This window comes from Alphaproteobacteria bacterium LSUCC0396 (assembly GCA_041228345.1).
Taxonomy (GTDB): domain Bacteria; phylum Pseudomonadota; class Alphaproteobacteria; order Puniceispirillales; family Puniceispirillaceae; genus UBA3439.
Genome location: CP166131.1, coordinates 115,343 through 346,028 on the forward strand (window position 1 = coordinate 115,343; position 230,686 = coordinate 346,028).

Annotated in this window: 222 protein-coding genes, 7 tRNA genes and 2 riboswitches (2 of these 231 cut by a window edge); of the genes, 119 read left to right on the forward strand and 110 right to left on the reverse strand. The window is 50.8% G+C overall.

Annotated features, from left to right (window positions below; genetic code table 11):
• The 8 genes from rseP to lpxB all read left to right on the forward strand — a co-directional run.
• Positions 1–475, forward strand: partial view of an RIP metalloprotease RseP gene (gene rseP / locus AB8881_00555; protein ID XDZ63419.1) — the end only. The gene continues 608 nt to the left of window position 1, outside the view; the window shows 475 of its 1,083 coding nt (coding positions 609–1,083); the start codon falls outside the window, past its left edge; its stop codon occupies positions 473–475.
• A 141-nt stretch (positions 476–616) separates the two neighbouring features.
• The gene (gene bamA / locus AB8881_00560; protein ID XDZ63420.1) at positions 617–2,896 is read left to right on the forward strand and encodes an outer membrane protein assembly factor BamA; all 2,280 of its coding nucleotides are present in this window, start codon (positions 617–619) and stop codon (positions 2,894–2,896) included.
• A 2-nt stretch (positions 2,897–2,898) separates the two neighbouring features.
• Positions 2,899–3,510 carry an OmpH family outer membrane protein gene (locus AB8881_00565; GenBank protein ID XDZ63421.1) on the forward strand — a complete coding sequence of 204 codons (612 nt, stop codon included), beginning with the start codon at positions 2,899–2,901 and terminating at the stop codon, positions 3,508–3,510.
• Positions 3,511–3,519: 9 nt separating this feature from the next.
• Entirely contained in the window at positions 3,520–4,536 is a 1,017-nt protein-coding gene (lpxD, locus tag AB8881_00570) for a UDP-3-O-(3-hydroxymyristoyl)glucosamine N-acyltransferase (protein ID XDZ63422.1), read from the forward strand.
• 67 nt (positions 4,537–4,603) lie between these two features.
• Positions 4,604–5,062: a 3-hydroxyacyl-ACP dehydratase FabZ gene (gene fabZ / locus AB8881_00575; GenBank protein ID XDZ63423.1), complete on the forward strand. Its 459-nt coding sequence runs from the start codon at positions 4,604–4,606 to the stop codon at positions 5,060–5,062.
• Position 5,063: 1 nt separating this feature from the next.
• Positions 5,064–5,858, forward strand: coding sequence for an acyl-ACP--UDP-N-acetylglucosamine O-acyltransferase (lpxA, locus tag AB8881_00580; protein ID XDZ63424.1), 795 nt, complete (start codon positions 5,064–5,066; stop codon positions 5,856–5,858).
• Between the two features lie 46 nt (positions 5,859–5,904).
• Positions 5,905–6,726 carry an LpxI family protein gene (locus tag AB8881_00585; GenBank protein XDZ63425.1) on the forward strand — a complete coding sequence of 274 codons (822 nt, stop codon included), beginning with the start codon at positions 5,905–5,907 and terminating at the stop codon, positions 6,724–6,726.
• Positions 6,723–7,865: a lipid-A-disaccharide synthase gene (gene lpxB / locus AB8881_00590; protein ID XDZ63426.1), complete on the forward strand. Its 1,143-nt coding sequence runs from the start codon at positions 6,723–6,725 to the stop codon at positions 7,863–7,865. The genes AB8881_00585 and lpxB overlap by 4 nt, the downstream gene beginning before the upstream one ends.
• Positions 7,866–7,907: 42 nt before the next feature.
• Here lpxB and AB8881_00595 read toward each other — a convergent pair whose 3' ends face one another.
• Positions 7,908–9,215 carry a citrate synthase gene (locus AB8881_00595; GenBank protein ID XDZ63427.1) on the reverse strand — a complete coding sequence of 436 codons (1,308 nt, stop codon included), beginning with the start codon at positions 9,213–9,215 and terminating at the stop codon, positions 7,908–7,910.
• Between the two features lie 94 nt (positions 9,216–9,309).
• The gene (gene gltX / locus AB8881_00600) at positions 9,310–10,704 is read right to left on the reverse strand and encodes a glutamate--tRNA ligase (GenBank protein ID XDZ63428.1); all 1,395 of its coding nucleotides are present in this window, start codon (positions 10,702–10,704) and stop codon (positions 9,310–9,312) included.
• 63 nt (positions 10,705–10,767) lie between these two features.
• Between gltX and AB8881_00605 the strand changes: the two genes are divergently transcribed.
• Positions 10,768–12,504, forward strand: coding sequence for a ComEC/Rec2 family competence protein (locus AB8881_00605; protein ID XDZ63429.1), 1,737 nt, complete (start codon positions 10,768–10,770; stop codon positions 12,502–12,504).
• A 274-nt stretch (positions 12,505–12,778) separates the two neighbouring features.
• Here AB8881_00605 and lexA read toward each other — a convergent pair whose 3' ends face one another.
• The 6 genes from lexA to AB8881_00635 all read right to left on the reverse strand — a co-directional run bounded on the left by lexA (position 12,779) and on the right by AB8881_00635 (position 18,227).
• Positions 12,779–13,417, reverse strand: a complete 639-nt coding sequence (lexA, locus tag AB8881_00610) for a transcriptional repressor LexA (GenBank protein XDZ63430.1) — start codon at positions 13,415–13,417, stop codon at positions 12,779–12,781.
• A gap of 177 nt (positions 13,418–13,594) precedes the next feature.
• Positions 13,595–14,857 carry a gephyrin-like molybdotransferase Glp gene (gene glp / locus AB8881_00615; protein XDZ63431.1) on the reverse strand — a complete coding sequence of 421 codons (1,263 nt, stop codon included), beginning with the start codon at positions 14,855–14,857 and terminating at the stop codon, positions 13,595–13,597.
• Positions 14,844–15,320 (reverse strand): cyclic pyranopterin monophosphate synthase MoaC, encoded by a 477-nt coding sequence (moaC, locus tag AB8881_00620; protein ID XDZ63432.1) that lies wholly within the window; start codon positions 15,318–15,320, stop codon positions 14,844–14,846. Before moaC ends, glp begins: the two co-directional genes overlap by 14 nt.
• A 28-nt stretch (positions 15,321–15,348) precedes the next feature.
• Positions 15,349–16,152: an indole-3-glycerol phosphate synthase TrpC gene (gene trpC, locus AB8881_00625; GenBank protein XDZ63433.1), complete on the reverse strand. Its 804-nt coding sequence runs from the start codon at positions 16,150–16,152 to the stop codon at positions 15,349–15,351.
• 4 nt (positions 16,153–16,156) lie between these two features.
• Complete coding sequence (trpD, locus tag AB8881_00630) at positions 16,157–17,179, reverse strand: anthranilate phosphoribosyltransferase (protein ID XDZ63434.1); 1,023 nt, start codon at positions 17,177–17,179, stop codon at positions 16,157–16,159.
• Between the two features lie 373 nt (positions 17,180–17,552).
• Complete coding sequence (locus AB8881_00635; GenBank protein XDZ64475.1) at positions 17,553–18,227, reverse strand: aminodeoxychorismate/anthranilate synthase component II; 675 nt, start codon at positions 18,225–18,227, stop codon at positions 17,553–17,555.
• Between the two features lie 414 nt (positions 18,228–18,641).
• On the opposite strand from AB8881_00635, the gene rplM reads away from it, so the two are divergent.
• Entirely contained in the window at positions 18,642–19,109 is a 468-nt protein-coding gene (gene rplM / locus AB8881_00640; GenBank protein ID XDZ63435.1) for a 50S ribosomal protein L13, read from the forward strand.
• A 2-nt stretch (positions 19,110–19,111) separates the two neighbouring features.
• Positions 19,112–19,621: a 30S ribosomal protein S9 gene (gene rpsI / locus AB8881_00645; GenBank protein XDZ63436.1), complete on the forward strand. Its 510-nt coding sequence runs from the start codon at positions 19,112–19,114 to the stop codon at positions 19,619–19,621.
• Positions 19,622–19,770: 149 nt separating this feature from the next.
• Here rpsI and AB8881_00650 read toward each other — a convergent pair whose 3' ends face one another.
• The gene (locus AB8881_00650; protein XDZ63437.1) at positions 19,771–20,391 is read right to left on the reverse strand and encodes a tetratricopeptide repeat protein; all 621 of its coding nucleotides are present in this window, start codon (positions 20,389–20,391) and stop codon (positions 19,771–19,773) included.
• 244 nt (positions 20,392–20,635) lie between these two features.
• Here AB8881_00650 and AB8881_00655 point away from each other — a divergent pair, with 244 nt between their 5' ends.
• The 10 genes from AB8881_00655 to AB8881_00700 all read left to right on the forward strand — a co-directional run bounded on the left by AB8881_00655 (position 20,636) and on the right by AB8881_00700 (position 33,885).
• Positions 20,636–24,280 carry a hydantoinase B/oxoprolinase family protein gene (locus AB8881_00655; GenBank protein ID XDZ63438.1) on the forward strand — a complete coding sequence of 1,215 codons (3,645 nt, stop codon included), beginning with the start codon at positions 20,636–20,638 and terminating at the stop codon, positions 24,278–24,280.
• Positions 24,281–24,300: 20 nt separating this feature from the next.
• Entirely contained in the window at positions 24,301–24,861 is a 561-nt protein-coding gene (locus AB8881_00660; GenBank protein XDZ63439.1) for a winged helix DNA-binding protein, read from the forward strand.
• 127 nt (positions 24,862–24,988) lie between these two features.
• Positions 24,989–26,296: a homoserine dehydrogenase gene (locus AB8881_00665; protein XDZ63440.1), complete on the forward strand. Its 1,308-nt coding sequence runs from the start codon at positions 24,989–24,991 to the stop codon at positions 26,294–26,296.
• Entirely contained in the window at positions 26,296–28,107 is a 1,812-nt protein-coding gene (gene recJ, locus AB8881_00670) for a single-stranded-DNA-specific exonuclease RecJ (GenBank protein ID XDZ63441.1), read from the forward strand. The genes AB8881_00665 and recJ overlap by 1 nt, the downstream gene beginning before the upstream one ends.
• A gap of 120 nt (positions 28,108–28,227) precedes the next feature.
• A tRNA-Glu gene (locus tag AB8881_00675) sits at positions 28,228–28,303 on the forward strand.
• A gap of 178 nt (positions 28,304–28,481) precedes the next feature.
• Positions 28,482–28,682 carry a helix-turn-helix transcriptional regulator gene (locus AB8881_00680; GenBank protein ID XDZ63442.1) on the forward strand — a complete coding sequence of 67 codons (201 nt, stop codon included), beginning with the start codon at positions 28,482–28,484 and terminating at the stop codon, positions 28,680–28,682.
• An 85-nt stretch (positions 28,683–28,767) separates the two neighbouring features.
• On the forward strand, positions 28,768–29,700 hold the full coding sequence (locus tag AB8881_00685) for a helix-turn-helix domain-containing protein (protein XDZ63443.1): 933 nt from the start codon (positions 28,768–28,770) through the stop codon (positions 29,698–29,700).
• 17 nt (positions 29,701–29,717) lie between these two features.
• A complete protein-coding gene (locus AB8881_00690) occupies positions 29,718–31,973 on the forward strand; it encodes a DUF1800 family protein (protein XDZ63444.1) in 2,256 nt (751 codons plus the stop codon).
• Between the two features lie 3 nt (positions 31,974–31,976).
• Positions 31,977–33,143 carry a DUF1501 domain-containing protein gene (locus AB8881_00695; protein XDZ63445.1) on the forward strand — a complete coding sequence of 389 codons (1,167 nt, stop codon included), beginning with the start codon at positions 31,977–31,979 and terminating at the stop codon, positions 33,141–33,143.
• Between the two features lie 79 nt (positions 33,144–33,222).
• A complete protein-coding gene (locus AB8881_00700; GenBank protein ID XDZ64476.1) occupies positions 33,223–33,885 on the forward strand; it encodes a DUF938 domain-containing protein in 663 nt (220 codons plus the stop codon).
• A gap of 389 nt (positions 33,886–34,274) precedes the next feature.
• Here the strand turns inward: AB8881_00700 and AB8881_00705 are convergent, their stop codons facing one another.
• From AB8881_00705 to AB8881_00740, 8 genes are all read right to left on the reverse strand, one after another.
• On the reverse strand, positions 34,275–34,481 hold the full coding sequence (locus tag AB8881_00705) for a cold-shock protein (protein ID XDZ63446.1): 207 nt from the start codon (positions 34,479–34,481) through the stop codon (positions 34,275–34,277).
• 291 nt (positions 34,482–34,772) lie between these two features.
• Positions 34,773–35,174, reverse strand: a complete 402-nt coding sequence (locus tag AB8881_00710) for a cyclic nucleotide-binding domain-containing protein (protein ID XDZ63447.1) — start codon at positions 35,172–35,174, stop codon at positions 34,773–34,775.
• A 420-nt stretch (positions 35,175–35,594) separates the two neighbouring features.
• Positions 35,595–36,491, reverse strand: coding sequence for a polysaccharide deacetylase (locus AB8881_00715; protein ID XDZ63448.1), 897 nt, complete (start codon positions 36,489–36,491; stop codon positions 35,595–35,597).
• A 186-nt stretch (positions 36,492–36,677) separates the two neighbouring features.
• Positions 36,678–36,893 (reverse strand): hypothetical protein, encoded by a 216-nt coding sequence (locus AB8881_00720; protein XDZ63449.1) that lies wholly within the window; start codon positions 36,891–36,893, stop codon positions 36,678–36,680.
• 275 nt (positions 36,894–37,168) lie between these two features.
• On the reverse strand, positions 37,169–37,435 hold the full coding sequence (locus tag AB8881_00725; protein XDZ63450.1) for a DUF3764 family protein: 267 nt from the start codon (positions 37,433–37,435) through the stop codon (positions 37,169–37,171).
• Between the two features lie 590 nt (positions 37,436–38,025).
• Positions 38,026–38,316, reverse strand: a complete 291-nt coding sequence (locus tag AB8881_00730; GenBank protein ID XDZ63451.1) for a DUF1330 domain-containing protein — start codon at positions 38,314–38,316, stop codon at positions 38,026–38,028.
• Positions 38,317–38,699: 383 nt separating this feature from the next.
• Entirely contained in the window at positions 38,700–39,311 is a 612-nt protein-coding gene (locus AB8881_00735; protein ID XDZ63452.1) for a hypothetical protein, read from the reverse strand.
• Entirely contained in the window at positions 39,308–40,585 is a 1,278-nt protein-coding gene (locus AB8881_00740) for a tyrosine-type recombinase/integrase (protein ID XDZ63453.1), read from the reverse strand. Before AB8881_00740 ends, AB8881_00735 begins: the two co-directional genes overlap by 4 nt.
• A 364-nt stretch (positions 40,586–40,949) precedes the next feature.
• Between AB8881_00740 and AB8881_00745 the strand changes: the two genes are divergently transcribed.
• On the forward strand, positions 40,950–41,141 hold the full coding sequence (locus AB8881_00745; protein ID XDZ63454.1) for a hypothetical protein: 192 nt from the start codon (positions 40,950–40,952) through the stop codon (positions 41,139–41,141).
• Between the two features lie 245 nt (positions 41,142–41,386).
• Here the strand turns inward: AB8881_00745 and AB8881_00750 are convergent, their stop codons facing one another.
• Positions 41,387–41,797 carry an iron-sulfur cluster assembly scaffold protein gene (locus tag AB8881_00750; protein ID XDZ63455.1) on the reverse strand — a complete coding sequence of 137 codons (411 nt, stop codon included), beginning with the start codon at positions 41,795–41,797 and terminating at the stop codon, positions 41,387–41,389.
• A gap of 29 nt (positions 41,798–41,826) precedes the next feature.
• Positions 41,827–41,964 carry a hypothetical protein gene (locus tag AB8881_00755; protein XDZ63456.1) on the reverse strand — a complete coding sequence of 46 codons (138 nt, stop codon included), beginning with the start codon at positions 41,962–41,964 and terminating at the stop codon, positions 41,827–41,829.
• A 251-nt stretch (positions 41,965–42,215) separates the two neighbouring features.
• Here AB8881_00755 and AB8881_00760 point away from each other — a divergent pair, with 251 nt between their 5' ends.
• From AB8881_00760 to AB8881_00835, 16 genes are all read left to right on the forward strand, one after another.
• Entirely contained in the window at positions 42,216–42,749 is a 534-nt protein-coding gene (locus tag AB8881_00760; protein ID XDZ63457.1) for a Na+/H+ antiporter subunit E, read from the forward strand.
• Complete coding sequence (locus AB8881_00765; GenBank protein XDZ63458.1) at positions 42,746–43,024, forward strand: monovalent cation/H+ antiporter complex subunit F; 279 nt, start codon at positions 42,746–42,748, stop codon at positions 43,022–43,024. Before AB8881_00760 ends, AB8881_00765 begins: the two co-directional genes overlap by 4 nt.
• Positions 43,021–43,455 carry a monovalent cation/H(+) antiporter subunit G gene (mnhG, locus tag AB8881_00770; GenBank protein XDZ63459.1) on the forward strand — a complete coding sequence of 145 codons (435 nt, stop codon included), beginning with the start codon at positions 43,021–43,023 and terminating at the stop codon, positions 43,453–43,455. The genes AB8881_00765 and mnhG overlap by 4 nt, the downstream gene beginning before the upstream one ends.
• The gene (locus AB8881_00775; protein ID XDZ63460.1) at positions 43,455–44,081 is read left to right on the forward strand and encodes a DUF4040 domain-containing protein; all 627 of its coding nucleotides are present in this window, start codon (positions 43,455–43,457) and stop codon (positions 44,079–44,081) included. The genes mnhG and AB8881_00775 overlap by 1 nt, the downstream gene beginning before the upstream one ends.
• On the forward strand, positions 44,078–44,506 hold the full coding sequence (locus AB8881_00780; GenBank protein ID XDZ63461.1) for a Na(+)/H(+) antiporter subunit B: 429 nt from the start codon (positions 44,078–44,080) through the stop codon (positions 44,504–44,506). Before AB8881_00775 ends, AB8881_00780 begins: the two co-directional genes overlap by 4 nt.
• On the forward strand, positions 44,503–44,907 hold the full coding sequence (locus AB8881_00785) for a cation:proton antiporter subunit C (protein XDZ63462.1): 405 nt from the start codon (positions 44,503–44,505) through the stop codon (positions 44,905–44,907). Before AB8881_00780 ends, AB8881_00785 begins: the two co-directional genes overlap by 4 nt.
• The gene (locus AB8881_00790) at positions 44,907–46,403 is read left to right on the forward strand and encodes a monovalent cation/H+ antiporter subunit D family protein (GenBank protein ID XDZ63463.1); all 1,497 of its coding nucleotides are present in this window, start codon (positions 44,907–44,909) and stop codon (positions 46,401–46,403) included. Before AB8881_00785 ends, AB8881_00790 begins: the two co-directional genes overlap by 1 nt.
• Positions 46,400–47,860, forward strand: a complete 1,461-nt coding sequence (locus AB8881_00795) for a proton-conducting transporter membrane subunit (GenBank protein XDZ63464.1) — start codon at positions 46,400–46,402, stop codon at positions 47,858–47,860. The genes AB8881_00790 and AB8881_00795 overlap by 4 nt, the downstream gene beginning before the upstream one ends.
• The gene (locus tag AB8881_00800) at positions 47,857–48,102 is read left to right on the forward strand and encodes a hypothetical protein (GenBank protein XDZ63465.1); all 246 of its coding nucleotides are present in this window, start codon (positions 47,857–47,859) and stop codon (positions 48,100–48,102) included. Before AB8881_00795 ends, AB8881_00800 begins: the two co-directional genes overlap by 4 nt.
• The gene (locus AB8881_00805) at positions 48,095–49,795 is read left to right on the forward strand and encodes a Na(+)/H(+) antiporter subunit D (GenBank protein XDZ63466.1); all 1,701 of its coding nucleotides are present in this window, start codon (positions 48,095–48,097) and stop codon (positions 49,793–49,795) included. Before AB8881_00800 ends, AB8881_00805 begins: the two co-directional genes overlap by 8 nt.
• Before the next feature lie 43 nt (positions 49,796–49,838).
• A complete protein-coding gene (locus AB8881_00810) occupies positions 49,839–50,348 on the forward strand; it encodes a DUF192 domain-containing protein (protein XDZ63467.1) in 510 nt (169 codons plus the stop codon).
• Positions 50,349–50,443: 95 nt separating this feature from the next.
• Positions 50,444–50,520: transfer RNA gene (locus AB8881_00815), tRNA-Pro, on the forward strand.
• A gap of 287 nt (positions 50,521–50,807) precedes the next feature.
• Positions 50,808–51,611 carry an ATP-binding cassette domain-containing protein gene (locus tag AB8881_00820; protein ID XDZ63468.1) on the forward strand — a complete coding sequence of 268 codons (804 nt, stop codon included), beginning with the start codon at positions 50,808–50,810 and terminating at the stop codon, positions 51,609–51,611.
• Positions 51,612–51,684: 73 nt separating this feature from the next.
• Entirely contained in the window at positions 51,685–52,407 is a 723-nt protein-coding gene (locus AB8881_00825; GenBank protein XDZ63469.1) for a transporter substrate-binding domain-containing protein, read from the forward strand.
• A gap of 125 nt (positions 52,408–52,532) precedes the next feature.
• Positions 52,533–53,420, forward strand: coding sequence for an ABC transporter permease subunit (locus tag AB8881_00830; protein ID XDZ63470.1), 888 nt, complete (start codon positions 52,533–52,535; stop codon positions 53,418–53,420).
• Between the two features lie 4 nt (positions 53,421–53,424).
• Entirely contained in the window at positions 53,425–54,267 is an 843-nt protein-coding gene (locus AB8881_00835) for an ABC transporter permease subunit (protein XDZ63471.1), read from the forward strand.
• A gap of 15 nt (positions 54,268–54,282) precedes the next feature.
• On the opposite strand, the gene AB8881_00840 is transcribed toward AB8881_00835, so the two are convergent.
• Together AB8881_00840 and AB8881_00845 are read right to left on the reverse strand one after the other, a co-directional pair.
• Entirely contained in the window at positions 54,283–55,149 is an 867-nt protein-coding gene (locus AB8881_00840; protein ID XDZ63472.1) for a DUF3445 domain-containing protein, read from the reverse strand.
• A 290-nt stretch (positions 55,150–55,439) separates the two neighbouring features.
• Positions 55,440–55,931 (reverse strand): FkbM family methyltransferase, encoded by a 492-nt coding sequence (locus AB8881_00845; GenBank protein XDZ63473.1) that lies wholly within the window; start codon positions 55,929–55,931, stop codon positions 55,440–55,442.
• 296 nt (positions 55,932–56,227) lie between these two features.
• Here AB8881_00845 and AB8881_00850 point away from each other — a divergent pair, with 296 nt between their 5' ends.
• Both AB8881_00850 and AB8881_00855 read left to right on the forward strand, forming a co-directional pair.
• On the forward strand, positions 56,228–56,545 hold the full coding sequence (locus tag AB8881_00850) for an ETC complex I subunit (protein ID XDZ63474.1): 318 nt from the start codon (positions 56,228–56,230) through the stop codon (positions 56,543–56,545).
• 89 nt (positions 56,546–56,634) lie between these two features.
• Positions 56,635–56,711 (forward strand) — tRNA-Arg (locus AB8881_00855).
• A 120-nt stretch (positions 56,712–56,831) separates the two neighbouring features.
• Here AB8881_00855 and AB8881_00860 read toward each other — a convergent pair.
• Positions 56,832–57,185, reverse strand: a complete 354-nt coding sequence (locus AB8881_00860) for a hypothetical protein (protein ID XDZ63475.1) — start codon at positions 57,183–57,185, stop codon at positions 56,832–56,834.
• A 630-nt stretch (positions 57,186–57,815) separates the two neighbouring features.
• Here AB8881_00860 and AB8881_00865 point away from each other — a divergent pair.
• Positions 57,816–57,986 carry a hypothetical protein gene (locus AB8881_00865; protein XDZ63476.1) on the forward strand — a complete coding sequence of 57 codons (171 nt, stop codon included), beginning with the start codon at positions 57,816–57,818 and terminating at the stop codon, positions 57,984–57,986.
• Between the two features lie 456 nt (positions 57,987–58,442).
• The gene (gene ltnD / locus AB8881_00870; protein XDZ63477.1) at positions 58,443–59,342 is read left to right on the forward strand and encodes an L-threonate dehydrogenase; all 900 of its coding nucleotides are present in this window, start codon (positions 58,443–58,445) and stop codon (positions 59,340–59,342) included.
• A gap of 48 nt (positions 59,343–59,390) precedes the next feature.
• On the opposite strand, the gene AB8881_00875 is transcribed toward ltnD, so the two are convergent.
• Positions 59,391–60,257, reverse strand: coding sequence for a sulfurtransferase (locus AB8881_00875; protein ID XDZ63478.1), 867 nt, complete (start codon positions 60,255–60,257; stop codon positions 59,391–59,393).
• A 64-nt stretch (positions 60,258–60,321) separates the two neighbouring features.
• Positions 60,322–61,326 (reverse strand): cysteine synthase A, encoded by a 1,005-nt coding sequence (locus AB8881_00880; protein XDZ63479.1) that lies wholly within the window; start codon positions 61,324–61,326, stop codon positions 60,322–60,324.
• Between the two features lie 321 nt (positions 61,327–61,647).
• Here AB8881_00880 and AB8881_00885 point away from each other — a divergent pair, with 321 nt between their 5' ends.
• The 8 genes from AB8881_00885 (at position 61,648) to hisIE (ending at position 67,881) form a co-directional block, all read left to right on the forward strand.
• Positions 61,648–62,151, forward strand: a complete 504-nt coding sequence (locus AB8881_00885; GenBank protein XDZ63480.1) for a histidine phosphatase family protein — start codon at positions 61,648–61,650, stop codon at positions 62,149–62,151.
• A gap of 181 nt (positions 62,152–62,332) precedes the next feature.
• Positions 62,333–62,626, forward strand: coding sequence for a YerC/YecD family TrpR-related protein (locus AB8881_00890; protein XDZ63481.1), 294 nt, complete (start codon positions 62,333–62,335; stop codon positions 62,624–62,626).
• Entirely contained in the window at positions 62,623–63,513 is an 891-nt protein-coding gene (hisG, locus tag AB8881_00895) for an ATP phosphoribosyltransferase (GenBank protein ID XDZ63482.1), read from the forward strand. The genes AB8881_00890 and hisG overlap by 4 nt, the downstream gene beginning before the upstream one ends.
• Positions 63,514–63,517: 4 nt before the next feature.
• Positions 63,518–65,194: a histidinol-phosphate transaminase gene (hisC, locus tag AB8881_00900; protein ID XDZ63483.1), complete on the forward strand. Its 1,677-nt coding sequence runs from the start codon at positions 63,518–63,520 to the stop codon at positions 65,192–65,194.
• Positions 65,191–65,784, forward strand: a complete 594-nt coding sequence (gene hisH / locus AB8881_00905; protein XDZ63484.1) for an imidazole glycerol phosphate synthase subunit HisH — start codon at positions 65,191–65,193, stop codon at positions 65,782–65,784. The genes hisC and hisH overlap by 4 nt, the downstream gene beginning before the upstream one ends.
• Entirely contained in the window at positions 65,784–66,506 is a 723-nt protein-coding gene (gene hisA, locus AB8881_00910; GenBank protein ID XDZ64477.1) for a 1-(5-phosphoribosyl)-5-[(5-phosphoribosylamino)methylideneamino]imidazole-4-carboxamide isomerase, read from the forward strand. Before hisH ends, hisA begins: the two co-directional genes overlap by 1 nt.
• Positions 66,500–67,267: an imidazole glycerol phosphate synthase subunit HisF gene (gene hisF / locus AB8881_00915; protein XDZ63485.1), complete on the forward strand. Its 768-nt coding sequence runs from the start codon at positions 66,500–66,502 to the stop codon at positions 67,265–67,267. The genes hisA and hisF overlap by 7 nt, the downstream gene beginning before the upstream one ends.
• Before the next feature lie 2 nt (positions 67,268–67,269).
• Positions 67,270–67,881, forward strand: a complete 612-nt coding sequence (hisIE, locus tag AB8881_00920; GenBank protein XDZ63486.1) for a bifunctional phosphoribosyl-AMP cyclohydrolase/phosphoribosyl-ATP diphosphatase HisIE — start codon at positions 67,270–67,272, stop codon at positions 67,879–67,881.
• Positions 67,882–67,931: 50 nt separating this feature from the next.
• Here the strand turns inward: hisIE and AB8881_00925 are convergent, their stop codons facing one another.
• The 7 genes from AB8881_00925 to AB8881_00955 form a co-directional block, all read right to left on the reverse strand.
• A complete protein-coding gene (locus AB8881_00925; GenBank protein ID XDZ63487.1) occupies positions 67,932–68,087 on the reverse strand; it encodes a hypothetical protein in 156 nt (51 codons plus the stop codon).
• A gap of 435 nt (positions 68,088–68,522) precedes the next feature.
• Positions 68,523–68,597: transfer RNA gene (locus AB8881_00930), tRNA-Asn, on the reverse strand.
• A 120-nt stretch (positions 68,598–68,717) separates the two neighbouring features.
• Positions 68,718–69,782 carry a tRNA 2-selenouridine(34) synthase MnmH gene (mnmH, locus tag AB8881_00935; protein ID XDZ63488.1) on the reverse strand — a complete coding sequence of 355 codons (1,065 nt, stop codon included), beginning with the start codon at positions 69,780–69,782 and terminating at the stop codon, positions 68,718–68,720.
• A gap of 62 nt (positions 69,783–69,844) precedes the next feature.
• Positions 69,845–72,184 carry a selenide, water dikinase SelD gene (gene selD / locus AB8881_00940; protein ID XDZ63489.1) on the reverse strand — a complete coding sequence of 780 codons (2,340 nt, stop codon included), beginning with the start codon at positions 72,182–72,184 and terminating at the stop codon, positions 69,845–69,847.
• Between the two features lie 45 nt (positions 72,185–72,229).
• The gene (locus tag AB8881_00945; protein XDZ63490.1) at positions 72,230–72,736 is read right to left on the reverse strand and encodes a flavin reductase family protein; all 507 of its coding nucleotides are present in this window, start codon (positions 72,734–72,736) and stop codon (positions 72,230–72,232) included.
• A 125-nt stretch (positions 72,737–72,861) separates the two neighbouring features.
• The gene (locus AB8881_00950; protein XDZ63491.1) at positions 72,862–73,767 is read right to left on the reverse strand and encodes a DMT family transporter; all 906 of its coding nucleotides are present in this window, start codon (positions 73,765–73,767) and stop codon (positions 72,862–72,864) included.
• A 184-nt stretch (positions 73,768–73,951) separates the two neighbouring features.
• A tRNA-Cys gene (locus AB8881_00955) sits at positions 73,952–74,025 on the reverse strand.
• Between the two features lie 167 nt (positions 74,026–74,192).
• Here AB8881_00955 and AB8881_00960 point away from each other — a divergent pair.
• From AB8881_00960 to ilvD, 6 genes are all read left to right on the forward strand, one after another.
• Entirely contained in the window at positions 74,193–75,185 is a 993-nt protein-coding gene (locus AB8881_00960) for a prepilin-type N-terminal cleavage/methylation domain-containing protein (GenBank protein XDZ63492.1), read from the forward strand.
• 103 nt (positions 75,186–75,288) lie between these two features.
• Positions 75,289–75,954 carry a protein-L-isoaspartate O-methyltransferase gene (locus AB8881_00965; GenBank protein ID XDZ63493.1) on the forward strand — a complete coding sequence of 222 codons (666 nt, stop codon included), beginning with the start codon at positions 75,289–75,291 and terminating at the stop codon, positions 75,952–75,954.
• A 21-nt stretch (positions 75,955–75,975) separates the two neighbouring features.
• On the forward strand, positions 75,976–77,355 hold the full coding sequence (locus tag AB8881_00970; GenBank protein ID XDZ63494.1) for a TolC family protein: 1,380 nt from the start codon (positions 75,976–75,978) through the stop codon (positions 77,353–77,355).
• Positions 77,356–77,862: a hypothetical protein gene (locus AB8881_00975; protein XDZ63495.1), complete on the forward strand. Its 507-nt coding sequence runs from the start codon at positions 77,356–77,358 to the stop codon at positions 77,860–77,862.
• A gap of 114 nt (positions 77,863–77,976) precedes the next feature.
• Entirely contained in the window at positions 77,977–80,634 is a 2,658-nt protein-coding gene (locus tag AB8881_00980) for a valine--tRNA ligase (protein ID XDZ63496.1), read from the forward strand.
• 63 nt (positions 80,635–80,697) lie between these two features.
• Positions 80,698–82,428, forward strand: a complete 1,731-nt coding sequence (gene ilvD / locus AB8881_00985) for a dihydroxy-acid dehydratase (GenBank protein ID XDZ63497.1) — start codon at positions 80,698–80,700, stop codon at positions 82,426–82,428.
• An 84-nt stretch (positions 82,429–82,512) separates the two neighbouring features.
• Here ilvD and xth read toward each other — a convergent pair whose 3' ends face one another.
• Entirely contained in the window at positions 82,513–83,283 is a 771-nt protein-coding gene (gene xth / locus AB8881_00990) for an exodeoxyribonuclease III (GenBank protein XDZ64478.1), read from the reverse strand.
• A 5-nt stretch (positions 83,284–83,288) separates the two neighbouring features.
• Complete coding sequence (locus AB8881_00995) at positions 83,289–83,669, reverse strand: HesB/IscA family protein (protein XDZ63498.1); 381 nt, start codon at positions 83,667–83,669, stop codon at positions 83,289–83,291.
• 335 nt (positions 83,670–84,004) lie between these two features.
• Between AB8881_00995 and AB8881_01000 the strand changes: the two genes are divergently transcribed.
• From AB8881_01000 to AB8881_01060, 13 genes are all read left to right on the forward strand, one after another.
• Positions 84,005–85,207, forward strand: coding sequence for a deoxyguanosinetriphosphate triphosphohydrolase (locus AB8881_01000; GenBank protein ID XDZ63499.1), 1,203 nt, complete (start codon positions 84,005–84,007; stop codon positions 85,205–85,207).
• Positions 85,208–85,241: 34 nt separating this feature from the next.
• On the forward strand, positions 85,242–86,972 hold the full coding sequence (gene argS, locus AB8881_01005; protein ID XDZ63500.1) for an arginine--tRNA ligase: 1,731 nt from the start codon (positions 85,242–85,244) through the stop codon (positions 86,970–86,972).
• A gap of 8 nt (positions 86,973–86,980) precedes the next feature.
• Entirely contained in the window at positions 86,981–87,859 is an 879-nt protein-coding gene (locus tag AB8881_01010) for an SPOR domain-containing protein (protein ID XDZ63501.1), read from the forward strand.
• Positions 87,860–87,921: 62 nt separating this feature from the next.
• A complete protein-coding gene (locus tag AB8881_01015; protein XDZ63502.1) occupies positions 87,922–88,704 on the forward strand; it encodes a ScpA family protein in 783 nt (260 codons plus the stop codon).
• A gap of 1 nt (position 88,705) precedes the next feature.
• A complete protein-coding gene (scpB, locus tag AB8881_01020; GenBank protein XDZ63503.1) occupies positions 88,706–89,395 on the forward strand; it encodes an SMC-Scp complex subunit ScpB in 690 nt (229 codons plus the stop codon).
• Positions 89,388–90,437: an ABC transporter ATP-binding protein gene (locus AB8881_01025; protein XDZ63504.1), complete on the forward strand. Its 1,050-nt coding sequence runs from the start codon at positions 89,388–89,390 to the stop codon at positions 90,435–90,437. Before scpB ends, AB8881_01025 begins: the two co-directional genes overlap by 8 nt.
• A 177-nt stretch (positions 90,438–90,614) precedes the next feature.
• Positions 90,615–90,911, forward strand: coding sequence for a twin-arginine translocase TatA/TatE family subunit (gene tatA, locus AB8881_01030; GenBank protein XDZ64479.1), 297 nt, complete (start codon positions 90,615–90,617; stop codon positions 90,909–90,911).
• Positions 90,912–90,927: 16 nt separating this feature from the next.
• Complete coding sequence (gene tatB / locus AB8881_01035) at positions 90,928–91,371, forward strand: Sec-independent protein translocase protein TatB (protein ID XDZ63505.1); 444 nt, start codon at positions 90,928–90,930, stop codon at positions 91,369–91,371.
• Positions 91,372–91,377: 6 nt separating this feature from the next.
• Positions 91,378–92,199 (forward strand): twin-arginine translocase subunit TatC, encoded by an 822-nt coding sequence (tatC, locus tag AB8881_01040; protein XDZ63506.1) that lies wholly within the window; start codon positions 91,378–91,380, stop codon positions 92,197–92,199.
• Between the two features lie 141 nt (positions 92,200–92,340).
• Entirely contained in the window at positions 92,341–93,624 is a 1,284-nt protein-coding gene (gene serS / locus AB8881_01045; protein ID XDZ63507.1) for a serine--tRNA ligase, read from the forward strand.
• Positions 93,624–94,403 (forward strand): 5'/3'-nucleotidase SurE, encoded by a 780-nt coding sequence (surE, locus tag AB8881_01050; GenBank protein ID XDZ63508.1) that lies wholly within the window; start codon positions 93,624–93,626, stop codon positions 94,401–94,403. Before serS ends, surE begins: the two co-directional genes overlap by 1 nt.
• 4 nt (positions 94,404–94,407) lie before the next feature.
• A complete protein-coding gene (locus AB8881_01055; GenBank protein ID XDZ63509.1) occupies positions 94,408–95,040 on the forward strand; it encodes a protein-L-isoaspartate(D-aspartate) O-methyltransferase in 633 nt (210 codons plus the stop codon).
• Complete coding sequence (locus AB8881_01060) at positions 95,041–96,015, forward strand: peptidoglycan DD-metalloendopeptidase family protein (protein XDZ63510.1); 975 nt, start codon at positions 95,041–95,043, stop codon at positions 96,013–96,015.
• A gap of 76 nt (positions 96,016–96,091) precedes the next feature.
• Here the strand turns inward: AB8881_01060 and AB8881_01065 are convergent, their stop codons facing one another.
• Positions 96,092–96,961, reverse strand: a complete 870-nt coding sequence (locus AB8881_01065; protein ID XDZ63511.1) for an ATP-binding protein — start codon at positions 96,959–96,961, stop codon at positions 96,092–96,094.
• Between the two features lie 128 nt (positions 96,962–97,089).
• On the opposite strand from AB8881_01065, the gene yajC reads away from it, so the two are divergent.
• The 5 genes from yajC to AB8881_01090 all read left to right on the forward strand — a co-directional run bounded on the left by yajC (position 97,090) and on the right by AB8881_01090 (position 101,141).
• Positions 97,090–97,416 carry a preprotein translocase subunit YajC gene (yajC, locus tag AB8881_01070; protein XDZ63512.1) on the forward strand — a complete coding sequence of 109 codons (327 nt, stop codon included), beginning with the start codon at positions 97,090–97,092 and terminating at the stop codon, positions 97,414–97,416.
• Between the two features lie 99 nt (positions 97,417–97,515).
• A complete protein-coding gene (gene secD / locus AB8881_01075; GenBank protein XDZ63513.1) occupies positions 97,516–99,069 on the forward strand; it encodes a protein translocase subunit SecD in 1,554 nt (517 codons plus the stop codon).
• A gap of 15 nt (positions 99,070–99,084) precedes the next feature.
• A complete protein-coding gene (gene secF, locus AB8881_01080; GenBank protein ID XDZ63514.1) occupies positions 99,085–100,023 on the forward strand; it encodes a protein translocase subunit SecF in 939 nt (312 codons plus the stop codon).
• On the forward strand, positions 100,010–100,432 hold the full coding sequence (locus AB8881_01085) for an Mth938-like domain-containing protein (GenBank protein ID XDZ63515.1): 423 nt from the start codon (positions 100,010–100,012) through the stop codon (positions 100,430–100,432). Before secF ends, AB8881_01085 begins: the two co-directional genes overlap by 14 nt.
• Positions 100,433–100,478: 46 nt before the next feature.
• Complete coding sequence (locus AB8881_01090; protein XDZ63516.1) at positions 100,479–101,141, forward strand: hypothetical protein; 663 nt, start codon at positions 100,479–100,481, stop codon at positions 101,139–101,141.
• 75 nt (positions 101,142–101,216) lie between these two features.
• On the opposite strand, the gene trmFO is transcribed toward AB8881_01090, so the two are convergent.
• From trmFO to AB8881_01105, 3 genes are all read right to left on the reverse strand, one after another.
• The gene (gene trmFO / locus AB8881_01095) at positions 101,217–102,575 is read right to left on the reverse strand and encodes a methylenetetrahydrofolate--tRNA-(uracil(54)-C(5))-methyltransferase (FADH(2)-oxidizing) TrmFO (GenBank protein XDZ63517.1); all 1,359 of its coding nucleotides are present in this window, start codon (positions 102,573–102,575) and stop codon (positions 101,217–101,219) included.
• A 6-nt stretch (positions 102,576–102,581) separates the two neighbouring features.
• Positions 102,582–105,410 (reverse strand): excinuclease ABC subunit UvrA, encoded by a 2,829-nt coding sequence (gene uvrA / locus AB8881_01100; GenBank protein XDZ64480.1) that lies wholly within the window; start codon positions 105,408–105,410, stop codon positions 102,582–102,584.
• 88 nt (positions 105,411–105,498) lie between these two features.
• On the reverse strand, positions 105,499–105,741 hold the full coding sequence (locus tag AB8881_01105; protein XDZ63518.1) for a hypothetical protein: 243 nt from the start codon (positions 105,739–105,741) through the stop codon (positions 105,499–105,501).
• Between the two features lie 17 nt (positions 105,742–105,758).
• On the opposite strand from AB8881_01105, the gene ssb reads away from it, so the two are divergent.
• The 4 genes from ssb to AB8881_01125 all read left to right on the forward strand — a co-directional run bounded on the left by ssb (position 105,759) and on the right by AB8881_01125 (position 109,924).
• Positions 105,759–106,250: a single-stranded DNA-binding protein gene (gene ssb / locus AB8881_01110; GenBank protein ID XDZ63519.1), complete on the forward strand. Its 492-nt coding sequence runs from the start codon at positions 105,759–105,761 to the stop codon at positions 106,248–106,250.
• A 217-nt stretch (positions 106,251–106,467) separates the two neighbouring features.
• Entirely contained in the window at positions 106,468–109,167 is a 2,700-nt protein-coding gene (gene gyrA, locus AB8881_01115) for a DNA gyrase subunit A (protein ID XDZ63520.1), read from the forward strand.
• The gene (gene coaD / locus AB8881_01120) at positions 109,167–109,676 is read left to right on the forward strand and encodes a pantetheine-phosphate adenylyltransferase (protein ID XDZ63521.1); all 510 of its coding nucleotides are present in this window, start codon (positions 109,167–109,169) and stop codon (positions 109,674–109,676) included. Before gyrA ends, coaD begins: the two co-directional genes overlap by 1 nt.
• A gap of 172 nt (positions 109,677–109,848) precedes the next feature.
• Positions 109,849–109,924 (forward strand) — tRNA-Lys (locus AB8881_01125).
• Between the two features lie 91 nt (positions 109,925–110,015).
• Here AB8881_01125 and AB8881_01130 read toward each other — a convergent pair.
• Positions 110,016–110,219: a hypothetical protein gene (locus AB8881_01130; protein XDZ63522.1), complete on the reverse strand. Its 204-nt coding sequence runs from the start codon at positions 110,217–110,219 to the stop codon at positions 110,016–110,018.
• Positions 110,220–110,387: 168 nt separating this feature from the next.
• Between AB8881_01130 and AB8881_01135 the strand changes: the two genes are divergently transcribed.
• Positions 110,388–111,557: a YjgN family protein gene (locus tag AB8881_01135; protein ID XDZ63523.1), complete on the forward strand. Its 1,170-nt coding sequence runs from the start codon at positions 110,388–110,390 to the stop codon at positions 111,555–111,557.
• A gap of 11 nt (positions 111,558–111,568) precedes the next feature.
• Positions 111,569–112,609 (forward strand): M48 family metallopeptidase, encoded by a 1,041-nt coding sequence (locus AB8881_01140; protein ID XDZ63524.1) that lies wholly within the window; start codon positions 111,569–111,571, stop codon positions 112,607–112,609.
• Between the two features lie 195 nt (positions 112,610–112,804).
• Here AB8881_01140 and AB8881_01145 read toward each other — a convergent pair whose 3' ends face one another.
• The 10 genes from AB8881_01145 to AB8881_01190 all read right to left on the reverse strand — a co-directional run bounded on the left by AB8881_01145 (position 112,805) and on the right by AB8881_01190 (position 125,746).
• Positions 112,805–113,581, reverse strand: coding sequence for an MBL fold metallo-hydrolase (locus AB8881_01145; GenBank protein XDZ63525.1), 777 nt, complete (start codon positions 113,579–113,581; stop codon positions 112,805–112,807).
• Positions 113,578–114,381: a TatD family hydrolase gene (locus AB8881_01150; protein ID XDZ63526.1), complete on the reverse strand. Its 804-nt coding sequence runs from the start codon at positions 114,379–114,381 to the stop codon at positions 113,578–113,580. Before AB8881_01150 ends, AB8881_01145 begins: the two co-directional genes overlap by 4 nt.
• On the reverse strand, positions 114,374–115,927 hold the full coding sequence (gene metG, locus AB8881_01155; GenBank protein XDZ63527.1) for a methionine--tRNA ligase: 1,554 nt from the start codon (positions 115,925–115,927) through the stop codon (positions 114,374–114,376). The genes AB8881_01150 and metG overlap by 8 nt, the downstream gene beginning before the upstream one ends.
• 69 nt (positions 115,928–115,996) lie before the next feature.
• Positions 115,997–117,076: a DNA polymerase III subunit delta' gene (locus tag AB8881_01160; protein ID XDZ63528.1), complete on the reverse strand. Its 1,080-nt coding sequence runs from the start codon at positions 117,074–117,076 to the stop codon at positions 115,997–115,999.
• Between the two features lie 87 nt (positions 117,077–117,163).
• Positions 117,164–117,817, reverse strand: a complete 654-nt coding sequence (gene tmk / locus AB8881_01165) for a dTMP kinase (protein ID XDZ63529.1) — start codon at positions 117,815–117,817, stop codon at positions 117,164–117,166.
• Positions 117,818–117,825: 8 nt separating this feature from the next.
• Positions 117,826–119,010 (reverse strand): D-alanyl-D-alanine carboxypeptidase family protein, encoded by a 1,185-nt coding sequence (locus AB8881_01170; GenBank protein ID XDZ63530.1) that lies wholly within the window; start codon positions 119,008–119,010, stop codon positions 117,826–117,828.
• Between the two features lie 107 nt (positions 119,011–119,117).
• Positions 119,118–120,083 carry a septal ring lytic transglycosylase RlpA family protein gene (locus AB8881_01175; protein ID XDZ63531.1) on the reverse strand — a complete coding sequence of 322 codons (966 nt, stop codon included), beginning with the start codon at positions 120,081–120,083 and terminating at the stop codon, positions 119,118–119,120.
• 30 nt (positions 120,084–120,113) lie between these two features.
• The gene (locus AB8881_01180; GenBank protein ID XDZ63532.1) at positions 120,114–121,097 is read right to left on the reverse strand and encodes a lytic transglycosylase domain-containing protein; all 984 of its coding nucleotides are present in this window, start codon (positions 121,095–121,097) and stop codon (positions 120,114–120,116) included.
• A gap of 240 nt (positions 121,098–121,337) precedes the next feature.
• Positions 121,338–124,499, reverse strand: a complete 3,162-nt coding sequence (locus tag AB8881_01185; protein XDZ63533.1) for an efflux RND transporter permease subunit — start codon at positions 124,497–124,499, stop codon at positions 121,338–121,340.
• Positions 124,499–125,746 (reverse strand): efflux RND transporter periplasmic adaptor subunit, encoded by a 1,248-nt coding sequence (locus AB8881_01190; protein XDZ63534.1) that lies wholly within the window; start codon positions 125,744–125,746, stop codon positions 124,499–124,501. The genes AB8881_01185 and AB8881_01190 overlap by 1 nt, the downstream gene beginning before the upstream one ends.
• A 360-nt stretch (positions 125,747–126,106) precedes the next feature.
• Between AB8881_01190 and AB8881_01195 the strand changes: the two genes are divergently transcribed.
• The 3 genes from AB8881_01195 to AB8881_01205 all read left to right on the forward strand — a co-directional run bounded on the left by AB8881_01195 (position 126,107) and on the right by AB8881_01205 (position 128,539).
• A tRNA-Ser gene (locus AB8881_01195) sits at positions 126,107–126,196 on the forward strand.
• Positions 126,197–127,058: 862 nt separating this feature from the next.
• Entirely contained in the window at positions 127,059–127,463 is a 405-nt protein-coding gene (locus AB8881_01200; protein ID XDZ63535.1) for a PH domain-containing protein, read from the forward strand.
• A gap of 125 nt (positions 127,464–127,588) precedes the next feature.
• Positions 127,589–128,539: a PLP-dependent cysteine synthase family protein gene (locus tag AB8881_01205; protein XDZ63536.1), complete on the forward strand. Its 951-nt coding sequence runs from the start codon at positions 127,589–127,591 to the stop codon at positions 128,537–128,539.
• Between the two features lie 26 nt (positions 128,540–128,565).
• Here AB8881_01205 and AB8881_01210 read toward each other — a convergent pair whose 3' ends face one another.
• Both AB8881_01210 and AB8881_01215 read right to left on the reverse strand, forming a co-directional pair.
• Entirely contained in the window at positions 128,566–129,519 is a 954-nt protein-coding gene (locus AB8881_01210; protein ID XDZ63537.1) for a DMT family transporter, read from the reverse strand.
• Between the two features lie 42 nt (positions 129,520–129,561).
• On the reverse strand, positions 129,562–130,254 hold the full coding sequence (locus tag AB8881_01215; protein ID XDZ63538.1) for an SDR family NAD(P)-dependent oxidoreductase: 693 nt from the start codon (positions 130,252–130,254) through the stop codon (positions 129,562–129,564).
• A gap of 187 nt (positions 130,255–130,441) precedes the next feature.
• Between AB8881_01215 and AB8881_01220 the strand changes: the two genes are divergently transcribed.
• Complete coding sequence (locus AB8881_01220; GenBank protein ID XDZ63539.1) at positions 130,442–130,855, forward strand: GFA family protein; 414 nt, start codon at positions 130,442–130,444, stop codon at positions 130,853–130,855.
• 359 nt (positions 130,856–131,214) lie between these two features.
• On the opposite strand, the gene AB8881_01225 is transcribed toward AB8881_01220, so the two are convergent.
• From AB8881_01225 to nthA, 6 genes are all read right to left on the reverse strand, one after another.
• Positions 131,215–131,781: a DUF938 domain-containing protein gene (locus AB8881_01225; GenBank protein ID XDZ64481.1), complete on the reverse strand. Its 567-nt coding sequence runs from the start codon at positions 131,779–131,781 to the stop codon at positions 131,215–131,217.
• On the reverse strand, positions 131,703–132,674 hold the full coding sequence (locus AB8881_01230) for a hypothetical protein (GenBank protein ID XDZ63540.1): 972 nt from the start codon (positions 132,672–132,674) through the stop codon (positions 131,703–131,705). The genes AB8881_01225 and AB8881_01230 overlap by 79 nt, the downstream gene beginning before the upstream one ends.
• A gap of 308 nt (positions 132,675–132,982) precedes the next feature.
• The gene (locus tag AB8881_01235) at positions 132,983–134,485 is read right to left on the reverse strand and encodes a SulP family inorganic anion transporter (GenBank protein ID XDZ63541.1); all 1,503 of its coding nucleotides are present in this window, start codon (positions 134,483–134,485) and stop codon (positions 132,983–132,985) included.
• Positions 134,486–134,817: 332 nt separating this feature from the next.
• Complete coding sequence (locus tag AB8881_01240; protein XDZ63542.1) at positions 134,818–135,231, reverse strand: nitrile hydratase accessory protein; 414 nt, start codon at positions 135,229–135,231, stop codon at positions 134,818–134,820.
• On the reverse strand, positions 135,228–135,905 hold the full coding sequence (gene nthB, locus AB8881_01245) for a nitrile hydratase subunit beta (GenBank protein ID XDZ63543.1): 678 nt from the start codon (positions 135,903–135,905) through the stop codon (positions 135,228–135,230). The genes AB8881_01240 and nthB overlap by 4 nt, the downstream gene beginning before the upstream one ends.
• A 12-nt stretch (positions 135,906–135,917) precedes the next feature.
• A complete protein-coding gene (gene nthA, locus AB8881_01250; GenBank protein XDZ64482.1) occupies positions 135,918–136,589 on the reverse strand; it encodes a nitrile hydratase subunit alpha in 672 nt (223 codons plus the stop codon).
• 191 nt (positions 136,590–136,780) lie between these two features.
• Here nthA and AB8881_01255 point away from each other — a divergent pair, with 191 nt between their 5' ends.
• A complete protein-coding gene (locus AB8881_01255) occupies positions 136,781–137,578 on the forward strand; it encodes an SDR family oxidoreductase (GenBank protein XDZ63544.1) in 798 nt (265 codons plus the stop codon).
• 45 nt (positions 137,579–137,623) lie between these two features.
• Here AB8881_01255 and AB8881_01260 read toward each other — a convergent pair whose 3' ends face one another.
• Positions 137,624–138,511, reverse strand: coding sequence for a DMT family transporter (locus tag AB8881_01260; protein ID XDZ63545.1), 888 nt, complete (start codon positions 138,509–138,511; stop codon positions 137,624–137,626).
• Between the two features lie 324 nt (positions 138,512–138,835).
• Here AB8881_01260 and AB8881_01265 point away from each other — a divergent pair, with 324 nt between their 5' ends.
• Positions 138,836–139,756 carry a pirin family protein gene (locus tag AB8881_01265; protein ID XDZ63546.1) on the forward strand — a complete coding sequence of 307 codons (921 nt, stop codon included), beginning with the start codon at positions 138,836–138,838 and terminating at the stop codon, positions 139,754–139,756.
• Positions 139,757–139,867: 111 nt separating this feature from the next.
• A complete protein-coding gene (locus AB8881_01270) occupies positions 139,868–140,449 on the forward strand; it encodes a VOC family protein (protein XDZ63547.1) in 582 nt (193 codons plus the stop codon).
• A gap of 41 nt (positions 140,450–140,490) precedes the next feature.
• Here AB8881_01270 and AB8881_01275 read toward each other — a convergent pair whose 3' ends face one another.
• The 5 genes from AB8881_01275 to speD form a co-directional block, all read right to left on the reverse strand.
• Positions 140,491–141,879 carry a DNA polymerase IV gene (locus tag AB8881_01275; protein ID XDZ63548.1) on the reverse strand — a complete coding sequence of 463 codons (1,389 nt, stop codon included), beginning with the start codon at positions 141,877–141,879 and terminating at the stop codon, positions 140,491–140,493.
• A gap of 119 nt (positions 141,880–141,998) precedes the next feature.
• Positions 141,999–143,084, reverse strand: a complete 1,086-nt coding sequence (locus tag AB8881_01280; protein ID XDZ63549.1) for an NADH:flavin oxidoreductase/NADH oxidase — start codon at positions 143,082–143,084, stop codon at positions 141,999–142,001.
• Between the two features lie 183 nt (positions 143,085–143,267).
• On the reverse strand, positions 143,268–144,134 hold the full coding sequence (locus AB8881_01285) for a DMT family transporter (protein XDZ63550.1): 867 nt from the start codon (positions 144,132–144,134) through the stop codon (positions 143,268–143,270).
• Between the two features lie 52 nt (positions 144,135–144,186).
• Positions 144,187–145,035 carry a polyamine aminopropyltransferase gene (gene speE, locus AB8881_01290; GenBank protein XDZ63551.1) on the reverse strand — a complete coding sequence of 283 codons (849 nt, stop codon included), beginning with the start codon at positions 145,033–145,035 and terminating at the stop codon, positions 144,187–144,189.
• Positions 145,032–145,562, reverse strand: coding sequence for an adenosylmethionine decarboxylase (gene speD / locus AB8881_01295; GenBank protein XDZ63552.1), 531 nt, complete (start codon positions 145,560–145,562; stop codon positions 145,032–145,034). The genes speE and speD overlap by 4 nt, the downstream gene beginning before the upstream one ends.
• Positions 145,563–145,882: 320 nt before the next feature.
• Between speD and queF the strand changes: the two genes are divergently transcribed.
• On the forward strand, positions 145,883–146,332 hold the full coding sequence (gene queF, locus AB8881_01300) for a preQ(1) synthase (protein XDZ63553.1): 450 nt from the start codon (positions 145,883–145,885) through the stop codon (positions 146,330–146,332).
• Here the strand turns inward: queF and AB8881_01305 are convergent.
• From AB8881_01305 to thiD, 10 genes are read right to left on the reverse strand one after another with little or no spacing between them, the layout of a single operon-like run.
• Positions 146,329–147,069, reverse strand: a complete 741-nt coding sequence (locus tag AB8881_01305) for an ABC transporter permease (GenBank protein ID XDZ63554.1) — start codon at positions 147,067–147,069, stop codon at positions 146,329–146,331. The genes queF and AB8881_01305 overlap by 4 nt on opposite strands.
• Entirely contained in the window at positions 147,066–147,824 is a 759-nt protein-coding gene (locus tag AB8881_01310; GenBank protein ID XDZ64483.1) for an ABC transporter ATP-binding protein, read from the reverse strand. Before AB8881_01310 ends, AB8881_01305 begins: the two co-directional genes overlap by 4 nt.
• 17 nt (positions 147,825–147,841) lie before the next feature.
• Positions 147,842–148,516 carry a thiaminase II gene (gene tenA, locus AB8881_01315; GenBank protein ID XDZ63555.1) on the reverse strand — a complete coding sequence of 225 codons (675 nt, stop codon included), beginning with the start codon at positions 148,514–148,516 and terminating at the stop codon, positions 147,842–147,844.
• Positions 148,513–149,451, reverse strand: coding sequence for an ABC transporter substrate-binding protein (locus AB8881_01320; GenBank protein ID XDZ63556.1), 939 nt, complete (start codon positions 149,449–149,451; stop codon positions 148,513–148,515). The genes tenA and AB8881_01320 overlap by 4 nt, the downstream gene beginning before the upstream one ends.
• Before the next feature lies 1 nt (position 149,452).
• On the reverse strand, positions 149,453–150,439 hold the full coding sequence (locus AB8881_01325) for a ThiF family adenylyltransferase (protein ID XDZ63557.1): 987 nt from the start codon (positions 150,437–150,439) through the stop codon (positions 149,453–149,455).
• Entirely contained in the window at positions 150,436–151,044 is a 609-nt protein-coding gene (locus tag AB8881_01330; GenBank protein XDZ63558.1) for a thiamine phosphate synthase, read from the reverse strand. The genes AB8881_01325 and AB8881_01330 overlap by 4 nt, the downstream gene beginning before the upstream one ends.
• Entirely contained in the window at positions 151,041–151,814 is a 774-nt protein-coding gene (locus tag AB8881_01335) for a thiazole synthase (GenBank protein ID XDZ63559.1), read from the reverse strand. Before AB8881_01335 ends, AB8881_01330 begins: the two co-directional genes overlap by 4 nt.
• Position 151,815: 1 nt before the next feature.
• Positions 151,816–152,013, reverse strand: coding sequence for a sulfur carrier protein ThiS (gene thiS / locus AB8881_01340; GenBank protein ID XDZ63560.1), 198 nt, complete (start codon positions 152,011–152,013; stop codon positions 151,816–151,818).
• Positions 151,997–153,019, reverse strand: a complete 1,023-nt coding sequence (locus AB8881_01345; protein ID XDZ63561.1) for an FAD-dependent oxidoreductase — start codon at positions 153,017–153,019, stop codon at positions 151,997–151,999. Before AB8881_01345 ends, thiS begins: the two co-directional genes overlap by 17 nt.
• A 3-nt stretch (positions 153,020–153,022) precedes the next feature.
• Complete coding sequence (gene thiD / locus AB8881_01350; protein XDZ63562.1) at positions 153,023–153,835, reverse strand: bifunctional hydroxymethylpyrimidine kinase/phosphomethylpyrimidine kinase; 813 nt, start codon at positions 153,833–153,835, stop codon at positions 153,023–153,025.
• A gap of 68 nt (positions 153,836–153,903) precedes the next feature.
• Positions 153,904–154,024, reverse strand: a riboswitch (TPP riboswitch).
• A 215-nt stretch (positions 154,025–154,239) separates the two neighbouring features.
• On the opposite strand from thiD, the gene AB8881_01355 reads away from it, so the two are divergent.
• The 3 genes from AB8881_01355 (at position 154,240) to AB8881_01365 (ending at position 156,534) form a co-directional block, all read left to right on the forward strand.
• The gene (locus tag AB8881_01355) at positions 154,240–155,361 is read left to right on the forward strand and encodes a YeeE/YedE family protein (GenBank protein XDZ63563.1); all 1,122 of its coding nucleotides are present in this window, start codon (positions 154,240–154,242) and stop codon (positions 155,359–155,361) included.
• A 130-nt stretch (positions 155,362–155,491) separates the two neighbouring features.
• Positions 155,492–156,205 (forward strand): haloacid dehalogenase type II, encoded by a 714-nt coding sequence (locus AB8881_01360; GenBank protein ID XDZ63564.1) that lies wholly within the window; start codon positions 155,492–155,494, stop codon positions 156,203–156,205.
• 26 nt (positions 156,206–156,231) lie between these two features.
• A complete protein-coding gene (locus AB8881_01365; GenBank protein ID XDZ63565.1) occupies positions 156,232–156,534 on the forward strand; it encodes a DUF1330 domain-containing protein in 303 nt (100 codons plus the stop codon).
• Positions 156,535–156,559: 25 nt separating this feature from the next.
• Here the strand turns inward: AB8881_01365 and AB8881_01370 are convergent, their stop codons facing one another.
• Positions 156,560–156,946 carry a thiol-disulfide oxidoreductase DCC family protein gene (locus AB8881_01370; protein ID XDZ63566.1) on the reverse strand — a complete coding sequence of 129 codons (387 nt, stop codon included), beginning with the start codon at positions 156,944–156,946 and terminating at the stop codon, positions 156,560–156,562.
• A gap of 154 nt (positions 156,947–157,100) precedes the next feature.
• Between AB8881_01370 and AB8881_01375 the strand changes: the two genes are divergently transcribed.
• Positions 157,101–158,330, forward strand: a complete 1,230-nt coding sequence (locus tag AB8881_01375; protein ID XDZ63567.1) for an aconitase X — start codon at positions 157,101–157,103, stop codon at positions 158,328–158,330.
• A complete protein-coding gene (locus AB8881_01380) occupies positions 158,327–158,734 on the forward strand; it encodes a DUF126 domain-containing protein (GenBank protein XDZ63568.1) in 408 nt (135 codons plus the stop codon). Before AB8881_01375 ends, AB8881_01380 begins: the two co-directional genes overlap by 4 nt.
• Before the next feature lie 66 nt (positions 158,735–158,800).
• On the opposite strand, the gene AB8881_01385 is transcribed toward AB8881_01380, so the two are convergent.
• The 5 genes from AB8881_01385 to AB8881_01405 all read right to left on the reverse strand — a co-directional run bounded on the left by AB8881_01385 (position 158,801) and on the right by AB8881_01405 (position 162,193).
• Positions 158,801–159,067, reverse strand: coding sequence for a hypothetical protein (locus tag AB8881_01385; protein ID XDZ63569.1), 267 nt, complete (start codon positions 159,065–159,067; stop codon positions 158,801–158,803).
• Between the two features lie 77 nt (positions 159,068–159,144).
• Positions 159,145–159,339, reverse strand: a complete 195-nt coding sequence (locus AB8881_01390) for a hypothetical protein (GenBank protein XDZ63570.1) — start codon at positions 159,337–159,339, stop codon at positions 159,145–159,147.
• Positions 159,329–160,882 carry a lysophospholipid acyltransferase family protein gene (locus AB8881_01395; GenBank protein XDZ63571.1) on the reverse strand — a complete coding sequence of 518 codons (1,554 nt, stop codon included), beginning with the start codon at positions 160,880–160,882 and terminating at the stop codon, positions 159,329–159,331. The genes AB8881_01390 and AB8881_01395 overlap by 11 nt, the downstream gene beginning before the upstream one ends.
• Before the next feature lie 122 nt (positions 160,883–161,004).
• Positions 161,005–161,670 carry a glutathione S-transferase gene (locus AB8881_01400; GenBank protein XDZ63572.1) on the reverse strand — a complete coding sequence of 222 codons (666 nt, stop codon included), beginning with the start codon at positions 161,668–161,670 and terminating at the stop codon, positions 161,005–161,007.
• A 4-nt stretch (positions 161,671–161,674) separates the two neighbouring features.
• Positions 161,675–162,193 carry a pyridoxamine 5'-phosphate oxidase family protein gene (locus tag AB8881_01405; GenBank protein XDZ63573.1) on the reverse strand — a complete coding sequence of 173 codons (519 nt, stop codon included), beginning with the start codon at positions 162,191–162,193 and terminating at the stop codon, positions 161,675–161,677.
• Between the two features lie 271 nt (positions 162,194–162,464).
• Here AB8881_01405 and AB8881_01410 point away from each other — a divergent pair, with 271 nt between their 5' ends.
• Positions 162,465–163,094 (forward strand): DsbA family oxidoreductase, encoded by a 630-nt coding sequence (locus tag AB8881_01410; GenBank protein XDZ63574.1) that lies wholly within the window; start codon positions 162,465–162,467, stop codon positions 163,092–163,094.
• Between the two features lie 68 nt (positions 163,095–163,162).
• On the opposite strand, the gene mfd is transcribed toward AB8881_01410, so the two are convergent.
• Entirely contained in the window at positions 163,163–166,678 is a 3,516-nt protein-coding gene (mfd, locus tag AB8881_01415) for a transcription-repair coupling factor (protein XDZ63575.1), read from the reverse strand.
• A 4-nt stretch (positions 166,679–166,682) separates the two neighbouring features.
• Positions 166,683–166,970, reverse strand: coding sequence for a succinate dehydrogenase assembly factor 2 (locus AB8881_01420; GenBank protein XDZ63576.1), 288 nt, complete (start codon positions 166,968–166,970; stop codon positions 166,683–166,685).
• 166 nt (positions 166,971–167,136) lie between these two features.
• Between AB8881_01420 and recG the strand changes: the two genes are divergently transcribed.
• Complete coding sequence (gene recG / locus AB8881_01425) at positions 167,137–169,266, forward strand: ATP-dependent DNA helicase RecG (GenBank protein ID XDZ63577.1); 2,130 nt, start codon at positions 167,137–167,139, stop codon at positions 169,264–169,266.
• A 2-nt stretch (positions 169,267–169,268) separates the two neighbouring features.
• On the opposite strand, the gene AB8881_01430 is transcribed toward recG, so the two are convergent.
• Complete coding sequence (locus tag AB8881_01430) at positions 169,269–169,991, reverse strand: DUF502 domain-containing protein (GenBank protein XDZ63578.1); 723 nt, start codon at positions 169,989–169,991, stop codon at positions 169,269–169,271.
• Positions 169,992–170,254: 263 nt separating this feature from the next.
• On the opposite strand from AB8881_01430, the gene mazG reads away from it, so the two are divergent.
• The gene (gene mazG, locus AB8881_01435; protein XDZ63579.1) at positions 170,255–171,085 is read left to right on the forward strand and encodes a nucleoside triphosphate pyrophosphohydrolase; all 831 of its coding nucleotides are present in this window, start codon (positions 170,255–170,257) and stop codon (positions 171,083–171,085) included.
• On the opposite strand, the gene AB8881_01440 is transcribed toward mazG, so the two are convergent.
• The 8 genes from AB8881_01440 to dusB all read right to left on the reverse strand — a co-directional run bounded on the left by AB8881_01440 (position 171,082) and on the right by dusB (position 180,963).
• Complete coding sequence (locus AB8881_01440) at positions 171,082–171,939, reverse strand: inositol monophosphatase (GenBank protein ID XDZ63580.1); 858 nt, start codon at positions 171,937–171,939, stop codon at positions 171,082–171,084. The two genes, mazG and AB8881_01440, sit on opposite strands and share 4 nt — an antisense overlap.
• Complete coding sequence (hfq, locus tag AB8881_01445; protein ID XDZ63581.1) at positions 171,932–172,192, reverse strand: RNA chaperone Hfq; 261 nt, start codon at positions 172,190–172,192, stop codon at positions 171,932–171,934. Before hfq ends, AB8881_01440 begins: the two co-directional genes overlap by 8 nt.
• A 138-nt stretch (positions 172,193–172,330) precedes the next feature.
• Positions 172,331–173,710 (reverse strand): Trk system potassium transporter TrkA, encoded by a 1,380-nt coding sequence (trkA, locus tag AB8881_01450; protein XDZ63582.1) that lies wholly within the window; start codon positions 173,708–173,710, stop codon positions 172,331–172,333.
• A complete protein-coding gene (locus AB8881_01455; GenBank protein XDZ63583.1) occupies positions 173,707–175,107 on the reverse strand; it encodes a sigma-54-dependent transcriptional regulator in 1,401 nt (466 codons plus the stop codon). Before AB8881_01455 ends, trkA begins: the two co-directional genes overlap by 4 nt.
• Positions 175,100–177,304 carry an ATP-binding protein gene (locus tag AB8881_01460; GenBank protein ID XDZ63584.1) on the reverse strand — a complete coding sequence of 735 codons (2,205 nt, stop codon included), beginning with the start codon at positions 177,302–177,304 and terminating at the stop codon, positions 175,100–175,102. The genes AB8881_01455 and AB8881_01460 overlap by 8 nt, the downstream gene beginning before the upstream one ends.
• Before the next feature lies 1 nt (position 177,305).
• The gene (gene ntrC, locus AB8881_01465; protein XDZ63585.1) at positions 177,306–178,736 is read right to left on the reverse strand and encodes a nitrogen regulation protein NR(I); all 1,431 of its coding nucleotides are present in this window, start codon (positions 178,734–178,736) and stop codon (positions 177,306–177,308) included.
• The gene (locus AB8881_01470) at positions 178,733–179,974 is read right to left on the reverse strand and encodes a nitrogen regulation protein NR(II) (GenBank protein XDZ63586.1); all 1,242 of its coding nucleotides are present in this window, start codon (positions 179,972–179,974) and stop codon (positions 178,733–178,735) included. The genes ntrC and AB8881_01470 overlap by 4 nt, the downstream gene beginning before the upstream one ends.
• The gene (dusB, locus tag AB8881_01475; GenBank protein XDZ63587.1) at positions 179,974–180,963 is read right to left on the reverse strand and encodes a tRNA dihydrouridine synthase DusB; all 990 of its coding nucleotides are present in this window, start codon (positions 180,961–180,963) and stop codon (positions 179,974–179,976) included. Before dusB ends, AB8881_01470 begins: the two co-directional genes overlap by 1 nt.
• Positions 180,964–181,222: 259 nt before the next feature.
• Between dusB and ispF the strand changes: the two genes are divergently transcribed.
• Genes ispF through AB8881_01490 form a run of 3 tightly spaced genes read left to right on the forward strand, consistent with a single transcriptional unit; the run spans position 181,223 to position 183,653 of the window.
• The gene (gene ispF, locus AB8881_01480) at positions 181,223–182,635 is read left to right on the forward strand and encodes a 2-C-methyl-D-erythritol 2,4-cyclodiphosphate synthase (protein ID XDZ63588.1); all 1,413 of its coding nucleotides are present in this window, start codon (positions 181,223–181,225) and stop codon (positions 182,633–182,635) included.
• Positions 182,635–183,114: a phosphatidylglycerophosphatase A gene (locus tag AB8881_01485; protein ID XDZ63589.1), complete on the forward strand. Its 480-nt coding sequence runs from the start codon at positions 182,635–182,637 to the stop codon at positions 183,112–183,114. Before ispF ends, AB8881_01485 begins: the two co-directional genes overlap by 1 nt.
• Positions 183,115–183,134: 20 nt before the next feature.
• Entirely contained in the window at positions 183,135–183,653 is a 519-nt protein-coding gene (locus AB8881_01490) for a CinA family protein (protein XDZ63590.1), read from the forward strand.
• Between the two features lie 14 nt (positions 183,654–183,667).
• On the opposite strand, the gene AB8881_01495 is transcribed toward AB8881_01490, so the two are convergent.
• The 12 genes from AB8881_01495 to tpiA form a co-directional block, all read right to left on the reverse strand.
• On the reverse strand, positions 183,668–184,105 hold the full coding sequence (locus AB8881_01495) for a type II toxin-antitoxin system RatA family toxin (GenBank protein ID XDZ63591.1): 438 nt from the start codon (positions 184,103–184,105) through the stop codon (positions 183,668–183,670).
• 19 nt (positions 184,106–184,124) lie between these two features.
• On the reverse strand, positions 184,125–185,078 hold the full coding sequence (gene lipA, locus AB8881_01500; protein ID XDZ63592.1) for a lipoyl synthase: 954 nt from the start codon (positions 185,076–185,078) through the stop codon (positions 184,125–184,127).
• Between the two features lie 74 nt (positions 185,079–185,152).
• Positions 185,153–186,547 carry a dihydrolipoyl dehydrogenase gene (lpdA, locus tag AB8881_01505; GenBank protein ID XDZ63593.1) on the reverse strand — a complete coding sequence of 465 codons (1,395 nt, stop codon included), beginning with the start codon at positions 186,545–186,547 and terminating at the stop codon, positions 185,153–185,155.
• Between the two features lie 88 nt (positions 186,548–186,635).
• Entirely contained in the window at positions 186,636–187,925 is a 1,290-nt protein-coding gene (locus AB8881_01510) for a pyruvate dehydrogenase complex dihydrolipoamide acetyltransferase (protein XDZ63594.1), read from the reverse strand.
• Positions 187,926–187,930: 5 nt separating this feature from the next.
• The gene (locus AB8881_01515; protein ID XDZ63595.1) at positions 187,931–189,355 is read right to left on the reverse strand and encodes a pyruvate dehydrogenase complex E1 component subunit beta; all 1,425 of its coding nucleotides are present in this window, start codon (positions 189,353–189,355) and stop codon (positions 187,931–187,933) included.
• A gap of 3 nt (positions 189,356–189,358) precedes the next feature.
• Positions 189,359–190,348: a pyruvate dehydrogenase (acetyl-transferring) E1 component subunit alpha gene (gene pdhA, locus AB8881_01520; GenBank protein XDZ64484.1), complete on the reverse strand. Its 990-nt coding sequence runs from the start codon at positions 190,346–190,348 to the stop codon at positions 189,359–189,361.
• Positions 190,349–190,702: 354 nt separating this feature from the next.
• Positions 190,703–191,014 (reverse strand): septum formation initiator family protein, encoded by a 312-nt coding sequence (locus AB8881_01525; protein ID XDZ63596.1) that lies wholly within the window; start codon positions 191,012–191,014, stop codon positions 190,703–190,705.
• A 151-nt stretch (positions 191,015–191,165) separates the two neighbouring features.
• Positions 191,166–192,443 carry a phosphopyruvate hydratase gene (gene eno / locus AB8881_01530; GenBank protein XDZ63597.1) on the reverse strand — a complete coding sequence of 426 codons (1,278 nt, stop codon included), beginning with the start codon at positions 192,441–192,443 and terminating at the stop codon, positions 191,166–191,168.
• 143 nt (positions 192,444–192,586) lie between these two features.
• Positions 192,587–193,405: a 3-deoxy-8-phosphooctulonate synthase gene (gene kdsA, locus AB8881_01535; protein XDZ63598.1), complete on the reverse strand. Its 819-nt coding sequence runs from the start codon at positions 193,403–193,405 to the stop codon at positions 192,587–192,589.
• Positions 193,406–193,504: 99 nt separating this feature from the next.
• A complete protein-coding gene (locus AB8881_01540) occupies positions 193,505–195,133 on the reverse strand; it encodes a CTP synthase (protein XDZ63599.1) in 1,629 nt (542 codons plus the stop codon).
• Positions 195,134–195,243: 110 nt separating this feature from the next.
• Positions 195,244–195,558, reverse strand: coding sequence for a preprotein translocase subunit SecG (gene secG, locus AB8881_01545; protein ID XDZ63600.1), 315 nt, complete (start codon positions 195,556–195,558; stop codon positions 195,244–195,246).
• Between the two features lie 155 nt (positions 195,559–195,713).
• Positions 195,714–196,463 (reverse strand): triose-phosphate isomerase, encoded by a 750-nt coding sequence (gene tpiA, locus AB8881_01550; protein ID XDZ63601.1) that lies wholly within the window; start codon positions 196,461–196,463, stop codon positions 195,714–195,716.
• Between the two features lie 401 nt (positions 196,464–196,864).
• On the opposite strand from tpiA, the gene AB8881_01555 reads away from it, so the two are divergent.
• From AB8881_01555 to AB8881_01575, 5 genes are all read left to right on the forward strand, one after another.
• Positions 196,865–198,724 (forward strand): SurA N-terminal domain-containing protein, encoded by a 1,860-nt coding sequence (locus tag AB8881_01555; GenBank protein XDZ63602.1) that lies wholly within the window; start codon positions 196,865–196,867, stop codon positions 198,722–198,724.
• Positions 198,724–200,220, forward strand: coding sequence for an anthranilate synthase component I (trpE, locus tag AB8881_01560; protein XDZ63603.1), 1,497 nt, complete (start codon positions 198,724–198,726; stop codon positions 200,218–200,220). Before AB8881_01555 ends, trpE begins: the two co-directional genes overlap by 1 nt.
• Before the next feature lie 193 nt (positions 200,221–200,413).
• Positions 200,414–201,325, forward strand: coding sequence for an SPOR domain-containing protein (locus AB8881_01565; GenBank protein ID XDZ63604.1), 912 nt, complete (start codon positions 200,414–200,416; stop codon positions 201,323–201,325).
• 194 nt (positions 201,326–201,519) lie between these two features.
• Positions 201,520–202,116 carry a LysE family translocator gene (locus AB8881_01570; GenBank protein ID XDZ63605.1) on the forward strand — a complete coding sequence of 199 codons (597 nt, stop codon included), beginning with the start codon at positions 201,520–201,522 and terminating at the stop codon, positions 202,114–202,116.
• A 167-nt stretch (positions 202,117–202,283) separates the two neighbouring features.
• Positions 202,284–204,068, forward strand: a complete 1,785-nt coding sequence (locus AB8881_01575; GenBank protein ID XDZ63606.1) for a long-chain fatty acid--CoA ligase — start codon at positions 202,284–202,286, stop codon at positions 204,066–204,068.
• A 40-nt stretch (positions 204,069–204,108) separates the two neighbouring features.
• Here AB8881_01575 and AB8881_01580 read toward each other — a convergent pair whose 3' ends face one another.
• Positions 204,109–204,360: a hypothetical protein gene (locus AB8881_01580; GenBank protein XDZ63607.1), complete on the reverse strand. Its 252-nt coding sequence runs from the start codon at positions 204,358–204,360 to the stop codon at positions 204,109–204,111.
• Positions 204,361–204,585: 225 nt separating this feature from the next.
• Here AB8881_01580 and AB8881_01585 point away from each other — a divergent pair, with 225 nt between their 5' ends.
• The 4 genes from AB8881_01585 (at position 204,586) to AB8881_01600 (ending at position 210,287) form a co-directional block, all read left to right on the forward strand.
• Positions 204,586–207,015 (forward strand): FAD-dependent oxidoreductase, encoded by a 2,430-nt coding sequence (locus AB8881_01585; protein XDZ63608.1) that lies wholly within the window; start codon positions 204,586–204,588, stop codon positions 207,013–207,015.
• 8 nt (positions 207,016–207,023) lie between these two features.
• Positions 207,024–207,980 carry a DMT family transporter gene (locus tag AB8881_01590; protein ID XDZ63609.1) on the forward strand — a complete coding sequence of 319 codons (957 nt, stop codon included), beginning with the start codon at positions 207,024–207,026 and terminating at the stop codon, positions 207,978–207,980.
• Between the two features lie 154 nt (positions 207,981–208,134).
• Positions 208,135–208,635 (forward strand): hypothetical protein, encoded by a 501-nt coding sequence (locus AB8881_01595; protein ID XDZ63610.1) that lies wholly within the window; start codon positions 208,135–208,137, stop codon positions 208,633–208,635.
• A 119-nt stretch (positions 208,636–208,754) separates the two neighbouring features.
• A complete protein-coding gene (locus AB8881_01600) occupies positions 208,755–210,287 on the forward strand; it encodes a rhodanese-like domain-containing protein (protein ID XDZ63611.1) in 1,533 nt (510 codons plus the stop codon).
• Here the strand turns inward: AB8881_01600 and AB8881_01605 are convergent.
• Together AB8881_01605 and AB8881_01610 are read right to left on the reverse strand one after the other, a co-directional pair.
• Positions 210,284–211,165 (reverse strand): DMT family transporter, encoded by an 882-nt coding sequence (locus AB8881_01605; GenBank protein ID XDZ63612.1) that lies wholly within the window; start codon positions 211,163–211,165, stop codon positions 210,284–210,286. The two genes, AB8881_01600 and AB8881_01605, sit on opposite strands and share 4 nt — an antisense overlap.
• A 106-nt stretch (positions 211,166–211,271) precedes the next feature.
• Positions 211,272–211,805: a carboxymuconolactone decarboxylase family protein gene (locus AB8881_01610; protein XDZ63613.1), complete on the reverse strand. Its 534-nt coding sequence runs from the start codon at positions 211,803–211,805 to the stop codon at positions 211,272–211,274.
• Positions 211,806–212,097: 292 nt separating this feature from the next.
• Here AB8881_01610 and AB8881_01615 point away from each other — a divergent pair, with 292 nt between their 5' ends.
• Entirely contained in the window at positions 212,098–213,237 is a 1,140-nt protein-coding gene (locus AB8881_01615) for a 4-oxalomesaconate tautomerase (protein ID XDZ63614.1), read from the forward strand.
• A gap of 63 nt (positions 213,238–213,300) precedes the next feature.
• On the opposite strand, the gene AB8881_01620 is transcribed toward AB8881_01615, so the two are convergent.
• Complete coding sequence (locus AB8881_01620; protein XDZ63615.1) at positions 213,301–214,503, reverse strand: CynX/NimT family MFS transporter; 1,203 nt, start codon at positions 214,501–214,503, stop codon at positions 213,301–213,303.
• A gap of 152 nt (positions 214,504–214,655) precedes the next feature.
• Positions 214,656–215,810, reverse strand: a complete 1,155-nt coding sequence (locus AB8881_01625; GenBank protein XDZ63616.1) for an MFS transporter — start codon at positions 215,808–215,810, stop codon at positions 214,656–214,658.
• A 298-nt stretch (positions 215,811–216,108) separates the two neighbouring features.
• Between AB8881_01625 and AB8881_01630 the strand changes: the two genes are divergently transcribed.
• Complete coding sequence (locus AB8881_01630) at positions 216,109–216,495, forward strand: hypothetical protein (protein XDZ63617.1); 387 nt, start codon at positions 216,109–216,111, stop codon at positions 216,493–216,495.
• Between the two features lie 10 nt (positions 216,496–216,505).
• Positions 216,506–217,099, forward strand: coding sequence for a hypothetical protein (locus tag AB8881_01635; protein XDZ63618.1), 594 nt, complete (start codon positions 216,506–216,508; stop codon positions 217,097–217,099).
• Between the two features lie 72 nt (positions 217,100–217,171).
• Here the strand turns inward: AB8881_01635 and AB8881_01640 are convergent, their stop codons facing one another.
• Both AB8881_01640 and AB8881_01645 read right to left on the reverse strand, forming a co-directional pair.
• Entirely contained in the window at positions 217,172–217,600 is a 429-nt protein-coding gene (locus AB8881_01640; GenBank protein XDZ63619.1) for a GFA family protein, read from the reverse strand.
• 121 nt (positions 217,601–217,721) lie between these two features.
• Complete coding sequence (locus AB8881_01645) at positions 217,722–218,204, reverse strand: GNAT family N-acetyltransferase (GenBank protein ID XDZ63620.1); 483 nt, start codon at positions 218,202–218,204, stop codon at positions 217,722–217,724.
• Positions 218,205–218,419: 215 nt separating this feature from the next.
• On the opposite strand from AB8881_01645, the gene arsH reads away from it, so the two are divergent.
• The 5 genes from arsH (at position 218,420) to AB8881_01670 (ending at position 227,182) form a co-directional block, all read left to right on the forward strand.
• Positions 218,420–219,127, forward strand: coding sequence for an arsenical resistance protein ArsH (arsH, locus tag AB8881_01650; protein XDZ63621.1), 708 nt, complete (start codon positions 218,420–218,422; stop codon positions 219,125–219,127).
• Between the two features lie 483 nt (positions 219,128–219,610).
• The gene (locus tag AB8881_01655; protein ID XDZ63622.1) at positions 219,611–225,670 is read left to right on the forward strand and encodes a Calx-beta domain-containing protein; all 6,060 of its coding nucleotides are present in this window, start codon (positions 219,611–219,613) and stop codon (positions 225,668–225,670) included.
• 152 nt (positions 225,671–225,822) lie between these two features.
• Positions 225,823–226,023 (forward strand): hypothetical protein, encoded by a 201-nt coding sequence (locus AB8881_01660; GenBank protein XDZ63623.1) that lies wholly within the window; start codon positions 225,823–225,825, stop codon positions 226,021–226,023.
• Positions 226,024–226,155: 132 nt separating this feature from the next.
• A riboswitch (SAM-I-IV-variant riboswitch) is annotated at positions 226,156–226,261 on the forward strand.
• A 153-nt stretch (positions 226,262–226,414) separates the two neighbouring features.
• Complete coding sequence (locus tag AB8881_01665) at positions 226,415–226,756, forward strand: hypothetical protein (GenBank protein XDZ63624.1); 342 nt, start codon at positions 226,415–226,417, stop codon at positions 226,754–226,756.
• Between the two features lie 213 nt (positions 226,757–226,969).
• Complete coding sequence (locus AB8881_01670) at positions 226,970–227,182, forward strand: hypothetical protein (protein XDZ63625.1); 213 nt, start codon at positions 226,970–226,972, stop codon at positions 227,180–227,182.
• 176 nt (positions 227,183–227,358) lie between these two features.
• On the opposite strand, the gene AB8881_01675 is transcribed toward AB8881_01670, so the two are convergent.
• Positions 227,359–227,760 carry a hypothetical protein gene (locus AB8881_01675; GenBank protein XDZ63626.1) on the reverse strand — a complete coding sequence of 134 codons (402 nt, stop codon included), beginning with the start codon at positions 227,758–227,760 and terminating at the stop codon, positions 227,359–227,361.
• A gap of 252 nt (positions 227,761–228,012) precedes the next feature.
• Here AB8881_01675 and AB8881_01680 point away from each other — a divergent pair, with 252 nt between their 5' ends.
• The 3 genes from AB8881_01680 to AB8881_01690 all read left to right on the forward strand — a co-directional run bounded on the left by AB8881_01680 (position 228,013) and on the right by AB8881_01690 (position 230,539).
• Complete coding sequence (locus AB8881_01680; GenBank protein ID XDZ63627.1) at positions 228,013–228,456, forward strand: hypothetical protein; 444 nt, start codon at positions 228,013–228,015, stop codon at positions 228,454–228,456.
• Positions 228,457–228,743: 287 nt separating this feature from the next.
• Entirely contained in the window at positions 228,744–229,931 is a 1,188-nt protein-coding gene (locus tag AB8881_01685; protein XDZ63628.1) for an amidohydrolase family protein, read from the forward strand.
• An 8-nt stretch (positions 229,932–229,939) separates the two neighbouring features.
• Positions 229,940–230,539, forward strand: a complete 600-nt coding sequence (locus AB8881_01690; GenBank protein ID XDZ63629.1) for an amino acid synthesis family protein — start codon at positions 229,940–229,942, stop codon at positions 230,537–230,539.
• A 123-nt stretch (positions 230,540–230,662) separates the two neighbouring features.
• Here AB8881_01690 and AB8881_01695 read toward each other — a convergent pair whose 3' ends face one another.
• Positions 230,663–230,686 carry the 3' portion of a site-specific integrase gene (locus tag AB8881_01695; GenBank protein ID XDZ63630.1) on the reverse strand. It continues 978 nt past the right edge of the window, so the window shows 24 of its 1,002 coding nt (coding positions 979–1,002); its start codon lies off the right edge, out of view; the stop codon is at positions 230,663–230,665.

Here is a 230,686-nt window from a genome sequence, read left to right on the forward strand (position 1 = left end):
CCAATTTAATGAGCAGCTGCAGATTGATATTGGCATCTTAGGCGTCAAATCACCGCCGGTTGGAGAGTTTCAGCGGCTTGGGCCTAGCGCTGCAATCATGGCGGCGTCGTCTGACGCGTTTCATATGTCTGTGGTGATCCTGCGCAGCCTTGGCCGCGCTGTTACTGGCAATATGCAGCAAGGCGAGGTCGGTGGCCCGGTTCGCATTGCCGAGATTTCGGGTGCCGTGCTTAATCAGGGAATTGTGCCATTTATTCTGTTAACCGCGGTTATTTCGATAAATCTTGGGCTGATTAATCTATTACCAATTCCTGCCCTAGACGGCGGGCATCTTACCTTTTTTATGCTTGAGGCACTGCGCGGCAAGCCACTGCCGCTTGGCTTTCAGGCAGCTTTGATGCGTGGCGGTATCGCCATTTTAATGGGTTTGACGCTGTTTCTCGTCGTGATTGATGTTGTACGGCTATTCCAATAGCCGGTTAAAAGACAGCGGTTGCCTTTGTTTTAAAGCCTAAACTAGGCGATTTAATTATAGATTCGGCCATTGTTAGGCTTTCGCTATGCCGTTAGGCTGTCTATAGTTTTGCGTCTTATCTTGCTTGGGATCGGAAACTTCATGCGCCTTACTGGTCTAATTCGCCTTATTTATGGTTTATTCCTTGCTCTCGTGGTGGCTCAGTCTGGCAATGCCCAGCTTGCAGATGATGGGGTACGGGTTACCGAAATTCGTGTTGAGGGAAATCGCCGTGTTGCGGGTGGAACTGTGCAATCTTATCTGCCGGTTCGGGTTGGTGATTTAACGTCACCAGCATCATTGAGTAACTCGCTGGAACGGCTTTATGAGACAAATCTATTCAAGGACATCAAACTAAATCTGGACGGGTCTGTTCTTCTTGTCTCGGTGGTTGAAAACCCAATTATCAACCGGGTTAATATTGAGGGAAATGACGTTCTTACTGATGAGCGTTTGCTCGAGATTATCGATGTTCAACCGCGCCGGGTTTACAATCGCAGTGTGGCGATTGAGGCCACCCGCAAGCTGATTGACATCTATCGCGCCAGTGGCCGCTTTGCCGCAGTGGTTGAACCAAAAATAATCGAGCTTGATGAGAATCGCGTCGACCTTGTCTTTGAGGTCAATGAAGGCCCGTTGATTAAAATTAGTTCAATCTCTTTTTCAGGTAACAATGCGTTCAGTGACCGTGCATTGCGCCAAAACATTGCGAGCCGCGAGACGCGCTGGTGGGCCTTCTTGTCTTCGACTGATAAATATGATGAGGGCAGACTTGACTATGATGTGCGGTTGCTGCGTCAATTTTATTTATCGCGCGGCTATGCCGATATTGTGGTCGATCGTGTGCGCGGCGGTATGCTTCCCGATCGCAGCGGGTTCGCAATTAGCTTTCTGATTAATGAGGGCGCGCGTTATCAGGTTAGCAACGTCACTGTTTCTAGCGCTATCGAGGGCATCGATCCGACCGAGTTAAAGCAGCTTGTCGATTTTGGTGACGATCGCTGGTATGACGTTCGCGCGCTTGAACAGGGTCTTCTTGATATCTCCAACCGGCTAGGGTCCTTTGGTTATGCCTTTGTAAATGTTGCGCCAGAGATAAAGACCTACCCAGAAACGGCGACCCTCGATATCGCAATTAACATTGAAAAGGCTCAGCGTAATTTTGTTGAGCGAATAGAGTTTGTTGATAATACACGTACCTTGGATCGCGTCATAAGACGGGAATTTGAGATTGTTGAGGGTGATGCCTATAATCAGTTAAAAATTGATCGTTCAATCCGCAACGTCAAAAATCTGGGGTATTTTAGCGATGTGAAGGTTGCAACATTGCGAGGGTCTAGCCCAGAACAAACGGTCACAAAGGTTACAGTCGCTGAGCAATCAACAGGTGATTTTTCAATTGGGCTTGGCTATTCATCGCTGGATAAATCCAGCGTGTCCTTCGGCATCAACGAGCGTAATTTCATTGGCACTGGGCGCAGAGCCAGTCTATCGATCTCGACATCGGGGGCCGAGACCAACTTTAATATTGGCCTAACCGAGCCCTATTTGCAGGGGCGTGATCTTACCGGCAGCTTTGATGTCTTCAAAACAAAGAATAAAACCGACGAAACTACTGTGAATGAAACCGGGCTGTCGTTTGGTATCGGCTTTGCTGCGGCACGCGATGTTTATCACCAGTTGAATTATGAGCTTAGCCAGTCAAAAACAACGATCGGCGCAACTACAGCTGAGTCCGTTACTGGCGAAGACGGCAAGTCTCGCCTGCGCTCATCAATCAAATATGTTCTATCAAAAGATACAAGGGACAGCCGGTTTGACCCTTCTCAGGGGTATCTTCTAGAGATGGATGAGACTTTGTCTGGATTTGGCGGTGACGTGAAGTTTTTGCGAACCCGGCTTTCAGCAGCTTATTACAAGCCCATGTTGTTTAAATCAGTTATTTTCGGAGTGTCGGGTAAATTGGGATATATTACCGGTCTTGGTGACAAGGTTACGCAATCCCAGCGCTTCTACCTCGGTGGTCGTGATGTCCGCGGATTTGGTTCTGGTGGTATCGGCCCACGCGATACTGGCTCGCTTGATGCTGTTGGCGGCAATAAAATGTATGCTGGCCGTGTGGAAATTGTATCGAGCCTAGGCCTTGATAAGGATACAGGCGTCAGATGGACAGTCTTTAGCGATGTTGGGTCACTATGGGGTACGGATTATCCAACTGGTGTGACAAATCCAAACACATCAAAGGCGCGCGCGAGTGTTGGGGCCGGTATTTACTGGATGACAGCGATTGGGCCATTGTCATTCTCATGGGCAAAGCCTGTCTCCAAAATGTCGCATGACACAACAAAGGCATTCCAGTTCAATATTGGAACTAGGTTATAGTGATGCAGGTATTAAACTATCTTAAGCCAACTACGCTGATGATCGCCTTGGTCATGGCGGTCAGCATAGCACCGGCGGGCTGGGCGCAATCCCCGCCCGATGAGACGCAGAATAGTCAGTCTATGGAAGTGCGCCGCATTGCCCTTGTTGATCTGGATGGCGTGCTGCGGGCCGCTGATGCGAATGGCCGTGTTCGTGAATTGCTGGACGGTCAGCGGGAAAAGTTTCAGGAAGAGTTTCGCGAGATTGAAGTTGATTTGCAGCAGAATGAGCGTGATTTGCTGGCGAAGCGAGAGCTGATTGCAAAAGAGGAATATGACAAGCTTGTGACGGCGTTTCAGGCGCGCGTATCCGAGGTGCAGAAAGAGATTCAGTACAAAAGGCAGTCGATAGACAATGCCTATCAAAAAGCTCTTGGCGATATCCGAACTTTGGCCATTGAAGTGATCACTCAAATCGCTGCTGAGCGGAAGATTGATCTGATTTTAAATCGCGACTCTAGCGTGATGTTTTTGCCACATTTGAATATTTCGAAAGAGGTGCTTTTGCGCCTGAATGATCGTACTAAAGATGCCCGCATCCAGATTGATATCAAAAAGCCGGTGGCGCAGTAGGGCAGGTTAATGTCGATCAATTCAGCATTTTACCAAATTCTCGAGGGGGTGACTGCTGGCGACCTTGCTGGCGCAATTGGTGCGGCTGAATTACACGGACCAGCAAAAACTGTAATTGCCGATATAACGGCCTTTGAAACTGCGACGCCCTCGGCTCTGATCTATCAGTCCAATCCTGATGCGGCAAAGACTTTAACAGTAAAACCGGTGATTGTAATTACCAATGATGCTTGTCTTCCGATGATTGACGGCGGCAATAGCGCTCTGATTGTGCCGTCCCCAAGAATTGGGTTTGCACAGGCTCTATCGCATCTCATCCTGCCGCCGCCGATGGAATTTGACAGCACGGGGATCTCGCCGCTGGCAAATATTGCTAGTGGTGCGCATATCAACCCATCAGCCACCATCATGGCGCAAGCGAACGTTGGGGCTGGCACTGTGGTCGAGGCTGGCGCTGTTTTGCATCGCGGCGTTACCATTGGCGAAAACTGTTACATCGGATCAAATAGCGTAATATCGCATTGCATGATTGGTAATGCAGTTACCATCGATGCTGGCTGCATTATTGGGGCGGCTGGGTTTGGTTTTGAAATGACCAAAGATGGGGCGGTTAAATTACCGCACCTTGGTCTGGTGATTATTGATGATTTTGTGTCGATTGGCAGTGGCTGTGCAATTGATCGTGGCAGTCTTGGTAACACTGTTATTGGCGCTCATGTAATGATGGATAACCTCTGCCATATTGCCCATAATGTAACAATAGGGCAGCGATCAATTGTCGCTGGTCAGTGCGGGATTTCGGGAAGTGTGACGGTAGGCGCTGGCGTTTCCATGGGCGGACAGGTCGGCATTGCACCGCATGTCACAATCGGTGATGGCGCGGTGCTGACGGCACGAAGCGGGGTGACAAAGGATGTTGCGGCAGGTGAACAGGTCGCCGGATTCCCAGCGGTGCCAAAGCGGCAGTTCTGGCGTGATCAGGCGGCAATTCGCCGGCTTGGCGCGGCCAAAACGTCAAAACCATAATAAGCAGTGAAGTCACGTGGGATTTGTATTATGAATGGGCCGGTAACGACCATAGAAGGATAGGCGAATGGCGGAAAATATAGATGTTTTGAATATTGATCAGATTAAAAAACTGATCCCGCACAGGGCGCCAATCCTGCTTATCGACCGTGTCGAGAATATTGTTCCCGACACCGAAGCCACCGGCATTAAAGCTGTTAGTGGGAATGAGCCGTATTTTGCTGGCCATTTCCCCGATTTTCCAGTGATGCCAGGCGTGTTAATTGTCGAGGCTATTGCCCAAACCGCATCCGTGATGGTGGCGGCAACGACCCCCGATTTTACCACAGGAAAACTGGTTTTCTTTACCACGATTGAAAAGGCACGTTTCCGCCAGCCGGTTCGCCCCGGTGATGTGATTGAGATGCGCGTTGTCAAAACTGCCGCAAAGGGCCCGTTATGGAAATTTACCGGAACCGCCAAGGTTGCCGGAAAGCTGGTCGCCGAAGCTGAATTTGGTGCCATGATTGTTGACCCGGATCGCTAGAATGACCGAGTCGATTCATTCAACGGCAATTATATCACCATCGGCGCAGGTTGGTGCTGATGTAAAAATAGGCCCTTATTGTGTCATTGGCGAGCATGCAGTGGTTGGTGATGGCGTTCATCTTCACGCACATGTTGCGATTGAGGGGCACACAACGCTTGGTGCCAATTGCGAGGTTTATCCTTTTGCCGTGCTAGGCTGTGCGCCTCAGCATACGCGCTATGCGGGCGAGCCGTCACGTCTGCTAATCGGGCAGCATTGCGTCATCCGCGAGCATGTCACGATGCACCCCGGAACCGCTATTGATGCTATGGAGACGGTCGTTGGTGACAATGGGCTGTTTTTTGCTGGTGCTCATGTTGCACATGATTGTGTTGTAGGAAATAATGTTATCTTTGCGAATAACGTAGCACTCGGCGGTCATGTAAAGATCGGCGATCATGTCATGCTCGGAGGGTTTGCCGGCGTTCAGCAATGGTGCCGTGTTGGCGCACATTCGATGATTGGCGCGCATAGCCTCGTTGATGCTGATATCATTCCCTTTTGCATCGCCGCCGGCAATCGCGCCCGCCTTGCAGGGGTCAATGTCATCGGTTTAGAGCGGCGCGGGTTCGCAGCCGAGACGATCACAGGATTGCGCGATCTGTTTCGCCAATTGATTAGGGGCAACGGGCTATTTGCGAGCCGGCTTAGTGATGTGCGTGAAAAATTCAGCGGTACAGCTGAATGTGACCAATTATTTGCGTTTATTGATAATGCTGGCCGCAATGGTGTTTGCCAATCGTTCAAGCGCTAGGCTGTCAATATTGCGGCAGAATTGCCAATAAGGGGGCGCCACAGCCATGAAACGGCTTGCCATCATTGCAGGAAAGGGGCCTTTGCCGGGCGAGGTTGCCATGGCAGCGATAGCCCAAGGCCATGAGGTTTTGATCCTGCCAATCGAAGGACAGGCAGACGCCGATTTCAGCGGCTATCAAACCGTGCCAATTCGCCTTGGGGCAATCAATAAGACCCGCAGCATCATGCTCGAGCATGGCATCCAGACATTGGTGATGGTTGGCAAGGTGGTCTGGCCGTCAATGGCTGCATTACGCCCGGATTTCGATGGGATGAAACTCCTTGGCAAGATGATCACCAAAGGTGATGATAACGCCCTTCGCCATGTTGCGGCCTATTTTGCTGAAAAGGGAATTGAAACCATCGCAGTCGACATATTTCTACCAGATCGGAAAATGCCATCCGGCCTGATTGTTGGTCTGGCGCCTGACGGCGATGGCGAGGCGGCAATTTCACTTGGCATGGCGGTTTTGGACGCGTTGGGCGCGCATGATGTTGGCCAGTCCATTATCGTTCAAAACGGCCGGGTGATCGCCATTGAGGCTGCCGAGGGCAGTGACGAGATGATTGCCCGTGCCAAGCCATTGCTTGATGCGGAAAGCGGGGTTGGCTGTTTGGTTAAGATGCGTAAAACCGCACAGGACACGCGCCTCGATATGCCCGTTATGGGCTGCGTTACAATTGAGGCGGCCGCCAAAGCAGGGCTATCACTTTTGGCGATTGAGGCAGATACCGTCCTTTTGGCCGACGATCTGGCGGCAATAAAAGCTGCTTGTGTTGCTGCAAATATGACCCTTATTGGCATTAACCGCAGCACAGCCAAATGACGGCGCCGATTTTCATCATTGCTGGCGAGACGTCCGGCGATCAACTTGCCGCGCATTTAATGCGCGCGGTGAATGCTGCCTATGACAGGCCGGAATGGATTGGTGTTGGCGGCCGGTTGATGCAGAACGAGGGGTTGACGGCATCATTGCAGGATATAAACGCGCTGTCGGTAATGGGTTTTGGCAGTGCTGTCATCGCCTATCCGCGCTTGTCACGTCTTGCTGATGATCTTGTTGATGCAGTGATGAAGGCGCGGCCCCGGCTTGTTCTAACGGTCGATAATAAAGGCTTTGCGATCCGGTTTGCAGCGCGGTTAAAACGGCGGATGAAGGCGGCGGGGTGGTCTGCGCCAATTGTTCATTGTGTTGCCCCAACAGTATGGGCATGGGGCGGCTGGCGCGCAAAGAAATTTGCCGCCATTATGGATGGGCTATTATGCCTGTTTCCGTTCGAGCCTGAATATTTTACCCCGCTTGGCCTTGACGCTCATTTTATTGGTCACCCAGAGGCGTTTGGTGATTTTTTAAAAGCAAAACAAGAGGATAAATCTAAGTCTTCACCCCCTAAAATCATCTTATTGCCGGGAAGTCGCCGCAGTGAAATCGCGCTTATCTTGCCGGAAATGCTGGCGGCTGCGGCGATTATCAGAACCCATGAACCTGCGAGCGAATTTGTGCTGCCTGCGGTACCACATCTTTTGCCGCTGATCCGTGATCTTACCGATGGTGAGGGGGTTGTAATTCTTGATCAGCCGCAAGGTTTAATTCCGGCTCTGCAGACTAGTGATGCGATGATTGCGACGTCAGGAACGGTTACTTTGCAGGCGGCGTTATGTGGCACAATTGGCGTAACCTGTTACCGCACTGGCAGTATCAGCGGGTTCATTGGGCGGCGGCTGGTTGATTTTGATAAGGTTATTTTGCCAAATGCCATTTTAGGCCGGCCGTTATATCCGTTTTATTTTCAGGAACAGGCGACAGGCACATCATTGGCAACAGCGGTAATGGATTGCCTTGCTGACAGCCAGGCCAAATCGAGGGCGCAGCAGGCGGCAATCGAGCTAAAACAGCGGTTAACCGGCAATCATGATCATTTTGATGAGATGATTATCAGGGCCTTAAAAAACTGGCTTGGTTGACGAACCAAGCCAGCAGATTTCATTTAAAATTTCCAACAATCTTTAGCGGGACTGAAGATCTTTATAAGGGCGCTGGGCTGGGCCTGTATAGAGCTGGCGCGGGCGGCCGATACGTTGTGTTGGATCAGTGATCATCTCGTTCCATTGCGCAATCCAGCCGGTGGTGCGTGCCACAGCAAACAGGACTGTAAACATTGAGGTCGGAAAGCCCATCGCCTTGAGAATAATGCCCGAATAGAAATCGACATTCGGATAAAGCTTCTTTTCGATGAAATAGCTGTCATTAACAGCCAATTCCTCGAGCTCCATCGCCAGCTCAAGAAGCGCATCATTGACGCCAAGCTTGCCAAGAACGTCATGACACGCCTTGCGAAGAACCTTGGCGCGTGGATCGAAATTCTTGTAAACCCGATGCCCAAAACCAAACAGGCGGAACGGGTCATCCTTATCACGCGCTTTGTTGATAAATTCGGGGATGTTTTTCTTATTGCCAATCTCGTTCAGCATATTCAACACGGCTTCGTTGGCACCGCCATGCGCAGGCCCCCACAATGAAGCAATTCCTGCTGCAATACAGGCAAATGGGTTTGCCCCAGATGATCCAGCAAGCCGGACAGTCGATGTAGAGGCATTTTGCTCGTGATCAGCGTGCAGGATGAATATTTTGTTCATTGCATCGGCAAGGATCGGATCCACATGATAGTCTTCAGCCGGTACCGCAAAACACATATGAAGGAAGTTTTCGGCATATTTCAGATTGTTGCGCGGGTAATTAAACGGCTGACCGAGCGAATATTTATAGGCCATTGATGCCAAGGTTGGCATCTTGGCAATCAACCGCCTTGAGGCGATCATGCGCTGCAATGGGTCATGAATATCGGTTGAGTCGTGATAGAACGCAGATAATGCACCGGTGACGCCGCAAAGGATTGCCATTGGATGGGCATCACGGCGGAACCCGCGTAAAAAGATGGATAGCTGCTCATGCACCATCGTATGACGGGTAATTGCGGTATCAAACGCCTCTTTTTGTTCCGGATCGGGCAGCTCGCCTTCAAGCAGCAAATAGGCCAGCTCAAGAAAGTCAGCCTTTTCGGCGAGGTCCTCGATCGCATAGCCGCGATGCAACAACACCCCTTCATCACCATCAATATAGGTCAGCCCAGAAACGCATGATCCTGTCGCGCCATAGCCCGGATCAAAGGTAAACATTCCAGTTTCTGCATAAAGTTTGCGAATATCGATAACATCCGGCCCGATCGTTCCAGACGTGACTGGCAAGACCGTTGATTTTCCTGATGCGTTGTCAGTAACTGTTACGGATTTTTCGGAAGACGAATTGTCAGCCATCAGCGGACCTCATGAAAAAAGTTATGTGACGAATACAGCGCTGAGCATCAGGCGACTGTGTCTACTGCGAGGAGCGTCCTAACGGTACTGCAAATTAGCGTTGTGTGCAAGAGATCCGCAACCTGTGACTGGTCTCAGCCTGTCCCAAAGCCACCATAATATCAATGATTGACGGTGTTTGCTTCATGCCGGTAACAGCGGCGCGCAGAGGCAGCCCGATATCGCGCATTTTCATCCCGTTTTCAACAAGGTAGCCATTAACCGCTTCTTTCAATCCATCCAAGGTCCATGGCGCAGTTTCCAGCGCCCGATCAAGGTCAAGCAGGGTTTTCTTGGCGTCATCGTTTAAAAGGGCGGCCGCGTCATCCTCAATGGTGACCGCACCATCAATCAAAAGATAACCAACTGAACCAGCGATATCGAGGTGGGTCTTTGCGCGCTCCTTCAATAAAGGCAGGAGCGCTCGGATGCGAGATTTTGCGGCGTCAGACGGGCTGTTACCAGTTTCGGCAATTGTTTGTGTAATCATAGCACATAGCGTGTCATCATCCATGGTGCGAATGAAATGCGCATTTACATCACGTAATTTATCAGCATCAAAACGGGCAGGCGATTTACCAATCCGGCCAAGATCAAACAGCGAAACTGCATCATCACGGCTGATAATGTCCATGTCGCCGTAACTCCATCCCAGCTTTAAGAGATAGCTGAACATCGCGTCAGGCAGAAACCCCATATCGCGGTAGGCATCAACCCCAAGCGCGCCATGCCGTTTTGATAATTTTGCCCCGTCACTGCCATGGATAAGCGGAATATGTGCAAAGACCGGCACATCCCACCCCATGCCCTGATAGACCATATATTGGCGAAACGCGTTGTTTAAATGATCATCGCCGCGAATCACGTGGGTAATACCCATGTCATGATCATCAACGACAACCGCCAACATATAGGTTGGCGACCCATCCGCCCGCAAAATCACCATGTCATCCAGCACATGGTTTTGCACGGTCACTGCGCCCTGAACCGCATCCAGAATTGTGGTGCTGCCCTCGCTTGGCATTTTCATGCGCACCACAAAAGGCGCATCAATCGGGGCCTCATCTGGGTTTTTGTCGCGCCACGGCGAACGGACAGCATGACCAGATTGTTTGCTGGCCTCGCGGATCGCGGTCAGTTCATCATCAGTTAGATAACATTTATAGGCCGCACCAGCCTCGATTAACGCTAGCGCCACCTCATAATGACGCTGGCTTTGCGCCGACTGGCTGATGGCTGGTTGATCACCGCCAAGCCCAAGCCAATCAAGCCCATCATGGATCGCGGCAATCGCCTCATCTGTTGACCGGGCCTTGTCAGTATCTTCAATTCGCAAAAGATAAGTGCCGCCGTGATGGCGCGCAAACAGCCAGTTGAAAAGGGCGGTCCGCGCCCCGCCAATATGCAGATAACCGGTTGGCGACGGCGCAAATCTTGTAACGACATTCATAGTTTTTTATGCCCTTCCTGATAGGCTGGCATCATTGACCATACTTGGGCGCATGCTACACCAATGGCACTGCAAATTGCACCCCTGATTGTTCCAGAGCGTCGGATATTGATCTATCTCTATCTGTTTGTAACGGGGATAATCCTCTTACATAGCTTGCCGGCCTTGTGGCATCACGGCGATCAGCTTGTCCTGCTTTTGAGTGGCGGGGCGTTCATGATACTGGCCGCTATTTTTCTGGCACTTTATGCACGCCACCATGCCGCGCTAAATGGGGCGGTACGATTGCTGATTGCTTTTATCCTTGGTGTCGTCGTGGCGGCTGTGCAATTTGCCCGGCATGACACGCCTCAAATTGGCCGCGGTATTACCGGTCAGATTGAGGGGAGTTTGGTAAAAATTGACGGGCGTGCCGATGCCCGCAGCCGCTTATGGTTGCGGCTTGATACTACCGCCGAGATCGTCAGTGATGGGCATTTGCCAGCGGGCGGTATTGTGCGCGTCACCACCGATGAATGGCAGGATCAACAGCGGCTTGGCAGCAAACTAGCCATGCGGGTCAGGCTGTACCCGCCGCCAACGCGGGTTCTGGCTGGGGTTGCTGATTACGGTCGTCAGGCGCGCGCTCAAGGGGTTCTGGCAAGCGGTTATGTTATCTCCGGCTTGCGGCCGGTTGCGGATGGTGGCGATAGATCCGGTTTTGATAATTTTTATTTATTCTTGGCGCGATACCGCGCTCACTTTGCCAGCTATCTTGTTGGCTTGATGAACGCGCCGGCAGGGGCGATTGCGGCGGCGTTACTGGTTGGCGAACGTCGTTATATCAATGATGAACTCTATAAACAGTTTCGCGACTCGGGTTTGGCGCATTTGCTGGCGATTTCCGGACTTCATATGGGATTAATTTGTTTCGGGACTATGGCGCTTATCCGGTTTGTCGGGGCGTTGTTTCCAGCAATGTCCAGCCGGTTTCCCTTGCATAAATATGCCGCTATCACCGCGGCGATAATTGGTGCCTGCTATGTTTTGATGTCGGGCGCACCCATAAGCGCGGTTCGCGCCTTTGCCATGCCTTTGCTGGTGGTTCTGGCAATTTTACGCGACCGGATGGCATTAACACTGCGCAATGTCTGTTTGGCCGCCTTTGTGATTTTAGCGGTTAATACCATGGCCCTATTTTCTGCCGGTTTTCAGCTCAGTTTTGCTGCAACCGCTATTCTGGTCATATGGTATGAAGCACGCGCTAGAAGAGGGGCCTCGCAATTCCATTGGTCGTTGCGCTATCCGGTTGCTTTGATCACCATGTCGCTATTGGCGGCGATGGCAACTGCACCGTTTGCTGCCCAGCATTTTGGCGTTGTTATACCATGGGGCGTTATTGCCAATATCATTGGCATCCCATTGACCAGATTCTGGATTATGCCAATGGGCATGCTGTTTAGTGTCAGCGCAATATTCGGGATAGACTGGATTGTCGCGCCGATCCTCGCTGGCGGGATAAATATATTGGTCTTTATTGCCGGCATAATTGCCGAATACCCTTTTGCTGGATGGCCGGTTGCACCGCCGGAATATACCGCATTAGCTGTGATGGTTAGCGGTATCATACTGACCCAGCTTTTCATCAAACCAATTACCAGTATCGGATGGGTGGTCGGGATTGTTGGCGCGCTTTTATGGACGGTGCGGCCCGTGCCTGATGGCGCGCTATTCGCTGTCGGCCGCACGCCGCGATTGGTCCTAGCAGGGCCTGGCGTGGTTGCGACCCCTTATGATAATCTATCCGACTTTCTGGCCTAAATGGCCGCCTTTCGCCTTGGCAAAAGTGTAAATTCAGATGAACCAACGCCATGTGACCCGTCATGCCGCCATGATTTCGGTGATGGAATGATCGGCAGCATTGTCAAAAGGTCACGCGGGCTTACGGCGGCCTGCAAGGATCATAAAACCAGCTTTGTTCTAACAATCATCGCGCCGCGCTATCGCTGCAGGAGCGGCAAACCGATTTATAATATCAGTCAGAAAACAGGCTATAATTATCTGATTTTTGTCCAGAAAAAATCAATAAAGATGATTAGTAATTCCGGATTAGACCAGCAAGTTTGCCCTGCACTTCAACCTCTCCCGTGCTGAAATAGCGGGTTTCATATTTTGGGTTTGCGGCCTCTAAACCAACCCGGCCCGGTTCTTTTAGCAATGTCTTCAAGGTTGCTTCTTGCTGGTTAATCAATGCGACAACAATCTCGCCATGTCGGGCGGTTTCGGCGCGTTGAATTACCACGGTATCACCGTCCAGAATGCCCGCACCAATCATCGAGTCACCAACGATTTCAAGCGCAAAATGCTCACCGCTGCCAACCATGCTTGCCGGAATTTCTAGGTGATTTGTAGGATCACTCAAGGCTTCGATCGGCGTACCAGCAGCAATCCGGCCCAAAAGGGGGAGGCTAACAAGATTGCTCGCCGCTTCAACCGAACGGGTGACAACACCACCAGCCGCCGCCGCAGGTTTCAAAATCTCGATCGCACGGGCCCGATTGGCAAGACGGCGGATATAGCCACGCTCCTCAAGGCCGGAAACAAGCCGATGAACGCCCGATTTTGACGCAAGACCCAGCGCATCGCGCATTTCGTCAAAAGATGGAGGCACCTCATGCTGCTGCATATGCTCATTCAGATAGCTTAAAAGCTCACTTTGCTTGCGTGTAAGCATCGAAACACTCCGCTTGTTCCTGTTCGTTCTGTTTATGTTCTAACAATGTTTCGAAAGGCTGGCAAGCCTAATCAGACAGCCAGCGCTATTTATCGGATAAAAACACACCCTAAGCGGGGCTGGCACCACGCGGCGTTTGTGTCTTGCTGGCTTTTGCTGCCAAAAAATAGGGGCGGCCTAATATAGGGGCGGGAGAGGCATAACCCACACACGCTCACCAGCGGCTTTGGCGGGATCGAAGGGCGGGCGAATAATGAACGCATTCGCATTTGCGAGTACTGACATCATCGAGCTATCTTGGCGCGGTGCCGGGGTGACCGTCTGGCGACCATCCTTGGTGGAAATAACGGCACGGATGTAATCTTGGCGTTGATCATTAGCCTCGACATCGACCGAAAGCGGCAATTCAAACTGCAATGGATCGGCGCTGCCACCAACCATATGCGCAATAGCCGGCCGCACAAACACCAACGCGCAGACTGCCGTTGAGACAGGGTTTCCGGGAAGCCCGATCAGGGGAATGTTGTTAACGTTACCTGAAATGAGCGGTTTGCCCGGACGCATAGCGATTTTCCAGAAATTCAGCGCGTTTTCGGCGCTGCTTCCAAGATCTGAAACAATATGATCATGCGTTCCGACCGAGGCGCCACCGGTGGTAACAACAAGATCAAGCGCACCTGCTTGCTGAACTGCTTTCAGCATCGCGCCCGGTTTGTCGCGGGCAATCCCCAGATCGACCGCGTGCCCGCCGCAAGCGGTGATGAAATTCATCAAAAAGCTGGCATTTGAGCTGATAATCTGACCGGGACCAGGCATCTCACCCGGGCGCACTAATTCATCACCAGTCGACAACACGCCGACGCGGGGGCAGGCACGCACTGTTGCGGTGGTCAAACCCGCGGCAATGGCAAGCCCGATTGACCGCGCTGACAACAGCGTTCCAGCCGGTAAAATCACCTGACCCGCGGTGATATCAAGGCCAGCAGGCCGAATATAGCGGCCAACCGGCTCAGCGCTTCGAACGGTGATAACAACGCCGTTTTCCTCGGCAACCGGATCAACATCTTCTTGAATGACAATCGTATCAGCGCCATCAGGTATCGCCGCCCCGGTAAAGACCCGCACAGCCTGTCCAGCAGCTATTTCACCATCCCAAGGATGGCCTGCAGCAGATTCGGCAATTCGCGTTAATTGGCAGGGAAGCTGGGTCACATCAGCACCGCGAACCGCATATCCATCCATCGCCGATACTGCCTGTGGCGGCAGGGTCAGCGCCGCTGTCAAATCTTCGGCAAGGGTAAAGCCCAAAGCCTGTTCAAGCGGCTTTCGTGCCGGCGTTGTTTGTGGCAAGCGCTCAATAATGGCGGCCAATGCCTGATCAACTGGCAGCAGCGGCGATTTGCCAGCTGGTTTGGATGCATCCGGCCTATTCGGCATCATAACTGCCCGATTTACCGCCCGATTTATGGGTTAGCCTTATATTGCCAATTTCCATACCGCGATCAACAGCTTTGCACATATCATAAACCGTAAGCGCCGCCGTTGAAACCGCAGTCATCGCCTCCATTTCAACCCCGGTTGGCCCTGAAACGGCACAAGTTGCGGTGATCTGAATTCCGGGTAGTTCAGGGTCTGGTGCAAGATCAAGGGTAACATGATCAAGTCCAAGCGGGTGACAAAGCGGGATCAAATTTGCGGTTTGTTTTGCACCCATTATTCCTGCCAGCCGCGCAACTCCCAGAACATCGCCTTTCTTGGCGGTACCATCAGTGATCATAGTCAGTGTTTCGGGCTGCATACGGATATGCCCCTTAACCACAGCAATGCGCTTGGTGTCGGCCTTGCTGCCAACGTCAACCATATGCGCGTTACCGTCGCTATCGAAATGGGTAAATTCAGCCATGGGTTTTTCTTTCTTAAACTTGAAACGCCTACGAACGGGGCACAGGATTAGCCAAAATAGCCTTTGTTGCTGCTGCGACATCATCGGCACGCATCAGGGACTCGCCAATCAGAAAACAGCGCGCACCAACCGCCGCCATCCGCGCAAGATCCGCCGGGGTAAATAACCCACTTTCAGCAATCGCAATGCGGTCATCTGGCAAGTGGGGCAGCATCGCCGCGCCAACATCAAGCGATATTTCCATCGTTTTGAGGTTACGGTTATTAATCCCCATAAGCGGCGAGCGTAATTTGGCCGCGCGCGCTAATTCATCGGCGTCATGGCATTCAATCAAAACATCCATGCCATATTCCGTGGCACAGGCCTCCAGCTCGGCGGCACGCGCATCATCAAGCGCCGCCATAATCAGCAGAATACAATCTGCACCCATGGCGCGGGACTCGACGATTTGCATCGGATCAATCATAAAATCTTTACGAAGTACAGGCAGGCTGACCGCATCTCGCGCCGCAACAAGATATTCGGGCGCGCCTTGAAACCATTTACGGTCGGTCAAAACCGATAAGCAGGTTGCCCCACCTGCCTCATAGGCTGCGGCCAGATGCGCCGGATCAAAATCAGCGCGGATCAGACCTTTCGACGGTGACGCTTTCTTCAGCTCGGCAATCAGCCCATAACCAGCTGCGCTATCACGCGCCAATGCAGCGGCAAATCCGCGAACCGGCGAGGCCGCCTTGGCCGCGCTGTCCAGTGCTGCAAAACTTTGCGCCTTGGCAAGCGCGCTAACCTCGAGATGTTTTTCGTCGATGATGGTTGCCAAAACATTACTCATCTAATCATGCCTTATCATTGGTGATTGCAATCAGACCATCCAGCGCGGCAAGTGCCTTGCCCTCATCAACAGACGCTGACGCCATTGCGGCGCCTTTTGATAAATCGGCAACATGGCCGCCAGCAACCAATGCCGCGGCTGCATTGAACAGAACAATATCACGATAAGGGCCGGTTTCACCTTCCAATAGGGCACGAAGATAGCGCGCGTTATGTTCACCATCACCACCGCGAAGCTGATCCATTTTTGCGGTTTTCACGCCGATATCTTCAGGCGAAATGGTAAATTCCCGAACCTTGCCATCGACAAGCGATGCAACATGGGTCTTACCGGTTGTGCTGACCTCATCAAGGCCGTCCGCCCCATGCACCACCCACGCATGCGTCGTGCCAAGCCGCGCTAGAACATGCGCAAATGGCGCACAATAGCTTTGATCAAACACCCCGACCATGATGCGTTTGACCAATGCCGGATTAGACAGCGGGCCAAGAAGATTGAAAATCGTGCGCACACCAAGCGATGCGCGAACCGGTGCAACATGGCGCATCGCAGAATGATGACGCGGCGCCATTAAAAAGGCGATATTGACCTCGGCGAGGGCACGTTCGACAAGCGCGATATCGCAATCAACGTTAATCCCAAGCGCCGATAATACATCCGCAGCGCCGCTTTTTGATGACACCGCTTTATTCCCATGTTTTGCAACCGGAATACCGCATCCGGCAACAACAAAGGCACTGGCCGTCGAGATATTGTAAGTGCCAAACCCATCCCCGCCCGTACCGACGATATCCATCGCAAGATCACTTGCCGGAATGGTTAAAGCCTTTGCCCGCATTACCGTGGCAGCGGCGGCAATATCATCAACCTGCTCGCCGCGAATTTTCAGCGCGATAAGAAAGGCAGCCATCTGCGCCTCGCCAACATCACCATCCATAATTGCGGTAAAACAATCCTGAATGGCGGCAGGCGTTGGCCGTTCGCCGGCAATCAGCGCGGTCAGGGATGACTTTACAATTTCAGACATAAACCCAATTTCCTTTTTTTACGGCGAGTTACGCCAAGCGGTGCGAAAGTCCGATTAATGCCGGTTTATGAGCCGATTATCATAGATGCGTCCGCTATTTTGCTGCGCCAGACTATATTGGCCAAGCGCCCGCAATGCAAGGCATCGCTGCCCAACCGAAAAGGGGGTTTAAGACGCCACAAGCCGTACAGAGGCCGGATAGAGGCCGTATAGAGGCCGTATCGTGCCTGTATCGTGTCTTTATCGAGGCAGAAAACTAGGCGCGGGCTGGATGCGGCCGATTTACGGATCAACAGCTGGCCTTTTTCAGCCTAAGATGGGCAGTTTTACGTGGACAGCTTTACGTGGGCAGATGAATGTGGGCAGGGCAGCTTTACGCGTGCATCTGTTCAGGAAACCGCTGGTCTAGTCGCAGAATTTGCGCCTCCAGCCGATCCAGCGTTTCGCCAGATGTGATACTGTGCCCACAAATCTCGAGAAACCGTGCCAGAATACGATAGCCTGCCACCGAAGCAATCGACTCAGGGTGAAACTGCACCCCATGCAGCTCGGCCGTGTTATGCGAGATGCCCATGATGGCACCCGCGGCAGTGCGCGCGGTCACAGTCAATTCGGCGGGAAGGGTGGCCTCGTCAACCACCAGCGAATGATAGCGCGTAACCGGAAATTCATCAGGACACAGCGCCAAAACATCACTTTTCACCGCGTTGCTGCGGGTCTTTGCTACCAGTGACAATTTGCCATGAACAGGCGGATCAACGCGCATGATGGTGGCACCAAACGCCGCCGCCAAGGCCTGATGCCCAAGACAAACCCCAAGAAGCGGTGTACCCGCTGTCTTTGCCGCCAGAATAAGATCCATCGTAATGCCGGCATTTTGCGGCGTTCCGGGGCCGGGCGAGACAATAATGCCGTCCGGATTACGCGCAATCACCTCATCAGCCGACACGGCATCATTCCGCAAAATCTCGACCTCAGCACCGAGATCTGACAGGAAATGCCACAAATTCCATGTAAAACTGTCGTAGTTATCGATCAGAACGAACAAAATATTGCCCTTTTGAAAAACGTGTTTTATGCCAGTTGCCAGACGGTTTTTTCCCATGCGGCATCTACTAATGTCTTACCCGCTTTTATCAAACCTGCCAAGGCCGCTATGGCAAGACTGCCCAAGGAGGCAGTCGTGATATCGACAAATCCCGCCATAACCAAGTCATAACCAAGTTACAACCAAAGCAATAACGGTTTCTAAAGGACGAAAAAACAACGAAAAAATATGTGGTAAAATAATACCGTATAAATAAGATATTGAAATACATCACTATTTATTATTTTCAGTTCAAAATAACATTTGACGCTGTCAGGGAAACTGCCTATAACCCGCCACAGTAGCGCTTGCGAGGGTTTATGGGGGTTTTGGATTGCCATAAGCGCAGGCTATTTTTTAAATGGAGATGATAACATGCCTTTGCCAAGGACTTATGTTGCAACGCCAAAAGACATCGAGAAAAACTGGTTCGTCATCGACGCAGCCGATCTCGTTCTTGGGCGTCTTGCATCGCTTGTTGCCATGCGCGTACGCGGCAAGCACAAGCCAACCTATACACCAAACATGGATTGCGGTGATCATATTATCATCGTCAATGCCGAAAAGGTGCATCTGACCGGTAACAAGCGCAATGCCAAGACCTATTACTGGCATACAGGCCATCCGGGCGGCATTAAAGAGCGCACAGCTGACAAAATCCTCGATGGTCGGTTTCCGACCCGTGTGATTGAAAAAGCTGTCGAGCGGATGATCCCGCGTGGCCCACTTGGCCGTCAAGCAATGCGCAACCTGCATATCTATGCAGGCCCAAGCCACCCGCATGAAGCACAGCAGCCGGTCGCGTTGGATGTTGCTAGCATGAACAAAAAGAATGTGAGGTAGTCATGGCCGAAGATACACAAAACACAGAAACACAGGCCGAAGGTCTAGCGGCATTGGGCGCGATCAGCGCAGATGCACCTGTTGCCGAAGTTGCAGCAGCACCAGCTGAGCCTAAAATTGACAATCTTGGCCGCTCATATGCGACTGGCCGCCGGAAAGACGCCGCTGCCCGTGTATGGGTAAAGCGGGGCACTGGTCAGATCACCGTCAATGGCCGCAAGGTTGAGGTTTATTTCGCCCGCCCGGTGTTGCAGATGATCCTTGCCCAGCCGTTTGATGCTACCGAGCGTGTTGGCGAGTTCGATGTCATTGCAACGGTTCGTGGTGGCGGCCTATCTGGTCAGGCCGGTGCGGTTCGTCATGGCATCAGCCGCGCCCTTACGCTGTTTGAGCCGGGTCTTCGCCCTGTGTTGAAAGCAGGCGGGTTCCTGACCCGTGACCCACGCGTTGTCGAGCGTAAGAAATACGGTAAAGCCAAGGCACGCCGTAGCTTCCAGTTCTCAAAGCGTTAAAGTCTGGTTTACAAAAAAATACAACAATTACAAGGGCTGGCGTTTTGCCAGCCCTTTTTTGATGGGCGCGAGATGGCGTTAAAGGCTGATGTTAAAAGCTGGCGTTTCTGGTTTTTCCATTCATTTATGTCATTAATGAGTTGGCACCCTCAATAGCCCGTATAATTTTTTTCAATGCAATCTTCTGCCTTCGTCTGAGCTTTTTTGACCTGAGCGACGGTCATTTTATTAGCAACGACATCACGCATCTCTACCGGAACTCTATCGCCACCCATCGCCGCAATATTCAGCCACATATGCGCGGCTTGATAATCTTTAGAAACACCTCGCCCCTCAAAATACATCACGCCCAAATTATATTGAGCCTCGGCAAGTCCCTGTTTGGCGGCAAACTTAAAGCATTTCGGTGCAGCGACATAATCTTGGTCAACGCCTTGCCCGTTGCGGCACATTAACCCCAGATTATACTGAGCCGTGGCAAGTCCCTGTTTGTCCGCAAAGATGTAACGTTTTTGCGCTGTCTCATAATTTTGGGGAACGCTATATCCATGGTGATACATGAACGCTGAATTAGTTATAGCGCTGGCATTACCCTTTTCGGCTGCCAGTTCGAATTCGCGCAATGCTGCCGGATAATCACCTTTTTGATACGCGACAACCCCATTTTTGAACTGAGGAGAACTTTCCGCATCGGTGATCAGGAGTATGGGATTTGACCAATTGTCGGGATCTTTCAACGCGGTGTTTTTTGGCTGTGTGTTTTTTTCCATGGCTAGAGGTTTGCACAGACAAGTTTGGCGCGCAATCCTTAAATTGATTTAAGATACTGGTTTTATTATATAAATTAATGCTTTATTAACAATTACGCCTGGAATAGGCCGCGATAACCGATTGAGATTTTCGATGCAAACACATCTAATTTCGCCCTCTATATCCATGCTATATTTTCCACATTGACAAAATGTTGATAATTTATAAACGTTATGGATTACCGCTATTTGGAAAGACCGGCACATGACACAGCAGGCATACACCCCGCAGGATAAATCAGGATGGCAATTCTGGGTCGATCGGGGTGGCACATTCACCGATCTTGTTGCGCGGGCGCCCGATGGCACGCTGACAACGCATAAACTATTGTCGGAAAACCCCGAGGCCTATGAAGACGCGGCCTTACAGGGGATCCGCGATATTCTGGGTCTGGCATCTAACGCGCCATTGCCAGCGGCGGCAATTGATGCGGTGAAAATGGGCACGACGGTGGCGACAAACGCGCTGCTGGAGCGAAAAGGCGACGCTACATTGCTGGTCGTAACCAAGGGGTTTCGTGACCAGCTGCGCATTGCCTATCAGGCGCGTCCGCGTTTGTTCGACAAAGAAATCATCCTTCCCGAAATGCTGTATGACCGTATTGAAGAGGTTATTGAGCGTGTCGATGCCAAGGATAATGTTCTTATCCCGCTGAATCTGGATGATCTGGCACCGCGCCTGCAGGCGGCGTTCGACGATGGTATTCGGGCTATTGCGATTGTTTTGATGCATGGTTACCGCGTGCCGGCGCATGAATTGGCGATTGCGGAACTGGCGCGCAAAATCGGCTTTACGCAGGTTTCAACAAGCCATGGCACCAGCCCGATGATCAAATTTGTCGGGCGCGGCGATACCACCGTTGCCGATGCCTATTTATCGCCGATCCTGCGCCGCTATATTGGCCGGCTGGCAAGCGATATTGACCAGTCAAAGGGCGCCAAGCTGCAATTGATGCAATCGAATGGTGGCCTGACCGATGCCAGCCTGTTTCAGGGCAAGGATGCGATTTTATCTGGCCCCGCGGGCGGCATTGTTGGCGCGGTAAAGACTGCCAAACAGGCAGGGTTTGACAAGGTTATCACTTTTGATATGGGCGGCACATCGACCGATGTTGCGCATTATGAAAATGCCTATGAGCGAGTGTTTGACACGGTTGTTGCGGGTGTCCGGATTCATGCGCCAATGCTGTTAATCCATACGGTTGCGGCTGGTGGCGGCTCTATTTGCCGGTTTGAACATGGCCGCTTTCAGGTTGGGCCGGAAAGCGCTGGGGCCAATCCGGGGCCTGCCTGCTATCGGCGCGGCGGCCCGCTGGCGGTTACCGATTGTAATGCGATGCTTGGCAAGCTGCAGCCGCAATATTTTCCTCATCTGTTCGGCCCCAACCAGGATGAGGCGCTGGACGTTGCGCCAGTGCGCGCCGGTTTTGCCGCTCTGGCAGCCGAGATTGAGGCAGAAACCGGTATCCGGCGCAGCGAAGAAGAAATCGCCAGCGGGTTTTTACGCATCGCGGTTGAAAATATGGCGAATGCGATTAAGAAAATCTCGGTTCAGCGCGGCTATGATGTGACTGAATATGCGCTGCAATGTTTTGGCGGGGCAGGTGGCCAGCACGCCTGTCTTATCGCTGATGTCTTGGGAATGAAAACCGTTTTGATCCACCCGTTTGCCGGCGTTCTATCGGCCTATGGCATGGGGCTGGCGGATGTTACCGCGCTTCGTGAGCGCACGCTTGAAGCAGGGTTTGACGCTGGCCTGATGGCGCGGCTGCAGCGCGAGCTGGATGAGCTGGCCGCACAAAGCGAGGATGAGCTGGCCGGTCAGGATATTGCCAGCGCGCGCATTGAAACCCATCGTTATGTTCATCTTCGTTATGATGGCTCGGACACGGCGTTGCCAGTGCCGTTTGGATCAATCGCATCGATGACCGCCGATTTTGAGGCTGCTTATCAGTCTCGTTTTGGCTTTTTGATGCCCGATAAAGCGGTTGTTGCTGCCACCATCTCGGTCGAGTCAATTGGCCGGAACTTTGATGTTGAAAACAATGTCACCGCCGCATCCGATGCGCCGCTGGAAATTCTGGATCATGTCCGATGCTTTATGGACGGCCAGTTTGTCGAAACGCCGGTTTATGCCCGCAGCGCGATTGCCGCTGGCCAACGCATTATGGGGCCGGCGCTGATTGCCGAGGCAACCGGAACCAATGTTATCGAGCCGGGCTGGCAGGCAGAAATGACCGATATTGGCAATCTTGTTGTCCGGCGTGTTGTTCAGCTGGCGCCGCGCGTTGCAATTGGCACAAGCTGTGATCCGGTCATGCTTGAGGTGTTCAATAATCTGTTTATGTCAATTGCCGAACAGATGGGCTATACCTTGCAGAACACGGCATTGTCGGTAAATGTCAAGGAACGGCTGGATTTTTCATGTGCCATCTTTGATCCCGAGGGCGCCTTGATTGCCAATGCGCCGCATATGCCGGTGCATCTTGGCTCGATGGGCGAGTCCGTTCGGGCGGTCATTCGCAGCAATGATGGCAATATCAATGCCGGTGATGCGTTTGTGCTGAATAATCCCTATAATGGGGGCACACATCTTCCAGACATTACCGTGATTACGCCGGTATTTGACGATGATGGGCGCGATATTCTGTTTTTTGTCGCCTCTCGCGGGCATCACCCCGATGTTGGCGGCCGCACCCCCGGATCAGCGCCACCTGACTCGAAACATATCAATGAAGAAGGTGTTCTGATTGATAATTTCAAGCTGGTTGATGGCGGGGTTTACCGCGAAGCTGAAATGCGGGCGATTCTGAACGGGGCAAAATATCCAGCCCGTAATACCGATCAGAATATTGCTGACCTGCGGGCGCAATTGGCGGCAAATGAAAAAGGCGTCCGTGAATTGCATAAGATGGTTACGCATTACGGCCTTAAAACAGTCGTTGCCTATATGGGCCATGTTCAGGACAATGCCGAAGAATCTGTGCGCCGCGTTATTGATGTGTTGAAAGACGGCAGCTTTACCTATCCCATGGATAATGGTCAAAAGGTTAAAGTCACGATTTCGATCGATAGGGCCAGCCGGTCAGCCACCGTTGATTTCACCGGTACCAGCAAACAGGGGGCGAATAATTTTAACGCACCTGCGGCTGTATGTCGTGCAGCTGTTTTGTATGTTTTCAGAACCTTAGTGGCTGATGATATCCCGATGAATGAGGGGTGTCTAAAGCCGGTTGAGATTATTCTTCCCGATGATTGCATGTTAAAGGCGCAATATCCGGCCGCGGTTATAGCTGGGAATGTAGAAACCTCGCAGATTGTTACCGATACGCTCTATGGTGCGCTTGGCGTGATGGCGGCAGCGCAGGGCACCATGAATAATTTCTTTTATGGCAATGCCACTTATCAATATTACGAGACCTTGTGCGGTGGGTCGGGCGCGGGGCCAGATTTTGACGGTACTGATGCGGTTCACACCCATATGACCAACAGCCGATTAACCGATCCCGAAGTGCTGGAATGGCGCTATCCTGTATTGCTGGAAAGTTTTGAAATTCGGCATGGATCGGGCGGTGCAGGCCAGCATAATGGCGGTGATGGCGTTCGGCGGCGATTGCGGTTCTTGGAAGATATGGAGGCGGTTATTCTCGCCAATCATCGGATCGTTCCGCCGTACGGGATGAATGGCGGCGATAACGGCGCCCTTGGCCGGAATTGGGTCGAGCGCACCGATGGCACCATTGAGATGCTGACCGCAACCGATATCCGCCAGATGAGTAATGGTGATGTGTTTGTTATCGAAACACCCGGTGGTGGCGGCTTTGGCAAAAGTAATAGGGCGGCTGAGTAGCCAGTAATAAAGAGAGCGCCATGACCCAGCATGAAACAGCAAAACCGGATGCCAAGCGAATTGTATCGTCATCGCATCTTGTGTCGGAAAAGGCCGCCGAATTAAGCGAGGTTGAATATGGGCTGATCGTCGCGTGGAACGCCTTTGGCAAATGGATGGTAAAGGCCATGGCAACAGCGGTTGCTGATGCCGGGATCACGGTCAGCGGCGGGACTGACCTTGGAGTCCTCGATATTTTATGTCTGCATTCTGTCAACCATCGGGCGCGACCAAAAAAACTGGCAGATATCTGCTTTAAATTGAATGTCGACGATACCCATACCGTCAATTATGCGCTGAAAAAACTATTGAAAGCTGGCCTTGTCAGCAGTGAAAAGCACGGCAAGGAAGTGCTTTATGCCACGACAGCGGCTGGTATTGATCTCTGCCTTCGGTATCGCGCCGTGCGTGAGGCTTGCCTTGTTGACGGATTTGTTGCGTTTGACAGCGGCAGCGGCGCGGAACTGGCTGAAGTTGCGCGCCAATTACGGCTTTTATCGGGGCTTTATGATCAGGCCGCGCGCAGTGCAACCAACCTGTAAACCCCAATTATGGGCAAATTGGCGGTAATGTCGGGCTGGAGCCTTGCCAGAAATCAGCCAAATGGTTACACCATTGCAATGCCTTTTTCGGTGGGCAAACCGATCAATATTAAAAAGTGAAGTTGTGATGACAATAGCAAAGTCAGGTTTAAGAATCGCTATCGCTGGCCTTGGAGTTGTTGGGTCTGAGGTTGCACGCCAATTGATGAGCCGCGCAGACGATCTTGGCATGGCGGCAGGACAGCCGCTTCATCTGGTTGCGGTCAGTGCGCGCGACCGTTCAGCCGATCGTGGCTTTCAGCTGGATAATATTGACTGGCATGATGATGCAGTTGCGCTAGCGGGGCGAGATGACGTCGATATCATTGTCGAGATGATTGGTGGCAGTGAAGGGCCTGCGCTGGAACTGGCGCGTAAATCACTGGCGTCGGGCAAGCATTTTGTGACCGCCAACAAAGCCATGATCGCACATCATGGTACCGAGCTTGCAAGGCTTGCCGAGCAGAACAACGCAGCCTTGATGTTTGAAGCCGCGGTTGCTGGCGGCATTCCTGCGGTAAAAACCCTTCGCGAAGGTTTGGCCGGTAACCAGATCAGCCGCGTTGCTGGCATCTTAAACGGTACGTGCAATTATATTCTTTCGACCATGGAGAGCAGTGGCGCAGGGTTTGATGACGTGCTGGCAGACGCCCAGCGCCTAGGCTATGCCGAGGCCGAGCCTAGCTTTGATGTCGATGGCATTGATGCGGCGCACAAGCTGACCATTCTAGCTGCGATTGCGTTTGGCCAGCAGCCTGATTTCAATGCGGTGTCTATCCAAGGGATTCGTGATGTATCGTCGGTTGATTTTGCCTATGCAAATCAGCTTGGGTTCAGAATCAAACTCGTTGGGGTTGCTGAACCGGGCCTAATGCCGCGGATGCAGACCTGTATGCTGCCGCTTGATAGCCAGCTTGCCAAAGTCAACGGCGTGCTGAACGCGGTTGAATTTCATGGCGCGCCAGTTGGCAGTGTGCTTGCGGTAGGCCCGGGAGCGGGCGGTGGCGCAACATCATCTGCAGTGCTTTCAGACCTGATTGACATTGCGGCGGGGCGGGGCGGCCTTGCATTTGGCAAGCCGGTGGATCAGCTGACTGATGCCAGCGGCGTCAGAAACGGGGCAGGGCCGGATAAAGCATTTTATGTGCGTTTGATGGTTGTTGATCAACCGGGCGTTTTGGCAACGGTAACAGCGATTCTGCAAAAGCATGATATTTCGGTAGAGGGTTTGCTCCAGCAGGGGCGCGCCCCAGGTGATGTTGTTGCGCTGGTTATGACGACCCATGAAACGCCGGTTGCCAGCATGACCCGAGCACTGGATGAGATGGAACAGCTGCCAATTGTTAATGCGAAACCTGTCGCAATGCCGATCTTGCCTGCGGATATGGAGAGCTGATGTCGAAGGACGCTTTCCTTGGCATTACTCAATCGGCAAGCGGGGCGCGCTGGATCGGCGCTCCAAATCAGCTAGCAGGGCCGAATCAGGAGCGGCTAGCCGCTGCACTTACGGAATTTTTTGATGATTTGCCGATGCCGCTGGCACGAATCATGGCCGGTATGGGCCTAACTCCAGAGACTGCATCACATTATGTTGATCCGAAAATCCGTGATCTTTTACCAAATCCGTCACGTTTCAAAGATTTGGACAAGGCCGCAAACCGGCTGGCCGATGCGGTAATTGGCAAAACACCTATTGGAGTTTTTGGCGATTACGATGTTGACGGCGCAGCAGCGGCCGCCTTGCTGATATGTGTTATGCACGAACTTGGGGTGAATTGCGATGTTCACATACCCGACCGCTTTACCGAAGGCTATGGGCCTAATGTCGGGGCATTGATGGCACTAAAGGAAAAGGGCGCCGCGCTGTTGGTAACAGTTGATTGCGGTATTACCGCCCATGCGCCGCTGGCCGCGGTTGCCGATACAGGGCTGGATGTGATCGTAATTGACCATCATATTGCCGGGCCTGAATTGCCGCGGGCACATTCGGTAGTTAACCCCAACCGGCTCGATGAGGACGGCCAATATGGCTATCTTTGTGCCGCTGGTGTGGTTTTTATTGTGCTTGTCGGGATGGTGCGCGCATTGCGTGAAAAGGGATATTTCACCGCTGGTACAGCTGCGCCTGATTTGCTGGCCTATCTCGACATTGTCGCATTAGCCACGGTTTGTGATGTCGTTCCGCTGCAAGGGCTAAACCGTGCCTTTGTCCGTCAGGGTTTAAAGGTGATGGCAGAACGCCGGCATCCGGGTTTGACCAAGCTGGCGGATGTTGCCGGCATGAATAATGCGCCAAACACCTATGCGTTTGGCTTTTTGCTCGGCCCACGCATAAATGCCGCTGGCCGGATTGGCGGGTCGGGTCTGGGGGTAAAGCTTTTGGCGTGTCGGGACACCGACGAGGCGGCGGGGCTGGCGCTTCGGTTGGACGAGATGAACCAACAGCGCAAAAAAATCGAAGACGGCATTAGAATTGCCGCGATCGACCGTGCGGCCGATAATGAAAACCCCGTTTTGATTCTCCATGATAAAGACTGGCATGAAGGGGTCATTGGCATTGTTGCAGGGCGGGTGCGCGAACGTTTCGGCAAACCGGCCTTGATTATTGCGATGAATGATGACGGAACAGGGAAAGGCTCTGGGCGCAGTATCCCCGGGTTTCGTCTCGGAAATGCAATCATTGCCGCACATCAGGCAGGTATTCTAGAAGGTGGCGGCGGGCATGATATGGCCGCAGGGTTTACCGTGAAGGCTGACAAGATTACCCAGCTGCAAGGGTTTTTGAATGACCGCCTTATGACTGATCTTAACGGCGTTATCCCGCAGGCAATTCACAAAGCCAGTGGTCTGCTCAGCATTGCTGGGTGCAAACCTGACCTTGCTGATTGGCTAGACCGACTTGGCCCTTTTGGTAGCGGCAATCCCGAACCGCGCTTTGTGATCCCCGATTGCCGAATTAAATCGGCCAAATTTATTGGTGAGGCGGGCGCGCATCTTTCCTGTCGACTGGATGATGGCAGCGGAACATTGAACGCGATTGCGTTTCAGGCTGGCGGCACCCCGCTTGGTCAGGCGGTAAGTGAAGCGCGTGATGGTCACTATCTCCATATACTTGGCCGGGTTCGACGCGATCGGTTCCGCGGCGGCAATGCGATGCAGTTTGAAATTGATGATGTGGCGGTTCCACCGCTTGCATTTGCCCGCTAGGCCTCAAATTTCATCTTGCTTTGAAAGGTTTTTAGGAAAAACGCAAAGAGATGATAAAAGCGGCTTGATTTGCCCGCCGCTTTTGACTAAGACAAGCACCACTAGCTTTGCTTTTAAGATGTCCCGTTCGTCTAGAGGCCTAGGACACCGCCCTTTCACGGCGGCAACAGGGGTTCGAATCCCCTACGGGATGCCAAAGCCTTTTTCTAAAACATTGATTTCTTTATAAATACAGAATTTTTACCTAAATTTAGGTACCTTTTAGGTACCTTTTTTTGTGTCTTGAAACGCAAAAAAACTTATTTGAGAACATATCTTACGAAGCCTAACTGGCTCAATCTGACACTGATTACAACCAATCAGTGAGTTAGATAATGACTACTATTAATCACAAATTTTACACCATCAGCGACATAGCTACGCTGTTCAACGTGCATAAAAATACGGTGAGGCGTTGGCGAGATAATGGCGAAATACCAAAGCCAATTTCTATCAACTCTCAGTCTTTGTTTTGGCCGAAAGAAATTTTTGATGAGTTTCTTACCGAAAAACAAAACGAAGGCCGACCTCAATGATAGCGGCGCTTCTAATCCCGCTATCACCCCGCGCTAAAAAATACCCTCGGGGCTGGCCTACAGTGGCCTGTGAGAGCTTTTAACTATGTTTCCGCTGCTGATCAAAGCCGTAAAAGCGGAAGGGCTTGAACCGCCAGAAAAGGCCATTCTTATCCAAATTGCTGATTTAACGAACCAGCTAAAGGGTAAGCAGTCGTGGCCGTCAGAGGAATATCTGGCGGTAAAAACCGGTTTTGGCAGAAAAACGGTCAGCAGGGCAAAGAAGAGCCTTCGCAATCGCGGCATCCTTAATTGGGTATCGCCAAAGCAAAGCCGTATTAAAAACAGCTCCTGCATCTATACAATCAATGAAAAAGAACTCGATAAGCACCTACCAAACACTGCGCCTGCTTCGCTTGGGATGGGTCACTGTGACCCATCTGTGGCGGTGGAAGCGGTCAAAGGGTCCGTTGGTGAGGGTCATATTGACACACAGGTAGGGTCAGAAAGTCCCACAAGCAGGGTCATAGAGTCCATCTATACACCTACTACTCCAATTAAAATACTCTTAAGCGATACGAACCGCAGTAAGAGATTAGAAAATGATATTGGGTTTTTAACGATTGATAACTGGCTGGAGATGGCTTGCAAAGAACGCCGGTACCAAGATCCAAGGCCAGCGGAAATCAGAGAGCACATTTGGATGGATTATCAGATCCTACACAAAGAGTTTAATCGGCAGCTTTTTGATTTATTGGGCATCAGCCAAAAGCAATGGGCTTTGGGTGTGAAAAAATATAATGAGCAATACAGGTTAAGGCCAACTGGTAACGAACTAGAAAGGCCAAACCTAAAGGCGTTTTATGCATTAATGCGGTTTATAGCCTCGCCAGACCGCTCTGATGATGTCTGGGCTGCAAGTCGGCGGTGGCGGGCTTCCAAAGCCGTCACTGACCGAGAAAACGCGATTAAAAGATCTGCACTTGAAAGGCGCTTAGATCAGCTTGGCAAGCTAACTTGCTTGACGCCTTTAGAGTAAAAAAATAATGTTATCGAATGTTAAATATTAAATTAATATTTACTGCTGCCGGATTAGTGGGGCTCTTCGGACTGGTGGGCTGCCAACAGCAGACCTCCAACACCAATGTCACAGTAAATGTTTCTAGCAAGGCCACCGTTAGTGCCTATGACTCTGGTGGTTCAGTTTCAACAACCGAATACGCGTATTCTGATGCTCAACCAGACAAAGTAGACTTGGATTTGGTTATGACATTCGAAGATGCTGCGCGGTTTGAAAGCAGAATTGGTATCGGCGCTCCATTGAAAAGAGTGAAACGCTACGTTGGCAAAACGCGGCGTGAAGCTATACAGCTTGTTGTTTCAGAGCTGGAGAATTATCAGGATGATTTTTTGTGGCCGGACTGGGTCAATAACGTTACACCCATAAGCTTTTTTGAACGGGCAAAGAAAAGAAATAAATTCTATTGCGGTGAGTCGATGTTTGAAGACTCGCTAAGAATGGAACTTTCTAAAAAGTTATTGGTTTCGAAGACGCCTCAATTTGAGAGGTTGTTTTTGGTTTGGCTGGATCACTTTTCTGTGGAGTTTAGAGCTTATTCCCAAAGTCACGCTTATGCAGAGCATATGCGCCTAGTTAGAGAAAACTCTAACCGGAGTTTTGTGGATTTACTAGTTAATGTAGTTAATGACCCTGGATTGATAGTTTACCTAAACAATGACTCCAGCACCGTAAAAAAGCCAAACGAGAACCTTGCACGCGAGTTTCTAGAATTATTCTCTCTGGGCGAGGGCAAATATAACGAAAAAGACATCAAAACACTGGCAAAAGTAATAGCCCCTTATGGTATTAATTTTGTGTCTGAAAAGCCGAGTTGGTTTTCATCCAAGGCGTCAGGTCGCGAATTTAAAGCGTTCGGCCAGACTTATAAAAACTTCAATGAATTTGTTGAGCTAATATCCAATCGCGCTGATTTTGGAGAGATGATCGCACGGAAATTCTACCGAGAATTTGTCAGCGTAAAACCTCCAAAACCAAATGATATCGCGATTATGATGTCTTCTTTTCGAAAATCTGGATTTTCGATACCAAAACTGTTTGAAGCTACAATCAGTTTAGGGTCATTTTGGTCGGAGGAAAGCAGACTGAATATTGTCAAAAGCCCCATAGAATTACTCTATGGTTCCGCTCGGACACTTGGTTTTGCGGGTCAAAAAATGGATGATCATATTTGGATGATGGCGTTCGCAACTGAGCTGGGGCAGGACTTATTTAATCCTCCAAACGTTGCAGGTTTTCCTGGTGGGACAGCTTGGGTAGCCGGTCAAATGATGGAAAAGCGTATTGAAATCGTTAATCGTATGTTCGGTGATTTCAGTCAAAGCTCAGCAGGTATGCAATCCACGCAGAAAACAACAAAAATGGATGCAGCAAGGTCAAGAGGTCAGCAATCTCGCATTAAAGAAGTTGATGCCTACAGAGCTGAACGCATAAAGTTTTTCGAGAATTTAAAAAAAGATCAATTGGGCGTTGAGACGATATTGCTCAACGAAGTTACCCGAGACTTTGAAAAAAACCGTTGGCGTAAAATTGAAGCAGCTTTTTACAACGTGCAGCTGAATGGACGTAAATGGGACGGTATAACGATCCGATTTGGTAATGATAAGAATGATGGTGGTAGGTACGGTGATCACTTAAGATTAGAGCAGGGCAAAAGCAGCCCTGATGCTTTTGATCAGTCTGCGTACAATAGAAGTTTCACAAATGATAGGGGTCTTCGAACAGTCAAATTTTCTTATCCCTCAGGAGGTGATCAACGCGGAATGCCATCGGCCACCGAGGACAAGCTGTTAGTAGAACGTTTGTCGCAGGCAATGCAGATTGTGATCGACCACAACAGAGCTTACACCCAGTTGTCTGTTAACTCAGCAGCTCAAAAATGGCTTAAGCAGTTTTTAGATAAAGTTGGGTGGAAGGAGTTGTCTGAAAATGGCCAGACCTATCCACCAGTGAGAATGTTCGCGATAGAAAATGGTGTTTTAGGGGGCGGCAGCAGTGGAGGGACTCCTTATCCCAAAATGCGCCCATTTCGTTGCGGCTTTAATCAGACAAAACATAATTTTGTCGAAGCTCGGCAAATTCCGGCGGAGTTTGATGATTTCAGCTTGGGTGGAGCAATTGCGGAATTAGAAGAGCAAAACCTCATAACGCTTTTGCTACCGGATTTATCGAGTCGGTTAGGCGACATCAGTGTCAAGCAAGCTCTAACGCACGAAGGCTATCAATTGAGGTAAAAGATGAAGAGACGAGATTTTATTAATTTTGCAGCAACAACTGCGCTTTTTGCGCTGTCACCGTTCTCTATATCAGCGAGACCAAATAGCAAAATTCTCATACTAATAGAGCTGCAAGGTGCCAATGACGGCTTAAATACTGTCATACCAACAAAAGATAATGGTTATTACAAGCTGCGACCCAACATAGCGATACCCAAAAAAGACATCTTAGGTATTGATACAAATTATGGGTTACATTTCAGTTTAAAGGGTTTAGCCGACCTCTGTGGCTCTGGTGATTGCAGCATTATTCAAAATCTCGGCTACCCAAACCCAATACTTTCTCACTTTCGGTCCATTGAGCTTTGGGAGAGGGGTGGTGACGGCAAACAGAATGGCAGAGAGGGATGGTTAAACGCCACCCTCGAGGCCTTGGCTGATAAAAGCTCGCTGGATGCAAAAGCAATGAACCTCGACAACGTGGGAACTGTTTTTGCTGGAGGAACCGACGGTTATCTGGGCCCTAATGCAATTGGTTACAGACCTGTAGAGGCTGAGTCACGTGACACCACCGTTCCGTTGCCGAATAACATCGAAATGGGATTGCTTGGCAATTTGCAAAAAATGCGAGTTGAAAACGAAATAAAAATTTCGCGGCTCCAAGCAAAGATTAGCAAGGCTAAAAGCTCTGTATTTGTCGGGCGAGGTGAGTTGGGAAATCAACTATCAAAAGTTTGCCAGCTCATAATGGCAGGTGTAGAAATACCAGTTTTCAAAGTCTCAATTGGCAGCTTTGATACCCATATCGAGCAGTTTTGGAAGCATCGGAACCTTTTGCGTGACCTGGATAAGTCAATCTCAGACACAGTAAGAACCCTAAAAGAAATTGGTGTATGGAACGATACAATAATTATGACATATTCTGAATTTGGACGGCGGGCGAAAGAAAATGGATCTCGTGGCACTGACCACGGTATGGCTGCGCCCCATTTCGTTTTAGGGGGAAAAATCAGTGGCGCAGTTTATGGAGAGGAAAATGTTTTGAACTCTGTGGCAGACAGTAATCTTAGGTTTTCGATTGATTACAGATCTCTTTACAATGAAATATTGTCAAAGCATTTTGGGTTCCAAGATAATCAGTTTGTAACCTACAAAGATAAAACTTTGGATGGATTGTTTAGCACATAGCCTGTTCATTGCCGGTTTCTTATTTGATAGAACGCCATTTAACGGCCACAACCTCGATATGTTGTGGATGATTTAGTTGGTGTTACGGCAAAAGCTTCCTTCGACAGCAAGTGTCGTTCACAAAACAAGCGGGGGTCAACTGCATTCTCCAGCTGCAGAAAGAAATTCAGCCCAAATCATTGAGCTTGTTCGCAGTTCTGTGCCGGAAAGTGGTAATGCTCTGGAAATTGCAAGTGGCACCGGCCAACACATAGTTGAGCTTGCCGCTGCTGTTCCCGGCTTGATCTGGCAACCGTCTGACATAGACGAGACCCGCTTGAATAGCATTGTCTCAAGAAGCCTTGCAAAACAGTTACCAAACCTTTTGCCGCCTATAAGACTGGATGTAACAGATAAAGGCTGGTCAGCCCTTTGCCCCAATCAAGACTTCATCTTGCTGGTTAATCTGTTGCACCTTGTCAGTGAAGCTGAGGTAAAAGCAATCATCAGTGGGATTTCTCAATCCCTAGCTGAAGATGGGCGTTGCGTCATTTATGGCCCGTTTATGCGAAATGGTGTTCTCAGCAGCAGTGGTGACAAAGCCTTTCATCAGAGCTTGATAGATGCTGATCCAGATATTGGTTATAAAGATGATCAGTGGATCCTTGAGCTCTTTCAGAAACACCGCCTTGCAACCATCAACGTTATAGAGATGCCAGCTAACAACTTGGCTTTCGTTATTGAGAAGGGCACTTCTATATGACCCTTCCTGCAAAAAGGTACTTCCACAGGTACTATTAAGCGGGTTATGCGCGAACGCAACATTCCGCTAGCGACAGAATTATAGTTAATATTTCGCTTCGTAATTGATCTATAAAATATTGAATTATATATACAAAAATATTTTAAAAAGAATCTTGCTTAAGCTTTATCCCAGAATGCTCTCGTGCGCAAGGGTATGGATAAAATGGCAACGCGCATCTATCTCTCCAATTGATAGTAAAAACGTGCCACAAAAAAAGGCCAGCGCAAAGGCTGGCCTTTTGGGTTTGCAGGAGTAATTACAAAGACATTCCAACATTTATCTCTGTTGATTAGCCATCAGCGTTAGTATCACCTCAATTATGTTCAGCAATCAGCTTAAACTGAGTTTTATAAAGCCTTTAGATTTACTGCAGAAGTCTTTCCATTTTGACCAGTCTCAAGTTCGTAAGACACCTCCTGGTCTTCCGCTAATCCAGTCATTCCCGAATTTTGAACGGCTGTGATGTGAACAAATACATCAGTTGATTTGTCTTCTGGCTCAATAAAACCAAAACCCTTTTGTGAATTAAACCACTTAACTTTTCCTACGCTCATAAAATTTCCTTTAAGTCATTGTTATAGGGAAGCGGCTTTTCATTATTGACTACTTGCCACTTACCCTCGCTCTAAATTAGAAGAGTTAACGCGTACTAACAGAGTTTGGCTCATAAGTCTTGTTAATATAATTTTGAGTATTTTGGCTTTTTTCATTTTCCGGTGCAGACAGCTGGTCAGCAAAACGAAAAAAAACCAGCGTAAAGGCCGGCCTCGATTGACGCTCCCTATTACACCAACTCCGTAGCAGCTTAATGCGTGCAAATAGGTAATTGAAATTTATATATTTTTCTAACTTTTTTCGATAGATTTATAAATATTCAGTTCTCTCCAGTATTTTTCTGCAAGCGCATTTGCGTCACTTATCCTCAACGCAAGCCCTCGAATAATTGCATTGCATATTGGGTCAGCTTGAGCCATTTTTGCTCTAAATACCGGCTCATCCAACTTGATGAGCATCGCGTTGGTCTTTGCCCTAACAGTTACGGTTCTTGGTTCTGACGTGATGAGGCCGACTTCGCCAAACAATTCACCTTCATTTAAAACGCCGAGGACCATTCCCTGTTTGCTCTCTATCTGAACTGAACCAGAATGCACTAAATAGACGCTATCACTGGCATCATTTACGCTGTAAATAACGTCGCCTGCTTTGACCGCCATCTTGGCAAAGTTCTTTAAGCTTGTCGGTTTCATTAGCGTTCCTCTCTATCAGTTAACCTGTCACATAAAGCACCCAGCGCCAAGGCTGGCTGCTAGTAACCCCCGCTGTTATAGCAATTGAGCGCCGTTATACATTAAGATGAGAGGCTTGCAACGGATTGGTTGCTAGACAACAAGGCACAAAGCCCTAGTCTGTTAACCTGAGTAAGTTTAGCAAACGTTCTCTCAGCATAAGGAGCCTACGTTCTAGGCGTTCGTTTTCTCTTTCTAATGCAGCAATCTGTTCTTTTAGCTTTTGGTCCTCGTGTCCAGCAGCGCCAGTTGCAAGGTCATTCTTGCAAGAGTTATACGCAGTAATTTCAGCCGCAGTATTACCGCTTAACACGCACTTATGCGCCCAAGCCGTCTGGTTGAACAGTATTAGGAATATGGCTGTGAGTACGATGCGGGTCATTACTGCTTCAGTTGCTTATCTAGTGGTAGTTTACGGTAGAACCTAGAAACTTCGTTTGGTGTCGTAATCCAGATTTCATCACGCCTTTTACAAATGTGATCGAGTGCTCTTTTTAAGTGTTTTTGTCTGAAGGGCTGGCCAACAATAAATGAATGAAGCGATAGCGGGAAAACAAGCGGTTGTGGCCCCTTTAAATCCATCAGAACATCAAACTGATCAATAATCATATTTGCGTATTCCTCAGCTGAAACTCGGCGTCCGACTATTGCTGGCTGATCATTAAGTTCTATCGGGTAGGGAAGAGTTAAAATTTCGTCGTTATCAGTTTTCATCCAGAAGGGCTGCTCATCACAGAGCCCCCAATCTAACAAATATTCATAACCGGCAGCGGACAAGATATCTGGCGTCTTTTGACTTGGAGTGAGGTAAGAGGACAACCACCCGTTGGGGCGCTTACCATCGGCCTTGGTCATTATTTCTGTTACTTCAGCGACCATTTTAGTCTCTTCCTCAATGGTCATATCAATGGGCCTTGCGGTGCCGTTTGAGATCCCGTGGCCGATCATTTCATCACCGCGGTTGCGGTAGCGTTCCAAAAGCTCAGGGCTGTGAGAGTAATTAGCTGCATTCACGATAACGCCAACATTCATTTCAAGGTCGTCGAACAGATCTGCTAAACGCCACCCACCCACTCTGTTTCCATACTCGCGCCACAGCCAGCTTCTTTGGCTCCAAGGCTTGGTCTCACGATCTAAGTCGATGCCGCCACCTTCACCAAACGGAAAATGTTCAATGTTTAAAGCGATGTAGAAGGCTATGCGTTTCCCGCCCGGCCATTCAAAAGAAGATCTTGTCGAAATACCCGAATAATTAAATCTGTTATGATCTTTAAGCATTGCCCACGTCCTCCTGAGAAATGTTGCCACAAAAAAAGGCCAGCGCAAAGGCTGGCCGAGGCTGAAGAAAAACAAATGCGCGGGGGTAGGAAGCGCATCTGCAAACTAAAGATGGCTCAGTAATGTTACATTTATTTGTCAGTTAAGCTTTTTTTGTGTGAAGCGCTGTGTTTTGTGCCGAAATCTTCACGCTAATCGTCCATCAATGTGTGCGGCCCAAAGCTCCACAAGCATTTCTTCGGCCTCATCATTTGATAAAAATTGCGGTTTTTGCTCAAAATTTTCGAAAACGTTTGAGACAAAATGTTCCACAGAATTGGACTTCGACAGAAATTCTTCCGCTTTATGCAGAAAAATATGAAGGTCTGTAGCCCATTTTTTCACCTCTTGGTTAAAAATCATACGCGCCTCCTGATGGGTTAAGTGACTATTGATTAGTTTTTTTAGCACACGGCTCAGTCATCTAAAAAGAAAATAGTGTAAATCTATAAATTGTAAATTTTGACATTTTATAATTTTACACTTTTATTCAGATGTTTTGGGCAAAATACGCATCGGCAGTCAAACCGCGTTATTAACAAGATACAATTGGGCCTTGAAGAGTTAAGGCCAGCGCAAAGGCTGGCCGAGTTTAGGGGTGGGATGAACACCAAGGTTCACCCGACCGCTAGTCAGGGCTAGTTAACATAGATTTCTGAAACAGTTGTTTCTAAAATGTGACCAGAATCCGCCATTTTGGCACCGTTAGCTTCAATAAATTTTTGCATATGCTCTGGGCTGAGCGCGTTAAGCACCACACAAACCTTTTTTTCATCATCTGGTGCGTGGCCGTGATATATTTCAAACATACCTGCGGCGCGCGCGATTGGCTGATGTGAGTAGAAAGCCTGCTCCCACTCGGCGAATGTATTTCTTATTTCAAACTTCAGTATCGCAGTAACCATAACCCCTCTCCTTTTTGAATACTCTGCCACAAAAAAAGGCCAGCGCAAAGGCTGGCCGAGGCTGAAGAAAAACAAATGCGCGGGGGTAGGAAGCGCACCTGCAAACTAAAGATGGCTCAGTAATGTTACATTTATTTGTCAGTTATTTGTTTTTTTGATGAAGCACAACGTTGTCCTATGGAACTGGTGACCTTGCTATTGGGGTTCGTTTCAGGATTCTCTTGGGGCACGGCGAAGGTGAAATTGGCTACGAGCGTTGGTGATACGTATGTCGAGGCTCTAAAGGCAGCGGCTGAGTTGATTAGGGGGCGGAATATTAAAAAGTCTATTTGTCTGAAGTCTGGCGTTCTAGGATACGCCTGATACGCTTCAATTCAATAGAGTGATTGTCTAAACCAAGATTTCGCCTGATGAAGCCAATTAGCCAGACAACACAAATGCTCAATACCAAATAAACAGTGAATTTAAGCCAAAAAACTATCTGGTTTATCTGGGCGACAATGTCATTAATGATTTCAGTCATCGGTTGGGCTCACCCGAAGCCGTCTGGCTTAACAGGGTCAGGAATATGGCTGTTAGCAGGGTGCGGGTCATTCAAGTCCTTCAATCACTCTGACATCACGCTCGACATCACCTAGTAGCGCAAATGCAGCCTGATAAGCATCACTTGTGATAGCAGCTCGAGCTGCATCGGTGCTTACAAACTCAATAATAACCGTCCGCTGCTGAATACCATTCTCAAAGGTAGCCACCGGCATCCCCCTAGCTATGAATTTAGCACCAGCATTTGTCATAGCTTCCAGAGCTTTTGGAGCATATTCGCTTAGATTCTGATCATTTGGAGTGTCTCGATATGAGACCACTATGTATCCTTTTGGCATCGCTTCCTCCATTTTTAAAAAAATCCTGCCACAAAAAAAGGCCAGCGCAAAGGCTGGCCGAGTTTAGGGAGAAAATGCGTTAGGTTCAGCGTTGAGGCTGCGCTGATATTGTGACGGTTTTGTGGTTGGAATAGTGTCATTGCAAGGCTAGCTCCGTAGGGGCGGAGCGACTGTCACAATCCAACTCAATTTCTTTGAAAGCCGTGTTTGACAACAAATAACTTAACCACTAAATATAGTCAAAATAAGTCAAAAACATACAACATAGTCGATTTCTAGGCTGCAATGTCCCCAGTTGTTACTGCCCTCTCGCTTGGATTTACTATCCTATTTTTAATAACCTACAACATTGCAGTAGGGTAGTGATGAGGCAAGCTTGTTGGTCATTTGAGTGCGCCTTGGTTTCGTAAGTCATAATACTGCCGCGCAGCGGAAACAAAGTCCAGTTCATCAGCAAACAAAACTGACGCACAATCTTGTCCAAACTGGGCAAATTTGGTGCCGCTGCTGATGCCTTTCGTTGGGGGCATCTTCATATGTTCCGTAAAGGTTTGGAAACAGGCGCGGGCAAGGGCTAAGCCAACTGGGCTTGCTCCAGATCGCGGTAAAGCTGAGGTTGCTGCCCTAAATTTGGAAATTTCCAAAACCCAGCTATCAAGCAGTTCATTCGGCCAAATCTCATTTTTCTCGTTTTCGTTTACCCGAAATGTAGTTGAAAAATAGGATCTTGCTGTAGGGTCAAGGTTTTCAATAGCGATTTTTAGTTTTTTAACCGCAGCCTCTAGTTTGTCTATCTGGGCATCTCTCTGCTTGCCCTTCACAACAATGCCCGGGGGCGGCTTAGAGATATGACTGCGAACTTTTGCATAAAGCAAAGATGCAAAGAAAATTTGTGCCTCTGTGGATAGTTCTCTTTTTGAATAGAGACCTATTACCTTGGCAAGGTCACCTTCAACATCTTTAAAGGGGTTGATTTTCACATTAGCTGAACTCATTTTGCCCCCCTTAAAAAAGCATCCCAATGGGTCATCATTGTTATTCTTGGCTCAACTGAAACAGAATGGTCGTATGTTTTTCCAACGCCGCGCAGGCTGCGGCTTGATTGAGCTTCAGACATTTCATCAGGGTAGCCGTTCTCTGATGCCCAAGTTTTAAAACAATGCCTCATCCCGTGCGCTGTTGGTATGTCTGGCGAGTCAGAATGCCGCCATTCTACAAGCTCGTCTTTGCTGAGAATTCTTTGCAACATTCGTCTTGGCGCATCATTATCGATTTTTTCACCTCTGGAATTTACAAATATGTATCTACCCGACCCAGTTTGAGGCGCCATTACCTCAAGCACTTTACGCATAGCGGGGGATATCCAACATTTAAAGCGGCGCTTTGTTTTTTTGTTTCCCTTCATTTTGTCTGCGGGTATTTCCCAAACATCTCCATAGATCTCAGACCATTCGGCCTCTGCAGCATTTTCTGGCCGCACTGCGGATAGCATCAACCAAATAAGAACTTGGGATGGACTTGTTTTGATTTGGGTTAAGCGGCTGTATATCTCGGGGAGGCGGGCATAGTCGACAAAGCCTCTGGGCTTTTCATAATGGGCAACACGCATCGCCTCATCACTTAAATTTATATCTGCAGGGTTATCCAGCCTGAGCTCAAATCTGGTGCTTTGAGACAAGCTGAAAATTTGGCGTGTGTTGCGCCACACCTTTTTCATAAGCGGGTTCTTGTTTTCCCACTTATTGTCAGCTGTAAGCATAAAGATCACGTCTTTACGCGTAATTTCTGAAATTGACCTATTCCCAAGAACAGGAATGGCGTGATTTTCAACATACGCCCAATTTTGCTTCGCAACCTTATCTGATCCCCATTCTTTGTTAACAGCTTTATTATCCCACCAGATGCGTGCAAATTCGGCAAATGTGTATTTGCCGTTTCGGTTAGACGCTGCCTTTATGGCGGAATCGAACTTTACCGCATTATCACCGAGTTTCAGCGCAGACCTTATTTGATCAACAGAATAGCCTTCCGCAAAATATGACTTTGCAAGTTCGTGTTTGCGCTTAGCCACTGCAAAGGTCAGCTCAGAAGGGCTGTAACCGCCAAGATCAAGCGTCTTAACTTTACCGTTGCGCTTCAATCTTGATCTGAAAGTTTTGCGTTTAGATTGGTAAACCCTTAGCTGTAGATTTCCTCCGCAGCTGAAGTCCGTATAGGGCTTATCTATCTCGCATTTTGCAGCGCGAACTTCATTGTCTGTTTTGAGCATAACTAATGCACAATCTCACCAAATGGGTACCTATATCACTAAATAGGTACCTTTTTCCGGTGTTATTGTCAATTAAGGTTAGTTGCAGTGAGTTGTAGTTAGATATCTAATTAGTTTTCTAAACTACTGATATATAATTAAACCTATAAAGAAAATTATCTTTATTAATAGCTTATAGAAAATAATTCGAATCCCCTACGGGATGCCAAATCTTGTCTCCACTATAATTCCCCATGATATTTTGCCGCGTTTTCGCCCCGCTTTTGGCTTGCGCGCCAGATTATTATATCTGATCATTTCCTGCGGCGTTTTCAGCGCCCTCTAGGGTCGGGGTTTAGGAAAAAGGGTGAGGCAAAGTGGCAGAATGACTGATCAACGAAACGCAAATCATCCAAATAGTAAATCAGCGGTAAGCGCAAACCCTATTTTGCAGCCGCAATGCCCGTCTTGTGGGCGGCCGGAAAATATCGTCTGGGTGCATGGTCACGGCCAATGTGCGCATTGCCGAATGAATGTCATGCCATGTTGCGATGGTGAAACCTGCGACGCGCCGTAACAGGCGAGGTGGGGCCGTATCCGCGACAAACTGGCTCGCAGCATAATTGACCCTTGCCATCAACGTTAGAACCGCTATAACTCGACCATTATTCTGATTGGGAGATCATAATGAACGCGACTGTAGGTGTTTTACTCGTAATTGGCTTTCCGCTTGCGCTGATGGTGGCGCTGTGGGTTTTCGGCAAGGTTTCTGTACGCCCCGAATAAGCCTATCGCTGCTAGCCGTTACGACGGGGGGCATGACTAGGCTTGATCTAGTGCCTCAGTGGCTGCATGAAATGCCAAGAGAACACATTTATGCCGGTTGCGGATATCGCGCACCGGCATAAATTTTGCCATATCTTCATTGGGTGGGTTATCTTGCTCTTTGCCAATCCATTGGGCAAATTGAGCGGTCATCTGGCTGGCATCAGCAGGCGTGATCCCAGCAAAATTTTCAATTAACAGCCCCGCACCAGCCTCGCATAACGCACAGCCGCGGACTTTGATACCGATCTGGCTGATTGCGCCATTATCCAGCGTGAAAGAAACATCAACACGGTCACCGCAGGTAGGGTTGTCACGGCTGGCCTGAAACGGTGCTGTGGGGTCTAGCTCACGCGTTCGCGATAGTTTAGCAAATTCCAGAATCTGTTTCTGATAAAGCGCGTCCAAAAATCTGGTTCCCGCGTGAGCTGTTAAAATTATCCGGCTTTGGTGATTAACAAAAACACCGAAACTGCTGCTGAAACATAAGTGGCGACAATGAGCCAGTGCATTGACATATAGACGTTTTCTTCAGGCACGTGGGCTGGGCGTGGTTTATTCGCTGATGAAGCCATTGGTGGATCCCCCGACATTCTTAAAATCAATTTAGACCTGTTGTTGTCATAGCCCGAGGATAGGCCAAAAACAAGCCATTTGCGTTTGATTTCCATAAAAATTGGCAGCGGTTTTTTAATAATTATTCATTTTGTTAAAAAAATGATTATTTTCAAGTTCGGGTGTTGAAGCCCAGAAAAAACCCCTCTAGGCTCTTCGCTGGTTTACACAAAAAAAAACGTATTCTCGAGAAAGTGATCCCCCAAATCTTATGCGTTTCCTGATCTTGTTCATAACTCTCTTGGCCGGTTGGCTGCTGATGTCGGGCTATTATAACGGCCTGTTGATTGGGCTTGGCGTCGCGAGTTGCTTGCTTTGCGCCTGGCTTAGCCTACGCATTGGGGCAATTGACCGTGAGGGGCTTCCAACCCATTTATTTTCCAAATTACCTGCCTATCTGGTGTGGCTAATCGGCGAAATCATTTCATCAAATATTGCCACCGCCAAAATCATCCTGCGCGGAACATCGGATCCAGAGTTATTTGAGGTGCCGGCCAATCAGAAGACCGCGGCAGGCCTCGCCAACTACGCTAATTCCATTACCCTTACACCCGGCACTGTAACAGTTGACATTGACGAGGCTAAAACAGGGCCAAGCCGGTTTTTAGTGCATGCGCTTCATCCGCAATTTGGCGATGATGTGCGCGGTGGCGATATGGATCAGCGCAATTGCGCGCTTGAGGGCGATACAGCAAATATCGCACTTCAGCCTGCCAGAAACGCAGCTAGGAAACCTGCCAAATGATGATGATTGTTGCGATGATCGCCTGTGCGGTGTGTTTGGTGATGGCGCTCGTGCGGACTGCATTAGGGCCAACAGCTTTTGACCGTGTGCTTGCCGTGAATGCGATTGGCACGCTGATTATTCTTGGCATCTCACTGCATGGGTTTGTGATGGGACGCCCAGAATTTGTCGATATCGCGCTGCTTTACGCGATTTTGAATTTTATTGGCACCTTTGCGGTTTTAAAGATTTTCAGCACAGGCTCGCTTGGTGATAATTCCGCGGGGTCGAAATGATGGATATGCTCATCACCATCCTGTCCGGCCTATCAATTGCCATTGGCGTGATTGCGTTATTGATTGGCAGCCTTGGCCTTATTCGCCTTCCAGATGTTTTTTGCCGAATCCATGCGGTAGGGATGATTGATACTGCCGGGGCCAGCTTTATTATTCTGGGTATGGTAATCCATCAAGGCTATAGCCTTGTCAGTGTTAAATTGCTGCTTATTGGTGTTTTCCTATTTTTCACCAGCCCAATTGCAACGCATGCGGTCGCGCAGGTTGCGCATAAGATGGGGGTAAAACCTGTTGGACGAGACCTCATCAAAAAAGCACCGGCCGCGCCTGTAGTTAAAAATGGGCCAACGAAAAATGGTTCAGCGAAAAATGCTTCAGTCAAGAATACCGGCACCAAAGCGTCAGCGGCTAGCGCGAAAAGGAAATCATAATGGCCGGTTTAATCATTAATATCTTTTTGCTAGCGCTGCTGGTCCTTATCGCAGTTATGGTGGTTCGCTCGGGCCGTCTTTACGCGGTTATTGTCATGTCAGGCGCCTATTCGCTGACGTCAGCGGCGATGTTTGTCAATCTGGACGCGGTTGATGTTGCGTTCACCGAGGCCGCGGTAGGCGCAGGTATTTCGACAGTGTTGTTCCTTGCCGCGATGGCTTATGTGCCAGCGGACGAAAAACCAAGCCAGAATCGCAATTTGCTGGCGGGATTGATCTGCGTCGGGGCAGGGGCATTATTACTATTAGCGGTGTTTGATTTGCCAACTCTTGGCGATCCAATGGCACCGGTTCACCAGCATGTTGCGCCGCGTTATCTCGCTGAAAGTGGCAGCGCGCTTCATATCCCTAATGTTGTGACCACAGTTTTGGCTAGCTATCGCGGCTTTGACACGCTTGGCGAGACGATCGTTGTCTTTACTGCCGGTCTTGGTGTTTTGATGCTCTTGGCGGGATTCACCCGAACCGGGCGGATAAACCCCATCCCGGCGAAAACTGGGTCGGCGAAAAAAGATGGCGGCAAGTCGAAATCATCATCGGCCACGCCGAAAGGGAGCAAGGTATGAAACAAAATCCTGTGTTCCGCGTTGTTGCTAAAATTCTGTTTGCGCCCATCATCATGTTTGGACTTTACGTGCAGTTTCATGGCGATTTTGGCCCCGGCGGCGGGTTTCAGGCCGGGGTAATTATTGCCGCTGCATTTATTCTTCACGCGCTTGTTTTTGGGCTAGAGGCGGGACGTCAGGTTATTTCGGCCCGGGTCAACCTGTGGATGATGGCGCTTGGCGTGACGATATACGGCGCGGTTGGTATCGTCTCGATGGCCAAAGGCGGGCTTTTTCTGGATTATACCGCGCTTACCGGATCGGTCGCATCGGGCCAGCATATCGGCATTATCCTTGTCGAATTTGGCGTTGGTCTGACTGTAACAAGCGTCATGCTGGCATTGTTCCATGCGTTTGCAGGTTTTGATGAGGATCGCGCAAAATGATTGAGCAATTAGCAGGAAGCTGGAACCATATTATCGTCGTCATTTTGATGATGATTGGCTTGTTTTTGGTGATCGCCCGCACAAACTTAATCAAAAAGCTGGTCGGGCTGTCGATCTTCCAGACTTCGGTTTTTATTTTCTACATATCTCTTGGCAAGGTGGCGGGTGGCACGGCGCCAATTCTTGATGGTAATCCTGACACATTATATTCAAATCCATTGCCGCATGTTTTGATTCTGACCGCGATTGTGGTTGGGGTTGCAACGACCGCGCTGGGTCTTGCTTTGATCCTTCGTATCAACGAAGCCTTTGGCACTATTGAAGAAGATGAAATCATCGAAGCCAAGGCACGTGAATCTTTGCCACGGCCAAAACGTCCAACAGGTGAGGCAGCAGAATAATGGGGGCCGCTATTATTACGAATTTACCCGCATTGCTTGTTGTGGTGCCGTTGTTACTAGCACCGGTTAGCGCGCTTTTACCATCGGCTCATCTTGCTTGGATGTTAACGCTGATCGGGGCGGGCAGTTCTTTCATTGCGGCCTTGATGCTGCAGTCGATCACCGAGACCGGTGTGCGTATCAGTTATCACCTCGGTAATTGGGAGCCACCATGGGGCATTGAATTTGTTGTAGATTCTGCAACTAGCTTGACCCTTGTGGTGATGACCGGCCTTGGATTTCTTGCCACGTTGGCAGCGCGCCGGCTTGTTGCAAGCGAAATTAACGATAAAGACAGTGGAAAATTCTATTCCGCATGGATGCTGGTAAGCGGCGGTCTTTTTGGCCTCGTCCTGACGGCTGATGCCTTTAATTTGTTTGTTTTCCTTGAAATATCAGCGCTATCGTCAGTAATTTTGATCGGCATGGGGGCTGGCACTGATCGGCGTGCGCTTGTTGCTGGCTATCATTATCTGGTGATCGGTGCGGTTGGTGCCACCTTTTATGTGATCGGCGTTGGCTTTATATATGCGATGACCGGTACGCTGAATATGGGTGACATGGCCGCCCGTATTCCCGAAGCCGGCGGCAATGCGGTGCTATATGTCGGTTTTGGTTTCATGGTTGCCGGCATGTTGGTGAAAGCGGCAATTTTCCCGGTCCATATCTGGTTACCCGCCGCCTATAGCTACGCCCCGTCAGCGGTGTCAACTCTGCTTGCAGCGATCGCCACCAAGGCCGCACTTTATGTATTGGCGCGAATCCTATTCACAATTTTTGGCGGCGTCCCCGAGATTGTTGATATTGCGGTGACGAACGTAATTGTTCCATTGGCGATTGGCGGCATCTTTGTCGGCACGATCATGGCGATTTACGAGGCCGATATTAAAAAGATGTTTGCGCATTCATCGGTGGCACAAATCGGCTATATCGCGCTTGGTCTTGGGCTAGCAACGCCAGCCGGGATCAGCGCCGGTTTTATCCATATCGGTAATCACGCGCTGATCAAAGGCGGTATTTTTATGGCGATTGGCGGATTTGTTGCGGCGCTTGGTGCACGGGCCAGTCTGGACAATATAACCGGCATTGGCCGCCGGATGCCGTTGACCGCAACCGCGTTTCTGATTTGTGGGCTTAGCCTTGCCGGACTGCCACTAACCGCTGGCTTTATCTCAAAGCTCTATCTGGTAAGGGCAATTCTTGAGACCGAATCATACCTCATTCTGGCACTTGTGCTGATCAGCAGCGCCCTGTCAGTCGTCTATCTTTGGAAGATCATGGAGGTCATGTGGATGCAGCCCGCACCAGTACGATCACCAAAACTAGTGGAAAATCCGGCGATTTACCTGCCGCTTTGGATTGTTGCTTTTGGCAATATATGGTTTGGCATTGATGCAAGCTGGCTGGTTGCTGCGGCGCGCTTCGCTTCGACAGCTTTGTTAGGAGGCGGGGCATGATGTCACTTCAAACTGCAATGCTGGTTGGATTGTTGGCGCCTCTTGTCGTCGCGCTATTGACCCCATTTTTGGCGGTTCGCCACGTCTGGCGCGATGCTGCTGGCCCGATTGGCGGTGTAATCACCTTTATCGCCGCCCTTGAAGTTGCGATGGCGGTTCTTGACGGTCAAACGCCGCGCCTGTTTGTTGCCCAAATTGCCGAAGGTCTGGCGATCGAATTCGCGGTGACGCCGCTTGGGGCTATTTTTGGTCTTGTTGCCTCCGGCCTCTGGATCCTTGCCGCGCTCTATACGGTTGGCTATATGCGTGGCAATCACGAAAAATATCAGACGCGTTTTGCCGCCTTTTATGCCGTTGCTGTTCACGCCGCGATGGCTGTTGCGTGGTCGGGCAATCTTCTGGTGCTGTTTATCTTCTATGAAATTCTAACCTTTTCGACCTATCCGCTTGTAACACATAAAGAAAGTGCCATTGCCCGTAACGCGGGGCGGCTCTATATGAGCATCCTTGTCGGGACATCTGTGGTGCTGTTACTGCCCGCAGTTGTGTGGGTCTGGTTCAGCACAGGAACCCTAGATTTCAGGCCCGGCGGCTATCTTGCAGGGCAAATTGATCCGGCGATGGCACCAATATTGTTAGGACTTTTTGCCTTTGGCGTTGGCAAGGCTGCGTTGATGCCGATCCACCGCTGGTTACCAGCCGCGATGGTGGCACCGACGCCGGTGTCGGCTTTGCTGCACGCGGTTGCCGTTGTTAAGGCCGGTGTCTTTACCATTCTGACCGTTGTTGTTTATGTGTTTGGCATTGATTTTCTGGCCGAAACTGGCGCGGCGGACTGGCTTGTTTGGCTTGCTGCTTTTACCATTCTGGCGTCGAGCATGGTGGCAATCACCAAGGATGATATCAAGGCCCGCTTGGCCTATTCAACGATCAGCCAGCTATCCTATATTATTTTGGGAGCGGCGATTGCATCCTCGCTGGCGGTGCAGGGTGCGGCCTTGCATATTGTCATGCACGCGGCAGGTAAGATTACCTTGTTTTTCTGCGCTGGTGCGATCTATGTGCAGGCCCATCTGACAAAAATCTCTGAACTTGACGGGCAGGGGCGCGAGATGCCATGGGTGTTTGCCGCCTTTTTCATTGGCGCATTGTCTATTATCGGCATTCCACCACTTGGCGGCAGCTGGTCGAAATTCATGTTGATGGTTGGTGCGGTTGAAGCTGGCTACCTTGTAATCCTTGCGGTTTTGGGGCTGTCGTCGCTGTTGAACATATATTACCTCCTAGAGCCCTTATCGCGGGCATTTTTTCGAGAAAAAACAAAAAATGTCGAGGTGAAATTTTATCCCCTCGTGGTGATACCACCGGTTCTCACCGCATTAATCTCAATCGGTTTGTTTTTCTATGACGAAATATTTTTAGACCTCGCGATACTTGCGAGCAGAGGGCAGCAATGAAAAACGATATATCAACTAATTTAAAAATCATGGGCGCGAGGTCAAAACTAGTTTTGATCATTTTATCTCTGATATTGCTAGTTCTGGAGTTCGTTTTTCATCGCCACGCTGAAGTCGAAATAGAAGCACTGGTTTTTTTTCCTGCTCTATATGCGTTTGTTGTCTGTATCGCCATTGTTTTGGGTGGGATAGTTCTCAGAAAACTTATCATGCGTAAAGAGGATTACTACAACAATGGCTGACCTGTTTACAAACATCCCGCCCGGGTTAATCATGGTCGTTCTGGCCATGCCGATAGCCTTTGTGCCACACCATTACCGGCAATTTTGTCTACTTTCGGTTATAGCCATATCCGCTTTTTCTATGACAGCCGGCTCCGGTGTTCACTGGGAAGTTGAGGTTTCTGGATTCAATTTGATTTTAAACAGGGCAGATCACCTTACTCTGCCTTTCTCTATCGTGTTCCACATTGCAGCCGCACTGAACGTAATCTACGGATGGCACGAACCAAAACCTTTAGAACATTGCAGTGGCTTGGCTTATGCAGGCGCTGCCATCGCTGCGATCCATGCGGGGGACTTGTTCTCGCTCTTTATTTGGTGGGAATTGACTGCGGTTACCTCTGTCTTTTTGATTCTGACAAGTGGTTCCCTCCAATCCAAACAGTCAGCAATGAGATATCTAATCATTCAAGTATTATCTGGGATGTTCCTTCTAAGCGGTGCCGCTTTACTCTTTCAAGATAATGGATCACTCGCGTTCGAAAGAATGAGCCTTGACTCGATTGGGGCTTGGTTAGTGTTTATAGCGTTTGGGATAAAGGCTGCCTTCCCACTGCTCAACGGTTGGCTACAAGACTCTTATCCAGAGTCGACCGTTATTGGAACCGTTGTGCTCTCTGCATTCACAACAAAGCTAGCTATCTATGCATTAGCAAGAGGGTTTCCTGGAACGGACATTCTCATAGTCATTGGCTGTATTATGACGATGTTCCCTGTATTTTTTGCGGTTATTGAAAATGACATGCGGCGTGTTCTGTCTTTCAGTTTGAACAATCAGCTTGGGTTCATGGTTGTTGCGATTGGTGTTGGAACAGAGCTAGCAATCAATGGTGCGGTGGCACATGCCTTCGCGCACATTATTTACAAGGGCCTCCTTTTTATGAGTATGGGAGCGGTACTTTATAGAGTGGGAACGATAAAGGCATCTGAGCTTGGTGGATTATATAAGATGATGCCGTTGACCTGCATCTTCTGCATCATTGGTGCTATGTCCATTTCAGCATTCCCACTTTTTAGTGGTTTTGCAGCAAAGTCTCTTATCATGTCGTCACTCGGATACGAGGGCTTGACGTTCGCCTACTTGATTTTGTTAGCCGCTTCAGCAGGCGTTCTGCATCATTCTGGTATCAAAATTCCCTATTTTGCGTTTTTTGGTCATGATGGTGGTCATCATGTTAAAGAAGCGCCGCTTGGCATGCTTGTTGCGATGGGTATGGCTGGTGCTTTGTGTATTTTAATTGGGGTTCTACCGTCGGTATTCTACTCCATTTTACCTTACAATATCGATTACAACCCTTATGATGCGGGGCATGTACTTGCGCAGTCACAATTGTTGATATTTTCAATACTCGCATTCGCATTTTTAATGACGTTTAAGATATATCCGCCTGAGTTGAAATCTACTGTATTGAATTCTGATTGGTTTTACCGGCGGCTGGCACCGGCGGTTGGCCTGCCACTGCTGCGCGGCATAATGCTGGTATGGGGCAGTTTCTTGTGTCAGATGCGCGGCTTTATCAACGCAATCTGGGATACGCTTGACCGGATCATGCACAGCCCCTTAACCGGCCCAACGGTAAGCGGCCGCGCGGTGTTGATACAGGCGGGGTTGCTGGCGTTACTGCTGTTGATTGGCTATGTTGCCGTTGGCTAGGCCGGGGTTTGATCAATCGGTTATGTGCTTGTGCCGTTCTGGGATGGCGTCAGCCAGCGTTGCGGTAAAATTTCTGCGATGTAGATGGCTTGGCCTCGTCATATTGCTGTTGCAGGCCCTATGGCTAGCACCAGTTGCCGCGGATGATGTTTTAAGGGCACCCGATTATACCAGCGGCAGTATAATGCTGTTGCAGGGTGGACAGCAGACGCCCTTAAAGTTTGATGTACGCTTTGCCCAAACGCCTGAACAGCACAGATTTGGGCTGATGTTCAGCCCGCCATTGGCGCCGCAAAGCGGTATGCTGTTCATCTTTGAAGATGCGGCGCCGCGGTCATTCTGGATGAAAAATACGCCTATCGCGCTTGATATGCTGTTTTTTGCGGCTGATGGCAGGCTCGTCACGACAATTGCCAACGCCGCGCCCCATAGCCTAACGCCGCGCCGATCAAAGATACCTGCAAAATATGTTTTGGAAATTGGCGACGGTGAGGCGAGCCGGTTGGGCCTTGGGGCAGGGACGCGCCTCCAGCTTCCGCTTGTCAGTGAGTAAAATCCTGCAGCTTCATAAAAAAAAGTAAAATAAATCGTATTTTGCACGCGATGAATGCTTGAAATTCCGTAACAGGGGGGATATGAAAGCAGCGTCGGAGTGTAGCGCAGCCTGGTAGCGCATCTGGTTTGGGACCAGAGGGCCGGGAGTTCGAATCTCTCCACTCCGACCATTTCCCAAATATCTCTTTTATTGCTGCTACAGTCTGCCGTCTGATTTTGCTGTCTTATTGCGCATCACGAGGTGATTTGTCCGCTCGTTTCTTTTTACGCTCGCTTGTTTACGCTGTCTTTTGTTTTGGAGTGCCGGCTAGATCCGAGACCCGTAACTATGGCCTAATCATAGTGGTAATTGACAATCAGCCTTGCCAAACTTGGATGAATGTGGCTTTTACAAAAGGGCGACAGTCGTTATTCACCAAATTCCGCCAAGTGACCGTCTTAAAAGGATGAAGTTTTTGTGAGTAGCCCAATCGAAAAACAAAATAGTCTCGAACTGCGGGATATTCATAAAAGCTATGATGGGCTGGCCGTCCTGCGCGGGGTTAGCCTTACCGCAAAGCCGGGAACGGTAACGTCGATTATTGGATCATCGGGATCTGGAAAATCGACGCTATTGCGCTGTGCTAATCTTTTGGAAACTAGTCAGGGCGGCGATATTATTTTTGGCGGTGAGGCATTGCGCTGGCAGGCCGAGGGTGAGAATAGGCATCCCGCCGACAAGGCGCAGGTTCGGGCACTTCGCCAACGTGTTGCAATGGTGTTTCAGCAATTTAACCTTTGGACACATATGACGATCTTGGACAATGTGATCGAGGCGCCAGTAACCGTTCTTGGCAAAAACCGCAATGATATGCGCGAGATCGGGCGCGAATTATTGGCCAAGGTTGGCATTGCTGATAAGGCGGATGCTTGGCCTGCAATGTTGTCAGGCGGTCAACAGCAACGTGCCGCCATTGCGCGGGCATTGGCGATGAACCCCGAGGTTATCCTGTTTGATGAGCCAACATCCGCCCTTGACCCAGAGCTTGAGGCCGAAGTTGTCGAGGTGATTTTGCAGCTGGCGCGTGATGGCCGCACGATGATCATGGTCACACATGATATGCAGCTTGTTCGCGATATTTCCGACCATGTGATCTTTTTACATGAAGGGCTGGTTGAAGAAGAGGGCAATGCGGCCGATATGTTCACCGCACCAAAATCGTCAAGATTAAGTCAGTTTTTGCGTTCTGCTGTTACAATTGACAATAAATCTGCTAGATAGATTTATAACGCGTGTCACCTTTTGCTGTATCGGGACTATTGCGGAATAAACCACAACAATCAGGAGTGTAACGATGAAATCACTTTTATTTGCCGGTGTGCTGGCCGCACTTAGCATCAATATTGCAAATGCCGACACAATCCGTATGGGCACAGAGGGCGCATACCCTCCCTATAATTTTATCAATGACAAAAAAGAAGTTGATGGGTTCGAGCGCCATCTTGGTGATGAGCTGTGCAAACGCGCAAACCTTACCTGCGTTTGGGTGGTAAATGAGTGGGACTCAATCATCCCGAACCTGTTAGCAGGAAACTATGACACCATCATTGCCGGGATGTCGATCACTGACGAGCGCGATAAGGTTATTGATTTTACCGAGGCTTATTATCCGCCTGCACCATCATTTTACGTCGCGCTTACGGGGTCTAATGTGAACCTTAAGGGCGGTGTTATCGCCGCACAAACCGGCACAATTCAAGCTGGTCATGTGGCGGCTAGTGGGGCAACCCTTGTTGAATTTGCAACACCTGATGAGACGATCGCTGCGGTTCGCAATGGCGAGGCTGATGCAGTGCTTGCTGATAGCGATTATCTTGCACCAATCATTAAAGAATCTGCTGGCAAGCTGGCTCAGATCGGCGAAGTCTATCTTGGCGACGGTATCGGCATGGGCGTTCGCGAGTCTGATAGCGCGCTAAAGGAAAAGATGAACAAGGCGATCCAATCGATGAAACAAGACGGCTCATTGAACAAATTGCTGGTCAAATGGTTCGGTGCTGACGTCAAAACCTACTAATGACCAAATCTTCTAACATCACAGAACCGGCCAGCAATTATATGTTGGCCGGGGTACCTGTCCGGCGTAAGAGTGACTGGAAAACCTCGTTTTGCGCTGCGGCCGGCGCGATTTAGGCGGGCCTTATGTTTTCCGTCTGTACCGATCCTTCGCTGCTTTCCGGTTTTGATTGGTTTGCCTGTTATCTGACAACGCCGAAGCATCTCACATTTTTTGGATCATTCTTTTTAGTCCTGCTGCTTATTGCGGTCGTTGCCCCCGTTGCGCTAGGTCTTGGATTTGCTGCTGCGGTTGCCAGTCGGTCAGCGTCACCGTTTTTATCGCTTCCGGGGCGGGGTTATGTTGCGCTGGCGCGGGGCGTTCCTGACATCGTGTTTTTCCTGTTTGTACCTATTGCGCTCGATCAGGCTTTTGAATATCTGCGTTATCTTATGATTTGCCCTGATCAACCGGGCGGGGTCTGGCAGGGCAATGATTTCATCGTCTGCAGTGCCGCGAAATTGCCGCTCTCCACTGCTGCACCAATTTGGCATAGCGTCTATGGATTTGGGCTTGCCGTCATTTCGTTTGGCATTGTATTTGGTGCATTTGCCGGCAATGTGCTGGTCGGGTCTTTTAAGGCTGTTCCCATCGCGCAAATTCAGACAGGTGCCAGTTTCGGCATGACGGATTCGCAAATTTTCCGCCGAATATTGGTGCCGCAAATGTGGGTCTTTGCTTTGCCCGGCCTATCTAACCTCTGGCAAATTCTAATTAAAGCAACGCCGCTTTTGTTCCTATTGGGTTTGCAGGATATCGTCTATTGGGCGCGCGAGCTTGGCAGTTCCAAGACTGGTATTTATGCCTATCCTCATCCGGATTGGCGATTATATTATTTCGCATTTCTACTGATCTTCTATCTTGGCCTTACCTCCGTCAGTGAGGCCGCATATAAGCGTCTCATGGCACGATTGAGCCACGGGCAGGGGACGATTGCCAGTGCTGGCAAAACGTCTCTTCGAGGCGGGGTCTAAGGGCATGAGCAGTTGTTTTGAAACGATCCAAGCCTATGGATTGCGCGCCATTGGAATCGGTGAGCGACTTTTACCTAAAACCGATATTACCTTATGTGAACAGATGGTGCTTATCGGTTCTGGGCTAATCTGGAATGTCTATTTTGGCATTTTGGCAACCGGATTTGGCTTTTGGTTTGCGGTCTTTTTATCACTTGGTCGGGCAAGCCCGCCTGCCATCCTGCGCGTGGCGGCGGCTGGATTTGTGTTTCTGTTTCGAGGCTCGCCATTATTTATCCAGTTTTTCTTTGCTTATGAGACCTTCGTGCTTTTGCCAAAGGTTGGGCTCACGCTTGACCTTGGCGTTGTTGTTATTGATGCAACTACAGGCTGGCTGACAAAAGCATGGGCAGGCGCACTTTTTGTGCTGTTTTGCAATACTGCCGCCTATTCGAGTGAAATTTTCTCGGGCGCTATGCAGGCTGTACCAAATGGGCAAATCGAGGCTGCACGCGCTAGCGGGATGACCAAATTCCAAATATTCCGCCGGATTATGTTTCCGAACATGCTGCGCCTTGCGTGGCCTGCCTATATGAACGAAGCGATATTTCTGTTCCATTCAACGACATTGGTCTTTTTCTCTGGCTTTCCGGCATGGCGCCAAGAAGGTGATGCGCTTTATTACGCGTCATATTTTGCCGAAAAAACCTTTAACCCGTTCGTTCCTTATCCGATCGTCGCAGTCTATTTCATTCTGATAACCCTCATCATTATCGGTTTTTTCAGCGTTACCGGCAGCTATTTAAACCGCTCAGTTCCGCAACAACGACGGGTCAAGTCGCGCTTTCGGCCATTACTCTGGCGTTAGGCGCATATCTAGCTGTTATTTGCGGGCGGCGGGTATTCCAGCAGCGCGGCGGATAGCATCCAGATACAGTGACGCCCCTTTATAGTGCCTTTGCGCGTCCGGCAAATCCTCGAGCAACTGTCCAAGCGACGCCAACGCCCCCTCAACCCCCACCCAATCGCCAAGCGATTCAAGATTGGTGCGGATGGTGAATAGAATATGCCCCGATTTTGGCAATTTGCGCAGTGTCTGCCGTTCAATGCGGACAAAAATATCATCGATTTTGGTGGCGTTATCGCTACTCGGACGGGCGCTCCGCTGCGGGGTATAAAGGTTTTGATCTATTTGCAAAGACCAATTGAAGCGACAGCTGATTGGGCCTGATTTCATGTTATTAAAAAACCTATTAACCGGCGTCTCTAATCTCTTGTCATAATCTGGAACCGGCGCATGGACAGCCGACATTGGCTTTGCGATTTTGTCGGTTAAAACCCAATGCGCCGGAAAGGCGATGGCGCCCGCACTTAGAACCCAATCAGGTTCTGTTGCACCAGCAGTCATCACCGGACTTATAATCGCCAGATCTTCTGGAATTGAACGCGCGGCAGCTTCTAAAGGGTGAAGATCACCGCGGGCCGGCAGCGATATATCCAAATAATCTTGTGCATATGCAGTTATCAATTCCCAGCATTCCTGCGACGCATCATCACCAAGATCAATGGCCGCAAACACATCACCTAAAACTTCATCAAATAACTTATTTTTAAGGGCTATCTGCTGGACTCTGCTATGGCTATTGCCGAAAATATCATCATGCGGCAACCATTCGGCCTCTGGACAAAACTGCAGTCCCATTTTCAGGCTGGTGCCTAATCTTTCCCAAATGGGTTTCTTACCATTCATCACTTGTGCCACCCAGTTAGACGCCTGATTAGATATTGAAAGTTTGCGGCATCAAGATCATCACTGCAACTCCATAAGCTCTGTTTGACATCACCAAACCGCAGGAGCGCTGGACAGGATTGGGGTTGGAGCTAGGCTTTGGACGGTACAAACAAATAATCCGTAGCCTCGCCAATAGCTGAAACCTGATCCCAGCCATAACTGTCAGTCAACACATAAGCATCATAACCAGCGCCAATAAATTGCGCAAAGATATCAGCAGCTGAGCCGGCAAAATTGTCGGCGCGCCCCTATACCAGCTCAATAAACCAAATTGGCCGCATTTGATGTAATAGGTTGGGCGCACCATCCAGCACAAATTGTTCCGCGCCCTCTACATCAATTTTAACGATGTCAACATTCGTGATGGCCTCATCACTGAGCACATCATCCAGCCGTCGTGCCGTTACCGTCTCAATAAATGCGTGCGCACTATCACCGCCCCCGATATGCGAAAGCCCAACCCGAAGTGACCCTGACTTTTTCACCGGCGTTTTTAACTGAACCTCTGCATCCTGATGACTGAGCGCGAGTTTACGGCAGCGCACAGCAGACAGATTTGAGGTCACAATTTCCAAGATCGAATAGACGTAATTCGATGGTTCGATTGCCAGCACGAGTTTTGGCTTATTGGACGCCGCCACAAACGCCTTGGTAAACAGACCAACATTCGCACCAACATCTATGATCACCGGTTTCTGGGTGTCGCACCTTGACATGATTGCGGCAACCAGCTGTGTCATTCTCTGGCTACGCTTGGTCTTTGACAGCAGGCCAAGCCACCTAATTTTTTGCAGAATGGAGTAGGATTTATTGAAAAGAACTGAACCAAAAGCCACGAAAAAAAACCTGTAACAAAACAAAATAAGAACACAGATACAGCTATAATACAGAACAGGCCGAGCCGGAAGGCGATTATCGCTGTCATCGCGATTGTCGGCCGTGCCGCATCATAAAATTAGGCTTTTCGTGCGCAGCATTTAAACCTATAAATATCACATTGCCGGTATTGGCGCTGTTTAAAACGATCGAGGCTGAAATGACCGCAAAAATTTACAAACCCAGCAAAACGGCGATGCAATCGGGCCGTAAAACCAAAATTAGCCGCGGGTGTGAATGGGTTCTGGCCTATACGCGCAAAAGCCCAGCCAAACCCGATCATTTAATGGGGTGGCAATCATCATCTGATACGGCGCGTCAGGTGCGGATATATTTTCCTGATATGGAATCGGCGGTCACCTATGCCGAGGCGAACAACATTGACTATGTGGTGCAAGCACCGAAATCACGCCGTGTAAAGCCAAAGGCCTACGCCGATAATTTCGCCTTTACCCGAAATGGTGCGTGGACACACTGAAAACGGGATCTCGGGGGTGAAGACCCTAAGGCAAATCCCGTCTGGACAAAGCTGGTAAAAACCGGCACAACCAAGCGCATCTTTTAAAAGGTTCCGTAGCTCAACTGGATAGAGCAGCTGACTTCTAATCAGCAGGTTGGGGGTTCGAGTCCTCCCGGAATCGCCATCTTTTTCAATGGTTACAGTATTTCTATGGTCTCAAGATTTGCTTGGGGCTACAGCGGGGGTATATAATATCCCTGCGAAAAATAGCTTCAAAAAAATGCGAGACATTGTTGGCGGTTGCTTAAAAAGGCAGAAAACCTCTGATCAATGGCAAGAAAGCGAGCAGTTTTTGAAGCAAGCCCATGACGCTGATACCAAATCGTGGCAACACAAAGAACACAATGCCAGCTATCACCGCGCCAAATAACAAAACAGGCAGCAGGCTTGGCTTGCTTGGTCTTGCTTCTGCGTCTAGCACCTTTCCATCAACCACATCATCACTCTTCTTGGAGAAGAGCTTTGATAAAAGTAATCCAATGGCGATGCCGACAGCGGCTAAAATTATTAATCTGATCATTGTGTAGATGTTGGGTTTAGCCCCACAAAAATCAACTGCATTATTGCTGTAAAGGTGAGGGGGGGCAAGAAATCGCACCCTTGATCACTCGATATTAAGTGTTCTCACATTTTTTTGCAAAAAAAGCCCGCGCCAAATTAGCTGTAGGCTTTGTTAGGACTGTAGCATTTTGACAACCGCACTTTGTTTACAGATAAAAACAACCAACAATGTTGTTTGCCTGCCTATTGATGCTTGGTTGCGGTTTATGGACTATAGCACTCTGGTGATTGAGGACCGATAGCAACCTACTTTGTGTATTTATGTATATAAGTCCTTAAAAAACTCGGCAGTGCGGCATTTTGGGTGGCGCTGCAAAAAACGCATCATATTCATGCAAAAGAAAGCCTTCTTTGCATAATGATTTACCGCTAAACAATAACACCTAGGGAGGGGGTCCGGTGGTTATCAGGAATTGCCATCGGGCCTTACCTCTCTACGACACCCAAATTCATTTCCTCCAGCCGAATTTGGACTAACCGGCCTCACTGCCTTCCTCCCCCAGGCAGTGGGGCCTTTTTTGCAAAAAATCACTTTTAAGATTCACAAACCCTCTATTCTGTGATTCACTCGTCCGATGATTGAAAAAGTGGCAAAAGAAGCTGCGGTGACTTCATCAACGCTGTAGCTCTTTTCTAATGTCTATTTTTTTTAAAAAATGTTGGGAGAATGACTTTGTTTTTAGCGACGAATGCAATCCGAGAAACGCGTCACACACGCCAGTCAAAGCCATTCACGGTCATCCGCACCGTCGATAGAGCCCTCAAAGTCGGGGCTTTGATTGCTGCAATGTCGATTATTGCTGCCTGCAGCGGTGTCCCGCTGATACCGGGAATTTAGCAATCATAATCATAGTATCAATTTTGAGAATTACCGGCATCTCTACTGTTTCATCTATTGACTTTAACCCCCAGTCTGTGACCCAATCACTAATCAAATTTTATCTTTATTAGGGGTTAATTATGAAAAAATCTGCACTAACAATCGTCCTTTTAGCCAGCTGCGTTGCCTTTGGCGCATGCTCCAGCTATCCAACATGGGTTCCAGAATGGGCGCAAGTTGGCGCTAAATAATCCCCATTGAAATCCGCCCCGTCGTCGTAATGCGCATCTAGGTTGCCTCTTATTGCGGCTTGCATAACTTCGTTGGCGGCGTTTAGCGACCTCGATAGCACAGCGGTTTTCCTGTGCTATTGTTGTTTGTGCTATAATTTGGCGCATCTATGACCGAACGCAGCGGCCAACGCTATATTGCCATTAATTGAGGCGGCGGCGCGAAACACGAGGATTAATAACCATGTCAAAACAAGTGATTTCCGTTTTTGGGCTTGGCTCAATGGGGTTTGGCGTGGCGTGCTCGGCACTAGCTGCCGGCCATCATGTCTATGGATTTGATGTCAATCCGGATAGTCAGTCCAAATTCATTGCCAAGGGCGGCGATCAGGCGGTGGTCGCCGATGCGGGCGTGCAATCAGATGTTGTTGTTTCAGTGGTGCTAAACGGTGCGCAAACCGTTGATATTCTGTTTGGCGATAATGGCATTGTGCCGCATATGCGCCCGGGTAGCGTGGTGGTCTCTTGTGCAACCGTGGCACCTGATCTGGCGCGTGATCTGGCTGCACGATGCGACACGTTCCAAATCTTATATCTTGACGCCCCGATATCTGGCGGCTCAGTAAAGGCGGCCGAGGGCGCGCTCACCATGATGGCGTCCGGCAGCGCATCAAGCTTTGACGCGGCAAAACCTACGCTTGATGCCATTACCCAAACTGTTTACCGGCTTGGCGATGAGGCTGGTGCTGGATCGGCGATGAAAGCGGTTAACCAGCTATTGGCCGGGGTGCATATCGCGGCCATGGGCGAAGCGCTGACATTTGGCATTAGCCAGGGCGTCGACGCGGCGCGCATTGTCGAGGTGATTTCAAAATGCGCCGGCACCAGCTGGATGTTTGAAAATCGTGCACCGCACGTTGTTGATGGTGATTACACACCACATTCCGCAGTAAATATCTGGCTCAAAGACCTTGGCATTGTGTTGGATGTGGCAAAGGGGTCGAATTTTTCTGCGCCTCTGGCCGCCGCTGCTTTGCAGCAATTTGTCGCTGCTGCCGGGCAAGGGCTTGGCCGTGAGGACGATGCCGCAGTTGCCAAGGTTTATGCCCATAATGCTGGCATCAGTCTACCAAAGGCAAAATAAACGGCATTATTTACGCACCCAGATGACAAAAAATTAGCTACCAAAAAATTAGCTACCCGTTTCAACCGGCGCATCAGACGCGCCCCATTCACTCCATGATCCGTCATAGACAAAGACATTTTCATTGCCAAGAAGCGCCAGCCCAAGCGCAAGGCCGCAAGCAGTCACGCCCGAACCACAGGTAGTAATCACTGGACGGCTGGTTTCAATCCCGCCAGCGGCAAAGGCTGCAGCAATCTCGTCAATTGAACGCAAACCACCATCTTTATCAATGAGGCTGGCAATTGGCACATTTGAGGCACCGGGCATGTGACCGCCACGCAAACCGGCCCTCGGTTCGGGGTCAATGCCCGCAAAACGGCCGGGTGAGCGGGCATCTGCGATTTGCCCGGCAACGCCAAGCTCGACCAGATTGCGAAGGCTCTCCATCGGGATCATCTGTGCCCCAACGGGCGCCCGAACGCTAAAACTGCCTTTATCAACATTATTTGCTGGGCCGGATTCCGTTGGCCCAGAAATGGCAAGCCATGATTTGAGGCCACCATCAAGAACACTAACCTTGTCATGCCCAAACAGGCGCAGCATCCACCATGCACGCGCTGCGCTTAAAAACACCGAGTCGCAATAGACAATCACATGATCATCATTGTTGAGGCCAAGCAATTGCATCTCTGATTGGAACAGATCGGCAGAGGGAAGTGTATGCGGAAGAGGGGACGATTTATCAGCAATTCGATCAATGTCAAACCGGCCTGATCCAGCGATTCGGCAGGCAAGATGTTCGTCATTCGCATTACGACCCAATGTTGGCAGATGCGATGTTGCATCGAGGATTTTAACCCCCGTTTTACCGAGATTTTCGACAAGCCATCCGGCGGTAACCGTCAATGGTGTTGAAGACGCTGAAGATGGCATAAAAACCTCTTTTATAATCAGTTTGGAAACTTAGCGCTGCTCTGCTGGCAGACAAAGCGGACCATTACAGCCAGCTTGGCACCGGCAAATTCTTTGATTTCAAAAATTCAGGGTTCCAGACCTTTGACTGATAACGCTGACCAGAATCGCATAAGATCGTAACAATCCGGTTACCCGGGCCCAATTCGCGCGCCATAGCGACAGCGCCCGCAACGTTAATTGCGGTAGAGCCGCCAAGATAAAGCCCCTCATTCTGCATCAGGTCAAAAATCAGCGGTAAGGCCTCGCTGTCATTCAGGCAGAACGCCATATCCACGGGAGCCTCGGCAAGATTGGCGGTGATTCGGCCTTGACCAATGCCCTCAGAAATCGAATTTCCGTCTGATTTCAATTCACCATGACGATAATAATTAAACAGCGCAGAGCCCTCGGGATCCGCAAGCCCTATTTTAATGTCCTTGTTCTTTTCTTTCAGAAATTTACCAACCCCGGCAAGTGTCCCACCAGATCCAACAGCGCAGATAAAGCCATCTACCAGCCCGTCAGTCTGATTCCATATCTCGGGGCCAGTGGTCTGGTAATGCCCCTGCAAATTCGCTGTATTATCAAATTGATTGGCCCAAATCACCCCGCCATTATGCGTTGCCGACAGCTCTTTTGCCAGCGCTTCGGAATAACGCACATAATTGTTCGGATCCTTATAGGACGCTGCTGGCACAAGGCGCAAATCTGCCCCGCATACACGCAAAACATCCTTTTTTTCCTGACTTTGGGTTTCCGGCATAACGATTACCGACTTATAGCCTTTGGCATTGCCAACCATGGTCAACCCAATACCGGTATTGCCAGCCGTGCCCTCAACGATCAGCCCACCAGGCCCGATAAGGCCGCGCGCCTCAGCATCCTCAATGATCGCCTTGGCCGCTCTGTCCTTAACCGATCCCCCTGGATTCATGAACTCGGCTTTTCCATAAATCTCACATCCGGTCATTTCCGAAACAGCCTTTAGACGGATCAACGGCGTGTTGCCAATTGCAGCAACAAATCCGGGAACATTGCTTTGCGACATGAATTCACCTTTGTGGATTTTTAGTGCGATACCAGCCTACCAAGCGACAAGCAAAAATGCACGAGATAGCGGGCGGAATAGTCGATAATGTAAAAGCCCGATATCATTTGTAAATCTAAAACTGCATTTCCTGTGATGGATCGCGCCATATTCGGGGTAATTCCATTCTTGGCAGGCTCTGTTGTTCGTGGCACCATCAGGCAAAGCCAGCGATCGTAAAAACGTCCAGCGATCGTAAAAACGTTAAGTGATAGCAAATGGCTCACACAAGCGGGGGCTCGGCGTAACAAAAGATAGGTAAAAAGGGGCATATAACCCATCATGGCGCGCATCACACTCATCAGGCATGGCAAAGCCGAAAAACCGATGGCCGGCAAGCAAGATATTGACAGGTCGTTGATTACCCGCGGCCAGCAAAACGCCGCAGCTGTTGGTGGCTTTATTGCCGCCCATAAAATGCTGCCACAATTGGTATTAGTGTCTCCGGCCGTGCGCACCCGCGAAACCTATGAGCACATAAAACTGCACTGGCCTGATAATATTGAGGCCAAATATGTAGATGCGCTCTATGAAGCGTCGGCAAGCACATTGCTGCACGCAATCATTGATCATGCTGGTGATTTGTCAGATGTAGCTGTGATTGGGCATAATCCCAGCCTTGTCGTACTGCTAAATCATATGGTTGGTGACGGCCATGCCGAGCAAAACCTTGGCTATTTTCCAACCTGCTGTACTGCAGATATTGGGTTTGTCGCGCCCAAAATTTGCGACATTATTTCGGATGAAGGCAGGTTGCTGTCAATAAAACGGGCGCGCGATCTCTAGTTTGACTGGTCTTTGATTAGGTCATATACGCTGACGAGGCGCGCGACCGGAACCGGTTTCCCACACTTCCATAAATCATTCATTTTTGTAAATCATTGGGCTGTTGCCGCTTGACAGGTTTGTTTTAGCGTATTAAACCGCTATCACATTAAAGCATTAATCATTTCAGGATGAGGCGCTGGTGAAACGCGACCAGATAGACACGACGCATGAAGATGATCTTTTTGACGCCATTCTGGCGTTAAAAAACGCCGATGAGGCGCGCAATTTCTTTTACGACCTGTGCACGCCAACTGAATTAGAGGGGTTGATCGATCGATGGCGCGTTGCACAAATGCTGGTGAAAAAGGTGCCGTACCGCAAAATTGCCGAGGAAACCAACGTGAGCACTGCAACAATCGTTCGTGTGGCCCGGTTTTTAAACAACGGTTTTGATGGCTATAAAACAATCATGCAAAGACAGGGTAAGTTATGAGTGACGACAAACGGCTGAAAATAGCCATCCAGAAATCGGGCAGACTTGCCGATATGTCGATACAGCTTCTGGAAAAATGCGGTATTTCGCTGGCCAAAAGCCGTGATCAGCTTTTATGTCGTGCGCAGAATTTCCCGTTAGATATTTTTCTCGTTCGTGATGACGATATTCCGGCGTTTCTGGCAACCGATGTTTGCCAACTCGGCATTTTAGGGCAGAACGGCCTGTTGGAAAAGCAGGCGCTTGGCAATGGTAAATTTGCCGGACTTCGCCAGCTATTGCCGCTTGGCTATGGCAAATGTCGCCTGTCGATTGCTGTGCCACATGATTTTGATTACCAGTCAATCAGCTCACTTAAAGGCAAGGTTATCGCGACATCATATAAGGGGTTATTGGCACAATATCTTGCAGATCACAAAATTGACGCAGATATTGTAACGATGCAAGGCGCTGTTGAGGTGGCACCAAGAACACATCTTGCCGATGTGATTTGTGACCTTGTGTCAACTGGCAGTACCTTGGCGTCGAACGGCCTTGTAGAAAAGGACATCATCCTCGAATCACAGGCGGTGCTTGTGAGCAATCAGATTGATGATCCCAACATTGCCGCATTGGCCGAAAAAGTCACATCGCGCATTAAGGCGGTGCTGCGCGCGGAAAACAGCCGCTATATCATGCTGAACAGCCCAATTGACTCGCTTGACGCGATCAAGGCAGTGCTGCCCGGCTCGCAATCTCCAACAGTCATGCCGCTGCAGGGCCGCGATGATATGGTTGCAGTTCACGCTGTCTGCGAGGAGGGGGTGTTCTGGGACACGATGGAAGATCTGAAAGCCAATGGCGCTAATTCCATTCTTGTTGTTCCCATCGAAAAAATGCTGGATTAACACCATGACAAGCAATTCACTCTCTGAAATGACAGCAATCTGTCAACGTGCGCGCCCGGAAATTCTGGCTATGGCTGGTTATGTTTCAGCGCGGTCACTGCAATTACCAGGCAGCCAGACCATCTTTCTGGACGCCAATGAATGCGCCTATGAGCCTTTTGTTGGTGCCAGCGGCCTGTCACGTTATCCGGCGCAGCAGCCCCAAGCACTAGTCGATGGATTCTGCCGGTGGCTTGACGTTTCATCGCGCAATCTGACGATTACCCGCGGCGCGGATGAGGGTATTGATTGCCTGATGCGGGCCTTTTGTGTTCCGGGGGTTGATAATATCGTGATCTGCCCGCCAACCTTTGCGATGTATGCTCAATCGGCGATGTTGCAGGGTGTGGCCGTAAAATCAGCCATGTTGGACAGCGATTTTGGCCTTGATCTGAAAGCAATTGCCAAGGCCGTCGATGCGAATACTAAAATGATTTTTGTATGTTCGCCAAATAATCCGACTGCCAACTTGATGGATGCGGCGGCAATCCATAGCCTTTGCGAAGACTATGCCGATAGGGCATTGATTGTCGTCGACGAGACCTATATCGAATTTAGTGATCAGCCAAGTATGATTGCCAAGCTGGATCAATTTGCCAATCTGGTGGTGTTGCGAACCTTATCCAAATCACATGCGGCAGCGGGTTTGCGGTGCGGTGCGGTGGTGGCGCGGGCTGATATCACTGGCTTGTTGCAAAAAGTGTTGGCGCCATATCCGTTGGCGGTGCCAGTAACGCAGGCGGCATTGACCATTCTTAAGCCCAAAAACACCATGAAATTGGCTGAAAAGCGGGCTGATATTATTGCGCGCCGTGATGTCTATGCGCGGCAGATGGCGCAATGTGGCGATGTTTTATCGGTTCTGCCGTCAGATGCAAATTATCTGTTACTGATTGTTCGCAATGCCGCTGATTTTTGCGAAAGGGCGCGCAATGCAGGCATTATCCTGCGCGATCAGTCGCACCAGCCCGGACTGGAGAACGCGGTTCGTATCTCGGTTGGCAGTGAAACTGAGATGCAGCGACTGCTGGCGGTAATGTCGAGCGAGGCTACAGAGGCCTTGCCAGAACAACGCCGGTTTAGCGTCACCCGAAAAACCAGCGAAACCGCAATTTCAGTTACCGTCAATTTAGATCAGGCTGGCCCGGTTAAGATTAATACTGGCGTTGGTTTCTATGATCATATGCTGGATCAGATTGCCAAACATGGCGGGTTTTCGCTTGAGCTGGAATGTGATGGTGATTTGCATATTGATCCGCATCATTCGGTTGAAGATTGCGCGATTGCGCTTGGACAGGCTATCCGCGGTGCGCTAGGCGACAAGCGTGGGATTGGCCGTTATGGGTTTTTCTTGCCCATGGATGAGTCACTGGTAAAGGTTGCGCTTGATTTCGGCGGTCGCTTCTATCTGGATTTCAAGGCTGATTTTCCCGAAAGCAATGTTGGCGATTTGCCCTGCGATATGGTGCCTCATGTGTTTTATTCGCTGGCTGAACATATGCAGGCCAATTTGCATATCGAGGTAACTGGCGAGAACACGCATCACATGGTTGAGGCCTGTTTTAAGGGGTTTGGCCGCGCGTTGCGTCAGGCTATCCGTATCGAGGGTAACGAGATGCCCAGCACAAAGGGAACATTATGATCGCGATTATCGATAGCGGCGGGGCAAATATCGCCTCGGTTCAATTTGCGCTGGAACGTCTTGGGGCGGCCTCTATATTAACCGACGATGCCGCCACCATCCGATCCGCCGACAAGGTTTTACTGCCAGGCGTTGGGGCAGCGCCGGTGGCGATGCAGCGTCTTGCGCAAACCGGGCTTATTGACTGTATCCGAGAATTGACCCAGCCAGTTTTGGGAATTTGCCTTGGAATGCAGCTGTTATTTGCGCGTTCAGCCGAGGGTGACACGCCGCTTTTGGGGCTTTTTGCGGCAAATTGTTCAGGCTTCACACCAGCGCCCGGCCGGTCGGTGCCACATATGGGATGGAATCGGCTTGCCCGTCAGCAAGATCACCCCCTATTGGCCGGCATTGACGACGGCGCACATGTCTATTTTGTGCATAGTTATTTTGCGCCAGTGACGTCCGATACCGTTGCGGCATCGTCGTATGGCGATGATTTTACCGCGATTGTCGCCAAAAATAACTTTATGGGATGCCAATTTCACCCCGAACGTTCAGGGCCGGTTGGCGCGCAGATTTTACGCAATTTTCTGGAGATGCCATCATGATCATTTACCCCGCAATTGACCTGATTGGCGGTGCAGTTGTGCGTTTGCATAAGGGCGATTTTGATCAATTAACAAACTATGGCGATGACCCTGTGGCGGTTGCGCAATCCTATGCTGATGCGGGTGCTGACTGGTTACATCTGGTGGATCTTGATGGTGCAAAAAACCCTGATAACCGGCAGATTGATCTGATTGCAAAGATTATCAGCAGCACCGGCCTAAAGGTACAGACAGGTGGCGGCATTCGGTCATTCGACGATGTTGCTGCACTGGTTGACGCTGGCGCAAGCCGAATCGTAATCGGAAGCCTCGCAGTTCGTGACCCTGCCACCACCAAAGGTATTTTTGCCGCTTTCGGAGCTGAGAAAATTTGCCTAGCTGCCGATGTGATTTGGCAAAATGACGGGTTTTATATTGCGGTTTCTGGCTGGCAAGAGGCCAGCAGCCTGTCTTTATTTGATTTTATCGAAACCTATCAAGACGACGGACTTCGTCATGCACTTTGCACCGATATTGATCGTGACGGCACATTAAACGGTTGTAATCGCGACCTTTATCAAGAAGTAAAACAAAAATATCCGCAAGTGCAATTGCAAGCATCTGGCGGGGTCAGCGCGCTAGCCGACCTTGATGGATTGACCGCCGATGGGGTGATTATTGGTAAGGCGCTCTATGAGGGGCGCTTTACCGTTGCCCAAGCATTGGAGGCGGTCGCATGTTAACCAAACGGATTATCGCCTGTCTTGATGTTAAAGACGGCCGCGTTGTGAAAGGCGTGCAATTTCGTAACCATGTTGATATGGGCGATATTTTAGACCTTAGCCAGCGTTATGCCGACGAGGGCGTTGACGAATTGGTGTTCTATGACATTACCGCCAGCAGTGATGGGCGCGTTGTCGACAAGGGCTGGGTTAACCAGATTGCCCGCCGGATTAACATTCCTTTTTGTGTGGCCGGCGGTATTCGCACGATTGCCGATGCCAAAGCGATCCTGAATGATGGCGCCGACAAAATTTCGGTAAATTCACCTGCTTTGGAACGGCCTGAATTTATCTCCGAACTGGCTGCCAGTTTTGGTACACAATGCGTTGTTGCTGGCATTGATAGCAGGCGCGAAGGCGATAAATTACATGTTTATCAATACACTGGGGATGAAACTAAAACCATTAAGTCAAAACGGGATTCAGTGTCATGGGCACGCGAACTTACCCGCCTTGGTGCTGGTGAGATCGTGTTGAACTGCATGAATAATGACGGCGTTCGTCAGGGTTACGACATTGAACAGCTTGCGGCGGTGCGTGCTGCGGTAACTGTGCCGGTTATCGCCTCGGGCGGGGCCGGAGACTATGCTCATTTTGCCGATTTATTCCGGCAAACCGATATTGATGGCGCATTGGCAGCATCGGTATTCCATAGCGGTAAAATTCCCATTCCGGACTTAAAAGCCTATCTGAAATCAGCAGCAATCGAAGTGCGAGTTTAGTCATGCCAGATATAAATCTTAATCAAATTGACTGGGATAAGGGCGACGGGCTGGTACCAGCCATCATCCAGAACTCATCGAGCGGTCAGGTGCTTATGCTTGGCTATATGAATCGTAATGCGCTTGAGCAAACGCTGAGCAGCGGTAAGGTAACTTTTTTCAGCCGCTCAAAGAATCGGCTATGGACAAAGGGCGAGGCCTCTGGCAACTGGCTTGATTTCATCAGTGGTGAAATTGACTGCGATGCCGATACAATCCTCATTCAGGCGCGCCCGCAAGGCCCAGCTTGCCATACCGGCACAAGAACCTGCTTCAATGATTCCACGCCCAGCAATATAGTTTTTCTGGATAAATTAGCAGCGCTGATTGCCGAACGTCATAAGACCATGCCTCACGGCAGCTATACCACCAGCCTATTTACCGAGGGCAAGGCCCGCATCGCCCAGAAGGTCGGCGAAGAGGGGGTGGAACTGGCATTGGCACGAATGAAGGATGAAAGCAAAGAAATGGCGAATGAGGCGGCTGATTTGCTGTTCCATATGATGGTGTTGCTAGAAGATGCCGGCCTATCATTAGCCGATGCGGTAACGGTTTTAGAAGCGCGCCACAAATAGGCAGCAAACACACCGAAACGCACCAAGACACACCGAGACATAAAAAAAAATCACTTGGGTGGCGCAATGCAACGCCCAGAATTAACTGTGGCAAGCTCACCCTCCACATCCGCTCCGAATACAGACCCAAGTGGAAGTGCAAACAAAAAGACTGGCGCCGCATCACCGGTAGCAGCGTTATTTTGCTGTTTCGTAAGAGCGTTCATCTGAGCTTGCTTTTGCGCCAACATTGTTCTGGTTTCCGCGCAAGACAACCCCTTTTAATTGGCAGAGGGGACTGCAGTGGGTGCAACCGTGCTAGCCCTCGAAGTTAACAGTTGTGATGTCCGCATTTATTTTTTTTAGGCAATGGCTAAAAAGCGTTTTTTTATCGCTTGCCCTTTTTTGATCGTCAAAGATCAATCGCTTGCCCTAGTTAGACAAACGTCAAACACCAGCAAACCAATGATCACGCCCTGTCACAGCGGTATCAAGCGATAACAGAGGGTTGTGCGAGGGCTAAGGTTATGGTTGACCCAAATCAAGCGATGGACTTCACGCATAATCGCGTGACGAAATCGGCCCAGAGGGGCAAGCGATTAGATAGCTTTCATCCAGTGACGAAAACGTAGTTAAAGCACTGATTTTACGGAAGAAAGAAATGGCTCCCCGGGACGGATTCGAACCGCCGGCCAAGCGATTAACAGTCGCTTGCTCTACCGCTGAGCTACCGGGGAATAGTGCCTTGCCAAGCGTTATACAGAACAAAAATTGATATGCAAGCCTGTTTTCGAGCAAAATTACCCAGAGCCGGTCAAAACCGAAATCTACCTGCTAAAAATGGCTTTTTGTCCGCGCTAGCGAGAGTCGAGTTCAGCGAGCTTGCCGGCAAGCCGGTGGATATCGTCATCATCAAGCGCGGTTGCTGTGAGCGCTAGAATATCAGTCAGCGGCCTCGATGCAGTTGAGCGCGCATAGGACGGGTCATAATGCGTTTCGAGCAAGCTGCGAACAAAGCGGCTCCAGTCACCGGTCTTAATCATGTCCTGCCATTCGGCAAGGGTTGCCGCGCTATAGCGATGGCGAAGCCCCATAAGCAGTTCCATCACGTTTTCATGCTGTTCAATAATGTGATGATAATCGCGCTGCAGAAAGGCGATACGCGCGTCAATGGGGGCAACAAGGCTGACACGGCTTGCTTGCCGCATAGACGCCCATAGGGCAGCTGGAACGTGTATCTGGCCAATCTTGTTGCTTTCAGCCTCGATAAAAACTGGCCGTGCCGGATCAAATTTCAACATGACCGACAGCAAATGTGATTCAAACAGCCGCTGGGCAGGCTGCGGCGACCCCGGTTCGCTGCCAAGTAACGAGCCGCGATGATTGGCAAGTGCCTCAAGATCCAAGACCTGCATACCCATAGTTGCAGCTGCCCGTAAAATATGGGTTTTGGCGGTACCGGTTGCGCCCGATAACACAATCAGCCGAAACCGCGCTGGCACGTCATCCAGCTGATCCAAAACGGTCTTGCGATAGGCTTTGTAGCCCCCCTCAATGACTGTGCTGTGCCAGCCAATATCGCTGAAGATGCGCGCCATCGCACCGCTTCGCTGACCACCCCGCCAGCAATAGATCAGCGGCCGCCAATCACGGTCTTTCGTGGCAAGCTGGCTTTGCAGATGTGCGGCAATGTTTTTCGCCACAAGTGCCGCCCCGGCGCGTTTGGCCTCAAACGGGTTTACTTGTTTGTAGAGGGTGCCAATTTGCGCGCGCTCATCATCATCAAGCACCGGCAGATTAATCGCGCCCGGCATATGATCATCAGCAAATTCAGCTGGTGAACGCACGTCAATAATGCTGTCAAAACTGGCTTTTTTGATCACATCCAGATCGGCCGAAATGCGATTAATGGGTGTCGACATTTATTCGGCCTCACAGCAAAAAGAGATTATCTGGGTATATCGCATCATTTTGGCAAAGCCTCTCAATGATCGCTCGTTTGGGGCAATTTACCGGTTAACATGATGCCATCATGGCTGCATTCAAGCCTGCCAATAACCGCAGCGGCAATACCATCACCCCGCAATTCATCAATCAGCCTTGTTGCGGCGTCTAACCGGAAAACACCAAGCAAGCCACCACTGGTTTGCGGATCAAACAGGGTTTCAATATGCGCAGCAAAATATCTGGCAGCCGCATGATCAATCTGACGGGAATTCAAAACCACCGCCGCGCGGTTTTGATCATGCAGGCTTGACCTAATGCCAGACGATATCAGCGTTAGCGCACCATCAAGTACGGGCAGGGCGGAAAGGTCAATCATGCACCCCCTAGCCCCCACGCGAAGGCTTAGGTTCTGGGCGTGACGCGCCAACCCGAAACCAGTGATATCGGTCGCGCCAATAGCCCCTTTTTCAGCGAATTTCTGCGCAGCAATCATGTTTGATTTCGCCATCTGGGCGATCGCGGCATCGACCCATTCAGCTTTGGCAACGAGCTGCATCTGCCCCGCCATAATCACTCCGTTACCAATCGGTTTTGTTAGCACCAGAACAAGATCATCCAGACTGTCATCGCCGTGAGCGGCTTGAGCGGCTTTCGTGGCTTGCGCCGCTATCTTGGCCTGACAATATCCGGTGACGGAAAACCCGACCGATAGCGCACCGCCTTCACTGGTATGACCGCCATTTAGCCGGACCCCATCTTCGCTTAGCGCGCATAACCCGCCAGCAAGAATTTGCGTCAATTGATTGGTCTGGATCGTCAAACTGGCTTCGGGAAGGTTAATAATTGCCAGCGCCGAGGTTGGCGTTGCCAATGCTGCATAAAGATCACTCAACGCATGAACAGCGGCGATCCGGCCAAGCAAAAACGGATCAGAGACAATTTCCGACAAGACATCAACCGATTGCACCAGCTTGCTGCCAGCCGGCGGCGCATCCATCATCGCAGCATCGCTCTCAATCCCCTGATCTGGCATCAATGCACGCTCGGCACCCTGTGATATCGCTAAATTTACAGCATCTTCCAGCGCGGTCGCCAAAACTGCGTGACTAGCCTTGGCTGCACAGCCAAGACACCGCATGGCCGCATAGGCTGGATCATTGGCACGCGAGCCCGATCCGGCATCATCCTTGGCGTCTTGCTGGATATTTTGACCGCCATCAAGTCCTGCAAATGGCGCCGGCGCAGGCAAGGCGGGCATTGATAGATTCTGATATTTCGCCATAAACCGCCGGTCGATCCAGTATTTCAAGGCCAAAAACCAGTCCGCCTTAACGCCGAATTGCCCCCAAGATGCAATTGCGCCGCCATCAGCACAGCCAATGATGGCAAGGTAGCGTTTTTGCGCAGCCCATTTTTTCAACCTGCTCCCGTGCAGATATTTGCGCAAATTCTTGGCCAGAACCGGCCCGGCCCGTACCGCAAAAACACCTGCCTTTGGCCGCGGATCAGCCTCAATCGTCGCAATGTCACCAGCTGCAAAAATATAGGGGTGGCTTGTTGATTGCAGCGTTTGCCGAACCGCAAGGAAGCCATTTTTATCACGCGTAAGACTGGTCGAACTCAACCAGCGCGGCGGGCGCACTGCCGATACCAGAAACCCGGCGTCAAATTCCTCAAACTTATCACCAAAGTGCAAACGTCCAGCCTCGACGGTATCTACCTCACATCCCAGCCGAAGCCGAATATCAGCTTTATGCAACGCCGCAAGCATAAGCTGGCCAGCACGAGGCGACATTTGTGATAGCAATTTAAGCGAGCGGCTATAAAGCGTCATTTGCGGCACAACCCCATGGCTTTGCCAGCGTTTCCTGAGCGCCAAGGCCAATTCGCACCCAGCCGCGCCGCCGCCAATTACCGCAATCCGTTTTGGCAAGCCATCAGCGCGCAAACCATCAAAAGCCTGCTGGAATTTGGCAATCGGTTTTACCGGTATCAGATGATCAACGGCTCCCTTAATTGCGTCTAAATCAGGCTGTCCACCAATATTAATTGATAACAAATCAAAATGCAGCGGTGGCCGATCGTCAAAGAACAGCGTGCGACCATCAGCATCAATGCCGCTGCAGGGCGCCACAATCAGCCTGGCCCCGGCAAACTGGGCCAGATGGGCTAGGTCAATGTGCAAATCATCATCGTCCCACACACCTTCAACATAGGCCGGAAGCATACCGGAATAGGGCGTGCGTGTCGTTGAAGTCACAATCGTTAGCCGCAAACCCGGAACCGGATTCATCGCAAAGCTTTTGATTGCGGCGATTTGTGCATGGCCGCCACCAAGAAAGACCAGATCGGCCAAAATGGGAGGTTCGCGTTCCATCTTTAACGTGCTTTGGGCTCAACCGGCCTTTTCTGTTGCGTCGGGTTAACCACCGTCATACTGGCCAAGCTTGCCCTTATAAAAGGCCGCTGGCTTGCCATCAGACCGTTTGATTGACATGACTTCACCCACAAAAATAGTGTGATCACCACCATCATACTCCGCCCAAGGCCGGCATTCCAGACTTGCCAGAGATTGCGCCAAAAGCGGTTGTCCATAGGGGCCAAAATCCCAATCACAATTGGCAAATCGGTTGTTTTCAGCACCTGAAAAAACCTTGCATAGATCCAACTGATCTGCCGACAGGATATTTACCGCAAAACCGCCAGCGCGCTTGAACAACGCCAATCTCTCATTCCGGTTATCAAGTGACCACAGGATCAGCGGCGGCGTCAATGAAACCGAATTGAACGAATTTACCGTCAGACCATATGGAACATTGTCAGGCCCGGTCACGGTGACAATTGTAACCCCGGTTAAATATTGACCCATTGCCCCCCGCAATGCCGCGCTTGCCACAGATTGATCGCTGGAAATAGCAGGTTTTGTCATTAAGGCCTCACCATCGGAAAAAATAAACGGCAGTATCGCAACCCTTGGATTACCGAAAATCCGATCAAAACCGCAGAGTTTACCAAATACCGCTGATAGCTTCTAGCACGCCGAACCCAAGGTCGTCATCTAGGCTTGCGAAAGTTTCTGAAAATCGTCTTGATCTGGCGTTCCGATACCACTTCTGCAAGGACAACAGCCAGAAAAATCAGGATACAACCAAAAACCGCCAGCAGAACAAGCGTCTCGCCAAGTAACCACCAGCCAAAAAAAGCAGCAAATACAGACTCAAGTGACAGTATAAGGGCTGCCGCGGGGGCGGTGGTGTGACGCTGCGCCACAAGTTGGATGGTAAAGCCAAGCCCCACCGCGACAATGCCAGCAAAGGCGAGCTGGGGTAGCATCGGCAAAAAATCACCCGGTGCTGGCGCCTCAAGCGGCAACATCACCAATCCGGCGATGAGCGCAGTCACAATCGATTGCATTACTGACAGCTGAAACGGGGCATTTATTTTTGTCATTACTGACTGGATCAACAAGATATGTCCGGCCCAAAAGAACGCACCACCGACGATCAGCAAATCACCAAATTGCGCTGATAGACTAGACGTGCCAGATAGAAGGAAACTACCAACCAACGAGATAACGACAGCAGGCCAGATATTCATCGCCACATAACGGCGCAAAAAAACTGCTGCAATCAATGGCACTAGCGGCACATAAAGCGCTGTTAGAAACGCCGCATTGGCAACATTCGTGTAAATAAGTGCGGTTTGCTGAAGCCCGATTCCGCCAAACATAAAAAGACCCAGCCCAAAGGCGCCCCAACACAGCCTGCGATCCTTAACCATAGCCGACATGAGGCTGACCTTGCGCGCCTCCCAAATAGCCAACGGCACTAGCACCAGCGTGCCAATGACATAGCGGCCAAAGGTAAAGCCCATCGGCCCGATGGTTTCCATTCCAGTCTTTTGCGCAATAAACGTCGCGCCCCAAAACAGGGCCGCGCAGCACATAAGGACATTTGCCATCGTGCGCGACATTCCATCTCCAATCCAATTTCATTCAGCAAATAGGCCAAGACGCCGCGATCATATCATCACGCAATGGTGCCTGCACCAATGCGCCTGCACCCATGCGCCTGCAAAAGCACCCTTGCGTCTGCTGGGCAATCGCCCCGAACGGCAACTGCAATCCTAAACATAACAGAAAAAATGGAGGCCCGGACCGGAATTGAACCGATGTACACGGTTTTGCAAACCGCTGCATAACCACTCTGCCACCGGGCCGCAAGAAGGCTATGCGCCGGTGATATACGATGATTTTGATCAGGTCAACGATCTAAACTATCTGCATAGTCGAATCCGGTCGCAAAATTAGAAAGTTCTGATTCAAAAGTTAATGCTGATAATTTTACTGTGCTTTGAAAAACACAATCGACGCGAGATGCAGCCCCGTGACAAGACACCGACGCAACCAGTTTGATCGCCCTGTAGCAGCAGGATTTTCCCTTGTCGAATTGATGATCGCCATGACATTACTGGCATTGGTAAGCGTTGTTGGCCTTCAGATCATGCAGCTAAGTGAGACCAGCTTTACGCAAGGCAGAACCCAACTCAACATTCAGCAAAAAAATCAGGCGATCAGCGCCTTTATCAAAGATGACTTCAAAAATGAAACGCTTGGCGATCTGGCCTTTGACACAGGCACCGGCTTTCATTTTTATGATTTTTACAAAGCCACAAAATCTCCCTATGGGTACAGCGATGCGTTTACCGAAACAGCAAAGCTGCCAGACAGCAAATGCGGCCTCAAACCATATGTTGCAACGATCACGTCAGCCGAGGAACAAGATTTCATTCAGCAGAAAATGCATTACAGCAGCGTTCATAAGGGCTGGGAAAGTGGGTGGATTGGCGGCTCTGCCTCGCCGACAAATGGATGGGCATGGGATAGCGGGCCAGAGGCCGGGCAAAAGTTCTGGCAGGGCGGCCCGTTTGATTACGGAATACGAAAATCTGATGATGCCGAATTGCGCGTCACAAGTGTGGCACCTGAACAGGTTGATCCGCTTTATTCGACAGTGCCTGACCGCGTTGCGTTTCGCCGTAAAAAAAACGTCTGGTCAAATCCGCTCGATGAATTTCACTATAATAATTTTTCTTACGGGCTGTTGGGCAGTGACACTTGTAACGATCCAAAAAACCTCGGCTATTGCCAGCCACTGCAATCCAGATTTCAAACGCGCCTTGGGACGGTGGGCGGACCCGGGCAGGGGCTGTGGTTTGCGATGAGTGACAATCTCTATCCATGCCGCGGCAAATGGCTTTTCAGCATTTGCGGCCATTACTTCGAGTGGGGCGGGATGAGCAATGATCCCGACATTACAATCGCCAATCGCGTCGCAGTTGATGTTGCAACACACCGCGAATATTGTCAGCTTGAATAGCTATCATTCTAGCCGTATAACGGGGAGAGGACCTGCACGGCATTTCGGCAAATGCAGGAAAAAAAGATGACCCACCACAAAATCAACAATGAGTGACCACAAGATGAACCAGACCGCGTTTGAAACCGCCCGCAAAATGATGGTCGATTGTCAGATCCGCCCGTCAAAAGTTACCGACCAAAAGGTACTAGATGCGTTTTTGACAGTCCCCCGCGAGGCGTTTGTCGGCAAACATCAAAGAGCCGTTGCCTACATCGACGAAGACTTACCGCTACCGGGCGGGCGTATTTTGATGGAACCAATGGTTTTGGCCAGATTGATACAGGCGCTTGAGATCAGAGCTGGCGACAGTGTTCTGGTGGTTGGCGCCGGCAGTGGCTACGGCAGCGCCATCATCGCGCATCTTGCCGGATCGGTCATAGCCGTTGAGACCCGCGCACAGCTTGTTGAAAAGGCGCAAGAAATCCTTGTAAGCCACGGCGTTGACAATGCGGCTGTAATTAAGTCACGGCTTGTTGATGGCTATGCAGAAGAGGGGCCTTATGATCAAATTCTGGTTGAAGGCAGCGTTGAAATGATGCCCGAATCCCTGCTTCAACAGCTTGGCCCAAAAGGCAAGCTGGCGGCGGTATACCGTCCAGCCGACGCCCCAATTGGTGTGGCTAGTCTGTGGATGCGATCAGGCGGTAACTTTGTTCGCAAGCCACTTTTTGATGCTTGTGTGCCGAACCTCGATGAATTTAACAAAAAACCCGAATTTACCTTTTAAAAAAGATTGGTAAAACAAATCATGTCTATGCTGAAAATTCGCCAAAACATTACCGCCGCGCTTTTGTTTGGATGCATGGGAATGTCTGCATCGCCAGCAATCGCGATATCGCTTGAAGATACGCTTCGTGCCGGTTTGGAAAACTCAACCGCACTGGCAGCGGCGCGCCAAAGCTGGGTGGCCATGCGAGAAGCCATCGGGACCAACACAGCGACCAGTGATCTTACGGCCAGATTGACCGGCACCGGTACGGCTGGCGCAACCGATAGCAATGATGGTGCGGGGTATAAACAATCAAACTCGATAACAACTGGCGTTACCCTGTCTAAAAACCTCTATGATGGCGGCCAAACCAAAGAAAAAACGCTGCTTGCCCAGATTAATCTTGAGATGGCAACAGCAAATTATGCCAAAACCGAACAGGCTGTTATTCTTGGCACAATCGAGACTTATCTGAATGTCGTAAAAGCCCGCCGCGAGGTTGCGCTTCACGCGCAAAACCTAACCCGGTTAAAGGCGCATGTTGACGCATCGCGCATTCGCGTTGAAGCCGGCGCCGCAACACCAACGCGTCTGGCCGAGGCGCGGGCGCGGTATGCGCGGGCGCAATCTGATGAAATACTGGCGAAAACGCGATTGACCAATGCCGAAGATAGCTATCGCTCGTTAACTGGCAGAAACGCCGGTGACCTTGGCAAACCATCCATCAGCGGTGACCTGCCGACTGACCTGCTGGACGCTGAAACAAGGGCGCAGGCTGACCATCCGGACATTTTGTCAGCACGTGCTGCCGAGCGTGCCGCCAATCAGGCGTTTAACACGTTGCAGGCAGGGGTTCGGCCAACATTGGCCTTGAGCCTGTCCGCCAACACCAAAGCCGCAACAGGCACTTCGCAAGACAAGGACGAACTCGCGGCTCAGCTGGTGTTTTCATCACCATTATTGTCGACTAATGCAACACGTTCAACAGCCCGCAAAGTCGCTGCCAGCTACAGGCAGGCAAAGCTAGACCGAGCCGAGGCGACGCGAAAGGTCGGAGTTGGCGCGCGTGAAGCGTTTCGGAACTGGGAGGCAACTGCAATCCGGCTTGCGGCGGTTTCAACCGAGATTGAGGCCTTCCGCTTGGTCGCCAAAGGAATTGCCAGCGAGGCGCAGTTTGGACAAAAGACCACGCTTGATCTGCTTGATGCGGAAAAGGATGTGAATGACGCTGAATTGAGCCTTGTGACGGCCGAGCATAATCAATTGCTGGCTGCATTCCGTTTAAAGGCTGCGATCGGCGGCCTTACAGCTGAAAAGCTGGGCCTTGGCGACGTTCTTGGGGCATTATCCGATATGCCTGCGCCGCAAAACCCGTTTTACACGACATTCCCTTTCCAGCGCCGAACCACCACCGACTAGATGGCGGTTTTTAAGGGGTTATCCGGTATTTTTGCGACTGGGCCGACCTCTTGGGTGCTGCACCGCCGTGAACCGCGAGGGGTTGGTGTTTTACAGCTAGGTGATGTTGTTTGGCGCGCCCCTGACACTAGCGAGGGAAATAGGACTGCCAGTAAGACTGCCAGTAAAAACACGAGTGAAACCATAAGTAAAATTGGGGCTAATGGTTGTTTGCCGGACATTATCATCCTCGAGGATGTCGTGCTTAACCCCCGCGAAACGCATGAACCGGTTGAATGGCAAACCCTAAATGACCAAGAAAACCGTCTGGGAACCGGCAGCAAACAGCCAGCCACATCGCAAGATTATTCCAGCCCAGTGCGGCATGACGCGCTGAAATCACGCCTTCGCCGTAAGCTTCATGCACAAATTGACCGTTGGCTTGACGAGAATATAGCTAATTTGGTTGATGATGCGTTGCAAGCCACCTCACAAAGTCGTACAAAACCTGTCGATAAATCAAAATAAACTCTTCATTTAGGGGTGATCACTTTAGATGATTAAATAGGCGTTTTAACATGACGACTGACAGGCACTCCGCATTTTTGTCGTCCAACCAATGATAATGACCCATCTGGAACCATGACCGAGCCAACCTTAGCAAAGACCTATGACCCGAAATCCATCGAAGCGAACTGGTATGAAACATGGCTAGATAGCGGTCACTTTGCCTGCGCGCCTGACTCAAAGGCAACGCCCTACACGATTATGATGCCGCCGCCAAACGTGACTGGCAGCCTGCATATGGGGCATGCGCTGACCTTTACTTTGCAGGATTTGCTGATCCGGTATCATCGGATGGCTGGACGTGACACGTTATGGCAACCTGGCACCGACCATGCAGGCATTGCCACGCAGATGGTGGTCGAACGCCAGCTGGCTGCCCAAAACATTGCGCGCCGAGATCTTGGCCGTGACGCATTTATTGAAAAAATTTGGGAATGGAAGGCCGAGTCTGGCGGCATGATCCATAAACAGCTGCGCCGCCTTGGTGCGTCTGCCGATTGGCAGCGCGAACGTTTTACCATGGATGATGGCCTGTCGGCGGCTGTGATTAAAACATTTGTGCAAATGCATCGTGAAGGATTGATTTACCGCGACAAGCGTCTGGTCAATTGGGACCCGAAACTAATGACCGCGATTTCCGATCTCGAGGTCGAGCAGAATGAACAAAAAAGTTCAATGTGGCATCTTAAATACAAGATTGAAGGCACTGAAAACGAATATATTTCTATTGCTACAACGCGGCCTGAAACAATGCTTGGTGATGGCGCGGTCGCGGTTAATCCTGACGATGAGCGTTACCAGCATTTGATTGGCAAGATGGCAATTTTGCCATTGTCAAACCGGCCAATTCCGATTGTTGCTGATGAATATGCCAAAATGGACAAGGGCTCAGGCGCGGTGAAAATCACGCCGGCACATGATTTCAACGATTTTGAAGTTGGCCGCCGGCATGGCCTGCCGCTGATCAATTTGATGACGGCAACAGCATCAATGGAATCGATTCCCGAAATCCCGGAAAAATATCAGGGGCTTGATCGTTATGACGCCCGCCGCCAGATTTTGGCTGATCTAGACGCCCAAGGGCTTGTTGAACGCGAAGAGATCGTTGAAAACGTTGTTCCGCACGGCGATCGGTCCGGCGTTGTTATCGAGCCTTGGTTGATGGATCAATGGTATGTGAACGCTAAAGAACTCGCCAAACCGGCTATTAAAGCGGTTGAAGAGGGTCGCACCAAATTTGTTCCTGAACGCTGGAACAAGACCTATTTCGAATGGATGCGGAATATCCAGCCTTGGTGTATTTCGCGCCAGCTCTGGTGGGGGCACCGGATACCAGCATGGTATGGCCCTGACGGACAGGTGTTTGTCGAGGCGAATGAGGCCGATGCCATTGACGCCGCCGCCAAGCATTATGGCAAGACAGTCCCGTTAACCCGCGATGAAGATGTCTTGGATACATGGTTCTCAAGCGGGCTATGGCCGTTTTCAACCCTTGGCTGGCCAGATCAGACGGCAGAATTAAAGCGTTATTATCCGGGTGATGTTCTGGTCACCGGCTTTGATATCATCTTTTTCTGGGTTGCCCGCATGATGATGATGGGCATGCATTTCATGGATGGTGAAGTGCCGTTCCGCGAGGTTTATATCCACGCGCTGGTCCGCGATGAAAAGGGTCAGAAAATGTCCAAATCCAAGGGCAATGTTCTCGATCCGCTTGAGCTTATCGACCAATATGGTGCCGATTCCTTGCGCTTTACCTTGGCAGCAATGGCAGCGCAGGGACGTGACATCAAAATGTCGACAACGCGTCTGGAAGGCTATCGGAATTTTACCACGAAAATCTGGAATGCCTGCCGGTTTCTGCAAATGAACGGTTGCACCCGATCAGCCTCGATTGACCTTCGGACTGTAAACGAACCGATCAACAAATGGATTGTCTCCGAATATAGCGATGCCATTGAAAAGACCACCAAGGCCATCGAGCTGTACCGTTTTAATGAAGCGGCGGACGCGCTGTATCATTTTATCTGGAATTCCTATTGCAACTGGTACGTCGAGCTGATCAAGCCTAGTCTGAATGATGACAACGCCAGCGCTGCCGCCGAAACAAGGGCCACAGCCAGCACGATTTTGGCTGGAACCTTGCGTTTGCTGCATCCGTTTATGCCGTTCCTGACCGAAGAATTGAACCGTGAAATCTTTGCCAGTGACGATTTACTGATCGGTGCAAGCTGGCCCGCACCGCTTGGCGCAGATGAGGGCGATGCGGTCAGTGAATTGCGGTTTGTGATCCAACTCATTACCGAAATTCGTTATATCCGCGCTGAAATGAACGTTCCATTATCGGCCAAGCCGGTGCTAAATATCCGCGGTTGCACTGAACTTCAGCAGCGCGCAATTGACAACCAGCAGGCCGCCTTGCTGCGGCTTGCGCGCCTCGATGGCATCACAATCGTCGACAGCTTTGTCAACGGCAGCGCGCGCGGCAGTGTCGATGGAATGGAAATCGGTCTTCCGTTAGCCGATATTCTGGATTTGACTGCCGAAGCGGCACGCCTCAACAAAGAAATTGCCAGCGTTACTGGCGAAATTGAGAAAATAGCGAAAAAGCTCGACAATCCGGGCTTTATTGCGAAGGCTCCCGAAGATGTTGTGGCGGAAAACCGCCGGCGTCTTGACGAGGAAAATACACGCCTTAATGGCCTAACAGCTGCCTTGAAACGGCTTGGATAAGCCCAATACAGCGATCTGATAAGGCCGCGGATGCGGCCGGTGACTTTAAAGGAGAGTTTAAAAATGCCTGACAGCATCAAGCCTATCGACAAAAGCAATCTGCCAAGCCGCCATGTTTCGGTTGGCCCTGAAAAGGCGCCACACCGTTCATATTACTATGCAATGGGCATGACCGAAGAAGAGATCAACCAGCCGCTAGTTGGTGTTGTATCAACATGGAACGAGGCCGCACCTTGTAATATCGCATTGGCCCGACAGGCGCAGGCAGCGAAACGCGGTGTTCGTGAACATGCTGGCACGCCGCGCGAATTCACCACGATTACCGTTACCGACGGTATTGCGATGGGGCATGCGGGCATGAAGTCTTCGCTGGTCAGCCGTGAAGTTATCGCCGACTCGATTGAACTGACCGTGCGGGGACATTGTTATGATGCGATTGTAGGGCTGGCTGGCTGTGATAAATCATTGCCGGGTGTGATGATGGCAATGGCGCGGTTAAATGTGCCATCAGTTTTCATGTATGGCGGCTCGATCCTGCCGGGACGGTTCAAGGATAAAGACGTAACCGTTCAGGATGTGTTTGAAGCGGTTGGCGCGCACGCAGCCGGCAATATGTCTGACGAAGATTTGCATGAGCTGGAATGCGTTGCCTGTCCAAGCGCAGGGTCATGTGGCGGCCAGTTTACCGCGAACACAATGGCGTGTGTTTCTGAGGCGATTGGTCTTGCGATCCCCGGTTCAGCCGGTGCCCCAGCACCTTATGAGTCGCGTGATGAGTATGCCTATCATTCAGGCCGGATCGTCATGGATTTGGTGCGGGCGAATTTGCGGCCGCGTGACATCCTGACCCGCAAAGCCTTTGAAAATGCCGCCACCGTTGTGGCAGCATCGGGCGGATCAACCAATGCTGGCCTGCATTTGCCAGCGCTTGCCTCAGAATGTGGCATTGATTTTGACCTGCATGACGTTGCCGAGATTTTCAAGAAAACACCGTATATCGCTGATTTAAAACCCGGCGGGCGTTATGTTGCGCGCGATATGTACGAAATTGGCGGCGTACCGATTTTGATGAAAACCCTGCTTGATGGCGGTTTTCTGCATGGCGACTGCATCACCGTGACTGGTAAGACCATTGCCGAAAACCTAGCTGATGTGAAGTTCCCGACAAATCAGGATGTTGTCCGCACAACTGCAGATCCACTGTCGCCAACTGGCGGCGTTATTGGGCTTCGCGGCAATCTGGCTCCAGAAGGCGCAATTGTAAAAGTCGCCGGTATGAAAACCCTCAAATTCACCGGCAAGGCGCGATGCTTTGATTGTGAAGAAGATGCGTTTTCCGCGGTTGAACGCCGTGACTACCAAGAAGGCGACGTTCTGGTAATCCGCTATGAGGGCCCAAAAGGTGGCCCGGGAATGCGCGAAATGCTGGCAACGACCGCCGCACTTTATGGGCAGGGCGCTGGTGACACGGTCGCCCTGATCACAGATGGGCGTTTTTCGGGCGCAACACGCGGTTTTTGTGTCGGTCATGTCGGCCCAGAAGCAGCTGTTGGGGGGCCGATAGGCCTATTGCAGGATGGTGACACCATCACCATTGACGCCGAAACTGGTACGATCGAGGTCGATCTTGACGAGGCCGAACTTGCCAAGCGCCGCGCCGCATGGCAGCCGCGCGGAACCGACTATAATTCGGGGGCAATCTGGAAATATGCACAGACTGTAGGTTCTGCCGAAAAAGGCGCGTTGACGCATCCGGGCGGCAAAGCTGAAACCCATATGTATGCCGACATCTAAATCGTCGGGTGCATTTGAAAAAAAGCCGGGTCAGATTGATCCGGCTTTTTTATTTCAGGCGCAATTGATATGAGATACGAGGCATTAGGCGCGAAGCTGGCACCAGATAGGCGTATGGTCAGACGGTTTTTCCAACCCGCGCGGGGCACGATCAATGCCAACATCCTCAAGGCGATCAAGCGCCTCTGGCGAAAGCAGCAAATGATCAATCCTTACGCCGTGATCGCGCTGCCATGCGCCCGCCTGATAATCCCAGTAACTATAGAAAACCCCGCTGGGATTAAGGCTGCGCAGGGCGTCGGCATAGCCTTTGTGCAAGAGCTGGCGAAACGCCCCGCGGCTTTCCGGCAGGGTTAAGGCATCACCGGCCCATCCAGCCGGATCATAGCAGTCAATATCATCGGGAATAATGTTGAAATCGCCGCCAAGCACAACTGGCCTCTCATCGCCAAGCAATGTCATGGCACGCGCCTCAAGGCGCGCCATCCAGCCAAGCTTATAGTCAAATTTAGGGCCGGGGGCAGGGTTACCATTCGGCAGATAAATCGTTGCCACCCTCACGCCATTGATGGTTGCCTCCATATAGCGTGCCTGTTCATCCGCATTGTCGCCATCCAGCCCAATGACGACATCCTCAATGGGGAACCGGCTCGCAATTGCGACACCGTTATAGCTTTTCTGGCCATGAAAAGCGACGTGCCAGCCAAGGTCGGCAAAGGCTGAAACCGGAAAATTCACATCCTGCGATTTTGTTTCCTGAATTAACAAAACATCAGTGGTATCACCGGCCAACCAGCCAGTGACAATATCCAGCCGCGCCTTAATCGAATTCACATTCCAGCTAGCGATCCGCATTGCCGTTAAACAGAAAATGACGTGCCGCAACCGCATGATGCAGTTGCATTAGGATTGGTCACGGCAAAATATGACCCCATCAAATCCTGCACATAATCCAGTTCGGCATGGTCGATCAGTTCCAGCGACATATCGTCGACAACGACTTCTACCCCATATGCGTGAAAAACAATGTCATCATCGCTGCGGCTTTGATCAATGCTGAAATCATATTGAAAGCCCGAGCACCCACCGCCTAGCACGGCCACGCGGAAAAAGCTGCCGGCAGGCTCGCCCTCTAGCAATTGCGTAATCCGCCCTGCGGCAGCCTCACTAAGGCCAAACACACCCTGGTTTTGCGGTGCGGGTACGGCAGTATCAGTCGAAAAGTTATTTTGCTCGCTCATTGCTTTGCCTGCCTTTGACGGTCATTGGCTTGGACGGCAACCCTAGGGGGCTTGCGCGCTTTTACGCCACTATCCGAATATGGCCCCAGATCGCGCACAAATCAAGATCACATGCAGATCAGGATTACCCGATTAGCATCCGATGACGGGGTGGGCTGACCTGCGGAGTGATTGCGGTTTTTCTCGGCAACGCCTACAGTAAGCGCAGCGGATACAATAAACGCAGCGGATAGACGCGATGGTCGGAACTGGCATTAACGATCTTGGATTTGTTCGTGTCATCGTCTGGAAGAGTGAGCCAATCAAATGAACCAAATAGATGGGACAGGTGCCAATTGACCGAAATTGTTGAACATCGCGCCCTCCAGCCTTATGCCTGCCACGGCCCGGCAAGTCGCGGCCGCATGCTTGATGAGCAGGAACATAATTCCCCGACTAGCCGCACCCCATTTCAGCGTGACCGTGACCGCATTATCCATTCCGGTGCGTTTCGCCGCCTCAAGCACAAGACCCAAGTCTTTGTTTACCATGAAGGTGATTATTTTCGCACCCGTTTGACCCATTCGCTGGAGGTTGCGCAGATTGCACGATCAATGGCACGCGCGCTTGGCTTGAACGACGATCTAGCCGAGGCTGTCGCGCTTGCACATGATCTCGGCCATACGCCGTTTGGTCATGCGGGCGAAGATGCTCTTGACCGGTTAATGGCCGATCATGGTGGATTTGATCACAACGAACAGACTGTGCGCGTTCTCACCCAGCTGGAACAGCGTTATGCCGGTTTCAATGGCCTCAACCTGTCATGGGAAACTCTTGAGGGTGTCGTAAAGCATCACGGGGCTATCAAGGATCGCAGCAGCCTTCGGCCAGCGATTATCGCGGTGGATAAGGCGATGGATTTACAGCTGGAGGCTCACTCATCGGCCGAAGCGCAACTTGCTAATCTGGCTGATGACATTGCCTATCTATCGCATGATTTTGACGATGCGCTGCGTGCCGAGCTGTTTCATATTGATGATATCCGGTCTTTACCACAGGTCGGAAAGGCCCTTGCAGATATCGAATCCCGTCATGGCAAGCTAGAACTCGGCCGCGTAACGCACGAGCTGGTGCGCCGGCTTATATCGGTGTTTGTTGAGGATATGCTTGCTGTTTCCACCATTAACCTTGCCGCATTAAACGCCAAGACGGTGGATGATATTCGCGGTCACACCAAGCCGGTGATCGGCTTTTCCCCTGAAATGGCGGCAGACCTTGAGGGCTTACGAGCCTTCTTATTTAAAAATATGTGGCGGCATTACAAGGTGAACCGGATGACCAGTAAAGCAAAACGGGTGGTGACAGATCTGTTTGATTTGTTTATGTCCGAACCGAACACATTACCGAGTGATTGGCAGTTTTATGAAAATCAGCCTTTGAGTGACATGACAAGGACAGATCGGGCTCGTATTATCGCGGACTATATCGCCTCGATGACCGACCGATATGCCATTGTCGAGCATGAACGCCTGTTCGACCTCGGCCCCATTTTGCGATAATTCCCGCTTGCGGATAGAGAAAAGACCTGAATTGATGAATATTTTTTCCTGCTTTGAAGCCGAGTTTCAAACGATTATCAGCAATCTCGTCGCCACCAAACAAGTGGTGGCTGGTCTTGATACCAGCAGGGTTGTTTTTGAATTGCCGCGTGATGAAAGTCACGGCGATATCGCCACCAATGCCGCCATGGTTCTGGCAAAACAGGCAGGAAAATCACCGCGTGACCTCGCCAGCTTATTCGCTAGCGAGTTGGAAAAAATTGACGGGGTAATTGCGGTCGAAATCGCTGGGCCAGGCTTTTTGAACTTACGCATTGAAACACGTCTATGGACCCGCGAGATCGCCGATATTCTGGCAGCTGACCTGCACTACGGAAAAAGCGAAATCGGGGCTGGAAAGCCGGTCAATATTGAATTTGTCTCGGCCAACCCGACTGGCCCCTTACACGCCGCCCACGCCCGCGGTGCGGTGATTGGCGACGCCCTAGCAGGATTGATGGAATTTTGTGGCTGGAACGTCACACGCGAATATTACATCAATGATGCTGGCGGTCAGGTCGATGTGCTCGCACGCTCAACTTATCTGCGCTATTGCGAGGCGCTTGGCCACGATATTGGCGAAATTCCTGCCGGTCTTTACCCGGGGTTATATTTGCGCGAGGTTGGCGAGGCGCTTGCGGCACGTGATGGTGATTTGTATCTCGACAAAGCCGAGGATGAATGGATTGCAACGCTACGCAGCTTTGCCATCGACGCCATCATGACCGGGATCAAAACCGATCTGTTAGCGCTTGGCATTAAAATGGATCAATTCTCGTCTGAGCGCGCCTTGGTCAGCTCGGGTGCGGTACAACGCGCGATTGATAAGCTGCAGCAGGATGGCCATCTCTATCAGGGCGTTTTACAGCCGCCAAAAGGAAAAGAGCCTGAAGATTGGGAACCGCGCGAACAATTACTGTTTAAAGCCAGCGCCTTTGGTGATGACACCGACCGGCCGTTGCAAAAATCGGATGGCACGTGGACATATTTTGCTGCCGATGTGGCCTATCATCTCGACAAGCTGGATCGCACAAAAGGCCCGTTGATCAATATTTTTGGCGCTGATCACGGCGGCTATGTCAAACGCATGACCGCAGCCGTTGCCGCATTGTCCGGCCAGCAAGATATGCTCGATATCAAATTATGCCAGCTAGTCAATCTGCTTGATAATGGGCAACCGGTCAAAATGTCGAAACGTGCTGGCACCTTTGTCACGGTTGAAGATGTGATCGCGGCCGTTGGCGCCGATGTCATCCGGTTTATTATGCTGACCCGTCGCAATGACCAGACATTGGATTTTGATTTTGCAAAAGTTACCGAACAATCACGCGACAACCCGGTTTTCTATGTTCAATATGCACATGCTCGGGCTTGCTCGGTCATTCGCCAGTTCGAAAAAGACCAAGTCATTCCAGCAAGCGCAAATCTTGATCTGATTAGTGATCCGGCTGAATTGGCTGTTGTTAAAATGCTTGTTGGCTGGCCGAAACTAGTCGAATCTGCCGCAATGGCGCATGAGCCGCATCGTATTGCCTTCTACCTTGTTGATCTTGCTAGCCGGTTTCACTCATTGTGGAACGCCGGACGAGAGAACCCATCATTGCGCTTTATCTTGGATGATGATACGCCAACAACTGCAGCGCGCATGCATCTTGTTCAGGCAACAAGTTTCGTTATTCGGACAGGTTTAAATGTGCTATCCATTAAAGCCTTAGAGGAAATGTAGAGCGCGCGATGAGCGATCAAGATCAACAGGTGAGTGGCGTCAATTGGGGATGGTTCGCCGTTCTTGCCAGCATTGTCGTCGTTGTTGGCATGACCACCTATTTCATGCTGCCCGGTCTTATCTCAAAAACAGCGAGTGATGTAACCATTGTTAAGGCTGTTGATGGGCCGATCAAGGTCAAACCAGCCGAGCCGGGCGGCGAAAAAATTGATCATCAAGATTTGCTAGTTGTCGATATTCTAAAGGGCGGTAACAAATCAGACGCCCAAGTTGAGTCACTGCGCCCCGCCGCACCAAGCCCCGAGCCACCACCGGTCATTGAGACCAATCCAAATACCGAAATGCCCGCTGCGTCAGCAACGGCCGAGCCTAATCTGGCCATGCGCGCCGATCCGGCAACGCCTGTCACGCCGCAGCCGGATACAGAGCCAAAAAAATCATTGCCGAAGACCAAGCCGGTCAAGGCCGATACACCGAAAAAGCCAAATAGCGATGACCCGGCGCAAATAGCGGCAAAGCCAGAGCCAGCCGCAAAATCTGAGGCTAAGGCAACCAATCAGTCAAAGGCAGAAAAAGCCGCCATATCGAAAATCAAAAAACGCGTGATCGTCATTGAGGGCGAAACGCCGCTTTACATGATCCAGCTGGCCGCGTTTCGGAGTGCCGCTAAAGCCGATGAAATGGCAAAAATCCTGTCGGCTAAACACAAATCTCGACTGAGTGATGTCGAGCTTGAGACCATGCAGGTTGACACAGGCAGCAATGGTGTTTTTTACAGAATCGTAAGCGTGCCTTTGCCGCGCGCCGATGCGGATAAGATATGCGGCGTTTTGCGCCGGTCAGGCCAAGACTGTTTTCTGCGGAAATTCACCCAACCAAATCCCTGATTTACATAATAAAGATTGATCAATCTACGAACCAATTGTGAACTGGCATCATTACACTGATTATGACCGATTTCGAAGACAGCTTCAGCGACGATAAGGCACCGCAAGACCCGGCACAGCAATTGGCGTTATTCGTCAATCTTGACGGATTTGAAGGGCCGATTGATCTGTTGCTCACTCTGGCCCGCGACCAAAAGGTTGATCTCACCAAAATTGCCATTCTGCCATTGGCGGAACAATATCTGGCCTTTGTGAATGACGCGCGCGAACTCGATCTGGAAATTGCCGCTGATTATCTTGTCATGGCGGCATGGCTTGCTTATTTGAAATCTCGGCTGTTATTGCCTGACCCAGAGCCCGAGCAGGCTGAAGAAATGGTCGATATGGCAGACGCGCTGCGCTATCAGCTATTACGGCTTGAGGCAATGCAGCAAGCCGCCAAACGTATCTCCTCGCTTCCACGCCTTGGCCAGCAACGCTTTGCCCGCGGTGCCCCCGAACAGTTTGCAAGCACCAGCGAGGCCATTTGGACCGCAACATTGTATGATTTGCTGTCATGTTACGGCGATATCCGGTCGGCGGAAGATACCGAGACCTTGACCATCGCTGCGACGCGGCTATTTTCGGTCGAGGAGGCGGCTAAACGCCTGCGTAACCTGATCGGCAGCAGCCCAGACTGGACAGTTTTACAGCATTTTTTACCAGCCGGCCTGCAATCACCGATGGATTTACGCTCGGCAACAGCGTCTCATTTTGTCGCATCACTGGAATTGGCCCGCGAAGGCGTGCTAAGACTTCGGCAAGACACTCACTTTGCGCCGCTTTATATGAAAGTTAGAGACTAGAATGACCGTGCTGTCACCGCTACAAGATTGCGCCGCCACAATCGAGGCCCTGATCTTTGCTTCTGATCGGCCAGTCCGCGAGCGCGAACTCATCGTCCATTTACCAGAAAATATCGAGATCGCTAACGTTATCGCACTGGTTTCGGCACGTTATGACAGCACAAGCGGCATCGAGCTGTGCAAAGTCGGCGATGGCTGGGCATTTCGCACCAAAGCCGAAATTGCCGAACGGTTGAGCCAGCATAAACAAATCGAGCGCCCTTTATCGCGCGCCGCACTAGAAGTGCTGGCGATCATTGCCTACCACCAGCCGATTACCCGCGCTGAAATTGAAGAGATTCGCGGGATAAGCCTGTCAAAAGGCACGATGGATATCTTGCTTGAACTTGGCTGGATTAAACCACGCGGACGCCGCCGCACGCCGGGTCGCCCGTTGACTTGGGGAACCAGCCCAGCGTTTCTGGATCATTTTGGTCTTGGCGATATCACTGATTTACCGGGCATGGATGATTTAAAAGCCGCAGGCCTGCTTCGTAAGGGCCAGATCCTTGGCGCCTTAATGGATCACGCGCCGCAAACCGCAGAAAGTGACCATGACGAACATGATGATGAACTGGACGGCGAGCTGGACGGCGATTTCCTCGAAGATGGCTTGCTAGAGGCCGGATATGATGGAGAGCAGAATGCTTGAATTCGATCACATCCGTCACGCCTATAATGGCAGCTTGTCAGTGCGTGACGTCAGCTTTCATGTCGAGCCGGGCGAGGTGGTCTCGTTGCTTGGCCCGTCTGGTTGCGGTAAAACCACGCTATTACGTCTCGCAGCAGGGCTTGAGCAGCCGCAACATGGCAGTATCCGCCTGCATAACAACGTCATTTCCTCAGCTGATTTTGTGCAGCCACCCGAACAGCGTGGTATCGGCTATATGTTTCAAGATTATGCGCTGTTTCCGCATTTGACAGTTATCCAGAATGTTGTCTTCGGATTGACGGAAAAGGGCAGCGCGGCGACAAGGCGCGGCCTTGAAGTCCTGGGTGAGGTCGGTATCGACGGGCTTAGTGATATGTACCCGCATGAATTATCGGGCGGCCAGCAACAACGTGTTGCATTGGCACGCGCGTTAGCACCAAATCCTGCTGTCATTCTGCTGGATGAGCCTTATGCCGGCCTTGACAGCCGTCTCCGCGAGCGTATTCGTGACCAGATGCTACATGTCTTGAAAGCCTCAAATGCGGCCGCTTTGATGGTAACGCATGACGCCGAAGAGGCAATGTTCATGTCTGACCGGATTGTTGTTCTGCGCGATGGCCACGTCGTTCAGACAGGCCGGCCAGTTAACCTATATTGCCAGCCAAGCAGCGCTTTTGTTGCTGAGTTTTTTGGCGAGGTGAACCGGGTTGAAGGTGTTGTTGCCAAAGACAAGGTCATAACCCCGCTTGGTGAGTTTCGTGCACCAAAATCACTTAGCGATGGGAGCCCGGCCAGTGTCGTCATCCGGCATGAGGCGATGTTGATCGACGCGGGAAATGATGGCGTGGTTGGCGAGGTTATGGAGTCTCGTTTGCTTGGCCGTGCATCCCTTATTCATCTGTCAGTACCAACGGGGCGCGATGTATTGCACCTCCATGCGCGGATACCCGGGCTTAACTCGATCGAGGTTGGCAGTCAGGTTCGCGTCCGGGTCGATCCGGCGCAGGCGTTCGTGTTTGCTGCGGGGAATGGCGACGAATAATCCAATATTACCGAATGAACGCACGAAACGTCTGGTTTTTTTAGGTTATAGTCACTTTTCTGGGCAGGTTAGGCCAAGGACTTCTTGTCGACAGCCAAACCCCTGTCTATAGTGCGTTGATCTGGCGGCTGAGGTTTTACCATTGGCTGGAACGAATTAGAAATGAGGACCAAAACCATGTTTGGCGGTACATTCAGTATTTTACATTGGATCGTTGTTCTTGCCGTTGTTCTGTTGCTGTTCGGCGGCAGAGGCAAAGTATCAGCGATCATGGGCGATTTCGGCAAAGGCTTGCGCAACTTTAAAACGGGGCTAAAAGGGCCGGAAGAAGAAGCTGAAGAGGCGGAAGCTATCGAAGCTGCGCCAACGCCAGCCGCAAAAAAGCCGACTGCCAAAAAAGCAGCGCCGAAAAAAGCGGCTGCTAAAAAGGCCACAGCGAAAAAAGCATCTGCTAAAAAAGCCGCCAAGAAATAGGTGCTAGGAGCAGGTAATGCTTGATATTGGCGGCTGGGAGTTCTTGGTTGTTGCCTTTGTGCTGATCATGGTGGTCGGCCCAAAGGAATTACCGAAAATGCTCCGAGGTTTTACCCGGATTATCCGTCAAGTTCGGTCCATGGCGGCTGAATTTTCGCGCGGTATGCAGGACATGGCTGATGAAGCCGAGCTTGGGGATATCAAGGGCACGCTCGACGATGTTAAACGCGGCAACCTTGCAGGGGTCGCTGATGCCATCGACCCGGGCGGCCAGTTGAAAGACTCGGTTGAGGATCTGAAAAAATCCACGGCTGAAACTGGCCTTAAAGATGATGTTGGTGAAATCCGTGATCTGGCGGGGGCTACCGGCGACGGCATTGCTGAAAAGGTTAATGAAGCGCCGCCACATGACAAGGCCGCAAAAGACGAAACCTCCACGAAAAAGAAGACTGGGAGCTAGGCCGCGATGGCAGAGCAGGATGCAGATAATTCTGGGCAGAATGATGGCCGCATGACGCTCATTGGTCACCTGACCGAGTTGCGTAACCGGCTAGGCATCGCATTGGCTGCGTTTTTGGTGCTGTTTTTACTTAGCGTTGCACCTTTGCCCGGAACAACCAGCAACAGTATTGCCTATCAGGTGTTTGTATTCTTGCAAGCGCCGCTGGCCGAGATTCTTCAGGAAAAAGGCGGCGGTCGGATGATTTTCACCGCGCTGCATGAAGGGTTTTTCACCCAGATCAAGGTCGGTTTCTTCACCGCTTTATGCGTAACCTTTCCGATTATCAGCATGCAGTTGTGGAAATTCATTGCGCCCGGGCTATACAAGAATGAAAAACAGGCCTTTTTGCCGTTTTTGATCGCAACGCCGGTTCTGTTTACCCTAGGCGCGGCGATGGTTTATTACATCGTGACACCGATGGCGTGGAAATTCTTTGTCTCATTCGAGATGCTTGGGGATGGCACTGCCCTGCCGATCGAGCTTGAGCCCCGCATTAGTGAATATCTTTCATTAATGATGCGGTTGATCTTTGCGTTTGGTCTCGCGTTCGAATTGCCGGTAATCTTGCTATTGCTGGCACGTGCCGGTTTGGTAACGCATCAAGGGCTGGCCGAAAAGCGAAAGATCGCTATCGTTGTGGCCTTTGTTGTTGCCGCAATTTTGACACCACCCGACGTAATCTCACAGCTATTATTGGCTGTTCCGATCATTGTTTTGTACGAATTATCAATTTTGGGGGCACGGCTGATGAGCCCGCCACCAGACACCGAGTTCGATAATAGCTAGTTAACAGGTAACGCACTGCACGCCTAATAAGGCTGTGCCGATAAAACAGCGCCGATACAGGCAACGCCCATCGAGATTAGCGATACGCAATTTGCGAAGAATAACCACAAATCAAACCTGACCAGTAAACCGAGTTTAATAATGCATGACATCCGCTTTATTCGTGAAAACCCTGATGCTTTCGACGCTGCGTTAAACCGGCGCAAGCTTGCCCCGCTGGCGAGCGAAATTCTGAAGGTCGATAGCGAACGGCGTTCCCTGCAAGCCCAAATTCAAGACATGCAGTCGCGTCGTAATCAGGCCTCAAAAGAGATTGGCACCTTAAAGGCAAAGGGCGGTGACGCAGACGCGCTGATCGCCGAGGTGAATGACATTAAAGCCAATATGCCGGCCCTCGAAAGCGAGGAGGCAAAGCTAGCTGATAGGTTAGATGCTTGGCTTCTCGAATTGCCCAATATTCTCGATGCGTCAGTGCCTGACGGTGATGACGAGACCCAGAATGAATTGATTCGCACCATTGGTGATGTGCCGCAATTTTCTTTTACGCCACGGGATCATGTTGCGCTGGGTGAGGGGCTTGGGCAGATGGATTTTGCCCTTGGTGCCAAGCTTGCTGGGGCGCGGTTTGTCGTTCTATCAGGCCAGTTAGCCCGCCTCGAACGCGCCTTGGCTGCCTTTATGCTGGATACGCACACTGCCGAATTTGGCTATGTTGAAACGCTGCCGCCAGCCTTGGTAAATAGTCAAACCATGACCGGAACTGGCCAGTTGCCCAAATTTGCCGAAGATCTCTATCGGACTGATGATAAATGGCTAATTCCAACTGCCGAAGTGCCGCTGACGAACATTGTTGCAGATGAAATTACCGACAGTGCAGTTCTGCCATTGCGGATGACCGCCTATACTCAATGTTTCCGGTCCGAGGCTGGCTCGGCTGGACGCGATACGCGCGGGATGATCCGCCAGCATCAATTCTCCAAGGTGGAAATGGTATCAATCGTTCATCCGGATCAATCAGCTGATGAACTTGACCGCATGACGTCCTGCGCCGAGGCAATTCTGCAAAAGCTGGAATTGCCCTATCGGGTGCTAAAGCTTTGTAGCGGTGATACTGGGTTTTCAGCCCAGCAAACCTATGATCTCGAAGTCTGGCTTCCGGGTCAGGATGAGGGGCGTGGTATGTATCGAGAGATTTCATCCTGCTCAAATTGCGGGCCATTTCAGGCACGCCGCATGAAAGCCCGCTTTCGTGACGCCGAAACTGGCGACACCCGGTTTTTACATACATTGAACGGATCCGGACTGGCCGTTGGTCGGACGCTGATTGCGGTTTTGGAAAATGGTCAACAAGAAGATGGAAGTATTCTTCTGCCGCAAGCCCTGCACAGCTACATGGGTACCAACCGGTTGGTGGCAAAGGCCTGATGGCAGGCGCGTCAACAAAACCCCTCGGCCGTATTTTAATCAGCAATGATGACGGCATTGATGCGATTGGGATCACGATCTTGCGTGAAATTGCGGCCGGTCTAAGCGACGATGTTTGGGTAATTGCGCCAAGCGATAATCGCTCTGGTGCGTCGCGTTCGATTACGCTTCGCCGCGACGTTGTTATCGACCAGCTAGGCCCAAAGACTTTTAAATGCTCGGGCACGCCAAGCGATTGCCTGATTTTTGGCATGGCCGAAATTCTTGACCAACCGCCCGAATTGGTTTTGACCGGCATCAATCACGGCATGAATGTTGCCGATGATATTCTCTATTCAGGGACCGTTGCCGGGGCGATGGAGGCATCATTGCTTGGCGTGCCGGCGATTGCATTGTCACAGCGCCATGGCCGTGACGACCCTATTGATTACGCCGCCAGCCGGCTTTTTGGCGACAAGGTTATTCGCCATATCCTGCAATTAGGAATCCCGCCGCGCACAGTAATGAACGTCAATTTTCCCAAGACCAATCCGGCTGAGATCAAAGGCATTAAGCCGGCGCATCTTGACCGGCACAAGCTTGGTGATGTGATCATTAAGGGCGAGGCACCAAATCATTACCGGCTCGGGCCATTGAACAGCGCCTCTGAAACCAGCGATGGCAGCGACCGTGCCGTGCTAAATGATGGCTGGATTTCGCTGACGCCACTGATGATGGATGTCACCGCGCATGCAATGCTGGATCAATTGCCGGTATTAGATCTGTCCGCAGTCACCTGACGCCATGACAAACGATTTCCAACTTCAAAAAGCGCAATTAATTATGAGCCTGCGCGGTCTGGGCATTATGGATTCGCGCGTATTGGCCGCACTTGAGCATGTGCCGCGTGAATTATTTGTACCTGCCGCATTAAGGCATCACTCTTATGAAAATTCATCACTTCCGATTGCTTATGACCAGACCATAAGTCAGCCTTATGTTGTTGCGCGCATGACCGAAGCTCTTCAGCTTGAAGGGCGTGAGCGCGTTCTTGAAATTGGCTGCGGCAGTGGCTACCAGGCGGCGATTCTGACGCATTTATGCCGGCGCGTTTATTCGATTGAACGCCTGCGCCCGTTGCTTGTTGATGCAGAAAATCGAATTCGGGATCTACGCATATCAAATATCAGCTTTCGTTTTGGCGATGGATCAAAGGGCTGGCCTGAAGCGGCGCCGTTTGATCGGATTATTCTGACATGCGGTTGCGACAAAATTCCCGACATTTTGTTGCAGCAGTTAAAAATTGGCGGCATCATGGTAGCACCAGAGGGTCATGGCAAAGCCCAAGCTCTTGTTGTCGTGACCCGACATGAAACTGGGTTTGAACGCGTCACCTTGATGCCTGTAACCTTTGTGCCACTGATTGAGGGTGAATAAATGCCGCTAGAACTAAGGTCCGATCTTAAATCCTGTTCTGGGTTTCTATTGCTTGGCGCCGCTGCGCTCGTGCTTTCGGCCTGTCAAACGCCTAATCTTGGCCTAAACCGCACCACACCCGCGGCGGTCGTTGTGGCACCTTTGCGCCAGCCGGTTGAACCTATCCCGGCAAGTCAAATGGTAACTGTCCGCGAAAATGATACGCTTTATGGCGTTGCGACACGCTATCAGGTCACGCCGCAATCAATTATCGAGGCAAACAAGCTCTTAGCGCCTTACAATATTGTCAAAGGCCAAGCCCTAAAAATTGTCCCGCGCCGCACCCACCTCGTGCGTCCGGGTGACTCGGTTTACGTAATCTCGCAGCGCTATGCCGTTAGCCAATATCAACTGGCCCAGCTGAATGACCTTGCCCCACCGTTTGAGCTGACTGTCGGGCAAAAGTTACAATTGCCAAATAGCCTCGATTTTTCAGTTCTGGATAGCGGGCTACCTAACGGGATCAGCGGTAACAATATTGCCCAACCTCCACCGACAGCGCTCAAAAACAGCGCACCGGCTGTGCCGCGGAAACGCTTTGTTGCGCCATCATTGGCTGGAGGCTCAGGATTTAGCTGGCCGGTGGAAGGTGAGATCATCAGTGAATTTGGGCCGTCACAGCGCGGCGTTCATAATGATGGGGTAAATATCGCTGCCCAAGAAGGCAATATTGTAAGTGCGGCGGCAAAGGGGCGCGTCGCCTTTGTTGGCACTAACATCAAGAGCTTTGGCAAGCTGATCTTGGTAAAGCATGATGGCGGCATCATTACTGCCTATGCGCATCTGGGTGACATCACGGTGAAAGAAGGCGATATCGTAACCGCAGGGCAGGCGATTGGTACAATCGGCACCTCAGGCCGCGTTGATCGCCCGCAACTTCACTTTGAGATCCGCAAATCGCGACAACCGGTTGATCCCAGAAACCTGATTTCCTAGCCGGCAAAATTTGGCTTTAATTAGGCCAGTGACACAAAAATGCTAGTGGCGCAAAGATGTTAGTGGCGCAAAGATTCTAATGCCGAAGTGATGTTTTCGTTCGAGCCGCAAGGTCTGTGATGAATTGCCATGCAACCCGGCCGGAGCGTGATCCGCGTCCAATTGACCATGCAAGCGCCTCATGGCGCACATCAATATCGCCCACTTTGATGTTGTAATAATTAACATATTCATCAACCATCTCAAGATACGTATCCTGATCGATTGAATGAAACCCGATCCACAGGCCAAACCGGTCTGAAAGTGAAACGGTTTCCTCGGTCGTCTCAGACGGATTAATCGCTGTTGAGCGCTCATTCTCCATCATTTGCCGCGGCATCAGATGGCGCCGATTAGACGTCGCGTAGAACACAATATTATCAGGCCGGCCTTCGATACCGCCTTCAAGCGCCGCCTTTAGTGATTTATATGTGCTTTCACCACCCTCAAACGCCAGATCATCAGAAAAGATGATAAAATAGCGGTCAATTTGCGCCAGAAACGACATCAAAAACGGCAGGTCAGCAATATCCTCACGGTGAATTTCGACCAAGCCAAGATCGTGTCCATGTTCAATCACGGTGCCATGAACCGCCTTTACTAGCGATGATTTACCAGTTCCACGTGCGCCCCACAAAAGCGCGTTATTTGCCGGAAAACCGCCAACAAACCCAAGCGTGTTTGACAGAAGATTATCGCGCTGCTCGTCAACACCTTTCAACAGGCCAATATCCAGCCTGCTAATCTTTGTAACCGGCACGAGTTGGCGAACATCAGACTGCCAGACATAAGCGTCAGCCTTGACCAGCGTTTCTGGCTTCATGTCGCCCGGATAGCGACGTTCCAGCGCGTCAGCAATGCGCGTCAATTGGCCAAGAAGCAGGGCGGTATCGTCAGACATATTCATTTTTTGCTCGGTCGGATCAAGATTGTTACGGAAACTTTGTAAAAAGGGAATATGGGTCATTGCAGCAAAGCGCAAGGGCGTTTATGTTCCCAGATAGTATTTTCAACGACAATTGGAGAGATTCCAAGATGTTTATTACCCCAGCATTCGCACAATCAGGTGGCTTTGCAGAAGGCGGTTTCGGCCTGTTACCAATCCTTTTCGTGATGGTGATTTTCTATTTCCTGTTGATCCGCCCCCAGCAAAAACGGGCCAAACAACACCGGGAAATGCTTGCCGCTATCCGGCGTGGTGACAAGATCGTAACGTCAGGCGGGCTGACCGGCACTGTGGTTAAAGTGACCGACGACAGCGACACCGTAGACGTCGAAATCGCGAAGGATGTGAAAGTTCAGATTGTCCGGTCAATGATTGCTGATATCAGAGGCAAGACCGAGCCAGCAAAAAAAGCGTAACGCTGGACAGATAGGCGCCGGAGGTATTATTCGCCCGCTTTTGCGGCCGTTTATCACCGGCGCTAGCCGTCCCTATCTCTAGCCAAGAGTATTGTCATCATGTTGCAATTCCAGCTTTGGAAAAAACTGTTTATTGTTGCGATCGCCAGTCTGGGGGTCGTGTTTGCGCTGCCCAACGTGATCGGCGACAACATTGACAAAAGCTTTCTTCCCGGAAAGCAGATTAACCTTGGTCTAGACCTTCAAGGCGGATCGCATCTGCTGCTTCGCGTTGATGTTGATGCGGTCAAAAGGGAACAGCTGGAAAACTTAGGTGAGACGATCCGGCGTGACTTCCGTACCGAAAAGATCCGTTTCAGCGACCTACAAGTCAGTGAAGAAACGGTTTCGCTAAACGTTCGTAACGCTGAAGACACGGCTAAAGCCAGTCAGATTTTGACAGAGCTTGGAAACGATTACAGCGTCAGTAATGATGGAATAACCTACCGTCTTGCCTTTACCGAGGCGGGGCTGGTCCAGATGCGGACACGCACCGTTGAGCAATCAATCGAAATTATCCGCCGCCGGCTTGACCCGGAAGGTACAAAAGAGCCGATTATTCAGCGTCAAGGGGCTGATCGGGTGCTGGTTCAACTGCCCGGCGTGGACGATCCTGAGGCGGTAAAACGGCTGCTTGGTCGTACCGCAAAACTTACCTTCCAGCTGGTTGATATGCGGATCAGCGCCAGCGAAGCGATTCAGCGTGGCCGCACGCCGCCAGGCAGTATTTTAATGGAAAGCGCCAGCACAGATGGGCGCAGCTATGTCATTGAAAAGCGTGTCATGGTTAGTGGTGAAATGCTGGATGGGGCAACCGCAACCTTTGATCAGAACAATCGCCCGGCGGTCAGTTTTATCCTTAACGCAGCCGGGGCGCGGCGTTTTGGCAAGGTAACGGGCGAAAATATTGGTCGCCCGTTTGCGATTATTCTGGATGGCAAGGTCGTTTCGGCGCCAACCATTCAGTCACAGATTTTTGGCAGCGGTCAAATTACCGGTGATTTCAGCGTTGCTGAAACCAATGAGCTTGCACTTGTATTGCGGGCAGGGGCGTTACCTGCACCCCTGATTATTCTCGAAGAACGGTCAATTGGCCCGGGGCTGGGTGCAGATTCGATTGCCGCCGGTGAAATTGCCGCGCTGATCGGTTTGATATTGGTGGCCGTTTACATGGTTGCCAGCTATGGCTTTTTTGGCGGACTTGCCGTTGCGGCGTTGGCGGTCAACATCATCTTAATCGTTGCTGCTCTCTCGGCTTTACAAGCCACTCTGACACTTCCCGGTATTGCTGGCATTGTCTTGACAATGGGGATGGCAGTTGACGCCAATGTGCTAGTGTTTGAGCGGATTCGTGAAGAAATGTCCAACGGACGCTCTGCGATTGCCGCGATTGATGGCGGCTATCAACGCGCTATCTCAACGATTGTTGACTCAAACCTCACCACATTATTTGCGGCGTTATTCTTATATATTTTTGGATCGGGCCCGATTAAGGGATTTGCTGTCACGCTGGGCATCGGTATTGCAACCTCGATGTTTACGGCTGTTATGGTGACACGTTTGTTCATCGTTTTGTGGGTTGAACGCAAACGCCCCAGCAAATTTGTTCTTTAGGAAGGGGGCTTTCCGATGCGCCTTAAACTTGTTTCAAGCGACACATCAATAAACTTTCTTAAATTCCACCGGCTTGCGTTTATTTTTTCGTCAATTCTTGTCGCGGCATCCATTGGCTTATTTGCGGTGATTGGCCTGAACCTTGGTATTGATTTCAAGGGCGGTATCCTGATCGAGGCACGAGACAAAACCGGCCCAGCAAATATTGCCGGCCTTCGCGGCGATCTGGAACAATTGGGACTTGGTGATATCAGCCTGCAAGGCTTTGGCACTGAAACCGATGTTTTGATCCGTATTCAACGCCAAGACGGTGATGAAAAGGCGCAAATCGCGGCAATTCAGCTTATTGGCAAGACCCTTGGCAGTGATTTTGATATCCGGCGCACTGAATTTGTGGGGCCGACTGTTGGTGCAGAACTGGCCGAAAAGGGAATGCTGGCGGTTGTTTGCGCGTTGTTTGCCATTATGGTCTATATCTGGTTCCGCTTTGAGTGGCAGTTCTCGATAGCAGCAATTCTGGCGTTAACGCACGATGTTTTAACGACGGTTGGGTTGTTTGCGCTGACCAGTTTTGAGTTCAACCTTGCAACTGTTGCCGCAATTTTGACCATCGCCGGCTATTCGATCAATGATACGGTGGTGGTGTTTGACCGGGTTCGTGAAAACCTGCGCCGCTACAAATCATACAGCCTTGTCGATATTTTAAACAAATCGCTAAACGAGACTTTGTCACGAACCGTTATGACCTCGGTGACCACCTTACTTGCGCTGGGTGCTATTGTTATCTTTGGTGGCGCCGTGTTGCGTGATTTTGCCATTGCGATGATATGGGGTGTGCTGATCGGTACCTATTCATCGGTTTTTGTTGCCGTAGGGTTGCTGTCACGGTTTGACCTAAAACGCAATGACGATGAAGATCACGGCGTTGAAAAGCCTGAATATGAACGATCCTAAATCACCCCATGATGGGTCGGGTGACCTTGTTAATATCCAAACCTTTGAGGCAACAGGTGACCTACAGCTTGTTCATGGCTATGGTGATCACAGTTTCCGCATTTCAGGCAATCGCTACAGCGGCTCGGTTTTACTGGGCCCGCGCAAAACTGCGATCTGGACACCACCTGCCAATCCGGCTGACCTCAAGATTGACGATATTCTGCCCGGTCTTGGCAAGGCGTTACCGCCATTATTTATTCTAGGGGTTGGCGGCGCACCGATGGACCCAATGAATGACTTGGCGCATTACCTTCGTGAACAGGGTATCGCGCTTGAAGTCATGTCAACAGCGGCGGCCTGCCGGACATGGAATGTGCTGATGAGCGAGGGCCGCACCGCTGGCGCGGGTCTTTATGCGGTTGCCTAACCCGATCATGGTCCGATGATGCCCCATCACAGCAAATCCGAAAAAAATGACGAATAACGCCAAAACAGCCATCGCAGCATTACGCGACAATGATCATCCGCTTGGCAGACCATTGGCACTTTGTCTGATGTTTGAGACTGAAAAAGACCAATTGCTTGCAGCCTCGGTATTTGACCTTGCGATAGCGCTTGATGCGGCGCTGCATATCCCTAGCGAGTCACTGCTTGCCGCCATCCGTGTGCAATGGTGGGCCGATGCTATGGCGGCTGAAACGCGTCATACCGCGCCACTGGTTAATCAATTGCAGGATCTATTTGAGATCAATGAAGGGCTTCGGCAACAGATCATTACGCTGATCGCGCATTGGCAATCTGCCTGCCATGATGAGGCGCGGGATAGCACCGAAGGATGGGCTGCAACATGGGCGCTCATTGCAACACGGCTTGGGCACGAAAAAGAGGCCGCAACAGCAGCTGATATCGGCCATTATTTACATCATGTTGTAAGGGGTCAGCTGGCACATGGCGGGCATAATCTCGACCAGCCGCAGATCATTGCCTTGCGCCGCGATGATGCTGGCAGAAAACGGTCATGGCTATATCTGGCTGGCTGTTTCCTGCGCTACATGGCGCGGCCGGCAGCTGATGTTTCCCATCCGGCACTTGGCTGGCATATGCTGATATGGCACATCTTCAGGCCGCCCAAATAAGCTAAAACCCACTATGAATTTAAGCTTAATCCACCTTGGCGCAATTAAAATGGAGGATCACCACTGAACAAGCGCCTAGGCCAACGCGGCATCACGCCATACGGTCATATTGGTTAACGCACGTTCAGCATAGGCGGCTTTACGGTCACGCCCTTTTGGCCGTCGGCCACGTTCATTCAACGGTAATTCGGGAAACAAGCCAAAATTAACATTCATTGGCTGGAAACTATCCGCCATTGCGCCGCCGGTTATATGTGCCAGCAGCGCGCCATGCGCAGTATCAACCGGAGGTGCGACCCAGTTAAGCCCCAGCACTTCAGCCGCCGCCATTCGGCCAGCCAGCAAGCCGATAGCCGCGGATTCGACATAGCCCTCAACACCAGTGATCTGCCCAGCAAACCGCAATTTTGGTTTTGCCTTCAACCGCAATTGTTGATCAAGAAGGCGCGGCGAATTGATAAACGTATTGCGATGCAATCCACCAAGGCGCGCAAATTGGGCGTTTTCAAGCCCGGGAATTGTCTGGAATACACGCACCTGTTCGGCATATTTCAGCTTGGTCTGGAACCCAACCATATTATAGAGCGTACCAAGAGCATTATCTTGGCGCAGCTGGATGACCGCATGTGGACGCGAGCCATCATGTGCGTTGGTCAGGCCAACCGGCTTCATCGGCCCCCAACGCAATGTTTCACGGCCCCGCGATGCCATCACTTCAATCGGCATGCAGCCGTCAAAATAGGGGGTATTTTCCTCCCATTCTTTGAAAGACATTTTCTCGCCGTCCAACAGCGCGTCAATAAAAGCCTCATATTGTGGCTGGGTCATTGGGCAATTGATATAATCCTTGCCATCGCCGCCATCGGTAGATTTGTCATAGCGCGACTGAAACCACGCTACATCCATGTTGACACTGTCAAAATGCACAATCGGCGCAATCGCATCGAAAAAAGCCAGATCATCTTCACCGCCCCAGCGGCGGATTGCCTCGGCCAGATCAGGCGATGTCAACGGGCCGGTTGCGATTATGACCTGCTGCCAATCATTGGGGATATCGCCCACTTCCTCACGCTGAACGGTGATTAGCGGATGCGCCGTAATCACGGCCTCAACTGCGGCAGAGAACCGGTCACGATCAACCGCCAGCGCGCCGCCAGCAGGCACCTTTTCAGCATCAGCCACCTTTAGAATTAATGACCCCAAAAGCCGCATTTCCTGATGCAGAACACCGACGGCATTGGCAGTTGCATCATCCGAGCGAAACGAGTTTGAACAAACCAGTTCTGCCAGCCCTTCGCCGTGATGAGCGTCAGTTTTGCGAACCGGCCGCATCTCATGCAGCACGACTGGCACATTCAAGCTGGCAATCTGAAACGCGGCCTCGCACCCGGCAAGCCCGCCACCAATCACATGAATAGGAGCAATATCAGTCATCACGCATCACGTTCCCAAAATACGGGCAAGATAAGTGCCAGTGTGCGACCCCGGCACCTGTGCCACTTTTTCCGGGGTGCCCTCGGCCACAATGTAACCGCCGCCATCACCGCCCTCGGGGCCAAGGTCGATGATCCAGTCAGCGGTTTTGATCACATCCATATTATGCTCGATAACGATCACGCTATTCCCTTGCTCGACCAGTTCTTGCAGAACCTCTAGAAGCTTGGCGATATCATGAAAATGCAGGCCCGTAGTCGGCTCATCAAGGATATAGATTGTGCGTCCGGTTGCGCGCCGCGATAATTCCTTGGACAGTTTTACACGCTGCGCCTCGCCACCTGACAAGGTGGTTGCCTGCTGACCAACCCGTACATAACCAAGCCCGACACGCAGCATCGTTTCCAGCTTTTCGCGGATCGACGGTACCGCCTTGAAATATTCAACCCCTTCTTCGACGGTCATATCCAGAACATCGGCAATCGATTTGCCGCGCCAAGTGATGTCCAGCGTCTCACGATTATAACGCCGGCCTTTGCAACTGTCGCAAGTGACATAAATATCAGGCAGAAAATGCATTTCGATTTTGATCAGGCCGTCGCCCTGACAAGCCTCGCAGCGACCGCCCTTAACGTTGAACGAAAAACGCCCGGGCGCATAGCCGCGCGCCTTGGCCTCGGGAAGGCCGGCAAACCATTCACGGATCGGGGTAAAGGCACCAGTGTAGGTGGCCGGATTTGACCGTGGCGTCCGGCCAATCGGTGACTGATCAATATCGACCACCTTATCAAGGAATTCAGCGCCATAAATAGCTTTGTGCGGGGCAGGGATCTCACGCGCTTTATGCAGACTGCGCGCCAGCGACTTCCATAATGTTTCAAGCACCAAGGTTGATTTACCGCCGCCAGAAACCCCCGTAACACAGGTCAAAACCCCAAGCGGGAACTTAACAGATACATCCCGTAAATTATTGCCAGTGGCATTTTCCACCCGAATAAACCGGTCCTTCTTTGGTTTGCGGCGTTTCTTTGGCACCGAGATTTCCAGCGCACCCGATAGATATTTTCCTGTCAGAGACTCTGGATGGCTCATCACTTCGCTAGGGGTACCGGCAGCCACAACATGGCCGCCATGAACACCAGCACCCGGCCCCATATCAACAACATAATCGGCCAGCAAAATAGCCTCTTCGTCATGTTCAACGACCAGCACTGTATTGCCAAGATCACGCAGACGAATGAGGGTTGATAAAAGCCGGTCATTATCGCGCTGATGCAGCCCAATCGACGGCTCATCAAGAACATAAAGAACACCGGTCAATCCCGAACCGATTTGCGAAGCTAGGCGAATCCGCTGGGACTCGCCGCCCGACAATGTACCTGAATTGCGGGACATTGCCAGATAACCAAGCCCGACATTCACCAAGAAGCCCAGCCGCTCATTTATTTCTTTTAAAATACGAGCAGCAATTTCAGAATCCTGACCTGTCAGCTTTGCCTCAAGATCAATGAACCACTGGCGCGCATCAGCAATCGACAGGCGGGCAATATCGGATATGTCGTGCTTATCAATTTTAACCGCCAAGGCCTCGTTCTTCAGACGTTTGCCCTTACAGCTCGTACAAGGCAGATTGGCCCGGAATTTTTCCAGCTCATCACGCACCCATGATGAATCAGTCTCACGATAGCGGCGCGCAAGGTTGGGCATCACGCCTTCAAACGGCTTGGTCGTGCGGTATGAACGCATACCATCGTCAAATTCCATTGTTACGGGCATTTTGCCCGACCCGTGCAGAATGATCGACTGCACATCATCATCAAGGTCGGCAAATGGCTTATCCAGCGAGAATTTGAACTGCTTTGCCAACGACTCTAGCGTTTGCAGGTAATAGCGTGAACTGCTGGATGACCATGGTGCCAACGCACCATTTCGAAGGCTGATCTGCTTGTCCGGAACAACCAGCTGTTCGTCAAAATGGCTGCTGACCCCCAGACCATCGCATGATGTACAGGCACCGTACGGGTTGTTGAATGAAAACAGACGCGGCTCAATCTCGTCAATGGTGAAACCGGACTCAGGACAGGCAAAACGCGCAGAAAACACGATCCGCTCATCCTTATCAGCATAATCGGCAAAAGCCAGACCGTCACTAAGCCCAAGCGCAGTCTCAAGCGAGTCGGCGAGCCTAGTTGCCAACTCATCCGGATCACCAGTGATCACAACCCGGTCAACGACCACCTCGATATCATGCTTCTTCTGCTTATCCAGCACAGGCGTATCATCAACATCATAAATCTCGCCGTTAATACGCACCCGGCTAAAGCCCTTCCGGTGTAATTCGCCCAATTCCTTGCGATATTCACCCTTTCGGCCACGCACAATCGGCGCCAGCAAATAAAGCCGGCTGCCATCGTCAAGCCCAAGCAAAATATCCACCATCTGGCTGACCGTCTGGCTGCGGATTGGTAGGCCGGTCGCTGGCGAGTAGGGAATCCCAACCCGCGCCCAGAGCAGGCGCATATAATCATAGATCTCAGTGACTGTCCCAACCGTAGACCGCGGGTTTCGTGAGGTGGTTTTCTGCTCGATTGAAATCGCCGGAGACAGGCCCTCGATTAAATCGACATCCGGCTTGTTCATCATATCAAGGAACTGACGCGCATAGGCCGAAAGTGATTCGACATAGCGGCGCTGGCCTTCGGCGTAAATTGTATCAAACGCCAGCGACGATTTGCCAGACCCAGACAAGCCGGTCAGAACCACCAGCTGATCACGCGGCAGATCAATATCGACATTGGCGAGATTATGTTCACGCGCTCCACGCACGGAAATCATCCGGGGCTCGATGGTTTTGTCAGCGCGGGCACTTTGCTTTGCCGCAGCGGCAAGCGACGGAGATTTTGTTTCATTTGGCATAGCCGGACTATAAACCGGCAGGCTTGTCATTCGCTAGTCTTTTTAGCCCTAATTCCAGACGAAAAAACTGATTTGCAACTTTCACAAAAGCCGTTGCAACCGGCGCGTTACAAAGCGGCATAATTGACATTAAAGCGATTGATCCCACGATCCGCCAATTTGGCCTTGTCAGACCCTTGCCAGCACGGGTAATCTTGGCCTCTCTTAATCCGTAATGTTTTGGTGCCGCGGTGCCGCAGACAAATTTCACTCAGGAGTAATCTCGCAATGGCAGGCAGCGTTAATAAAGTCATCCTAGTTGGCAATCTAGGGCGCGACCCTGAAGTGCGGTCCATGCAGGATGGCAACAAAGTCGTGAATTTATCACTGGCAACATCAGAACGCTGGAAAGACAAGAACAGCGGTGAGCAACGTGAAAAGACTGAATGGCACCGCGTCGTCATTTTCAATGAAAATCTGGGACGGATTGCCGAACAGTATCTGCGCAAAGGATCAACCTGCTATATTGAAGGCCAGCTTCAAACCCGGAAATGGACAGATCAGCAAGGCGTTGAGAAATACAGCACCGAGGTTGTATTACAGCGATTCCGCGGCGAGTTGACCTTGCTTGGTGGGCGCGGCGAATCATCCGGCATGGGTGACGGCGGTGGGTATGGAAATAATCAAGGCGGCTATGATCAGTCACCGTCGAATGATGGCCAGTCAAGCCCGCCACCAATGCGCAGCTCAAACGACATGGATGATGATATTCCGTTTTAATTCAGTAAATTAAACTTCATACATAAAGCGGTATCTTGCGGTGACAGCAAGGTGCCGTTTTTTTTGGGGAAAAAACTGTCAAAACCACAATATTTGGTGTCATGTTGCGCCTAAATCATGTAAATATTGTGTATAGATGTGACGGTGCTGGGCATTGTTACCGACCAGTGTGGGGAGCGCCGGTTTGCTTCCCCCAAAAGGCAGAAAGTACCACAGCGTGACCGACATTACCGATTCGACCAATCCAACAATTTCGATTTCGGATGAAATGCGCAAATCCTATCTGGATTATGCGATGAGCGTGATTGTGTCGCGGGCGTTGCCAGATGTTCGTGACGGGCTAAAGCCAGTTCATCGCCGCATTCTCTATGCGATGATGGAAGGCAATTACGATTGGTCGAAACCGCCGCGTAAATCGGCGCGTATCGTTGGTGACGTGATGGGTAACTATCACCCGCATGGCGACTCGTCGATCTATGAGGCCATGGTGCGCATGGCGCAAGATTTCTCGATGCGCCTGCCGCTGGTTGACGGGCAGGGCAATTTTGGCTCGGTCGATGGCGATCCGGCAGCGGCGATGCGCTATACGGAGTCACGGCTGGCGCGCGCGGCCGAAAGTCTGCTTCGTGATATCGACAAAAACACCGTTGAATTCACCGCCAATTATGATGAAACCCAACTAGAACCAACTGTTTTGCCGGCAGAATATCCAAATTTATTGGTGAACGGCGCGAATGGTATTGCGGTTGGGATGGCAACCAATATCCCGCCGCACAATCCTGCCGAGGTGATTGCCGCCTGTGAGGCCTATATTGCCAATCCTGACATCACCACCGAAGCCTTGACCGAGATTGTGCCCGGCCCAGATTTTCCGACAGGCGGTCTAATTATGGGGCGTCACGGTATCCGCGAGGCCTATGCCACTGGCCGTGGATCAATCATCATGCGCGCCAAGGCCGAAGTGCAAACAAACGCCAAGGATCGTGAGGCCATCATCATTCACGAAATCCCTTATCAGGTTAATAAGGCGCAATTGCTAGAGCGCATTGGTGAAATGGTGCGTGAAAAGACGCTTGAGGGGATCTCAGACATCCGCGACGAGTCTGACCGTAATGGTATGCGCGTTGTCATCGAAATAAAGCGCGATGCGTCGGGCGATGTGGTGTTGAACCAGCTTTATCGCCATACCCGGCTGCAAACCAGTTTTCCGGTGAATCTGCTGGCGATGAATGGTGGCCGCCCGCAACAAATGGGCCTGAAAGATGTTATTGTTGCCTTTTGCGCGTTCCGCAAGGAAGTGGTGGTAAGGCGGACAACTTTCCTGCTGGCAAAGGCGCGCGACCGCGCCCACATTCTGGCAGGTTTGATGGTTGCGCTGGCCTCGATCGACACCATTATTGAATTGATCAAAAAGGCGCCTGATACCGAAACAGCGCGTAATGCCCTTTGCGAGACCAACTGGCCAGCGGCCGAAGTGGCCGATTTTATCTCGCTGATTGATGATCCCGGGCATGAGGTTGTTGATGGTCACTATCGTTTGTCTGAAACACAAGCACGGGCCATTCTGGAATTGCGGCTGCAACGCCTGACCGGCATGGAACGCGAAAAACTAAGTGATGAAACGCGTGAGCTTGCCGATAAGATCGCCGATTATCTCGATATCCTCGGATCCGATACAAGAGTTAGCCGTGTCGTTCTCGATGAATTGGCTGCAACCCGTGAACGTCTGGCTAATCCGCGGCGCACCGAGATCACCGACCAGCTTGGCGATCAGGATGATGAAGATCTGATCCAACAAGAAGACATGGTGGTGACGGTTAGCCATCGCGGCTATATCAAGCGGGTGCCATTATCGGTTTATCGTGCCCAGCGGCGCGGCGGCAAAGGCCGGGCAGGCATGAAAACGCGTGATGCAGATTTCGTTACAAGGCTGTTTGTAACCAATACACATACGCCGATATTGTTCTTTACGTCGCGGGGCATGGTCTATCAGCTGAAATGCTATAAATTACCTGAGGCGGCACCGCAATCACTTGGCAAGGCGATGGTAAATATTTTACCGATTGAGCCGGAAGAGACCATTAATACGGTCATGCCAATGCCAGAAGATGAAACTAGTTGGGCCGATTTGAACGTGATGTTTGCCACTGCATCGGGCAATGTACGGCGCAATAACCTCAGCGATTTCACCAATATCAAGCGTAATGGCAAGATCGCCATGAAGCTGCAGGACGGTGACGATCTGGTTGGTGTGCTGCCATGTAGTGATGATGATGATGTTTTGATGGCTACCCGTAATGGCAAGGCGATCCGCTTTGCGGCCAATGCGGTGCGGGTGTTCCGCGGACGCGACAGTACCGGTGTTCGCGGCATCCGTCTGCTTGGTGATGACCGTGTGGTTTCAATGTCCATCATTGCTGATGAGGAAAAGGAATTTATCCTGTCAGTTACCGAAAATGGATATGGCAAACGCACGCCGGTAAATGACTATCGCCAATCTGGCCGGGGCGGGCAGGGCGTCGCCAATATCGAGACCAGCAAACGCAATGGCAAGGTTATGGCATCATTCGCGGTTGTTGAAGAAGACCAGCTGATGCTGGTCACTAACAAGGGGCAAATCATTCGCATCAGGGTGCATGGCGGCGAGGGGGATTCTATCCGTATCGCCAGCCGCAAAACACAAGGCGTCAGACTGTTTGACGTTGCCGATGATGATAGTGAAAAGGTTGTATCAGCAGGCCTGATCCGAGAGACCGAAAGTGACGATGATGATCTGGATGAGGGTAATCTCGATAATGAAAGTGGCGCTGAATCACAGGCAGGAAGCGTAGACAGTGATCCCGCTGCACAGCCAACCACAGCAGAGATAGAAGACACGGCGGACGACACGGCAATGGCCGAAGATAAGGATAATTGATGAGCCAGAAGGTTATTGTGTATCCGGGCACCTTTGACCCGCTTACATACGGTCATATCGACATTATTGAACGCGGCGCACAGCTTGGCGATCAATTGATTGTTGCCGTATCGCTTAATTTGGGTAAACAGCCACTTTTTTCGATTGAAGAGAGAACAGCGCTGGTTAAGGCCGAGGTTGATAGGATCAATGCCGAAACAAATTCAGGCCTGCCGGTTCTGGTCAAAAGCTTTTCCGGTTTGCTGACAGATTTTGCCAGCGAGCAAGGCGCAACCTCGATTTTGCGAGGGCTACGGGCGGTTGCCGACTTCGAATATGAATTTCAGATGGCCAGTATCAACAAACGATTGCATGGCGAATTGGAAACAATGTTTTTGATGGCTGCCGAACAGCAGCATTTTGTGGCATCACGATTTGTCAAAGAAATCGCACTTTTTGGCGGCAATATATCCAGCTTTGTGCCAGAAAATGTGGCCAAGGCGTTAAACCAAAAAATCAATAAAAACTAGAAACAGAGCGGCATTGCCCTTTTGCAAATGCCTATCTGAAATCAGATAAAAATAAAGGCCAGTAAGGGTTACTTTAGGGTTTACACAAAATCGACACGTCTCTATAAGGTGTCGGAGCGTTGAAGACCGATGTCATCGCACTGGCCGCAAGGCCCAAAGGAATTTATAGTTCGGGCGCGTAGCTCAGTTGGTAGAGCAAGTGACTTTTAATCACTGGGTCACAGGTTCGAATCCTGTCGCGCTCACCATTTACCCGATACCAACAGACGGTAAATAAATCGCCCCCGGCCATGAAAATGACCGGGGGTTATTTGTGCCCAAATGCCCAAGGGAGGAAAGCTATTCGGTGACACAAAATCCAGTTCGATCTAGGGCAATCACGCAGCCATCAGAATCGCGGTAACAGGCAAATGATTCGGCCGCGGTCATGGATGAGGTGATCAGATTAGTCAGCGCCGAACGCGGTAATGGTGGGAACCGGCAACGCCTCGTCATACTATTAACCGACAGATCGCTGAAAAAACTTACATTTATATGGCTCATCTCTTATCCCCAAATTAGTTTTAAATTACGAAGAGCGCCATCTATTCGCGTTCTTATGTTTACTAATTTAATGATAACTTTATTAATTATTCCTTTAATTGATCTCACAAATACGTGAGGACGGCGAAAAAGTTCTCTAGAGTTCCTCCGGACATGTAAGATTTGGGTATGAACGAACCTTCAAACACACCGTCAACAGACGTGAAAAACCCCTTTTTACATGATGCAACAGCGCCACAATATGATGATGGCGGCTATCATTTTCAGCGGTTTGAGAGATTAATATTCACCGGTACAGCGGCGGCCTATTTTAAAATCTATTTCGTCAATATCCTTTTGATTCTTGTGACATTGGGGATTTGGGTGCCGTGGGCACGGGTGCGCCAGCGACGCTATTTTTACAGCAACACGCGTATTCTAGGTGATGGTCTGGATTATCTTGCGACTGGTTTTGATTTGTTAAAAGGCTGGCTTTTAGCGCTGGCTGTTATCGTTACTTTCTATGTGATACCGTTTTTTCCGATCGAGATTCTCTTTTTTCAAGAGGCTTTGTCATTTGGTTTGGTGCTGGCCTATCCATGGGCGTTGAACAAATCATTACAGTTCAACGCGCGCAATCTGGTATGGCGCGACGTACGCTTTACCTGGCATGGCACCTATTGGGGCGTGTTCTGGTCAATGTTTGCGGCGCCATTGCTGGGCCTGTTGTCTTTGGGGATATTTATGCCGATGGCGTCGCGTATCATGCGACATTATATTGCTGAACATTACAGTTTTGGCTCAAAGCAATTTGAAATTTCCAGCAGCATTGCCGAGTTTTACAGGGTAGGGGGGCAAACATTCCTGCTGCTGATGGCTGGCGGTTTACTGACGCTGGGCCCAGTTTTTTTGGTCAGTTTCGGGGCACTTGATTTCATATCACGGGCAACAGGTTCGATCGAGATCCACAAAAACCCTCAGGTTATTTCCATGGTTTCCGGGATATTTTTGTCCCTGATTACTGTCATTGTTCTGTTTGTAGTGGTAACGACTTATTACCGTGCGGGCACACGAAATCTGATGATTAATGGGCTGCGACTGGATAAAATTATCCTGTTTCGTTCAGAGATATCGGGGTATAAGCTTGCGCTGATTGTTTTGCAAAATATGTTTGTAAGCGTAGCCAGCCTAACATTACTGTTGCCATGGGCGCGGGTACGCTATTATCGCTATCTAACGGAAAACACATTTATCCGGCCAAATAGTGATATGGCTCAATTTATTGATGATGAGCGCGATGCGGGCCATTCTGTCGGCGATGCCATCAGTGAGACTGCTGGTCTGGAAATTTCGCTTTAAAGGCCCAATCGATGCAAATTAACGGCACATTTACGGCGAAAGCCACGTCGCAGCGATCTCGCGCTGCCTTGCTGATTGGTGAGCCCGGACAATCATCAGATCAATTACTGCTGGCAATTGAGGGGCAGGATCAGGTTGAACCTGTTAGTATTTCCAAGGTCAGCGCGATGATGGCCGGTGCGGACTGGCGGATCACATTGACGGGTAGGGGCGTTTTTACCTTATCGGCGGCACTCTTACCCGACGACTTGACCCCTTTCTTGCCGACCCCCGAAAAAACATCACGCTTCATTGGCCTTGCCGAGCGCCTTGGCTGGCGCGGAATGACGGTAATTCTGTCGCTTATTATCATGTCTCTGGTGGGTGCCCGATTGGCCTTGCCCTACGCTGCTGATCACGTATCACGCTATGTTCCACAAAGCTGGGGCAAAAATATCGGCAATTCCACCCTTAATCAGCTCGACAGCCTGTTACTTGAGCCGAGCCAGCTTTCCACAAGCGAACGCCGCCGTATTGACAGGCTATTTTCCGAGATCATAAGCAAACTACCGCCCAATGCGCCGCACATTGAGTTGTTGTATCGCCGCAGCCCGACAATCGGCCCCAACGCCCTTGCGCTTGCCGGCAATCATATCATTTTGCTTGATGAAATGGTTGATTTTGCGGGCAATGAGGATGTTCTGGTGGGGATTTTAGCGCATGAGGTTGGTCATATCACCAATCGACACGCGATGCGAATGATAACCCGAAGCGCGATCCTTGCAGTTGGGCTTGGGCTTGTTTTCGGGATTGAAGATAGTTTTGTTGAGGAAATTGGTACGCTTGGTTCTAGTTTGATCCTCGCCAGCTATACACGCGCGTTTGAACTTGAGGCCGATCAGGTCTCAACCCAATTGATGCAACAGCTTGGACGCGATCCTGCAAGCCTGATCAGCCTCTTTAATAAGCTGGCGAGTGACTGCGCGCCACATTGCGACAAGGGCGGCTTTTTTGCCAGTCATCCAAGCTTTCGTGAACGCCGCAACCAGATCAATGCTGCCGCAAAAGAGTGACCCGCAGATTGTTATTTTTCGATGCTGCACCGCAGGCATGATGAATATAAAGTTTAATTCTTTTATTAACAAATTTACAAAAGGTGCTGTTTTTATTTGTTTTAATGAAATAATAGGTCAAATTCACTGCCAGCATCTTATGGATATTTTTGTCGCATAATGTATATTATGCGTAAATACAATGCGGGATATAAGCTATAATTCCCAAACAAGCCCATCAATACCCGGCCTGGTATTTGCCGGACAGATTGCTGATAACCGCTCGTAATCTGCCTCAAGCCCGAGATGTGTCAGCACGGCCTCTTTCGGCTTCACCCGGTCAATCCATGCAAAAGTCTGTTCATAATGGCTATGTGACTGATGCGGTGTAGCCCGCAACGCCTCGACGATCCACAGGTCAACACCACCAAGTTTATCGAACACTTCATCACTCATCCCAACGACATCGGTGGAATAGCCAAACTTGCCGTCAAACAGAAAGCCGAGTGAACTCGTATTACCGTGATCTTGGTACAAAACGTCAATTCGGCAGCCGCAAATATCCAAAACATCATCAGCGGCAATCTGATGCAATTTCATGGGCGGCACAAAATAGCTTGGCGAGTCTGCGTGTTTTGAAAATAGATACGGAAACCGCGTTATAATCTCAGCACCATTCTGTTTTGATGCGTAAACCGGAATATCAACCCGGTCAGGCCAATAAAAGGCGCGCAAATCATCAAGGCCAGCAACATGGTCAGAATGGGTATGAGTTATTAACAGCGCATCGATTCGCTTTAGCCCCAATGGCAATAGCTGGTTTCGAATATCTGGCCCAGCATCTACCAGAATGACCTTGTTATTAACCTCGATCAGCACCGCACATCTTTGCCGCCGGTTTCGCGGGTCATTTGGATCGCAATCACCCCATCCTGCATGGCCCAGCGCCGGAACCCCAACCGACGTGCCGCATCCCAGCATCGTTACTCTCATGACAAGACCATCCGGTTAAACAACCGCACGGTGTTGGCGCGGGTGATTGCTGCCATATCGGCAGGCTGTTTCCCGCGAACTGCGGCCAGTTTTGCCAATGTATGCGCGGTATAGGCCGGCTCATTTGGCCGACCACGATGCGGTACTGGCGCCAGATAAGGCGAGTCCGTTTCAACCAAAATCCGATCTTCTGGAATTTCTGCGGCAATCTCACGCAATTCGTCAGCCTTGTTAAAGGTCAGAATGCCGGAAAAGCTGATGTAAAAACCGATAGTAATTGCGCGACGCGCTAGGTCAGCGCCGGAACTAAAGCAATGCAGAACCCCGCGAAACGCCCCCTTCTCCATTTCATCTTCAAGGATTGCCGCCATATCCTCATCCGCATCACGCGCATGAACGATGATCGGCAAATCCAGTTCGCGGGCAACCGCAATTTGCGCCCGAAAACTATCGGCCTGCTGCTGCGGGGTGGCATAATCATAGAAATAATCAAGCCCGGCCTCACCAATTGCAACGCATTTGGGGTGATCAGCCGCCGCACGGATTGCGTCAATATTCGCCGCATCTGGCTCGCTGCCAGCTTCATGCGGGTGAATACCAACCGAGCACCAGATATTCGGATTCGCCGCCGCGATTGCCTTTGGCGCATCTGCAGTGGTCAGCTTGACGCCAATTGTGATGATATGTGTAACCCCCGCATCATGCGCACGCGCCAGCACCCCGTCCAGATCATCGGCCAGCTGGGCATAATCAAGATGAGCGTGGCTATCAATCATCAATGGTTTGCTATCGTCAGGCATTGCCTTCGCCCTCGTCAACAAAACGGGGAAAGACCGGTTCTGGCTTGGCAATCACCTGCCCGCTGGCAAGCCGCGCCTTACCGTCAAGAACGCCAAAGCCCCGCTGATCACCAGCCACCCCAAGCTGGTCGAGAATCTTTGCGGCTGCGTCCGGCATTACCGGCTGAACAAGGATCGCCACTTGGCGAATGGTTTCAGCAAGGACGGCTAGCACTTCGCCCATACGCACCGGGTCAGTTTTCTTCAGCGCCCATGGTGCGACCGTATCAACATAGCGATTTGCCTTGGAAATCACCTGCCAAATCACCCGCAGCGCCTCGTGAAATGCCTGCTGATCAATATGCTGCCGCACAGGCGCCAATAATTCATCCGCACTGGCAAGCAACGCCGCATCATCATCGCTTGGGCTTGTTGGCAAGGCCGGCATTACCCCGTCACAATTCTTGAAAATCATCGATAGAACGCGCTGCGACAGATTGCCAAGATCATTCGCAAGATCGCCATTTATCCGCTGGGTCAGCGCCGGAACTGAAAAAATGCCGTCATTGCCAAACGGCACTTCACGCATCAAGAAATAACGGGTTTGATCCAACCCATAAGTATCGGCCAAATGATTAGGGTCAATCACATTGCCCAGTGATTTTGATATTTTCTGACCTTCGTTTGTCCACCAGCCATGGGCAAAAACGCGTTTCGGCAACGGCAGGCCAGCGGCCATCAAAAATGCCGGCCAATAAACCGCGTGAAAGCGCAAAATATCTTTTCCGACCACATGCAAATCAGCCGGCCATAGCCGCGCGTGTTTTTCCGCATCGCCGCCAGCCGCATCAACCGGCCAGCCTGTTGCCGTCACATAATTGGTCAATGCGTCAAGCCAGACATACATCACATGCGCATCATCGCCGGGAACGGGGACGCCCCATTTAAAGCTAGCGCGGCTTACCGATAGGTCACGAAGACCGCCCTTAACAAAGCTTTTAACCTCGTTAAAGCGGCTCTCTGGCCCCACAAAATCAGGATTTTCCCGATAAAAATCTAACAGCTTGTCCTGCCATGCTGAAAGATTGAAGAAATAGGACGGCTCTTCGACCCATTCGACCGGCGCCCCAGTTGGCGCCTTGCCATCTACCAGTTCGGTTTCGGTATAAAAGGCCTCATCGCGAACCGAGTACCAGCCCTCATATTTGCCAAGGGTAATATGCCCATTTTCGCGAAGGATCGACCAGATTTTCTGGCAAGCCGCTTTATGTCTGTCTTCGGTTGTACGAATAAAATCATCGTTTGAGAAATTCAGCTTGGCCGTCAGGTCACGGAAATTCTGGCTCACCTGATCGGTAAATGCCTGCGGGCTTAACCCGGCAATTTCGGCCGCTTTTTCGACTTTTTGCCCATGTTCATCAGTACCGGTCAAAAAGGTCACATCATAGCCATCAAGACGCTTAAAACGTGCCAAGACATCGCACGCTAGCGTGGTGTATGCGTGCCCAATATGCGGCTTGTCATTTACGTAATAGATAGGCGTGGTGATGTAATAAGTCTTGCTCATAGGGTTTATCCGGATAAAGGCGCTGGTAAAATTTAGGTATCCTTGCAATGAGGTAGCCCAGCCACACCTTTAGGGCAAGGTTTTCTCATATAATTTGGTCATTAACCGCAGTAAAAACTGAGAAAAGTCGAGGTATAGACCTTCGGCACGCGCCGAATCCTTTAAGAAATCATCGTGAAATGCGGCCAAACTAGCCGCTGAATGGCGTTCACATAATGCGTCAATTGCCCGTGACTCAAAATCACAAGGCATCAGGTTTTTGCCGCCACTTGCAGTCAAAGCCGCGAGGCGTAATAACCGGTCCAAACAGAAAACTGCACCTTCGCGCGTGGCCCTTCCTGCCGCAGCCCCCTTGCCCCATTTTGCGGTCAATGCAGCCATCGCCCCGACATCAAGACTGGAAGCAGCCAAAAGCGAGCAGGCAACCTGATAACAATCAGCGGCGCCGCTTTCCGCCAATGAAATCGCCCGCCCGGGCGCGCCGCCACATAACTGCGCCAGAATCTCGATATGAGCAGCATCCGCATCAGGCCAGATTTTCGCCAGAACCTCCCGGCTCATGCCGGAATTCAGCGCCGAGAACCGCACCACACGGCAGCGTGACCTGATCGTTGGCGGCAATTGTCCCGGGCGTGAAGAAATTAGAAAAATCACCGCTTTTTCAGGAGGTTCCTCTAAAAGCTTTAGCATCGCATTCGCACCGTTTCGATTGATTTCATCCATCGAGTCAATCACCGCGACGCGCCATCCTCCTTTGGCCGGTTTATGCGCCATGAAGGGTACCATTTCCCGTATTTGGTCAATTTTAATCTGACCGGATTTATTATCGTCAACTGCCGGCGTGATCGACAAATAATCTGGGTGCGCGCCGCGGAACACAAGCTTACTTCCGGGATTATCTGACGAAACCGAAAAAACCGGCATATCATCGCCAAACAAGCCCGCGGGTGCAGGCGCCTCAGACAACAGCCACGCAGCCGCCATGCGCGCCATGCTGGCTTTGCCAATCCCGCGCGGCCCAGTCAAAAGCCATGCATGATGCATACGCCCGCTGGCCATAGACTCGCTAAGGGCATTGGTAAAACCGCTATGACCAATAATCGCAGTTGGATTGACCGTATAGGCAAAATTATCATCTGCGTCATTCATGCTAAATCCAGCCAGTTGCTGTTAAATAAGCCAATCCGCGTCCGGCAAATCCGCGTCCAGTAAATTCCCAATATAGCTTTGGTACTCCTAATCTGTGACCTTATAGCCATTTACCGCAAACAATTGGCGAACTGTTGCAATCACATCATCCGTAACGTCAGCGGCAGGCCGCGCCGCATCAATCCGAATGATACGATCTGGATATCGTTCGGCGCGTTCAAGAAAGCCCTGCCTAACCTGTTTATGAAACGCGGCACCCTTTGCCTCGAACCGGCTTTCGGCGCTACCGCGTTGAATAGTGCGCGCCAATCCCGCGCTGCTATCCATATCAAGCAGCAAGGTCAAGTCAGGCGCAAGCCCCTGACATGACAATTGATCAAGCCCATCAAGCAATGCCTGATCAACGCCCCCGACATACCCCTGATAAACATGCGTTGAGTCGGTGAACCGGTCACAAATCACAATATCGCCGCGTTCAAGCGCAGGCTGGATTATATGAACAACATGTTCATGGCGCGACGCCGACATCATCATCGCCTCGGTTGCAGGCTGCCATTTACTCGCCGCACCGTTCAAAAGCAAAGCACGGATAGACTCAGCCTCTTCGGTTCCACCAGGCTCTCGCGTCAGGCATAAAGAGACGTCTGGAACCTGATCCGCAACCCAGTCGCTAAGGCTCTTTATTTGCGTTGTTTTACCGCTGCCCTCACCGCCTTCAAATGTGATAAATAGGCCGCGCATATGCGCCATCACCGGGCAATAGCTGGCGTAAACGGCGCGCCAAAAATAAGATATTTTACTGCTGCAGCAACCCGGTCAAACATCCCTAAAACGGCAACATCCTGCCCTGCGCGAAGCGGCAGCTTGCGGCTATCACCATCCACATCGATAGTTAATATGCCAATTTGATCGCCTTTGACGATTGGCGCGGAAACTGGATCAATCCATTGTACCGTAATTTTTGTGTTACGGCGTTCATTATAGGATAGCAGCGGGTGCAGTGGTTCATCTAAAACCAGATCAACCTTACTGGCCTCACCAAGCCAAACATTGGCCTGATCTACCGGCTGCTCCTGATCAAAGAAACGATAAGTTTTATATTCGCGGAACATCAAATCCATCAAACGGCGGGATTCAGACGAGCGCTGTTTAATGCTCGTCATGCCATTTAAGACCATAATAACCCGTTGACCATCGCGTTCGGCCGAGCCAACCAGCCCATATCCTGATTCTTTAGTATGGCCGGTTTTCAGACCATCGGCCCCGACCGTACCGTAAATCAACGGATTGCGATTTGGCTGGCGAATTTTGTTGTAAGTATATTCACGCTTGGCAAAAACTGGATAGAATTCTGGGTATTTACTCGCTGGAAACCGGCGAATCAGCTCGGTTGTCATAACATTAAGATCTTTAGCTGTTGTGGTAAGATCAGGATCCGGCCAGCCAGTAGAATTGCGGAAATTAGTATTGGTCATGCCAATCTTTTTGGCCCAGAAATTCATTTCGTCGGCAAAGGCATTTTCAGTACCTGAAATCCCTTCGGCAAGGACAATGGCGGCATCATTACCTGATTGAACGATAATACCATGCAACAACTCACGAACGGAAACCTCGCTGCCAACCTCAAGAAAAGTACGAGATCCGCCCTTTTTCCAGGCTTTCTCGGACACGGTGAATTTATCATCCATGCTGAGCTGGCCATCGGCAATGCGTTGAAAAGCTACGAACACTGTCATGATTTTTGCCATTGATGCGGGCTTCATTGGCGTTTCTGCCTCTTTGCTGAAGAGCACCTTTCCCGTCTCAAAATCTGTGACATAGACCTGTTTCGCGGGTGAGGTTATTTCAGCGGCAATGGCCGCGCTGGCTATTGCGCCAAGCCCTGTAACAAGCAAAACGGCCAAAAATGCCCTTACCAATGAATTTTTTGTCATCGTCACGTCCTTATCGCCGACAAAATTCGGCTGCATCCAAAGGCTGTTCAATCAGCAAATTTTTATTGGGCATTATTGACCAACAAAGCGGCATAAAAATGTTTTACCTAGTCAACAACAATCCGCGCACCGGTAAAACCGGTATTGATTACCTTTTCCAGCAAATCATCAGCCATTTCGACGTTATCAACAGGCCCCAACCGAACACGATACAGTGTTTTGCCCTGCTGATTTACAGCCGAAACATCACCATTGCCGAGCCCTTTTAGCTTGGCAAAAACGGTATTTGCACTCGTTTCGGCATAAAAGGCACCCACCTGCACCCAAATTTTAGTTGAGACGGGCGCCACGGTTATAACCTCGCCAACACGCGATTGTGACAATAAATCCAAGGCCGATTGCGACGGCTTATTCACCGTTACTTTGCTTTTGGTCTTGCTAGATTTCGCCGTTATATTCACTGTTGGCTTGGCCGCTGCCACCATTTCCGGCAAGGCGCCCTGATCATTTGCGGTCAGGCTTGGAAATTCTCCACGCCGCGCCAGATTTTCCAGCCGCAGACTCTGCTCAGCAAGCACCTGAACACGCACCTTTGCCAGCCCATTATCACGATAACCGATCAAACGTGCCGCCTCACGCGACAGGTCGATGATACGCCCTGAAACAAACGGCCCACGATCATTTATCCGCACAACTAGCGACTTTCCATTATCAAGGTTGGTCACACGCACAACGCTTGGCATCGGAAGCGTTTTGTGCGCGGCTGTAACCTTATTTGGGTCAAATATTTCACCATTTGCAGTAAGCCGGCCAGCAAATTCATCGCCATACCAAGACCCAATCCCAGTTTCATCATAGGTCAGATCACGCTCGGGGTAATACCAGACACCAGCGATATTGTATGGATCACCCACCTTGTAACGCGGTGCCGCCACAACGTTGGCCAGCGACTCGCTAACAGCATTTCGTTGTTGTTTTTTGACCATGTCGATCGCAAGTTCGGCCGACGTACAGCCTTGCAAAATGAACCCAACAAATAAAACACCAATTATTGTTTTCCGACTAAATTGCATTCGTTCACCCTATTGTTTACCCAGTTCGGCTTAACGTAATTTGTCGGACAAATGACCGATTGCCAACGCGTAGTAATTGGAACGATTCCAATCAAGAATTGAGTCAAAATTACTATAGACGAGAAACGCCGGCCCGTCCGCACCTGCCGGCAAAACCAAACGCGCCGTCAGATCGCGTGCTGGCAAGGCACTGCCATCAATTGAAAGCACCCCAGCTTTTGACCAAGCCGGTAGTTTTGCGCGCGTTTTGCGATCCGCAAGAGCATCGGCAGACTTCCCATTCATGGAAAAACCGGCGGGCAGTTTTACTTCACGCCCCCAGGTAATGTCATCGCGCCACCCAGCTTTGGCAAGATAGTAGGCGGTTGAGGCAAAAACATCGGGCTTAGTGCCCCAAATATCACGCTTGCCATCACCATCCCAATCAACCGCATAGGATAAAAAACTCGAAGGCATGAACTGGCTTTGCCCCATTGCACCGGCCCAAGACCCCTTCATCTGATCTGGTGCAATATGTCCCTCTTCCAGGATTTTCAGAGCATTCAGCAATTCCTTGCGGAAATAGGCACTACGGCGGCCATCATGGGCCAAAGTTGCCAGCGCGTGCGGTACATTAAACGAGCCTAGATACTGCCCAAAATTGGTTTCAACGCCCCAGAACGTGACGATATATCGCTTTTGCACTCCATATTTCTTCGAAATCTCGGTAAGAATTTTATCATGCTCAACCAGTTTTTTAGCAGCGATACGCGCTCTGGTTGGCGAGGCAATTTTTCCAATATATTCTTCAAAGCTCATCGTGAATTCAGGCTGCCGACGATCCAGTTCAATCACCCGTTTGATCGGCGCAGCATTACCAAGGGCAGCATCAAGAACACGGTCTGAAATACCGCGATCCTTTGCCTCTTGCCGCAGTTCAACAAGCCATTGTGCAAAACTTTGCTCGCTCGCATTGGCAATTGGTGCCACCAACAGCGCAAACACCATCAAAAATGCGCGTAATCCTGTTTTCATCTTCCGGACTTCCTGACCTGAGCATGGTTTACAAGCACGAAGAGCCACACTGCGTGACCCACCACCTTATGGTAAGACGTAAGCCCGCCGGGGGGCAACCGTGAATTTGACCGATTAGGCGTTTCTTCTACTGAAAAAGAAACGCAGTGACAACATTAGCTTTTTGCCCACAAAACACCGCCAGTAAATGGGTTGATTTATTCTTAAAAAGAGGTAGGGAGCACCCTGCCTCTCTCTGATCTAGAGCTTTTCGCGTAACATTGTTGGCTTGGCTACCGATTGACTAAGACTTGAAGTAAGCGCAATAGCTAACAGCGGTGGTACGATGATCAAAGTAGCGAATGTAGACAGCCCCAATCCACCAAAAACGACTACACCAATTCCTCTGTATAGCTCTGACCCCGCACCTGGGAATACCACAAGCGGCAAAAGCCCAAACAGAGAAGTCATTGTGGACATAAATATTGGTCGAACACGGTTTCTGGTGGCCTCAATAATAGCTTCATCCGCTGCCAAGCCTTCCTCCCGGATATGCAACGTAGTCTGCTCAATCATCAATATAGCATTATTGACCACAACGCCGGTCAAAATAACAAAGCCAAGCATGGTTAGCATATCAAGCGGTTGCCGCACAAACAGGTTTAGGATCGCCAAGCCACCAATACCACCCGCCGCTGAAATGGGAATTGCAAGGATGATAATCAATGGCAGCGTAAAGCTGCGTAAAAGAATGACCAGCAGCAAGAAGATCACAACAATTGCTGTAACCACGTTGGACTGCATTGCAATCCAGGTTTCTGCTAGAGCGCTAGCCGCACCCTCCAGCTTTATAGAAACACCATTTCTGGCAGCCTCGCTTCGGATATCAGGCAAGAGTTCCATATCGATAACCGCAACCACATCTTCCAGTGGAATGCTCTCTAACGGCCGCAACTGTATCGAAACCGCTTGCTGCCCACCGAGACGCCGGATCTGCACAGGTGAGTTGACAATCTCAACACGACCAAGCTGTCCAACCCTCATTATCGAGCCAGCACGGGTAACAATCGGGATGTTTTCTAACTTATCGGCTGATAGATTTTCAGCATTTTTTCCCGAAACAACCATGTTAACAAGCTGGCCATCAATCGGCACTTGGTTCACGTTTGTTCCATCGTTAAAAACATCAACGGCTGAGGCAAAATCACGAACAGTCACACCGGCTCTGGCAAGCGCAGATAAATCAGGGGTAATGCGGATTTGTGGTGCACCCGAATCCAACCCAGGCAGAGTTCTAATTTGGTTTCCATCACGCCCCGGAAAACGCCGTGAGAGCGCGTCATTCACTTGTATTGCAGCCGACAAAACATCATCACTATTCGGCCCAACAACGTCAACACTGACAACTCTTGACCCACCAACTGAACGACCAAAAAGTGAGGCTTGCTGCACAAATGCACGTGCACCAGGTTCTGCAAAAATGGGCTTCATCAGGACCATACGCAGCTCCTTTATCCGCGCTGGATCTTTAGTTGAACCACCCGCAAACGCACCACCAGAGTAAGCGACAAAGAAAAACCGTTGAATAGCAGGTCCTTCAACGTCCTCACCAGTCCAGAGCGGGCTCGCCGCTTTTTCCATACGTTCGGCAATTCGTAATGTCTCATCCATTGAATACCCGGCAGGAACACTGATACGAGCAAACATGAAGTTAGCATTACCATCAGGAAGATAGTCAAGTTTTGGCATGAAAATGGTTGCCGCCCCAATGGAGAGAGCCAAAACCGTAGCAACCACAGAAAGGCCTAGGATTTTGCGTTCAACAACGTAAGAGGCATAGCCGACAAAAAGCCCTTTAAAACCGCGTGCTATCGGGTCAATAACTGGTAATTTCGGTAATTTTGAAAAACGGTCTGCAGAGCCCGCTAAGAGCCGCGCAGACAATGTTGGAATTACCGTTACAGAAACGAAAACCGAAATCAAAACAGACACCGAAATCGCAACGCCGATGTCCTTGAACAACTGTCCCACAGGCAAGTCGAGAGTCAAGACTGGAATAAACACGATCACCGTAGTCAGGGCTGAACCCAAAATTGGCGCCCAAACTTGCCTAGCGCCATGATAAGATGCATTTAATGAGTCCACACCGCGTTGTCGTAGCCGGAAAATATTTTCCAATGAAACAATCGACGCATCCACAACCATGCCGACAGCAAACGCCAACCCAGCGAGTGAAATAACATTAATGGATAGACCCAAAGCAGCGATTGCGACAAATGTGCCAATAACTGACACCGGTATGGCCACAAACACGATAATTGTTGGCACTATATGCCGCAAAAACAGCATTAGGATAGTTAGTGCCAAAATGCCACCAACCCAGATATTCTGTTGTACGAGGCTAATTGCAGATGAAATATAGCCAGTTTCATCATAAACGACTTTTAGATCAAGTCCACGCGCAGCAAGCTCGTTCTGGTTTAATTGGTCAACAACAGTGCGCAGCTTTAACATCGTTGCCACGACGTTACTACCGGCCTCACGCAGGGCACTCAACGTCACTGCAGGTTGACCATTCAAACGTCGGAAGCTCGTCCGGCTCTGCACTCTAACTTCAAGCGTTGCTATATCTTGAAGTAAAAGCGGCGTTACCGTTCCAGAAGGCGATACATTCGTCCGAACAACAATACTACCTGCTGTTTCAGGTGTATAGTTCAAAGCTTCGGTGCGGACAGTGTAAGAACGCTTACCCTCGGTCACAAGCCCAACACTCATCATCGTTGATGAAGTCTTCAGTGCATCAATGACTTCTGGCAGAGTAATCTGGTATTGCACTAATTTCTCAGGGTCAATCAAGACACGCATTTCCCGTTTACCGCCACCTCGATAATCAACCTCGGCAATACCATCAACCCTTGCCAAAGGCTCGACAATATTTGTGTCAAGGTATCGGCCTAGCTCCTCAAGATTAACCTTTGAACCATCTTTTGCCACAAGGGCTAAACGAGCAATCGGGCTATCATCAGAATTTGATGTTTTTACCAAGGGTGTATCAGCTTCATCAGGGAGCCCACTAACCGCGGACAGCTTACTAAGTAAAAGTACCAGGGCCTTATCCATATCCTGACCGACAGAATAAGTCAGAGTTACTCTGGCGCTACCCCTTGTTGATCGAGACGCAATCTCCTCGACACCGTTTAAAGATGCAAGTTCAGCCTCAAGGCGACCAACGATCTCTCGATCAACGTCTTCAGGTGCCGCACCAGGCCAGGACACGCGCACGTCCAAAACTGGTTTTTCAATATCCGGACTCATTTGAATGGGAATGGTCTGCAAGGCCAAGCCACCGAAAATAACACACATAAATATTAGCGCCATTACGGCGATCGGACGTTCAATAGCCAGCTTTATAATACTGCCCATTAGTTTGAACCCTTTTCCTGTTTTGTTTTCTGCTGACTTTCCTTACTGGCATTCTCAGTGCTGTTATCAGCCTCAGCTTTGGCTTTGCGCTTACCGCCACTAATTTGAATCTCTTTCCCATCTGAAAGTTGCTCATTACCTCGCACCACAACCTTTTGCCCGGCCGTCAAACCACCCAGCACTATGAACCCGTCCTTTACAGCGGCACCAATTTGGATAATCTGACGTTTGGCTCGATTTTCGTCTGCTAGATATACCATATGGCCCCCACTTACTGGCAGTACAGCATCCTTTGGCACAATCACTTGCGGCTTTGGACTAGTGGTAGGTATCTGCATCACAACAACAGCATTATCTGCCTGCAAAATAGTTGGCACTTTTTCAATCAATGAAAACCGCATAGTCCGCGTGCCCGACCGCAAGTTTTGGAAAGGCAAAGAAACCCTTATTGCGAGTTCAACCAAGCTTCCATCAAGCCCTCTGCCAAGAAATTTTTTTGTTGATTGAACATAAGGCAGGTAAGCTACCGGAACCTCTGCCTCAACCTCGAACCCATCAAGATTGATGATCTTGGCAACCACCTCCCCTTCGCGCGAGTAGCCACGTCGATAGTCGGCAATGTAAATGATCTGACCAGCTGTTTTAGCGCGCAACTTTGTTGCTTTGACGTCAGCAATGACCTGCTTTATTTCTGTTTCAGTCTGTTCGATGGTTACCGTCAGCACCGCCTGTTGGGCTTTTTTACGCATGATTGATGATTCGCGTGTCAAAACTTGCATATCGGCAGCAAGGCTCGCATTAAGCGCAGTTTCGGCAGATTCGACTGGCAAGGCATTATTTGTCACCAGTTCCTTTGCCCGTTCCGCCTTTCCAGCCAGCAAGGCCGCTTGCGCTTTGGCAACATTGAGTAAATCCTCTTCAGCAGCCAATTCAGCTTTACCATCTTTCAGCTTAACTTCAGCTTCACGAAGCCTTGATTTCAACTGTTCCAGTCTCAATTCCAGTTTTGCACTATCCTGTACCGCGATAATGTCTCCAGGTCTAACCTGATCACCAATCTGCAATTTACCAATTTCAGTGATTGCGTTTGTCACCGCGGTTACAGCTTCAAACGGACCTGCTGTCATACGTCCCTGAACGTCAATCAAATTGGCAATGATCTGGGTCTTAACCTCGGCAACCTCTACCTTGACGGCACGGTTTCCACCACCTGCCTTTTGGGCAATTGACGGGCTAATAACTGCCATTAAAATTAATGTAGCGAGACACAAGACCGCTGTTAATTGAAAAAAGGCACGAGAGCTGCGCCGAAGACCATACCTTAGGGCTGGCAAACGAAAAGTGAAACGCACCGGAAACTCCTGAAAAACACGCATTACACAGTCATTTTACAATTTTGAAGGGGCTGATCAAAAGCAGGTCTCGCAGCCCAACTGCATGGTTATGACTGGTCCTGTCACATTGCCGTAATATGATCCGAATTTGCGGGTTAGACAAGCATATGATTAATAGAAATAGGCAAATATGATAAAAATACTACAATTTGGAAAAACTTCATCAATGCTTATTGACAGATAAGCCTGATTTCCGCTAATCCCATCACCGACGGAGAGGTGGCAGAGCGGTTGAATGCACCGGTCTTGAAAACCGGCAAGGGTGAGAGCCCTTCGTGGGTTCGAATCCCACCCTCTCCGCCATTTCCTTTTTTATATTACTGTATTCATTATATTTTAGTTATAATCACGTAAATTTACGTACAAATTTACGTACAACTTTCACTAGAAAATACACACAAAGACACCATTCCAGCCATAAACCCGTCACATTGCACTGTGAGCGTATAAGTTGAATCTAACGCATTTCCTCCCTAAACTCGGCCAGCCTTTGCGCTGGCCTTATTTTGTGGCAGACTTTTCTCAGGCGAAATGGGAGCAATAATTATGTACATCAGAGTCGTGTCGATAACTGCACCGTCAAAACTTCAGTTCGATATGACCGTGACCTACTTCGAAAATGTCTGGTCACCAAAAGTCATTAGTCTCGGCGCAATTTCTGCAGAGTTTGTAAAAAGTGGGGAAAATTCCGGGATGTATATAATTCATTACCCAGATCAAAAAACAGCACTATCAGTTTTCGAAAAGATAAAACCGGAAGTTGATGAAGTCAGAACTCAAAACCGAATACAAATCACGGAAGGCGAGAGACTCTTCAGAGTCGATAGTTGAAATGACCCGCACCCTACTCACAGCCATATTCCTGATTCTTTTCAGCCATACGGCTTCGGGTGAGTCAAACCTATGACTGAGATCATTAATGACATTGTCGCCCAAATAAACCAGATAATTTTTTGGCTTAAGTTCACTGTTTATTTGGTATTGGGCATTTGTGTTGTTTGGCTAATAGGCTTCATCAGGCGAAATCTTGGTTTAGATACTCACTCTATTGAATTGAAGCGTATCAGGCGTATTCTAGAACGCCAGACTTCAGACAAATAGACTGTTTTATATTCTGCCCCCAAATCAACTCAGCAGCGCCTTACTTCTTTCAGAGTTAATACAGATGAAATTCATCAAAAGTACACTGCCAGACAACGAGACCATTGAGATGGAGATATCTTTTCACTGGAACCACACCCTTGTTGCTTGGCTCTACCTGCTCTTTTTAGGCTGGCTAATCATCGGTGTGTTTTTGTTTATCTCAATGTATCTTGAGAAATGGACGACTGAGAGGGCTTTGACTAACCGTAGGCTTATACTCAAGCGCGGTTTCATTCGTCGAAAAACTGAAGAAATAAGTTTCAATAGGATTGAGGAAGTAAATCTAAGTCAATCCATTCTTCAGCGAATACTCGGTTCTGGTGATATTAGGGTTACCGGTACCGGTGCAGGTGAAATAATGCTTAAAAACATTGATAGCCCATTGGATGTGCAAACGAAAGTAAATGAACTGAGGAATTGGGAATGACCCGTAAACTTACCCTGTCCCTCGTCTTTGCTTTTGAGATCGTCCTAAGGCAGTACCAATGACCCGCGCCCTACTCACAGTTCTATTTCAAACCGTTTTCAGCCAACTGGCTTGGGGAGCTAAGAATGATTGTTGCTAATACAATTAACGATTTAGTTGGCAATACACCTATTCTTCGACTTAACCGACTTTTCAAAAAATCCTCTTGCTCCATATTTGCAAAACTGGAGATGCAAAACCCGACATCACTTAAGGACAGAGCTGTTCTTGGAATGGTAACGGATGCAATTGAGGCTGGCAAAATACTGCCGGGCACAGAAGTTGTTGAAGCCACCAGTGGCAACACTGGTATAGCCCTTGCCGCTTTGGCGCCTGCGTTAGGGTTTAAAGCAAGACTATATATGAGCGAACTTTGCAGCATTGAGCGACAAAAAATTATGGCCGCTTTTGGCGCTACAGTTGTTCTGACCCCAGCAGCAGAACATACTAGAGGGGCTCGGGAAAGAGCTTTGGACTATATCGCCAGAAACCCAAGTAGCACCTATTTTTTGAACCAACACTCAAATCCGGCGAATGGTGACTTCCATTACAAATCCACTGGCCCGGAAATCTGGGAGCAATTGAACGGTAGGGTAGACGCAATTGTTCTTGGTTTAGGCACCTGCGGTACTTTTGAAGGTACATCAAAATATTTAAAAGAGAAAAATCCGGATGTTAAAGTTTTTGGTGTAGAGCCCTTGGCCAGTCCTGTTTATTCGGGTGGTGTCGCAGGAGCTCATCACATAACCGGTATCGGGCCCGGGTTTATTACAGAAAACTTTAAACGCGGCGCTGAACGACTGGATGAAATTATTCTTGTAGAGGATGCAAAAGCATTTGAGTGGGCAAGAAAGATCGCACAAACGGAGGGAATACTTGTTGGGCCATCATCTGGCGCCAATTTGTTTGCAGTTGACCAAATCATTCACCGCCCTGAATTTATTGGTAAGCGTATCGCCTGTATATTGTGCGACACCGGCGAGAGATATCTATCAGAAGAAGGCTTCGTAGATGTTTCCAGCATTATCAAAACTTAAATTTGCAAATGAACCGCAAACTCACCCTATTCCTCGTCTGTGCTTTTGAGATCGCGCTGATCCTGTTTGTGGCGGCGTGGATATAGAACGATAAAACTAGACAATACAATTAGCCCGCAACCAATGGCCGCAGTTGATGTGATGTTCTCTCCAAAGAATAAAACACCGATTGCTACACCAAAAATGATCCGTGAATATCTAAAAGGCGTGATTGCAGACACCTCACCAATCCGCATTGCTGAGATGATTGAGCTGTATCCAATTGTACCAAGAAAAACACCTAGAAGCAGATAAAGCCAAGAACTGGCGTCCGGCCAGATAAATGGTTCATTGAAGAAAAAGCTTAAAGCGAGGCCTGACAGGGCAATCGACATAAAGCCGTGCACCCCAAGAGTATAAATATTCAATGACTTTGGCACCGCCCGGCTAGCAAGATCTCGACCCGCAAAACCAAACATTCCTAGCACCGCCAAAATTGACAAGAATGAGAAGCTATCACCGGCAGGGTCAACTATGATCAAAACGCCAACGAAGCCAAGCAGAACGGCAGCCCACCGCAGAGCACCAACTTTTTCTTTGAACAATACAGCTGCGCCAACCACAACAACAAGTGGAGTTGCCTGTAGGATCATTGTAGATGAGGCTAAAGGTGTCAAAGCAAGCGCGGATGAGTAAAATATACGACCTGTTAATTCAGACACCACGCGAAAATGCATTGGCTTGGTAAAAAAAACCAATGAAAAAATCTCTTTTCGCAGGATCAAAGCCAATCCAGAAAATGTCAGAGCTCCGCCAAAACCTAGCAGAAATAGAATCTGTCCAACTGGCAACGCTGACGAAACAAGTTTTATCACACTATCTTCGACAGCAAATGTTGCCATTGCAACCACCATCAAAAAGCTGCCAAGAAAATTTTCTTTTTGAATGTTACTTATCGGCAAAATGATGAGACCTGATCCTGGTGAAGCTGTTTTGGGCAAATTATAGCTGTTGAATCGCCACGTTTAATGAGCGCTTAAGCCCTAAAACTTCTCAACCCAAGGTCTCAGTTCAATTTCCCAAGACCAAACGCTGCGATCTTGGCGATGGAAATGAAGGTAAGTCTTTGCAATTTCATCTGGATCCAAAAGCGTTTGTTCTCCAGTATCAGGTCGTGACTCAGAGGAAATGCCGCCATCGATAACGAAATGTGCAACGTGAATATTTTTTGGTTGCAACTCCCTAGCCAAGGATTGCGCCAGACCACGGAGGCCAAATTTACCCATTGCAAATACTGAAGAGTTTGGGAAACCTTTTATTCCAGCTGAAGCGCCAGTAAAGAAGATACTTCCACGACCGATCTTGGTCATTCGGATGGCAGCTTGTTGAGCAACTAAAAACGCTCCATAGCACGTTGTTTCGAGTGCTAACTTTGTCTTTGCCGGATCAAGGCTTGTTATGTCGCCTCTGATTCTCGCTGAAGGATTGTAAACTACAACTGATGGCTTACCTAAAATTTGGTCAGTTTGAGCAAATAGACTCTCAACTTGATCAATGTTAGTCACATCGCATTGCACCAAATCACAGTTGATCTCTTCTCTCAAACCCTTCAATTTTTGGATATCACGCGCTGCCAAGACAACAGACATATTTTCTGCACTAAACAGCCTAGCCAGAGATGCGCTTAAGCCACTTCCTGCGCCAACTATAATACACGTTTCTTTATCCTGAGCCATAAAATGGCCTCCACAAAAACAGAGATATCATAAAAAAATCTAACAGCTATTCTTAAGGTCAAGGAAAATTAACCGAAGCACAAGAGCAAATCTCTCAGTTCGTTAGTTACCTCGACTTAATTATTTGGCCTATGCGCCGACTTTGTTTTCTGTCAGGGTTTCATACAGAAATTATTTTGGAGAAACGATGATGAAAACCACAGGACGTTGCTATTGTGGCAGCCTTAAGTATGAAATTAGTGGGCAAGCCGAGGCTGCATTTCAGTGTCACTGCCGAGAATGCCAGTACATCACTGGCGGTAACCCAAACATTGTTATGGTGTTTCCTAAAAATGCATTTCGCTACGTAGAGGGTAATGCAAAAAAGTTTGCAAGAGCTGATCTTGAGACGCCTGTCACTAGACATTTTTGCGAAAACTGCGGAACGGCGATGGGAACCGAGAGCCCCGCTCGTCCAAACTCAATGATTGTAAAAGTTGGGACACTGGATGACCCATCAGCATTCTCAGCACAAGCAGCTATATTTACTTGTGACATCCAACCATTTCATCACTTGCCAGATGGCCTTCCTGCCTTTGAAAAACGACCACCAAAAAAATAATTAATTTTTCTTCAGACTTGATAGTTACCAAAAAGGATCAGATTGTTAACTTGAAAAACCCTGATCACAAATTCAAAGGCAATCCAATATATGATTTTCTACTGGTGTTTGCGGGCCTATTTTTTGCATTCTTTATTACCAGTCCAGATGATTGGCACAGCCCGTTGATATTGGTTATGGCTGCGATGGGCTCTGGCTTAGTGGCATTAATTTTATTGAGATTTAAAAACAAATAAAACAGTTATTTATTGCTTATTTCCGAAGCGAAATATTAATTTAAATTCTGCCGCTAGCGGAATGTTGGGCTAGCGCATAACCCGCTTAATAGCGTCTATGGAAGTACCTTTCTCCAGTATGAATTAATTGATGCTACCCTTCTCCATAACGAACGCCAAGTTATTGGCTGGCATTTCCAGAGTTTTGATAATCTTCAAGCTTTGTCGACTGAAGAGATCGAACATCCAAGCATCATCTTTATAACCAATATCGGGATCAGCCTCTATCAAGCTTTGATGAAAGGCCTTGTCACCACTGCTGCTGAGAACGCCATTTCGCATAAAAGGACCGTAAATGACGCAACGCCCATTTTCAGCTAAGGATTGAGATATACCGCTTACGATCGCCCTTACCTCAGCCGCACTGACAAGGTGCAACAGATTAACCAACAAGATGAAGTCTTGATTGGGGCAAAAGGCTGACCAGCCTTTATCTGTTACATCCAGTCTTATAGGCGGCAAAAGGTTTGTTAACTGTTTTGCGAGACACCTTGATGCAATGCTACTCAAGCGGGTCTCGTCTATGTCAGACGGTTGCCAGATCAAGCCGGGAACAGCGGCGGCAAGCTCAACTATGTGTTGGCCGGTGCCACTTGCAATTTCCAGAGCATTACCACTTTCCGGCGCGTAACTGCGAACAAGCTCAATGATGTGGCCTGAATTTCGTTCAGCGGCTTGAGCTGCAGCACACCGCCATCAGCATTCGGATACATCTGCCAGTCATTCTGGGTTTCTGATTGCTGCCAGATAATTTCATAATTGCCAATTCCGTCCTCATCTGAGATCAGGCTGGTATCGACAACAAGGGTGCCCTTTTTGCACGGCACACCAGAAAGCCGCGGCGTGCCTGTAGGCTTGTCATTGACATTCTTAACCGGCGAGGGTGGCGAGCTGGTCAATGTTTCGAGCTTTCCTTGACCATCAACATAGGAAATAACAACGCGCAAATATTTGCCAAAATGAATCTCCCGCGGGGTAAATGATTGTTGCACGGCCCCTGAAATATTTACCCAGTCTTTGCTGTCTGTAGATATCTGCCACTGCAGTTGGGCGTTACCCATCCCGTCACTATCGGCGATGTCAGACACATCAACAATAAGCGGGTCATCCTCGATTGCATTAAACCCAGCACCGTCAGCATTGCCGTCAGCCGCCGATCCGGTTCCGGATGCCGCGCCTGAAGTCGCGCTCGATGCGTTGTTTCCTGAAGAACCTGATGATGCGTTACTGGCATCTGATTGCTTTAACGCCGCATTGCTGGCAAAAATGACCTTATTTTGTCCCTCACCCGTGGTTTTGTCTTTGCCGCTTTTGGCCTGTGGCGGTACCAGCGTGCCACAAACAAGTTTGGTTGATCCATTGATGATGATTGGCGCGGCAAGCGCATCGTCTTTTGGCGGCCGGCATTTTTCAAGCTGCTTCCACTGATAGCCAGCCGCACGTTGCGCTGAGACAGCATCTTCATAACCCTGATCAGGCGTAACACACCCCGCCAGACCACCCGAAACCGCGCAGAAAAAAAGACCAATTAGCCATTTGCGCATGGCGCCGCCCATAGCCGCTTTACCAGTCGACCGGACCGAAAATTTTGGAATGATGAGCAATAAACCAACCCTAAAAAAATAAATCCAACGCAAGAATTTTCTATAAAGCACATCAAACGGATGCCTGATTTGTACCATAAAAGTCATCCAGAAAACCTTTACCGCATTATGCGCTGGCACGGATAACTGGCACGGGCATGGGCAACGGGCACCTGACGTGGGCATCGGCATGGAGTGAACATAGCCACCCCCTTTTCTAATCTCACCGATTACAAACCTAATGCACCAGTGACCTCCCCTGATGCCAATCAATGTTTTGCTTCCAGGATGCCAAGTTTAACGCCGTAATCGACCGCAATCCCATAGTCAGGGTCATCATCACTATCGATGATCAATTGACCCGATTTCGATAATAACCGGTGACAGTCACGCGATAAATGCCGCAGAAACAAAGTCTTTCCAGCAGCAGCATATTTCGCTGCAACATCCTCAATCGCCTGCAGGGCTGACTGGTCGACAATACGCGATGCCGCAAAATCAATAATGACTCTATCCGGATCATTCTTGATATCGAATAATTCATGAAAACTGGTAACCGAGCCAAAAAATAATGGACCTTGGATATCATAGACTAACGCCCCTGCCTCGCGCACTGAAGGCCGGGTTGACGCATCAATCCGTTTCGCGGCGTTCCATGCATAGACCAACGCCGACATGATCACGCCAACCACAACCGCGACTGCTAAATCCTCGACAACTGTGACGGAGGTTACAACGATCGTTACCAACGCATCAGCACGCGGGACAATCAGCAAACTTTTCAGCGAGCTCCAAGCAAATGTGCCGATCACAACCATGAACATCACGCCAGTCAGTGCTGCAATTGGAATCAATTCAATGGCCGGGCCGGTAAAAAGGATAAAACATAATAGAAACAATGCAGCAACAATGCCCGAAATACGGCTTCGTCCGCCTGATTTCACATTAATCATCGACTGGCCAATCATCGCACAGCCGCCCATACCCCCAAAAAAGCCGGTGCATAAATTGGCTGCGCCTTGGGCCAAACATTCCTGCGACGCACCGCCACGCTGATTGGTCAATTCTCCAACGAGGTTTAACGTCAACAGGCTTTCAATCAATCCGATGGCCGACAATATCAACGCATAGGGAAAAATAATGATCAGTGTTTCCAACGTCATTGGCACCACAGGAATAGCAAAACTAGGTAAACCACCCGATAAGCTGGCAAGATCACCAACGCGCTGAACGTCAAGATCAAAGCCAAGCACAACCGCGGTCACAACCCCGATTGCTAGCAATGGCGCCGGCACAAGCCGCGTTAACCGCGGCGTCACCCAGATCAAAATCATAGTCGCCGCAACCAGACCGCCGGTCAGGATTAATGCCTCACCTGCCAACCAGTCGCGCTGGCCTGAAGCGTCAGTAATTTTGAACTGATCAATCTGTGCAAGGCCAATGACAATCGCCAGCCCGTTCACAAAGCCAAGCATCACCGGATGCGGCACCATACGGATGAATTTGCCCCAACGCATTACCCCGGCAAACAGCTGCAAAAGCCCCATCAGGATGACTGTCGCGAACAGGTATTGAACACCATGCTGGGCAACAAGCGCCACCATAACCACGGCCAGCGCGCCAGTTGCCCCCGAAATCATGCCCGGACGACCACCAAAAATTGCGGTAATCAAGCCAACTATGAAGGCCGCATAAAGCCCAACAAGTGGCACAACACCAGCAACAAAGGCAAAGGCAATTGCCTCAGGCACTAACGCCAGCGATACAGTCAAACCTGAGAGTACATCGAGATTTATTTGACGGAGGCTTAGGGTCTGAGGGTGATCAGCATCATGCGCGGCGCCCAACAACAAATTGGGTAACCGGGAAAAGAAACTAGGGCGCAAAACGAACTCGCTTTTTTGTTTGTGAGACTAGCCTTATAAAGACTTTGCCCAATAAAGCCACCGCCGATCTGCAATCAGGCAGCGGCGATCGCCATTTTACGAAAAGAAAACTCTGCGGTTTAAGCTGCAATCACACTTCAAATTGGTCATAAGCTCCGAAATCGACCATGACCCTAAGTCTGACAGCGCACGGCATGGCCTGCATGATCGTGACATTTTTATGTTTTTAGATGCACCGGTTCGCCATGCGGCGTCGCGAGATAGGCGTCACGCCATTGCAATTCCAACGCGGTCAATATTTCAGGATCAACAATGTCCTTTTCCTGCATCAAGCCAATCAGGGTTTCAAGCCATATCTGATAGTAATCATCACCACCATTAAGCCCGCCAGCCTTGGCAGATGACGCCGCAGCAAGATTTTTGCCAAAACGGCTGCCCCAGTCTTGCCAGCAGAAATAGCCCGCCTCATTCAAATGCACGGCAAGCGCAAAGACTTCGGCGTGCCATGGCGCATCAAAGGGCTGATCAGGCAGCAGCGCCGCAATGCCTGCTGCCCGCGCCGCGCCATATCCGTTATTGGGCGCGCTTTCGGATTTGCTACTTCGCTCAATGGCGGGCTTTACAGCACTCATTCGCTCGGCACCAAATAGCTTTGCCAGCAATCAACCACAACCTTGTCATTACCATTGCCATCAGCCCAAAGATCTGCGCTTGAAAACTCCACCGAATAGAGTGGCTCGGGGCATTCCCCGAGAAAATGGGCGTTACTGTTGGGTAATACATGATAGCCATGGGAGAACAATATCGTGCCAATTTTATCAGCGGCATAATGCGGCAACCGCGTATGGCCTGGCATCTGCATCTTGGTATCATCAGGTAATAGGGTACGAACCTTTTGACCGCGCCGAAATAGCGGTTCGGCCATGGCGGGGCGTGACGCCTTGGCACCAGTCGCGAGCATAAGCGGAACCGCAGCGGCGCGAAGCACGCCATCACGCAGATTTTGCTGGGGGCCATCATAGCCACCAGCAGCGATTTCATCACGCGTCACAAATCCTTTGGCGACAAAGAGATTGGTCAATGCAGCCAGCCATTTTTCATAGTAACTAAAAGAGTGATAATCATCCTTGGGCAGGGTTTCACGCCAAAACCGCGATGCGTCGATATTCCACGCGCCCATCGCGCCACCAGCCACAGTCAGCCCCAATACACGCTTGTGCCACGGCGTTTCAAAAACCGGATCATTCGGGTGGTCAGGCTTGATCGGCCCAGATTGATCGCCGCCCATGTCATGATGTGGTTTCATCACCGCCCCCTTTCAATCATGATCTGTTGATGCTGTATCAGGAGCAGCCATATCGGGCATAGCCATAGCAGGAGGAGATGGCAAGCCGGTCCCAATCATGCAATTGCGATGAACCCAGCCTGCAAGCGCCACTTCATCGAGACCAACACTCTCGGCAGGCTGCATTGGCAGAACCAGATACCTGATTTCAGCCGTTGAATCCCACACCCGAATGGTCTGCTCAGGCGGGATCATCAGGCCAAATTCAGCCAATACCGCGCGCGGTTCACGCACAGCACGACTGCGGTAAGCGTCAGATTTATACCATGCAGGCGGCACCCCAAGAACGGGCCACGGATAACAGCTACATAAGGTGCAAACGACCAGATTATGACAGTCAGGCGTATTTTCAACGACAACGATATGCTCACCCTGCCGGCCGCCAAAGCCAAGGTCAGACAGAATGCCATCGGTGTTATTTACCAGCTGGGCCTTAAACACTGGATCAACCCAAGCACGCGCCACCAGCCCCGCCCCGATTCGTGGACCAATCTGATGCTCGTAGATATCAATGATTGCATCAACCGCGGCTGGATCAATCAGGCCCTTACGGGTGAGAATAGTCTCCAGCGCCTTGACCCGCAATGCAGGTTCAGACGGTAATAGCGCGTGGGCATGAGCCTCATCATGGTGATCGTGCGGCATGCTAAATCCTAGCATTGGATCGTCTGTCTCGTCCATAGGTGAACCCGTCTTTGGTTGAAAAGCTGCCCTTCAGAAACCGAAATACAGCAGTTATTGATCTGGATCGCTTGGCAAATCCGGCAAAGCCTATATGGTGTGTACAACATCATTTGGCAGGATTGCCGATTTTAAAGTTAGGTATAGGTGAGTAAATGCAAGCGAGACTGGATGGGCGTAATGCCATCATCACCGGCGGCAGTGCCGGTATTGGCAAAGCCATTGCCAAGAATTTCCTGAAATCAGGTGCAAATGTTGCGATTGTTGCACGCCGCACGGACGTGCTGGATGCGGCCAAAGCCGAGATCGAGGCCGAAGGTCAAAAGGCTGGAGCGACCGGCCGTGTCATTGCCCTATCTGCCGATATCCGGCATGACAAAAATTGCCAAAATGTTGTTGCCGAAATTGTGTCAGCCTTTGGCCATGTTGATGTTCTGGTGAACAATGCCGGCACATCACAGCGCGGTGATTTTCTCGAGGTCAGTGACGCGTTATGGCAAGATGACCTTGACCTAAAACTATTCTCGGCGATCCGGCTGTCTCGTCTTCTGATCCCTGGTATGCGCGAACGTAAATGGGGGCGCATTATCAATGTGTTAAATCTTGGGGCAAAAGCACCAAATGCAGGCGGCGCGCCAACCGCTGTCAGCCGTGCCGCCGGTATGGCATTGACCAAAATTCTGGCAAACGAAAATGCCAGCCATAATATTTTGGTCAATGGATTACTTGTCGGGCGAATTCGCAGTGATCAATGGGAAAAACGGCACGCCGCTGATCCGCGTGGCCTCACGCTAGAGGAATGGTACGCCGATGCCGCTGCGGGCCTAAATATCAGGCGGTTTGGTACGGCTGAAGAATTTGCCAATATGGCAACCTTCTTGGCGTCGGATGCCGGGTCATACATAAACGGCACGGCAATCAATGTGGATGGCGGCAGCTGTCCTGTCGTTTAAGTCACTGCATTAAAACCAGCTTAGACTGGAGGGGCCAGCGTCCCGTCAGGCGGATGATGCGCTGGCCCTTTGCCGTATCCGTTCCCGGTGAAAGGCGTAAACCCCCATGCCGATTACGATCATTGTGCCAAGGATTGTTGCCGCATCGGGCAAATCGCCAAATAGCAAGAACCCAAACAGAATTGCCCAGATCATGCCAGTATAACGAAATGGTGCGACAAAGCTAATTTCGCCATTGCGCATCGCCATAACCGCAAACAGATAGCCGCAGGTTATCGCAATCGCCGCCACCACGACGATGCCGATCATCGTACCTGAAACAACCGTCCACCCCGTTGTCGCGGTTGCAACCCCGCCATAAATAAAAATTGGAATTGCCGAAATAAATGCCACGAACAAAGACGGAACCGACCGGTCAAGGCGGCGCGTAATCGCGTCACGCACAGTGACACAAGCAACAGCAACAATCGCCAGAACCGCATATTCATTAAAACCATCGTCACTGGGCCGGATAATGATCAAGACGCCAATAAATCCGGCAAGGATGGCACCCCAACGCCGCCAGCCCACCTGCTCGCCAAAAAAGATTGCCGCAAACATGGTTACCGTCAATGGTAACGCCTGTAAAATAGCGGTGATGTTTGCCAGCGGCATATTTGATAATGCGGTTAGAAACGCCATCGTTGCAGCAAGCTCGGCAAATGCGCGGGTTAAAATCACCCGCCAGTTACGCCAATCAATCCGCACAAACAGGCTTTTGCGCAGATAAGCAATCAGCGCCAACAGCGGCACTGACACCAGACCACGCATGAAAATACCTTGCTCGACCGAAATAGTCTGAAACAAAAATTTCATCAACGCGTCATTGCTGATGAACGACAGCATACTCACCGCCATCAAGATGGCGCCAAAAACATTGTCTGTTAATTTCATATTTTTTAACCTGATGGCGGTTGCAATGGCGTTCTATTGTCAAAACCCTGTTCGTTCCGACACGTCGGGATGAGCGGGAACAGGTGAAATTGATTTGCTTATGCGCTTGATCCCTCGACAAGACAACAAGAAAAAATACTGCGACTCACCCCTTAATTCGCAATAATAGCAGGTGATTTTTATTAATAACGCAAAAGTTCTTTTCTGATTCCCCCGCTGATAAATGCGGTAAAGACGAGTAAAGTGCACCCTCAATTGGATTTTCAGACGGACGTTTACCGCCGTAATTTTTCGTTCAGGCTTGTTTCAAACTCGGAGTCACTCATGTCAATTCGTCCCGTAAAAATGTCGAGCACAGCGCGCCCCACCATGGAAGGTGCCGGTGTTCATCTTCACCGTATTTTTGGTTTTGGTGATACCAAGCCGTTTGACCCGTTTTTGATGATGGATGATTTTCGGAATGACGATCCGGCGCTTTATAAAAACGGCTTTCCGTGGCATCCGCATCGCGGCATTGAGACGATCACCTATGTGTTAAAAGGAACGGTCGATCACGGCGATAGTCTTGGCAATGTCGGCACGCTTGGTGGCGGCGATATTCAGTGGATGACTGCCGGTTCTGGCATTATCCATCAAGAGATGCCAAAGGGTGACAAAAATGGGGCAATGCACGGGTTTCAACTTTGGGCAAACCTGCCGTCGTCGCAAAAGATGACAACGCCGCGCTATCAAGACATCAAGTCGCAGGAAATCTCTGAACTGCACGATGATGATGACAGCAAAATCCGGATTATCGCCGGTAATTATCGCGGCTATCGCGGGCCAGTTGACGGCATAGCCGCAGACCCGCAATATCTGGATATCACCCTACCCCCACGTTGTTTTAAACGGTTTCCATTCGATACAAGGCGACAAGGCTTTGCCTATATTTTTGTGGGCAGCGCGCGGTTCAAAGACGCCTCTAACCCGTTTGGGGTGAAGGTCGAAAAAGAGTTCAATGGCGAAGAGCTGGAAATTCGGGATTTATCCGGTAACCGTACATTGGTCGTTTTTGGCGCCGGGGACGAAGTCGCCGTGACGTCAGGCGATGAGGGAGTTCGCTTTTTGCTGATATCCGGAGCACCGCTTCGTGAGCCGGTTGCCTGGCATGGGCCGATTGTGATGAACACTCAGGCAGAGTTACAACAGGCCATGCGCGAATTAAACAATGGTACATTTATCAAAACTGGCGCAGCTGGCTGGTGATTAATTAACACGCCACCTGGTTACGGCAGGAATTATGAGTGTTTATCGGAACAGACACACCATGCCAGCAACAACATCCGGCGAAAATATAGAGAAGAACGGGCAGACATAATGCGCAAGATCCAATCTCAAGGAGTGCACCACATCACGCTTATCGGTGCAGATCGGCAAACATCGATTGATTTCTGGGAAGGCATCCTCGGTATGCCATTTGTTTTCGAACAGCCCAATTTGGACAATCCAAGCGAAGGCCATCTTTACTTTGATCCGGGCGATGGCCGATTAATCACCATCTTTACCGATGAAAGCCGCCTTGCAAAGATGACCCGGTTACCCCAAGCACCGGGGCAGGTTCACCACATCGCTTTTGCCATTTCACAAGCCAGTTTCTGGCAAGCGGTTGAACGGCTGGACGCGCGCAAGATCAAACATTCAGGCGCGAAAGATCGGGGATTTATGGACTCAATCTATTTCCGCGATCCACTTGGATTATTGATCGAGTTGGCATCCTACCGGTTTGAACCGCCCGCAGGGTCAACACATACCGAGGTATTAACCGCCGCACATCACATTCGGATTGCCGCCGGTGACAGCACCATTGATCGAATTCATATCGCCGATGCGATTGAACAGCTTGCCCATGCGAAAACGCAATCCCTATCCACAGATCGTGAGCCAAAAAACCCCTATTAGACTGGTTATCAGTTTAGACTGGTTATTAGGCGGATCGACACTCATTCATCCGGCTTGGACCGGCCATCATCCTCGGGCAAGATGTTTGGGTTGTTTGCTGCGGCGGTCTTTGTGGCCGTTAATCTTGCTTGTGCACGCGAGAATTGTCGCCCAGTTTGCAGCGCATCAAACCCCAATTTCTGGTGCAGCTGATCTACCGCCGCCTCAAGTCTGTTACGCTTGTCATCGGCGCCGCCATCAAGATCGAACAACCGCGCATCCCCAACGTCACCAAGATTATCAACACCTATCCCCAAGAGCCTGTATGATCTGGATTTTTTAACTTCATTCTTTAATAATTCACGGCCTATATCAAACAGGTGATAGGCTTTATCTATCCGGCTTGGCACGGTTCGGCTGCGGGTAATGATGCGGTGATTTGCCAGTTTTAATTTCAAGGTTACCGTACCGCCCGCAAGTCGTTTTGCCTTTAACCTTGCCGATAGTTTTTGACACAGAAATTCAAGCTCGGTTTCCAGCGCCTCTAGCGCGGACAGATCTTTGGCAAAGGTGGTCTCATTCGATAATGATTTTACTGCACGTTCGGCCACAACCGGACGCAGATCAATACCCTTGGCAAGATTCATCACAGTGAAGGTCTGACTGCCAAGAACATTCGACAGCAATTTTGGATCGCCTTTTACAAGATCATCACAAGTAAACACGTTAATCGCATGAAGCCGCGCGATTGCCGATTTGCCAATCCCGTAAAGAATTGAAACTGGCTGCGGGGCAAGCCATGCCTGCGCCTCGCGCGTGCCAATTACGAAAAACCCGTCAGGCTTATCCCGATCAGACGCCATCTTTGCCAGCGATTTTGTGCCACTAAGTCCGACCGAAACCGAAATACCGATATCGCGTTTGATCTCTTGTTGCAGATGGTGCAGCGCCTCTGCCGGACTGGCACAATGCAGCTTTTGCGTGCCAGCAAGATCAAGAAACGCCTCGTCGATTGACAATGGCTGAACCAATGGCGTCAACGACAGCATCTTTTCTCTGATTTCCTGACCGATCGCAATGTAGCGATCCATTCTTGGCCGGATGACCACCGCATCAGGGCAACGTTTTAACGCCTGCCATGCGGGCATTGCCGAGCGCACGCCGAACTGGCGGGCGATGTAGCACGCCGCCGCAACAACGCCGCGATCAACACCCCCAACGATGACCGGCTTGTTAGCCAGTGCCGGATTATCACGCTTTTCAATTGATGCATAAAAGGCATCACAATCAATATGCGCAATCGTCAGCGAGAATAAATCAGGATGCGTACGGATATTGGCAGATTGACATATAGGGCAGGTTTCCAGCGGGCCAAGATTGCCGACATGACCCGCCGTCCCGCAATCACGGCACAACATTGCATAAGCGGCAGCTTTGTTATGACCGGCCATATTTGCAGCCCTTATCCTCTCATGAAAACGTAAATGACGGGCCGCCCGTTCACCCTCGCCGCCCGTTTAGCCTGCACGCCTACACTGCACGCTTATTCTGCACGTCTAGACTATTTTATCTAGAAACTAACCGCGCGTGCATATTGGTTGGGCACAGATGATGTACTGCGCAGCGCCTTGGCCGCCCGCCATGTCCAATGCGGGTCACGCAGAAATTCACGTGCCAACGCCACCAAATCAGCCTGCCCTGTGCGAATAATGGTCTCGGCCTGCAACGGATCAGTAATCATCCCTACGGCAATGACCGGCATCTCGACCGCGTCACGGATCTGTTTCGCAAGATCGGTCTGATAGCCATAGCCAATGTCGATTTTCTGCGCCAATGAATTACCGCCACTTGAAACATGGATCGAGGCACAGCCGGCCGCATCAAGCGCCTTGGCAAACTCTATGGTTTGCAAAACGTCCCAGCCGCCATCAACCCAATCTGATGCTGACACCCGCACCAGCACTGGCATTTCAGCCGGCACAACCGCCTTAACCGCTGCAAAAACCTCTAGCGGATAGCGCATCCGGTTTTCCAACGAACCGCCATAGGCATCATCACGCTGGTTGCTGATCGGCGACAGGAACTGATGAAGAAGATAGCCATGGGCGGCGTGCAGCTCGATCGCATCAATGCCCATTCTAACGGCACGCTCAGCAGATGAGACAAACCCCTCTTTAATCCGCGCCAAACCAGCATCATCCAATGCCTCGGGTGTGTGCCAGCCCTCGGCAAACGGGATTGCCGATGGCGCAAATGTCGGCCAAGCGGCTTGGGGAGTTGAGCCATCGGCCGGCAATGCATTACCGCCTTCCCATGGGCGCTGGCTTGATGCTTTGCGGCCAGCATGACCAAGCTGGATACCAATTTTGCTATGCCCAACCGATTTACAGAAATCAACGACCCGCTTCATCGCTGCTTCATTTTCATCCGAATATAGCCCGACACAGCCATGCGTGATGCGCCCAGCCGCCTCAACCCCCGTTGCCTCGATAATGATCAGCCCCGGCCCACTCATCGCAAATTGTCCCAAATTTGCCAGATGCCAGTCATTCATCGTTCCATCGATGGCTGAATATTGGCACATTGGTGCCACCACAACACGGTTAGCAAGGCCTAATCCAGACAGTTTGATCGGGGTAAATAGACGGCTAGACATAAATTTTGCTCCTAAAAAATAAGTGACCTGAACGCGTGTTCACCGGATGCGCATATTGTAATGAAACCGGTGGATATTACCACTAAATCTGCCCCGAAAACCCGCCAGTCCCAGTCCCCCCCCCCGTGAGCGTGGGCATAGGTTTTGGTATTTATCGGCTATCTAGCGGCAGCCTCCCCCCTTTTATGCGCGCCACATTTGGTCGCGGTAAAAGGAATAAAGACCAGTAGCAACGACAATGATTGCGCCGATCCATGTCCAGCTATCCGGCCATTCACCAAACAGCAACGCACCAAGCGCGATTGCCCATACCAGACCAACATATCGAAATGGCGCGACAAAACTCAGATCGCCAAATCGCATTGTCATCACCTGAAAAAAATAACCTGCAGCGACGCTAAGGCCGCAGAATGACAGAACAAGCCAATTATAAGGGCTGATTATTTGCCACGGTATCGTCACTGTAACGGCACCACTAAAAAGGCAAACAGCAGCGGCTGTAAACAATGCTGCAAATAGTGCTGGTACGCGGTTTGGCAGATGGCGTGTTACCGCATCATTCAGCGTGGCAAAACCCACAGCACCAACAGCAAGCGTTGAATAGACGTTAAAATCATCCGTCCCGGGACGAATAACCATCAACACGCCGCAAAACCCGATAATGACCGCACTCCAACGCCGCCATCCGATCATTTCACCAAGAAACAGCGTTGCGACGACAGTAAGCGATAAGGGCACCACCTGCATGATCGCCGAGACATTGGCAATCGGCATATGCGCAAGCGCCGTCAAAAAACAGCTTGCCATGCCGATTTGCGCCGCCGCTCGAACCGATAACAAGCCGAAATCCGCGAAACCCAGACGAACAAAAAGACAGTCGCGGTACCATGCCAAAGCCGCAATAATCGGCACCGCCACAGTGCCGCGCAAAAACATCGCCTGAAATACCGACATGTCAACGAACAGGAATTTCATGAAAATGTCGTTAGTGACAAAGGCAACACGTGCAACTGTCATTAAAACGGCGCCTTTGGCATTAGCAGATATCATAAAAAGACCCCGTTACTGCGGTAACAGGGCCTATTAAGCAACCTTGCCGCCGTTAGGGCAATAGCTTTTCGATATAGCGCGGCAGGCTAAAGGCAGCTTTGTGAACGGCTGGCGTATAATAGTTGAGATCAAGATTTGCGGCATCAAGACGTGCGCGCAAAACCTCGACATCGACAGTCTTCGCGGCGGTTGCATCACTGCCCCACCCAAACGCCATTGGGCCACCAGCATAGGTTGGAATACTGGCAACATAGCATCCCCAGTCAGCAAAAAGCGCTTGAAAAGCGCGCATTGTACCGGTCAATTCATCCGGCTGCATGAACGGAACACCATTTTGCGTAACCAGAATACCGCCCTCAGCCAGACGGCGTTTCGCGTGACCATAAAAACTGTCGGTAAACAGCACCTCGCCCGGGCCAACAGGATCAGTCGAATCAATGATTATAACGTCAAACTGATCAGGTGAATTCGCCATGAAATCAGCGCCATCAGCAATCACTAAATTCAGGCGCGGGTCATCAAAAGCACCATTTGACAGGCTTGGCAGATAGGTCTTTGAAAACTCCACAACCCCGGCGTCGATTTCAACCATTGTGACGTTTACAACCGATTTATGGCGCAAAACTTCACGCGCCATGCCGCCGTCACCCCCGCCGATCACCAGAACATTGCGAACATTGCCATGCGCCAGAATTGGCACATGAGTCAGCATTTCGTGATAGATAAACTCGTCGCCTTGAGTTGTCTGCACAACACCATCAAGCGTTAGCACACGACCAAACCGCTTATTCTCGAACACCTGAATATGTTGCAGGCTGCTGTTATTGTCATAAAGGACATTTTCAACGGCGAGTGACTGCGCATAATCACCATGCAGGGTTTCGGTAAAGCGCGCGCTCATAGCATTGCCCCCACAACGCCATCACCGCGCAGTAATTCACGGACCCGAATGTCGTTTGTGTCAAACGCATCGGCCAAAACGCCAACCGCGTTCCATGGCTGGGCATCACCGCACATAAACACATCAAACGCGGCATACCCAATTTCCGGCCATGTATGAACCGAAATATGGCTTTCTGCCAGAACCGCGACACCAGAAACGCCTTGCGGGCTGAATTTATGCGTATGAATATGAAGCAGTGTTGCGCCACATTCATCAACACAACGCCGAAACGCCGATTGTATCAGGTCCTCATCATCAAGACCCTTCCCGTCCACCACCTCGATAATCAGGTGCGTTCCGGCAAAGACCTTGCCATCACGACGGATGAAATGATCCTCCCGCGCCTCGTCGGTAACCAGTTTCAATCCGTGGTTAGGTTTTTGTGTATGTTGGTTACGCGCAGCAGCATTGCTGCAGTCGATATCTTCCGCTTGGGCGCCCGTTGCCAGACCTATCCCCAGTTGGAAAAGGTTGGCGTTATCCATGACGCACCCCTTCTTGAACTAGTAGATGAACCAGCAATGCCTTAGCGCCCCCCATGTAAGAATAGCTATGAGCTGGGGTCGGTCATCGCAACGCGCATCCGTTAGCGATCTTGTCATGAAAGCACAAGCAATAAATTTCAAATTTCTAATATTTATTTCGCGTCATCTTAGTTTTTTCGGCTTACACCATCGCGCCATTTTCATAAAAAGAGGCTTGACCATAATGCTTGGTTACGGCTAACCCTCTGACGAGCGGCATATTAGCCTTGGATTAGCCGCGCCACTTTGATTGCGCGGCAGCGTCGCAGCACGAGGATGAAATGGACAATTTAAAAGCGCTTGGACAAGCCTCAAAATTACCAAACAGCCCGGAAGAGGCCGAATTGGAACGCGTGCCTAATCCGCACCCTGATTGTAATTTTGTTGCGCGTTTTACCCAGCCGGAATTCACCTCGCTCTGCCCGGTGACAGCTCAGCCTGATTTTGCGCATTTGGTGATTGATTACATCCCCGATCAATGGATGGTCGAGTCAAAGTCGCTAAAGCTATATCTTGGCAGCTTTCGCAACCATCAGGCCTTTCACGAGGCCTGCACAGTCGATATTGCCAAGGAACTCATCGCGCTGTTATCACCGCGGTGGCTGCGGATTGGCGGATATTGGTACCCGCGTGGCGGCATTCCAATTGATGTGTTCTGGCAACATGGCACAATCCCCGAAGGCACATGGGTGCCGGATCAGGGCGTTGCCGGTTACCGTGGGCGCGGCTAGCTGTTTTGCCGCTGGACGACATAACGGCATAACCGGTCAACCGACCCATGCAGCAATAGCGTAAGCACTGCCAACACAATCAATGCGGCAAACATCAGATCGATTTTCGCCCGGCCATTTGCCAGCAACATTAAATAACCCAGCCCTTGCGATGCCCCGACCCATTCGCCAATGATCGCGCCAATCGGGGCATAGACGGCCGCCAGACGCAGGCCAGATGCCAATGCCGGTATTGCGGCTGGAATCCGGATATGTCGCATGATATGCCACGATCGCGCCTGCATTACCTTGGCAAGATCAAGCATGCCGCGCGGCGTCTGCATCAACCCGTCAAAAAACGCAGATGTTACTGGAAAATAAATAATCAGCAGCGCCATGATGATTTTTGGCCATAACCCATAGCCGAGCCACAATGTTAGAACCGGTGCCAGCGCAAATACCGGCAATGCCTGACTAAGCACCATCATCGGACGAACCACCAGCCGCGCCAGTGGCGACATCGCAAGACTGATGGCCGTTACCACCCCCAAAAGCGTCCCGAGCAATAGCCCGATCATCACCTCGGCCATAGTCACGCTGGCATGATGCCCAATTAATTCCAGATTGCTGAAAAGTGCCGTCGCCACGCGCGCTGGTGATGGCAAAATAAATGCCGGCAGGCCTGTTGCCAAAACCAGAAAATGCCACAGCAATAGGATCAATGCTGTTACGCCAGCGATGCGAAGCGCCCGGATCATAGCATCTCACGCAGCAGCCGCAAAAGCCGCCCCTGACAAGCCAGAACATCAGGCGCGTCATAATCACGAATTACCCTAGATGATGGTGGCTCAATAGATTGCAACCCGTTCACATTCATCACAAATATGACATCGCCAAGACGTGCCGCCTCGCCCGGATCATGGGTAATCAAACAAACAGTCTTGCCAGCAAAAAGCCGTGCCGCCAGTTCCTGCATTTCGGCTCTGATCTTGGCGTCAAGCGCCGAAAACGGTTCATCAAGAAGGACAATTGGCCGCTCCTCCATCAAGGTGCGCGCCAATGCAACCCGTTGCCGCTGGCCGCCAGATAAGGCATTGGGCTTTTTATGACGATGCGGGGTCAAGCCAACCTGCTCGATCAGCATCTCAGCCTTTTCTGACTGAATTTCATCGCCACGCAGCCTGCTGCCAATGACGATATTATCATGCACATCCAGCCACGGCATCAGGTTATCAGTTTGCGCCATAAGACTGATCCGGCCAGCAATCATCTGATGATCATCCGCCGAAATCTGCCCATCATGGTCGATATGATCCCTTAGACCAGCAAGCAACCGCAATATCGTTGTCTTGCCAACACCGGACGGCCCCAGCAGACAGGTCCATTTACCGGCGGCAATCGGCAGGTCTAGCTTATCAAAAATTTGCGTTCCGGCGATTTTGGCGCTGCCGGTAAATTGCAATGCCGGACTGGGGATGTCTGGCGGTGTTCCGGCTTTGCGACGCGGCGCCATTTTGACGTTTTTGCCGGTCACCCATCAAGTCCCATTTGCCAAAACCCAGCCTCAAGCCGTGTTGCGGTAACAAACCGTTTACACAAAGCCGGCCATCGCGGACTGGCGGCTGGCTGGTCCCCCAGCCGGCACAAAACCGCCGCATCAATCAATGCACCCACATCATGGCAAACCTGCTGATAATCGCTGCCGCCATAGGTCTCGATCCAATCGCGATAAGGCGTTTTTTTATCCGCTGCCAGCAACCGTGCGCCAATCTCGCCATAGCCCAGAACACAAGGGGCCAAGGCCGCCATTAGATCCAGAAAATCGCCTGAATGTCCGGCATCCATGACATAGCGCGTATAGGCAATATTGGCGGTTGCCTCCTCGGCGGCGAATAAGGTCGCCTCATCAATGCCCGCCTCGGCACAAATACGGATATGCAAACTGATCTCGTCATTGACCAACGCATTTACCGTCGCCGCACAGGTGCGCATCTCTGCGACCTCATCAGCCTTGGTTACGGCCAATGCCCATGCGCGTGAGAAATGGATCAGGAACAGGTAATCTTGCACCAGATAATGCAAAAAGGCGGATTCAGGCAGGCTGCCATCGCCTAATTGCGTTACAAAATCATGGCAGACATAATCTTGCCACGCGGTACCACTCGCCGCTCGCCATGCGCCAAAACTTGCTCCGTAATCTGTCATTCTGCCCCCAGATCAACAGCAATTTTGGATACGGGACGGATATCCTTTAACAGGCCCGCTTCCTTTAAAAACGCCTCAAACCGGCTGTAGCGCCCCTCATCCAACGCCTCGGGACGCAACGCAAAACGCGGCAATGTATCATTCCACGCCCGCTTGTTCAGCTCGTCATCCAGTTCCTTGGCTGTCCCTTTGAAAATCTCCCAGCTTTCCTGAGGGTGATTGACGATATACTGGGTTGCAAGCTCGGTTGCCTGTAAAAAGCGGCGCACCACGTCTTTGTTCATACGGTCTGGATTGGCGACATAAATCAACTCGTCATAGGCTGGTAGCCCCTCTTCTTCGAGATAGAAACAGCGACCGGGGACGCCTTCAATATCCATTTGATTCAATTCAAAATTCCGAAAGGCTCCGATAACCGCATCGACCTGTTTTGACATCAGGGACGGTGACAGCGACCAATTGACATTCACCAGTTCAATATCAGACATAGCCAAGCCATTGCGCGCCAAAATCGTGGTTAATAGCGCCTCTTCAACACCGGCAACCGAAAAGCCAACTTTCTTGCCTTTCAAATCAGCCACTGTTTTGATGTTGCCATCTTTTAGCACCAGCAAACAGTTTAACGGCGTCGCGACTAGGGTTCCAACACGGATCAAGGGCATGCCCTCGGCAATTTGAAGATGCAATTGCGGCTGGTATGACACCGCCAGATCAGCCTTTCCGGCAGCAACAAGCTTTGGCGGATCAGCTGGATCAGCTGGCGCGATAACCTCAACCTCAAGGCCAGCATCGGCGAAGTAGCCCTTTTCCTGAGCGATGATAATCGGCCCATGATCAGGATTGATAAACCAGTCCAGCAACAGCGTGACCTGATCTTTAGCCTGCACTGGAGATGAACATAATAGAGCAAATATAACAATGAGATAACGATACATTTTAAACCTCTTTTTCCGTAAAATTTGGATCACCAACGGCGATTAATGAAATTACGCCCGGCCAAAAGCCAGACAATTTTTCCGCCGCCACCCAGGCCCGTTGTCCAGACCGGCAACAAAGCACAACGCGTGCGATGCCAGTGAGCGGTAAATCTGTGTTTATCTGATCAAGTGCAAGGCGCGTGGCACCGGGCGTTACCAGCCCCGCCTCATCCGGCGTCCTAAGATCAATCACGAAATCATGCGGCTGAATTTGAGATGGGCTGATGAAGGGCAACCCAGATTTAGGTTCTTCGGCGTGATCAAACCGAAACCCACCAAACCGGTTTCCAACCGCGTCATATGTAACCAACTGGCCCAGCGGCGATGGCTGCGCTCTGGTAATCGCCGCGATCGTCATTTGTGCCTGCAACGAACCGATAACACCGACGACCGGCCCTAGAACGCCATCTTCAGCACAACTGCCAAAACGCTGCGGCAAATCAGGAAAAACCGCGCGAAGACTTGGCGCCGTTTCGCAAAAACCGCCAACATAGCCGGCCATGCCAACCACCGAGGCGTGAATAAACGGCAGCCGCTTGACCAAACAATAATCCGAAATGCAATAGCTCACGGCAAAGCTGTCAGCACAATCAAGTACCAGATCAACCTCTGCTGCATAGGCACTGATCGTATCTGGCGTTACCTGAGCGGTGAGCGGCGTAATCTCGCAATCAGGATTTAACCGGGCCATATGGCTGGCCGCTGCCGACGCCTTTGCCATACCAAGGTCACTTGAGCGAAAAATCGTTTGGCGGTGCATATTTGTTACCGACACAATATCAGGATCGACCAGCCGGATATGACCAACCCCGGCTCCGGCCAGATACTGCAATACCGGACTTGCTAGCCCGCCAGCACCGACAATCAAAAGACGCGCCGCCGCAAGTTTGACCTGACCATCACTGCCAAATTCAGCAACACCGATTTGCCGGTCATACCTGCTCATCTGGTTACCTCTATCCAGCCTTTCAGGCGGGTTTCCGGAGCTTCGTTCAAGGTAATGTCGGTCACAACCGAAACAATATCCGCACCGGCTGCATAGACACCTTGTGCCCGGTCAATGTTCATTCCGCCAATGCCAACCAACGGCAGATCACCGATCCGGTCTTTCCATTGCCTTACACGGCCAAGCCCCTGTTCAACCCATTTCATTTTCTTCAGGATGGTTGGATAGACCGGTCCCAGCGCAACATAATCAGGCTGTTCAGCAAGCGCACGCTCCAGTTCTTCCTCATCATGCGTACTGATACCTATTTTAAGGCCGGCACGCCTAATCGCCGCCATATCCGCATCGCCAAGATCTTCCTGACCGAGATGGATCCACGAACAGCCAAGATCAATGGCAATTTCCCAGTAATCATTCACCACCATTGTGGCACCAGCGGCATCACATAATTGCTGGGCACGCTGCAAGCAAGCCCGTACCTCGGTGGCCGGTAAATCCTTTATCCGCATCTGCACCAGCTTTACCCCAAGCGGCAACATTCGTTGCAGCCAGTCAGGATGGTCAAAAATAGGGTAAAACCGGTCAAGGCCATGATCCAAACTCATTGAAGAAACGCCTTTCCAATTAAGGGGGTTGATGGCGCAGCCATATCGCGCGGTTCCATCGGATCAGCAGTTTTTGCCAGCTGACCAGCCTCGATGGCCTTGGCAAAGGCACAAGCCATTGCCACCGGATCACCAGCCTTGGCAACGGCGGTATTCAGCAACACCGCATCAAACCCCATCTCCATCGCCTGCGCCGCCTGAGATGGCAGACCGAGACCTGCATCAATCACCATCGGCACGTCCGGATATTGCGCGCGCAGGCTGCGCAGTCCATAGGGATTGATCAGCCCCAATCCGGTACCGATTGGCGCGCCCCACGGCATCAGAACTTCACACCCCGCATCCAGCAAACGCTCGGCAAGCACCAAATCTTCGGTGGTATAGGGAAACACCTTAAAACCGTCGCGGCATAGGATGGTTGCGGCCTCGACCAGACCGAATGGATCGGGTTGCAGGCTGTCGCTATGCCCGATGACCTCTAGCTTTATCCAGTCAGTTTCAAATAATTCACGCGCCATTTGCGCGGTTGTGACCGCTTCGCTGGCCGAGTGACAGCCGGCGGTATTGGGCAGAACCTGCACCCCCAATTCGCGAATAAGGCGCCAGAACCCCTCACCTGCCCGCGCACCGGCTGCCTCGCGGCGAACCGATACCGTAGCGACTGACGCCGCAGATTGACGAAACGCCGCATCAAGGATGGCTGGTGATGGATAATTTGCGGTGCCAAGCATAAAGGCGGTTGGCAATTCCACGCCATAAAAACTGCTCATATCATCCTCCTTGTCGCGGCGCGACAATTTCCACCGCATCACCGGCCTCAATCTGGCATGAGGCGCGTTGGCTAACCGGAACAAAATTTCCGTTTACCGCTGTCGCCACGCGCGAATCCCCATAGCCATTTTCCTGTAAAATCGCCTCAAGGTTGCGCCCAGCTACCTCTGTTGCAACACCGTTAATTGAAATTTTCATCCATTACCTCTGGGGTTTGACCCGAAAACAGATAATCGGCCGCCATTCGTGCCATTGCTGGTGCCAGCAAAAAACCATGTCGAAACAATCCGTTCACATAAAGCCGGTCACCGCGCCGTCTGATACGCGGTAAATTATCTGGAAACGCGGGGCGTGCATCAACGCCGATCTCCAAAATTTCAGCCTCGCCAAAGGCCGGATGCAACGCATAAGCGGCACTCAATAGCTCAAGCACCGAGCGCACAGTTGCCCCATTTCGGTTACCGGACTCGATTTGTGTGGCACCAAGCATGAATACACCATTACCGCGCGGCACCAGATAGATGGGGATTCGCGGATGCAGCAATCGAACCGGCCGCGATAGCTGGATATCGGCTGACCGGATCATCAGCATCTCACCCTTAACCCCGCGCAAATCGGTCAAAGCATCCGCCGCCGACAATCCGCGGCAGTCGATCTTGCTAATCGGTGACGGCGCTCCGGCCACATTATCATTATCCGGAAAATCCAGCCCATCCGCCGTTTCAATCGTGATATCGCGACTTTCCAGCTCGCCAACAAGACAGGCCAATGCATCACGCGGCGATAAATGCGCCTCGGTCGAGAAAAACAGCCCGCGCCGCGCACGCCCGGCCAAATCTGGCTCTAATCCGGCCACCCCATCTGAATCAACCCATTCATAATGCGATGTCCGGCGGGCAAACCGGTCAAGCTCACCGCCATCACGACCAAGCGCTAGCACCAGTGAGCCGTTCCGTTTGACATCAACATTATGCCGCTGCCACCAATCCGCAGCCTCCTGACCAAGCCGTACCACAGGCTCTTCAGCTGCCTCGCTCTCACAAAATGGCGCCAGCATCCCGCCAGCCCACCATGAGCAGCTATGTTCTGCCGGACGGCCATAGCGGTCAAACAACCGAAACGCCATGCCGCGTTCAGCCAGTTCAGCAGCGAGACAAAGCCCGGCAACGCCGCCACCAACGATCGTGATTTGCGGTTTTGCCAATGGCTATCTCCAGATTTCGTAAAAATGGTGAACTGGGCCATGCCCCTGACCGATGTCAAGATCGTCAGCAGCTTTGATCGCGCCATGCAACCAGCGATGTGCCGCACCAACCGCCGCATCCAGCGGCAGCGGTTTGGCCAGTCCGGCAGCGATTGCCGATGATAGCGAGCAGCCGGTGCCATGCGTGTTATCGGTGACAATCCGCGGCGCCTCAAAGATAGCGATTGTGTTGCTGGTTATCAGATAATCGTGACAAACCGCACCGTCGGCATGCCCGCCCTTCATCAACACCGCTGCTGGCCCTAGTGCCAACAACGCCTTGCCCTGCTCTTGTGGGCTCATATCATGCTGCCCCTCTAACAGGCGCGCCGCTTCAGGAATATTTGGCGTCAGCAGGCTGGCACGAGGCAAAAGCATTTCGGTCAAACAAGATACCGCATCATCCTGTAACAAGGCGTCACCCGATTTTGCCACCATGACCGGATCAAGCACAATCGGCCCATGATAATGCGCCAATGCACGCGCCACCGCCTCAATCACCGCTGGCGTTGCCAACATCCCGATTTTGATTGCATCAATGCGGATATCAGACAGAACAGCATCAATTTGTGCGCCAATCATCGCGGGAGATACCGCCTCAACATCGCTGACTAATCGCGTGTTTTGCGCCGTGATGGCGGTGATAACACTCGCGCCATAGACACCATGCGCGGAAAAACTTTTTAAATCAGCCTGAATACCAGCCCCGCCACCGCTGTCAGAACCGGCAATTGTTAACGCCGTTGCAACATGGCCTTGCGATTTTGTTTTGCCCATCAAAAATCCCACAAACAACAAAGTGACGTATGGATCGACGAGACATTTTGATCTGGATTAGTTTCCGATCTGGAAAGGTCTCCGTTCCCTACGCCAGTTTTAACTGGATCAGGTTCTATGGGTTAGCTCGCGCTTCTCAGCCCCGCCCCTGCCCCTACGGACAGCACCGAAGCACCCCAACAGAACCGACAGCCTAGCTAGGCTCTTGCGCAATTTCAAGCGGGAAGATCACGCGGCAGTTATCCGCCCTCGCGGTCTTTTTGCAAAAAACCGAAATTTTGCAAATTATTGCCAATGATATTTATAATTGAGCATTTAATTTCTTTTTATCGGATTTTTATCTTTTAAAAAGACAAAAAAATGCTATCAGACGGCAGTGATGCGATGGCGTTCCGAGGTGGGTTATGGACTTAATTATCGAGTGGCGTGACATTTATGGTGTGACAACAGTAGTTGTGGCGGCAGGGTTGCTTGCTGGCGGCCTGTTCGGCTGGCTTGCAGAGCGCAGCGACTATTGTGCGCGCTCGGCTTATGATGAGTTATTTTTGGCGACATCTAATCGGGCGAATTCCAATTTTGGCGCGATAAAATCTGCATCTAAGGATCGCGCCCCCTTCAATCAGCTATGGCAGGTGTCGATCGCCGCCCTATCAGCCATCATCGCGGTCAGCCTCCTGTCACAAATGGAACTGATCTCACTCGGTGGTGCTCGCCAGCATCAGGCACCGCTAAATCTGTTTGGCCTGTTTTTTGGAACGCTGGTCTTTGGCGTCGGGATGGGGCTAAGCCGTGGCTGTGTTTCGCGCCTCATTATCCTGTCCGGTCGCGGTAATGTTCGCGCATTCATTACGCTGATTTTCTTGGCGCTATTTTCATGGTCGGCGATCAGCGGCGTTCTAGCCGTACCAAGGATCACGCTTGCCAGCCTTGTTCAATTTGACTATTCGCCGATGCTATCCAACAGCCTCGTGGCAATCTGGGTACTGTTTTTACTGGCCGCTATTGTAATGATAGCGCGGCGCGGCGGGGCTGACCAACCGCTAAAGCGTGCCGTAATGGCGGGTCTTATTGGCCTTTTGGTGCCGGTTTGTTTTTTCATTACCGCGGTAATTGGCGCTGATGAGTTTGATCCGGTTCCGGTTGAGGGCCTGCGTTTCATTCTGCCGGTTGCTGATAGTCTTGGCTATTTCGTCTATTCAACAGCGCTTGCCCCTAAATTTGGGCTTGGCCTTGTTGGTGGCACGTTAATTGGGGCGACTTTATCGGCCAAACTTTCTGGCCGTATCGTGATTGAGGGCTTTAACAACGCGCCGCATCCGCTGCGCTATATTCTTGGTGCTTTCTGCATGGCCTTTGGCGGGGTTATCGCCGGTGGCTGCACAGTCGGCTGGCTTTTGACCGGTGGCAGTGTGCTAAACGGCGGGGTGCTTGTTGCCTTTGTCGGTTTCGGTCTTGGCAATTTATCGTTGCGCTTGTCATTTATTAGTGGCTTTCTTGAGGCAGATACTGCAGCGAGCAGCGTCTGATCAGGGCCTTGGTCGTCAGCTAGGTTATCGTCAGCTAGGTTATCGTCACAGCTTAACGTCAACACGCCCCTGATTATTAAGACCCGATAATTAAGACCTGATAATTGAGACCTGATAATTGAGATTTGGCATGATTAAAGCTGTTTTGTTTGATACTTTTGGCACCATTGTTGACTGGCGTTCATCGATTGCCCGCGAGGGCGAAGCAGTGGCAGCACGAAAGGGCGTAACCGGGTTTGATGGCGATGGGTTTGCCCGGGCATGGCGGGCAGGATACCGGCCGGGCATGGCACGCGTTACCAAAGGCGAGCGCCCGTTTGTTTCAATTGATGTCATTCACCGCGAGCGTCTCGATGAAATTCTGCCTGAATTCGGCCTGCCGATGCTAGATGACGCAGAGCGCGACCATTTGAATCGGGCTTGGCACCGCCTGACCCCGTGGCCGGACAGTGTTCCCGGGCTGAAACGGATCAAGTCAAAATATCTGATCTCGCCCCTGTCTAACGGTTCAATTGTTTTGCTGTCCACAATCGCAAAACGCGCTGGTATCCCATGGGATTTCATTTTCTCCAGCGACATGCACCGCGCCTTTAAGCGCAATCCGGCAGTCTATCAAAATGCTATTCGCCTTTTGGGCATGAAACCCGACGAAATCATGATGGCCGCTGCGCATAATGACGACCTTGCGGCGGCTCGCAAGGAAGGTATGTGCACCGCCTATATCAACCGGCCTACCGAATATGGGGTCGACCAGATCGTTGATTTTGAGGCAACAAGCGACTGGGACATTATTGCCGATAGTGTCGAGGGCGTTGCAGATGGTCTGGAATGCCCGTCATTCTGAGCCGTAAAATTTAATAGGAGCATGACATGAGCGCCGAAAACCCCGCCTATATCCTGCTCGACACCAAAATAACGGATCCGGTCGCCTATGAAGATTACAAGGCAGCGGCGCGGCCAATTGTCGAAAGCTTTGGCGGCATTTACCTTACCCGAGGCGGCGCAATGGATATCGTGCAGGCTGAGTTGTGGGAGCCGACCCGTATCGTGCTGATTAAATTCCCGTCACGCACCGCCGCCCATGCGTTTTTGGATAGCCCCGAATATGCGCCGATTAAGGCCATCAGGCTGGCAAATTCGGCCACGACCCTGATGATTCTTGAAGGCATCTAGGCGTTTCATTTATGTGAGGGGAAATTCAATTTGCCCGATTTTGCATAATTTGATTTTGGGCTAGCTGGCAATGACCTAGCTTGGCAAATCTATAATCGGCAAATTTATTATATAGAATTTTTACAAGGTGCCTGATCAACGGCAGGCGCACCAATGCCGCCAATAATCGCCAATAGCGTAACTTTTGCCAGATGACCGCAAAGGCCGGCGCGCCAATATGCCAGTTGCCTGTTGCATCGCGGACGTGAAGATAACGAAGCGCCGCGGCCTGGGTAATCCCGTGCGCGGCCAGTGGCGACGCATCGCTGGCAATGTCCATCCACGCAAAAATACCGCTTGGGGCGATACGTCGGTAATAGGCAATTTCTTTGCTGCAAAGCCCGCATTTACCGTCAAAAAACACTTCAATCATCGAACATCACCCTTTGCTAACGCCCTAACCCCTCCAGCATCAAATGGGCATCAAAGCCATATTTGACAAGGCCGCGTCATTTTACGCTTGGCGAGTGCTGGTCAAGTTGAGTAGCCTTTAGCCCCGAGCAGCGATCAAAACAAGGGTTCCCCTGATGCATCTTAGCGACGAAGAAAAGGCCATGCTCAATGGCGAATTTGGCAAGGCCAAACAATGGGCGATCGATCATCAAATCAAGGTAGGCGAATTCTTTGACGCCAAAGACATGGTGGCGGTAAGTCAGGCTCATATGATGGCCGATCCGGAATCGGTGGGTGATGCCGGTGTCGATTTTATCGAATCGATTGCCACTGCTGGCGGCCGCGTTGTTATCCCGATGATTACTGACCCACGCGGCGTTGACCTGAACCATTACCGACCGCTTGGCCAGACCGAAGATATGGCGATGATCGAGCGCCGCTTTATTTCGGCCTGTGAGACGATTGGCATTATGATGACAAATACTTGTGTCAATTATCAGACAATTATGCCGCCATTGCTTGGCGATCATGTTGCCTATGGTGATACCGGTGTTGTGATCTATTCCAACAGCGTTTGCGGCGCACGCTCAAACTTTGAGGGAGGCCCGTCAGCACTGGCCGCCGGATTAACCGGCCGAACGCCGCGATACGGCCTGCATCTCGACCAGAACCGTAAGGCAACCCGCCGCTTTCAAGTGACAAGCCAGCCAACAGAGCTGACCGAATGGGGCATTCTTGGCGCAGTGATTGGCCGGCTGGCCGGATCCTATTGGGAAGTCCCTGTTATTGAGGGTATCGAGCGCGTTCCAACATCCGATGAAATTAAACATTTTGGTGCAGCGATGGCCAGCTATGGATCAATCCCGCTGTTTCATATTATTGGCATCACACCCGAAGCGCCAAATCTGGCGGCGGTTAGCGCCACTGAATTACCGGTTACCAAAATCACCGATGCTGATCTTGAGGCACTGGCCGGCAACTTTGCCGATAAAGGCGAAAAACCCGATGTGGTGGTGTTTGCCGCGCCACAACTATCCATTGTCGAGATGGAACAGGTTGCCAGCCTCGTTAACGGACAAAGGCTCAAGCTGCCGATGATTGTCTGTACCTCGCCGCAGGCCTATGGCGATGCCCGCCGGATGGGGTTTATCGACAAGATCGAAACGGCAGGCGGCACGGTTCTTGAGGGCACCTGTTTTTACAATCAATATGCGCGCGAGATTGGCGAGGCCAATGGCTGGGTTCGGTTGCTCAGCAATTCGGCCAAAATTGTGAATATTCTTGGCGGTTATGGCTATCAACCCGTGCTTGCCAGCATGGCCGATTGTGTCGCTGCCGCTATCCATGGAGAGATTGTCAAATGAAGCTGTTGAAATGCCACAAGGGCGTCGGCCCAAAAGTCATTGGCGAAGCCCTTGTCGCGGATGATAATTTTTCTGCACGGTATGATCTTGACCGGATAAAGGGCATTTTCTCACGGCCACAGCATAAGCTTGCCGGTCAGTCGTACGATCAAAAGATACTGGTATTTAACACGGCAAAGGGCGGCGTCGCCACCGCATGGATGCTGCACGAAATGACCGCGAGGGGCATCACCCCAAAAGCGATTTTGTTCAATGAGGCAAATACCATTCTGGTGCAGGGGGCAGCCCTCGCCAATATGACCATGTGCGACCGGTTCGAAGATGGCGATGTGACCCGCCTCATTAAAACCGGTCAGACCGTCGAGATTAACCCTGCAGCTGGCGAGGTCAGGATTCTCGATTAGCCTGAAATTTCGGTTTTGAGGCCTTGGGATAGGCCGCTGGCAGGTTATGCCAGAAACAATTTGGGGCTAAAGCGGACCGAAGGCAAATTCCGCCGACCCAACCGGCTTATCCTGTTTTGGTGATACCTCATCCCATTCGGCATGACGGAAATCTCGATGATATTGCTCGTTCAGATCGGTGGCGATTTTCATCACTTCAGGCGACACTTGTGCCGCGACCTGACTGAGCATTACCTGTAATGCCTCGTCCCGGCTGAGCCCGGTATCAACCAGTACGCGGATGCTTGCCTCAATCACATCAACAATTAAGTCCGAATCCAATTTTGGTGCCATAACGCCTACCTCCCATGGTTTGCTGACGCCACCGATAGACGCAAATTTTATGCCAAATCACCGCTAAAATACCGTGATTAATTGGCCGCCATTAATTGGTCGCCGATATAACGTGCACGCTTTTTGGGCTTTAGCTGATGCACATCAACCAGCACAAGGCCATCAACACAATGGTTAAATGCTGGATCAATATTAAAGCCGCAAAACCGAACACCACCACGGTTACAAACATCGGCATACTGCTTGAATAAGGTTGGAATTTTAAGCCCCATGAAGCCAAGCTGTTTGCGCAGCCGCCTGATCCATTTCAATGTCAAACCCCGGCATCTCCACCCGCAAAGCGCCAGCAGCAGCCGGATTAATGACATAAGGGATCGTCGGCCTTGCATAATGATCAGGATCAGGGAAATGCGTCTGATAGAAATAGACCAGCATATCACGCGCCGATTTTGGCAGGCTGTTCGACAAGGTCACCGGCCCAAACAAATATCTGACGTCCGGATGCGATGCAAGATAGGCACCGATGCCCTGCCACAAATAATCAAGACTACGCCGCCCCCAATATTGCGGCTGGACAAAGCTGCGCCCAAGTTCAAGCCCCTGCTCAAAAATTGGCTGTATTGACGGCTCATAAGCAAATAACGTGTTGGAATAAAGCCGGTTCTTTTCATGATCCGGCCAGTGCCATATCTCCCCAAGGCGATAGGCACCGACAATTTCCGCCTCGACATCATCCCATAAAACAAGATGACGGTAATAATGATCAAACCGGTCAATATCCTTACCACGACCAGTCCCCTCGCCGACTGACCGGAAACTAAGCTCGCGCAGCCGGCCGATCTCGTCCATGACAGCGCTGTTATCCGCATAATCGAGTAGCAAAATATGCTTGTTATCTGCGGTAATTCCCAGCTTTTCTGCAGACAGCAACGCATCAATTATCGCGCCGCGCGGAACCCGGTCAATAAGGCGCTCTGTCGTCTTCAGCAAGGGCGATTTACCGCGCCCAATCCGGCGCAGATGCCGATTTACCAACTGTGCCTTATCGCGCCGGCCCAGCGGCAGGGATTCGATATCCGCACTCGCAACAGGCTGGCCAATGGTTAGTTTGATATTGCCTCTAAACCCGGTCATTTCACGCGGCAGCATCAACATCGACAGGGTCGCGCTGAGCCGGCCCACAAAATAAAACAGCAAGGAATTACGCGCATTGATATGAATTGGCAAAACCGGTGCCGAAGTTTTGGTCGCCATCCGGATAAAGCCCGACATCCATCTGCCGTCGCGCACCCCCTTCGAGCCAGCGCGCGACACCTCGCCAGCGGGGAAAATAATCACCGCACGATTATCATTGAGCGCCTCAATAATCCGGTCAATATCGGCTCTTTTTGTCTCGCCGCCAAACGCATCTACTGGTAAAAATACGTTTCTTAAGGAATTGATATTGAATAGTAATTCATTAACAACAACAGACACATCCTGCCGCCGCCTGCCGACCAGCCGCAGCAAGGCCAGCCCGTCCAGACCCCCAAGTGGATGATTGGCAACAATTAGCACGCGCCCCGTCGCCGGAATATTTTTGATGGCATCAGGATCAACCGAATAATCAATTTGTAATTCGGCGAAAACCTGATCAATAAAATCAAACCCGCTCAGCGCAGCATGATCCGCTAAAAACCGGTTAATGCGGTCTTCATTGACCAAGGTTCGAAGGCTCCAGACAAGCGCCCCAAGAAGCCATGACGGGTACGTGCCAAGGGCCGGCATCCGCGCCGCAAGGACCGCGCCAACATCGATTAGTTTTGTGCTTGGCATATCTAACATCACGGTTTCACAATGCCGCTATTAAAAGGGGTGATTGTTACGATTTTATGACAATCAAACTTCGTACCAACCATGTTGCCAAACATTGTGCCAAAATGACCACAAATTAATTTTTAGCCCGATGTTGGGAAAGTTACTGACGCTGCGCCATCTTTCCATTGTGGATATTTTTCCATGATTTTCTGAAACCGTGCCGAATTTAAAAATGCCGAAAGCCATGCAGATAGATGCGGCCATGGCTGGGCATCGAACCAAGCGGGATTGGCAATCCGAAATTGGCGAACAAACGGCAGGCAGGCAAAATCCAGAATACCCAGATTTGCCCCAGACAGCGCCCTTGTCTGCTGCAACGCCGTATCTAATTCATGCAGGAATTTGGCACCATTAGCCTGATGAATTGTTGCATCGGCACCAGCATAGCGGCTGGCATATTTATAGCGATCGAGATCATGTTTAAACGGACCATCCAGCCGGTCGAGAAACGCGGTAACCCGCTGCGGATCTTGCCGCCAGATCGCCAGCCAATCGTCGGGATCATTGCGGCCAAGCGCCCAAAACATGACATCACGGCTTTCGTCGATGACTGTGCCATCCTCAAGCACCAATACCGGCACCGTGCCTTTGGGAGATGCCAGCAGAAACGCGTCTGGCTTGTCACGAAGCAGAATCTCACGGAGCTGAACTACCTGTCCGCTTGCCGCAATCGCCAGCCGCGCCCGCATCGCATAGGGGCAACGCCGAAAACTCCAAAAAATGGGCGGCTGACCCGTATCTGGCATGGCCCTAGGCCTTGCTTATATGTGCGGCAATGTCAAAGCCAGCGCCGGTCACGGTAAATGCCTTGGCAAAGCCGAGAACCAAAACACCATCACGCGGCGTTAGCTGAAACATATGAAAATCGCCAAAATTACGGATCAGATCCATGGTCGGGCCATGTGCGCTGGCAAAATCATCGCAAAGCCCGTCAAACTTTGCATCATCACGCATGATTTCAATAGCATCGACGGTAAATTTCATCCGGTTACGCGCCCAGATATTCTGGCTTTTCGCCTCGTCAGCGCACAGCATACAAGTGGCCCTGCCCGCGGCCATCAAATCACGAACATGCTGCGATAGGTGGCTGGTAAAAATATATAATCCATCATCGCGCCGGATAAACGGCGACACACCCATTTCAGGGCTATCCTGCTGGCTGTTGACGGCAAGCTGGAGGGTGCGAAGCTGCAACAGCGTATCTCGCGCCGCTTCAATCTTTTCCCGCTGCATTCCCGACGATTCTTCAAATGCGGTATTTTCTTGCATAAGCGCTATCCCAAACCATCAAAAAAATAAACTATACAAAACAGTCATTGTCGAAACAGGCTGCATCGAGAAAAACCCTCGGTTTTCCCGGAATGCGCCGCAATGACCCGGCCGCAATGACCCCAATGCCCTTATTCAGCATGATGTCTATTTAGCATGATTTCAGCACCTGACAAAGGCGCCGCCGTTTCCCTCACGCCAATCTCTTTACTTGCCAAGCCTACCGCAAATAGGTTTCGATAGGGTAACATTGCGGTAAAGGATAGCGAAAATGACCCAATTTGTTGATGTTGAAATTTATGCAGATATCATTTGCCCATGGTGTTACATCGGTAAAAAGCGCCTTGATGCCGCCTTTAAAGCCCGCCCACAGGTCACACCGCGCTATATCTGGCGTTGTTTTCTGCTGAACCCCTCGATGCCCGAAGACGGCATGGATCGCGGCGCTTATCTGCTTGGAAAATTTGGCAATGCCGCACCGGCGGTTTATGGCAGAATCGCCGGCGCGGGCCTTGAAAGCGGTATCAATTTTAATTTTGACGCAATCAAGCGCACCCCCGACAGCCGCAAAACACACCGCTATATTCTTGCCGCGGCAGCAGCGGGGCATGATCTAAGCGACGCGTTCTTCCAAGCCTATTTTCTGGATGGCCGCGATATCGGCGATGATCAGGAACTGGCCAGAATTGCTGGCGAACACGGCGTTGAGATTGATCCTGAACGCCTTGCCGATCCAGCATTTGACCGGCAGATCACCAATGATATCGAGATGGCGCGTCAATTGCGGGTTGATGGCGTTCCTTTTATGGTGTTTGCGGGCCAATATGCAATCGCTGGCGCGCATATGCCCGAACATCTGATCCCGGCCATTGATGGCTGTCTGGTAAAACCGGCAAACTAGGACAAAACAGCCACCAAATTTGCCGATCAAATCCATCTTTCTAAATCAGCGTCATCTATAAGCGTCGTCTATAATAGGGCGACCAGTTCTTGCAGGACCTGTTTGCACGCATCAGGCTGCATTTCGGGCTTTGGTAATGGCGTTGCCACCACCACACGATGATCAGCACGAAGCTGAACGCGTCCGCTCTGGCCAGCAATCCAGCCGATTAACGCATCAGGACGGGAAAAATGATTGTCGCGGAAAGACAGCGAAAGCCCTTTCGGGCCGGCGTCAATTTTTTCAACATTTGCCAGCCGGCATAATTGTTTCAATTCAATCACCGAAAACAGGTTTTTCACCGGATCGGGCAAGCCGCCAAACCGGTCAACAAGTTCGGCGATCAACACATCGGTTGCCTGCGGATCGGCTAGATCAGCAATCCGGCGATAAAGCGACAGCCGCACGGTTAGATCCGGCACATAAGCCTCTGGCAGGCGGATTTCTAGCCCAAGATTGATTTGCGGCGTCCAAGCAGGCTTGGCATCATCATCTGCCGCATCGCCGCGGCCGGACTTGGCAGCATCAACCGCTTGGCGCAGCATTTCCTGATAAAGCTCGACGCCAACTTCGCGCACATGACCCGACTGCTCGTCCCCAAGCAAATTACCCGCACCGCGAATATCCATATCGTAAGATGCGAGGGTGAACCCGGCACCAAGCGTATCCAGCGTTTGCATAACCTCAAGACGGCGGCGCGCTTGCGGGCTTAATAGACGCTTGGGATCAGACGTCAAATAGGCGTAGGCACGCTGACGCCCCCGCCCAACGCGCCCGCGAAGCTGATAAAGCTGGGACAGGCCAAACATATCCGCGCGATGGATAATCATGGTATTGGCTGATGGAATATCAATACCCGACTCGACGATGTTGGTTGAGAGCAGAATATCAGCCTCACCATCGGCAAAACGCGTCATCACCTGATCCAGCTCATTTGCCGGCATCCGCCCATGCGCAGAAATAATCCTTGCCTCGGGTGCCAGCGTGGTAAGCCGGTCATAAACCCGCTGCATATCATCAATGCGCGGACACACCACAAAGACCTGTCCACCGCGAAACATTTCCCGCTGTACCGCTTCACGAAGCACAACGCCATCCCACGGCCCAACAAAGGTGCGAACCGCCAGACGATCCACCGGCGGCGTTGCAATCAACGACATCTCCCGTACCCCCGACAGCGCCATTTGCAAGGTCCGTGGGATCGGCGTTGCCGACAGCGTTAAAACGTGAATGTCGCCACGAAGCTCTTTTAAACGTTCCTTTTGTCCGACACCAAAATGCTGTTCTTCGTCAATAATCAAAAGTCCGAGGTGATTAAACTCGATTGATTTCGCCAATAATGCGTGCGTTCCAATGGCAATCTGAATCTCACCAGTGGCAATCCCCTCACGAATAGCCTTTGCATCTGCACTGGACGTCATTCGCGACAATACGCCGATCTTGACCGGAAATCCGGCAAACCGCTCGACAAACACCTTGCCATGCTGGCGCGCCAGCAACGTCGTCGGCGCCACCAATGCCACCTGATAACCCGCCATCGCCGCAATAAAGGCGGCGCGGAGCGCGACTTCTGTCTTGCCAAACCCGACATCACCGCAAATTAGCCGGTCACTTGCCTTGCCCGAGGCAAGATCGGTCACAACATCATTAATGGCGTTCAACTGGTCTTCGGTTTCGGTAAAGGCGAACCGCGCGCAAAACTCACCAAAACTGCCATCTTCGGCAATTAACGGCTCGGCTCGTGCCTTATAACGCGTTGCGGCAATCTTGATCAGCTGTTCGGCCATAATCCGAACACGACCCTTGATCCGCGCAACCCGCGCCTGCCATGCGGCACCCCCAAGCCGGTCAAGCTGCGCCTCGCCGCCAGCACTGCCATAGCGCGATAGCAACTCGATGTTCTCAACAGGCAAATACAGCTTGTCACCGCCAGCATAAACCAGATTCAAACAATCATGATCGCCGCCGGCGCTGTTGATAATGGTCAGCCCCTCATAGCGGCCAATACCATGTTCGGCATGGACCACCAGATCGCCGGTTTCAAGCGCGCTAACCTCACGCAGGAAATCATCACCCTTGGCGCGTTTGGATTGCGGACGCGATAGCCGTTGGCCAAAAATATCCGGCTCGGACACGACGATTAAATGATCGGTTCGAAAACCGGTTTCCAGCGGCCATTGCATCACATAAAAGCCGCCCGGCGCCAGCTCGTCCATCGCGGTAATCGGCTGCAGTGGGGGCGCGCCCAGATATGCAGCCAATAAATCCGCTAGGCGGCTTGCCGCACCTGGTGAACTGCACCCGACAATGATCGGGCGCTTGCGGGCATTGCGCTCGGCTGTTACCAGACCAGCCAGTTCGGGAACCGCGCTATTGCCCTCGACCTTTCCCAACCGGTTGGCGGCGCGCCCTCCTGCATCCTGCCCCTGCGGAGCGCTCGCCCGGTCTTTGGCTTGGCTTGGCCCATCAGCCTTGTCCGACAGTGGGGCAAAGGCAAATAGCCGGCACGCTTTTCCATTTGCAAAAACCTGTTCGGTTTCCGCCTCGGCAAGATACAGCTTGTCAACCGCCAATGGCCGGTATCGGCTGGCCGCATCATCATTGCCATGCGCCAGCCGCGCCGCGTGAAAATCATTAATCTGCGCATAGCGTGCGGCGATTGCGGCGTCACCTTCGTGATCCAGAACCACCGGCCAGCCAGCGCAATAATCGGTCAGGCTTGCCATTTTGTCATGAAACAGCGGCAACCAATGCTCAATCCCGGGGTGGCTGCGACCGGCTGAAACTGACTCATACAGCGCGTCACGACTAGCGGTGGCGCCAAACAACGCCAGATAGCCGGTGCGAAAGCGGGCAATCGTTGCCTCGTTCATCATAAATTCCGCAACCGGCCGCAGGATTAACCGGTCGATTGCACCCGTACTGCGCTGGGTTGCTGGATCAAAGCTGCGGATGGTTTCAACATCATCACCAAAGAAATCAAGCCGCGCAGGTGATAGCTGCCCCGGTGGAAACACATCAAGGATACCGCCGCGAACGGCAAATTCTCCGGTTTCCCGCACCGTATCGGTTCGCAAATAGGCCTGCCCCGCCAGATAATCGGCCAGGGCCGCAGGCCCCAATGCCTGTCCTGTTTCACCATCTCGCGTCGCCTGACCGGCAGCAATCACCAAACTGCTATCGGTGAAATAAGATTTTGGTGGTACCCGCTGCAAGATCGCATTGATCGTTGTTAGCAAGATCGTTGGCACGGTTTCTTGACCGGCGGCAAGCTGGGCAAGGGTTTCAATCCGGCGCCCAACCAGCCCACCTTGCGGCGACAGCCGGTCAAATGGCAAGCAGTCCCACGCCGGAAAATCAAGCAGGCGCAAATCTGGCGACAACCGCGCTAAACTATCGCCCATCAAATTCATGCGCACGTCATCACGCGCCACATACACAAAGGATTTGCCGGCCTGTGCTACCTGCAACAAAGCCAACGACGCCACCCCATCAGGCGCGCCCCATATGTCACTTGATAAATTTACTTTATTTATAAATTTCATTTAATTATTGTTCTTTTTTAAACTCTTTAATTAAATGAAAAACTGGCGTGTCAAATTCGTCTGGCAACGGTGCATTGCCCATTACCCACGCATAGATTGCCGGATCACCCGCCGCCAGTAGATTTTCAAAATCGGTCAAATCAGCCTCACCTAGATGCGGCAAATGCATCTTGGCAAAATGCCCAAGCAGCAGGTCAGTTTCCTTCATGCCTGTATAGCTCGCCTGATAGATTAGCCGCCGAATACGGCTTGAGAGATCAGGCTGGACTGGTGAATTGGGTGACGCTGACATGGTAGAATTCCTTTTCAACCCGTTGCGCGTTTTGATCGGGGCAACAAATGGCTGGCATGAGATAACAGATATGAGCGATAATGCCTAGAGACAAGCGTGGCGGCGCGATGTCATTTAACTGATTGCCGGTTTTGATCATACGCCGTTTTAACAGGAGACCAGCGCAGTGCATCCAAAGCGTCCACCTGAAATTTTTCAGCTTTTTGCCGCCACAACCAGTCTTTCTGGCGTTGGCGCAAAGCTGGCGTCAGTGCTGGAAAAGCGTGTGGGGCATTACGTTATCGACGTTTTACGGCATTTACCTGTCGGCCTGATTGACCGCAGCCAGCGCCCCACCCTCGCTGACGTAACCGATGGCAGTGTCGCGACCTTTGACGTTCTGGTGATAAAGCATGACCGCCCGCCCCGCGGCGTACGGCGTCCTTACCGGGTCTTTTGTGAGAATGAAACTGGCGCGCTGGAACTGGTTTTTTTCCATGCGCATGATGATTATGTCGCTAAACAATTGCCCGTTGGCGAGCGCCGCCTTGTAAGTGGCCGTGTCGAATTATTTCAAGGCCGCGTGCAGATGGCGCACCCCGATCATATTCTTGCCCCAACGCAGGCAGATAAAATGCCTGTCTTCGAGCCGGTCTATCCCTTAACCGCTGGCCTGACGCCCAAAATTCTTCGCCGGACAATTGATGATGCGCTGACCCGCATTCCAGATTTGCCTGAATGGATCCCCCCTGCACTCGTCAAGCAGCATGGCTGGCCCGATTTTGCCACGGCAATGCGCATTGTTCACGCGCCAAAAAATGCGTCTGACCTTTTGCCCAACAGCCCGGCACGCGCGCGTCTTGCCTTTGATGAGTTATTGGCAAACCAGCTTGCCATGATGATGGTAAGGCACAGCGCCGCCGAGACAACGCCGGGGCGCGCCTATTGCGGCAATGGTCGCATTACAAACCAGCTGTTAGCCAGCCTGCCGTATGAAATGACCGGCGCACAACGCCGCGCCATTGCGGAAATTACCGCCGATCAGGCCAAGCCAAAGCGTATGCTTCGCATGCTTCAGGGGGATGTGGGATCGGGCAAGACGCTTGTTGCGCTATGGGCGATGCTCACCACGATGGAAGCCGGAGCGCAGGCGGCGTTGCTGGCACCGACCGAGGTTCTCGCACGTCAGCATCATGCCAGTATTCAGGCCATGCTGGCACCGCTTGGCATTGAAATAGGGCTGTTATTGGGCCAAGGCCGCGGCACTGGAACGGCGCGTGAAAATGGGACGTTGAATGGAACTGCCCGCACTCTTAGCCGCAAGGAAACGCTGACACGGCTTGCCGATGGCAGTTTGCCACTGGTGGTTGGCACGCACGCGCTTTTATCGGAAACGGTTGCCTTTCATGACCTTGGTCTCGCCGTGGTTGACGAGCAGCACCGCTTTGGTGTGCGCCAGCGCATTCTGCTCGGCGAAAAGGGCGCGCATGTCGATGTAATGGTGATGACCGCAACACCAATTCCGCGTAGCCTTGCAATGACTGCCTATGGTGACCTTGATCATTCGCGCCTCGACGAAAAGCCAGTTGGCCGCCTGCCGATTGATACGCGTGTGCTGCCGTCTGACCGGCTCGGCGATGTGATATCCAACCTCGGGCGGGCTCTTGGCGATGGCAAACGCGCCTACTGGATTTGCCCACTTGTCGAGGAGTCCGACAAATTAGATATTGCCGCAGCTGAAGACCGTTTCGCCGCCTTGGTGCGGGCGTTGCCCGATGTCACGGTTCAGCTGGCACATGGCAAAATGAAAGCTGGCGAACGCGATCACGCGATGCAGGCATTTCGTGATGGCACAGCTCAATTACTGGTCGCAACCACTGTTGTCGAGGTTGGGGTGGATGTTCCCCAAGCCAGCATCATCATTATCGAACATGCCGAGAGATTTGGCCTTGCCCAATTGCACCAATTGCGCGGCCGTGTGGGGCGAAGCAGCCAGCAAAGCAGCTGTCTTTTGATCTATCAGGGCCCATTGAGCGACACAGCGTCAAAACGCCTTGCCGTTATGCGAGACACGAATGACGGTTTCTTGATTGCCGAAGAGGATTTGGAATTACGCGGTCCGGGCGAGTTTCTGGGACAACGACAATCTGGAATGCCGGAATTTGTGCTGGCTGATCTTGCGGTGCATCGTGACCTGCTGGGCATCGCAAGAGCCGAAGCTAGCCGCGCATTAGACAATAATGACCAGCCGCATATGAATTTGCTGCTTAGCCTTTTTGAGCGCGATAGCGCGGTAAAGTTTTTGGCCTCTGGCTAGATTTACCGCGCTTTTTTGGCTGCTGGCTTTTTGGTAGCCGCTTTTTTGGCTGCAGCTTTTTTGACGTTTTTCGCCGCAACATTGCCGCGATCTGGCGGTGAAACAATACCGCCCGAGACCACGAGTTTGACCGCTTCTTCATTCGTCATATCAAGATAGATGATATCTTTAACCGGACAGAACAGCAAAAAGCCCGATGTCGGGTTTGGCGTTGTCGGGATAAACACATTCACATTCGACCCCGGGACCATACGTGCCACCTCACCCTTGGTTGCACCGGTCACAAAACCGATTACCCAAAGACCGCGCCGCGGATATTCAACAAGAACAACCTCGCGAAACGCATCAGATTGCGCCGAGATAACTGTTTCAAGAATCTGTTTGGTTGCTCCATAGATGGTGCGCACCACCGGCATCCGGTTCAGCAAGGACTCACCAAGTCGGATGATCCAGCGCCCTAAAAATCCGGCGGCAACCGCACCGATAAGGGTGATAAGTACCCCACCAACAAGCAAGCCTGCACCAGGAATATCACCAAGGCTCCATGTTGAAAAAGCCGGTATAAGCTTGTTAACCTGACCATCAATCAGCTCAATCGCTGCCCAGGTAATATAAACCGTTAACAAGACTGGCGCTGTTACCAAAAGACCGGTGAAAAACCACCCGCGTAGCCGCGCAAGCAAGCCCCGCTTTACAATTTCTGGTTCATTCTCATTGATCGTCATCGCGTAATTCCCGTTTAAAACTCGTCAAAATGCCCGACTAATCGTCTTCTGGTCTCTACTTAGTGTGGTTTCTGTCTGCGCTTTTTACACTGATTTAGCAACTGCTTTCAATGCTACAGTGATGAGCGGTCTGAAACAGCAAGATCGGGCGGCTTAAACGGCTGTGCGCAAATCAAACAGGCCACCGGGACTTCGCCGAAATTCCGCTGCTTCAAGACCGCTTTTCATTGCTCATCTATTCGCAGTTTTGGTAAGGTTTCCACATGAAAAAACATTTAGACGAACTTGATCGGCTGCATCAGATTATGATCCAGCTCCGCGATCCGAACACCGGCTGCCCGTGGGACGTCGCACAGGATTTTACCAGCATCGCCCCCTACACCATCGAAGAAGCCTATGAGGTGGCAGACGCTATTCAACATGGTGAACGCGATGCGATCCGTGACGAGCTGGGCGATCTGCTGCTGCAAGTCATTTTCCATGCGCGTATCGCCGAAGAGGAAGGCAGCTTTACATTGGCCGACGTCGCCAAAAGCATCAGCGATAAAATGATTGCGCGCCACCCGCATGTTTTTGGCAGTGACGACCGCCCAACAATGGAGTCACAAAACGGGTTGTGGGAGGACATAAAGGCACGCGAACGTGCCAAACGAGGCGAAACTCGCCTTCTCGATGGCATCGCCCGCGGATTGCCGCCGATGTTGCGCGCCTTAAAACTGCAAAAGCGTGCGGCGCGCGTTGGCTTTGATTGGCCAGACATTGATCAAATTCTGCAAAAGATGAATGAAGAAGCCGCCGAGTTGCGTGCAGAATTAGCCCGTGCCGACCGCGATCAGGATCGCATAAAAGATGAAGTCGGCGATCTTCTTTTTGTGGCGGTCAATCTGGCGCGAAAAGCCGGCATTGATCCGGAGACAGCATTACAAACCTGCAATCTAAAATTTGAAAGAAGATTTAACTATGTCGAAGAACAGGTTGAATTAAATCAAGATTCATTTGAAAACGCATCACTTGACCTAATGGAACGCTATTGGCAGGACGCAAAGGCCCTTGAGCGCAAATCGAAAGATGCCGAGGCCGGATCAGCAGATTAATCGTCCCAGACTGCACCGCGCAACCGATGCCAGCCAGCCGCGCTTGACACCGCCATAAAGGGGGCTTTCATCGCAACATGAAACCGGCTTTCATCATGCAGCATCGCCGCATAACCGCCCGCCTCTCGGCAAATAAGATCGACCGGCGCATGGTCCCACGGCGTTGAATTGCCGTGGATCAGGAAATCTTCTTCACCATTCGCGATCAAGCAAGCTTGGATACCGGCGCTGCCAGTGAAACGGCGACCGGCAAGTGACCGCAAGCGCGCCTGAAATGCACTTTTCTGCGGCTCTTGCAACCCAAGGCTATTGCCTGATCCGTACATCTGATCAATGTCGACAGGTCGGTTTGCCAGCATGAGCCGGGTTTCATCACGCGCATTGATTCGGAAAACCCCCTCGCCTTCAGCCGCATAAAACAGCGTTTCAAAAAGCGGTTGCCAAATCCAGCTTGCAACCGGCTGGCCGTTCCAAAGCAACGCCACCATACTGCAAAAGACCGGCTTGCCTTTGACAAAATTCTTCGTGCCGTCCAACGGATCAATGGTCCATCCATACCCTGATGGGATGTTATTGCGGATTGCCGGCGTGAGTGCGGCCGCCTCTTCACCGATTACAAAGCCGGGCTGTTCGATGAGTAATCTGGGGGTTAACCACGCCTCGGCCTGCTGATCAGCGATGGTCACAAAATCAGTGTCGCTCGTTTTTGTGGTGATGTCTTGCGATTGCAAATTCTGAAAGCGTGGCAGAACAAACCTTTCTGCCGCCTCACGCAAAAGCGCTGCGATATTGGATTTTAAGGCGGGATTGACTGGTGGCCGCGTTACCGCCGGCACCATCACGGCGTCATTCACTTTCGGGATCCATGTCCTTATCATCAAATTCCTGCAGCTGCACAGGGGCTACAGGCATGATTGTTGAGATCGCGTGTTTATAGACCAACTGCACGTGCTGGTCGCGCTTCAACAGGATCGAAAAATTATCAAACCATGTGATAATGCCCTGCAGCTTGACACCATTTACCAGAAAAACGGTGACGGCAGCATGGGATTTTCGGACGTTATTTAGGAATACCTCTTGCAAATTGCGGCTCTTTTCACTGGCCATCTTATTATCTCCCCTATTAGCTGGAAACCTTAGCGTTAATTTAAAAATTAAACAATGCCCGATCCCGCCTTATTTGATCAGCACCAGATCCAGAGTTAATTTCACGCTAGTATAGCCCGTTTAAAGGGTTAGCACGGCCTAGAAGAAATCCAGCCTTACTGATAACAGCTTTTCAACCTGAGCAATCTTGCCGCGCACGACGAAAATAATCACCGTATCGCCAGCTTCGATGACCGTATCACCGCGAACCGCAATCGCCTTATCGTCGCGATAAACGCCGCCAATCGAGATGCCCTTTGGAATTTTTGCCGCGCGCAACGGTTTGCCAACAAGCAATGATGATGGCAGGGCTTCAGCCTCAAGCACCTCACCCAGATCTTCAACAATCGGATGAACATCGCGAATGCGCCCGCGCCGCACATGCTCAAGAATTGACGACACAGTAATCTGCGAGGGGTTAATCACCGCATCGACCCCCAAAGTACCGACAAGCGGAATAAATCCGGGGATGTTCACCAAGGCAACCGCGTGCTTTGCACCGGTTCTTTTCGCCAGCAGCGCCGATAGGATATTCACCTCGTCATCTTCGGTCACGGCAACAAAGGTTTCGGTCTTATGGACACCAGCCTCGCGCAGGATGGCCCCATCAAGCGCATCACCATTAATAATGCCGGTTCCCTGCAATTCCTCAGCCAGTGATTTCGCCCGGCTGTTATCAAGTTCGATAATCTGGTTATTCGTGTTCTGGAAGTTTTTCTCAATTTCCCGGGAAAGCATCAGCCCGATACTGCCACCACCGGCGATCACAACCGAGCGCGCCTCGCCCTCTTCATGCCCAAAGCTGGCCATCGCGCGATCCAGATGTGTGCTGTCACAGACGAAATAAACGCGGTCACCGGTTTGCATTGCCTCGACCCCAGACCGCGGCAAAATCACCTTGCCATCACGAATGATCGCCAGAATTGTAAGGCTTAGATCAGGAAACAGACTGGTCAGGTGACGAAGCGATGTCCCTAGAATAGGACTGTTTTCCGTGCATTGGACACCAACAAGATTCATCTTGCCGTCACACAGGTTTTGCACATCAAACGCCCCGGGCACACGAAGCTGGTTGCTGATTGCCGATGACACTTCGGCCTCAGGCGAAATAATATGATCAATGGGCAGGTTTTCAGGGCTGTAAAGGCTAGAGAAAGACGGATCGAGATAGGCATTAGCGCGAATACGCGCAATCTTAACCGGTGTATTGAAAATCGTATGGGCAACCTGACAGGCGACCATATTGACCTCATCCGACTCAGTCACCGCAATTAACAGTTCAGCATCACGAACCCCAGCCTCGGCAAGCCGGTCAGGATGCGATGCAACACCAACGACCCCACGCACATCATACTGATCGGTGATGCGCTGGATGTTTTCCTGCGATGCGTCGATTACCGTGACGTCATTCTGTTCCTCGGAAAGGTGCCTTGCGATGGCGCTACCGACAAGTCCGGCGCCGCAGATGACAATTTTCATGTCTTGTTACCCTCTTCTTGAAGATCCGTTCCGATCTCAAGCGATTTCATTTTGCGATGTAAGGCAGATCGTTCCATACCGATAAAAGCCGCCATCCGTGAAATATTACCATTAAACCTATGCAATTGCGTTTCCAAATATTCGCGCTCAAACTCTTCTCGCGCGCCGCGCAAGGGCAAGGCCAACAGCTTTTCCATATCAGAATTGGCACCTTGACGCGATATATTCTGGATTTCAGCAGGCAGCAAATCAAGACCAACTGGTTTGCTGCGATCGTCTGGTGCCATGATCAATAAAGTTTCAATCACATTGTGCATCTGCCGCACATTGCCCGGCCAGTCATAGCCCTGCATGGCGGCAAAGATCTCATCACTAAGCCGGATTGCTTTGACCCCGATCATTTTGGCGATACGGTTGGTAAAATATTTCGCCAGCAGCGGAATATCCTCTCGCCGATCAGCCAATGACGGCATTGATAACGGCACCACCCCAAGCCGGTAGTATAAATCCTCACGAAGCCGGCCTTCGCTGATCTCAACCGGCAAATCGCGACTTGACGCTGAAATGACCCGCACATCGACGACGACCTCGCTGTTGCCGCCAACGCGCCGAAACCGCTGTTCATTCACTGCCCGGACGATTTTGCCCTGTGTTTCCAGCGGCAAATCACAAATTTCATCAAAATACAGCGTGCCGCGATGCGCCTGTTCGAACAGGCCGACGACCCGGCGATGGCTTTGCAGGCTCTCAGCCCCAAACAATTCGGCATCAACCCGCTCGCTTGATAGCCGCGCGCAATTCGCAACAACAAAACGTTCGTTGGCGCGGTCTGACTGGCTATGGATCACACGCGCGGCCAATTCTTTCCCACTGCCGCTTTGCCCATTGATCAAAACACGGCTGGCAGTGGGGGCAATCTTTTCAATTGATTGACGAATGCCACGCATCAGCGTTGAGTTACCTATTAATTCAGGGTTTTCACCAGCATTTACCCGGGCCCGCAACTCGGTATTTTCACGCGCCAGCCGCGCATTATCAAGCGCGCGCTCGACCGTCATCAACAACCGCGCTTCCTTGAACGGTTTTTCGATAAAATCATAGGCGCCAAGCCTTATGGCCTTCACTGCAGTTTCAATTGTACCATGACCAGAAATCATCAGAACCGGCAGGCTGGGATAGATTGATTTCACCCATTCCAGTAATTCGATACCGTCCATAGAGGACTCGCGCATCCAGATATCCAAAATCGCTAGTTTCGGCGGCTGCGCCGACAAAGCTGTGCGCGCCTCATCAGCATTTGCCGCCTGAATGGTATGATACCCCTCGTCCTCAAGCATCATGCAAAGAAGCGAGCGAATATCCTTTTCATCATCAACAATCAGAATATCATCAGCCATCTATCTGACCTTTTTCTGTATGCGTCACTGCATGAATCGGAAATTTCAAACAAACCAATGCACCGCCATTATCAGCATTGCCAAGATGCATTGTCCCGCTATGGTCTTCCATAATCTTGCTCACAATCGCAAGCCCCAGCCCTGTGCCCTTTTGCCGTGTTGTAACATAGGGCTCTATCAGCTTTTCAAAATCCATTTCGGGAAATCCCGGGCCATTATCGGTTAATATAATGGCGATCATATCATCTTCACTTTGCAGCTTAATACGAATAGTTGGGGTGGCCGTGCGATGCTCGTCCAAACTGTCTTTCGCGTTCTGTAGCAAGTTGGTGAGCGCTTGGCGCACCAACCCCGCATCGCAGATCGTCGCATAGTCATTGTTTGCATCATCAATTTCGACATCAAGCGACAGGTCCCTAACGGCAAAAAGCGAAATTTGCCCATTTACAATACCGAGCAACGAATGGCGATCCATCTCGGGCTGGGGCATCCGCGCAAAGGCCGAAAACTCATCAACCATGCGGCCGATATCATCGACCTGGCGGGTGATAATCTGCACATATTCCTCAAATTGGTCAGCCGCCTTTTTATCATCGGGACGGTATTTTTTCAGCAAGCGGTCAGAGGCCAGCTGAATTGGTGTTAAGGGGTTCTTGATTTCATGCGCGATGCGCCGCGCAATATCTGACCATGCCGCCTTGCGCTGTGCGCTTAAAAGGCCAGTAACATCGTCAAACGTAACGACATAGCCAATGACTCGCCCTTCGATCACCTCGCTGACAATCCGTGCACGCAGGATCAGCTGGCTGTTCTGGCGTTGCAATATAATCTGCTCTTCACCAAAACGCCGCCTTTTCTGATTGATAATTCCCAGCAATCCTTTGAATTCAGGAATGACGTCGACCAGCTTTTTCCCGATCAGCTCGGTGTCACTCTTGGTCAAAAGGCTTCGCGCCGTTGCATTTGGCAGCGTTACCTTGCCATCACGATCAAGACCGATGACCCCCGACGATACACCGCCAAGCACGGCCTCGGTAAATTCACGGCGTTGATCAATCTGGGTGTTTGCTTGCACCAGCTGCTCGCGGCTGCGCGCTAGCTCGTCCAGCATCCGGTTAAATGCCGAGCCAAGCCGTGAAATCTCTTCGAGTTGCAAATCATCCGGTACACGTTGCGACAGGTTCCCCCCGCGCACCTGCTCGGCGACATGAATGACCGAGCCGAGCGGCCCGACAATCGCCGTTGCCAGATTTAGACCAATCCACAATGACGCAATCAGGATCAACAGCAGGATAATGCCAAAAAGCACAGCAAAGCTAATTTGGAGGTCAAGCTGCTGGAATCCGAGCTGTTGATAATCTGATGCGGCAAGCCGGGTTTGATCCATGGCCAGCAGAACTTTTGAGTCAATAAACCGGCCAACCAGCAAATAGGCATCGACATAGCTGTTCAACTTTACCACAGCGCGCAATTTATTGGTTTCGTCAGCGCGCAAGATCACCACCTCGCCTTTCCGCGCTTGTTCAACCCAGCTGGATTCGAGATTGGCAAAGGTAATCGCAAACGCAAATTGTGATTTCGCAAGAACCTGTCCCGTCCCATCAAAGATGATCGCGTCGGCCATGTTCCGAAGCGCGGCCTGATCACTAAGATACCGGCCCATCAAATTGCCCTTACCAACGAGGCGATAGGCCTCGCGGTTAATATCATTCGCCATCGTCAGCACTTCGCCCGAGATCGAGCGCGCATGTTCATCGAAATAGGATTCGGCAACCCGCACTGACTCATTAACTGCGGTCGAAATGCGCTCGGCAAACCAGCCACGCAATGAGTAATCAACAATAAATAACGCAAACAGCGTGACAATTACCGCTGGAAACGTCGTCACACCGCCAAACAGAACCGCCATGCGCCAATGCAGCTGATGCCCCGCAAGCCTTTGGCGCCGCTCTGACCAAAGCCGCCAGATTTGTCGCCCCACAAGCGTACCAAGCACCAACAGCGCCAGCGCATCAATCACAACCAGCCAAATAAGCGTATCCGTATCATTCGACAGGTAATCAACCCGGGTCAGGGCATAGGCGGTCACCGCCCCCATACCAAGCGTGAACAGGATCGAGATATAAGCCAGCCGATCTTCGCTGAACCACCCTTTTTCACCCAATTTTGATGCCCTTTGATTGTTTGATTTCAACATGTTAGCGACCTGCCTTAATGTTCAAATCTTTGATCTTTTTTCGCAAGGTATTGCGGTTCAGCCCCAAAATATCGGCCGCCCGAACCTGATTACCACGGGTTACCTCTAATGTTGCCAGAATCAGCGGATGCTCAACCTCGCGCAGGATCCGCCCATAGAGGCCGGGCGCAGGCATGCCGCCTTTTAGCGCTTCAAAATAACGCTTTATGTGGGTCTCAACCGATTCTGACAGGCTTTCGCTATCATCGTTCATTTCAGCCTGACTTACCGGAAATTCACGTTCAACCGCGCTTGCATCAATGCTGCTATCGGCGTGCAGCACCAGCATTCGTCTGACCAGATTTTCCAGTTCGCGCACATTGCCCGGCCAATGCCATGATTTCAACGCACGTAATGCCTCTGGCGTAAAGGTTTTGGACGGCAGCCCTTCCTTTACTGCTTGTACCTGAAAATGATTGACCAGCGGGCTAATATCCTCGATCCGTTCCCGCAATGGCGGCAGACGCAGCGGCACCACATTCAACCGGTAAAATAGATCCTCGCGAAACAGCCCCTGATGCATCAAATGATGCAAATTCTGGTTTGTCGCCGCGATAATCCGGATGTTGGTTTTGATCGGACGCTGGGCACCAACCGGCAGATATTCACCATCCTGCAAAACCCGTAATAGCCGGGTTTGGGCTTCGGGCGGCATATCGCCAACCTCGTCAAGAAACAGCGTGCCACCCTCGGCTTGAGCAAACCGGCCTTGATGATGCTTTGTCGGCGTGCCAAGGCTGTCTTCACCGCGCCCAAACAAATCCACCTCAACCAGATCACGCGGGATTGCCGCAAGGTTAATTGCCACAAACGGCCCTGCGCGCCGACTGCCAAGATCATGCAAAGCGCGCGCAACCAGTTCCTTACCGGTTCCGCTTTCACCGGTCACAAGCACAGTCAGATCAGTACTTACAACCCGCGCCATTGCCTTAAAAATATCCTGCATTGGGCGCGACCGACCGATTAACGGGCCGCCTTCCTCAATAGAATTTGTCTTGACCGCCGTCCGGCTTGGCGCGCCAATCGCCTCAACCGCACGCTGGGTAACTTCAATAAGATTGCGCAATTCGAACGGCTTGGGCAGATATTCAAACACGCCAACCTGCTGCGCCTTAACCGCGGTTAGCAATGTCGACCGCGCACTCATCACAATCACTGGCAAGTCCGGCCGACGATCCTGAATACGGGGCAGTAAATCCAGCGCATCACCATCGGGCAGTGCCACATCAGTGATCAACACATCACCTTTGCCGGACTCGATTAGCTTCCACAAGCCGGCAGCTGTCCCGCTTGACTGCACCGCATAGCCCTGCCGCGCCAGCGCCTGCTGCACAACGAGCCTGACCGATTTATCATCTTCGGCGACCAGAACTATGGGCGGTTTTTCATTCATTTTGCCGCCTCTTTCTGTTTTGCTGCCGCTTTATGGGATTTTGACTTTGCCGCTGTTTGACCTTCCTCTGCCACTGGAAAATTCATCCGAAACACAGTCCCGCCGGGGGTCGTGTCAACCTCGATCATGCCGCCATGATCGGCAACCACACTCGCCACCATCGTCAGCCCAAGCCCACTGCCACCACTGCGACCCGAAACAAATGGATCAAAAATATGATTACGGATGTCTTCTGGAATGCCCGGCCCATTGTCAATAATATCAACCTGAACTGGCACGTGCGACCCGCCATCACTGGCCGCCAATGACAGACGGCGACCGCGAGAATAGGATGTCTTTATGATTAATTCTGCATTTTTCTCAGTTGCTTCTGATGCGTTTTTAATAATATTTATAAACGATTGTATCAGCAAATCTCGATGACCATTCACCAATGGCAATGACGGATCATACTGCCGGCGGATGACCAGATGCGCACCATAAGACGCCGCCGCCAGTCCAAGACAATGATCGAGGATTTCATGGATATTTACCGGGCTTAAAACCAGCCGCGCCCCGCCGGCAAACCCTTCCATCCGGTCAAGCAGCGCCGCCACACGGTCACTTTCCTCGACAATCATTCTGCTTAACGCGCGATCTTCCTCGCCAAGGCTAGATTCCAAAAGCTGAGCCGCACCTTTAATGCCGGCAAGCGGGTTTTTCACCTCATGCGCCAGTAAGGCCGCCATTGCGGAAATTGACCGTGCAGCACCGCGAAATAGCGATTGCCCCCGCAATCGTTCGGCAAGCGCGCGTTCTTGTATCGACACCAACAGCCGTGGCGGCATTTCGCCAAATGGGGTGATTTGCACATTCACTAGCTTTAGCCCAAGTTTTGGCCCCGCAAGTTCCAGCCCCTGATCACCAACCGACACATGCTGATCACGCGCCCGCTGCAACATTGAAAACAGGCTGGCATCGGTTGGGATAAATCCCTCAAGCGCCTGCCCAGCAAGGATCATCTGACTGGACTGAAAAAACATCTCGGCAGCCTGATTGAGGTACAGAAAACGGTTTTGGGCATCCAGAACAAAAATCGGATTGGGCAAGCTTGCAAGAATTTGTGCCGCGTTGATGCCTGACATCTGCTCGGTATCGTGATCATAGCCCTGATCAGCATTATCGCCAAAACGCTGCATCCCAGCGCCGCCATGCTTGTCAGCCTCGGCCATCCCTGTTGATTTTGGCGGCACACGCATCACGCTGCCACGTCGCTTGGGTCAAGTGTTGCAAAAAACTGATCAACCGCGGCAAATACCTGTGCCGCATCAGTGCTATTATTGGCGATGTCACGCAATTCGGCGGCACCGGGCAAGCCATGTGCATACCAGGCAATATGTTTGCGCGCCAAACGCATGGCGGCAGTTCCATAATGGCTGAGCATATCATCCAAATGCGCCCGCATCAGCTGATGCCGCATCGCAATCGAGGGGGTCGCACGAACCGCCTTACCCGCGAGCAAATCACCGGCCTGCGCCAAAAGCCACGGCCTTCCCTGCGCGCCGCGGCCAATCATAACACCCGCCGCGCCGCTTTCAGCAACAGCGCGCCGCACCGTATCGAGACAGGTAATATCACCATTCGCCACAACCGGAATATCCACCCTATTCACAACATCAGCAATTTTTTCCCAATCCGCTGCACCATTATACATCTGGCAGCGGGTCCTGCCGTGAATTGCCAGCATTTTAATTCCGGTATCTTCAGCCATTTTTGCCAAAATTGGCGCGTTCAAACTATCATCATCCCAGCCAAGCCGCATTTTTAACGTGACCGGCACATCAACCGCATTGACGACTGCCGCCATGATCGCGCCAGCTAGATGCGGGTCGCGCATTAAGGCCGAACCAGATAATTTACCGGTAACCTTTTTCGCCGGACAGCCCATATTGATATCAATGAAAGTAGCGCCCAGATCAGCGCAGATTTTTGCAGCCTCGGCCATTACCAGCGGTTCCCAGCCTGCCAGCTGAATCGACAATGGCGCCTCAGACTTCGCCTCGGTCTTTAATTTCCGCATCTCGCTTCGCACATCACGCAGAACAGCTGCGCTTGCAATCATCTCGGTTACCACCAGACCGCCACCACAACGGCGCACGGCACGGCGGAACGGCCAGTCAGTAACACCTGACATGGGCGCAAGAATGGCCGCGTGCGGCACAGCATATCCAGCGATGACTAGAGACATAAAAGACCCCGAAACAGACCCTACTAAACAATAATTTGACTAGACCTTCGAAAAACGCCTAAACAATAGGCAATTAATGCTCAAAAATCCATCACTTAACTTTTATCGGCCGCTGTTCGCCCGCCGAGACTAGCCGCAAGCCGCCCCTTAGCGTGCTTGGACTGCAGTAACCGCGGCCCCAAACCCGGATTGGCCGTAATCACGGCGATGGAATATCCATTGGACAAAGCCGCGCACATTGGGGATAAGAGTGACTATCATGCCACAGCATTCTAGAGCACGCCCCAAGCCCTCCGGCACCCCGCGATGCGCAGCGATTATTGTCGCAGCGGGATCAGGCGTGCGCGCTGCGGCGGCGCTTGGTCAGCGAAAAACCCCTGCCCCCGATTTGCCAAAACAATTCTGGCCGCTAGGGACAAAGCCGGTCATTGCGCATTCGCTGGATTATTTTGACGAACAGCCGAGCATTACCGCAATCATCATTGTCCTAGCAGATTTTTTTATCGACAAAATGGCCGATCTTTTATCAACGGTAAAAACCCCGGTTCACATCGTTGGTGGCGGCGCCACACGGCAGGATTCAGTTCGTGCCGGCCTATGCAAACTTGCTGGCCTGCCAGATGCTGAGGGCATTGATTATGTGGCAATCCATGATGCCGCGCGCCCGCTTATCCCCCTTGGATTACTGGATCAATTGATCGCCGCCACCAATATGACCAGCGCTGACGCCGTTGATGACAGCAAAATCATTGGCGCGGTTCCGATTCTGCCGATTGCCGATAGCGTCAAGACGGTAACGCCGGCATCCCCACCCCCCCAAGAATTGGCCGGCCGCCTTGTTACCGGCGGCATTGACCGCAGCTTGCTTGGCGCGGCACAGACGCCGCAATTATTTCGGCGTCAGGCCATCACTGATCTGCATAATGATTTCGCCGATAATGATGGATTTACCGATGATTGCAGCCTTGCCGAGGCAGCCGGGTTCCAGGTTATCGGAATCAGCGGTGCAAAACAGCTTATGAAGCTGACCGATGCCGATGATTTTGCTATGTTAACGCATCTTGCCAATGCGGTGATGACAGCGCCGAGGAGAGTGCAGACGGCGGATCAGGACATGACAACAGAAACACGCCTTGGCACCGGCTTTGATGTGCATAAATTCAGTGATGAAGCCGGACCGATATGGATTGCTGGTATAAAGCTGGATAGTGATCGAAAAATGCTTGCACATTCCGATGGTGACGTTGGGCTGCACGCGCTATGCGATGCGATATTTGGCGCGCTTGCCGATGGCGATATTGGCGCGCATTTCCCACCATCTGACCCGAAATGGAAAAATGCTGACAGCGCCAAATTTCTAAAATTTGCGGTTGACCGTGTTGCGGCCCGCGGCGGCAGCATTATTAACCTTGATCTGACGATTATATGTGAGGCACCGAAAATCGGCCCTCACCGTGATGCGATGCGCCAACGAATTGCCGAAATCTGCGGCCTGCCGATTGACCGCGTTGGCGTTAAAGCTACAACGTCTGAAGGGCTTGGCTTTACCGGCCGCGGCGAAGGCATCGCTGCTCAGGCGAGTGCCAGTATCGCCATACCCGCAGCCCCTAAACCCACAGCATCTATCTCCGCAAGACCATCGGCGCCTGAGACATCAGGCACGGCCTCCTGATGAAGATTAGCAGCGCACTTCTACCACCGCTTGCCTATATCGCCACGCTGGGGCCGTTTGGACATATGCGACCTGCCCCGGGGACAATCGGCTCGGCCATTGGTATTTTTAGCGGCTATTTTTTGGCCAGCCATGGCACCGGACTGCTGGCGGCGGCAACATTGCTGGTGACGGCCATTGGTGTCTTTGCCGCCGATGCCTATAGCCAGCAGTCCGGCCGCAAAGACGCGCCCGAAGTCATTATAGATGAGGTGGCCGGCCAATGGCTTGCGCTGATTATTCTGCCGCTTGACCCGTGGTGGTTTGCTGCTGCGTTTATTCTGTTCCGATTTTTTGATATTACCAAGATAGGCCCCGTTGGCATGGCCGAATCCCTTGCAGGCGGGGTTGGTGTGATGGCCGATGATATTGTCGCTGGATTACTGGCAGCAATCTGTCTCTGGGGGGCGGGACTATTACTCGTTGGAATTGCTATTTAAAGCAAATGTGAGGCACGATAATGACAGCCGAAACAAACATGGCAACAGCGGCAGATATGAGCCCAACCACGCTGGCAAAGGCGATCGTTGAGCGTGCGTGCAAGCAAAAAATCATCATTGTCCTTGCCGAGTCCTGCACCGGCGGCTTGATCGCATCTGCGCTGACCGACATTCCGGGATCATCGGCGGTGCTTGATCGTGGATTTGTGACCTATAGCAATGACGCAAAGATTGATCTTCTCGGCGTAAGCGATAAGACGCTTGCCGACCACGGCGCGGTATCAGCCGAAACTGCCATTGCCATGACCGCCGGCGCATTGACCGCAACCCCGCGTGCCGCACTGGCCGCATCGGTTACTGGTATCGCGGGGCCGGGTGGAGGCAGTCCGGACAAGCCTGTTGGGCTTGTGCATTTTAGCTGCCAGAGGCGCGGTAACGCGGCGCAGCATGAGAGGCATATCTTTACCGGAGACCGCGAAACAGTGCGCAAAAAAGCATTGCTTAACGCATTAACAATGATCTATAATGAATTGAAATAGATAAATATTTTTATTTATTTTTTACCGTATAAAGCATCGGCGCGGGTTTCGAACGCACGCACCATCCGCTTGACTGCCTCGGTAAACAAGGTTTCGATGACCGACTGTAACAGCCGCGAATTAAATTCGAAATCAACATAGAAATCAATCTCGCACCCATCCGGATGATCAAGAAAGCGCCAATGATTGGTTAGGTGCTTAAATGGTCCTTCGGCATATTTTACGGTGATTTCCAATTTATCCGCATCAAGCTCTACATAAGAGGTAAAACGCTCACGGAACATATTAAAGCCAATGATCAAATCAGCGGTAAGCGCTTTGGGCGATTCATGCCTGATCCGCGACGCCAGACACCATGGCAAGAACTCGGGATAGTCGCGCACATTGGCAACTAGCGCATACAGATCTTCAGGCCGATGACGGATCACCCGTTTTTCGCTGTGAACGGTCATAGTCTGCGAACTCCGATGATTAAACGCCCTGATGCGCGGCGTTTCGCGCCGCCTGTAATGCGGCAAAATCGGCATCGGCATGATAGCTGGATCGTGTTAACGGCGTTGAAGACATCAGCAAGAACCCTTTACCAGCGCCCAATTTCGCGAATTGCGCAAATATCTCAGGCGTGACGAACCGATCAACTACCGCGTGTTTTGGCGTTGGCTGCAAATATTGACCAATCGTCATAAAATCAACATCGGCACTGCGCAGATCATCCATCAATTGCCCCACCTCGCCATCAGTTTCGCCAAGCCCGACCATGATGCCCGATTTGGTAAAGATTGTCGGGTCAAGCGATTTGACCCTTTGCAGGATCGACAGCGAATGAAAATACCGCGCACCGGGCCGGATTGACGGATAGAGGCGTGACACAGTTTCCATATTATGATTAAAGACATCAGGCTGCGCTGCGACAACGATCTCGACCGCGCCATCTTTACGCAGAAAATCGGGGGTCAGAACTTCGATGGTCGTTTCCGGTGACAAGCGGCGAATGGCCAGAATCGTCTCGGCAAAATGCTGCGCACCGCCATCATCCAGATCATCACGATCAACCGAGGTGATCACCACATGACGCAACCCCAGCTTTGCAACGGCCTTGCCGACATTTTCCGGCTCATGCGGATCCAGCAAATCAGGCCGGCCAGTCGCCACATTACAAAAAGCACAGGCACGCGTGCAAACCGAACCCAAAATCATCATGGTGGCGTGTTTTTGCGCCCAGCATTCACCAATATTTGGACAGGCGGCCTCTTCGCAAACTGTTACCAGATTATGCTCGCGCATCAATGATCTGGTTTCAGCATAGGCCGCCGAAACAGGCGCCTTCACGCGCAACCATTCAGGTCGGCGAGGCTGCGGCCTATCCGGATTTTTTCGCTTTTCGGGGTGGCGCTCCGCCCCTTTGCTTGTGTTTACTTGCGGCATGATTTTTTCTTAGCAGACTCAACCCGGAAAGACCAACCGATTAACGGCGACGATGAAGGCTTTTGAAACGGCTGTTAAAAATGGAGCGCCCGATCATAGGCGTCAAGAACAGACTCATGCATCGCTTCAGACAGGGTTGGGTGCGCAAAGATTGTCGCCATTAATTCAGCCTCGGTGGCCTCAAGCGTGCGCGCAATCGCATAGCCTTGGATCAATTCAGTTACCTCGGGCCCAACCATATGCGCGCCAAGCAACTCGCCCGTTTTTGCATCAAAAATTGTCTTAACAAAACCGCCATCATCGCCAAGCGCAATCGCTTTGCCGTTTCCAGCAAACGGAAACCGGCCAACTTTCAAATCATGGCCCGCCTGTTTCGCCGCCGCTTCGGTCATGCCAACCGATGCCACCTGCGGGCGGCAATAGGTGCAGCCCGGCACCGCCCCAGCACCAATCGCGTGAACATCACGCATACCAGCGATTTTTTCGACACAGATAATGCCTTCATGACTTGCCTTATGCGCCAACCATGGTGGCCCCGTAACATCGCCAATGGCGTAAATGCCAGCCTCGCCGGTTGCACCCCATTGATCAGTGGTGATATGGCCCCGATCAACCTTAATCTTGGTACCTTCAAGACCAAGATTTTCGGTGTTTCCGATAATGCCAACCGCCAGAATCATCCGGCTAGCCTGCAAAGGTTTATCATGCCCCTCAATTACCGCCCTCACGCCGTTTGCATCATTGGTCACTGACTGTAACTTCACCCCAGTCATCACCTTGATACCGCGCTTTTCAAAAGATTTCTGCACAAAGTCAGAAACTTCAACATCTTCAACTGGCAGAATGCGATCCATCGCCTCGACCAAAGTCACGGCGACCCCCATGTCATGATAGAATGAGGCAAATTCACTGCCGATTGCCCCCGACCCAACAATGATTAGTGAATCCGGCATGGTTTCGGGAACCATTGCGTCACGATAGGTCAGAATAGTTTTACCATCTGCCACAATATTCGGCAGCGCGCGGGCACGGGCACCAGTGGCGATAATAATATGTTTTGCCGCCACCGCGTCGCCGGTCGATAGGGTGATTTGCCGAAGGCCGCCCGTGGATGCGCCGATTTTAGCCTCGGCCTCAATCACGGTCACTTTATTCTTTTTTAGCAGATGCTTGACCCCCATCGATAGGCGGCCAGCGACCTTGCGCGACCGTTTCACGACGGCACCAAGGTCAATTTTCACCTCACCGACGGTAATGCCAAATGCCGCCATTTCATCAATCGAGTGGCGCAATTCGGCAGCACGCAGCAATGCCTTGGTCGGAATGCATCCCCAATTAAGGCAGATACCACCAAGATGCTCACGCTCGATCACCACCGGTTTCAGCCCCAGCTGGGCCGCACGAATGGCCGCGACATAGCCGCCCGGCCCGCCACCAATCACAGCGATATCAAAATGCGTATCGGTCATTATTCTCTCCTCATCAGCGCAGCTGGTGGCTGATCAATAACGTATTTCCAGCCGGCAAAAATCATAGCATCAGGCCGTAGGTAGCCGGTTACAGCAACATGGTGACAGGATCTTCAACAAACCCTTTAAATGCCTGCAGCCATTGCGCCCCAACAGCGCCGTCAACGGCGCGGTGGTCGGCCGATAAGGTAACACTCATCACGGTCGCAACAGCCAGATTACCATCAACGACAACCGGGCGCTGCTCGCCAGCACCAACTGCCAAAATGGCACCATGCGGCGGGTTGATCACGGCAGCGAACTCACGAACGCCATACATGCCAAGGTTGGAAATGGTAAAGCTGCCGCCGGTGTATTCATCTGGTGCCAGCGCACCATCACGCGCCCGCGCCGCCAGATCGGATGTGACCATTGACAGGGCCGCCAGGCCCTTTTGCTCGGCCGCCCAGATAATTGGCGTGATCAGACCGCCATCAATTGCAACGGCCATCGCAATATCGGCGTGATGGTAACGGCGGGTATGCTCACCCTCCCAAGACGCGTTTGCCGCAGGAACCGCCATCAACGCCATCGCTGCAGCACGGATAATCATGTCGTTAACCGAAATTTTTACGCCATCAGGTGCCTTGGCATTCAGTGCCGCGCGCGCCGCAAGCAAGGTGTCAATCTTGCAATCAACGGTCAGATAGAAATGCGGTGCCTGCTGCTTCGATTCCTGAAGCCTGCCGGCAATGACTTTGCGCATCTGGCTATTTGCGACAAGGTCGCTGCCGCCCCGCAGATGACCATCTGCCTGCCCAATGGACTGCGCCACCGGTGCGATATAAGTTGACGCTGGTTCGGCTGGTGCTGCCTCGACATCACGCCGCAAAATACGGCCATAAGGCCCGCTACCAGTAATCCCCTCAAGCGAAATACCCTTATCTGCCGCAATCCGGCGCGCAAGAGGGCTGGCAAAAAGCCGCGGTTTATCGACAGCAGGCTGCGATATTGCCGGCGTCGCCGGTGTTACTGTTGCGGTTGTTTGAACTGGTGCGGTTTTTTGAACCGGCGCGGTTGGTGTTTCAACGGCAGATGCTGATGCTGCTAATTTTTCTGGCTGCGGGTTCATATTGGCAACATCGCTAACGCTTTCACCATCCGCTGCAAGCATCGCGATGACGGCCCCTACCGCAACATTTTCGCTGCCAGCTTGGATTAGAATCTTTGCCATTACACCATCATCAACCGACTCGACCTCCATCGTTGCCTTATCGGTTTCGATCTCGGCAATCACATCGCCTGAATTGACCTGATCGCCCTCACCAACGAGCCATTTTGCCACAGTTCCGCTTGTCATGGTTGGCGATAAAGCCGGCATTTTGATTTCGATTGCCATCGCGTCTACCCCTTAAATCCATCACAAGTGGCCCTGGCGGTTGCGATAATATCGTCAACCTGCGGCAATGCCAGCGCTTCAAGGTTCGCCGCATAGGGCATCGGCACATCTTTACCGGTGACCCGCGCAATTGGCGCGTCCAGCCAGTCAAAAGCCTGCTCCATGACCTGCATGGCAATTTCAGCCCCGATACCGGCAAAAGGAAAGCCCTCTTCGCAGGTAACAAGCCGCGACGTCTTTTTCACCGACGCCACGATTGTGGCAGTATCAAGCGGGCGAATTGACCGCAGATCAATGACCTCCGCACTAATCCCCTGCTCGGCTAGACGATCTGCCGCCTCAAGGGCGCGCCCAACCATAATCGAGAACGCAACAATGGTCACATCATTGCCGGTGCGCAAAATATTGGCCTTGCCAATCGGCACAATCCAGTCATCGTCATCAGGCACCTCAAAGCTCTGCCCGTAAAGCACTTCATGCTCGAGAAAAATTACCGGATTCGGATCGCGGATTGCCGCCTTTAACAGCCCTTTGGCATCCGCTGCCGAGTATGGTGCAACCACCTTTAACCCCGGACAATGCGCGTACCAGCTGGCAAAACACTGCGAATGCTGGGCAGCAACGCGGCTAGCGGCGCCATTCGGCCCGCGAAACACGATCGGACAGCCCATCTGCCCACCCGACATATAAAGAGTTTTTGCCGCGGAATTGATGATCTGGTCAATTGCCTGCATAGCAAAATTGAACGTCATAAATTCCACAATCGGGCGCAATTCACCAAACGCAGCGCCAACACCAAGACCCGCAAAACCTTGCTCGGTGATCGGCGTATCGATCACCCGTTTGGCACCAAATTCGTCGAGCAACCCTTGCGTGACCTTATAGGCACCCTGATATTCAGCCACCTCTTCACCCATGATGAAAACATTTTCATCGCGGCGCATTTCTTCGGCCATCGCATCGCGAAGCGACTCGCGAACGGTCAGCATTGTCGATGCCCCAACCCCGTTCGCATCAGCAGCAGCGACCGGTGCGGGAGAGATGGCTGCGGGCACAGTTGATTCGGGCACAGTTGATTCAGGCCCAGTTGATTCGGGCGCAGTTGTTTCGGGCGCAGTTGTTTCGGACCCAGATGTCACAGTTGCCGTGTTATCAGGCGTTACCGCTTTGATATCGCTGCTTGTTTCACCATCTTCCAACAGCACTGCAATGACCGCGTTTACCTTCACATTTTGGGTTCCGGCTGGCACTAGAATTCTTCCGACCTTGCCATCTTCAATGGCTTCGACTTCCATTGTGGCCTTATCGGTTTCAATCTCGGCAATGACATCGCCCGAACGCACCTCGTCACCATCAGCAACAAGCCACTTGGCAAGCGTGCCCTCTTCCATAGTTGGCGATAAGGCCGGCATTTTGATTTCAATGGCCATGATTTACACCTTTGCAATCAGCTTGCTGTCGGTTAGCGGCAGCAAAATATCAGTAAAGAGTTCGGATGGATCCGGCTCGGGGCTGGTTTGGGCAAATTCCGTTGCCTTGGTGACGATGGCCTTGACGTCTGAATCAATTTCCTTAAGCCGCGCATCATCAACATCCTGATTTTTCAAAATCTCGCGGATTTGATCAATCGGATCATGCTGCTTGCGCATCGCATCAACCTCCTCGCGGGTCCGGTATTTTGCTGGATCGGACATTGAATGCCCACGATAACGATAGGTTTTCATTTCCAGAATGAACGGACCATTGCCCTCACGGCAATGCGCCAGCGCCTCCAATGCCGCCGTCCGCACGGCCAGCACATTCATTCCATCGACCTGCTTGCCCGGAATACCATACGCCATGCCGCGGTCGGCCAGCGCCCGACCAGCCGCCGCGCGCGTCACTTTGGTGCCCATACCATATTGATTGTTTTCAATGACAAAAACGACCGGAAGGCTCCATAACGCGGCCATGTTAAAGCTCTCGTAAACCTGCCCCTGATTGACGGCGCCATCACCAAGATAGGTCATGCAGACGTTTGGTTCGTTCTTGTATTTGTGAGAAAAAGCAAGCCCGACGCCTATTGGCACCTGCGCGCCGACAATACCGTGACCACCAAAGAAATTCTTTTCACGGCTGAACATATGCATCGAGCCACCCTTGCCGCGTGAATACCCACCGGCGCGGCCGGTTAATTCGGCCATGACCCCATCAGACTCCATCCCGCACGCCAACATATGACCATGGTCACGATAGGATGTGACAACCGTGTCGCCGGGCTCCGAGGCCGATTGCAAGCCAACAACAACGGCTTCTTGGCCAATATAGAGGTGACAAAAACCGCCAATCTGGCCCATGCCATAAAGCTGACCAGCTTTTTCCTCAAAGCGGCGGATCAACAGCATGTCTTTATACATGGAGACAAGATCTTCGGTCGGCGGCATATCATTCACGCCTGACACCATTGTTTTTGGTGTTTTTGGCGGCCGCCCGGGGCCTTTCTTGCGTTTGGTTTCTGCTTTCGCGCTCATTCATCCCACCCTTATGACCTCAGCAGGCATCGGCCTGTCCTTGGTCGGTTTACAGCGGATATATCAGGTGAGCAGCAGACATTGCCGCATCATCCCTAACCCCCACATTCTGCACTGGCCATGGCAACAACTGCCGCGCATGACAAGATAACCAGATGAGAATTCAGCGGATTTTGAATTTTTGCAACAATTTTATTATTCTGTATTTATTGAGTTTTTTTAATATAAACTAGAATACAGTTAACTTATCGATGCTTGCAGGTGATATTAAAATTTCAAATCTGACAGATCAATTGAAACAATCACATCATTTGGCGCATAAAGCCCAAGTTCGGCGCGCGCTGTTTCGGCTAAAATATCAGCATCAACCCCGCCCTTATTCATCAAAGTAATCCGGTGGTTCAAAAAATGCTGATGCTTTTCCAATAAAGCCAATTGTTCCTCAGCCAGCAGGATTTTACGCTCAAGCTGCGGGCGGGCGAGAATTCCCCGCTCGCCAGTAACGGTATGGACACCAAAGAAAACGATCATCGTTCCCAGCAGCACAAAGCTGCCAGCAAACGTCAATGTTTTTCGCATCACATACATTAAATCCACCCCATCAATCGCTTTATCAGCCAGTCGTCACGGCACAGCACCAAGCGACCATTGCCCTAGTGAATCAAAGGTGATTCGAAACGTCAAGCAAAAAGCGAAAACAGAGATAGCTTTGATTCTTATAATATTTTAGTTAGCCACGCAGGATTGATCGTCCAGCGTACAGTCCGGTCCGGTCCAGCTCTTCCTCGATGCGAAGCAGCTGGTTATATTTTGCCAGCCGATCCGATCGGGACAATGAGCCGGTTTTAATCTGACCGGCATTGGTGGCGACTGCCAAATCGGCGATAAAGCTATCTTCGGTTTCACCAGACCGGTGCGAGATAATCACGCCAAAGCCAGCTTTTTGTGCCATATCAATGGCCTGCATTGTCTCAGTTAAAGTGCCGATCTGATTTACCTTGATCAAAATAGCATTGCCGGCGGCCTCGGTAATACCGCGCCCAAGACGCTCGGGGTTGGTCACGAATAAATCATCACCAACGATCTGCACGGTCTCACCAATCGCTGCGGTCAGGTTCTGGAATCCGGCCCAATCATCCTCATGAAGCGGATCTTCAATCGACACAATTGGATAGCGACCGGTTAATTCCTGCCACATTGCGTTCATCTCGGCACTGCCAAGGATGCGCCCCTCGCCAGCAAGGTTATATTTAAAATCGTTACAAAACTCGCTGGCGGCGGCGTCCAGTGCGATCATCACATCGTCACCCGGTTTATAGCCAGCGGCGTCGATTGATTTCGTGATATAGCCAAGCGCCTCATCGGTCGAGTTAATCGCGGGGGCAAACCCCCCCTCATCGCCAACCGCGGTTGATAATGACGCATCGGACAACAGCTTTTTCAGCGCATGAAAGATTTCTGCGCCCATGCGCAAGCCGTCGGCAAAATGGCTGGCACCAACTGGCATCACCATAAATTCCTGAACATCTAATGCATTATCGGCGTGCGCACCGCCATTGATGATATTCATCATCGGCACTGGCAACAGGTGCGCATGCACCCCGCCTAAATAGCGCCATAGCGGCATTTCGGCGGAGTCCGCCGCCGCGCGCGCCACCGCCATTGAAACACCCAAAATAGCATTTGCACCAAGCCGCGCCTTATTCGGCGTGCCATCAAGCTCGATCAAATCCTGATCAAGCCCGGCCTGATCGAATGCATCAGCACCGGTCAGCGCATCAAAAATCTCAAAATTCACAGCGTCAACGGCCTTTAAAACGCCCTTGCCGCCGTAACGCTCGGCATCACCATCTCGCATCTCAACAGCTTCATGGGCGCCGGTTGAGGCGCCAGACGGGACAGCAGCACGACCGACCGCGCCATCTTCTAGAACAACATCAACTTCAACAGTCGGGTTTCCGCGTGAGTCAAGAATTTCACGCGCTTGAACGTCTATGATCGCTGACATTGGCTTGGCTCTTTTCGGTCTCAGTGGTTTTGGATGTGCGATATGTAACGAATATCGCCTTTAAGCGCAACTGATCTTGGCTATTGGCAACGCATGATCATGGCGTGGTATGGCGAAAGACAATAGGCTGCCACTGCGAGGATTTACCCCCGTCGCGCCTGATCAATTTGCATTAATTTTGCCAATATTGACGGCATTTCCGACAATGGCACCATGTTCGGGCCATCAGACGGCGCCTCGTCCGGATTTTCATGGGACTCCATAAATAAACCCTGCACGCCAACAGCGACCGCCGCCCGTGCCAGCACCGGCACGAACTCGCGCTGCCCACCCGAACTACCACCAAGCCCACCCGGCTGTTGCACCGAATGGGTCGCGTCAAAAATTACCGGATGGCCAAAGCCCGCCATGGTTGGCAAGGCACGCATGTCTGATACCAGCGTATTATAGCCAAATGATGTACCGCGTTCGGTAAGCAGCACTTGATTATTGCCAGCGCCCGTCACCTTCTTGGCAACATGCTGCATATCCCATGGCGCCAGAAACTGACCTTTTTTGATGTTAATGACACAGCCTGTTTTTGCCGCAGCCACCAGTAAATCAGTCTGCCGGCATAAAAAAGCCGGAATCTGGATAACGTCCAGAACATCAGCCGCTGCCGCACATTGCTCTGGAAGATGCACATCACTTAGAACCGGAACACCAATTTCAGCCTTTACCGCCGCCAGAATTTCCAGCCCCTCATCCATGCCGACGCCGCGCTGGGCAGTGGCAGAGGTACGGTTAGCCTTGTCATAAGATGATTTATAGACAAAGCCCATGCCAGCATCCGACGCCATCTTGGCAAGGCTTGCCGCGCATGATAGCGCGTGGTCATGCCCCTCGATCTGACAAGGGCCAGCGATCAACAACAGCGGCGCGTCACCGCCGCAAGCAACGTTCCCAATAGTTACGTTTTGCATGATACCCCCAATCGTCGCAAAGGCCCCAATCAAAGCAAGCAAGCCAATGATTACGGGCCAAACCCGCTTAAACCCAAACCCGCCTAAACCCAGACCCGCCTAAACAAGACGGGATTTCTCCATTGACGCCGCCACGAACCCGGTAAAGAGCGGGTGCGGATCAAATGGTTTTGACTTCAGCTCAGGATGAAACTGTACCGCAACAAAAAATGGGTGATCAGCCCGCTCGACAATTTCTGGCAGGCTGCCATCAGGCGACAGGCCTGATATCACCATACCGGCGGCCGCTAATTGGTCACGATAGGCGATATTAACCTCATAGCGATGGCGATGACGCTCAAAAATCACCTGCTGGTGATAAAGGCGGCTTGCCAGCGACCCCGGCGTCAAATGACATTCATAGGCACCAAGCCGCATTGTACCGCCAAGATCATCATCAGCACTGCGCTGCAACGTCTCATTACCAACTGTCCATTCAGTCATCAGACCAACCAGAGGTAATTCAGTTTCCCCAAATTCGCTTGACCCTGCTTCGGGCATTCCGGCTAGGTTGCGCGCGGTTTCAAGAACCGCCATCTGCATCCCGAAACAAATGCCAAAATACGGAATATTCTGTTCACGCGCGAAACGCACAGCGCGAATCTTACCCTCTGATCCGCGCTCGCCAAAACCGCCGGGAACAAGAATACCACCAACATGCTGCAAATTCTGAACGGCCGCATCTTCGTGCTCAAACAATTCAGAATCGATCCAGTCGATATTTACCTTTACACCATTGGCAATGCCGCCATGAACCAGCGCCTCGCCAAGCGACTTATAGGAATCCTGCAAGCTGGTATATTTACCGACAATCGCGATATTCACCTCGCCTTCAGGGTTGGCCACAACATGACAGATTCGTTTCCAATCCGACAAATCTGGCGCTTGATCGGGCAATCCGAAATGCCGGATTACTTCGCTATCAAGCCCCTCTTCATGGTAGGCCAGCGGGACCTCGTAAATATTGCTGACGTCACGCGCCAACACCACGGCTGATTCCCTGATGTTACAGAACAGCCCAATTTTTGCGCGTTGCTCGGCAGGTAACGGATGCTCGGTACGGCACAACAGAATATCGGGCTGGATACCGACCGATTGCAGCTCTTTTACCGAATGTTGGGTTGGCTTGGTTTTCAATTCACCAGCAGCGGCGATATAAGGGATCAGCGTGACGTGCAGAAAGCAGGTTGAACCGCGCCCAAGCTCATTACCAATTTGCCGAATCGCCTCGAGGAATGGCAGCGATTCGATATCACCAACAGTGCCGCCAATCTCGCAAAGAATAAAATCTTCATCATCATGGTTGGACAGCACAAATGTTTTGATCGCATCGGTTACGTGGGGAATGACCTGAATGGTGGCGCCAAGATAGTCGCCGCGCCGCTCTTTGGCTAACACATCCGAGTAAATACGGCCGGTCGTCACATTATCGGTGCGTTTGGCATGAACGCCGGTAAAGCGTTCATAATGGCCAAGGTCAAGGTCGGTTTCCGCCCCATCGTCGGTTACAAACACCTCGCCATGCTGGGTTGGCGACATGGTGCCGGGATCGACATTCAAATAGGGATCGAGTTTACGAAGGCGGACCGAGTAACCGCGCGCTTGTAATAGTGATGCGAGCGCTGCTGCACCAAGACCTTTACCAAGCGAGGAAACCACGCCACCAGTGATGAAAATATAACGAGGCATGGACAAATTTAATAGCCTATTGCCATAGCCTTGATAAGGCCGAAAATGCACAAATTTGAAAATTTACAAAAATTCTCAGGATTGACAAAAGGCTAAAGATCAACCAGCCGTCACTGACCTGTTGGCACGACCGGACCGCCAGGCTTGGCCGGCGCTTCCTTGATCACATCATCAACGATGGAAACCGTCGCTTTGCCTGCACCCGCCATGATTGCGAGAATTATGGTTGTAGCAAAAAATCCGACCGCCAATATCGCCGTCATGCGAGTCAATAAATTAGCCGTTCCGCGGGCTGTCATAAAGCCGCCACCGCCGCCGCCGCTGCCGCCGATACCAAGACCGCCACCCTCACTGCGCTGCAGCAAAACAGTAATGACCAGCGCAAGCGCGATCAGTATATGTATGGTCAGAACCAGCGTTTCCATAATATTTTATATTCCTGCAAATAAGGTTGTTGCGCCGCTTATATGGTTTCTTCGACCGATTTTCAACCAAAATGCCGCAAATAAGCCCTTGGCAATTGATCGCGCCAGCAGTCTTGCACGTAATTTGGCAGATTTTTTTTCAAAAACACGCGCAGTTACCCAGATTTTAACATTTGCGACCGGGCCGAAGCACAGATCGAGTCAAACGCTGGTGCATCAAGACTCGCGCCCCCAACAAGCGCCCCCCCGACATGGTCGACAGCGAATATGGAGGCTGCGTTTTCGGCATTAACCGAACCCCCATAAAGGATTGGCGGCGGCATATGACCGTTCTGGCGTTTTGGCAGTTCACTGGCGATAGCGGCGTGCATTGCCGCAATATCCGTTACTGATGCCACTTCGCCCGTGCCGATCGCCCAAACCGGCTCATAGGCGATCATAACCCGGCCTTCGGGGATAGACTTTGGCAATGATGCGTGCAGTTGGTCGATGACAATCTGCTCAGCGCGCCCGGCGCGCCGTTCATGAAGGCTTTCACCAAGGCAGATCACAACATCAAGATCATGGGCCAAAGCCTGCGCCGCCTTTGCCGCCACCAAGGCACTGGTCTCAGCATGATTGGCGCGGCGCTCTGAATGGCCCAACAGCACGACAGACACGCCGCAATCGCGCAGCATGGCCGCTGACACATCGCCTGTATGCGCACCAGCCGCATCTTGATGACAATCCTGACCACCGAGGCGAACGTCACTGCCACCAAGCCGCACCGACATCGGCACCAGATAGGGGTGCGGCGCAAACAGCAGGCGCGTCACCGGCGCAAAGCTTTGTGCAGTCAATGCCAAGGCCAAACCGCCAGCCACCTCCAAAGGTGGGTTCATTTTCCAATTCGCCGCAATAATCATTCGCGCTTCCCTATTTGCCCTTTCATATCTGCCGTGCCTGCTACCGTCGTATTTGGCAATGGCCTATCCCAATTTGGCGCATCCCGTTTTCTATTTAAATTTTCGCCAACAAGTGACCGCCAACACCCATAGGGTTCACCCCTGACATGATGCAACAGTTGAAACAGCGTACAGCGGCTGGTTAAAAACCGCCTAATACTAACCCCACACACGCCATCTTGCCACCCCTCTGATCATCACTATCCACTGATACGATGAGAAATCCGGCTTTTTTCAGCCGGAAACTCAATATTTACCGATATTGAAGTTGCCCCGCTTGTCGCCAATCTTTATTACCAATGGTAAAGCTTTTGAACTCTGGGCAGCGATGCTCACCAAATTACGAAATGGACGACTGAAAAATGCTACAGGCGATGCGCAGCGGCACCAAATCCCCGATTATGAAGTTTTTCTTGCTGTTTTTGGCAGGTGGATTTGCGCTGTGGGGTGTTGGCGACGTCACAACAGGTCTGATCGGTGGGAGCGACAAAGCCATTTCCGCCAGTGATGAGTCCGTTTCGCCGCGCGAAGTCGCCATGGAATTTGAGCGCACACGCCGCAATTACCTGCCAAACAGCACTGTTGGTGAGGCGCTTCAAGGTGGGTTGCTAAACGATATTATGGGCGCAATGTCCCGTGACGTGCTGTTCCGGGCGGAAAATGCGTCGCTTGGCCTTACCGTAACCCGCGAAATGCAGCGCGATGCAATTGTCAATGAAGGGTCGTTCAAAGACGAGCTTGGCAATTTCTCGGAAGGCAGGTTTGTGCAAACCTTGGCCAATGCTGGCATGTCTGAGGGTGATTACCTGCAACGGGTTGACGGCGTGCTGATGCGCGAACAGCTGGCCGGGTCAATGGCAGTTGGCGCTCGCTTTGATGCGGCAAGTGCGCGCATTGTTGCAGCCTATGATCAAGAACGCCGCCGGGTGCGTTTGACCAGCTTTCCGGTCCTGCCCGAATCAATCGCGGCACCGACAGCAGCCGAGCTGGATGCCTATTTCGCCGAAAATAAATCGGCCTATGATGCGCCCGTACTGCGCAGCGCAACAATCGCCAGCATCTCTGCCGATATGATTGCGAGCAACCTTGAGATTGATGATGCCAAGATTGCCGCCGCATTCGAGAGCCGCATCGATGAATTCAGCACGCCGGAAACACGCAAGATTCGGCAAATGGTTTTCGATGATAAAACCGTCGCCGATACCGCCCTTTCGCGTGTTGCTGCCGGTGAAGATTTCGCTGCTGTTGCCGCTGATGTGCTGCAATGGACTGAAGCTGATACCGATCTTGGCACGGTAACGAAAGCGGCGCTTGATCCTGTCCTAGCCGATGTTGCCTTTGCCGCCACTGCCGGCATTGTTGCTGGGCCGGTCGAAACCGCTTTTGGCCATCATATTTTGATTGTCGATGAAATTGCCGAAGGCGGCGTGGCTCAGCTGGCTGACGTCAGGGAAAAAATTATTCAGACACTTCGCACCGAAGAATCGATCAATCTGCTGTATGATAAGGCAAACGAGTTTGAAGACGCGCTTGGTTCGGGGGCAACGCTTAGGGAAGCTGCGGCCAAGGTTGGCGGTCGCCTTGTCGAAATCAGCAATATAAGCCGTAATGGCCTCGATATTGACGGGAATCCGGTAACGGGTGACGGTGCTGACCTCATTCAGGATAGCGCCGTTCTTGACCTGATCTGGAGCAGTGAGCTGAACGAGACCAGCGTTATCCAAGAAGGTGGCGACGATATGTTCTTTGCGGTTAGAGCGACGGCGCAAACCTCGCAAAAGGAACGCAGCCTTGATGAAGTTCGCAACCGTGCCATCGCCGACTGGAAATTGGTACAAGCGATAAAACAAGCCAAAACAAGTGCTGACGCCGCCGCAAAAGCCAATGGTGACACCGGCGAGCTCAGTGATCCATTCCGCCGCAACGGTCTTGGCCTCGACCATCAGGCCGCAGGGCTGATTGCAAAAAGCGCGTTTGGTCAGGCCGTTGGCCAAAGCGGTGTCATCGAAACCGGCAATGAGGCGATTACCGTCAAGACAGTTGAAATTGTCTCGGCAAAGGATGCCGATATTGATGAAACAAGCCAAGTTGTGGTCGAGGTGATGAACAACGCGTTGCGTGAAGATATGCTGAATATGGTGTTGCTTTCCCTGTCGGAAAAACATGACCTCCAGCTCAATGTTGCACCTGTCGAACAAATTTTGGTGGGAAGCCAGCAATAATGCTCGCCAGCAGTGAAAATTTCGATCGGTTTGCAGCCCATTTCACGGCTGGCACCCGCCAGCTGGTGCACCGGGTTCTTGTTGCCGACACGCAGACCCCAGTCTCAGCGTATCTGAAGCTTGCCGGTAACAAACCACATTGTTTCCTGCTGGAATCGGTTGAGGGCGGCGAGGTTCGCGGACGGTTCTCGGTAATCGGCCTTGATCCTGATCTGGTCTGGCGATGCCGTGATGGGCGCGCCGAAATTAACCGAACACCGCAAGATGATAGCGGCTTTATCGCAGAAACGCTGGCGCCATTAGACTCGCTTCGGCATTTGATGAGCCAGTCTGAAATGCCGGATACTGGCGACCTGCCACCGATGGCAGCCGGGTTATTTGGCTATTTCGGTTATGATATGATCCGGCTTATCGAGGCCATCCCAAATGCGAATAATACCGCTGTTGAAATGGATGATTCGCTGTTATTGCGGCCATCATTGATTGCCATTTTTGACCGGTTAAAGGACAGCATCACCCTTGTGACGCAAATTCGCCCCGATGAGTGGGATAGTGCCAAGACGGCCTGGGATGACGCATTGGTGCGGCTGGATGCGGCGATTGATGATCTGGATAAGCCATTGCCTCATACTGAAATCGGCGATGCCAACACCCCGCTTCCCGAGCCCGGCACAAACATGGAAAAATCGGCCTTTTTGGACATGGTTGCCAAGGCAAAAGATTACATCCGTGCCGGTGACGTTTTCCAGATTGTGTTGTCACAACGCTTTAGCATTCCATTCCATCTGCCATCAATCAATCTTTACCGATCACTCAGGCGGTTGAACCCCTCGCCATTTCTGTTTCATTTTGATTTTGGGAAAATGGCCATTGTCGGCTCAAGCCCTGAAATTCTGGTTCGGCTTCGCGGCAAGGATGTTACCATCCGGCCCGTTGCGGGCACCAGAAAGCGCGGCAAAACGCCCGATGAAGATGTGGCAAACGCAGCTGATCTGATGGCCGATATTAAAGAACGCGCCGAACATCTTATGCTGCTTGACCTTGGCCGAAATGATGTTGGCCGGGTTTCAAAACCCGGAACGGTGCGGGTCAAATCAAACTATGAGGTAGAATATTACAGCCATGTGATGCATATCGCGTCGCAGGTTGAAGGCGAAATCCGCGATGATTTGGATGCGATTGACGCCCTGATCGCCGGTTTTCCTGCCGGCACTGTTTCCGGTGCCCCAAAAATCCGCGCGATGGAATTGATTGATGAATTAGAGCCTGACCGCCGCGGCGCCTATTCGGGCGCCATTGGTTATATTTCGGTCGCGGGTGATCTTGATACCTGTATTGCGCTTCGAACTGCTGTGGTGAAAGACCAGACAATGTATGTTCAGGCTGGTGCTGGTATCGTTTATGACAGTGATCCGGAATCCGAATATGAAGAAACCCGAAACAAAGCGCGCGCCCTAATCCGGGCAGCAGGCGAGGCATTGCGCTTTACCCGCTAGATTTTGCGACGTTAAATCATAAAGCCCGTCTTGCTTACCCCCGTCCGGCTTCACCCCGTCTTGCTAAAGGCCCATAGGGTCAAAGTCGCGGTTAAGTGCGCGTGACTTCAATTCTAAACGCCCCCTATACTGCCGGCATATTAGATATTTCTAACCTATTCTCAATATCAGCCAACGCGCTGGAGGAGGCAGGATGCATTATCTTTGTCGTAGAGTACTAATTGCTTGTTTTACCCTCATCTTGCCGGTTGCAGCCGCAGCCCAGCCGGTAACACCGCAAAACACACCGCAAAACACACCGCAAAACACACCGCAAAACACATTCCAAAACACCTCGGTTAAGGCAGCCGAAAATGCGGCAATCTGTGCCGCCTTTGCCAAGATTATGGCACTACAGATTGAGCTTTACCCCAAAGCTGCAAAGACATGGTATGACCGCCAAGGCTTTTCCGCTGATCGGGTGCGATCGCTGGCTATTCTGAATGGGCGGCAAGATATCGACCCGCATGATATGAGCTTAATCCTGACCCGATATAGCAGCTGGCTATTAGGACGTTTGGCGGTTGCCCAAAACAGATCAATGCAGGGCACTAATGCTGGCAATAATCCCGGTTTTGATCCCGGAACCGATCCTTACGTCAAAGCCGCGCATTTCATCGGCGAGACATGCGCAAAAACCTATCGCGAGGCCGATTTATCGGCGCAACGCCACGGCGCTGCAATGCGCCAACAGACAACACTCCACGCAAACCCTGTTCCACCGGCAAATATTGCATCGAAGCAGGAACATGTCAGTATGGCGCCCGCATCGACATTCAGGTTGGAACAAGCGCAATCACCAATCCGCGCAAAGTCAGGAAATACCGGGTTTGTTGTTGACCTTGGCACATTTCGCGACGCCGACGCTGCTAAACGCGCATCGGATCAAATGCAACGGCAATTCCGCCAAAAGGGTATGGATCTATGGCTTTACATTACGCCGGTTACAGTTGATGGGCGCGCCCGTTTGCGCCTGCATAGTGACGGTATCGGCCTTGGTATGACAAAAAAACTATGCGCCCTCGCCTGGTCACTGCAGCAGGCTTGTGTCCTGACACCGCTGTGATGACGACGTCGTTGATATCAATTTTATTGGGTGATTACTGAGTAATTATTGAGTGATTATTGAGTGATACGCGGGCAGTTCGGGGCTTGGCGGGTTCGGGGCTTGCCATTTCACAACGGCTTTGCCTTAATGATGCGGTGAGGTTACGGCGATAATGTCGCGGCCGGGTATGCTTTGATCTAAAGGCGCGCGTAATGGATTTATCGACCGCTCTATCATTCACGCTGTTTGCCTTTGTCGCCGCTTTTACGCCCGGACCGAACAATGTGATGCTGGCCGCATCTGGCGCAAATTTTGGCTTTCGCGCCAGCTTGCCGCATATTTTTGGTGTCTTTACCGGCTTTATCTTGCTGGTTGTCGCCGCCGGCTTTGGTCTTGCCGGGTTATTTGCTGCCTTTCCAGCGCTTTATGACATTCTAAAGATTATCAGCATTATTTTCCTTATCTATCTGGCGTGGAAGATTGCTCGTTCCGGCCGCGCCGAGGATCGCCACCGCGACCGGCCCTTGCGATTCTGGCAGGCGGCTATGTTCCAACTGGTTAACCCGAAAGGCATAACCGTCATCATCTCGTCCGTCACCGCCTATAGAAGCAGCGCGTCCGATCTGGCCAACGAAGTTTTGGTGATGTTTATCGTCTTTACGATCACAACCGTCGGATCAACCTGCACATGGACATTATTTGGAATGGTCATTGGCCGGTTTCTGGGCACACCAGCACGGCTAAGCCGTTTCAACATCATCATGGCGGGTCTGTTGGTCGCCAGCCTATTGCCAATAGTGATAAGCTAGGCGGGGCAAAATCGCCCCGCTTTTAACGCAACTGGGCTAATCTCGCCTGACAACTGCCGCCATCAGCCAAAACCGGTACCATGCGGCAAACCGATCAATCGCATTTGCAAATACCGAAATTTCCGATAGGCTGAAAGACGACAACAACATCCAAAAGACAGCAAAGCATGAACGCGACCACACAAACGGCCACGTCGTCCCCCTACGTCACCAAGGCCAATCTTGCCGCAGCCTTTTTTAAAAATGCCGCTGTTCTTGGTGATAAACCGCTTTTATTTCATAAAAATCAGGGGAAATGGGTCGGACGGAACTGGAACGAGGTTGCCGATGCTGTTCGGCGGCTGGCAGCAGCTTTGGTTGCCGCTGGCATTAAACCGCGTGACCGGATTGTGATCAGTGCTGAAAACCGGCCCGAATGGGCCATTGCTGATCTGGCGGTGATGTCGATTGGTGCCATTGTGGTGCCTGCCTATACCACCAACACCGAAGATGACCATGTCTATATCATGGAACATTCTGGTGCGGTCATTGCCATTACATCTGGCGGAGCACTCGCCAACCGGGTCGCGCTGGCAGCATCACGCGTTCAACATATCCGCATGCTGATAACGATGGATGCTGGTACAAAAATTCCCAGCCTTGGCAACCGCCCTTGCCATGATTGGCAAAGCCTGTTGGATAATAACGAGCCATTGACGGATATCGAGAACCGGATTGCCCAGCAGAACAGCGATGATACCTGTTGTTTTGTCTATACATCCGGAACTGGCGGACGGCCCAAGGGCGTTATGCTGACCCACCGGTCAATACAGGCTTGTATAAAGGCCTCGATCGAAATTTTGCGCGAAGGCGGCGTCGAAGAAAACCAGCGCTTTTTATCGCTTTTGCCGCTGTCCCACTCTTATGAACATACCGCCGGAATGCATTTGCCCATTCAAACAAAATCCGAGGTCTGGTATTGCGAATCTGCCGAACAGATTGGTGCCAATTTGCAAGAGGTCTCGCCAAGCCTGATGACCGCTGTGCCGCGGCTTTATGACGTGCTGCACGAACGTATCATGCGCAGCATCCACACCAAGGGTGGCCTTTCCGAGAAACTGTTTATGGAAACAATCCGCCTTGGCCGTAAACGCCTTGAGGGCAAAACACTGTTGCCACATGAATTTGTGCTGGATCTGTTTCTCGAAAAACTGGTGCGTCAAAAAATTCAGGAACGGCTGGGTGGCAAGCTGAAGTATTTTATCTCGGGTGGCGCTGCCTTAAACCCCGAAATTGGCAGTTTTTTCATGGCTTTAGGGGTCAAGCTATTGCAAGGCTATGGCCAGACCGAAGCCTCGCCGGTAATTTCGGCAAACCGCCCGGGCAAAATTAAAATCGAAACCGTCGGCCCGCCCGTTGCCGGTGTTGAAGTCCGGTTTGCCAATGATGGTGAAATTCTGGTGCGAGGCGATTTGCTGATGAAAGGCTATTGGCGTGATGACCACAGCACCGCCGCAACGATCCGTGATGGCTGGCTATACACCGGTGACATTGGCAGTGCTGACGAGGATGGCTATATCACCATCACCGGCCGTAAAAAGGAAATTATCGTCAATTCGGGCGGCGAAAATATCGTGCCTAGCCGGGTTGAAGCCCTGCTCACAATCGAACCGGAAATCGAACAAGCAATGGTTGATGGTGACCGGCGGCCATGGCTGGCGGCGGTGATTGTACCAAGCGACGAAGCCCGGGCAAAAGCCGAGTCTGACGATGCTTTAAAACTGCTGATTGCCGAAACAGTCGACCGCGCAAACAGCCGCCTATCACAGATCGAGCGGGTTCGAAGATTTATCATCGCTGATGAGGACTTTACAAATGAAAACAGCCAATTGACGGCTACATTGAAAGTGCGTCGTCATGTGGTAAAGGCACGGTATCAAGATCGGCTGGACGCGCTTTACACCCGCCGATGATGCCTGCCCTGCACGGTGTCGGCATCGCTCTAAAGGCGGATTATTTCACCCATGTCGAGCTGCGTTTTGGCCCTAAATCATCGCGCATCATTTGGCTGAACGCATCGGCAAAGCTTTGATTGGCAGCACGGTTCTTTTTCAAAATCGCATCGAGTGGGATTACGATATCACCATCTTTTCGCAGACGCGGCGGATCATAATTACCAAATCCGGCGACCAAAATTTCCAACGCCGCCATCAGGTCTCTTTCCTGTTCATCATAGGCCATCACTTCATCCCTTTCAGACACCATCAAAAAACTACCTATCACCGTTCAGGTTAACGGCAGGGATTGGCAGAATTCAAGCCGCCATTATAATTTTCACTGCGCGCCGTCAGGCAAAGGCTATGATCAGATTTTTTGCCCCTGATGTTCGCGATTGACCATGTTTCAGCCGTATTCGGAACAATGGTGCTAGGCTAACCGGCGTTAGCTATTAATCTCAGGGGTTTCTGCAACGCTCCAGACGAGGCCAAAATGAAAGATCAAGCACAGGTTGTTATCATTGGGGGCGGCGTTGTTGGCGCCTCAATTTTGTACCATCTCAGTAAACGCGGATGCACTGATGCGATCTTGCTGGAACGATCCGAGCTGACCTCTGGGTCAACTTGGCACGCGGCCGGCGGCATGCATACCATCAATGGCGACCCAAATGTTGCGAAACTTCAGCAATATACGATTAAACTTTACCAAGAGATCGAAGATTTATCCGGTCAGGATATTGGCCTTCACATGACTGGCGGCATCATGCTGGCGGCAACAAATGAGCGTTTTGACTGGCTGAAATCGGTTTATGCCAAGGGCAAATATCTTGGTATGGACGATCTTGAAATCATCACCCCAGAGCGCGCGCATGAGCTGATGCCACTCATTGATCCAGCGCAATTTGTTGGTGCGATGTATGACCCGATTGAGGGGCATTGTGACCCTTACGGCGTCACCCATGCCTATGCCAAGGCTGCCCGCAAGAATGGGGCGCATTTCGAAACCCATGTAAAGGTCGAAGCGCTTCGCCAAAATGCTGATGGCAGCTGGCTTGTCACAACTAATAAAGGCGTCATTACCGCCGAACATGTGGTCAATGCTGCCGGTCTGTGGGCACGCGAGGTTGGCCGGATGGTTGGGCTGGAACTACCAGTTTTGGCAATGGAACATATGTATCTGTTGACCGAAGATATGCCCGAAGTTGCCGAAATCAACAAGGCAACTGGCGCCGAAGTCCTTCATGCGGTTGATTTTGACGGTGAAATCTATCTTCGCCAAGAGCGCGGCGGGATGTTGATGGGCACCTATGAGCGCGCCTGTAAACCATGGTCGGAACTCGAAACATCATGGGATTTTGGCCATCAATTGTTAGACCCTGATATCGACCGGATCGCACCATCACTTGAGGTTGGGTTTAGGCATTTTCCGGCGTTTGAAAATGCCGGCATCAAGCAAATAATCAACGGTCCCTTCACCTTTGCACCAGACGGAAACCCGCTAGTTGGCCCGGTTAAGGGCATGACCAATTTCTGGTCGGCCTGTGCCGTGATGGCTGGATTTAGCCAAGGCGGCGGCGTTGGATTAGCGTTGGCGAACTGGATTGTTGATGGTGATCCGGGATTTGATGTCTGGGCGATGGATATTTCGCGCTTTGGCGATTATGCCAGCATGGCCTATACCAATGCGCGCGTGCGGGAAAACTATTCGCGGCGATTCTCAATCCGGTACCCCAATGAAGAATTACAGGCGGCACGCCCCCTGCTGACCACCAGTATCTATGATCGGCAAAAACAGGCTGGCGCGCAATTTGGCGCGGTCTACGGATTGGAGGTTCCGCAATGGTTTGCGCCTGATGGCGCAAGCGATGTGTTTTCATGGCGGCGATCCGTGGATTTCGACCATGTAGGCGATGAAGCGCGGGCGGTGCGCAGTGCGGTTGGGCTTGGCGATATTTCGGGATTTGCCAAATATGAAGTCAGCGGCGATGGGGCTATTAAATGGCTGGACCGCATCCTCGCCGCAAAAATTCCGGCAGTTGGCCGCATGACGCTTGCGCCCATGTTAAAGCAAGACGGTAAAATCATTGGTGATTTCTCGCTGGCACGGCTAGGTGAGACGCAGTTTCTAATCATCGGATCAGGCCTTGCCGAGACCTATCATATGCGGTGGTTCCTATCGCATCTCCCAAAAGATGGCACGGTTACCGTTAAGAGCCTTGGCCTCGATCTTGTCGGACTTACCCTTGCCGGCCCAAAAGCCCGCGACGTCCTGCAAAAATGCTGCAGGGTTGATCTATCACATGGCTCGATGCCGTTTATGGCGGTACGCAAGATAGATGTTGGCATGGTGCCAGCGATTGTTGGCAGGGTCAGCTATACCGGTGATCTCGGCTATGAAATCTGGGTGAAACCGGCGCATCTTGTCCGGCTTTATGATGATTTGATGGTGGCGGGCGGTGAGTTTGACATTCGTCCCTTTGGCGCGCGGGCGTTAAATGCCCTACGACTCGAAAAGAATTATGGTTCATGGGGGCGTGAATATCGCCCGCTATACGGCCCGATAGAGCTGGGGCTTGAGCGCTTTGTCGCCTATGACAAGCCCGCTGATTTTATCGGCAAAAGCGGGGCGTTAGCCGAGCGTGAAACCGGCGGCAGTAAACGGCTGATCAGCCTTGCCGTCGCTGCGGTTGATGCGGATGTAATCGGTGATGAGCCTATTTCAATTGATGGTGCGGTGGTCGGCTGGGTTACCTCTGGTGGCTATGCCCATATGTCGCAAACATCAGTTGCGTTGGCGATGGTGCCAAAAGCGGTGGCAACCCGGGATAAAGGGTGGCAAATCGAATTGCTGGGCCAAACACTTGACGCAACCCTCATCTCAGAGCCATTGTTTGATGCCAATGCGGGGCGGATGCGCAGCTAGGATCATCAATGACACGGCAACGATTGCCATTTTTCCATTCACCGTCAGGTGACCGGCCATTCTTGGCGATGGCATTATTGTTGTTCGGGGTATTTGTGCTGGCCTTGCAGGACGCGACGGTCAAGCTAATCGCGCCCGAGACCTCATTCTGGCAGTTCCAGACATTACGTGCGATGGGCAATGCACTGCTGATTATCATTCTGGCGATGATAAGCGGCGGCTTCAGCCTGCTGGTGCCGAAAAACTGGCGGCCGGTTTATTTGCGTGGCGTGATGCTTAGCATCTGTATGTTCTGCTTTTTTTCCGGTGCTCCGTTTTTAACCATCGCGCAAATGGCCGCCGGATTATATACCTACCCCCTGTTTGTCTCGCTGTTAGCGGGGCCGGTTCTTGGCGAGACAGTTGGGCCATGGCGGATTGCTGCGCTGGTGATCGGAGCAGTTGGTGCGGGGCTAATCCTTGATCCATTTAATGCCGAATTTTCACTCATCCAGCTATTGCCAGTGGCAGCAGGTTTTTTCTATGCCTGCAATATCATTATCCTGCGGCGCGATTGCCGCCTTGAAAACCCGCTGTCGCTGACGCTGGCTGTTGCAGTTTTGTTTTTCATCACCGGCCTTGTTGGGGTCATTCTTCTTAGCCTGATGCCGCCGCCACAAGACATCATTGCAATGATGCCTTTTGTTGCCATTGGCTGGCCAGAGCTAACCCTTGTCGTGCTTGGCTTTGCGCTATTCTGCTCGCTGCTTAACCTATCAGGAAATATCTGCCTTGCCCGCGCCTATCAGACGGCGGACAGCAGTTGGCTGGCGCCCATTGATTTTTCATACCTGCTGTTTGCTGCCATCTGGGGACGGGTTATCTTTGACGTATGGCCACCGCAACAATCTTTGATTGGCATGGGGCTGATCGCCTTTGCCGGAATGGTAACTGCATGGCGAGAGCAACGCCGACAGCTGGCATGACGGCCGGATCATAACAGGAAGGCAGCCAGATAAAAACCTGATTTTTATCCCGCAAAAAGCCTAAAACCATTGGAAATCATGGCCATTATCAATAGTATTATGAGATGATCATTGCCTGATTATGGCAATGTCCGTTTTTTTGGGAGCCTGTTTTATGAGTGATATTCTATCCAGCCTTGCGCAAGATTGCCGCCAGATTTTAACCGATACGCCCGGCCCCGAGGGGCGAGATAAACTTGCCCAATTGCTGGAAACCCTGTTGGCTGATCCGGCCAATGTCGACGCTTTGGTGCCATTATCAACAGGCGAACGCGAGCTGCTTTACGAAGATCCCGAGCTTGGCTTTTGTATCTTGGCGCATAATTACGACAGCCCCAAGACATCGCCGCCGCATGATCATGGGCCATCTTGGGCTATCTACGCCCAAGCTCGCGGCGAAACAGAAATGCGCGATTATGACAAAATCGAAGATGCCAGTGCTGGCAAACCGGGCAAGGTGCAGGTTAAACGCAGCTATCGTCTGACACCGGGGATTGCCCATGTTTATAATGAAGGCGATCTTCATTCACCAACGCGCAATGGGCCAACCAGCCTCGTGCGTATTGAAGGCACTGACATGAGCAAGGTAAAGCGGTTCCGCTACGAGCTGGCTTAGCCGTCACGCCCCGATCACATGACGAGACCATATGACAAGAGCATATGACAAGATCATATGACAAGACGGGGCGCCTTTACCCATTCTGCCGGGATTGCAAGCACCAACAGGAAAATTAGATGAGCCACGGATTATTCACCAGCCTTTATGAGGCGGGAAAACCCTTTGCCCTAATCGACTGCCGCGAGCGCCGCGATTACGTTGCCGGTCACTGGTTTGGCAGCACCAATATACCGTTATCACTTTTCTCAAATCGTCTTCGCTTTCTCTTTAAAACACCTGATTTTCCGGTGCATTTTCTTGATTGGCAAGATGCAGCAAGCAGTGAGGCCATGCATCAGCTTGTGGCGTTTGGCTTTACCGATATTACCTGCCATAAAACCGAAAAGCCCAGTGAAATGGGACGCGGTTTTGTAAAGGGCGAATATGTCTGGTCAAAGGCGTTTGGCGAGGTTGTGGCGCATCAGATTGACCTGCCTGAGATCACCCCACAGCAATATTTGGCCGATTATCAAGATGCCCAGCTTTTTGATGTTCGCCCAACAGCCGAATATCAGGATTTTACCCTGCCAAATTCCCAGAGCCTGCCAAATAGCCTGCTATTGGCAAATGTCGCCGCGTTGAAAGGCACTGGCAAAATGTCGTTGTTGCATTGTGCTGGGCGCACCAGATCAATTATTGGTGCCTTTACCCTGATGGCATCGGGCTATGATGGACCGTTTGCGGTATTTCGTGGCGGCACACAGGCATGGCAGCTTGACGGCCATGAGCGCGAGCATAATGCCAACCGGCTTTTCGCTGCTGACTATGAGGCAACGGACGCGGTTGCCGGATTTTTACGCCGTTGGCAAATCCCGTCGGCACGTGTCGCGCAAGATGCGATAGCCGCCTATGCTCATGAAAATCAGTCAGGGTTGTTATTTGATGTATCGGATGACGCCGCCACCGGCCAGCCCCTCGCCCACGGCATTATTAAAATTTCCGGCACCAATCTAATTCAGCAAACCGACCGGTCAATTGCGCGTTACCACGTTCCTGTTACGCTGTTTGATCAGGGTTCGGGAAGCCGCGCCGCCTTTGCCGCATTTTGGCTGCGTGCGATGGGGTTTATCGTCAATATTGTTTATCTTGATGCACCGCTAGAACCAACAGAGGCGACAAACCCTGCGATCAGCCATAAAGGCACGATGCATGATGTGGTGGCGATAGCAGGTCTGGATCAATGGCAAAAGGACGGGGTGCCTTTATATGATTTCCGGCCGTCACCAGCGTTTAACAGCGGTCATATTGCAAACAGCCAATGGCAGAATATCAGCGCCATTTTAGGTCAAAAACCGGCCGCAACGTCGGTGGCTATCATTGCGGCCTGCACTATAACTGGCAGTATTATCTGCGATTGTCTTGAACGGCATGGCTGGCAAATCGCTGGTCTTTATATCTGGGATGATGGCGATAATGAGCCAAAAACAATGGCGACAGGCGGGCTTGAACTGCCGCTGGATGAGTCGGCGCTATTTGCCGGACGCCATCATGGTGTTCTAGCGGATGCGCGTGACTATCTGGCATGGGAAGAAGATCTGCCAGCCGAAATCGACACGCCAATTCATGACCTGTGGTGCGCACTTCTTTCAAGCGCACCAAAGCTGGACTAGGCCCCCGCATCGGGTTTTGCCCGTGCCTGACGCCAGATAATCACCAAACCACCAGCGACAATCGCCAAAACGCCGGGAAACAGGCGGTCAAGTGGCGCCTCAGCAAAAAACCACCAGCCCAGAAACAGCGAAAAAGGAATCCCAAAATATTCAAAAGGGGCCAAGAGGCTGGGCTGTGACATCCGATAGGCCACGACAAGCCCAAGGACACCAGCACCGCCCAACAGGCCAAGCCCTATAAACAGCCCCAGATCACCCGCCGAGGCAATGGGTACGAACTCGCCAAAACCGAGCCATAATAATAGTGAAAATAGCACTGCAAAAATCTGCGATCGAAATTGGATCACGCCAGACAAACGATCTGCTGGAAAGAGTTTAACAATTGTACTTGAGGTCGCATAGCATAACGCCGCCAGCACCGGAAAAATCGAAAATAATGAAAAAATACTTGTACCTGGCTGCATAATCATAACAACGCCCGAGAACCCCATGACCACGGCCGACCAACGCCAGAACCCAACCCTAGCCCCAAGCAGCGGCACCGATAAGGCGGTAACAAAAAATGGCCCAGAAAATGCCAAGGTGGCAACAGTGGCAAATTCCAACTTGCTATAAGCTGTAAAAAGGAACAGCTGCGCCAAGGACACCACGCCGCCGCGCATCGCACAGATCATCCATTCATGTCGGCTGAACGGCGTTTTAAGTGCCGCCATCTGTTTGCTGTAGGCCAGCAGCAGCAGGATCGGCAAAAACCCGAAGAAATTGCGCGTAAAGGAAATCTGAAAGATCGAATAATCCGCGGTCAGAATACGCACAGCAACCCCCATTAACGAGAATGAAAATATTGCTGCGATGATGGTCAGGATTGCGCGCGTCAAAAAGAAATTCCCTTTAGCGCCATCTAAGCCCTATGCCCAAGTGGCCGGATCAACCCTTGTTAGAAAGCCCAAAATGGGGCACGTATGTCGGCCGCGTCAGCACATCCTAGACCGCGGTGATCGGATCAACATCAAACGCCTTAATGGTCATCGAAATCAGGCTGTAATAGCCCAGAACCCCCACAAGATCGACCGTTCCATCCTTGCCCAAAACAGCAATAGCACGGGCGTATAGCGCATCAGAAACACCGCGTTCGAGATTTAACTCACGCGTGAATTCATAAACAAGCGCTTCGTCCTCAGCAGCAAATTCAGGTGCCCGGTCATTAGCCAGCGCGTCAATAACTGCATCGTCAACACCGGCTGCGCGGGCGTGCGGCACATGCGCTTGCCATTCAAAAGCCGCATCCCATATCCGCGCTGTTGTTAAAATAGCCAGCTCTGACAGGCGCGGTGATAATGATGAATCATATCGGCAATATTGGCCCAATTGCTGCGCCTTATCGGCAAGGTCAGGCCGATGCAGCCATATGGCGAGCGGCCCCCGCACATTACCGCGCGGCCCCGACGCAATATCTCGGTAAACCTCAATTTGTCTCTTATTCATCTGGGTTTGATCAAGCGCGGGCAGTCTAGCCATTCTTATCTCTTTTTAAAACTGGGGTTCATTGCGGCGAATCATTTGTGGCAATAGGCAGCGGCAATTGCTGTTGTTATTAGCGCTCCCTAATTCAGTCTCACTATAGGCGCGTAGCGACGGAAATGCCAATGACTGATTGACGGGTCAGGTCCCCGCAGCATCGCTATCAAAAAAACCACCTCTAAAGGACATAACCCGCAATATTTTACGGCATATCATGTGTTTTGGGCATATAGTCGGCCAGATTATGTATATGATAGGCACTCACCCTCATTCCGGTACAAGGCAAACCATGTCAAACCAAACAGCAATTCCTTTCATCCAGATGCGTGGCGGTAGCTCGAAAGGGATCTATTTCCACCTTGCCGACCTACCGCAAGATAGACCCACCCGTGATAATGTACTGAAATGGGTGATGGGCGCCTATGGCGACCCTCGTCAGGTTGATGGCCTTGGCGGGGCTGATCCGCTAACCTCGAAAATCGCGATTGTGTCAGTTTCACAGCGTGATGACAGTGATATCGACTATAGCTTTATCCAAGCACTTGTCGGCGAGGACGGGCTAGATGACACCCCGAATTGCGGCAACATCCTGTCCGGTATCGGCGCCTTTGCTGTTGAAACCGGATTAATCAAGCCGGTTGGCGATCAGGCCAATATCCGCGTTTATATGACCAATAGTGGTAATCGCTGTCTATTACAATTCCCGCTGAAAAATGGCCTGCCGGTCTATCATGGCGATGCGCATATTGATGGGGTGATGGGCACATCTGCACCCGTTATATGCAATTATGAGGATTTGCAGGGATCGGCCTGTGGCAGCCTGTTCCCAACCGGCAATCACCGGGACGAATTTGACGGCGTGCAGGTCACTTGCATTGATAATGGTATGCCGGTTGTCTGTTTACGCGCCAGTGATTTCGATATTATAGGCAACGAAACACCAGAACAGCTCAATGCGAATGAAACGCTTAAATCACGCCTCGAGGCGATCCGGCTGCAGGCTGGATTGGCGATGGGACTTGGCGACGTGTCAGGCAAGGCTGTGCCAAAAATGAGCCTTGTCTCAACGCCACTGGCCGGAGGTACGGTGAACACGCGAACCTTCATTCCAAAACATTGTCATAAAGCCATTGGCGTGCTTGGAGCGGTTTCGGTTGCCAGTGCCGCCCTCTACCAAGATAGCGCAATCCATGACCTTGCCACCCTGCCCGACGGTTTGGTGAAAGATATAACAATTGAGCATCCATCGGGCAAATTCGATGTGCAGCTGAGCCTCAAAACCCAAGATGACAAAACCCAAGGTAACAAAACCCGAGATGATGAAATGCAGATCGAGCGCGCGGGCTTGCTGCGCACCACGCGGATGCTGGCCCGCGGCGAGGTCTATGTGCCATCTTCGGTCTGGGACGGCAATGGGGCGGCAATGTGACGGCAAAAAAACCTAGATTGGCGCAGCGGTAAGACGCTGCCCAGCGCGGGCTATCCATCGCCATTACGCCTTGTTGGCCGATGTGACGGGAAGTACGAGCCGCCCCGACATTGCAACAATCGCAAGACAGGCCGGTATCAGGCACAATAGGCCAATATTCCAGCTATTCGTAGTTTCAACCACACGGCTGATAAAGGCAGGTCCGACAAGCATACCAAGGCCTTGAATCTGAAACACCCACGCAACAAATACCGGTAAATTTTGGGGGTCATCATTTGACCGGCTGACGAGATAGAAAAAAATCGGTGCTGACCCTCCGGTAACCAGACCCGTCAGCACTAAGAGCAGAAACAGCAAGCCTGTGAACTGGCTAAATACAACCAGTAAAACCAGCAATATTGCCACCGTTGAAAAAACCAATCTGGCGATTTGTGAAGGCGCAATACCCCGCTGCAACGCCTGTCCAGTTATCAGATTGCCAGCAAAATTAAATACGCAAAACAAGCCAGTGATCATTGCCCCTTGGATAAGGCTAAACCCGCCAAGCGACTGTGATATCAATGGCATGAACTGGATCAATGTCTGATAAACCAGCGAATGAAACGCAAAGCTAAGTCCGATAAAAGCAAGTAATGGCAATTTGACCGCCAGCTTTAATGCGGCAAGATCAAATTGACGTCTGACTGGCGCCTTATCATCCGGAATAAACAGCCGCCCAAGCAAACAGACAAGAACCGAAAACCCAAGCCCGACTTGCCAGACCAACTGCCAGCCCCCTTTATCTATGAGATAGGGCGCAGCAATGATCGCCATTCCGTTACCAAGCGGCATGAACCCGCCCCATGTGCCCATAACCCAGCCGCGGTTAACCGGATCTGTATGTTGGGTCAACAGGCTGGGGGCGGTTAGCGTCAGGGCAATCAGGCTAATCCCCTCAATCGCACGGCCGATAAAAAGGCTAATCACCGAACCACCAGACAGGCTGATGGCATTGCCAATACAAGCAACAACCAAGGCAGCAATCAAAATACGTTTGTTTCCAGCACCGCGCACGATGCCGCCAATCAATGATCCGGCAATCACCATAATAATGGTAAAGACTGACGCCAGCAGCCCGATCTGCGACAGGCTAAGGCCAAAGCTTGTTGATAATTCGGTAATTGTCGGGGCTAGTTTGGCAATGTTGATGCCACTAAGCGTGCCACAAAATAAAATGATGATGGTCAGCCGCAAATCATGCGCAAAAGATGGGGAGGACGCTGGCATAGTGGGGCTTTTATCCTTCATTTTTCAAGATTAACGCCCCGCCTGAGCGCAGATGCGTTTTGTTTTGCCGGATATCTTTTATGACGGCAAGCGCAATTCAACGATGCCATAGCGGCAATTGCAGACAAGAGCAAACGCCATGATCGCCATAATCAAATGACCGGCCGCGTTACTGTTTTCCAACCGGGTGACAGAACAAACACGGCGAATGCGATGATAAACGCCGCTGCAACAATGATATGCATTATTTCAGGCACAACAAAGGCAAGGCCGGCACCGGTGGCGAGTGGCCCGGCGGCTGCGCCAACATCGCGCCATGTCTGGTTTCGTGCCAGTGCTTTCACCTTGTTTTCCGGGTTAATCCGTGCCACCGCTGCCGGAAACAGGGTGCCTAGGGCACCGCGGGCCAGTACCAGAGCCACTGATCCAGCCAGTAACTGCCCGGCACCGATTAACGCAAATCCGGCAATCGTCACGAGGATCATCAATGTCAGCGGTAGCCTTATACCAAACCGGTCGGCAATCAATCCCGAACAGGGCGCCACCAGCATTTCGCTTAGCCGCCGCGCCGCAAGAATACTGCCACCAAACAAAATGGCAGTCTCAAGTGATACATATTGCGCCCACATAATCGAAATCGACACGGTAAAAACGCCGTCAATCCCCGCGCCCATCCAGAAAATCATCATATCCAAACTATCCGGCCGCGGAAAAATACGGTCACGCGATAGCGGCTTTTTAACCCGTTCCGGCTGAGCAGACCCATCAAGCAAGAAGGCCAGCCCCACACAAACGGCAGTGGCCAGTCCAAGATATATAAACACATCGCGCGGCCCGACAATCGTTGCAAACCATGCCCCCACCGTCATCGCCAACAAGGGCCCAACCTGTTCAACCGAACGGCTGATGCCAATGCGCGTGCCGGTTTTTGCCGGATTAACTGCCGCATAGGTCAATGTCACAAGTAACAATGCCGCAAAGGATAATCCCCACAGCATCCGCGACAAGGTCAATAAAACCGCACCATCAAGAAAACCATAACCCGCCGTGGATAAGGTGGCGGTTATCGCCGCAATTAAACACAGGTTTTTCACCCCAATTCTTTCGGCTAAATCCACAATCAGCCCATAGGCAAAGGTGCGGATAATCCGGTTGACCGCGAGCAAAAACCCGACCATCACCATACTGACACCAAACGCATCAGCATGAACCGGCAAGATCACGTAAATCAGCGCATCCCCGAAAAGCGACAGCGACAAAACCCACGATGAAACCCAAACATTGCGCATAACCAATCGGTCAATCATCGCTTAAAATCTCGCAGGAACTATTGTTCAAAATCATGACATCGACATCGAATCGCAACAGATAAACACCGGGATCAAGACATCCCCAAACCAGCAGATCATTTTATGCTGATCCGCTTATTTTAACATCGCAAGCAATTTATCGCTTTCTGTGTAACCCGCGCTCCACACGAAACCGACGCACAGTTAAACCGGGCGGCCGCCAGCTTTGCGTTGGTGCGTATTTATGGCATTGTCATTCACGGCAAGCAGCAGCCAATTCACACTGGTTTTTCGTGTCTAGTCCAAGGAGCTTATAGTGAGCAGTGATAAATCTGCAGAAACATCTGCATTAGCAGTCATGCAAGCCCATCTTCATGCGCTTAATGCACTTGATGAGGATGGGCTTGCCGCAACGCTGCATTTCCCCCATTATCGGCTTGTTGGCGTCACGCTAGATTGTTGGCCATCACAAGATCGGTATCTAGCTGATTTCAGGGTGCGGGCTGGCGGTAATTGGGCGCGAACGGCTTGGCACTCAATCACCGTTCAAAGGGCAAGTGACGACAAGGTTCATTTGGCTGTTCGCATAAACAGGTTTGACGCCGACGATCGTCTGATTGCCGATTTTAACTCGCTGCGGGTTATCACGCATAAAAATGGCAAATGGGCAGCCCAGTTCCGCTCTAGCTTTGCTGCGGCATAAGGACAGAATCATGACCCGTAAATTTATCTGCTTGTTTCTCTTTGGCTTTGAAATCCTGATAATTATGCTGGTGGCGGTATCAACCGCGCGCGCGCAATCATCACATCAAACATTTGCAGTGGTTGCGCCCCCCAATTGTCAAAACAATGACGGCGAGATCGTTCGATTTGAAAACCGCTCGTCACAGACCGCGAAATCTGCGGCGGGTATGGCAAAAAATGATGATAATGGTCAGCCGGTTATTTACCGTTTTAGCTATGAGCGATCACCAGCCGCCTTGCAGAACTTTATCGATTTGCATGAATGCGCCCATCATCAAACCGGCGATATCGACCTGCCGCATCCCCCACGGAACAGCCCTGCTCATATGATGAATGAAAGCATCGCTGATTGTATTGCGACGTTGCGTATTCGCGACGAAACCGAAGATGGGGCATCACGCATTAATGACGCAGCACAGGCATTGACAGCCGCAATGGAGATTGTTGGGTTTCCGAAACTCACCATTGATAGCCGCATTTCGAATATCAACAATTGCCGCCTAAAAGATTTGAGCGCGGCTGATTTCATCGACGGCGTGCTCGTTCATCGTGGACTAAAGTAAAGGCCCCCGCCCCAAAGAGGCCCACACTCAAAAAGCCATCCCCAAAGAAGACGGGAACAAAAAAACAGGCGCCTATTTTTTAAACGGCGTAACCCCATCACTAGCGGGTCCGGCAGCAACCCACGCAGCCTCGCCGATACCGGCAACCCATTCAACAGCCGATTTGCCAAAAATATGTTTTACCGGAACAAGCTCTTGATTCTGGTCTAGACAACCAGTGCGGATCATGAAAAGGGTTTTTTCAGGATCAGTGGCATATATGTGACTGCCACAAGTGCCACAAAAACCCTGCAAGCGGTCATTACCACTTTCAGCCGTTTTGCGGAATTCTGATACATCGCCGGTGATGTTAACATCAGCCGCTGGCATTACCGCAACAGCGCGAAACGGTGCGCCACTAAATTTCTGACAATCAGTGCAATGACAAGCCATGATTTTATCAGCGGCAACATTGCCTTCAATCGCAATCGCCCCACAGTAACAGCTTCCAGGAACTTTCATCGTTCCAGCCTTTTTTGAGATTAATTCAGAGGATCTGTTTTCACGATGGAACAAGATACGGTAGGGGTCAATCTGCAATTCGGCTAACAGTCGCTTTTGTGCCAAATACGTTACCAAAGGGTCAAATCTCTAATTTAAACCCCTCATGTGATTGAACAAAACCAAGGTCTTTATAGAAACGCTGTGCATCTTGGCGGGTTTTATCGCTGGTTAATTGTACCAATTTGCACCCCTGCTCGCGGCAGGTTTCAATCGCCCAGCGCAGCATCTTGGTGCCATAGCCCTTGCCACGGAAATTCGCTGCAACACGCACCCCCTCGATCTGACCGCGCAACGCACCGCGGCGTGAAAGACCCGGAATAAAGCTTAGTTGCAGGCAGCCAATAATTTCATCACCCTGTTCGAAAACCGCCAGATATTGATTTGGATCACAGTTCACGGCGTTGAATGCATTCAGGTAATCGTCATGCAGTCCCCCATGCTGATCAACAAAGGCATCTTCGCGGTGGCGGCCAAGCGTGTCATCAGCCAAAAGTCGCAAAATGGCCGCCAAATCTGTCTCTTGCGCCTTGCGGACGCAAATATTGTCACTTAACTCTGCCAATTTTATGATGCTCCGACCACACTCACAGCCTATCAATACCACATGGTTAAACAACCGGCCTTAAACCCTCGCAAAATGTAATCCGATACCAGATAAATATATCGCTGATTTTTTACTAAGGTTTTTTGTTTTCCCTCCCTAAAACCAATCTATGCTGATCGGGGCGCTATCACCACCCCGAATCAAGTCTATCGACACAGAAGGCGAGCTAAATCATGACTGAGCCATTTCAAATCAGTGACGCAGAATTTCAACGCCCCGATGACGCCCATCTGTTTGATCGTGCCCGTTCGCCCCACCCGCCGCGCGTCTTGTTGCTTTACGGGTCGTTAAGAGCGCGCTCGTTTAGTCGCTTGATGAGTGAAGAGGCCGGCCTTGTCCTTGCAAAATTAGGCGCCGAAACCAAAAGCTTTAACCCGAGCGGCCTCCCCCTGCCCGATGATGCCGACGCAAGCCACCCAAAGGTTACAGAATTACGTGACCTTGTGAGCTGGAGCGAGGCCATGGTCTGGTGTTCGCCCGAGCGGCATGGCGCAATGACTGGTATAATGAAAGCGCAGATTGACTGGATTCCCCTGTCCTTAGGCGCTGTTCGGCCAACCCAGGGCAAAACCCTTGCGCTGATGCAGGTCAATGGCGGGTCTCAAAGTTTCAATGCGGTCAATCAGATGCGCATTCTAGGTCGTTGGATGCGCTGTTTAACGATTCCCAATCAATCGTCAGTCCCAAAGGCGTTTCAACAATTTGACGATAACGACCGCATGAAGCCCTCGGCCTTTTACAACCGGATGGTCGATGTGATGGAAGAATTGGTCAAATTCACCCTTTTGACGCGCGGATGTTCTGATTATCTCACTGACCGCTATAGCGAGAGGGTTGAAACCGCCGAAGCCTTGATCAACCGGGTAAATAACGAGGCTTAATCCAGCCGGCATAATCGCGCTAGGCTGGTGACGATTGGCACCCCGCATATTGTCATCTTTTACGCCACCACGCATCAGTGGCACGGTGCAGATTGCGCGTTTCAATCGCCGCATTACGATGCTTTTATGTAAAAAATGGTCGGAGCGGCGGGATTCGAACCCACGACCCCTACACCCCCAGTATAGTGCGCTAGTATTAGGCCTATAAAAATAACAGGCAAAACACATAAAAAACAATGCTTTATAAATTTAGTCTATCGTTTGGAAAATATTTGTAAAGGCTAATTCTGCCCAAAATTTGTAAAAAATATGACTTTTTGTATGACTCAATTCTTGCATGATTTCAGGACTCAAAATCACAACAAAGATCTTGACCAATGACTGAAAGATTTTACCAAGAAATTAAGTTGGTAACTTTTTTCTTGGAGTAAATTTCAGTATGGCACATAATTTAACTCCCAAGATGAGTTTTACAGGCGCGACATGTTGTATTTTTGCAAACGAGTTATTTCATTTATAACTTTAACTATATTCTACATATCCCTGTCTTTAAACGTATCTTTTGCAAATACAAGCAACATTCTTTTTCAAAATATCCAAGATGTTCGATCATGTTTAGGCAAATATGATAGCTTTGAGATATTTAAAAAATCACTTAAATCTTGTTATGAGTCTAAGGGCCTAGAAATTTCTGATGAGGCATTGGGTAAATTATCACCCGAAATAACAACCATTTTTAAAGATATTCCGCTTAACAATAAATTTGCCTCTGCAGGGCCAGCAACACCAAAAATTGGCATCACAACCGACACCCATAAAGCAATGGGGCAATTTATCAAAGATTATCCTCAATTTATCTATGGCGCAGATCAAGAAATCACATCACTTGGCAATAGCGGTATTTTAGCTCCATCAGCTGCGGATGCTCTTACAACTTCTGCCTATAATGCTTTTGAGCCTATCCTTTTAGCGCAGGCGACAACTCCAGCTCAGACGACAGCGGCGCCCACATCTACTGCAAGCTCCGCATCTGCTGCCTCGACCGCAAGCAGCGCCGCTGCAGCTAGCTCAGCTGCCGGCATCACAGCCTTTGTAGGCACTTTAGCATTTATTGAGTCCAACCCTTTAGGTGAAGAGACAAAAAAGGCCTTTTCAATATCACCAGTCACGACCTCTATCGCTGAAAACGCCGGAAGCGCAGTGACGGTTACATTTACATTGCCGGAAGGCGCAGCAACACCTGCAACGCTCAATATCACCACTGCAGGCACGGCAACCTCAGGCACGGACTACGCTCTTAGCGCCAACCAAATCACCATTCCGTCAGGCGGAACATCGGGCACAATCACGATTACACCGACAGACGACAGCGTTTATGAAGGTAATGAAACGGTCATAGTTTCAACAGCAGAGTATTCGTCTTATACATCCACAATCACGATCACTGACAATGAAACAGCGCCAACTGTTTCCCTTTCTACATCAGCAACTTCAGTTGCAGAAAATAGCGGTACTGTCGTCACATTAACGGCAACATTATCCAACGCTGCAGACGAAGCCGTGACAGTGACTTTGGCAGCTGCAGGTACGGCCACGCTCAATACTGACTACGCTGTAAGTGCGACAACGATCACAATTCCTGCTGGCAGCACAACTGGCACCGTCACAGCGACAGCCACAAATGATAGCGTTTACGAGCTTGATGAGACAGTCATCATCAGCATCAGCAGTGTTTCTGGCGCTGATGCCACAGAAAATGGCAATCAGTCACAAACCATTACAATTACAAATGATGAGGCAGCGCCGACTGTTACATTGTCTGCGTCTGGAACAACAGTCGCAGAAAGTGGCGGCATATCATCTCGAACTATTGGTATAAATCTCTCCGGAGCAACATATCAGGACGTTGTAGTAACATTGGCACTAAGCTCAACTGCAACGGCTAACAGCGATTATCAGTTGCCAACCACTGCCACCATTACAGCGGGCCAGACACAAGAAATACTGAATTTTGTTGTGGCAGACGATATCACTTATGAGATAGCTGAGACGGCAGTAATTGATTTAGACACTGTCACGGGTGGAGGTGCCTCTGAAAATGGTACCCAACAGCTCACAATAACAATTACGAGTGACGACTCCGCACCAACGTTAACGCTTGCCTCCTCAGCATCTTCAATGGATGAGAATGGCTCTGCTGTCACGCTGACAGGCACGCTCAGTAACCCTACCTATCAGACAGTTACAGTTGGGCTCGCCGCCTCAGGTACAGCCACACTTAATACTGACTATGCCCTCAGTGCCACAAGCTTCACAATTGCGGCAGAAGGTACAACCGGCACCGTTACAGCAACGCCAACTAATGACAGCACATTTGAAGGCGATGAGACCGTTATCATCGATGTATCGTCTGTTTCAGGTGGCGGCGCCACTGAAAGCGGCACGCAGCAAGTCACTGTCACCCTGAAAGAAGATGATGCAGGACCGCAGCTAAGCATCAACGACGTCACAACATCAGATGAGTCTGCGGCCAATGCGACATTCACGATTACATCAAGTGTTGTATCCGCTTCTAACATGACAGTTGATTGGGCAACATCTAACGGAACAGCTACTGCCGGGTCTGATTATACTGCAGCATCTGGTACGGCGACCATCACAGCAGGTCAGACAACCACAACGATCAATGTAGGCGTTCTTGCTGACACGACCGATGAGCCAAATGAGACGGTCACAATCACGCTTTCAAATCCGACATTAGCGACTATATCAGACGCTACAGGCACGCTTACCATCACCGATGATGACGCAGCGCCTGCTATTTCGATTGCGAATGTCTCAAGAGCTGAAAATGGCGGCACGGCAACCATGACAGCCACATTGGCTGCAGCCTCAGCAAAAATAGTCACATTTGATTATGCAACATCCAATGGTACGGCTACCGCTGGCTCTGATTATACCGCCGCGAGTGGTTCTCTCACCATTGCAGCTGGTCAAACGACAAAGACCTTTACTGTGGCCATAACCGATGACACCACGGATGAAGTTGATGAAACAGTAACAGTTTCAATTTCTAATGCTGTCAATACGAGCAATGCGACAGCATCAGCAACTCTAACAATCACTGATAATGATAATGCGCCAACTCTTTCAATAGCAGATGCACAAACCACAAATGAAGCCTCAGCGAGCACAAATTTGACGGTTTCATTGTCAGCAGCATCTGCAAAAGCAATCACAGTCGATTGGGCAACATCAAACGGTACAGCCACAGCTGGCTCTGACTATACGGCTGCTAGTGGAACGCTGAGCTTTGCTGCTGGTGAGACAACAAAAACTGTTGCTGTAGCTGTTATTCAGGACAGTACATTTGAAGGTAACGAGACTGTAACAATCACCCTCACCAACCCCTCAAATGCAACAATTGCTGATGCAACAGCTACTCTAACCATCACTGAAGATGATGCCGGCCCAATGCTGAGCATTAATGATCAAACGGTCAGCGAAAGCGCAGGCACTGCAACCTTTACTGTGACAATGTCCCCAACCTCGGCATCCAACGTCACTGTAAATTATGCGTCCGGAAACCCAGCAACGGCAACGGCAGGAGCTGATTACACAGCTGTATCTGGATCACTTACATTTACAGCTGGTCAATCGAGCAAGACCATCACCGTTACAATTGCTAATGACATCTTGGATGAGGATAATGAGACAGCAACAATCACATTGAGTGGCGCAGCTGGCGCTGGAACGACTGATGCGACTGGCCTCCTCACTATTACTGATGATGATGCAACGCCAACGATTTCGATCAACAGCACTGCATCAATTACTGAAGGCGATTCAGGAACATCAACGCAGAATATGACTGCGACACTGAGCGCGGCCTCCGGACGTGATGTAACCTTTAATTATGCTATCACCGCCGGCACAGCAACATCTGCTGATTTCACAGCAGCAAGTGGCAGCTACACAATTTCTGCAGGGGCTACGACGCAAACAATCCCTGTTAGCATCATTGGAGACACAGTAGAAGAAAACAAAACTGCTGAAACCGTTCTAGTGACAATTAGTAGCCCAACCAATGCCACGCTGGGGGCAATTGTGGTTGGTACGATTTCAATTACTGATAATGATGGCCTAAATGGCGGCACCACTGCGACCTATAACGCGGCAACTGCAACGTCAGTAGCGGCCAGCAACGAGTTCAAAAACTTCAATAACATGCAACAAGGCACATCGGGCCAAAGCGTTCAGAATCCGTTAGAAGTTGCTGGCTTTCACCATGCAGCCGGTTACGGCTTCACAGGTTCTGGCAAACGAGTGATGGTGGTCGATGGAGGCTTTAAAAACACCCACAGAGATTTTGCAGGCAAAACGATTACCACTGCAGTTGGCAGCGGCTCGGATGCCACTGCATCAAGCGACCACGGTTTGGCTGTCATGGGTATCATTGGAGCTAATGCGGATAGCACCGGTCTTAGAGGCGGAGCTCCCGGTGTTGATTTCATTACAGTGAACAACTCTGCAGCACTCACCAGTAGCTGGATCAACGCCATGCTAAATGATAATACATCGGTAGTGATGAACAACAGCTGGGGTTTCAACACAAGTGAAATTGACGAGGAACTTGCACTAAAAGCAGCAAACGGGTGGACGTCGACAGAGTTGGCAACATACCGCTTTTACGGGAACACTAATTCAGCGAACGTTAGTACAATGAGTTCATATATCAGTGCACTTGATGATTTCCAGAACAACGGTGTAATTGTTTTCTCAAACTCCAATTGTGGGGCGTCAGCCGCAGGCACTTCAACCTGTGGCGGAGGCGCTGCGTCAGACAATGCAGAAATCACCGCTGCTTTGCCCGAGCTGTTCCCCGAGTTAGCTGAGGCTTTTATTTCAGCAGTTAATATTGAAATAGATGGTGCCGCTGGATCAGAGACCTATACATTGATGTCAGCTCCATGCGGTGATGCCGGAAAATATTGCATGGGCGGTGACGGCTATGAATTAGGAACACTTTATGGGGGAAGTGACTTTCTTTACAGGTACGCGGAATCGGGAACATCATATGTTGCCCCTCAAATTTCTGCGGCAATCGCCATTCTTGCCGAAGCATTTCCGAATATGACACCACAACAGTGGGTTGATCGCCTTTTAGCATCTGCAAATAATAGTTTAAGTGGATGGAATCATGTTGGCACAGTTAATTTCGGTAATGGTGTAAGTCATGGTTATTCATGGGAAGCGGGTCACGGCATTCTTGATGTGTATGCCGCTCTAAAGCCAATCACGTCTTCAAGTTATTCTCAGAGTATATATGCAGGTGGGGGCAACCTCGCAGGTCAGCGCTACGACCTTTACAAACAAATGCTGGTCGCAGGGCAATCTATTGGTGATGGACTTAAATCAGGCCTCTCAGGCATCAACAATTACTCCTTTGATGCTCTTGGTGGTGGCTTCAAGTATGATATGTCAGGACATGTCTCTCAAGTGGTGGAAACAGCCAAGACTGTTGATCTAGAAAATGAGCTCGCCGCATTGGATAGCCCAATTAAAGACCGCTTTGAGCTCAAAGTTAAAATGAGCTTTGCTGGATCAGCAGTTGATGGCACGCCTGACAATGATAATCAGCGCTTTATCGCTACAGCTAACGCTGCTGCACCAGCTGTCCAATCATTCTTTGATTTCGGCTCAACTGCCCTCGCCTCTTACACAGACTATGACACACCATACCTTGCAACCGATGAGGGCGGCGTTGGCTTAACATATGCCCAAAACCTTGGTGATACAAGTATCCTATTTAGCGTTAACAGGCCTGTTGAAGTGGGAGCAGGTGAAGAGGTCAAAGGCAAGCAGCACGTTGCTGTAATGTCATCAGACACAATGATCTCACCATCGACCCATCTCGGCTTTATGGCAGGTCAGGCAATCGAAAAAGATGGCTTCCTCGGCCTTCAGGGCACAGAAGCCTTCAATCTCGATAACTCTGAGAGCAACACATCCTTCATTGGTGTGAAGTTTGGCAAGATGCTGGGTGATGATCTAAAATTCAATGCCATGGCTACTGGCGGAAGAAGCATGATGGTTAGAACTGGCGATGGCATCATCAGAGGCGCATCTGATGTTGTTTCCAGCTCCTATGGCTTCTCGCTGGAAAAAGCGAACATTTTCGGCAGAGATAGTCTGGCGATTTCACTTCAGCAACCAAACCGTGTTGAACAGGGCCGCATGAGTGTGATCACAAGCAACCTATCTGACAGTGATGGCAACCTTACATATAACAATCACAATGTTTCGATTGTGCCATCAGGTCGCCAGAAAGACTTGGCAATTGGATATACGAAAGCTGTGAGTGATGATTTGACTATTTCAACGAAACTGATTGCGACTGATGAGCTCAATCATGTGAAATCTGCCAAAGATGCTTACTCAGCCTTTGTTGGCTTCAAATCAGGCAACTTTAAGATGGGAACTTCAGCAGCAACGCATCGCAAAGGTTTTGATGCTCAAATCAACTACTCAACTAAGTTCTAGAGCAAAACAAAATTTCAAATAGAAAAAGGGCTCCTTTAAGGGGCCCTTTTTCATACCCAAAGTCTTTGAACAATCTTTTGCTTGCCACATTCAGAACAAATAAACGCCAAGCTGCCCACCTAAGGTTAATTCTCTATTGGAGGATATAATTCATGAACAAAATTTTTCTGACATTGTTTGCCATGACGCTTGGTGGTTGCAATGCAGCATATATTGAAACAGTTAATAAACAGCTCGCTGAAGGGTACAGATGGGTAGAAATACCATGTCGGCCTGCAAAATCTGATGTGCCGTCAATTACAATAAATACGCCAGACAACAAAAAACTGGTCTGCAATGAACTGCAAAAGTAGTTTTTGCTGATTGGCTTTCATATTTAAGAAGTGAGCAGTCATTTTTTTGCTTAGACCTTTGAGTGAACTCCAGATTTAGGCAAACACTCAGTCAAAGGAACTTTACAACCTCATTTTAGAAGCTATTTTCATTAGATACATGAAGAGAGGACTGACGTCCCGCCAACCTGCTAGATCCAGCAAGGTGGCTTCCTTTTTCAAAAAGGCATGTGACCTTTGGGTAACAATTGGGTCCATGAGCGTCTGTCCTCCAAGGGAAACCTAGGAGGATTTTTTATGCCTAAAACACATCACAACACCTCCTGATACTTATTGAAATTTGTTCATGGTAACCGACCGCATGAAGCGCTGGTTACCTGCTGTTTGATATGTAAATCAGAAGGAGAATGTCATGAGTAATCCTCATGCAAATAAAGACCAATGCCCTTTAATCGAGTTCCATGAAAGACGTGAGAAAGCATCTGTACTTTTCACGCCACCAGTAACTGATCTGTTCAAGAGTTATGATCAGCGCTCCGAGCTCGTCAATGCCATTGGAGATGAAATAAACAGAGTTCCAGCAAACTTCATACCCTATGGATGCATTGTCTTTAAGGGTCTGATGTTTGTTTATCAGTCATTCTGGAACGAAGAAGAAGACATGTTTTTCATGGATATTGACCTAGCTTCAAAATTACGCATGGTTGGCCATATGAAAAAAACAAAGTTCAAGACAAACAACACATTTCACTAAATGATGCCGGGCGGCATCACCGCCCTTCCCTCCAATAAATTTTGTGCCCAAAAGAAATGCCCTAAATTTGGCCACTGACGGCCTCAACGAGGGATGCCGTGTGGAATAAGGAGAGCAGCCTTAAAGGCCTCTCAGAGACTCTCTAAGACTCATTAAAAGCTTGTCCTTTTTGAAGGGTATTTCTTTGAGCTTTTCACTAGAAAGGAAAAGATTATGGAAAGTGATTTTGAAAGTTTCACAGAAGAGCAATTTTTAAACAGATCGGTAAAAAGAATAGAGGTCTCTTTTTGTGAAAAAGCAAATCATCAATCAATGATTGATGGCAATGTCGTCTATTTGAAACCGCCATCACCTTTTGTGCATTACCTTATGCTCACAAATAGCTGGACAAGAGGTCAGGCAGAATTCTTTCAATATCTTGCATAAATGATATTAAAAGGAAGGGGGCATTGCTGCCCCCATCAAATAATCTAAAAGACCGATGTGGGTAGTATGGTATATATCTATATAGTGTATCAATTTAGATACATGCTCATAGTACCAATATACCTTAACAGTATTGTTAATGTTACCGGCCGGGTAACATCATATCGCTGATATGACTATATCATATCTCTCAGGTTACTGCCTTTTGATTTCCATGACTTATATTTTTGTGTGGCAACTTTATTGCCAACAGGAAGATGCGTGGGAGCATATTGACGCGCAAGCCTCTTACCATTTTGGAATGTAGTTTTTTGGGTGCACTCAATAAGACCCACAAGCTCAAGCATTCTTAGAGCTGTGGCAGCAGTGTTTGGCGTAACTTTGGCAAACTTTGCTGCTTGACGGCAACTAAGAGGTATTGAACCGTTATTCGTCCCATTATAGGCCCATATCACCGCAATATAAACTAGCCTTGCACTTGCTGGACAGTCCTTCCAAGCATCGCTCTCAATCATGCTATGCGGAAGCTTGATAAACTGACCATTGGATTTGTGTTTTTTGTGAGCAATTTTTCTCATGTCTAAGACCTCATCTAAAATTAACTTTAGAAAAGGTGTTAATCGATTTAATGTGGTACTTGGCCAATTCCGAATGTACCAGACAGACGCATGAAAAATCTTCAAGACAAAATCAAATAAGAGATTGCAAATCCAGACACGGCATTGAGAAGAGAAGTCTTAAATGTCAGGCTCACTGTCGCTGTAGATGAGTTAAAAAAACATGGCCACATTGATCAAAACACAAAGATAACTTGAATAAGAAGAGATCATTTGACTGAAATATTGGAGCTCCTTGAAATTGCTTCAAAGAACAGGTCACTGTCCATCAATAGAAATAACTCCAGCCGCGCGTCTAACGCAGCTGATAATCAGATTTTGAGAGATGCACTTTTTGATCTTTTAAAAATTTTTTCTGATGAAAAGCAGCCAACGCCAACAAAGCTGATAGAATTATTGGAAAAGCATGGCGGAGGAAGTTTAAGAAGTGATGTAAGCTTGATATCACAGGTTGGCTATGACCTTGCGAACGCGAATAAGGATGAAGGCCAGAGGCTATCCAACAGAAACATAGCCTCAATCATACAGGTAAAACACCCGACAGTCGCAAGAAGGAGAGCTACAAAAAAATATAAGGACTATAGATCTGCTTTTTCATCAGACGAAGAGTTTATCGGTATGTTTAATGACGTCCTAACTCTTGTTTTGATGCTATAGAAATTAACTTAGATTTGAATGCATCAGGCAAAAAAGCTTTTGATGCCACCTGAACATAAAAATTTGCTAAGAACGTTATCTGCTTCATTTTATTTTATATTAAAAACAGATATTTAATAGAATATTGAAGCCTCTTAGGCTGACGCAAGGATGAGCAAAAAAATTTTCCCACTATTTTGATCTAACCATTTCAGGGCTTAAAGATCTTATCACTTGACGGCTTGATCTTTCGCGCATGACTATAAATTCATGTTGAATTCTGATCTTACGCGTGATGAGGCCTTTTCATGAAAACTGCGATTATCAACATTGGACAGATTGTATCAGGGGATATCCAAGCTACCCTCACTTCGGGTGATGCCATTCTTATGGAAGGCGAAAACCTCACAAAAGTAGGACAAATTTCAGAAAAAGATATCCAAGATAGCGACGTCGTCATTGACGCTGGCGGCGCTGTTGCAATACCGGGCCTCATTGATTCACACGTACATATAACATTTGGAGACTTCACTCCTAGGCAGAACACTGTTGGTTATCTTCAGAGCTATCTACATGGCGGTGTTACAACAAGTATCTCAGCATCAGAGGTACATGTTCCCGGACGGCCAAAGGATCCAGATGGCGTAAAAGCTCTAGCTGTGGCGGCCAAAAAATGTTTTGAGAGCTATAGGCCCGGCGGCATGCGCGTTCATGCGGGATCGCTCATTTTAGAACCGGGCATGACAATAGCCGACTACCGAGATGTTCTTTTAAAAGGTGTTTGGCTGGCCAAGGCTGGCTTTGGTGCCGTTAAGTCGGCATCTGATTATATTCCTATGGTCTCTGAGGCAAGAAAGGCGGGTTTATTCACAACTCTGCATACTGGCGGCGCCTCCATACCGGGGTCTTTTCCGATAACTGGCGAAGATTTGATTAATATTAACCCGCATGTGTCTTTTCACATAAATGGCGGCCCTGTCTCAATGGAGGATAAATATTTTGAAATTGTTGCCAGAGATACAGAAATAGCTATGCAGGTTTGTACTGCCGGTAATCTAAGAACAACCATACTTTGCGCAGAAATGGCCAGAAAACATGATGCATTTGAGCGTTTCTTGATTGCAACAGATACACCAACAGGAAGCGGCATCATGCCGCTGGGCTTGATTTACACAATAAGCCAGATTGCATCTCTTGCGGATTTTGATGTGCCTGCTTTAATCGCTGCAGCAACAGGCAATGTTGCAAAATGCTATGGTCTCAATAGTGGATTTTTAAAAGCTGGCTGTGATGCAGATGTTGTATTAATCGATGCTCCACTTGGTGGAACACAGAATGACGCCCTAGCAGCCCTTAAAAATGGTGACCCTTGTGCGATAGGCGCCGTAATAACTGCTGGCGTGCCAAGGTTTGTTGGCAGGAGTAACAATACACCGCCAACAATCTGCGAGATAAAGGTTACCAAATCCAATATCATGAACATGTTTCAAGGGTAGGTGTAACGATGGATACCAAGGTTGATGGCTATCAAATTCGCAAATGGATTGAGTTTTTCGAAGAGGCCAATTCTAACGAGACAGGTAAAGATGCTGACGGCTTACCAATTGCCAAATTTGGCGTTGGCGCCATCATCAAAAACCCTTATGCCGGCAAATTCTCACAAGAGTTATCACTCCTAACTGAACCTTCAAAGGGACTTGGTGAAGCTTTTGGTGAGCGTTTGCTAAGAGCAGCTAATGGCTATGCAGTTGTCAGCTACGGCAAATCATGCATTGTTGGCGTAAATGGCGAATATGAGCATGGTAATGCATGCTTAACAACAGCATTTGCAGACCCTGTCAGGAAAGCTATCGGCGGCGGACAGGCATGGATACCATCAACAGGCAAGATTGGCGGGCCCGGAACAGCGATTGATATACCATTGGCGCATAAAGATGCACTATATGTCCGCTCTCATTACGACACATTTACCGTATCAGCCCATGATGCGCCTAGAGCTGACGAAATCTTAGTGCTGTTTGCAGGAGCTTCACGCGGCCGACTTCATGCAAGGCTTGGCGGCCTTAATGAGGCTGATGTAACTGGCAGGGATGGTTTGCGGTAGCAATCAACGCTGCAATTTTGACACTATCAAAACTCTTTTGAGCAAAACTCCATAGAAGTCTTTTATGCAGGGGCTGTCATCAAAGGTGCTCCCCCTCGGGGTGGGTTTTGATAAGGGCAATTTTTAAATAACCCCGCCTGCTAGTTT

Excerpts from the sequence above, each read along its gene's own strand:
- bamA (XDZ63420.1), top strand. The coding sequence starts at position 617 with ATGCGCCTTACTGGTCTAATTCGCCTTATTTATGGTTTATTCCTTGCT.
- AB8881_00565 (XDZ63421.1), top strand. The coding sequence starts at position 2,899 with ATGCAGGTATTAAACTATCTTAAGCCAACTACGCTGATGATCGCCTTG.
- lpxD (XDZ63422.1), top strand. The coding sequence starts at position 3,520 with ATGTCGATCAATTCAGCATTTTACCAAATTCTCGAGGGGGTGACTGCT.
- fabZ (XDZ63423.1), top strand. The coding sequence starts at position 4,604 with ATGGCGGAAAATATAGATGTTTTGAATATTGATCAGATTAAAAAACTG.
- lpxA (XDZ63424.1), top strand. The coding sequence starts at position 5,064 with ATGACCGAGTCGATTCATTCAACGGCAATTATATCACCATCGGCGCAG.
- AB8881_00585 (XDZ63425.1), top strand. The coding sequence starts at position 5,905 with ATGAAACGGCTTGCCATCATTGCAGGAAAGGGGCCTTTGCCGGGCGAG.
- lpxB (XDZ63426.1), top strand. The coding sequence starts at position 6,723 with ATGACGGCGCCGATTTTCATCATTGCTGGCGAGACGTCCGGCGATCAA.
- AB8881_00595 (XDZ63427.1), bottom strand. The coding sequence starts at position 9,215 with ATGGCTGACAATTCGTCTTCCGAAAAATCCGTAACAGTTACTGACAAC.
- gltX (XDZ63428.1), bottom strand. The coding sequence starts at position 10,704 with ATGAATGTCGTTACAAGATTTGCGCCGTCGCCAACCGGTTATCTGCAT.
- AB8881_00605 (XDZ63429.1), top strand. The coding sequence starts at position 10,768 with ATGGCACTGCAAATTGCACCCCTGATTGTTCCAGAGCGTCGGATATTG.
- lexA (XDZ63430.1), bottom strand. The coding sequence starts at position 13,417 with ATGCTTACACGCAAGCAAAGTGAGCTTTTAAGCTATCTGAATGAGCAT.
- glp (XDZ63431.1), bottom strand. The coding sequence starts at position 14,857 with ATGATGCCGAATAGGCCGGATGCATCCAAACCAGCTGGCAAATCGCCG.
- moaC (XDZ63432.1), bottom strand. The coding sequence starts at position 15,320 with ATGGCTGAATTTACCCATTTCGATAGCGACGGTAACGCGCATATGGTT.
- trpC (XDZ63433.1), bottom strand. The coding sequence starts at position 16,152 with ATGAGTAATGTTTTGGCAACCATCATCGACGAAAAACATCTCGAGGTT.
- trpD (XDZ63434.1), bottom strand. The coding sequence starts at position 17,179 with ATGTCTGAAATTGTAAAGTCATCCCTGACCGCGCTGATTGCCGGCGAA.
- rplM (XDZ63435.1), top strand. The coding sequence starts at position 18,642 with ATGCCTTTGCCAAGGACTTATGTTGCAACGCCAAAAGACATCGAGAAA.
- rpsI (XDZ63436.1), top strand. The coding sequence starts at position 19,112 with ATGGCCGAAGATACACAAAACACAGAAACACAGGCCGAAGGTCTAGCG.
- AB8881_00650 (XDZ63437.1), bottom strand. The coding sequence starts at position 20,391 with ATGGAAAAAAACACACAGCCAAAAAACACCGCGTTGAAAGATCCCGAC.
- AB8881_00655 (XDZ63438.1), top strand. The coding sequence starts at position 20,636 with ATGACACAGCAGGCATACACCCCGCAGGATAAATCAGGATGGCAATTC.
- AB8881_00660 (XDZ63439.1), top strand. The coding sequence starts at position 24,301 with ATGACCCAGCATGAAACAGCAAAACCGGATGCCAAGCGAATTGTATCG.
- AB8881_00665 (XDZ63440.1), top strand. The coding sequence starts at position 24,989 with ATGACAATAGCAAAGTCAGGTTTAAGAATCGCTATCGCTGGCCTTGGA.
- recJ (XDZ63441.1), top strand. The coding sequence starts at position 26,296 with ATGTCGAAGGACGCTTTCCTTGGCATTACTCAATCGGCAAGCGGGGCG.
- AB8881_00680 (XDZ63442.1), top strand. The coding sequence starts at position 28,482 with ATGACTACTATTAATCACAAATTTTACACCATCAGCGACATAGCTACG.
- AB8881_00685 (XDZ63443.1), top strand. The coding sequence starts at position 28,768 with ATGTTTCCGCTGCTGATCAAAGCCGTAAAAGCGGAAGGGCTTGAACCG.
- AB8881_00690 (XDZ63444.1), top strand. The coding sequence starts at position 29,718 with ATGTTAAATATTAAATTAATATTTACTGCTGCCGGATTAGTGGGGCTC.
- AB8881_00695 (XDZ63445.1), top strand. The coding sequence starts at position 31,977 with ATGAAGAGACGAGATTTTATTAATTTTGCAGCAACAACTGCGCTTTTT.
- AB8881_00705 (XDZ63446.1), bottom strand. The coding sequence starts at position 34,481 with ATGAGCGTAGGAAAAGTTAAGTGGTTTAATTCACAAAAGGGTTTTGGT.
- AB8881_00710 (XDZ63447.1), bottom strand. The coding sequence starts at position 35,174 with ATGAAACCGACAAGCTTAAAGAACTTTGCCAAGATGGCGGTCAAAGCA.
- AB8881_00715 (XDZ63448.1), bottom strand. The coding sequence starts at position 36,491 with ATGCTTAAAGATCATAACAGATTTAATTATTCGGGTATTTCGACAAGA.
- AB8881_00720 (XDZ63449.1), bottom strand. The coding sequence starts at position 36,893 with ATGATTTTTAACCAAGAGGTGAAAAAATGGGCTACAGACCTTCATATT.
- AB8881_00725 (XDZ63450.1), bottom strand. The coding sequence starts at position 37,435 with ATGGTTACTGCGATACTGAAGTTTGAAATAAGAAATACATTCGCCGAG.
- AB8881_00730 (XDZ63451.1), bottom strand. The coding sequence starts at position 38,316 with ATGCCAAAAGGATACATAGTGGTCTCATATCGAGACACTCCAAATGAT.
- AB8881_00735 (XDZ63452.1), bottom strand. The coding sequence starts at position 39,311 with ATGAGTTCAGCTAATGTGAAAATCAACCCCTTTAAAGATGTTGAAGGT.
- AB8881_00740 (XDZ63453.1), bottom strand. The coding sequence starts at position 40,585 with ATGCTCAAAACAGACAATGAAGTTCGCGCTGCAAAATGCGAGATAGAT.
- AB8881_00745 (XDZ63454.1), top strand. The coding sequence starts at position 40,950 with ATGACTGATCAACGAAACGCAAATCATCCAAATAGTAAATCAGCGGTA.
- AB8881_00755 (XDZ63456.1), bottom strand. The coding sequence starts at position 41,964 with ATGGCTTCATCAGCGAATAAACCACGCCCAGCCCACGTGCCTGAAGAA.
- AB8881_00760 (XDZ63457.1), top strand. The coding sequence starts at position 42,216 with ATGCGTTTCCTGATCTTGTTCATAACTCTCTTGGCCGGTTGGCTGCTG.
- AB8881_00765 (XDZ63458.1), top strand. The coding sequence starts at position 42,746 with ATGATGATGATTGTTGCGATGATCGCCTGTGCGGTGTGTTTGGTGATG.
- mnhG (XDZ63459.1), top strand. The coding sequence starts at position 43,021 with ATGATGGATATGCTCATCACCATCCTGTCCGGCCTATCAATTGCCATT.
- AB8881_00775 (XDZ63460.1), top strand. The coding sequence starts at position 43,455 with ATGGCCGGTTTAATCATTAATATCTTTTTGCTAGCGCTGCTGGTCCTT.
- AB8881_00780 (XDZ63461.1), top strand. The coding sequence starts at position 44,078 with ATGAAACAAAATCCTGTGTTCCGCGTTGTTGCTAAAATTCTGTTTGCG.
- AB8881_00785 (XDZ63462.1), top strand. The coding sequence starts at position 44,503 with ATGATTGAGCAATTAGCAGGAAGCTGGAACCATATTATCGTCGTCATT.
- AB8881_00790 (XDZ63463.1), top strand. The coding sequence starts at position 44,907 with ATGGGGGCCGCTATTATTACGAATTTACCCGCATTGCTTGTTGTGGTG.
- AB8881_00795 (XDZ63464.1), top strand. The coding sequence starts at position 46,400 with ATGATGTCACTTCAAACTGCAATGCTGGTTGGATTGTTGGCGCCTCTT.
- AB8881_00800 (XDZ63465.1), top strand. The coding sequence starts at position 47,857 with ATGAAAAACGATATATCAACTAATTTAAAAATCATGGGCGCGAGGTCA.
- AB8881_00805 (XDZ63466.1), top strand. The coding sequence starts at position 48,095 with ATGGCTGACCTGTTTACAAACATCCCGCCCGGGTTAATCATGGTCGTT.
- AB8881_00810 (XDZ63467.1), top strand. The coding sequence starts at position 49,839 with ATGGCGTCAGCCAGCGTTGCGGTAAAATTTCTGCGATGTAGATGGCTT.
- AB8881_00825 (XDZ63469.1), top strand. The coding sequence starts at position 51,685 with ATGAAATCACTTTTATTTGCCGGTGTGCTGGCCGCACTTAGCATCAAT.
- AB8881_00830 (XDZ63470.1), top strand. The coding sequence starts at position 52,533 with ATGTTTTCCGTCTGTACCGATCCTTCGCTGCTTTCCGGTTTTGATTGG.
- AB8881_00835 (XDZ63471.1), top strand. The coding sequence starts at position 53,425 with ATGAGCAGTTGTTTTGAAACGATCCAAGCCTATGGATTGCGCGCCATT.
- AB8881_00840 (XDZ63472.1), bottom strand. The coding sequence starts at position 55,149 with ATGAATGGTAAGAAACCCATTTGGGAAAGATTAGGCACCAGCCTGAAA.
- AB8881_00845 (XDZ63473.1), bottom strand. The coding sequence starts at position 55,931 with ATGACACAGCTGGTTGCCGCAATCATGTCAAGGTGCGACACCCAGAAA.
- AB8881_00850 (XDZ63474.1), top strand. The coding sequence starts at position 56,228 with ATGACCGCAAAAATTTACAAACCCAGCAAAACGGCGATGCAATCGGGC.
- AB8881_00865 (XDZ63476.1), top strand. The coding sequence starts at position 57,816 with ATGACTTTGTTTTTAGCGACGAATGCAATCCGAGAAACGCGTCACACA.
- ltnD (XDZ63477.1), top strand. The coding sequence starts at position 58,443 with ATGTCAAAACAAGTGATTTCCGTTTTTGGGCTTGGCTCAATGGGGTTT.
- AB8881_00875 (XDZ63478.1), bottom strand. The coding sequence starts at position 60,257 with ATGCCATCTTCAGCGTCTTCAACACCATTGACGGTTACCGCCGGATGG.
- AB8881_00880 (XDZ63479.1), bottom strand. The coding sequence starts at position 61,326 with ATGTCGCAAAGCAATGTTCCCGGATTTGTTGCTGCAATTGGCAACACG.
- AB8881_00885 (XDZ63480.1), top strand. The coding sequence starts at position 61,648 with ATGGCGCGCATCACACTCATCAGGCATGGCAAAGCCGAAAAACCGATG.
- hisG (XDZ63482.1), top strand. The coding sequence starts at position 62,623 with ATGAGTGACGACAAACGGCTGAAAATAGCCATCCAGAAATCGGGCAGA.
- hisC (XDZ63483.1), top strand. The coding sequence starts at position 63,518 with ATGACAAGCAATTCACTCTCTGAAATGACAGCAATCTGTCAACGTGCG.
- hisH (XDZ63484.1), top strand. The coding sequence starts at position 65,191 with ATGATCGCGATTATCGATAGCGGCGGGGCAAATATCGCCTCGGTTCAA.
- hisF (XDZ63485.1), top strand. The coding sequence starts at position 66,500 with ATGTTAACCAAACGGATTATCGCCTGTCTTGATGTTAAAGACGGCCGC.
- hisIE (XDZ63486.1), top strand. The coding sequence starts at position 67,270 with ATGCCAGATATAAATCTTAATCAAATTGACTGGGATAAGGGCGACGGG.
- AB8881_00925 (XDZ63487.1), bottom strand. The coding sequence starts at position 68,087 with ATGAACGCTCTTACGAAACAGCAAAATAACGCTGCTACCGGTGATGCG.
- mnmH (XDZ63488.1), bottom strand. The coding sequence starts at position 69,782 with ATGTCGACACCCATTAATCGCATTTCGGCCGATCTGGATGTGATCAAA.
- selD (XDZ63489.1), bottom strand. The coding sequence starts at position 72,184 with ATGGAACGCGAACCTCCCATTTTGGCCGATCTGGTCTTTCTTGGTGGC.
- AB8881_00945 (XDZ63490.1), bottom strand. The coding sequence starts at position 72,736 with ATGACAAAACCTGCTATTTCCAGCGATCAATCTGTGGCAAGCGCGGCA.
- AB8881_00950 (XDZ63491.1), bottom strand. The coding sequence starts at position 73,767 with ATGGCAAATGTCCTTATGTGCTGCGCGGCCCTGTTTTGGGGCGCGACG.
- AB8881_00965 (XDZ63493.1), top strand. The coding sequence starts at position 75,289 with ATGAACCAGACCGCGTTTGAAACCGCCCGCAAAATGATGGTCGATTGT.
- AB8881_00970 (XDZ63494.1), top strand. The coding sequence starts at position 75,976 with ATGTCTATGCTGAAAATTCGCCAAAACATTACCGCCGCGCTTTTGTTT.
- AB8881_00975 (XDZ63495.1), top strand. The coding sequence starts at position 77,356 with ATGGCGGTTTTTAAGGGGTTATCCGGTATTTTTGCGACTGGGCCGACC.
- AB8881_00980 (XDZ63496.1), top strand. The coding sequence starts at position 77,977 with ATGACCGAGCCAACCTTAGCAAAGACCTATGACCCGAAATCCATCGAA.
- ilvD (XDZ63497.1), top strand. The coding sequence starts at position 80,698 with ATGCCTGACAGCATCAAGCCTATCGACAAAAGCAATCTGCCAAGCCGC.
- xth (XDZ64478.1), bottom strand. The coding sequence starts at position 83,283 with ATGCGGATCGCTAGCTGGAATGTGAATTCGATTAAGGCGCGGCTGGAT.
- AB8881_00995 (XDZ63498.1), bottom strand. The coding sequence starts at position 83,669 with ATGAGCGAGCAAAATAACTTTTCGACTGATACTGCCGTACCCGCACCG.
- argS (XDZ63500.1), top strand. The coding sequence starts at position 85,242 with ATGAATATTTTTTCCTGCTTTGAAGCCGAGTTTCAAACGATTATCAGC.
- AB8881_01010 (XDZ63501.1), top strand. The coding sequence starts at position 86,981 with ATGAGCGATCAAGATCAACAGGTGAGTGGCGTCAATTGGGGATGGTTC.
- AB8881_01015 (XDZ63502.1), top strand. The coding sequence starts at position 87,922 with ATGACCGATTTCGAAGACAGCTTCAGCGACGATAAGGCACCGCAAGAC.
- scpB (XDZ63503.1), top strand. The coding sequence starts at position 88,706 with ATGACCGTGCTGTCACCGCTACAAGATTGCGCCGCCACAATCGAGGCC.
- AB8881_01025 (XDZ63504.1), top strand. The coding sequence starts at position 89,388 with ATGCTTGAATTCGATCACATCCGTCACGCCTATAATGGCAGCTTGTCA.
- tatA (XDZ64479.1), top strand. The coding sequence starts at position 90,615 with ATGTTTGGCGGTACATTCAGTATTTTACATTGGATCGTTGTTCTTGCC.
- tatB (XDZ63505.1), top strand. The coding sequence starts at position 90,928 with ATGCTTGATATTGGCGGCTGGGAGTTCTTGGTTGTTGCCTTTGTGCTG.
- tatC (XDZ63506.1), top strand. The coding sequence starts at position 91,378 with ATGGCAGAGCAGGATGCAGATAATTCTGGGCAGAATGATGGCCGCATG.
- serS (XDZ63507.1), top strand. The coding sequence starts at position 92,341 with ATGCATGACATCCGCTTTATTCGTGAAAACCCTGATGCTTTCGACGCT.
- surE (XDZ63508.1), top strand. The coding sequence starts at position 93,624 with ATGGCAGGCGCGTCAACAAAACCCCTCGGCCGTATTTTAATCAGCAAT.
- AB8881_01055 (XDZ63509.1), top strand. The coding sequence starts at position 94,408 with ATGACAAACGATTTCCAACTTCAAAAAGCGCAATTAATTATGAGCCTG.
- AB8881_01060 (XDZ63510.1), top strand. The coding sequence starts at position 95,041 with ATGCCGCTAGAACTAAGGTCCGATCTTAAATCCTGTTCTGGGTTTCTA.
- AB8881_01065 (XDZ63511.1), bottom strand. The coding sequence starts at position 96,961 with ATGAATATGTCTGACGATACCGCCCTGCTTCTTGGCCAATTGACGCGC.
- yajC (XDZ63512.1), top strand. The coding sequence starts at position 97,090 with ATGTTTATTACCCCAGCATTCGCACAATCAGGTGGCTTTGCAGAAGGC.
- secD (XDZ63513.1), top strand. The coding sequence starts at position 97,516 with ATGTTGCAATTCCAGCTTTGGAAAAAACTGTTTATTGTTGCGATCGCC.
- secF (XDZ63514.1), top strand. The coding sequence starts at position 99,085 with ATGCGCCTTAAACTTGTTTCAAGCGACACATCAATAAACTTTCTTAAA.
- AB8881_01085 (XDZ63515.1), top strand. The coding sequence starts at position 100,010 with ATGAACGATCCTAAATCACCCCATGATGGGTCGGGTGACCTTGTTAAT.
- AB8881_01090 (XDZ63516.1), top strand. The coding sequence starts at position 100,479 with ATGACGAATAACGCCAAAACAGCCATCGCAGCATTACGCGACAATGAT.
- trmFO (XDZ63517.1), bottom strand. The coding sequence starts at position 102,575 with ATGACTGATATTGCTCCTATTCATGTGATTGGTGGCGGGCTTGCCGGG.
- uvrA (XDZ64480.1), bottom strand. The coding sequence starts at position 105,410 with ATGATTTCCGTGCGTGGAGCGCGTGAACATAATCTCGCCAATGTCGAT.
- ssb (XDZ63519.1), top strand. The coding sequence starts at position 105,759 with ATGGCAGGCAGCGTTAATAAAGTCATCCTAGTTGGCAATCTAGGGCGC.
- coaD (XDZ63521.1), top strand. The coding sequence starts at position 109,167 with ATGAGCCAGAAGGTTATTGTGTATCCGGGCACCTTTGACCCGCTTACA.
- AB8881_01130 (XDZ63522.1), bottom strand. The coding sequence starts at position 110,219 with ATGAGCCATATAAATGTAAGTTTTTTCAGCGATCTGTCGGTTAATAGT.
- AB8881_01135 (XDZ63523.1), top strand. The coding sequence starts at position 110,388 with ATGAACGAACCTTCAAACACACCGTCAACAGACGTGAAAAACCCCTTT.
- AB8881_01140 (XDZ63524.1), top strand. The coding sequence starts at position 111,569 with ATGCAAATTAACGGCACATTTACGGCGAAAGCCACGTCGCAGCGATCT.
- AB8881_01145 (XDZ63525.1), bottom strand. The coding sequence starts at position 113,581 with ATGAGAGTAACGATGCTGGGATGCGGCACGTCGGTTGGGGTTCCGGCG.
- AB8881_01150 (XDZ63526.1), bottom strand. The coding sequence starts at position 114,381 with ATGCCTGACGATAGCAAACCATTGATGATTGATAGCCACGCTCATCTT.
- metG (XDZ63527.1), bottom strand. The coding sequence starts at position 115,927 with ATGAGCAAGACTTATTACATCACCACGCCTATCTATTACGTAAATGAC.
- AB8881_01160 (XDZ63528.1), bottom strand. The coding sequence starts at position 117,076 with ATGAATGACGCAGATGATAATTTTGCCTATACGGTCAATCCAACTGCG.
- tmk (XDZ63529.1), bottom strand. The coding sequence starts at position 117,817 with ATGCGCGGCCTATTTATCACATTTGAAGGCGGTGAGGGCAGCGGTAAA.
- AB8881_01170 (XDZ63530.1), bottom strand. The coding sequence starts at position 119,010 with ATGACAAAAAATTCATTGGTAAGGGCATTTTTGGCCGTTTTGCTTGTT.
- AB8881_01175 (XDZ63531.1), bottom strand. The coding sequence starts at position 120,083 with ATGCAATTTAGTCGGAAAACAATAATTGGTGTTTTATTTGTTGGGTTC.
- AB8881_01180 (XDZ63532.1), bottom strand. The coding sequence starts at position 121,097 with ATGAAAACAGGATTACGCGCATTTTTGATGGTGTTTGCGCTGTTGGTG.
- AB8881_01185 (XDZ63533.1), bottom strand. The coding sequence starts at position 124,499 with ATGGGCAGTATTATAAAGCTGGCTATTGAACGTCCGATCGCCGTAATG.
- AB8881_01190 (XDZ63534.1), bottom strand. The coding sequence starts at position 125,746 with ATGGCAGTTATTAGCCCGTCAATTGCCCAAAAGGCAGGTGGTGGAAAC.
- AB8881_01200 (XDZ63535.1), top strand. The coding sequence starts at position 127,059 with ATGAAATTCATCAAAAGTACACTGCCAGACAACGAGACCATTGAGATG.
- AB8881_01205 (XDZ63536.1), top strand. The coding sequence starts at position 127,589 with ATGATTGTTGCTAATACAATTAACGATTTAGTTGGCAATACACCTATT.
- AB8881_01215 (XDZ63538.1), bottom strand. The coding sequence starts at position 130,254 with ATGGCTCAGGATAAAGAAACGTGTATTATAGTTGGCGCAGGAAGTGGC.
- AB8881_01220 (XDZ63539.1), top strand. The coding sequence starts at position 130,442 with ATGATGAAAACCACAGGACGTTGCTATTGTGGCAGCCTTAAGTATGAA.
- AB8881_01230 (XDZ63540.1), bottom strand. The coding sequence starts at position 132,674 with ATGCGCAAATGGCTAATTGGTCTTTTTTTCTGCGCGGTTTCGGGTGGT.
- AB8881_01240 (XDZ63542.1), bottom strand. The coding sequence starts at position 135,231 with ATGAGTGCTGTAAAGCCCGCCATTGAGCGAAGTAGCAAATCCGAAAGC.
- nthB (XDZ63543.1), bottom strand. The coding sequence starts at position 135,905 with ATGAAACCACATCATGACATGGGCGGCGATCAATCTGGGCCGATCAAG.
- nthA (XDZ64482.1), bottom strand. The coding sequence starts at position 136,589 with ATGCCGCACGATCACCATGATGAGGCTCATGCCCACGCGCTATTACCG.
- AB8881_01255 (XDZ63544.1), top strand. The coding sequence starts at position 136,781 with ATGCAAGCGAGACTGGATGGGCGTAATGCCATCATCACCGGCGGCAGT.
- AB8881_01260 (XDZ63545.1), bottom strand. The coding sequence starts at position 138,511 with ATGAAATTAACAGACAATGTTTTTGGCGCCATCTTGATGGCGGTGAGT.
- AB8881_01265 (XDZ63546.1), top strand. The coding sequence starts at position 138,836 with ATGTCAATTCGTCCCGTAAAAATGTCGAGCACAGCGCGCCCCACCATG.
- AB8881_01270 (XDZ63547.1), top strand. The coding sequence starts at position 139,868 with ATGCGCAAGATCCAATCTCAAGGAGTGCACCACATCACGCTTATCGGT.
- AB8881_01275 (XDZ63548.1), bottom strand. The coding sequence starts at position 141,879 with ATGGCCGGTCATAACAAAGCTGCCGCTTATGCAATGTTGTGCCGTGAT.
- AB8881_01280 (XDZ63549.1), bottom strand. The coding sequence starts at position 143,084 with ATGTCTAGCCGTCTATTTACCCCGATCAAACTGTCTGGATTAGGCCTT.
- AB8881_01285 (XDZ63550.1), bottom strand. The coding sequence starts at position 144,134 with ATGATATCTGCTAATGCCAAAGGCGCCGTTTTAATGACAGTTGCACGT.
- speE (XDZ63551.1), bottom strand. The coding sequence starts at position 145,035 with ATGAGCGCGCGCTTTACCGAAACCCTGCATGGTGATTATGCGCAGTCA.
- speD (XDZ63552.1), bottom strand. The coding sequence starts at position 145,562 with ATGGATAACGCCAACCTTTTCCAACTGGGGATAGGTCTGGCAACGGGC.
- queF (XDZ63553.1), top strand. The coding sequence starts at position 145,883 with ATGGACAATTTAAAAGCGCTTGGACAAGCCTCAAAATTACCAAACAGC.
- AB8881_01305 (XDZ63554.1), bottom strand. The coding sequence starts at position 147,069 with ATGATCCGGGCGCTTCGCATCGCTGGCGTAACAGCATTGATCCTATTG.
- AB8881_01310 (XDZ64483.1), bottom strand. The coding sequence starts at position 147,824 with ATGGCGCCGCGTCGCAAAGCCGGAACACCGCCAGACATCCCCAGTCCG.
- tenA (XDZ63555.1), bottom strand. The coding sequence starts at position 148,516 with ATGACAGATTACGGAGCAAGTTTTGGCGCATGGCGAGCGGCGAGTGGT.
- AB8881_01320 (XDZ63556.1), bottom strand. The coding sequence starts at position 149,451 with ATGTATCGTTATCTCATTGTTATATTTGCTCTATTATGTTCATCTCCA.
- AB8881_01325 (XDZ63557.1), bottom strand. The coding sequence starts at position 150,439 with ATGAGCAGGTATGACCGGCAAATCGGTGTTGCTGAATTTGGCAGTGAT.
- AB8881_01330 (XDZ63558.1), bottom strand. The coding sequence starts at position 151,044 with ATGAGTTTGGATCATGGCCTTGACCGGTTTTACCCTATTTTTGACCAT.
- AB8881_01335 (XDZ63559.1), bottom strand. The coding sequence starts at position 151,814 with ATGAGCAGTTTTTATGGCGTGGAATTGCCAACCGCCTTTATGCTTGGC.
- thiS (XDZ63560.1), bottom strand. The coding sequence starts at position 152,013 with ATGAAAATTTCAATTAACGGTGTTGCAACAGAGGTAGCTGGGCGCAAC.
- thiD (XDZ63562.1), bottom strand. The coding sequence starts at position 153,835 with ATGGGCAAAACAAAATCGCAAGGCCATGTTGCAACGGCGTTAACAATT.
- AB8881_01355 (XDZ63563.1), top strand. The coding sequence starts at position 154,240 with ATGGACTTAATTATCGAGTGGCGTGACATTTATGGTGTGACAACAGTA.
- AB8881_01360 (XDZ63564.1), top strand. The coding sequence starts at position 155,492 with ATGATTAAAGCTGTTTTGTTTGATACTTTTGGCACCATTGTTGACTGG.
- AB8881_01365 (XDZ63565.1), top strand. The coding sequence starts at position 156,232 with ATGAGCGCCGAAAACCCCGCCTATATCCTGCTCGACACCAAAATAACG.
- AB8881_01370 (XDZ63566.1), bottom strand. The coding sequence starts at position 156,946 with ATGATTGAAGTGTTTTTTGACGGTAAATGCGGGCTTTGCAGCAAAGAA.
- AB8881_01375 (XDZ63567.1), top strand. The coding sequence starts at position 157,101 with ATGCATCTTAGCGACGAAGAAAAGGCCATGCTCAATGGCGAATTTGGC.
- AB8881_01380 (XDZ63568.1), top strand. The coding sequence starts at position 158,327 with ATGAAGCTGTTGAAATGCCACAAGGGCGTCGGCCCAAAAGTCATTGGC.
- AB8881_01385 (XDZ63569.1), bottom strand. The coding sequence starts at position 159,067 with ATGGCACCAAAATTGGATTCGGACTTAATTGTTGATGTGATTGAGGCA.
- AB8881_01390 (XDZ63570.1), bottom strand. The coding sequence starts at position 159,339 with ATGGGGCTTAAAATTCCAACCTTATTCAAGCAGTATGCCGATGTTTGT.
- AB8881_01395 (XDZ63571.1), bottom strand. The coding sequence starts at position 160,882 with ATGCCAAGCACAAAACTAATCGATGTTGGCGCGGTCCTTGCGGCGCGG.
- AB8881_01400 (XDZ63572.1), bottom strand. The coding sequence starts at position 161,670 with ATGCCAGATACGGGTCAGCCGCCCATTTTTTGGAGTTTTCGGCGTTGC.
- AB8881_01405 (XDZ63573.1), bottom strand. The coding sequence starts at position 162,193 with ATGCAAGAAAATACCGCATTTGAAGAATCGTCGGGAATGCAGCGGGAA.
- AB8881_01410 (XDZ63574.1), top strand. The coding sequence starts at position 162,465 with ATGACCCAATTTGTTGATGTTGAAATTTATGCAGATATCATTTGCCCA.
- mfd (XDZ63575.1), bottom strand. The coding sequence starts at position 166,678 with ATGAAATTTATAAATAAAGTAAATTTATCAAGTGACATATGGGGCGCG.
- AB8881_01420 (XDZ63576.1), bottom strand. The coding sequence starts at position 166,970 with ATGTCAGCGTCACCCAATTCACCAGTCCAGCCTGATCTCTCAAGCCGT.
- AB8881_01430 (XDZ63578.1), bottom strand. The coding sequence starts at position 169,991 with ATGACGATCAATGAGAATGAACCAGAAATTGTAAAGCGGGGCTTGCTT.
- mazG (XDZ63579.1), top strand. The coding sequence starts at position 170,255 with ATGAAAAAACATTTAGACGAACTTGATCGGCTGCATCAGATTATGATC.
- hfq (XDZ63581.1), bottom strand. The coding sequence starts at position 172,192 with ATGGCCAGTGAAAAGAGCCGCAATTTGCAAGAGGTATTCCTAAATAAC.
- trkA (XDZ63582.1), bottom strand. The coding sequence starts at position 173,710 with ATGAAAATTGTCATCTGCGGCGCCGGACTTGTCGGTAGCGCCATCGCA.
- AB8881_01455 (XDZ63583.1), bottom strand. The coding sequence starts at position 175,107 with ATGGCTGATGATATTCTGATTGTTGATGATGAAAAGGATATTCGCTCG.
- AB8881_01460 (XDZ63584.1), bottom strand. The coding sequence starts at position 177,304 with ATGTTGAAATCAAACAATCAAAGGGCATCAAAATTGGGTGAAAAAGGG.
- ntrC (XDZ63585.1), bottom strand. The coding sequence starts at position 178,736 with ATGAATGAAAAACCGCCCATAGTTCTGGTCGCCGAAGATGATAAATCG.
- AB8881_01470 (XDZ63586.1), bottom strand. The coding sequence starts at position 179,974 with ATGCGTGTGCCGCCAAAATCAACAGGGATGGCCGAGGCTGACAAGCAT.
- dusB (XDZ63587.1), bottom strand. The coding sequence starts at position 180,963 with ATGTCTCTAGTCATCGCTGGATATGCTGTGCCGCACGCGGCCATTCTT.
- ispF (XDZ63588.1), top strand. The coding sequence starts at position 181,223 with ATGCCACAGCATTCTAGAGCACGCCCCAAGCCCTCCGGCACCCCGCGA.
- AB8881_01485 (XDZ63589.1), top strand. The coding sequence starts at position 182,635 with ATGAAGATTAGCAGCGCACTTCTACCACCGCTTGCCTATATCGCCACG.
- AB8881_01490 (XDZ63590.1), top strand. The coding sequence starts at position 183,135 with ATGACAGCCGAAACAAACATGGCAACAGCGGCAGATATGAGCCCAACC.
- AB8881_01495 (XDZ63591.1), bottom strand. The coding sequence starts at position 184,105 with ATGACCGTTCACAGCGAAAAACGGGTGATCCGTCATCGGCCTGAAGAT.
- lipA (XDZ63592.1), bottom strand. The coding sequence starts at position 185,078 with ATGCCGCAAGTAAACACAAGCAAAGGGGCGGAGCGCCACCCCGAAAAG.
- lpdA (XDZ63593.1), bottom strand. The coding sequence starts at position 186,547 with ATGACCGATACGCATTTTGATATCGCTGTGATTGGTGGCGGGCCGGGC.
- AB8881_01510 (XDZ63594.1), bottom strand. The coding sequence starts at position 187,925 with ATGGCAATCGAAATCAAAATGCCGGCTTTATCGCCAACCATGACAAGC.
- AB8881_01515 (XDZ63595.1), bottom strand. The coding sequence starts at position 189,355 with ATGGCCATTGAAATCAAAATGCCGGCCTTATCGCCAACTATGGAAGAG.
- pdhA (XDZ64484.1), bottom strand. The coding sequence starts at position 190,348 with ATGCCGCCGACCGAAGATCTTGTCTCCATGTATAAAGACATGCTGTTG.
- AB8881_01525 (XDZ63596.1), bottom strand. The coding sequence starts at position 191,014 with ATGCGAAAAACATTGACGTTTGCTGGCAGCTTTGTGCTGCTGGGAACG.
- eno (XDZ63597.1), bottom strand. The coding sequence starts at position 192,443 with ATGTCAGCGATCATAGACGTTCAAGCGCGTGAAATTCTTGACTCACGC.
- kdsA (XDZ63598.1), bottom strand. The coding sequence starts at position 193,405 with ATGCAAAACGTAACTATTGGGAACGTTGCTTGCGGCGGTGACGCGCCG.
- AB8881_01540 (XDZ63599.1), bottom strand. The coding sequence starts at position 195,133 with ATGCCTCGTTATATTTTCATCACTGGTGGCGTGGTTTCCTCGCTTGGT.
- secG (XDZ63600.1), bottom strand. The coding sequence starts at position 195,558 with ATGGAAACGCTGGTTCTGACCATACATATACTGATCGCGCTTGCGCTG.
- tpiA (XDZ63601.1), bottom strand. The coding sequence starts at position 196,463 with ATGATTATTGCGGCGAATTGGAAAATGAACCCACCTTTGGAGGTGGCT.
- AB8881_01555 (XDZ63602.1), top strand. The coding sequence starts at position 196,865 with ATGCTACAGGCGATGCGCAGCGGCACCAAATCCCCGATTATGAAGTTT.
- trpE (XDZ63603.1), top strand. The coding sequence starts at position 198,724 with ATGCTCGCCAGCAGTGAAAATTTCGATCGGTTTGCAGCCCATTTCACG.
- AB8881_01565 (XDZ63604.1), top strand. The coding sequence starts at position 200,414 with ATGCATTATCTTTGTCGTAGAGTACTAATTGCTTGTTTTACCCTCATC.
- AB8881_01570 (XDZ63605.1), top strand. The coding sequence starts at position 201,520 with ATGGATTTATCGACCGCTCTATCATTCACGCTGTTTGCCTTTGTCGCC.
- AB8881_01575 (XDZ63606.1), top strand. The coding sequence starts at position 202,284 with ATGAACGCGACCACACAAACGGCCACGTCGTCCCCCTACGTCACCAAG.
- AB8881_01580 (XDZ63607.1), bottom strand. The coding sequence starts at position 204,360 with ATGGTGTCTGAAAGGGATGAAGTGATGGCCTATGATGAACAGGAAAGA.
- AB8881_01585 (XDZ63608.1), top strand. The coding sequence starts at position 204,586 with ATGAAAGATCAAGCACAGGTTGTTATCATTGGGGGCGGCGTTGTTGGC.
- AB8881_01590 (XDZ63609.1), top strand. The coding sequence starts at position 207,024 with ATGACACGGCAACGATTGCCATTTTTCCATTCACCGTCAGGTGACCGG.
- AB8881_01595 (XDZ63610.1), top strand. The coding sequence starts at position 208,135 with ATGAGTGATATTCTATCCAGCCTTGCGCAAGATTGCCGCCAGATTTTA.
- AB8881_01600 (XDZ63611.1), top strand. The coding sequence starts at position 208,755 with ATGAGCCACGGATTATTCACCAGCCTTTATGAGGCGGGAAAACCCTTT.
- AB8881_01610 (XDZ63613.1), bottom strand. The coding sequence starts at position 211,805 with ATGGCTAGACTGCCCGCGCTTGATCAAACCCAGATGAATAAGAGACAA.
- AB8881_01615 (XDZ63614.1), top strand. The coding sequence starts at position 212,098 with ATGTCAAACCAAACAGCAATTCCTTTCATCCAGATGCGTGGCGGTAGC.
- AB8881_01620 (XDZ63615.1), bottom strand. The coding sequence starts at position 214,503 with ATGCCAGCGTCCTCCCCATCTTTTGCGCATGATTTGCGGCTGACCATC.
- AB8881_01625 (XDZ63616.1), bottom strand. The coding sequence starts at position 215,810 with ATGATTGACCGATTGGTTATGCGCAATGTTTGGGTTTCATCGTGGGTT.
- AB8881_01635 (XDZ63618.1), top strand. The coding sequence starts at position 216,506 with ATGACCCGTAAATTTATCTGCTTGTTTCTCTTTGGCTTTGAAATCCTG.
- AB8881_01640 (XDZ63619.1), bottom strand. The coding sequence starts at position 217,600 with ATGAAAGTTCCTGGAAGCTGTTACTGTGGGGCGATTGCGATTGAAGGC.
- arsH (XDZ63621.1), top strand. The coding sequence starts at position 218,420 with ATGACTGAGCCATTTCAAATCAGTGACGCAGAATTTCAACGCCCCGAT.
- AB8881_01655 (XDZ63622.1), top strand. The coding sequence starts at position 219,611 with ATGTTGTATTTTTGCAAACGAGTTATTTCATTTATAACTTTAACTATA.
- AB8881_01660 (XDZ63623.1), top strand. The coding sequence starts at position 225,823 with ATGAACAAAATTTTTCTGACATTGTTTGCCATGACGCTTGGTGGTTGC.
- AB8881_01665 (XDZ63624.1), top strand. The coding sequence starts at position 226,415 with ATGAGTAATCCTCATGCAAATAAAGACCAATGCCCTTTAATCGAGTTC.
- AB8881_01670 (XDZ63625.1), top strand. The coding sequence starts at position 226,970 with ATGGAAAGTGATTTTGAAAGTTTCACAGAAGAGCAATTTTTAAACAGA.
- AB8881_01675 (XDZ63626.1), bottom strand. The coding sequence starts at position 227,760 with ATGAGAAAAATTGCTCACAAAAAACACAAATCCAATGGTCAGTTTATC.
- AB8881_01685 (XDZ63628.1), top strand. The coding sequence starts at position 228,744 with ATGAAAACTGCGATTATCAACATTGGACAGATTGTATCAGGGGATATC.
- AB8881_01690 (XDZ63629.1), top strand. The coding sequence starts at position 229,940 with ATGGATACCAAGGTTGATGGCTATCAAATTCGCAAATGGATTGAGTTT.